Genomic DNA, 224,019 nt, shown 5'->3' with positions numbered 1-224,019 from the left:
TGCTTCGTCTCCGTGTTGTAGAACGTCAGCAGATTGGCCGAGGCCAGGTTGCAGGCGGTGTCGTCCAGGAACATGTATTCCGAGCACGGATTGGACGCGCGGATGTCGCCGGACGCCTTGCAGGTGTGCCAGTCGTTCATCGTGGTGTTGAAGTGCAGGCCGGGATCGGCCGAGGCCCAGGCGGCGTGGCCGATCTTCTCCCAGAGGTCCCTGGCCTTCAGCGTCTTGACGACCTTCTTGTTGGTGCGGCCGATCAGATTCCAGTCGCCGTCGGTCTCGACCGCGCGGAGGAAGTCGTCCTTCAGCGACACCGAGTTGTTGGAGTTCTGGCCGGACACCGTGAGATAGGCTTCCGAATCCCAGTCCGTGTCGTAGATCGGGAAGTCGATGTCCTTGTAGCCCTGCTTGGCGAACTGGATCACCCGCTTGATGTAGTTGTCGGGCACCAGCGCGCGACGCGCGAGCTTGATCTCGCGGCGCAGCGCCGGGTTCTTCTCGGGGTCGAAGCAGTCGTCGCCCGAGCCCTCGCAATTGACGCAGGCCTTCATCACGGCCTTGAGGTGCTTCTGGTTGATCTTGGAGCCGGTGACCAGCGCCGCGACCTTCTGCTCCTCCTTCACCTTCCAGTCGATATAGGCCTCGATGTCCGGATGGTCGGCGTCGACCACCACCATCTTGGCGGCGCGGCGCGTGGTGCCGCCCGACTTGATGGCGCCGGCGGCGCGGTCGCCGATCTTGAGGAAGCTCATCAGGCCGGACGAGCGGCCGCCGCCCGACAGCCGCTCGCCTTCGCCGCGCAGCCGCGAGAAGTTGGAGCCGGTGCCGGAGCCGTATTTGAACAGGCGCGCCTCGCGCACCCACAGGTCCATGATGCCGCCGTCATTGACGAGGTCGTCCTCGACGCCCTGGATGAAGCAGGCGTGCGGCTGCGGATGCTCGTAGGACGACTTCGACTTGGTCAGCTTGCCGGTCTTGTAGTCGACGTAATAGTGGCCCTGGCCGGGGCCGTCGATGCCGTAGGCCCAGTGCAGGCCGGTGTTGAACCATTGCGGCGAGTTCGGCGCGACCATCTGCTTGGCGAGCATGACGCGGAGCTCGTCATAGAACGCCTGCGCGTCCGCTTCCGAGGAGAAGTAGTTGCCCTTCCAGCCCCAATAGGTCCAGCAGCCGGCGAGACGGTCGAACACCTGCTTGGCCGAGCGCTCGCTGCCGTAGCGCTCGTTCTCAGGGAGAGCGGCCAGCGCCTCGGTGTCCGGCACCGAGCGCCACAGCCACGACGGCACGCTCTCTTCCTCGACCTTCTTCAGGCGCGCGGCGACGCCGGCTTTCCGGAAATACTTCTGCGCCAGCACGTCGGAGGCGACCTGCGACCAGAACTCGGGGACCTCGACATTCTCGAGCCGGAACACCACGGAGCCATCCGGATTCTTGATCTCGGACGTGGTCAGGCGGAAGTCGATCCCTGCATAGGGCGACTGTCCTTCGGTGGTGTTGCGCCGTTCAATCCGCATCGCGAGCCCCAATAGTTCTTGCCGGACCGCGCTTGGCGGCCGGGATCATTGCATCCAAGGGCGACGGCTGGAAGTCCCCGGACGCTGCCGGAAAATTCGTCTGCCGCCGCAGTTCAACCGGTTGCCCGGTCCGCATCTGTTCAGCCTCGAAGGCGAAGGCCTTGCGCCGTTGTCCGGCGTCTCGCCCCGTCTTCCTGCGCGGGGCGTGCAGCCCGTCCGCTGCCCGCACCGTCCGTTCTCAACGCGTCACTCCCGCCGTTCCGCTCCGTCGTCCCTGCAGGGGAGGCCCCACATCTAGTGGGTTCCCCGTCGGGGCGCGTCGGCGCAGCGATGGTCTACAGGGCAGACGGCGACCCACGCCCGCTGCCGTGGCGACGGCGGCGTGGTCGTCTTCGAACCCTCTCGAGGGAAGCGGCCGGCCAGACCCGAAACATGACTGTGCGCCGAACCGGGCCGGAAGCTAGGACGACTCCGCTTCCCACGTCAAGGACTAGTGGGGGTTCCCTAACCAAACACTAAATATGGGGGAAAGTACGGGATAACCAGGGCGCGTGCCGGTATCGTGATGGCCGTAACTATCGGCGAGTCCTCGCGGATTCGAAACCGAAAAAATTTGTGCCGCAGGCTGTCCACAGGGCTTCGTCCCGCTGTTCACAGGGGCAGATTTATTCGCGTGCGAATGACGTGTTTCGCTTGCATCGGCGGGACTCACGGGCGCCTACGGAGCGTTCGCGGGGCAGGCATGCCCCACAATCCCTGGTGTGGCCGGGAAAACGCCGGCAAGCTCATCGTCCCACGGACGGCGCCGGTGATTCCATGACAGATAAGCCAGTGGCCAGCGGGCGGATCACGCCCGCCGGGCTGATGTTCCTCGCCATCACCTCGCTCGGCTGGGGCTTCAACTGGCCGGTCACCAAGCATCTGGTCGGCGTGCTGCCGCCGCTCACTCTGCGCGGCACCACCGGGGTGGTCGGGGCGGCTCTCTTGGCGCTGCTGGCCGTCATCCGCAGCCAGAGCCTCGCCGTGCCGCGTGAGGTCTGGCCGCGGCTGATCCTGGCCGGGATGCTCAACGTCACCGCCTGGATGGTGCTGATGGGGCTGGCGCTGCTGTGGCTGCCGGCGAGCGAGGCGGCGCTGATCGCCTACACCATGCCGGTGTGGGCCTCGCTCTTGGCCTGGCCGATCCTCGGCGAGCGGCCGACGCTGTTGCGCGTGCTCGCGCTGGTGCTGGCGTTCGCGGGACTGGCTTCGATCATGGGCAGCAACGGGCTCACCGCCAGCCGCGACAAGCTGCCGGGCATCCTGATGGTGCTCGGCGGCGCGTTCGGCTTCGCGCTCGGCACGGTCATGGCCAAGAAGCTCCCGATCAGGCTGCCGCCGCTGTCGGCGGCGGCCTGGCAGATCGGCATCGGCTGCGTGCCGATCGTGCTCGTGGGCTTCGCGGTCGAGCATTCCGACTGGACGAAGCTGGATCAGCTCGACTGGGCGCTGATGTTCTATTCCACCGTGATCCAGTTCTGCGTCGCCTATGTCGCCTGGTTCGCGGCGCTGTCGCGGCTGCCGGCCTCGGTGGCGGCGATCGGCACCATGGCGGTGCCGGTGATCGGCGTCCTGGCCTCCGCGATCGCGCTGCGCGAGCCGCTCGGGGCAGGGCAGGTGGCCGCGCTGGCCTTCACACTGGCCGCGGTGGCGATGGCGACCCGCGGCTAACGCCAGCCGGCCGCCGGCTTGCCGTCCAGCGCCCGCCGCACCATCTGCGCGAGCTCGGCGCGGCGATAGGGCTTGGTCAGCAGCAGCGCGTCCGGCACGAGCTGCCGATTCTCGACCATCTCATCGCCGGTATAGCCGGAGGTGTAGAGTACTGGGAGCGCGGGGCGCGTGGTCATGATGGTTTCGGCGAGCTGCCGGCCGCTGATGCCGCCGGGCATGATGACGTCGGTGAACAGCAGGTCGAAGGGCTGGTTCCGCGCGGCGATGGCCAGCGCCTCCGAGGCCTGCGAGGCGACGAGGGTGGTGTAGCCGAGGCCCTGCAACTGCGCGAGCACGAAGTCGCGCACCAGCGGATCGTCCTCGACCACCAGGATCGTCTCGCGGCCATGCGGCAGCGCCTGCTCGTGCTCCGTCTCGATCTGCTGCGTCGCCTGGGCCGCCGGCAGATAGAGCCGGATCGTCGTGCCGCGGTTCTGCTCGCTCTGAAGCTTGACGTGGCCGCCGGACTGCCTGACGAAGCCATAGACCATGCTGAGGCCGAGACCGGAGCCCTTGCCGGCATCCTTGGTGGTGAAGAACGGCTCGAAGGCGCGGTCCTTCACCTCCCGCGGCATGCCGCTGCCGGTGTCGCTGACTGCGACCATGACGTAGGAACCGGGCACGATGCCGGGATTGGCCGCTGCATGGGCCGCGTCGAGCGTGGTCTTCGCCGTCTCCAGCAGCAGCCTGCCGCCGTCGGGCATCGCATCGCGCGCGTTGATCGCCATGTTGACCAGCGCGTTCGCGAGCTGCGCGGAATCGACATGGGCGATGAGATCCTCGTCGGCGAGAACGGTCCTGATCTCGACCTGCTCGCCGAGGGTCGGCCGCAGCAGCTTGGCGATGTCCTCCACCGTGGCGTTGACGTCGATGTCGCGCGGACGCAGCGGCTGCTTGCGGGCGAAGGCGAGCAGATGCCGGATCAGCTCGGTGCAGCGATCGGTGGCCCTGCCGATCAGGGCTGCGAACTCGGCCGCCGCCGGCCGGTCCTGCACCGCGTCGATCAGGACCTCGATCGACCCGGTGATGATCGTCAGCATGTTGTTGAAGTCGTGCGCGACGCCGCCGGTGAGCTTGCCGATGGCATCGAGCTTCTGCGCCTGCTGCAGCAGGCGCTCTGTCTCGTGCACGTCGGTGACGTCGTGATACACCAGCGCGGCGCCGCTGATCGCGCCTGCGGAATTGCGCAGCGGCCGCCCGCTGACCATCAGGCGAAACTGCGGCCGGCCGTCGGTCGGCTTGACCACGACCTCGCGGCGGTCGAACGACAGCCCGCACAAGGCGCGCGCGATCGGGAGCTCCTCATCGACGATGCGGGTGACGGCGTCGCTCTCGTAGAACTGGTTGGCAGCCTGCATCTCGGCGAAGGTCTTGCCCACATTCGTTCCCAGGAAACGTCCCATCGCCTGGTTCGACAGCATGATCGTGCCTTCGGGATCGACGACGAGGACGCCCTCGGCCATGCTGTTGAAGGTGTTCGTGAGAATGGCGGAGAAGCGGCGCAGCGCGTCATAGGCGGCGGCGAGATCGCTGCGCTGCTGCACGGCCTGGGCTTCCAGCGAGGTCGCGGTCTCCCGTGACCGGGTGAGGGACGAGCGCAGCGCCCGGTCGGAAAGATGAGCGCGCCGGACGAGATAGGCCGACATCAGGAGCAGCAGGCCGACGCCGGCGAGGTCGATCGCCAGTAGCCAGGATCCGGTTCGTCGCGAGATCGTGGCGCGGTTCGCCAGCAGCCGGCGCTCCTCATCGGTAAAGGCGTCGAGCGCCTGGTTGATCGTCGTCATCGCCGCCGGACCGGCCGCGCTCGCCGCCAGCGCCTCCGGGCCGTCGCGATCGTTCGCCGCGTGGCGACGGATCAGCTCGCCGGCAAGCTGAATGCGCCGCTGCACGATGCCATAAATCGATCGCAGCCGCTCGCTCTGCGAGGAATTGTCCCGGACGAGCCCTTGTAGGTCCGCCCAGGCCGCAGGAATAAGTCCACTCGTCGCCTGAAACTCTGCGACGAACCGGTCGGCTCCGGACAATGCGAAGCCGCGCGAGGCGGCTTCTGATTGTCGCAGCAGGGCGCGGAGCTCGGAGGATTTCTCCAGCACCTCCATCGTGTGCTCGACCAGGGCGGTATCGTTGCGCGCCTTGATGTCCAGTCCCGTCGACGCGGCGCCGATCGCGAGCAGGGTTCCAAGGCCGAGCCCGATCACCACCCGCCGACGGATCATCGGTGGCCTCCAATGGCGCGGGATGCCGTCGCGTCCTGCCAATTGCATGGGGTAGGTTTCCATTGGAATTTGTGGCGCCCAGCTCCGTGACGATCGCAGTTCCGATCCGCGCGATGGTCAAGTCAGGAGAAGTGAGCGCGCGTCGGTGCGTCCTCGGAAAAGGCGTTCTCGGCCAAGGCATCATCGGCCAAGGCGTCATCCACGGGGCCTGCCAGCGCCAGCCGCACCATCTTGGCGAGCTCCGACTTGCGATAGGGCTTGGTGAGCAGGAGAGCAGCCTGGTCGAGGCGGCCGTGCTCGACCATCGCATTGTCGGTATAGCCGGACGTGTACAGCACCTTGGTGCCGGGCCGCTGCCGCAGCGCCTCCTCGGCGAGCTCCTTGCCGTTGACGCCGCCGGGCATGATGACGTCGGTGAACAGGAGATCGAAGCTTTGGCCGGAGTCGATCTTGGCCAGCGCCTCGACCCCGGTCGATGCGGTGATGGTCTTGTAGCCGAGGCTCTGCAACTGTGAGACGACGAAGTCCTGCACCAGTGGATCGTCCTCGACGATGAAGATCGTCTCCTCGCCGCGCGGCGGCGGGGGCTCGGGCGGAGCAGGGCTCGCAGCCTGTCCCTTGGGCACAGGGATGTAGAGCCGGATCGTCGTGCCCCGTCCTTCCTCGCTGTAGATCTTGATGTGGCCGCCGGATTGCTTGACGAAGCCGTAGACCATGCTGAGGCCGAGGCCGGAGCCCTTGCCGGCTTCCTTCGTCGTGAAGAAGGGCTCGAAGGCGCGGTCGCGGACCTCCGGCAACATGCCAGTACCCGTGTCGCTGACGGCGACCATGACATAGGGGCCGGGCGTCACGCCGGCGTTGGCTGAGGCATAGGCCTCATCGAGCACCACCCTGCGCGATTCCAGCAGCAGCTTGCCGCCATTGGGCATCGCGTCGCGGGCGTTGATCGCCATGTTGACCAGGGAGTTGGCGAGCTGCGCCGAATCGATGTGCGTGATCAGCGTCTCCTCTTCGAGGATCGAGTTGATCTCGATCTGCTCGCCGAGCGTCGGACGCAGCAGCTTTGCGATGTCGAGAATCGTGCTGTTGACGTCGCTGTCGCGCGGATGCAGCGGCTGCTTGCGGGCGAAGGCGAGCAGATGCCGGATCAGCTCGGTGCAGCGGTCTGCCGCCTGTCCGATCAGCGCTGCGGTCGCCGCGGCGGCGGGGCGGTCCTTCACCTCGTCGGCCAGCGTTTCGATGGTGCCGGTAATGATCGTCAGCATGTTGTTGAAGTCGTGTGCGACGCCGCCGGTGAGCTTGCCGATCGCATCCAGCTTCTGCGCCTGCTGCAGCAGCCGCTCGGTCTCGTGCGCCGTGGTGATGTCGTGATAGACCATCGCCGCGCCGGTAATGCCGCCCGTGGCGTCGCGCAGCGGGCGGCCGGAGATCATCAGCCGCAGCGTCTCGTCCTGGTCGGGCCGGTAGACGATCAGCTCGCGGCGGTCGAAGCTCTCGCCCCGCAACGCTCGCGGCGTCGGCAGGTCGTGCGCTGCAACAGGCGTCACGCCGTCGCTTTCGTAGACGCGGAGGCGCGCGCGGACGTCGGCCAGATTCTTTTCCGGGCTGTAGCCGAGCAGATGTTCGACCGCGGGGTTCGAGAAGACCACCGTGTCCGTGGCATCGATGACGAGCACGCCCTCTGCCATGCTGTTGAACGTGTTCTGCAGGATCTCGGCGGAATGGCGCAGCTTCTCATGGGCGGCGATCAGGTCGAGATGCTGCTGCTCGGCCTTTTCCGCCAGCGAGTTGGCCTCGGCTTCGGAGCGGACCAGCGACGCGCGCAGCGCACGATCGTGGAGATACGTCCGCCGGATGAGGTAGAAGGCGATGATCAGCAGCAGCGCGAGACCGCACAGGTCGATCGTGAGCAGCAGCGATCCGGTGGATTTCGACGTCATCGAACGCTGCGTCAGCAGCTTGCGCTGATCGGCAACGAAACGGTCGAGATGGGCCGTGATCTCGCTCATGGTCGCCGGCCCTTCGGCGCGGCTTCTGAGGGCTTCGAGCCCCGCACGATCCGAGGCGGCGTGCAACCGGATCAACTCCGCAGCGAGCTCGACCCTGCGGACAATCAGGGCTTCGGTCTCGGTCAGAAGCTTCAGCGGTTCGGGATTGTCGGCCACGGCGCGCCGCAGCTCGGCCATGGCGACCGGAATTCTCGTGCTGACATCGGCAAACTCCGTCCTGAACTGATCGTCACCGACGAGCGCGTAGCCTCGAGAGGTCGCTTCCGCTTCGCGTAGCAGCAGACGCAGATCGGAGGTCTTCTGCAGGATGTCGAGCGATGAATTCACCCAGGCCGCGTCGTGGCGCGACTTGATGTCGAGCGCCGTGGACGCGGCGCCGATCGCCAGCAGCGTTCCGAGACCGAGCCCCAATGCGAGACGCTGATAGGTCATCTGCGTTTCTCAATCATCGACACGTCCGCCAGCGGGGCCGGGGAACATCGCGGCCAGCCATATGCATCCGAGTTTCGATGCAGCTGCGTCCAAGCAGTGAAGATATGTCGGCAAGGCGCGCCTCCTTGTTCGAAGTTCTTGGCGCGTTCGCGGGCGGCAGGCCCAAGCCACTCACCCGCGGCGTTTGCATTGCGCGAGTTCCGCGAAAATCCATGTGTCCATCAACTGATATCAACCAAGCCTGCGAAGCGGCCGAACGGGCAGAATCACATGCTCGAACGATATTGGACCGAAACGGGCCGATCATCTGCACGTCGCGAGGCACATTTTGAAATATGGGCGAAAATCAGCCTGCAACGTGGCGCATTAGACACAGAACAAACAACAATACGGCACGAAAAAGGCGACGAGCATAGGCTCGCCGCCCTCTGTTGTCGCAGCTACTACGTCAGACTCTTACGGGCATGGATGGCGAATGCCATCATAGCCGAGATAGGTTCCCGAAGCCGGATCATACGAGCGGTACCTGCGTGCGCAGTAGCTCGGGTCGACGCCTTCGGTTCCAACGATGGCGACAGGCGCGGAGTCGTCATAGTACGAGTAGTCGGAGTAATAGTCGGGCCCGTAATAATACGGATCGTTGTAGTAGGCATAGCTGCTGCCCAATCCGATCCCGACGCCAACGCCGACACCCGGCCAGAAGCCGCCGCCGCGGTGATGCCAGCCGCCACGGTGACCGCCCTGCCAGCCGCCGCCACTCCAATTGCCGCCGCTCCAGTTGCCGCGGCCGCCACCCGTGTTGACGGCGACGTTGGCGCCGGCCGCCGGACCGCGACCCGCCAGCGCTGCGCCGCCAACGGCTGCGCGTCCGGCGAAGCTGCCGCCGCTCATGCCGGCGCCACCCGGGCCGGCCGCAAAGCCGCCGCGTCCGCCGCCGCCGATCGCTCCGCCGCCGCCACCGCCCCCGCCGATGGCGGCACCACCGCCGCCGCCCGGACCACGACCGCCGCCGCCGGGACCCTGGGCAAAGCTCGTCGTCGCTGCCGCCAGCGGCAGAATCAGCGCCACTGCCGCCGCAGTGCTCCATCTCTTCAGTCTGGTCATCGCTATCGCTCCATCAGGGGGGAAAGTGACCTAACCGCAGGCCGCGGATGTCGTTCCCCGCCGCGAACCGATACATCGTCGCGGGCGGAGGCGGTGCAACACTGGACAAGATGCGGGCGGGGTGGCATCAGAACCGGGACCTTCACAGAACCGGCCCCAAGCCCATGAAACAGTTCTTTCTCAAGCTCTTCACGTGGTGGAACGGCCAGACTTTCGGCACGCAATTGTGGACCTGGCGCTTCGGAGAGCTCGTGGGGCAGGATGCACAGGGCAACCGCTATTATCGGACTGCCGGCGGCAAGATCGACCCGGTGCTGCATTTCGAGCGGCGCTGGGTGATCTATAACGGCCTGGCCGAAGCCAGCCGTATTCCGCCCGAATGGCACGGCTGGATGCATCATATGGTCGACGTGCCGCCGACTCAGGAGGGCTACAAGCCGCGCGAGTGGGAAAAGCCGCATGAGCCGAACCTGACGGGGACTGCGCTGGCGTATCGCCCGGCCGGCTCGACCTTGGGCAGCGGTCGCAGGCCAAAGGCCACCGGTGATTATCAGCCCTGGACTCCTGGCGGCTGATTCGATTTCGCTCGAGATGACCCGATCGGAAAAGGCCGCCCCGAGCTCTGGGCGGCCTCTTTACTGTCGGGAGCCTGCCAAGCCTGCGCTACGCCGGGTTGGTCCTGAGGGCGGCCGCCGCATGCTCTGCCGCCTCGATTCGTCGCTTCCGGAACGGTGTGATCCGCTCCAGCATGCGTGACACCACCTCGGGCGGCGCCGTGTCGGGGGATCCAGCGGTGAAAGGGGGCGCCGGATTGTATTCGAGCCTGAGCTGGATTGCCTCCGCTGTCTGACGATCGACCAACTGCGCCACCAGGGTCAGCGCGAAGTCGATGCCGGCCGTGACACCGCCGCCGGTGATCCGGTTGCGGTCGATGCAGACGCGCTCGGTGCTGACGGTGGCCCCGAACAGCGGCAGGCACTCGCGCGCGCTCCAATGGGTCGCCGCGCGATAGCCATCCAGCAGGCCGGCGGCGCCGAGCGCGAGCGAGCCCGTGCACACCGAGGTGACGTACCTGGCTCCTTCGGCCTGGCGGCGGATGAAGCCGATGACCTCGGTGTCATCGAGGATGGCGTCGACACCGAAGCCGCCGGGAATGCAGATCACGTCCGCCTGCGGACAGTCAGCGAAGGTGGTGGTCGGCATCAGTGTGAGGACCGAGTCGGTCGGAATCGGCTCGATCCTCTTCCACGCCAGATGCAGTGTCGCCCCCGGCACGCTGGAGAACACCTGCACCGGACCGGTGAGATCGAGCTGGGTCAGGTGTGGAAACAGGACGAGAGCGATCGAGAGCGGTTGGGCCATGGCGGTGCTCGCAGGTGTGGTGCTTGACGGCGGGCATTCTGCATGGTCCGCTGGATGGCGCATATGCCAAAGTTCCCTCGTTTCCGGACGGGCTTGGGATTTCACACTTGGGCTCACGGACTTGGGCTCACGGAGCCATCCACCATGATCGGCGTGCTCATCTACCCCGATTTTCAGCTGCTCGACGCCGCCGGACCGATCTCGGTGTTCGAGATCGCCTCGCGTTATGCGCGCGCCGCGCCATCGATCAGGGTCGTCGCCGCCACGCCCGGACCCGTGCGGTCGTCGTCAGGGGCCGAAATGCTGGCGCGCAAATTCGGTCCGGTGTCGGCGCTGACCACGCTGCTGATCGCCGGCGGCGAGGGCGTGGAAGCTGCGAGCCGCAACGCATGCACGCTGAACTTCGTTCGTAAGGTCGCGCAGCGGGGCACCCGGCTTGCCAGCATCTGTTCCGGCGCCTTCGTGCTGGCCGAAGCGGGCCTGCTGGACGGGCGGCGCGCGACCACGCATTGGCAGCGCACGCGGCAGTTCCTGCGAGCCTACCCCCAAGTGAAGCTCGAGCCTGACAGCATCTACGTCCGCGACGGCAATGTCTGGAGCTCGGCTGGGATCACTGCCGGCATCGATCTCGCACTCGCCATGGTCGCCGACGATCACGGCGAGGAGATCGCGCAGAAGACCGCACGTCAGCTCGTGCTGTATCATCGCCGCAGCGGCGGGCAGTCGCAGTTCTCCTCGCTGCTGGAGCTGAAGGCGCCGAGCGGCCGCTTCGCCGAGCTCCTGACCTGGGCGCGCGAGCATCTCGATGCGCCGCTGACGGTCGACGACCTTGCCGAGCGTGCCGGCATGAGCACGCGGCATTTCACCCGCGCCTTCGTGGCCGAGACCGGGACGACGCCGTCGAAGGCGATCGAGCGCCTCAGGCTGGAGGTGGCGCGCGATCGCGTGCAGGCTTCGCATCAGCCGATCGAGCTGGTGGCCGAGGCGACCGGCTTTCGCGATCCTGAGCGGATGCGGCGCGCCTTCATTCGCGCCTTCGGCCAGCCGCCGCAGGCCCTGCGGCGCGCGGCACGCCTCACCGCCTGACCTGGATCAGTGGACGAGCGGCCGCGGGCGACGATCCTCGATGGCAGTTGAGACAATTTAAAATTGTGTGACATGCGCGAAGCGCGCATAGTACGCGCATTGCCACTTTGTCCATGGAGGATACGATGCGCGTATTTCTGTCCCTGATTTTGTTTGCTGCTGCCGCGGTCGGCAGTGTCGACAGCGCTTTTGCGGCAAAAGCCGAAGTCACCGGAATGTGCGTCTGCAAGAAAGGCGGCAGCACGATCGAGACCTATAGCGAGACGATCTGCGTGAAGAACGATCATGCGGGCTGCACATCCGCGAAGGTCGCCTGCGTGAATGCCTATGCCGCCACCTGCAGCGGCAAGGGCGGCACGATTTCACAGTCGACCAACAAGTGCAAAGTCGGCGGCAAGTGCTGAGCGGCGAACTCAGCCGTTCGACCTGGACGTTCTGAACGTCCGAGGCGAAAGAAGTCCCGCGCGACGGACATCGGCGCATGTCCGTCCGCGTGTTGGCATCGGCAGGTGTGAGACCTATAGTCCGCCCCGCGAAACCGAGGGGTAGACGAGGCGCGATGCGTGTCACCATCATCACCGGCAGCGGGGCCGGCATCGGTGCTGCGGTGGCGCGCCGCATGGCCGCACCGGGGCAGGCTGTGATGCTGCACGGGCAGGGGGCTGACGAAGCAGGTCTCGCGCGTCTGCGGGACGTCGCCGCGGCGTGCCGGGAGGCCGGCGCCGAAGCCGAGTTTCATTGCGGCGACCTGGCCAGACAGGGCGTTGCCACCGAGCTGGCGGCTGCGGCACGAACGCGGTTCGGCCGGATCGACGCGGTGGTGCATGCCGCCGGCTTTGCCGACCGCCGCAGCTTTCGCGATCTGCCGCGCGACGGGCTCGACCGCTCGCTCGCAGTGATGCCCGCGGCATTTCATGAGCTCGCCAGCGCCGCGCTCCCTGACCTCGTGCAGAGTACCCATGCGCGCGCGGTCGCGATCTCCAGCTTCGTCGCGCACCGCTTCGTGCCGGGCGGCACCTTCCCGGCCTCGGCTGCCGCCAAGGCGGCGCTGGAGGCGCTGGTGAAATGCCTCGCCATCGAGCTGGCTGCGTGCGGCGGCACCGCGAATGTCGTCGTGCCCGGCTATACGCGCAAGGATGCGGGACGGCTCGGCTCGCTCGATCCGGCCGCGTGGCAGACGGCGGCGGCGGCCAATCCGCAACAGCGCCTCGCCGAGCCCGACGACATCGCCGCGGCCGTGACCTTCCTGCTGTCGAAAGACGCCGGCCACGTCACCGGCGCGGTGCTGCCGGTCGATGGCGGCCTGACCCTGATGTAAGCAGCAGATGGATCGAGAGACGATGGAGCGTGTGCAGCAGACAGCCGACGTGGTCGTGCTGGGAGCGGGGATCGTCGGCGTCTCCTCCGCCTACGCCATCCGGGAGCGCGGGCTCTCGGTGGTGCTGGTCGACCGCAAGGCGCCGGGCGAGGAGACATCGTACGGCAATGCCGGCATTCTCTCCTCCGGTTCGATCCTTCCGCTCAACAAGCCCTCGCTGTTCAAAGCACTGCCGTCCTATCTCGGCAACAAGAGCGCGGCGCTGCGCTGGGATCCGGCATGGACGCTGCGCAATGTCGAATGGGTGCTGCGCTTTCTCGCCAATGCCGTGGAGTCCCGCGTCAAGCCGCGCGCCACCGCGCTGCATGGCCTGATCGGCGCGTCGCTGAAACTGCATCGCGACTGGATCGTTCGCGCCGGCGAGCCGCAGCGGATCCGCGAGACCGGCTGGCTCAAGGCGTGGCGCAGCGACGCCGTCGGAGCGGCCAAGGCGGAGCAGGCTCTCCTGGCCGAATACGGCATCAAGAGCGAGCTGCTCGACCGCCAGGGCATTTCCGCGCTCGAGCCCAATATGCTGCCGGTCTACAAAGTGGGACTGCTGCACAGCCAGACCGCGTCGGTCGACTCGCCCGGCAATGTGACGAAGGCCTATGCGCGGATGTTCGAGGGCGCGGGCGGAGTGCTGCGGCAGTCCGAGATCAGGGCGGTGCTGTCCGACGGTGAGGGCTGGCGTGTCGTGCTCGGCGACGGCGAGATTCGCGCCCGTCATGTCGTGGTTGCGCTCGGTCCCTGGTCGCCGGACATTCTCAGGTCGCTCGGCTACCGCGTGCCGATGGCGTTCGAGCGCGGCTATCACCAGGAGTTCACGCCCAACCCGGCGCGCATGCTGCACCGTCCGATCCACGACGCCGAAGGCAGCTTCCTGATGACGCCGATGGAGAACGGCGTGCGCGTCACCTCCGGCGTCGAGCTGACCGATCGCGATGCGCCGTCGAATTTCGCCCAGCTCGAGCAGGTCGTCCCGCTGGCGCGCGGCGTGGTCGAGTTCGGCGAGGCCGTGGCCCAGCCATGGCGCGGCGCGCGGCCGACCTTGCCGGATTCGCTGCCGATGATCGGGCCGGCGCCGCGCCATTCCGGCCTGTGGCTTGCATTCGGCAATCAGCATATCGGCTTCACCACGGGGCCGGCCACGGGCGCGGCGATCGCCGCGATGATCACGGGCGAGGCGCCGTCGTTCGACGTCTCCGCCTTTGCTCCGAGCCGGTATCTGTGAGGGGCCGCGACCGCGTCACGCCGGAGCTGCGATGAACTATACCTGGGATTTCGCCATCCTCGCCAAGTACAGCCATCTGTTCTGGCTGGGGCTCGGCTGGACCATGGCGTACACGCTCGGCACCATCCTGCTCGGCTCGCTGATCGGGCTCGTCGTCGGCATCGTCAGGCTGCGCCGTCCGGTCGTGATCGACTGGCTGCTAATCGGCTATATCGAGCTGTTCCGCTGCACCCCGCTGCTGGTGCAGATCATCTGGTTCTACTACGCGTTCCCGGTGGTGATCGGCGTCAACATTCCGGCGCATGTCGCCGCGGTCACCGTGCTGTCGCTCTATGCCGGGGCGTTCTATGCCGAGATCGTGCGCGGCAGCATCGAGAGCGTGCCGCGCGGGCAATGGGATGCGGCGCGCGCGCTCGGCCTGCGTCCGTGGCGGATGATGCGGCTCGTGATCCTGCCACAGGCCTTGAAGCCGATGCTGGCGCCCTACGTCAACCAGTCGGTGACGCAGTTGAAGAACACCTCGCTGGTGTCGGTGATCGCAGTGCCCGATCTCGTCTACAACGCGACGCTGATCAACGCCGACACCTATCGGCCGCTCGAGGTCTACACCATCATCGCGCTGATCTATTTCGCGATCCTGTTTCCGGCGACGCTCCTGGGCCGCCGCTTCGAGCGCGGCATGACGTACGACAAGGCGTGAGGCGATACATCATCGAATGCCTCCGTGTCATTGCGAGCGAAGCAATCCAGGGCGGCACGAACGGTCCTGGATTGCTTCGTCGCTGCGCTCCTCGCAATGACGCTAGGAGAGAGCGTGGCTTCGCTTAGATATTCACCTCGACCGGCACGTCCTCGGCCTTGACGCCGGCCAGCCCCAGGCCCTTGACGAACCATTCGCGCATCTGGCCGATGCCGCGGTTGTAGTCGATCCACACCGCGAGGAAGTCGCGCCAGCGCTTGTCGGCCTCGCGGCGCACGCCCATGCTGGAGGGAATCGCGACCGAGGGCGACTGCAGGATCTTGTAGGAGCCGAGATTGGGGTTCTTGGCGATTGCGGTGAGGCCCAGGATCAGGGCGTTGACGACGACGTCGACGCGGCCCGAGGCCATCTCCAGCATCACTTCGTCGCGCGACTTGAGCGACTTGATCGTGGCGTTGGGAGCAAAGCGCCGCGCCACCGCCTCGTTGGCCGAGCCGACGTCGACGGCGATCTTCACTTCCGGCTTGTTGATGTCGGCCCAGGTCTTCGCTTCCATGCCCTTCTTCAGCATGGCGCCGAACGGATGCGGGAACACCGTGCCGCAGAAGTCGATGACCAGCGCGCGCTGCGGCGTCGGGTTGAGGGCGAAGCCGAGATCGATCTTGCCGGCCTGCAGATCGAGCACCGAATTGCCGTAGGTCGACTCGACATATTCGAGCTTCACGTCGAGCAGCTTGGCGATGTCGTTGGCCATCTCGATCGAGAAGCCCGACCAGGTGCCGGTGGCAAGATCCTTGTTGAAATAGGGCAGCTCGCCCGGCAGCACGGCGATGCGCAGCACCTTGTTGGCGCGGACGCGGTCGAGCGTGTTGTCGGCCGCTTGCGCCGAGGCGGGCGTCGTCGTCATGGCGGACGCGAGCGCGGCACCGGAGCCGATGGCGAGCGCGTAGCGCAGCGCATCGCGGCGGTCTTCGGAAATTTTCTGATCGTCTGACGTGGTCACATCATCCTCCTGCACCAACAGGCACGGAGCGTAGCGCCGGCCTTGTACGCCAGCAACAACCATGTCGGCCTTGATAGTAAGCGGCTGGCCGTCGTGTCATGCCGGAACGGCCGCATGCCGTTGCTGCTTTGCCTCATTCCGATGCAGGATTGATCAGGCCCTGATCGGTCCCGCCCGATGGAAGCGGCTTTGCACGCAGGCGCTCGGCGAGCGGGCGCAACAGTTGCGGCGCAAGGTGGATCGGGAACTGGCTCATCGCGAAATACAGCCAGGTGGTGCCGGGGATCGCGCCCTCGGTCGCCGCGAGCATCAGCCCCATGTTGCGTAGCGACACCATCATGCCGAGCGCCATCGCGCGTTCGCGCCCCGCGCCGCGAAACAGCAGCATCGTGGTACCGAGCAACAGGAAGAACACGGTGAAGGCGAGCAGCGCCAGTCCCAGCATGCGGAACGGGCTGGCGGCCAGGTCGGCCAGGAAATGGGCCATGATGGCGGACGCGAACACGAACAGGATGAGGACGTTGACGCCGTCGATCGGCGCGCGGTGGCGGCGGATCGTCGCGATGCCGAGGGCAAGGCGGATCGCGGCGGCCGCCGCCAGGGCGCCCGCAAGGATGGCGGCGAGCTTCAGCCCGAGCGTGGCCGGAGACAGTGACAATGTCTCGCCCAAAAACACATAGGCGAACAGCGGCGCCGTCAGCGGCACCAGCGCGGTCGAGGTCACCAGCGTGATGAGAACCAGCGTCGCGTCGAGCCCCATCAGCGCGGCGAGTGCGGGCGAGGCCATCATCGGCGAGGCCGTCCCCTGCAGCATCAGCGCGAGATACAGGTCGGGCGCTGTGGCATCGACGCCGGCGATGCGCCCGATCGTGCCGACCAGCGTCGGCACGGCGATCGTGGTCCATGCGGTCGCGGCCACCACCAGCAGCGGGCGGCGCAGATGCGCTGTTAGCATCGCGACGTCGACGCGCATGAAGGAGATGCAGAGCAGCAGGAAGATCGCCTGTGTGACGTAGGGTCGCGCCAGCTCGCCCAGCGGCGGCACGGCGATTGCCGCCAGCAGAACCGCGACGATGGCGCGGGTGCCCTGATTGCCGAGCCAGCTCAGGGCCTGCAGAGGAAAAGCGAGAGGCCCGAAGGACGGCATCTTCATTCCGAACGATGTGAATCAATGAACGCGCGAACCATGCGTCGGCCGCGCGTTCATGCAAAGTCACATCTGGTTACGGACGATGTCGGCGCCTGCGCATCACTGCGCGCTGGAGCCGCCGACCACGATCTTCTCGTTGAGCTTGAAGTCGACCGTCTGCACCGTCTGCTCGATCTCGGGGTTGGGCATGCCGAGCTGCTGCGAGATCAGCTTCACCAGAAGGTCGACGCGCTCGATGAACGGCGCGCCCGCGGCGACGGCGCGCGCGGCCGACGACGGCTTGAGCAGGCTCTCGGCCGCCTTGGCGTATTTTTCGAACGGCACCTGGTCGCTCGGATCGGCGCCGAGCTTGCGGGCGATGGCATCGACATGCTCGTAGATCGATTTCGACTGGGCGAGATTGCCATGAACGGCATCGCGGATCGCCTGCGGTTCACCGCGGGTGATGCAGCGGTAGTTGCCGGTGAGCAGCATCGACCACTTCGCCAGCGGCACGAACAGCGAGTCGAACACCTTCAGCTTCACGGGCACGTCCTGGCCGTCGAGCCTGACCGCGTCGATGTCGCGCTCCAGCTCGCGGAGCAGCGCGTTGTGCGTCTCGTCCTCGAACGCGGCGGCCTTGAAGTTGGTCGGCAGGCCGACATGCAGCACGTTGGCGGCTTCCTCCGGCGGACGGAAGGCTTGCGGATCCGGCGAGCACAGCGTGACCAGCCCGGGCGTGAAGCGTTCCCACACCGCGGGATTGGTGTAGGCCTCGTCGAGGTCGACGTTGGCGAGCGCCGGGATGCGCTTGAGATAGGGCAGCGGCGGCATGTTCATGATCGAGAGGCACGGCAGCTTGGCCTCGGCGATCTTCACCATCAGCACGCGAATGGTGTGGTTGGTGTACTGCGGCTCCTGCATTGCAAGACCGACCAGGTCGTAGCGCGACAGGTCGACGCTATCGGGCGTGGCCGCGTCGAGCTTGCCCGGCAGGTCGCGCGAGAAGATCGAGCGATGCGCCGGCTCGTCGCGCAGCTTGATGCGGACTTCCGTGCCGTCGCGGTTGATCAGCTCGGCCGTCTTCTTGCGGCAGACCAGCGTCACGTTGTGGCCAGCCATCAGCAGCTTGGTGCCGAGGAGGGAGCCGTAGGAGGCCCCGAGAATCAGAATGTTGCGTGCCATACCTTGGTCGTCCCCAGAGATCGGTTCGAGATTTTGCGTTCGCGTTTCTTGTTGGCGATCCAGCCGTACCGACGAGTCCGTCAGGCGTCCGGAAGAGCGGACGGATGCGGTAACCCATTGCCTCGGTTGCTGGCATACCAGAGCTTTCATCCCACGGAATGCGCCGTCTGGCAAGGTGCAGCGCACTCGTGCGGCATCCGGCGCGTGTCACGGTGGGGCTATCCGAGCGCAGATCGACCTTGCGCTTGGAGCTCGGCCGTTCAGCTCAGCGCCATATAGCGCCCCGGCTTGTGGTTGATCGCGATGATGACGTTGACGATCACGATGCCGAGGATCGACAGCGCCAGCCGGTTCACGGGGATGACGAAGAACGCGGCGATCATGATGAGGAAATCGACGGCGAGCTGGAAATAGCCGGCGCGGATCTTCCAGTGCTCCTGCAGATACAGCGCCAGAATGTTGATCCCGCCAAGCCCGGTGCGATGCCGGAACAGCATCAACAGGCCGGTCCCGGTCAGGCCGGCGCCGATTACAGTGGCATAGATCGGATCGATATGGCTGATGTCGATCCATGACGTCGTCAGCCGTGAGAACAGGGCGACGAGCCCGACCGCGACAAAGGTGCGGATCGTGAACGGCCAGCCCATGCGCCGGACGGCCAACGCATAGAACGGCAGATTGATCAGGAAGAAGCTGACGCCGAAACCATAGCCGCTGATGTAGCTCAACAGCAGCGACAGACCGGCGGTGCTGCCGACCAGCAGCACCGTCTTGCTGTAGATCAGCATGCCGAGCGACACGAACAGCGTGCCCAGCGTCAGCGCCATCGCGTCCTCGTAGAGCTTGTGCCGCTCCTGAGCGACGATCTCTGTCACGGCCTTGATCCTTGCAGGCGATGTTTCAAAGCGACTTGAACAGGCCGGCAACGCGCGCGACGTCGGCGAGCTTCAGGCCTGCAATGTTGATGCGGCCCGAGGTCGGCATGTACACGCCGTGCTTTTCGCGCAAAGTCATGACCTCGGCCGGCGTCACCGGCAGCAGCGAGAACATGCCTTCCTGGACGCCGATCGCGATCGTGTTGGACCAGCGCCCGCCGAGCGCCTCGGCAAAAGAGCGGCGCAGCGCGGCGAGGCGCTGGCGCATCGTCTCGAGCTCGCTGCTCCAGTCGGCATAGAGGTCCGGCGTGTCGAGAATCGTCTTGACGATCGCCGAGCCATGGTCGGGCGGCATCGAATAGCTGGTGCGGGCGATGGAGACGAGATTGGAGCGCGCGGTCTCGGCTGCGGCCTGTGCCGAGGCGACGGCGTAGAGCGCGCCGGTCCGCTCGCGGTAGAGTCCGAAGGACTTCGAGCAGGACACCGCCAGCAGCGCCTCGGGCACGGCCGCGACCATTGCCCGCAGGCCGGCGGCATCGCCCTCGAGACCGGCGCCAAAACCCTGATAAGCGGAGTCGATCAGCGGCACGAGGCCACGCGCGGCCATCACGGCGGTGATGCGCGCAAAGTCCTCGGTGCTGAGCGGGGCGCCGGTCGGGTTGTGGCAGGAGGCGTGGATCAGGACGGCGTCGCCGGGCGCGGCGCGCTGCAGCGCCTCCAGCATGCGGTCGAGCTGCAGCGTCTGCGACGGAACGTCGAAGTAGGGATAGGTCTCGACCTCGAGCCCCGCCGCGGCGAAGATGCCGGCGTGGTTGGGCCAGCTCGGCAGTCCGAGCCAGATCTTGCCGGTGCCGGCCTGGCGGATCAAATCGGCGGCGAGGCGGAGCGCACCCGAGCCGCCCGGGGTCTGCACGCCTGCGGCATGGACCGAGGGCGCGGGGCCGCCGACGAGCGACCACAACAGGTCGAGGAAGAGTTGGTCGCCTTCCGGCGCCACATAGCTCTTGCTGTCCTGGCTCTCCCAGATGATGCGCTCCGCAGCTTTCACAGCGCGGAAGATCGGCGAATGGCCGGCCTCGTCGCGATACACGCCGACGCCGAGATCGACCTTGTCGGCTCTCGGGTCAGCCTTGAAGATGCCGATCAGAGCGAGCAGGGGATCCTCGGGCTGGCGGGTCAAGCGGTCGAACATCGGGGCGATCCTATTGGAGGAGGGGCCTGCCAGACGGCCATAAGCCGTCCTTGCGGGCGACGGGACACTATCTCGGTTGCAGCGCAAGAACAGCGGACATTTCGGCGATGCTCCGCTTCGTCCGCTGCATGGGCGGCCGTTGCGCCCTCAGAACTTGCCGTGGCCCGCCTGAGCGAACTGAGCGACAAGCCTCAGCGACTGCCTTCTGAGCCAGAACGGGGCTCGGGAGCCGGCTGTGGGGACTCGTTGCGGATCTTGCGCGCGCGCCTGGCGGCAAGCTGTGAGCGAACCCTGCCATCGACTTTGCGCCCTGTCGCACGTTGCCATTTCCGAAGCTCGGCCGCGGTCAGGATCACTTTCACGATCCGCTCGTCCGGGCGACTGCCGATCGTGTCGATGACCTCCTGAGCGCTGGCCAGCCATTCTTCATAAGTGTCGTGCAGATCCGGGCAGATCCGCCTGATGTCCTCCCACTCTTCGGGCTTGAACCAAGCCAGCGCAATCTCCAGAGTTGGCTCCATGTTTATCCTGCTCACCTGTCCGCTCTGAATGATATCTCAAGCTCGCGGAGGCCCGAAGGTCTGACGCCTTCCGGCGAGTCAGATGCGCGGCTTGGGCGCGGGCACCCGGTCGGAGTCGCCGGAGTTCGGTTCGCCCTTGGGTTCGATCAGGAGCACCTTGACCTCCTTGGCCGCGCGCGGCCGGTGGACGACCCCTTTGGGGACGACGAACAACTCGCCGGCCTTCACGGTCCGCGAAGGCTGCCCCTGAATGTCCATCTCCATCTCGCCTTCCAGGACCAGGAAGAAGTCATCCGTCGTGTCATGCTTGTGGAACGGGAATTCTCCCATGAACTTCACGACCATCACGTCATTGTCGTTGTAGTCCGCGACCACGTGCGGGTCCCAATGGCCTGAGAATTGGCTCAGCTTGTCGGCGAGGTTCACGGTCTTCATGCGGGAGTCTCCTGCTGCGAGGAATGAGATGTGAGCTGTCCAGTCGTCCCGGCCGGCTTGCGCGGGATGTAGCTGCTGCTCGAGCGCGAGCAAGCCGATCTCACACGCGACGACTTCCGCCGCATGTGAGCACGACCCGCGAACTCGCGGGTCGGTGCGTTCTGAGCTCAGCGCGGTAAAGCTCAGATGCCGCCGGGCCGGTCGAGCTGCTTCAGCCAGGCGCCGATGTCGCGTGCGGCGACATTGGCCTGGTCGAGCAGCTTGCCCATCGTGAAGAAGCCGTGGAATTGGCCGGGATGGTTGCGATGCGTCACCGGCACGCCGGCCTCGCGCAAGCGGCGCGCGTAGTCGTCGCCCTCGTCGCGCAGCGGGTCGGCGCCGGCCGTGAGCACATAGGCGGGTGGTAGCCCGACCAGGGTTTCCGCCTTCGCCGGGGAGGCCCGCCAATCGTGGATGTCGGCGGCACTGTTGAGATAATGGTCGCGAAACCAGCGGATCACCGAATGCGTCAGCAGCACGCTAGTCTCGGGCTCGCTGTGCGAGGGATGGCTCATCGAAAAGTCGGTGGCCGGATAGATCAGCACCTGGCCTGAGAGCTTCGGGCCCTTGCCGTCACGCGCCAAGAGCGCGACGACGGCGGCGAGATTGCCGCCGGCGGAATCGCCGCCGACGCTGAGCCTGGCGGCATCGATGCCGAGCGCGGCGGCATTGTCGGCGATCCATCGTATGGCCGCGGCAGCGTCGTCGACCGCGGCCGGAAACTTGTGCTCGGGCGCGAGGCGGTAGTCGACCGAGATCACGATCAGTTCGCCTTCGTGCGCCAGCGCGCGGCAGACCACGTCATGCGACTCCAGATTGCCGATCACCCAGCCGCCGCCGTGATAGAACACCAATCCCGGCGCAAGACCGTTGGTCTGCCGCACCGTCCTTGGCCGATAGAGCCGTGCCGGGATTGTGCCATGCGGGGCAGGGATGGCGAGGTCCTTGACGTCCGCAAGCTCGGGCGGCTCGGGATTGCTCACGACGCGCGCGGCCAGGTAGTAGTCCCGCGCCTCCTGCGGTGTCAGCGTCTCATAGGCCGGCCGACCGGCCTCCTGAAATGCTTTGTAGACGGCAGCGGCATCGGCATCGAGTTGCACGGGCATTGCAAAAACCTGTCGGGTTGAAAAGACGGTCAAGTTGAAGGGACGTCAGGCGGCGGTGCGGCCGCCATCGACGGTGTAGGCCGCGCCGGAGACGTAGCTGGCATCGTCGGAGGCGAGGAAGGCGACGATCGAGGCGACCTCCGCGCCCTGGCCGAGCCGGCGCGCGGGGACGCGATCGACCACCTTGTCGGCCGGAACCGCGGCGCCGCTGCGCCCTTCGATGATCGCGCTCAGCATGCGGCTCTCGATCAGCCCGGGGCAGATGCAGTTCACACGGACATTGGTGCCGGTGCACTCCCAGGACGCGCTCTTGGTCAGGCCGATGACCGCGTGCTTGCTGGCGCTGTAGACGGCGATCTGCGGCGAGCCGATCAGGCCGGCGATCGAGGCGGTGTTGATGATCGAGCCGCGGTTCTGCTTCAGCATCACCGGCAGCACGTGCTTGAGGCCGAGGAAGACGCCGACGACGTTGACGTCGAGCACGCGACGGAACGCCTCCAGCGGATATGCGGTGATCGGCTTGATCTCGCCTTCGATGCCGGCATTGTTGAAGAACACGTCGATGGTGCCGAACCGATCGCACGCTTGTCGCACATAAGCCGCGACCTGGTCCTCGTCGGTGACGTCGGCGGCCACGGCGAGCGCCTCGGCGCTCGCCGGCAGGGCGGCCGTCGCGGCGGCGAGATCGGCCTCGCGCCGGTCCACGGCGACGATGCGGGCCCCGCGCGCGGCCAGCAGCCGCATGGTCGCGGCGCCGATGACGCCGGCCGCGCCGGTAACGACGGCCACTCGGCCGTCGAGACGGATCGAATCAGACATCGATTTCCTTCCCTTTGGCGCCGGTTCCGATCCGGCTCTTGATCACGACTATCTCATTGGAAGAACCGGCTGACCAGTACGCGGAGTGCTGGCAGCTCGCCCTTCCCCCGCCGTATTCGACATGTTAACGGGAGGGCTGATCGAGAGCGGCGGATGGGTCATGACGCGATTTGATTGTCCCGAACCCCGATTCGCCTGATAAAGCCGCGCGAGATGCACCGAACAATCGTCCTGACCGGTATCGCGGCATTGCTGGCCGCCACATCCCTCACGCTGTCCGTGCCGGCGCGCGCGCAGATCGGTACCATTTTCTCCGATCCCGTTCCGCGCCCGCCGGGCAACATTCCGCGCCGTGGCGAGCCGATTCCGCCTCCCGAGGAAGAGGAGGAGATCCCGGAGCTGCCGCAGGGCCGGGTGCTGCCGGCGCCAACCCGTCCGCCGCCAGGGCAGGGCGCCGCCCTGCCGGGTCCGGTCCAATCCCAGCCGCTGGCGCCGCCGCCGGGAACGACGATCCTGCCACAGAACAATCCTCCGGTTGCGGCCGTGCCGCCACCCGGCCAGCCGGGGGCTGCGCCTGGTCAGCGGCAGGCACCGCCACGCGGCGCACCCCAGAATGCAGCGATCCCGCCGAACGGCGCGGTACCGCAGACCCCGGCCACCATCCAGCCGGGCGACGAGGTCGTGACCGAACCGCCGGCGCAGAAGATCGTCAACAAGAAGGCGAGCTTCTCCGGGCTCGACAAGATCACCGGCCGCATCATCAATTTCGACGAGGATATCGGCGAGACCGTGCAGTTCGGGGCGCTCCGGGTAAAGACCGACGCCTGCTACACGAGGCCAGCCACCGAGGCCGCCAACACCGACGCGTTCGTGCAGGTCGACGAGATCACCTTGCAGGGCGAGGTGAAGCGCATCTTCTCGGGCTGGATGTTCGCGGCCAGCCCCGGTCTGCACGGCGTCGAGCACCCGATCTACGACATCTGGCTGGTTGACTGCAAAGAGCCGCAGACCACGGTCGTCAGCGCCGCCGCGCCGGATCAGAAGCCGGCCGCGGCGCCGCAGCCTGCGCAAAAGCGTCCGCCGCAGCAGCGGCAGGCGGCGCCCAGACCGCCATCGCCGCCGCAGCAGAATCAGACCCAGCAGGTGCCGCCACCACCGCCGCCGCCCCAGGCGGGTGGACCGTTCGGCGGAGTGTTCAGATAACCTCGCTCAGCCGCGCGCTGCGATGATCGCGAGTGCCTCGGTGCCCGAGATCGGCCGATCAACCGCCAGCCTGGCGAAATTGGCGGCCGGCCCCCTCAGGGCCTTTTCGAGCAGCACGGTGTAGCGCCGGCGCGGGATCTCGACGGCGCCGAAGGTCTTGAGGTGCTCGGTGACGTATTGGGTATCGAGCAGCTCGAAGCCCCCGGCCATCAGCCGCGCGACGAGATGCACGAGCGCGACTTTCGAGGCGTCGCGGGTGCGGTGAAACATGCTCTCGCCGAAGAATGCGCGGCCCAGGCTGACGCCGTAGAGGCCGCCCACCAGCTCGCCATCCTGCCAGCATTCGACGCTGTGGCAATGGCCGAGCGCGTGGAGGCCGCTGTAGAGCTCGCGGATACGCTTGTTGATCCAGGTGTCCTCGCGGCCAGGCTGCGGCTCGGCGCAGCCATCCATCACCGCCTTGAACGCCTGGTTCACGGTCACGGCGAAGGCGTCCGACCGGACCGTGCGCGCAAGGCGCGAGGCGACGCGAAAGCCGTCGAGCGGAATGACGCCGCGCAGCTCCGGCTCGACCCAGAACAAGGTCGGGTCGTCGGCACTTTCGGCCATCGGGAAGATGCCGCAGGCATAGGCACGCAGCAGGACCTCGGGCGTAATCTCGGACGCTGCAGAGTCGCGCGTATTCATGGGATCAGCATAGCAGGCCGATGCCGGGCGCGCGATGGTCGCGTGCCGGCTGCGTCGGCTCAGCCGACCGCGGCAGCCGCGGGCTTGGGAGCATCTTTTTCGAGGCGGAAGCGGACCACGATCTTGGTGCCGGCATGGCTCGGATCGGGGCCGACGGTGGCGTCGAGCTTGGTCGCCATGGCGCTGACGATGCGCTGGCCCATTCCGGTCGAGCGCGGATCGCTGGTTGCGTTGAGGCCGACGCCGTTGTCGGCGATCGACAGCACGATGTCCTCACCTGCAAGCTTCAGCTCGACATGGATCGGGCCCGGCCCATCGGGGTAGGCGTATTTGACCGCGTTCATGACCAGCTCGTTGACGACGATACCGATCGCGACCGCGCGATCCGGGTCGATCTCGACCGGCTCCGCCTTCAGGGTCAGCCGCGACATCCGGTTGCCCTCCGCCGAGCGGCGCAGGTCGTCGAGCAGCGAATCCAGATACTGGTTGAGCAGCACGCTCTTGAGATCCTGAGACGTGTAGAGGCGGCGATGCACCTGCGCCACGGCGGCGACGCGGCCCATTGCATTGGTGAGCGCGGCCTTGACGTCGTCCTGGGTGCTGGAGTTGGCCTGAAGATGCAGCAGCGAGGCGATGATCTGCAGCGAATTGCCGACGCGGTGATTGACCTCGCGCAGCAGGACCTCGCGCTCGGCCGCCAGAGCCGCGTAGCGGTCGCGTGACGCCCGCACTTCGGCCTCCGCCTCGTCGCGGGCCTTCTGCAGCCGTGCCTGGCGCACTGCGCCTTCGGCCGCGACCTGCAGCAGGGGAATGAACTCGCCCTGCACGTCCTTGACGAGGTAGTCGGCCGCGCCGGCCTTCAGGGCCGTGACCGCGATCTTGGAATCCTGTGAGGCGGTGACGAACACCACCGGCGGCGGTTCGGGCAGCGCCATGATGCGCTCCAGCGTCTCGAGCCCGTCGAAGCCTGGCATGTACTGGTCGAGCGCCACGACGTCGATGCCGCCGCGCTCCAGCCGTTGCAAGCCCGCGCTGCCGTCGGCGGCGTGTTCCACCGTGAAGCCCAATCGCTTGAGCCCGCGCTCGACCAGCCGCGCCAGCGCTGCGTCGTCGTCGATATAGAGCAGCGTGGGGGCGGCGGAGCTCATGCGGCGGGCGGAACCTGGATGACGGAGAAGAACAGGCCGAGTTGGCGAATGGCGTTGGCGAAGCTTTCGTAGTTGACCGGCTTGGTGATGTAGACGTTGCAGCCGAGTTCGTAGCAGCGCTTGATCTCCTGCGAGTCGTCGGTCGTGGTGAGGATGACCACGGGCGCGCTCTTCAGGAAACTGTTCTGCTTGACCATCTTGAGGATGTCGATGCCGGTCATGTCCGGCAGGTTCAGGTCGAGCAGGATCAGCAATGCGTGCCCCTTGTGATCGAGGCCGGTGCCGTCAGCACCGAGCAGATACTTCACGGCATCTGTACCATTGGTGAACGGCTTGATCTCGTTGTTGACGCCGGACCGTCGGATATTGCGCTCGATCAGGCGGGCGTGGCCTTCGTCGTCCTCGATCATGATGATCGTCACGGGCATGGTCATCGGTCTGAGTTCCGGTTTGAGGCGTTCCAGTTGATCGGGAGCGTGATGGTGAACGTGCTGCCCTGGTCGAGCTCCGACGCGACCGACATGGTTCCGCCGAGCCGGCGCACCAGCGCGCGGACATGCGCCAATCCAATCCCCTGACCCGGACGGTCCTGGGTCCCGGCGCGACGGAACAGATCAAAGATACGTTGATGATCCCTGGGATCAATCCCCCGGCCGTTGTCCGTAACCTCGAAGATGGCAAAACCGAGCTTGGTACGGGCGCGAATGGCGATGTCGCCGGGAACGCCCGGCTTGAGATATTTGATGGCGTTGTCGATCAGGTTGGAGAAGATCTGCTCCAGCGCCAGGCGGTCGCTGACGATGGCCGGCAACGGTTCCACGCGGATGGTGGTGTCGGTTTCCGCCGCCTGATGCGCCAGCGTCGAGACGATGCCCTCGATCAGCTCGCGGGTATCGATCCGCACCGGCACGAACTCGCGGCGGCCCTCGCGGGTCAGGTTGAGGATGGCCGTGATCAGCCGGTCCATCTTGGCGATCGAGGATTTGATGAAGCCGAGCGCCTCGCTGAAATCCTCCGACAGCTGCTGGTCGGCGCCTTCGAGCTCGGGCTCAGCGCCTTCCGCCGGCGGCGGCGCGTCGGAGGCCGCCCGCGCCAGCGTCGCGATCCGCCGGAAGATGTCGTTGCGCAGCTCGTCGAGCTCGCTGGTGAAGCCCATGATGTTGACGAGCGGCGAGCGCAGGTCGTGGCTCACGATATAGGCGAAGCGCTGGATCTCCTCATTGGCCTCGCGCAGGTCCGCGGTGCGCTCGTCGACGGTGGCTTCGAGGTTGAGGTTGCTCTCGCGCAGCCTGGCCTCGGCCTCGTCGCGCGCGCTGGCCGAGCGGCGCACAAGGAGCACCGAGATGATCGCGAGCAGGACGACCAGGGCCGAGCCAGTCACCGTCACGACGGTCGCCAGCTGCTGGCTGCGGTCGGCATTGGCGGTGCGCAGCACGAACAGCCGCTCTTCCTCCAGCCGCATGCGATTGGCGAGATCGCGGATGTTGATGCTGGTGTTGCCGGAAGCGGCGCTCCGCACGAGCGCGGCGGCGGCGGCGAGGTCACCCTGCGCGGCCAGGTCCTTCTCGCGCCTGAACTGGCCGAGGCGGGTGTCGATTTCGGCGCGGACCTGGCGGAGCAGCTCGACCTGGGCAGGATTGTCGGCCACGAGTGTTCCGAGCTTGTCGAGCACCGGCGCGATCGCGGTGACGGCGGCGTCGTGATCGGTCAGAAACGTATTGTCCTGGGTCAGCAGGTAGGCGCGGGCGCCGCTCTCGGCCCGGCGGACCTCGAGCAGCAGCGCGTTGATCTGGTTCTCCGCCTCGATGGTGTGCACCACCCAGGCGTTGTCTTTGCGGGCCTTGTTGACGAGCAGCACCGAGGCCGTGCTGACGACGACCAGCACCAGGAATCCCGCCGACAGCAGCAGGATTTGTCCCAGCGTGCGCCTTTGTCCAATCTCAGGCGCCACCGCTCACTCGCATGCCAATTGAAATACCTGCCCCCTCAGCGGAACCGCCGAAAGAGCAGAACGCAGTGCGGGCTGAAGGGTTCCGGCGCGTAGTGGAATTTTGCGGTTGGCCGCTCACTCCGCCTTCTGGCCAGCGAGGTACTGTTCGAGCCAGTGGATGTGATAGTCGCCATCGATGATGGCCGGCTCGCGGACAAGGGCCCTGAACAGCGGCAGGGTGGTCTCGATGCCGTCGACGACCATCTCGTCCAGCGCGCGCCGCAGCCGCATCAGGCACTCGACCCGAGTCTTGCCGTGGACGATCAGCTTGCCGACCAGCGAGTCGTAATAGGGCGGAATCACGTAGCCCTGATACACGGCGGAATCGATGCGGACGCCGAGGCCGCCAGGCGGGTGGTACTGCAGGATCTTGCCCGGCGAGGGCCGGAAGGTGACAGGGTTTTCCGCATTGACGCGGCACTCGATGGAGTGGCCGTTGATGACAACCTGGTCCTGGGTCATCGGCAGGTCGCCGCCGGCGGCGATGCGGATCTGCTCCAGCACGAGGTCGATCCCGGTGATCATCTCGGTGACGGGATGCTCGACCTGGATGCGGGTATTCATCTCGATGAAATAGAATTCGCCGTCCTCGTAGAGGAATTCGATGGTGCCGACGCCGATGTATTTCAGCTCCTGCATCGCCTTGGCGACGGTGTTGCCGATCTTGGCCCGGGCCGCTGCGTCAAGCACCGGGGAGGGGCCTTCCTCCCAGACCTTCTGATGGCGCCGCTGCAACGAGCAGTCGCGCTCGCCGAGATGGATGGCGCCGCCGCGGCCGTCGCCGAGCACCTGGATCTCGATGTGACGCGGCTTCTGCAGATACTTCTCCAGATAGACCGAGGCGTCGCCGAACGCTGATCTCGCCTCGTTGGCCGCTGTGGTCAGCGCCAGCTGCAGGTCGGCCTCGGTGTGGGCGACCTTCATGCCGCGGCCGCCGCCGCCGGCGGCTGCCTTGACCAGCACCGGGAAGCCGATCTCCTTGGCGATCGCCATCGCGTCGTGGTCCGGAGTGACAGCGCCATCTGAGCCTGGAACGACGGGAATGCCCAGCCGCTTGGCCGTCTTCTTGGCCTCGATCTTGTCGCCCATCAGGCGGATGTGCTCCGCCTTCGGCCCGATGAAATGCAGATTGTGGTCCGCGAGAATCTCGGCGAAGCGCGCGTTCTCCGACAGGAAGCCGTAGCCGGGATGCACGGCGTCGGCGCCGGTGATCTCGCAGGCGGCGAGCAGGGCGGGAATGTTGAGATAGCTGTCCTTCGACGGCGGCGGCCCGATGCAGACGCTTTCGTCGGCGAGGCGGACATGCATCGCATCGGCGTCGGCGGTGGAATGCACCGCGACGGTGGAGATACCGAGCTCCTTGCAGGCCCTGAGGATGCGAAGGGCGATTTCGCCGCGATTGGCGATGAGGATCTTGTCGAACATGGTGCCTCGGGCGCGAGTGGCGAGTAGTGAGCGGCGAACATGGAATGGTGGACCATTCGCTTTCGCCGTCCGCTAGTCGCGCTTATTCGATGATGACGAGCGGCTCGCCGTACTCCACGGGCTGGCCGTCCTCGACCAGGATCTGCGTCACCGTCCCGGCGCGCGGTGACGGAATCTGGTTCATCGTCTTCATCGCCTCGATGATCATCAGGGTCTGACCGACGGACACCTTGGAGCCGACCTCGACGAACGGCTTGGCGCCGGGCTCGGGCGCCCAGTAGGCGGTGCCGACCATGGGCGAGGGCACCACGCCGGGATGTTTGGACAAGTCTGCGCCGGCGGCTGCCGCGGTGGCGGCTGCGACCACGGGAACGCCAGCGGCGGCCGTTCCGATGGCCGAATGGACGGCCGCCGCAACGGTCACGTTGCGGGCAACGCGGATGCGAAGGCCGGCACGCTCCAGCTCGATCTCGGTCAGGCTGGTCTCATCCAGCAGCGCTGCGAGCTCGCGAATGAGCTGGCTGTCTTCGGATTTCGCGATGGTCTTGTCGTCGGGCTGGGGCGCCATGATCTGATCCGGAACGTTGGGTGCGTGAGGACTGTGACGTCAGGCTTGCGCTAGATGTCGGTCTGCGTGACGGCTTTGGCGCCGATCTTGGCGGCGAGGCCGGTGATCGCCAGCCGGTAGCCGTCGATGCCGAAGCCGCAGATCGAGGCAAACGCGGCCTTCGCGGTGAAAGAATGGTGCCGGAAGCTCTCGCGGGCGTGAATGTTGCTGATGTGCACTTCGACGGCGGGAATCTTCACCCCCATCAGCGCGTCGTGCAAGGCAATGGAGGTATGAGAGTAGGCGCCGGCATTGAGGATGATTCCGACCGCACCGCGGCTGCGGGCCTCATGGATGCAATCCACGAGCACACCCTCATGGTTCGACTGCCGGCACTCCGCCGTCAGGCCGAAGCGGGCGGCCGTCTCGACGCAGAGGCGTTCGACGTCTGCCAGGGTGGCATGGCCATAGGTCTCCGGCTCGCGGGTGCCCAGCAGGTTGAGGTTGGGTCCGTTGAGGACATAGATCGTGTTGTGCGCGGCGTCGGCCATTCCCATCCCGGCGGTGTGGCGGCAGTGGGCGGCGTTATAGGTAACAAAGCCGCCAAGGGGAAGCCTTTCGGCAGCCGGGCCGGCTGCCCGAGGCTTGGTCCGTCAGACGAAAAAACCGTCTTAAGCATACGAAATTGCTGAACAACCGGGTTCGTCCACGGGACCGCACGCGTTGCGTGCAGTGGCTCCCGCGTGCTCTTTGCACAATAGATTGGGGCGGGCATTGCTGCCCGCCCCTCGTTCTCGTCGCCTGCCCGGTCGGGATCAGACGTTGAGAACCGCGACGATCTCGTAGGTGCGAGGATCGATCACGACGATCTGCTCGCGCACCAGGATGAAGTCATATCCGCGCCACTCCGGATAGATCGTCACGACTTCGGCCGGGAGCGGGTGGAAATGAACCTCGCGCGGCACTCTTGTGCCGACGGAGATGTTGAAGTTGACGTTGGTCACCGGCTCGACGTGCTGGCTGCGGATCACGCTGGTGATCTTGGTGCGCTGCTCGGTGGTGAGCTTGGCGCCGGCGCCGGCCTGTCCGGTGGTGGTCTGCGACCGGTCGCTGCCGGTCTTGGTTTCAGCGTTCGTGCTGGTGCCGCTCTTGCTGTCGCGACCCTCGGCCTTCATGTTCTTGGAGCCGGCCTTGTCGGTCTCGGAGGTCGCGCCCTTGGCATTCGGACCCTTCATGCCTTCCTCAGCGCGCTGGCCCTTGGTCGCACCGGGCTTCTGCTCGGACTGACTGGAGCGCATGTCGGACGCAGGCGAGCCGCTGTCGCGATGCATCGCGCCGCCGGGCGCGTTCATGCCACCGCTCGATGCTCCGCCGGCAGCACCACCGGTCGCACCGCCCTGCATGGCTGCGCCGCCGGACTGTCCAGCTGCGCCGCCCGCACCGCCGGTACCTTGCGCATGAGCAAAACCTGCACCCGCCAGGAGCGCGATTGCAGCAACTGATACCATCAAGCGATTGGTCATCCTCTATCCTCCTCGTATTTGCACTGCCCGCGCCGACAACGGCAGGAGGTAGGAGTCGTTCCGTGCGTCGCCGATCGTTCCGGAAAAATGTCGCAGATCGCAACTTTATGAACGGATGCTCAGGGTCATGAATGCTGCATGACGACAACAGTGATCCGTTGCGTGTCGCCGGCGACTTCGCATGAGCTACGCGCCGTGACGTTCGCGCGCGTAGCGGACGAGCGCCAAGAATCGATAGAGGCCGTGCACGAACTTGCCGTAGGGCATCGTGATGAAGAGCGCGAACACCGCACCGAGATGGAGCGCGAGCAGCAGGCCCATCGTGCTGGTCTCGCGTAGCAAGAGGAGGGCGAGCCCGGTTGCGCCGGTAAGGACGAGCATCGCCAGGAACGCGACGTCCATGGCGCGACTGCCCGCATCCATCATCGCAGGCTCACGCCTGCGCTTGGCGGTGTAGAGTCCGAGCGGACCGACCACGATGCCCAATCCGCCCAGCGTGCCGAGCACGACCGGCAGGTCCCACAACGGATAGGGCGCCTCACGGTGCAGAAGATAGTGATAGAGCGTCGCGACGCTGGTCGATGCGACGCAGAGCATGAAGCCCCAGAACGTCAGATGGTGATAGAACCGCCGGGTGTCGCGTGGCCGCTCGTCCTCGTTGTAGCAGCCGACGCCGCCGCCATCGAGATAGCGCAGGCTGGCTGCGTCGCGAACGGCGCGCAGCAGTGGACGTGAGCGCGTCAAGGTCGAGCTCGGCTCGCCGATATCATTCCAGAACGCCCGAGCGCCCATGATGAAGGCGATGATGGCCCACAGGAAGGCGGCGCCGAACAACAGCGCCATCGCGTTGTGGGGCATGAGCGCGTAGAACGAGCCGGGGCCGTGCCGGCTTGCAAACACCGCGGCGGGATCGTTGAAGGCCACGATGCCGACGATGAACGCGGCCATGCTGACCACCGCGATGAGCGACACCGCGAGACCATTGCGCCTGAACAGCGGCGCCAGCGCGTGCGGCCAGGCATAGTCGGCATAGCTCTCGTGCCGCACCCGGGCCAGAACGGAGGGGACGCGAACGTCGAACTCGTGCGGGGGGGAGAACTGGCAGTCGACGTAGCAGGCCCCGCAGGCATGGCAGAGATTGGCGAGATAGTTGAGGTCGCCGCCGGTGAAGGCGCGGCGCATCTCCATTGCCGGAAACACGGCGCAGAGTCCCTCGCAATAGCGGCAGGAATTGCAGATCGTCATCAGCCGATCCGCCTCGGTCAACGCTTCACTGCGCTGCATGTGTCGCTGCTCCCTGGCCGGCGATACGCCCGAACACGCTGCCGATCGTCATGCCGATTCCTGCGGCATAGCCGCGGCCGAGCACGTTGCCGGCCATGATCTCGCCTGCGGCGTACATGTTGTCGGCGGGACCGCCGGACTTCATCATCATCTTTGCGGCGTGATCGACCCGCACGCCGAGATAGGTGAAGGTAATGCCGGGCCGAACCGGATAGGCGTAGTAGGGGCCGCTATCGATGCGGCGCGCCCAATGCGATTTCGGCGGCGTCAGGTTCTCGGTGCGGCAATCGTCGAGGATGTCGGGATTGAATTGTCCGTCGCGCACCGATGCGTTGAAATGCGCGACGGTGGCGGTCAGCTTGTCCGGATCGAGGCCGAGCCTGCCGGCGAGCTCGGTGATGCTGGCCGCCTCGATCGCGGGGTAGAGCGACGGCATGAACAGGTTCGCCGATTTCGCGTCGAAGATGATGTAGGCGATCTGGTCCGGCTGAGCGGCAACCAAGCGTCCCCAGATCGCGTAGCGCTTCGGCCAGACGTCCTCGCCTTCGTCGTAGAATCGCTCAGCGTTGTTGTTGACGACGATGCCGAACACGACGCAGTCGAGCCGCGTGATGATGCCGCCGTCATATTTGGGGGCGCGCGCATCGATCGCCACTGCGTGGCACTGGGTCGGATCGCCAATGCTGTCGACGCCGGCGCCGAGCAGCATGTCGAGCACCGTACCGCGATTGTTGGGCGTGCCGCGGATCAGGAAGTTGCGCGCGATCTCGCCCCAGCCCTCGACCAGCCTGTCGATGTTGGCTTCGAAGCCGCCCGCTGCCGCAACCAGCGCCTTGCCGCAGATTCGCGTCCTGGCGTCACGCTGTCGGATGATCGCAGCGTCGAAACGGGTCTCATCGATGTCGAGCCCGACGACCTCCGCCTCATACAGCACGTCGACGCCGAGCCGCTCGGCGGTGAGATACAACGCATTGAGCATGGCCCGGCCGCCGCCCAGGAAGAACGAGTTGGTCCGCCCTAAGCTCAGCGTCCCGCCGAGCGACGGCTGGAAACGCACGCCCTGTGCGACGATCCAGTCGAGCATGTCCTTGGACTCGCGGATCATCAGACGCGCCAGTTGTTCGTTGGTCTGGCCTTCGGTGACGCGCAGGAGATCGTCCCAGAACTCGTCCTCGGTGTAGGGGCCGCTCAACGTCGCGGTCGCCGCGTCATGGGCGCAGCGCATGTTGCGGGTGTGGCGCGTATTGCCACCGCGATAGAACTTGGAGGCGGCCTCCAGCACGATGACCGAGGCCCCGGCGCGCCGCGCCGCAATGGCGGCGCAGAGGGCTGCGTTGCCGCCGCCGACCACGACGACGTCGTAGGTCAGGGGATGGTCGGCGAGATCGCTCTGATCAGTCATCGCAGGCCCTCGCGGACGCAAGGCGGCGGGGCCTGGATCGGCTTTGGTCCGCACAACAACGCCATCGGCATGCCAGCCGTCGGCCAAGCGATGATGGATGGTACGGAAGTAAAGGCTACAGTAGGCATAGAATTGGTATGCCATTGTATACAAAAATATGCAAGATAGGCTGTTGTTCGCAACGAGATTGTGAAATCGTGACCCCCATGTCCTCGGAAGCGCCATCGCTCACCATCGATCGTGACAACGTCTCTCTCGGTGAAGCGGTATTTCGTGCGCTGTGCCATGCGCTGGAGAACGGCTTCTATCGCTCCGGCGATCGGCTGCGTGAGGACGAGGTCGCCCAGAAGCTGAACGTCAGCCGGACACCGGTCCGTGAGGCTTTCGGCAAGCTGGTGGCCAAGGGGTGGGTGCAGCCGGCTGGTGGACGCGGCCTGATCGTGCGCAGTCTCGACGAGAATGAAGTCCTCGAGCTGTACGCGATGCGGGAAATTCTCGAAGGCGCCGCGGCCCGGCTCGCCGCGAAGTATGCCGTGTCGGCCGAGATCGCGGCGCTCCGCGACATTCATGCACGCTTTGTCAGCGGGGGGGACGACGCCGCCGAGCTCGCGCGGCTGAACCGGCTGATGCACGGTGCGATCCAGCGCGCGGCGCGCAACCGCTACCTCGATGCCGCCCTCGAGGACATGCATGTCGCGACAGCGCTGCTGGGAACCACGACGTTTGCGGCCGAAGGACGTGCGGCAACAGCCGCGGCCGAGCATGGTGAGCTGATCGAAGCGATCGCGATCCGCGATCCCGATCGGGCCGAGGCGATTGCACGCGGGCACATCCGCGAGGCACTTCGAACCCGGCTCGGCATGAAGCTGAAGGGATAGGCGAGGGCGCCGCCGCCACCGGTCTGTCGCTTCGCCACCGGCTCACGGCAAAAGCAGAAGGCCGGCTGAGACAGCCGGCCTTCGATTGATCCCGTGATGGCCAGACGCTTTGGCAGAGATGCTCAGCAGCTCGCCTTGCCGCAGCGGGCCGCGCTGATCTTCTCGCGCAGGCCCTCGACGCCGACGGCGCCGATCACGACCTGCTTGCCGATCACGTAGCTCGGCGTCCCGTTCATGCCCATCTCCTCGGCGAGCTTGAAGTTTTCCTCGATCGTCGCCTTGGCCTCGGGGCCCGCCATGTCCTTCTCGACGCGCGCCATGTCGAGCCCGAGATCCTTGGCGACCGCGAGCGCATGGGCCTTGTCGGCCTGGCCGCGGCCGCCCAGCAGCTTCTGGTGGAAGTCGAGATATTTCTGCGGGGCCTGCATGCGAACGGCAACGGCGACCTGCGCGGCCTCGACGGAGCCCTGGCTCAGCACGGGAAATTCCTTGAGCACGACCTTCAGCTTCGGGTCGCTCTTCATCAGCTCCATCATGTCGGCCATCGCGCGCTTACAGTAGCCGCAATTGTAGTCGAAGAACTCGACGAAGGTGACGTCGCCATCCTTGTTGCCGAGCACGACGCCGCGCGGCGAGTTGAAGATGGTCTCGGCGTTCTTGCTGACGCTGGCCTCGTGCTTGGCCGCCTCGGCTGCCGTCTGGCGCTTCTGCAGCTCGGCCATCGCCTCTTCGAGCACCTCGGGATGCGCGATCAGGTAGTTTCGGACGATGGTCTCGATCTCGCCCCGCTGGCTGTCGGAGAAGCTCTCCGCCGACGCGAGCTGAGGCACGCCGCAGAGCGAAAGCGCGAGCAACATCGCGGGAATGAGCGTGCGGACTGACGGCATGAAGGAGGTCCTCTGGGTCAAATGATCGGGTCCTTGTCGATGGTCGTGACGGTATTTTGATATTCTGGATCGGATGATAGCAGTAGTTCAAAACTTCAGCGGGCGCCAATCCCGCTGTCCGACAGCCTACTGGCCGGAAAGCGGCTTTGCCGTGACGATATCGTCGGCCCTGACCCAGCCTGGCGAGCCGACCGCGAAGCGGGTTTTTGCACGCGAGGCAAGCTCGCGCGCCGTCTTGTTGTCGCCACGCAGGAAGGCGGCCTGCGCCGAGGCGAGATCCGCCTCCGCATAATCGCCCTTGCGACCGTAGGCCATCGCGAGCTGGGAATAGCCGAGCGGCGCCTCGGATTCGCGCGCGACCGCCGCGCGCAAGATCGAGATCGCCTCCTCAGTGTAGGCTTTGTTCTCGGATGCCACCAAGGCCTGACCAAGTAACATCTCGATGAGCGGGGCGTTATTGGACAGGTGCACCGCCTTGCGCAGCGGGGCGATCGCCTCAGTGGGGCGGCCGCCCTCCAGCAGGGCCTGGCCGCGGACCTCGTAGAAATAGGCGTTGTTGGGTTGCACCTGGATCAGGGCATCGATCTGGCTCAGGGCGCTGCGCAGGTCGCCATGCAGGTAGGTGGAGATTGCCCTGGCGTAGCGGGCGGGCAGGCCGGTGTCCGACAATGGATAGCGCCGCGCCACCGTGTCCGGCCGTTCCATGAAGGCCGAGATCTTGGCACGGACCATGTCGTGGCGGAGCTGCAATGCGGGGTCGTCCTTCTTGTCCCAATAGGGGCTTTGACGCGCGAGGCCCTCGAGCGCCTCGACGCGATCGGCCGGCATCGGATGTGATTGCAGATAGGGGTCGGCGCCGCGCGCGGCGAACAGGCTCTCATTGGTGAAGCGCTTGAACGTCTCGTACATGCCCTTCGGCGATTGCGCTGTCGCAGTGAGGAATTTCACCCCCGCACGGTCGGCGTTCTCCTCCTGCTGACGCTGATACGACAACAGCGATCGGCGGATGACCTCGCCCGGGGCCGACAGCGTCGCGGCGCCGGCATTGGCAAGGCCGCTGCCGCCGCCGCGCGCGCCGACCGCGAGGGCGCCGGCGCCGAGAATGGTGGCGATGATCATCTGGGTCTGGGCGGTGGCGAGCTGCTGGCGCAGCTTGGCGAGATGGCCGCCGGCGAGATGGCCGGTCTCGTGCGCGAGAACGCCGATCAGTTGGTTCGGATTTTCCGACTGCAGGATGGCGCCGTAATTGACGAAGATGCGGCGGCCGTCGGCAACGAACGCGTTGAAGGACGCATCGTTGATGATGACCATCTGGATGTTCTGCTTTTCGAGCCCGGCGACGCGCAGGATCGGCCGGGTATATTCACGCAGCAGCACCTCGGTCTCGGTGTCGCGCAGGATCGGCGGTCCCTTGCCTTGCTGCGCCGATGCAGGCGCGAGCGGCGCCAGCGTCACGGCCGCCGCGACGACCGCGGCAAGCCCGCCGGACAGTTTCTTGCGAAGCACGATACGGAGCGACATCAGGCGATCTTTGCAATTGGCGCGAGGCGCGAGACGGGCTATTGCCCACCAAACGGCGGAATGCGGCTCATCTGCGGCGAACGAGGCCCATGGGCTGACCCCGACCGGTTCACGGAGCGGGTCCGAACAGCCGGGGTCAATAGCAGATATCGATGGTGGATGCGACAGTGATACCGACATTGGAACAGCGGATCGCCGACCTGACGGCACCGTCCGCGCGCAGCAATGTTCCGCCGTTCATGGTGATGGACGTGATGGCTGCGGCCGAGCGGATCGAGGCGGGCGGTGGACATGTCATCCACATGGAGGTCGGCCAACCGGCGGCGCCTGCGCCACGAGCGGCCATTGCGGCCGCGCATGCCGCGCTCGATCAGGCCCGCATCGACTACACCTCGGCGCTCGGTCTGCTGTCGCTGCGACAGCGAATCGCGCGGCACTATCGCGAGACGCACGCTTGCGAGGTCGATCCGGCGCGGATCGTGATCACGACGGGATCCTCGGCCGGATTCATCCTGGCGTTCCTGGCCATGTTCGAGCCCGGCGACCGCGTGGCCGTGACCGTGCCGGGCTATCCGCCCTATCGCCATATCCTGACGGCGCTGGGCTGCGAGCCGGTGCTGATCGAGACCACGGCGGAGAACCGTCACGCCCTGACCGGCGAAGCGCTGCTCGCCGCGCACCGCAAGACGCCGCTGAAGGGTGTGCTGGTGGCAAGTCCCGCCAATCCGACCGGCACCATGATGTCGCGTGAGGCGCTGGGCGGTGTCATCGCAGCCGCACGCGACGCCGGCATCCGCTTCATCTCCGACGAGATCTATCATGGTCTGGACTACGCGTTTCCGGCGGTGACGGCGGCGGAGCTGTCGCGCGAGGCCCTGATCATCAACTCGTTCTCGAAGTACTTCTGCATGACGGGCTGGCGCATCGGCTGGATGGTGGTGCCAGATGCGCTGGTGCGGCCGATCGAGCGTCTGCAACAGAACCTCGCGATCTCGGTTCCGACCCTGTCGCAGATCGCGGCGGAAGCGGCGTTCGACGGCCGGACCGAAATGGAGGCCATCAAGCACGGTTACCAGGAGAACCGGCACATCCTGATCGAGGGTTTCCCGAAGGCCGGCCTGACCCGGTTCCTGCCGGCCGACGGCGCCTTCTACCTCTATGCCGACGTGTCCGACTTCACCTCCGACAGTTTCGACTTCGCCAAGCGGATGCTGGAGGAGACCCATGTGGCGGCCACGCCGGGCGTCGACTTCGATCCGATCCACGGCCGCAGCTTCGTGCGCTTTTCCTATGCGCGTTCGGCCGAGGACATGCGTGAGGCGGTGGCCCGGATCGCGCGGTGGTTAGGCTAGGGCGCGCGAGCCGCGTGCACTGACCAACATCACCGCAACTGCATCGCCGCCGTGTTCGTCTCGTGGCGCGAAGACGAACTCGACCATGATCTCCTGCAGTGACGGCTCAATCAGCAGATCGATCCGTCGGATGTCGAGGCGGCCGTGACGACCGGCTGAGCGGCCTCCGCTCGTCACGGCCAAGAACGATCGCCATACGAAGAACGCCATATGAAAAACGCCCGGCCAATCTGGCCGGGCGTTTTGCATTGAAGCGTCGGAGAGCGGGCGCTTACTGCCCGCCACCGAAACGGCGGGACCACCAGCCGGCCCGGCGCGGCGCCGCAGGGGACGAGGAATCGGTGGCCGCCGGCTCGGAGGCAACCGGTCCGGACGCAGCGACGTCGGCAGCCGGAGTGGGTGCGCTGCTCTCGGCGACGTTGACGGCTGAAACCGCGCCCTCCGGCCTCGGCTCGGTAAGGAAGCTGACCTTCTCGCGAACCGTCGAACGGCGTGGGGTCTTCTCGGATTCCGTCTTCGGAGCCTCGGTCTGCTGCACTTCGGGTTGTCCCGGAGCAGCCTGTGGCGTGGGCACGGAGGCGCCAGCGACGGGCTCATCGGCCTCGGTTGCGGCCGACGCAGCATGGACCGGCGCCGCGGGTTCTGCGGGCTCTTCCTCGTCGTGGTGGGAAGCGCCATTGCCGTCGAAATCGGCCACGGCGGCTTCTGCCTCCGATGCCGAAGCCGGCGCGAGCTCGTCGCCGATCGACGCAGCGAGACCTTCTTCCGCGCCACCGCGCCGACGACGACCGCCGCGGCGTCCACGCCGGCGCGGACGCCGCTCGCCGCTAGGCTGATCCGTCTGCTCGCCTTGTGCGAACGCAGGCTGTTCCTCCGACTCGTCGTCTTCGCCGTCGGTGTCCTCGGCTGACTGCTCGGCGGCAGAGCCCGGCTCGGCGGGCTGCAGTCCGGCCGTGCCTTCTGGGAGCGCGCCCTCGCGGGCTTCGCTGCCGCGGCCACGCCGGCGCCGTCGCCGCTTACGGCGCGCGCCGTCCCGCTCGCCTTCGGCTGCGCTGCCGTCGGCTGCGTCCTCGGACAGGCCTTCGGTCTCCTCGGTCTCGACCTCGGATTCCGTCTCGATGTCGAACGGTTCTTCCTCGTCGTAGATTTCCTCGGCCGCCAGCGGCGGGGCAGAGGCCTGCGCGGCGAGCAGCGCCTTGGCGGCCTCGAGCGTGTGCACCTGCTCGCCCCGATCGATGATGAAGGATTGCTGGCCGCTCACGCTCGGATCGGCGATGACGGCGAGCGAGACCTTGAAGCTGTTCTCGAGGTCACGCAGATGGCCGCGCTTGTGATTGAGCACGTAGAGCGCCACCTCGGTGCGGGTGCGGACCACGAGATTGTGGGTCGCGCCCTTCATCAGCGTCTCTTCGAGGCTGCGCAGCAGCTGCAGCGCCACCGAGGACACCGAGCGCACGTGACCGGTGCCGCCGCAATGCGCGCACGGCTCGGTCGAGCTTTCGAGCACGCTGGCCCGGATGCGCTGCCGCGACATCTCCAGAAGGCCGAAATGCGAGATCCGGCCGACCTGGATGCGCGCGCGATCCTGCCGCAGGCAGTCCGACAGCTTGCGTTCCACGGAGCGGTTGTTGCGCTTCTCGTCCATGTCGATGAAGTCGATGACGATCAGCCCGGCCAGGTCACGCAAACGGAGCTGCCGCGCCACTTCCTCGGCCGCCTCCATATTGGTCTTGAGCGCTGTGTCCTCGATGTGATGCTCGCGCGTGGCGCGGCCGGAGTTCACGTCGATCGAGACCAGCGCCTCGGTCTGGTTGAGCACGATATAGCCGCCTGAGCGCAGCTGCACGGTCGGCGAGAACATCGCGTCGAGCTGGCTCTCGACGCCCATCCGGGAGAACAGCGGCTGGCCGTCGCGATACTGCTTCACCGCCCGGACATTGGTCGGCATCAGCATCTTCATGAAATCGTGCGCCTCGCGGTAGCCGTCTTCGCCGGCCACGAGGATCTCGTCGATCTCCTTGTTGTAGAGGTCGCGCAGCGAGCGCTTGATCAGCGAGCCTTCCTCATACACGAGGGTCGGGGCCTGCGACTTCAGGGTCATGTCGCGGACCGTTTCCCAGAGACGCAGCAGATATTCGAAGTCGCGCTTGATCTCGGGCTTGGTGCGGTTGGCGCCGGCGGTGCGCAGGATCACGCCCATGCCCTCGGGCACGTCGAGGTCCTGCACCACTTCCTTCAGGCGCGAGCGGTCCTGTGCCGAGGTGATCTTGCGGCTGATGCCGCCACCGCGCGCCGTGTTGGGCATCAGCACGGCATAGCGGCCGGCCAGCGACAGATAGGTCGTCAGCGCCGCGCCCTTGTTGCCGCGCTCCTCCTTCACGACCTGCACCAGCATCACCTGGCGGCGCTTGATGACTTCCTGGATCTTGTACTGCCGGCGCGGACGGAAGGTGCGCTCCGGCACTTCCTCCAGCACGTCATCGCCGCCGACGGATTCGACGAGCTCTTCCTCGATCTCCTCGCCGTCGTCCTCGTCGTCCTCATGGTCGCCGGACGCGGTGTCGGAGCCGTTCTCGTCGCCGGGCACGATGGTGACGCCGTGATCAGCATGTTCGCCCACGGCAGCGACGTCATCGTCGTCGTGCTCATCGTGATCATGCTCATGATGGTCGTATTCGTGATGTTCGTGCTCATCATGCTCGTGCTCGCCGTCATGATGCTCGTCGTGACCGTGATGCTCATGGTCATGCTCGTCGTCGTGCTCGTCTGCCGCGACAGCCGGGCTGGCCGCCTCGGCAGCGTGCGAGTCGCCGGTCTGCGCGCTCGCGGCCTCCGCAGCTTTGCCGGCGGGCTGCTCGGTAGCAGCGTCATGGTCCTGCGCGGCGACGGCATCAGGCTGACGGTCGGCATGCTCGCGCGATTCGTCGGCTGCGCCCTGCCGAGCTTCGCCCGAGGCGTCCCGACCTTGAGCCTCGACCGGGCCTTCGGAGAAGCCCTGCGCCTCGCTGGGAGCGGTCGCGTCGGCGTGCGGCTGATCGTCCTGCGCGTAGGCGTGGTGGTCTTGCGCCTCGTGGTCGGCCTCGTGCCCTTCGGTCGGGGCAGGGAGGCCCGCCTCGGCGGCCTCGACGATCTCGCTCTGGACCCGTTCGCCGCTGCCGCGGCGCCGTGAACTGCGGTGCCGGTTGCGGCGGCGGTTGGAGCGGTTCTCGCTTTCCTCTTCGGCTTCGCGGTGCGCGCGCTCCTCGGCCTCGATCAGAGCCTGCCGGTCGGCGACCGGGATCTGATAGTAGTCCGGATGGATTTCGCTGAAGGCCAGGAAGCCGTGGCGGTTGCCGCCATACTCGACGAAGGCGGCCTGCAGCGAGGGCTCGACCCGGGTAACCTTGGCCAGGTAGATGTTGCCGCGGAGCTGCTTGCGTTGGGCCGTTTCGAAATCAAATTCCTCGACGCGGTTGCCGCGGACGACAACGACCCGGGTCTCTTCCGGGTGGGTAGCATCGATCAACATCTTGTTGGGCATATTGGAACTCTTGGAGGCGACGGGCGCGATTGGCCGCGAGCGCGTGGCGCGCTGTCGGATGACGCGACGGTCCACCTGATTCGGGGGTGAGGGGAAGGCCTAAACGCAGCTGGTCGCGCCGCGCCAACCCTGATGCCGGCGGGGCGATTGGCCGGACGGGGGTCTGGCCCCGCATCGGCGCGGATCGTCCGCTGGTCATGGTTGGCAACTCAGTCTGGCGCATCAAGCGTCGGCCCGTCTGGAATATGTGGGCGGCAGCGGGTGCCGCCTTCTCTGTTGCCGAAGGCCAGATTGCGCCGAAACGCTTGCCTGGATCGAATACCCACCCTGTCACGGGTGCGGTATCAGGCTATACCGTGTCTGACCTGGTGCCCGGGCGGTCTCTGCGAGGAGGCGCCCTGACAGGCGCCACTCGGCTCGTGACCGGCTCTCCGTTGCGGCCGCGCGGGATCGCGCAGGCTTTGGTGGAGCGTCGGAAAGGCGCTGGACTCTTCGCAACGACCGAGGACCCGATATCGAGCACCCCGATCACGAAGCTTCCGGCGTTTCACCGGAGGTTGAACGCGACACAACCGGCAGTAAGGATTAGCCTTCAGCCCTTCGTACATACGAGGAATGGTCAGGTCGCGCAAGCGAAGCGTCGCGGAACCGCAACAATCGGTGGCCTTTAACGAAAATGACAAAATTTGGCGGTTAACCCCTGGGATTGGTTGCGGTAAGACGATCCCGCGGAGGCATCGATTTGGCAATTGGCCGGGCGAATTACCTTTCCTTGCTGGGATGCGCGTCGCTGTGCGTCACGCAAATGTTATGTGCGGCGGTCATTCCGGCCCGCGCCCAGAGCGGGCCGGTCGGCCAGGTGCCGCCTGCCGTGGTCGGGCCCGGGTTCCCCATCGCCACCGACGCACGGGTCGCCGGCGATTCCCGACAGACCCGATTCGTGCTCGATCTCGACCGGACGGTGCCGTTTCGAACCTTCCTGCTCAGCGAACCCTATCGCGTCGTCGTCGACCTGCCCCAGGTCAGCTTTCATCTGCCCACTGGAGCCGGGACCAGCGGCCGTGGTTTGGTGAAGGCGTTCCGCTATGGGATGGTGATGCCCGGTGGGTCCCGCATCGTCTTCGATCTCACCGGCCCAGCTCGAATCGCCAACTCCACGGTGCTGGATGCCGCCAACGGTCAGCCGCCGCGGCTGGTGCTCGAACTGGAGGAGGTCGACGAGGCGACCTTCGCCCGCGCCATCGGCAGCGACAGCCGTCTTGCGCCCAGGGCTGCCGATTCGGGGTCCGCGACGGCGTCGGTCGCGGTCGCAGGAAACCCTGCGCCGGCAGTCCGGCCGCCGCCGACGACGGTCGCCATCGCCCCCCCTCCGGCGGATGGTCCGCCGGACACCCGGCCCGTGGTCGTGATCGACCCCGGTCATGGTGGTATCGACTACGGCACCCAGGGCGGCGAGGTGCCGGAGAAGAATCTGGTGCTCGCCTTCGGCCAGGCGCTGCGCGACCGGCTGGAACGATCGGGCAAGTTCCGCGTGATCATGACTCGCGACGACGACACCTTCATCCCGCTTGGAGACCGGGTCCGCATCGCCCAGAAGCAGTCGGCGGCTCTGTTCGTCTCCATCCACGCCGATGCGCTGCCGCGAGGTGAGGGCACTGCGCAGGGCGCGACCATCTATACGCTGTCGGACAAGGCGTCCGACGTCGAGGCGGAACGGCTGGCCGAGGCCGAGAACCGGGCCGACCAGATCGGCGGGGTCAATCTGACCGAGGAGCCGGCTGACGTCGCCGACATCCTGATCGATCTGGCCCGCCGGGAAACCCGCACGTTTTCCAACAGGTTCGCCCGTGTGCTGATGAACGACATGAAGACGGCGGTGCATATGCATAAGCGCCCGCTGAAATCGGCCGGTTTCCGCGTGCTCAAGGCGCCCGACGTGCCATCCGTGCTGGTCGAACTCGGCTATGTCTCCAATAAGGGCGATATGGGGAACCTGGTCTCCGACGCATGGCGGTCGCGCACGGCGGACGCAATGGCGCGGGCGATCGATGCCTTTCTGGCCAAGCGCATCGCCAACGCGGGCCCCGAGAGGCCGGACAAGCCGGCGGCGGTACGCGCAAAGCCCTAGTTTGGCCACAGCAACATCCGTATAAACGTGCTGCGAGGCACCCGGAATCAGTGAGGATTCCTTCTCGGCAGACTTGTGATAGGCTTGACCGCAGATAGGCTTGACCATGCGTTTCTCTGGCATGGGTCACGCGGCATTGCAGCCGACCGTGTGATTTTTGGCGGTAGCGCCTGTGGGTGCGCCGCGTCCGAGCCGAGAGACGAAACAAGAGTTGGAACGGATATTCGCCGATGCGCTTTCTGGTGCGGTTTTTGGGCTTCCTGTTCGCGGCCGGTACCGTCTTGTTCCTGGTCGGTGTGGCAGCAGCGGCCGGCCTGATCTGGCATTTTTCCAAGGACCTGCCTGACTACTCCCAGTTGCAGGATTATGAGCCGCCGGTGATGACGCGCGTGCACGCGGTCGACGGCTCGCTGGTCGGTGAATATGCCCGGGAGCGCCGGCTGTACCTGCCGATCCAGGCGGTTCCCAAGCTCGTGATCAATGCCTTCCTCGCCGCCGAGGACAAGAACTTCTACGAGCATGGCGGCATCGATTTCACCGGCATGGCGCGTGCCGCCGTGGTCTACGCCCAGAACTTCGGCTCCAATCGCCGTCCGCAGGGCGCCTCCACCATCACCCAGCAGGTCGCCAAGAACTTCCTGTTGACCAACGAGGTGTCGTTCGCCCGCAAGATCAAGGAAGCGCTGCTGGCGATGCGCATCGAGCGCACCTACTCGAAGGACAAGATTCTCGAGCTCTATCTCAACGAGATCTATCTCGGCTCGGGCGCCTATGGCATCGCCGCGGCGTCGCTGGTCTATTTCGACAAGTCGGTGAACGAGCTCACCGTGGCGGAGGCGTCCTATCTCGCCGCGCTGCCGAAGATGCCGGGCAGCCTGCATCCGATCCGGAATCGCGACCGCGCCATCGAGCGCCGCAACTACGTCGTCGATCGTCTGCTCGAGAACGGCTGGATCAAGCAGGCCGACGCCGACAAGGCGCGCAAGGATCCGCTGACGATCGCGAGCCGCAACACCGGCGCCCACATCTTTGCGGGTGAATATTTCGCCGAGGAAGTTCGCCGCGACATCTTCGAGCGCTATGGCGAGAAGAAGCTCTACGAAGGCGGCCTGTCCGTCCGGACGACGCTCGATCCGAAGATTCAGGTCATGGCGCGCAAGGCCATGGTCGCCGGACTCGTGAGGTACGACCAGGAGCAGGGCTATCGCGGGCCTGTCTCCAAGCTCGATACTTCGGGCGATTGGGGGGTGAAGCTCGCCGACATCAAATCGCTCTCGGACATCTCACCGTGGCGGATGGCCGTGGTGCTCGAGACCAGTGACCAGTCCGCCCGCATCGGCTTCCAGCCGCCGCGCGAACTCGGCGGCGCCGTCAGCAAGGAACGCCAGACTGGCCTGATCACGCTTGACGGCGTGAAATGGGCGCGGGCTGCGACGGCCAACGGCCGTGGCAAGGTGCCGACGTCGGTCGCCCAGGTGCTGCAGCCGGGCGACGTGATCTATGCCGATCCGCTGTACAAGGAAGGCAATCCGGTCGAAGGCCAGTATCGCCTCGAGCAACTGCCCGAAGTGTCCGGCGCGATGGTTGCCATGGATCCGAACACTGGCCGTGTGCTCGCGATGGTCGGCGGCTTCTCCTTCGACCAGAGCCAGTTCAACCGCGCAACACAGGCCTACCGGCAGCCCGGATCGTCATTCAAGCCGATCGTCTATTCTTCGGCGCTCGACAACGGCTATACGCCGTCGACCCAGGTCGTCGACGCACCAATCGAGATCGACCAGGGGCAGGGCGGGCAGGTCTGGCGCCCCGACAACTTCTCGAACGGCAAATATCTCGGGCCCACGACCTTGCGCAACGCGCTGCGTCTGTCGCTGAACACGGTGACCGTGCGTCTCGCGCAGGACGTCGGCATGCCGCTGATTTCCGAATACGCCAAGCGGTTCGGAGTCTATGACGAGCTGCCGAATTACCTCTCCTACGCCCTCGGCGCCGGCGAAACCACGGCCATGCGCATGGTCACGGCCTATTCGATGATCGCCAATGGCGGCCGTCGGGTGAAGCCGACCTTGATCGACCGCATCCAGGACCGCTACGGCCACACCATCTTCAAGCATGATGCCCGCGAGTGCCGCGGCTGCGACGCACCGGACGGCTGGAAGAACCAGAGCGAGCCGCAGCTGGTCGACCGCCGGGAGCAGGTTCTGGATACGATGACGGCCTACCAGATCACCTCGATGCTCGAGGGCGTGGTGCAGGCGGGCACGGCGACCGTGCTGAAGGAGGTCGGCAAGCCGATCGCCGGCAAGACCGGCACCACCAACGAGGCCAAGGACGCATGGTTCGTCGGCTTCTCGCCGGACCTCGCCGTCGCCATCTACATGGGTTACGACAAGCCCCGGCCGCTCGGTAGGGGTAATGCTGCGACCGGCGGTCATCTGGCCGCGCCGATCGCAAAAGACTTCATGAAGCTCGCGCTGGCCGACAAGCCGGCCACGCCCTTCAAGATCCCGGCCGGCATCAAGCTGGTCCGTGTCGATGCCAAGACTGGCATGCGCGCGAGCCCTGGCGACGGCGGCCGCACGATCATGGAAGCGTTCAAACCTGGTACGGCGCCGCCGGACAACTACTCGGTCATCGGTGTCGCCGACGCCGATGGACGCGTGATGCCGTCGCAGAGCGGCGGCCAGCCTGATGCTGGCAGCTTCATCATCCGTCCAGGCACGGGAAGCCTCTATTAGGCATTGGGCCGGCTGAAACTGATGCCGGTGCGGTGCAGAGCGATTGCGCTTTGCGCCGAGCGCCGTTACATCCCCTGTGAGAGACGATGCTGCGGCGCTTCGAGCCGTGGCCTGAAGAGAGCGACATGCGCGCGGAAATCGAGAAAATCGTAGAAGAGATCAAGCAGTCGGTCGGGCTGCTGAGGAGGCATCTTTGACGTCGAGACATCGACGGCAAGGCTGGCCGAGCTGAACAAGCTCGCCGAAGACCCCAATCTCTGGAACGACCCCCAAAAAGCTCAGCGGCTGATGCAGGAGCGGACCTCGCTGGAGGATTCGCTCACCGGCATTGGCAAGGTCGAACGTGAGCTCAGCGACAATATCGAGATGATCGAGCTTGGCGAGGCCGAGAACGATCCCGGTGTCGTCACTGAAGCCGAGAATGCGCTGAAGGAGCTGAAGAAGGAGGTCGCGCGGCGCGAGCTCGAGGCGCTCCTGTCCGGCGAGGCTGACAAGTTCGACACCTATCTCGAGGTCCACGCCGGTGCCGGCGGCACCGAGAGCCAGGACTGGGCGCAGATGCTGCTGCGCATGTACGCCCGATGGGCCGAGAAGCACGGTTTCAAGATCGAGTATCTCGAAGAATCGTTGGGCGAAGAGGCCGGCATCAAGTCGGCGACCATCCAGATCTCCGGGCATAATGCCTATGGTTGGCTGAAGACTGAAGCCGGCGTGCATCGCTTGGTCCGAATCTCTCCGTTCGATTCGAATGCACGCCGCCACACCTCGTTCTCTTCGGTGCAGATCTTCCCGGTCATCGACGACAGCATCAAGATCGACATCAAGGAGTCCGATGTCCGCGTCGACACCATGCGGTCCGGTGGCGCCGGCGGCCAGCACGTCAACAAGACCGAATCGGCGGTCCGGCTGACGCACATCCCAACCGGCGTTGCCGTGGTCTGTCAGGCTGGCCGGTCACAGCACAAGAATCGCGCCCAGGCCTGGGACATGCTGCGCGCACGCCTCTATGAGATCGAGCTGAAGAAGCGCGAGGAGAAAGCGGCGGCCGACCAGGCGGCCAAGACCGAGATCGGTTGGGGCCACCAGATCCGCTCCTACGTGCTGCAGCCGTATCAGATGGTGAAGGATCTGCGCACGGGCGTGCAGACGTCCGACACCGCCGGCGTGCTCGATGGCGATCTCGACGAGTTCATGGCGGCGACGCTGGCGCAGCGCGCGTTCGGCACGACGCCAGGCGCTGCGATCGAGGACGTCGATTGAGCGTGGCGCGCGTTGCCTTCATCGGGCTCGGGCGCATGGGCCATGGTATGGCCGGTCGTTATCTCGACGCAGGCTATTCCGTGGCGGTCTGGAATCGCAGCCGGGCGAAGGCGGAGGATCTGATCGCGCGCGGCGCGCGCTGGTCGACCTCGCCAGCTGATGCGGCAATCGATGCCGATGCGGTCGTGACGATGGTGGCTGATGACGACGCCTCGCGCGCGGTTTGGCTCGGGCCGGATGGCGCCGCGGCCACCATGCGGGTCGGCACGATCGCGATCGAATGCTCGACCGTATCGCGCGACCATGCGCTGCGTCTGTCGCGCGAGCTGGATGCGCGCGGCGTGACCTATCTCGACTGCCCGGTGACCGGGCTGCCCGACGCGGCCGCGAGCGGCAAGCTGACCTTGCTGGTCGGTGCCGACGCTGCCGATCTCGACCGCGCGCAGCCGTATCTGGCGCCGATCGGCTCGACCATTCGCCATTTCGGGCCCGTGGGCGCCGGGACAGTCTACAAGCTGATCAACAACCTGCTTGGCGCGATGCAGATCGCAGGTCTTGCGGAGGGGCTCGCAATCGCCGAGCAGGCCGGCCTCGACATGAAGCTCGTGTTGGAGGCGATCCAGAGCGGCGTCGCGGCGAGCCCCCAGGTTCTGCGCCACGCGCCGCGCATGATCGCGCGCAACTTCGCCGATGCAAGCTTCACCGCGGCGCTCCGTCACAAGGATGCAGCCTATGCGCTGCAGCTCGCCGAGCAGCTACTTGATGAGCGTCCCATCATGGCCCAGGCAGCCGTCGATGCTTATGCGCGGACGAAGGCGGCGATGCCGGATGAGGACGAAGGCCGCATGATCGAGCTGGTGTCGCGGCCGAGATCCATGCCGTAGGCACACCAGCGGAAAGCGGGTGGACGGCGCGAGGCTTCGCCTGCAAGGCTCGCGCGGATGAAACAGCGGTTTGCGGCGATGACATCCCAGATCGAGAGCATGGACGCGCGGGACTGGTCGCTGCTCTGCCTGCTCTCGCTGCTGTGGAGCGGATCGTTCATCTTCAACGGCCTCGCCTTGAAGGAACTGCCCCCGCTGACGCTGGTGCTGCTGCGCATCGTGCTGGCGGCGGCGATTCTGCTGCCGGTGGCGCGACTGCGCGGGCTCGGCTTTCCCCAGGGGGTTGTCGGCTGGCTGCCGTTCCTTGCCGTGGCGCTGTTCAACAATGTCGTGCCATTCTGCCTGATCGTGATCGGCCAGACGTTCATCACCTCCGGCCTTGCTGCCGTCCTCAATGCGACGACGCCGCTGTTCACAATCGTGGTGATGGCCGCCGCGGGAGAGGAAAGGCTGTCGGCCCGGCGGGCAGCGGGTCTGGTCGTCGGCCTCGTCGGGGTCGTGATCCTGCGGGGCGGACCGGGGCTCGGCGGCTCGGCGGGCGGCTACGGCATTCTGTTCGGTCTTGGCGCGTCGCTCAGCTACGGCATCGCCGCGCTGCTGGTGCGCCGCCATCTCGCCCATTCGCCGCCGCTTGCAACCGCCACCTTCCAGCTCTCGGCGTCCAGCGTGATGATGCTGATGGTCGCCGGCGCGGTCGACCAGCCCTGGCGTCTCCCGCTTCCCGGACTGCAGACCTGGGTCGCGGTCATAAGCCTTGCGGCGCTGTCGACGGCGTTCGCCTATATCGTGTTCTTCCAAATCCTGCGCCGCTCCGGAGCGACCAACGTGATGCTGGTGACGTTGTTGATCCCGTTGACGACGATCCTGCTCGGGTCGCTGGTGCTCGGCGAAAGCATCTCGTTGGGAGAGATCAGCGGCGCGCTGGTGATCGGGAGTGCGCTGCTGGTGATCGACGGTCGCATCTTCAGCGTCATTCGCCCTTCACCGCGACCGTCCTGCTGAACTGCACGCGCACGATCACTTCGTGCCGAACATCCGATCGCCGGCATCGCCCAGACCGGGCACGATGTAGGCGTGGTCATTCAGCTTCTCGTCGATCGCCGCGGTCCAGATCGGGATGTCCGGATGCTCCTTCTCGAACTTGGCGATGCCTTCCGGTGCCGCCAGCAGGCAGACGAAACGGATGTCGCGGGCGCCGCGCGTCTTGAGCAGCTCGGCAGCCGCGCAGGCGGAGTTGCCGGTCGCGAGCATCGGGTCCATCAGGATCACCGTGCGGTCGCTCAGGTCCTGCGGCGCCTTGAAGTAATACTCGACGGCCTGCAGCGTGTTGGGATCGCGGTAGAGCCCGATGTGGGCGATGCGCGCGGACGGCATCAGCGCCAGCATGCCGTCGAGGAAGCCGACGCCGGCGCGCAGGATTGGCGCAAGCGTCAGCTTCTTGCCGGCGATCTTCGGCGCCTTCATCGGCGCGATCGGCGTTTCGATGTCGACCAGCTCGAGCGGCAGGTCGCGCGTGACCTCGTAGGCCAGCAGCATGCCGATCTCGTTCAACAGCTCACGGAAGCCCTTGGTCGAGCGGTCACGCTCGCGCATCAAGGAGAGCTTGTGCTGGACCAGCGGGTGATCGACGACGTGAACGCTCGTGTTTGCCATGATTCAAGTCCAGCAGGATCGCAGGTTCTGTGGGAGATGGATGCGTGCCAGGCTCATGGCAGCACCTCGCGGCGGTCGGCGAGCATCGTCTCCGCCTGGCTGCGGCGCTCGGAGAGGAGCCCGGCGCTGACGTCCTGGATCAGGTTGAGCAGCACCTGCGCATCGCTGAGCCGCGGCACGGTCACGTAGTCGGCGCCGGCAGCGTAGAGGTCGTTGACGTCGGCGAGCAGGTCGGCGGTCGCGATGATCTTGGCCGATGCATTGATGCTGCGGACATGGCGCACCAGCTTTTCGTTATTGGCACCCTTGAGCAGCGAATCCGGGATGCTCAGGATGATCAGCTCGGCCTGGCCCACCCCCGCATGAATCAGCGTGTCGACGTTGCTGATGTCGCCATAGGTCACCTGGATGCCGCGATCGGACAAGGTTCGGAATACGACGGGGTTGAAATCGACCACGCCGATCTGCTCCAGCAGCGCTGGCTCGTTGCGCTCGATCTCGCTGAGCAGGGCGCTTGCCGTGCGGAAGAATCCGAGGAGAACGATCGGCCGTCCGGCGCCGTGTCCGCCCTCATGTCCGGCCTCGCCATCCTTGCTTGCATCGAGGTCGCGCAGACCGATCCGCTTGAGCAGCGGGATACTTCGCCGCGCGATCGGATCGGAGCGTACGATGACGAAGGTCGAGAGCACGGCGAGCAGCACGAAAGCAAAGGACGCTGCGCTCGACGTGCCGTTCTTGAGGTGCCCGGCGGCGGCGCCGGTCTGGATCACCACCAGCGAGAATTCGCTGATCTGGGCGAGGTTGAGCGCCGGCAGCAGGCTGGCACGCAGGCCCTGCCGCATCATGTAGAGCGGCGTGAACGTCGTGAGCAGCCGGCTCGCCACCGTGAACAGCGCGATCACGAGCGCCAGCCCCACCACGGACATCGTCGGGATCGGGATCGTCATGCCGAGCGCGACGAAGAACAGCGTGATGAAGAAATCGCGCAACGTCGTGACCTTGGCGGTGACGTCGAGCGCGTAGGGGAAGGTCGACAGCGAGACGCCCGCGACCAGCGAGCCCATCTCGCGCGACAGGTGCAGCCTTTCAGCGATCTCGCCGATCAGGAAGCACCAGGCCAGCGCGCCGAGCAGGATCAGCTCCGGAGTACGCGCGATGCGATGGAACACCGGCGGCAAGACGTAGCGGCTGAGGAGCAGGGCGATCGCGACCAGTGTGCCGGCGCGGGCGAACGACAGCAGGATCACGCTGACATGGAGGTCGTCGAGGCTCGGCTGCACCGCCAGGAACAGGATCGCGAACACGTCCTGCAGCACGAGCACGCCGAGCGTGATGCGGCCGGGCAGGGTGTCGAGCTCGCGCTTCTCGTACAGCACCTTGACGATGATGACGGTCGAGGACAGCGCGCAGGCGACGCAGAGATAGAGTGCGTCGTAGCTCTCGGCGCCCATCCGCATGCCGATCGCGACGAAGAACAGGATGCCGAGCGCGGCACCCCCGAGCAGTTGGACCCCACCGGCGATCAGAATCACCGGGCCGGCACGGATGATCTTCTTGAGGTCGATCTCGAGCCCGATCATGAACAGCATGAAGATCAGGCCGAGCTCGGAGATCACCGAAATCGACTCCTGGGACTTGACCCAGCCGGTGCCGAAGGGGCCAATGGCGAAGCCCGCGACCAGATAAGCGAGAATCGAGGGCTGGCGCCATCTATGTGCCGCCAGTCCAAGCACCCACGCAAACAGGATGCAGAGCGTGATGTCGCCGATCAGTTCATGCATGAAGCAACCCCCAAGGCGGCAACTTATGTCGTGCCGCCGCGCAAGGAAACCCGCAATCTGTCACATCCGGACGGGCGCATTCGCGCTGCTGCTCATCGCAGCTGTTGCGGCCGGCGCGGCGCAGGCCGCCGACGACGTGACCACCGCTTTCGCGAGCTCGCTGACGCCAGTTCCGGCGGAGCCCGTCACGGTCACGGGCGCCGTCTATGTCCCCGTCTATTCCAGCGTCGCGATGACCCCGGGCCGGGTCCAGGCCGATTTCTCGGTGACGCTGAGCATCCACAACGCCTCCGAGCAGCGGCCGCTGATCGTCCGGCGCATCAACTATTACGATACGGCTGGCACGCTGGTGGAGGCGCATCTGCACGAGCCCGTCGCCTTGAGGCCGTTCGCGACCGTCGAGGTCTTCGTGCCCATCAAGGACACCCGCGGCGGCACCGGCGCCAATTTCGTCATCGACTGGGCCGCGACCGGTGAGATCGCCGAGCCCGTCGTCGAGGCGCTGATGGTCGGCGGCATCGGCGCCGGCCATTACGCCTTCATCAGTCAGGGCCGCCCGATCCGGCTGACCGGGCGGTGAGCGCGGGGCGGCTCAGGCCGCCCGCACGTTGCCGAGGAATCGGTCGACCTCCTGCCGCAGCCGGTCGCTCTCCCGCGACAGCGACTGCGCCGCCGACAGCACGTTGCCCGAAGCAGAGCCGGTCTGCGAGGCGCCGCGCTGGACGTCGACGATGTTGGTGTTGACCTCGGTGGTGCCGCGCGACGCTTCCTGGATGTTGCGCGAGATCTCCTGCGTCGCCGCGCCCTGCTGCTCGACGGCGGCGGCGATGGTCGAGGAGATTTCCGACAGCCGCTCGATCGTCGTGCTGATCTCGCGGATCGCCGACACCGATTCCTGTGTCGCTGCCTGGATGCCCGAGATCTGCTGGGCGATCTCACCGGTGGCCTTCGAGGTCTGCTCGGCGAGCGCCTTGACCTCGGACGCGACCACGGCGAAGCCGCGGCCGGCATCGCCGGCGCGCGCCGCCTCGATGGTGGCGTTCAGCGCCAGCAGGTTGGTCTGGCCGGCGATGGTGTTGATCAGTTCGACCACGTCGCCGATCCTCGCGGCTGCCTTCGAGAGCTCGTTGACGCGGTCGTTGGTGGTGCGCGCCTGATCGACGGCGCCGTTGGCGATGCGCGCCGATTCCTGCACCTGGCGGCTGATCTCGGTCACCGACGAGGTCAGTTCCTCGGTGGCCGAGGCGACCGACTGCACGTTCGTCGCGGCCTGCTCGGACGCGGCGGCCACGGTGGTGGCGAGCTCCTGCGAGCGCGTCGCGGTCGAGGTCAGCGTGCCGGCGGACGTCTCGAGCTGCGACGAGGCCGAGGACACCGTCTGCACGATGCCGCCGATCGCGCTTTCGAATTCGCTGGCGAGCTTGTTCATTCCGGCCTTGCGCTTGACCTCGGCCGAGTGCTGCACGGCCTTCACTTCCTCGCTGTTGAAACGGACGATCGCCTGCACGGTCTGCAGGTTGCGCAGCGCCTCGCCGAGCTCGTCGTCGCGCTCCACCGGAATGCGGTTGTCGAGCTTGCCGGCGGTGATGTTCTGCATGGCGTCGTTGAGCACCTTGAGCGGCCGCAGCACCGCGCGGATGCTCTGCAGGCTGAACGTAGCGCCGATTCCGATACCGGCCAGGATCATCACAGAAATGATCGCGAGCACCACCAGATATTGTCTCTCGGCCTCCTCGTAGAGCGCCTTGCCTTCCTTCACCTGGATCTGAACGAGCTTGTCGAGTTCGTGCTTGGCGGCCTCGAACAGATCATGCCCCTTGGTGGCGATATGCTGGCTCGCCTCGTCGAACTTGCCCTGCTCGAGCAGAGCCAATCCCGGCCTGATGCCTTCCTCCAGATAGGCCTTGCGCTTGATCGCGAAGGCATCGGCGACGATCTTCTCCTCCGGCGTCAGGTAGCTCGCCATGTAGTCGGCCCAGACCTTGGTGATCCTGGCGCTGTTTCCGTCCACCAGCGCCCTGATGCCGTCGATCGGTTTTCCGGCCTTGCCGTTCGCCGCCGCAGACTGTTGCGACGACATGTTCTGCAAGGTGCGATCGTTGATCTCGAGCAATTGCGCCAGCGGGATCGTGCGATCCTCGTACAGCGACTTCATGGCGACGTTGGTGGAGCGGGTCGACAGCAGGCCGGCCGCGCCGATGATCAGCATGAACACGCCCAGCACCGCGGCCAAGGTCATCAGGCGCGCCCTGAGCGTACCCGTGAAGAGCGACAGGCGGTCGAACACCGAGCGGCGGCGGATGACGCCCGCGCTGATCGCGTAGCCCTGCGCCTTGTTCTGATTCAACAGCCCGTAGACCTTCTCGGCCTCGGCGCGCTGCTCGGCCGGCAGCTTGGTGCGGATGGAGGTGTAGCCCGTGATCCGGCCGTTCTCGCGGATGGGGGATGCGCTCGCCAGTACCCAGTAGAAGTCACCGTTCTTGCGGCGGTTCTTGACGGCGCCGGCCCACGGCTTGCCTTGCTTCAGCGTGTCCCAGAGATTGGCGAATGCGGCCTCCGGCATGTCGGGGTGGCGGATGATGTTGTGCGGCTGGCCCATCAGCTCGTCGGGGGTGAAGCCGGCGGCATCGACGAACTGGTCGTTGAAGTAGGTCAGCTTGCCCTTCAGATCGGTGCGCGAGACGATCAGCGTCTCGTCGGTGATCGGGTATTCGTTGTGGGTGACAGGCAGATTTTTGCGCACGGTATGACTCCAAATTGTCCCACCTGCATGCGGACACTGGATGCAGAGTTTCAGATCACCGCCTAGAAGGCGCCGACTCCTTAAAAGTTGCGTAAAACCTAGGCACCGTACGACTACGCACTGCTCATAAAGGTTGCAATTTGTATGGAATGCTCGCTCTCGCGCGCAAGTATGTGATTCAGCGTGCAGAAAGAGCTCCCGCGGCGCGGTGCACCCGGGGTTTTCGGCAGCGCCCCCTCGACGCGAGGGTGCAGGGAATGCCGGGTGAAGGCCTCACCCATGGCCCGCCTGCGAGAAGAATGCAGGCGGCAGGTACCACAGGCAAAGCCGTAACCGGCATTCCCTGCGCGATGGTTTTAACAACTTATACGCGATCTCCCCGGGGACCGGCTTTCTTGCCCCCGTCATCCGCGCCAGCGCATCTGCACCGGCACGAACTTGGCGCCAGCATCGGGGCGCCAGGACCACGCGACTTCATCGTCCGCGACCGCCATGCCCGTCGTGCATCGCAGCCCGCGTCCACCGCATCCCGCCCCAACGTCCGTGACGACGCGTACGCCCCTCGCAGAGAGGGCAGGATGGGGGGATCATACATGATTTCTGGAAAAACGAAATAACAAAATCGCGTGGGAGAATTCGGATGAGGGAGTTGCTGCCGGGCGTGGTCCTCCCCTTCAGCCGAATGATGGGCACCCGCCCGCGGTGGGGCCGGCCACGTCTTCGTGCTCCCGGCCAAGCGATGATCAGCCGCGTGGACCGTTTCGGCGGTCCGCTTGGCCGTTCTTCACCGGTTCACGCGCCGGGCGGCTCTTCCGTTCGAAAGCCCGCCGCGGCGATGCCGGCGATCGCGCAGGCTTCGTCATTGTCGCCGAGATCGCCGGAGATGCCGACGGCGCCGAGCACCTGCCTGTCCGGTCCGAGCACCAGGACGCCGCCGGGCGAGGCGACGAGGCGGCCGCCGGTCGTGGCTGATAGCATCGTGAAGAATGTCGGCATGTTGCCGGCGCGACGGCTCAGCTCGCGTGATCCGAAGCCCATGCCGAGCGAGCCGAAGGCCTTGCCGAAGGCGATGTCGAAGCGGACGATGCCGGCGCCGTCCTCGCGCTGATAGGCGATCAGGTGTCCGCCTGGATCGAGCACGGCGACCGCGAGCGGCGCGAGGTTCTTCGCACGCGCTTCGCGCAGCGCGGCGTCGATGATGATCACTGCGTCGGCGAGCATCAGCATGATGTGCGGTTCCTCATTCAATCTGCGATAGTGCCTCAGACGAACATCGCGAGGATGCCGAGAGGGTTCTCGGGCCGCGGAACGCGGAAACTGATCGTCTTCCAGTCCGCAGCGGCCGGCCGTTCCAGGCAGCGATCGAGCCAGCGGTCGACATGGGGCCATGGTGACATGTCGAGCGTGCCGAGCCGGGCCAGCGTCATGACGGCGGCGACATTCAGGTCGGCCACGGTGAAGCGGCCGCTGACGAGATAGGGCCTCTCGGTGAGATGCCGATCGAGGACCGCCAGCGGACGGCCGAGCTTGGTGAGCGCGATCCCGAGCTCGTCGGCATCGCGCTTGTCGGCATCGAACAGGACGCGATTGGCTGCGGCGAGAAGCAGGGGCTTCTCGATCTCGGTCACGACCCAGAAGCTCCACTGGGTGACGAGGGCGTCTTCTTCCAGGGTGGCCGGAGAAAGGTCGCTGCGGTAGCGGCGCGCCAAATGAAGGTTGATCGCGAGCGACTCGAACAGGCGGATCTCGTCGGAGACGAACGCGGGCACGCGTCCGTTGGGATTGATCTTCAGGAAGTCCGGCGTGTGGGTGCTGCCGTCGGTGAAGCCGGTCGGAACGTGCTCGAAGTCGAGCGCGAGCTCCTTCAGCATCCAGGCGCAGCGATGCGCGCGCGAGTGCATCGAGCCGTACAGACGTATCATGGTGTTTCCCCGGTTGTGACAGGCCTGCTGCGAGGCTCTTTGTCATTGGAGTGTTTGTCGTTCAGCGCGAGGCGCTGGCGGATCCGCGGCTGGCGCCTCCGGTGGCCGGATGCGTTAAAGGACGTCGGCGTTCACCCAGATGCCGTGGAAACCCTCGTGCACCCGGCACGGGAAGCGGATTGTCGCAATGGGGCCGGCCGACAGATTGCGTGCGTCGAGGATGACGAGATCGGTGCGGTTCTCCGCCCGCCGTCCGACGATGCTGAGCAGCCAGCCGTCGCCCTCGGCTGCGTGCGCGCTGCGGGGAACGAAGCATGGCTCCTCGGGCGAGCTCTCGGGGCCGGCGTAGTAGAAGTCGAGCTTGCCTGTCTCCTCGTCGAAATGTCCGAGGCAGGTGAAGGGCGGTCCCTTGGGGCCGAAGGGCAGCATCGGGCCGAGCTTGGGATTGTTGGTGCCGAACCAGAAGTGCCGGACGCGGGCCATCGCGAAGCGCTGGTCGATGACCGGCATCTCGCCGATGTGTCCGATGAAGCGCGAGATGTCGATGGCGCCAGATGCACTCGACAGATCGATCGTCCAACGTTCGCCGAAGGGCGGCAGCTCCTTGGCCTCGGGATCGCGGATGTCCGGGAACTGGCTGAGCCAGCCGGACTCCGTGACGAACTGGTCGAGCACCAGGCGGCTGCCGTGCTCCCAGGCGTTGAAGGTGTGGGTCTGCATCGCGAGCTTCGGCGCGGTGAACCAGCGGATGCCGGCCACGCCCTGCCGGCGCGGGATCACGGCGACATGGGTCTGCCTGTGGCTGTCCCAATGCCAATAGGGCTCGCCCTTCCTGACGCGATCCCAGTCGCAGACCATCGGGCAGATCACAAAGGCGATGTAGTTGCGTGATACCAGGAAGTCGTGGACCATCGAGCAGTAGGGCGCGGTGAAGCGCTCGGTGCGGGTGAACTCGCCGTCCGGCGCGATGGTGTAGAGCTCGATGTCATTGCTGGCCGTGCCCTCGCAATTATAGGCGAACGCGATGCACTCGCCGGTGAGCGGGTCCATCTTGGGATGGGCGGTGAAGGTGCGGCTCCGGAGCTGGCCGCCGAAATCGGTCTCGCCACGGGTCTCCAGCGTGACCGGATCGAGCTCGTAGGGGCGGCCGGATTCCTTCAGGGCATAGAGCTTGCCATGGTGCCACATCACCGAGGTGTTGGCGGTGTTGGCATCCTCGCCCGCCACCTCGGGTGAATCGGTGAACGGATTGCGATAGGCGCCGAACAGCGCCTTGCGCGCCTGCCGCTCGATCAGGAACTTGCGGGTACGGACGTAGCGCATCGCCAGATCGGCATGACCGTTCTGGATGCGGACCATGTGCACCATGCCGTCGCCGTTGAGGAAGATGTCCTTGCCCAGCAGAGGCGGGTAGGTGTGGTCGGCGCTGTTGCGGTAGTAGACGCCTTCCAGCCCCGCCGGAATGCGGCCGATCACCTCGAGGTCGTGCACCTCGCCTTCGATCCGCACCGGAGCTGCATAGCCGGAGAACACGATATCCTGCGGAAACTCCAGGCCGTTGTGCTGCGTGACGTGTTTGTTCATGGGACTCTCCTTGGGGGCAGGGGGCTCAGGCGGAGCGCAGCATGGCCGGTGATGCGGCGGTGCGTGCCTTGAAGGTCAGCATCAGGACGACGGCGAGCGTGGATATCGTTCCGGCCACGTAGCTCAGGCCGCCGTAGCCCAGGCTCTCCACGATCGCGCCGGCGACGGCGGGTCCCGCGGCCGATCCGATCATCATCATCGCCGGTGTCGCCGCGACTGCGCGCCGGCTCGGGTCGATCTGCGACAGCAGTCCGAACAGGAACGTGTGGGTGAAGATCACGATCGAGACGTAGGGGATCGCAAAGGCCGCGTAGGTCGAGAAGCCCTGGGCATTGACGATCACGAAAGCCAGCATGGCCTGCAGCAGCGGGCCGGCAATGCCGATCGCGATCGGCGACAGGCGTCGTTGCAGGGCCGCCGCCAGCGCGCCGGGAAGCAGGTTGATGAAGCCGACGGCGATCAGAACCTTGGTGACGTCGTCCTGCGACAGCCCCTTGTGATGGCCGATGCGCTCCAGGAAGGAGAAAACGAGCGACTGGTTGAAGGCGAGGCAGATCACGACGGCGATGATCAGCCAGGCTCGGCCGGGCATCGCGTGCAGCATCTCGCCGCCGGTCTCGGCGGCGGCGACGGAGCGCGGGAAGCCGAGAGAGGCCAGGAGCGCCGCGACCGCCATGCTGGCTGCGAACACCGCGAACAGCAGGCGCGGGCTGATCGCATGGATCAGGGCCGGCACGGTGGCGAAGAAGGCGACGCTGAAGACGGCGAGCGCGACATTGGCGAGGCCGAACAGGCGGTGCGGATTGTCGGTACGGCCCATCGTGCCGTGCGTCATCGACAAGGCGGCACCGGCTGCGAGGCCCGCGATGGCGTGGATGATCGGCAGAACCCAGAATGGCACCAGCTCTGGCGGCCTGCCGGCGAGATAGCCGAACGCCGCAGCGGCCACGATGAAGCCGCCGACCACGATGCTGCGCGCGTCGAGCCGCGCGAACGATCGCGCGGTCACCAGGCTCGCGAGCACGATGCCCGCCAGGAAGCTGGTGACGGTCGCACCCGCCTGCGCGGGCGACAGACCGTAGAATTCGATGAACGTTCCGACCCAGACCGGCAGCGCCACCAGGTCCAGCATGCCGGCCACGTGGCACGTGGCGAGCACGACTCCACCCGAGCTCGATCGGCTCATGTTTCCCTCCCCGTGAACGGACCAGTCGCGGGGGGCCCCTTGGCCCGGGCTTTCGCGCCCTCTGCCGACGCTGGTCCGAGCACACGCTAGGTCGAACCCGTGATCCGGCAAAATCGATTGAATTGCGCATCGTCATCGATACGATCGATACCAAGTGACAAGTCCAGGGGAAGGGAGCGCGCTGCGATGCGGCTGGACAGGTTCGATCTCAATCTGCTGGTGGCGCTCGACGCGCTGCTCGACGAGCGCAACGTCACGCGGGCTGCGGATCGCCTCCGGCTCGGTCAATCCGCGACCAGCGCCGCGCTGGCGCGTCTGCGCGAGTTCTTCGAGGACGAGTTGTTGACCCAGGTCGGACGGCAGTTCGAGCTGACGCCGCTCGCCCAGGCGCTGGTCGAGCCGGTCAAGGACACGCTCGTTCGTGCGCGCGCCGCGATCAGCACGAGGCCGGACTTCGATCCCTCGACGATCAGCCGCACGTTCCGGATCTGTGCATCCGACTACGCGACCTATGTGCTGGTGTCGCGAGTGGCGATCGCGCTCGCGCAGCGCGCGACCGGATTCCAGCTCGAGATCGCGCATCTGCCCAAGCATGTCGAGCAGGTGTTCGGGCTCGGCGACATCGACCTGCTGATATTGCCCGAGCAGTATGCATCACGGATAGCGCATCCGCAGACGCATCTGCTGTCGGACGATCATGTCTGCATGATGTGCCGGGAGCGGCCGTTGCGGCGTGGCAAGCTGTCCGAGGACGATTATTTCGCGGCCGATCACGTCAACGTCCGCCTCGGCGAAGCCGGCACCTTCTCGTTCGAGGAATTGTTCTTCCCGCGCGCCGGCCGGCCGCGAAAGATTGCCTGTACGGTCGATTCCTACTGCCTCCTTCCCAGGATGTTGTGCGGGACGGACCGGATCGCGACACTGCATCGGCTGCTCGCGCAGGATCTGGCGCTGCATTATCCCGTGAAGTTCGTCGGCTTCCCGTTCGAGATTCCGCGCCTGAACGAGTCCATGATCTGGCCCTCGTTCAGGGATCAGGACCCCAGCCACAAATTCCTGCGTCAGGTGTTCGCCGAATGCGCGGCGCAGATTGCGTCCGAAGGCCGGAGCAGGGCACGCGCGTCGCGCAAATGACCGGATGTTGTCTCGTGCCCGTCGGTCGGCGACCATTCCGACCTGCTGCTCGGCCCGATCGCGGCGAAGGATCTGGCCTTGCGCAAGGCGCTCAAGGATGTGCTGGTGCGGCTCAGCATCGGCCTCGAGGAGCCGGGCGAGTTGGGGGAAGATTTGTCGCGCTTTGTCGACGCGCTCGGCGCGGCGTGAGCCGGCCGGGTCCGGGCGCGGCCGGGCCAGCCATGGGCGGCCTCGGCGGCCGGTATCCCGGAATTGTCCGGTGTCGTGCCCGCCCGGCTGCAATGGTGTTTCGCCGGACCGGATGGTATGGCTCGACACACGCGCGATCGACGCGACCAGCAATGGACCGAGGCATGATCATGAGCGGCAAGCCGGTGATCCGGATCATTCTTGGGGTCGCGGCCCTCGTGGTCCCGGCGGCAGCGCTGGTCGTCGTGTTCGATCCCACGCTGATCCGTGACGTCCCGATCATCGGGCGGGACAGAACGGCCGCGAGCGGAGCGGCAATCCCGGCGGCCGAAGCGCCGGGCCAGTCCGCATCGGTTCCGACCGCCGAGCAAGCGCCGTCCGCCGCGGACCATGGTCGCGGCGCGAGCCCGCTTGCGACGATGCAGCAGCAGGCGAGTGGTCTTGCCGACGCGCTGGGCCCGCTGGTTCCACAGTCGGGCGCCGAAAGCGATGGTCCGGCGTTCGATGTCGTCAACGTCGCTCCTTCGGGTGACGCCGTCGTCGCCGGGCGCGCAGCGCCCGGCGCCACCGTGGAGCTGCTGCGCAACGGCGAGGTTCATGACCGCGTCGTTGCCGACCGGGCCGGACAGTTCGCCATGGTGCCGCCCCGTCTCCCTGCCGGAACCTACGATCTGACCCTGCGATCGAAGCTCGCCGACGGACACGAGGTGACGTCGAAGCAGAGCGTGGCGGTGAACGTCGAGGCCGGGCGGCAGCAGGCCACGGTGGCTCTGCTGTCGCCGGATGAGCCGACGCGCGTTCTGTCGAAGCCGGCCGGCGCGATCCCGCAGGCGCTGGCGGTGGACGCGGTGGATCACGAGACGAATGGCGTCCTGCGCGTCAACGGCCGGGCGCGTCCGGGCGCGACGGTGAGGCTTTATTTGAACGATCGCCTGATCTCATCGACGGTGGCGGGTGCCGACGGACGTCTCAGCATCGCGATCGGCAAGGACGTCAGCCGGGCGGGCAAAGACCGGATCAGGCTCGACGAGGTCGATCCGGCATCCGGCTCCGTCCAGGCGCGCGCCGAGGTCCCGTTGAGCCTGCCCGACGACGCGACGACTGCATCGCTGTCCTCGGCTGTTGCGGGGACCGAGAGGGCCAAGGCTCGCGCGGCCGCTCAGTCCACGCTGGTCGCAGCTGCAGGCAACCCGCGTGAGGCGATCGTGCCCGCTGCCAGAGGCGAGCCGAAGATGACGACGGTCACGGTCGCCCGCGGCGATAGCTTGTGGCACATCAGCCGCCGCCTGCTCGGGGGCGGCACGCGCTACGCGGTCATCTACAAGGCAAACCGGGAGCAGATCCGAAGTCCCGATCTGATCTATCCGGGGCAGGTCTTCATGCTCCCGGCCAAGCGATAGGCCCGGCTCCGGAGCGCCCCCGCGGGGCGCTGCACCGCACCAACTTGATGTGAGCTGACTGACCTAGCCCGCGCTAAGCCGGACGCCGGCGCGCAGGAATTTCTGCGGGTCGACGGCTTCGCCGTCGATGCGGGTCTCGTAGTGCAGATGCGGGCCGGTCGAGCGGCCGGTCGAGCCGACCTCGCCGATGATGTCGCCGATCTTCACATGCTGGCCGATCTTGACGTTGATCTCGGAGAGATGGCCGTAGCGGGTGGAGAGGCCGTTGCCGTGATCAACCTCGACCATGCGGCCGTAGCCGCCGGCCCAGCCGGCGTTGACCACCTTGCCGTTGGCGGTGACGCGGACCGGATCGCCGGTGGCGGCGCGGAAGTCGAGGCCGGTGTGCATGGCTGGGCGGCCGAGGAACGGATCGGAGCGCACGCCGAAGCCGGAGGTGAACTCGACCTCGCCGATCACCGGCTTGCGATAAGGCACCAGCGACAGCGTGCGGTTCATCTTCTCGACCTGGGCGCGGGTGATGCTGATGCGGTAGAGCTGGCGCTCGAACGGACCGGATTCGGCGCCGAGCTTGACCGGCACGAACGGGCCGCCCATGCCGCCCTTCGGCGCCGCCGCTTCGAGCTGACCCATGTCGAGGCCGAGATCGGTGATGACGCCGCGCATCCGGCGCAGCTTCGATTCCAGCGTCTCTTCGGCCGAGGACAGCATCGCGATCTGCCGCGCCTCGACCTGGTCGAGCGAGCGCGTCAGCCGCGTCAGCACGTTGTCGACGCCGGCGAGCTTGGTCGATGGGTTCGGCTGCGCGTTGGCCATCACAGGGCTGCGCGATTCGAGCCGGGCCTCGCGGTCCGGCGGCGCCGTGAAGATCACGGTGTCGCTGATCGGCGACGGCTTGGGCGTGGCTGGCGCCGACGGCGGCTCGATGGAGACAGGCGCGCGCGCCGGGGCGCGGATCGAGCCGGTGATGTCGGGCATGCTGCCGAGCGCGGTGGCGCGGCCTTCAAGCGCGCTCTGGCGCTTCAGGATCTGGTCGAGCTTCTGGTCGAACTGCTCCTGGTCGAGCAATTGCCGGCTGGTGGCGCGATCGACCTTGGCGCGTAGCTCGGCGATGCGGTCCTCATAGGCGTATTGCATCTCGGCCTGGCGCGCGATCAGCCGCGTCAGCACGTCGTCGCGAAACGCGAAATAGGTCGCGGTCGCCGCCGACCACAGCCCGAGCAGGCTGACGGTGCCGACCACGATCCAGAACACCACCGGGCCGATGCGCACCTGCTTGCCGGCATGCACCAGCGTGTAGTCGCTCTGCGACGCGGCCGCGACCGGCGCCGGATGGCTGACGGGGGCGCGCCGATGGTGATGGGCGTGCCCACGGTCATGAGAATGGTGCTGGGGATATTCGGCGTGATGGCCGGAACGATACGACATCGGCACTCCCGCGCCGGCCGGAGATCGTCGTTCCAGCGGCGTCATTTACGGGAGCGATTTGACCCCTGCATGGTTAATTTTCCGCCAACGCCGTCAGGCGCATTCTCAGAGCGCGCGCGCCGCCGCGAGCACCGCGTCGGCATGGCCGTCGACCTTGACGTTGCGCCACACTTTGGCGACGCGGCCGTCGGCGCCGATCAAGACGGTGCTTCGGATGATGCCGAGAAACTTGCGGCCATAGAGCGACTTCTCGCCCCAGGCGCCGTAGGCCTCCAGCATCTCATGTGTCTCGTCCGAGATCAGGGGCACGGCGAGATCGTGCTTGTCGCGGAAATTGTCCTGCGCCTTGACCGAATCGGCGGAGACGCCGAGCACTGCGGCGCCGGCGGCCGCGAAGTCCTTCGACAGGCGGGTGAAGTCGATCGCCTCCTTGGTGCAGCCGGGCGTATTGGCCTTGGGATAGAAGAACAGCACGAGCTTCTGGCCGCCGTAATCGGCCAGCGAAACGGTTCCGCCGCCATCGCGCGGCAGCTTGAACGCGGGTGCCTTGACGCCCTCGGCGAGGCCCGTTCCAGTGGTGGCTGGCGTCCTGGGCCCGGCCTTCGCAGCTCCCGTTTTGGTGGTCGCGGCTTTGGACGTCGCGGTCTTTGCGGAGGTCGTCTTTGCGGAGGTCGTCTTGGTGGCTTTCGTCACTGCCGGTTTGGCCGTCTTCTTGGTGGCCTTCTTGGCCGCGGTGGCGAGCCGGTTCCCGTCAATCGCCCCGTAGGACGCCGGGTTGGAGGATTTCTTTTGTGATTCCTTTGACATACGCCTTCCTTTCGTCGCTTTCGGCGGCTCAAAAATGAAAGTATCTCGGTTCTTGTCCGGTGTCCCGGGATCGATCTGGAATCCGTGCTTCGCGGCGCGCAGGGGATCGTGTCTCTTGCGATGAAGCGAAGATCACGGCTACCAGCAGGCGTGAGCACCAGCGCAGTTGAGCACAGTGCAATGACGACTCTCGTACCGTCTCCGGATCAGACGTCCCCGCCACAGAATTCGTCCGGCGGTGGAGAGGCGCCGGTCCGCTGGCGCGAGCAGGTGGGCAAACCTGACGGCGGCGGGGTATAGTGACGAGGATGTCGCGCGTCGTCCGCGCCGCCGGCGAAGCGCCAGCGGCGTGTTGACAGCACCCGCCGAAGCGTGACGGGATCATTTGGGGCATCGAGTCCTGCCGGCAGTGAGCACGCGCGCTGCGTGAACGGGCGGGGCCACACCGGCGACCAACCTGGCCGAGGCCAGGTTGGCACGAATGTTTCGGACACGAGGGGCCGGCACCGAGAGGCAATGGCAAGACAGACATCACCCCACCGGCCCCATCTGCAAGCGGACACCCAGGGCCAGCAGTGGGATGAGGCCGACTGGGATGTGGCCGACCAGTATGAGGCTGCCGCCGAGCACGACGAGACGGTCGGGCAGCGCGCCCGGCGCCTGTTGTCGCGGCCCGATTCGGGCGGGAGCACCGGTCGATTCGGCTGGGCGCGTCCGCGTCTGCCGGGCGGCCGCGTGGCCAAGCGGATCGTCATCACGCTGGCATCGCTCATGCTGCTCGTCGGGCTCGGCTTCGCCGGCCTGTGGCTGCGGCTCGGTGCGGGCCCGATCAGCCTCGATCTGGCGACGCCGTGGCTCGCGGCGGCGATCGAGGACAATATCGGCCACGGCAACACCGTCGAGGTCGGCGGCACCCAGATCGAGCGTGCCGGCCGGATCAGGATCGCGGTCCGGATCCGCGACATCATCGTGCGCGATCAGGATCACGCCATCGTCGCCAGCGCGCCCAAGGCCGAGGTGCGGCTGTCCGGCGCCGCGCTGCTGATGGGCCAGCTGCGTGCCGAGAGCCTCAAGCTGGTCGACGCCGAGCTCGCGATTCGCATCACCCCGGACGGCACCGTCACGGTGTCGACGGGGGAGACCACCAAGCCGCTGGCAACGGGCGTCGCCTCCAAGCGCGATGCCGGCCTGCCGCCGACATTCCCGCGACCGGGACAGGCCGCGCCACCGCCCAACGCACCGGGACCGCAGGCCGGCTCGCAGCCAGCACCGCCGGCCATGTCGACTGTGCCCGCGACCGCTGCGCCGAACGGCCTGCTTGCCGGCCTGGACTGGCTCGACAGCCTCAGCCTCACCGGGCTCGATGGCCAGAACCTGAACGAGATCGGGTTGAAGAACGGCGTGCTGATCGTCGACGACCAGCAGCGCGGCAACAAATGGACGTTCGAGAACATCAGCCTCAGCCTGCGCCGGCCGTCCGGCGGCGGGGTGGCGCTGAGCCTCGGCGAAGAGGGCGCCAAGCCGTGGCAGCTGCGCATCCTGGTCGGGCCCCAGGCCAACGGCGTGCGCACGGTGGACATCAAGGCCGACAAGGTCTCCACTAGCAACATCCTGCTGGCGATGCGGCTCAAGGATCTCACCTACATGGCGGACCTGCCCATGACCGGCGAGATCAAGGGCGAGCTCGCGCGCGACGGGCTGCCGACCTATCTGCGCGGCAAGATCAACATCGGCGCCGGCAAGATCATCGACACCGATACGCCCGACTATCCGATGGCGATCGACTCCGCCGAGATCAGCATGGAATGGGACGCCGGGCGCCGCGTGCTGATCGCGCCGTTGAAGGTGATCTCGGGCGCCAACCGCATCACGCTCAACGCCAATCTCGAGCCTCCGAACGACACCGCAAACGACTGGCGGCTGGGTCTCAACGGCGGCACCATTCTGCTCGGCGCCATCGAAAACGAGCCACCGCTGATCTTCAACCGCATCTCGATCAACTTCCGCTTCGACACCGAGGGCAAGCGCGTGCTGCTGACGCAGGCGGAGGTCTCCAATGGCGAGATCGGCGTCGCCGGCACCGGCAGCGTCGACTATGCCGGCGAGCCGCGGCTGAAGCTCGGCTTCGCGGCGACGCCGATGCCCGCGCTGGCGATGAAACGGATCTGGCCGGCGCTGATCGTGCCGGAGGTGCGGGCCTGGATCATCGAGCGCATCGAGCGCGGCTCGGTGCAGCGGATCGACGTCGCCGTCAATTCGCCGACGCGCAACCTGCCGCGCAAGGGGCCGCCGATTCCCGACGATGGTCTCGACGTCAACATCGTCGCCACCAATGTCACCGTGCATCCGGTCGACGGCCTGCCGTCGGTGCGCGATGCCGACGTGAAGGCGCATGTCACCGGCCGCACCGCGACGGTGACGATCGGGCAGGGCGTCGCGGATACGCCGGCCGGGCGCAAGCTCAACTTCTCCGACGTCGTGTTCGAAGTACCGGACATGGCGCCGAAGCCGTCGCCGTCGCGGGTACGCATGCGCGTCGAAGGGCAGGTCGCCGCTGCCGCCGAGATCCTCGCCTCCGACCGGCTCAACGATCTGTCGTCGATGCCGATCGATCCCAACCAGACCAAGGGAACGTTCCAGGCCAGCGTCAATCTCGCGATGCCGGTCAAGGGCGAACTGACCAAGGCCGACACCAGCTACGCGGTCACGGCCGATCTCAATGGCTTTGCCGCCGACAAACTGGTGATGAACCAGAAGCTCGAGGCCAACACGCTCAAGATCGTGGCCAACACCGCCGGCTATCAGGTGAAGGGCGACGTCAAGATCAACGGCCAGCCGGCCACGCTCGACTATCGCAAGCCGACGGAAGGCGACGCCGACATCAAGATGCAGGCGATCCTCGACGATGCCAGCCGGGCCCGGCTCGGCATGGATCTGGGCACCGCGATCACCGGCAACGTGCCGCTCAAGCTCAATGGCAAGATCGCCGGCTCCAGCGATCGCGACAGCCGCATCGGCGTCGAGGCCGATCTGACCCAGCTCAAGCTCGACAACCTGCTGCCGGGCTGGGTGAAGAATCCGGGCAAATCCGGCAAGGCCACCTTCAACGTTGTCGCCAAGCAGCAATCGACACGCTTCGAGGACATCAACATCGAAGGCGGCGGCGTCTCCATCAAGGGCTCGCTGGAAGTCGACCAGAACGGCGACCTGATGAACGCCAACTTCCCGACCTATTCGCCGTCGGAAGGCGACAAGACGCAGCTCAAGGCCGAGCGCGGCCAGGACGGCGTGCTGAAGCTGTCGATGCGCGGCGACGTGTTCGACGGCCGCGGCTTCCTGAAGTCGGCGATCTCGGGCACCAACAAGGACGCCGACAAGAACAAGGCACGCTCCAACCTCGACTTCGACGCCGAGGTCAAGCTCGGCGCCGTTGCCGGCTTCAACGGCGAGGCGCTGCGCAGCGTCGACCTCAAGTTCTCCAGGCGCGGCGGCGCCTTCAAGAGCTTCAATTTGACCGGCAAGGTCGGCCGCGACACGCCCGTCACCGCCGACATCCGCGTCGGCCGCGAGGCGCCGAGCGCCGATCCTCGCGCGCGTCGCCAGGGCCGCGAGGTGATCTATCTCGTAACCAACGATGCCGGCGCGCTGCTGCGCTTCGCCGACACCTATTCCAAGATGGCTGGCGGCGAGCTGGAACTGGCGATGGAGCCGCCGACGGCCGACTCCAGCCCAAAGGAAGGCCTGGCGATCGTTCGCAACTTCACCGTCAGGGGTGAGCAGGCGCTGGATCGCGCCGCCTCCGGCGCAGCACAGGGCGCCTCGCAAGGCATCGCCTTCACCATGCTGCGCGCGGAGTTCACGCGGCAGAACGGGCTGCTCTCGATCCGCGACGGCGTCGTCAAGGGACCGACGCTCGGCCTGACCATCGAGGGCAGCATCGACTACAACGTCAACCAGGTCCGGGCTTCGGGCACGATCGTGCCGCTGTACGGGCTGAACAACATGTTCAACCAGATCCCTATCGTCGGGCTGTTCCTCGGCGGCAGCAATGAAGGTCTGTTCGGCGTGACCTATGAAGTTGTGGGCACGCCAAGCCAGCCTGTGGTGCGCATCAACCCGATCTCGGCCATGCTGCCGGGCGTGACGCGCAAGATCATGGACTTCAACACCGGCAAGCAGCCATACCCGCCGGCGGAGCTGCCGCCGAACAATTGACGCTGCCGGCCGCCGGCGTTCGGCGACGTCAACGAACCGATCGATGCGGTTCAGGCCGCTCTGACGCCAGCAAGGAAGGTGTCGACCTCGCTGGAGAGCTGCTCGGCCTGCTTGGAGAGGTTGCCGGCCGCGATCAGCAGGTGGCCGGCGGCGCTCCAGGTCTCATTGGCCGCCGTCGAGACGCCGCCGATGTTGGCGGTGACCTCGCGGGTGGCCTGCGCGGTCTGGGTGACGTTGCGCGCGATCTCCGCGGTGGCCGGTCCCTGTTCCTCGATCGCCGATCCGATCGTGGCCGCGATCGCGGACACCTCCTCGATGGTCAGGGTGATGCCGTCGAGCGCGCCGACCGCTTCCCGCGTCGCGTTCTGGATCTGGGCGATGCGGTCGCCGATCTCCTGCGTGGCCTGTGCCGGTCTGGCTGGCCAGGCTCTTCACCTCCGCCGCGACCACGGCAAAGCCGCGCCCGGCTTCGCCGGCGCGCGCGGCCTCGATCGTGGCGTTGAGCGCCAGCAGGTTGGTCTGGCCCGCGATGCTCGAGATCAGCTCGGCGACGTGCTCGATCTGTTTGGCGCCATCGGCCAGGGCGCGGACGATCCCGTCGGTATGGCGCGCGCTTTCGACGGCGCGTCCTTGCCGAAACAACTATCATCAAGCAGCTTACTAATCATGAACGCGTGGTTGTTGTGCGCCGTCCACTATGTGGACGGGCGGCTGTCGGAGCGCGCAAGCACATCGTGCTTGGACCGCGGGCCAACTACGTGCGAAGGGCCGGAACGACCAGGAACGGGATCATGCCGATGACGACGCTCACGAGCGCGAGCAGAATGACGGCATCATAGCCGTGGGTGAGATCGTGGATGACGCCGCCGCTCCATGATCCCAGTGCCGATCCGAGCCCGCTGCCGATCGTGATCGTGCCGTAGATGGTGCCAAGCCGCCTGCCGCGGAAGATCTTCATCGCGGTCGCCGACAGGAGCGGCCCGCGCGAGCCGATCATGCTGCCGAAGCAGACGACGAAGCCGGTGAGCAGGAAGATGTTCGGCGAGAATTGCAGCGCCCACAGCATCAGGATTCCTGCGATCGATACGGCGTAGGAGAACAGCACCGACGGCCGCCGGCCGATCAGCCCGTCGAGGGCCGAGACGCCGAGCATGCCGAACAGCAGCACCACGCCCGAGAAGCCCCAGGCGGTGGCGGCCTGCAGCGGCGCAAAACCGGCATCGATCAGATAGGCGACGACCTGCGGCGCGATCGCATACATGCCAACGGCGGTGAAGAAGAAGGTCGAGAACAACGCCCAGAAGGCGTGATGGCGCAGCGCCCGCGACAAGGTCCAGGCATCGCCGGCGAGCTCGTCGGCGACAGGCCTGGTGATGTGGGGCGCGCCGGCGGCAAACAGCCGCCAGGGCAGCAGCGCCAGCGGCACCAGCAGGATGAAGGCGGCGGCGCCGAACGCCTGATATGTGCTGCGCCACCCGGTCGCGTCGATCAGCAGTTGCGAGCCCGGCAGCAGGATCAGCACGCCGGCGCCGGTGGCGGAATAGATCACCGCCATCGCGGTCGGCAGCTTCTTGCCGAACCAGCGGCCCAGCAGGATCGAGTTGGGGACGTTGCCGATCAGCGCGATGCCGATGCCGACGCACAGGCCGATGCTGATCTGGAACTGCCACAGCGCCTGCGCGTGCGCCGCGGCCGTGAAGGCGGAACCAAGCAGCAGGAGGCCGAGCGCATACACGGCGCGTGGTCCGGAGTGATCGAACAGCCGCCCGATCAGCGGTGCGGCGAGGCCGCCGGCGAGCGCCGTCAGTGAATAGATCGAGACGACTTCGGAACGGTCCCAGCCGAAGCTGTCGGAGATCGGCTTGAGAAAGACGGTGAAGCTTTCTCCCAGCCCGCGGCCAATCACCGATAGCGCAAAGCAGAGACCCAGCACCACGAACGCCATGCGCACGCGTGGTGGAGCTGTCGGAGTTTCCTCGGCTTGCGCAGGCTCTCGCGGCGCGCTGATCGTCATGCCCTGAGGGAGCGCCTTTCGGCCTTCCCTGACAAGCAGGCAAAAGCGAATGCGGCTATGCAGGCCTGACCAGCACGTGGCGCTTCTTGCCCAGCGACAGCTTGATCACGCCCTCGCTGGTCAGTGCAGCCGGCGTCAGCGCCATCTTCTCGTCGGTGACCGCAATGTCGTTGACGCGCAGGCCACCGCCCTTGATCTGCCGCCGCGCCTCGCCGTTGGAGCCGACGAGGCCGGCCTTGACGAAGGCGTTGAGCACGCCAAGGCCAGCGTCGAGCTCGGCCTGCGGCACCTCGACCGTCGGCAGGTTCTCGGCGATGGCGCCTTCCTCGAAGGTGCGGCGGGCGGTCTCGGCAGCGGTGCGTGCCGCCTCTTCGCCATGCAGCAAGGTGGTGGCCGCATCGGCCAGTGCCTTCTTGGCCTCGTTGATCTCGGCACCCTGCAGTGCACCGAGCTTCTCGATCTCGGACAGCGGCAGCGTGGTGAACAGCTTGAGGAACTTGACGACGTCGGCGTCCTCGGTGTTGCGCCAGTACTGCCAGAAATCATACGGGCTGCACTGGTCGGCATTGAGCCAGATCGCGCCCTGCGCGGTCTTGCCCATCTTGGCGCCGGATGCGGTGGTCAAGAGCGGCGTGGTCAGCGCGAAGAGCTGCTCGGTGCCCATGCGGCGTCCGAGCTCGACGCCGTTGACGATGTTGCCCCACTGGTCGGAGCCGCCCATCTGCAGCCGGCAGCCGGTGCGCCGCGCCAGCTCGACGAAGTCGTAGGCCTGGCAGACCATGTAGTTGAACTCGATGAAGCTCATCTCCTGCTCGCGCTCAAGCCGCAGCTTGACCGAGTCCATGGTCAGCATGCGGTTGACCGAGAAATGCCGGCCGATGTCGCGCAGCATCTCGATCCAGTTCAGCTTCGTCAGCCATTCGGCATTGTCGAGCATGATGGCGTCGGTGGCGCCATTGCCGTAGCGCAGCACCTTGGCGAACACGCCGCGGATCGACGCCTTGTTGGCCTCGATCTCCTCGACCGTGCGCATCGCGCGGGTCTCGTCCTTGCCGGAGGGATCGCCGACCATCGTCGTGCCGCCGCCCATCAGGGTGATCGGCTTGTTCCCGGTCTGCTGCAGCCAATACAGCATCATCATGGTCAGGAAGTTGCCGATGTGCAGCGAGCGTGCGGTGCAGTCGTAGCCGACATAGGCGGTCGCCTGGCCCTTGGCGGCGAGGGCATCCAGCCCCTCGAAATCCGAGCACTGATGAATGAACCCGCGGCTCTGCAGCACGTTCAGGAAATCAGACTTGAAGCCAGTCATTGTCGGCGACTCTGAGCATTTGTTTACGGTATTGACCGCTTGTCGCGGGGACGTGCGGGAGGCACATGCCACGGATACGGGCGTTGTGGCATTATAAGATGCGCCGGGCTTGTACAAGCATGTGCACGGCCTGGGCGGGACCTCAAATCGGCCGTACTTGGCAAGCAGGGCAGGGTTTTCAGGTTCGACTGCAATGATTCTGACCGCACTTGGCCTCATGAGTGGCACCTCGCTCGACGGGGTGGACGTGGCCCTGATCGAGACCGATGGGCGGCAGGTCAAGAGCCTCGGTCCCTCGGGCTACCGGGCCTATAGCGCCGCGGAGCGCAGCCTGCTGCGCGAGGCGCTCGCCGATGCGGTGCAGATCGAGCGGCGCGATGCGCGCCCCGGACGGGTGCGCGACGCCGAGCGCGTCGTGACGGTGGCGCATGCCGAGGCGGTCGCCGCGTTCCTGGCGCAGCACCGGCTCAAGCCCGAGGACATCGATATCATCGGCTTCCACGGCCAGACTGTGCTGCACCGCCCCGAGCGCCGCCTGACCGTGCAGATCGGCGACGCGGCCGTGCTTGCCAAGTCCGTCCACATCCCGGTGATGCACGATTTCCGCGCCGCCGACGTCGATTTCGGCGGGCAGGGCGCGCCGTTCGTACCCGTCTATCACCGCGCCCTGGCGCAGTCGCTGTCGCGCGCGGGGCCGATCGCCGTGGTCAATATCGGCGGCGTCTCCAACATCACCTATATCGACGGCGACGACGTGCTGATCGCCTGCGACACCGGTCCCGGTAATGCGCTGCTCGACGACTTCATGCACCGGACCACGGGACAGGCATTCGATCAGGATGGCCGCGTGGCGGAGCAGGGCAACCCGGACGAGGCCTGGATCACCAGCGCGCTGGAAATGCCCTTCTTCGCGCTGCCGCCGCCGAAATCTCTCGACCGCAATGATTTTGCCGCGCTGAAGCTGGGCGATGTGAAGCCGGCGGACGGGGCCGCGACCCTGACGGCGTTCACGGCCGCAGCGATTGCCCGCATCGTCCCGCTGCTGCCGAAGCCGCCGGCGAGCTGGATCGTCTGCGGCGGCGGCGCCCGCAACCATACCATGATGCGGATGCTACGGGAGCGTGTCGCGCCGGCGAGCGTCGAATCGGCCGATGCGCTGGGCTGGTCGGCGGACGCCATCGAGGCCCAGGCGTTCGGCTTCCTGGCGGTCCGCGGCATGAAGGGCCTGCCGCTGAGCTATCCCACCACCACCGGCGTGCCGTTTCCGATGACCGGCGGAGTGATCGCGCGGCCATGATCCATGCATCTGCATGAACCTTGACAGTTCCATGCGCGTGCATCTAGTTTGATGCATCTGCATCAAACTGCCGAGGATGTCATGGCGCCTGCCCTGAAGCTGATCAGCCACAAGCTCTGCCCCTATGTGCAACGCGCCGTCATCGCGCTCACCGAGAAGGGCGTCGCATTCGAGCGGATCGACATCGATCTCGCCAACAAGCCCGACTGGTTCCTGAAGATATCGCCGCTCGGCAAGGTGCCGGTGCTGGTCGTGCCGACGGCGCAAGGCGAGGTGGCGCTGTTCGAGAGCAACGTGATCTGCGAGTACATCGAGGACACGCAAGCCGGCGCGCGGCTGCATCCCGAGGGCGCGCTCGCGCGTGCGCAGCATCGCGCCTGGATGGAGTTCGGTTCAGCGATCCTCGGCGATCTCTGGGGCCTGGAGACGACGCAGGATGCCGGGGTGTTCGCGGCCAAGCGCGAGGCGCTGACGGCGAAGTTCGTCCGCGTTGAGGCTGCGTTGGGCGAGGGGCCGTATTTCGATGGCGTCCGCTTCAGCCTGGTCGACGCCGTGTTCGCGCCGATCTTCCGCTACTTCGATGTGTTCGATGGCTACGGCGATCTCGGCATCTTTGCGTCCACGCCGAAGGTTCGGGCGTGGCGCGATCGGCTCGCGCAGCGGCCGAGCGTGAGGACGGCGGTCAGCGCCGACTATCCGCAGCTGCTGCGCGCGTTCCTCGCGCGGCACGATGCGTATTTGTTGAAGCAGGCGGCGTAGGGAGGTTGTTGTCGTACCGAGCGCTCACGCCACTCACAGTGCCATCGCCCGGCTTGACCGGGCGATCCAGTATTCCGAGACGCTGATGATCAGCCGAGAAGCCGCGGCGTACTGGATCACCCGCTTTCTTTCGCGGGTGATGACGCAACCTCACCTCACATTGGCGAGGCGCATGTCGAGATAGGCGGTGATGGTTTCCATCAGCGGCTCGAGCTTGCCGTCGAAGAAGTGGTTGGCGCCGGGGATGACTTGCTGGTCAATCACGATGCCCTTCTGCGTCTTCAGCTTCTCGACCAGCGTGTTGACGTCCTTGGGCGGCACCACCGCATCGCGCTCGCCGTGCACGATCAGGCCCGAGGACGGGCAGGGCGCCAGGAACGAGAAGTCGTAGAGGTTGGCGGGCGGCGCGATCGAGATGAAGCCCTCGACCTCCGGGCGGCGCATCAGGAGCTGCATGCCGATCCAGGCGCCGAACGAGAAGCCGGCGACCCAGCAGGCGCGAGCTTCGGGGTTGATGGTCTGCGCCCAATCGAGCGCGGAGGCCGCATCGGACAGCTCGCCGGTGCCGTGATCGAACGAACCCTGGCTGCGGCCGACGCCGCGGAAATTGAAGCGCAGCACCGAGAAGCCGCGATGCGCGAAGGCATAGTAGCACTGGTACACGATCTGATGGTTCATCGTGCCGTGGAACTGCGGATGCGGATGCAGGATCATCGCGATCGGCGCGTTCTTCTGCTTCGCCGGATGGTAACGGCCTTCGAGGCGGCCGGCCGGACCGTTGAAGATGACTTCAGGCATCAGAGAATCCTTGGCAGAGCGTCGACCGACTTCGTCCATGCTTCATCTGGCGCCTCGCCGACGAGTTCAGCAGGAAAAGTGGTGATCGAGCGCCATCCGTTCGCTTGGACGGAGCAGCGCTGGCGTGACTGGAAGTTGGCCTTCTAGCATGGAGCGCGGGGCAAAAAGCAAGGATTTTCAACGCCCGGCAAGGCGGCTGCGGCAGGGATGCAGACCGGGCCGCCGATACAGCGGCGGGGCGAAGCGGTCGCGGAACGTGATCCGAATGCGCCTGCAATTCGATGAAAATACTGGCGTTTTCGTCTGCGGCCCGGCCGTTCAGCGCAGCGACGCCGTCTGCTCCAGCTGCGCAACGGCGCTGCGATAGCGGCGGCTGCCCTGCGCGGATTGTCCGTTGTCGAAGGTCAGGCCGAAATCGCCCGTTGGCAGGACCGAAAGCGCGGCGACCCGGGCCATGTTGACCAGCCGGCCGCGGTGGATGCGGACGAGCGCGAAGCGAGCGAGCTCGACCTCGGCGGCCGACAAGGTGCCGCGGATCAGATGTCGCCTGCCGTCGGCCATGGCATATTCGACGTAGTTGCCGGCCGCGGCGACCCATAGGATGTCGGCCGGCGAGATGCGGATGCGGCTCGCGCCGTCGCGCAGCCAGAGCGTGGCAGGGGCAGGCGGCTCGGATCGCCGTGTCGGCTCTCGGACAGCGCTCGCGCGATAGCCGTCGTACAGCCAGAGCGTGGCACCGATGAGGAGCGCCGTCATGACGTCCTTGCGGAACTCGTACACGATGGTGGCCAGCGAGAGCTGGAAGTCGTAGGCGCCGCCCGCGGTCCACATCAGCAGCTTGCGGAGCGTCACCATGCCGATCATGTGAAGCGCAGAGAAGGCGACCACGGCGGCAATTGCGAGCGCGATGTGACGTGCCATGGTAGCCGGACCCAGCCGGATGGAACGAACCGTAGCGACCAGCAGCGGCGCCAGCAGGATGAGGACGACAATGCTCGTCATCTCCCACAGCAACTGTTTTTCCAGATCATAGGCCGCGCCCCGCCTGACGGCATCGTGGGCGGCGGAAAGGGCGTTGACGACGCCGATGCCGAGCGAGAGCCCGGCCATGATCGCGTAGAAGATCCGATCATTCGGACGCAGCATCGAGCCGACAAGCTTGTTCATGGCACCGGACCCGCTATCTCAATCTCGCGCCCGACAATATCACGCTGGCCGTCGCGCATCATCATGGCGCGGGCGAGCGATGGTCGTTCGTGGCCCGAGTTGATAAGAACGAGCCATGGCCGACAGGATCTATCTCGACTGGAATGCGACGACCCCGCTGCGACCGCAAGCGCGCGCGGCGATTCTCGCCGCCATGGATCTGGTCGGCAATCCCTCGTCGGTTCACGCCGAAGGCCGCAAGGCGCGGCGGCTGACCGAGGAGGCCCGCGAGGTGATCGCCCGGGGGCTCGGCACCGTCGCGCGCCGCGTGGTGTTCACCTCCGGCGGAACCGAGGCCAATGTGCTCGCCTTGAGCCCAGGCCTGCGCGCGCCGGCCGGCCCCGTCGAGCGGCTGCTGGTGTCGGCGGTCGAGCATGCCTCGGTGCTGTCCGGCGGCCGGTTCGCGCCATCCGTCGTGCAGACGATCCCGGTCGACCCCTCCGGCGTGGTCGATCTCGGCCGCCTGGAAGCCCTGCTGGCCGGAGGGCCGCCGGCGCTGGTATCCGTCATGGCCGCCAACAACGAGACCGGGGTGCTTCAACCGGCTTCGAAAGTTGCTGAGATCGTGCACCAGGCGGGCGGCCTGCTGCAGGTCGACGCGGTCCAGGCATTCGGGAAAATACCCCTCGATATCAAAGGGATGGGCGCAGACCTTGTAACCATCTCTGCGCACAAGATCGGCGGACCCAAGGGCGTCGGCGCGCTGGTTCTGGGCGCTGGTGTGGAGGAGCCGATTCCGGTTCTCCGCGGTGGCGGCCAGGAGCGCGGTCGCCGGGCTGGAACCGAAAACGTCGCAGGAATTGCCGGATTTGGCGCCGCGGCCGGTGCTGCCCTGGCTGAGCTCGAGGTCGACCTGCCCCGGATCACGGCGCTGCGCGACCGGCTGGAAACGGGCCTTCGTCAAACCGCTGGCGTGACGGTATTTTCCTCCGAAGCGGCGCGGCTTCCGAACACGACGCTGTTCACGGCGCCGGGGCTCAAGGCCGAGACGGCCGTGATCGGGTTCGATCTCGAAGGAATCGCGGTGTCTTCCGGCTCGGCCTGCTCGTCCGGCAAGGTCCAGCCCTCCCATGTCCTGGAAGCGATGGGCGCCAGTTCCGCAGCGGCCCAGGGAGCGGTGCGCCTCAGTCTGGGCTGGTCCACGACGGAGGCGGACGTCGATCGCGGCCTGCAGGCTTGGCGAAAGCTGTCATTGACCCTACTTAAAGGTGGCGACGAAACCGTGCTTGAGCGATTCTAAGGGCGTGATTTCGTCGAGGAAACGTCGTAAGACGGTTCCAGAACGTGTCCACCGCGGTCCTTGAAACCGCGAGCGGAGGATTGAATGCCAGCCGTACAAGAGACGGTCGACCGCGTCAGGCGGATCGACGTCGACCAATATCGCTATGGGTTCGAGACCGTCATCGAATCCGAGAAGGCTCCGAAGGGGCTTTCCGAAGACACCGTCCGCTTCATCTCGGGCAAGAAGAACGAGCCCGCCTGGATGCTCGAATGGCGCCTTGAGGCCTATCGCCGGTGGCTGACCATGACCGAGCCGACCTGGGCGCGCGTCGACTATCCGAAGATCGATTTCCAGGATCTCTACTACTACTCGGCGCCGAAGCCGAAGAAGCAGCTCTCCTCGATCGACGAGATCGATCCGGAGATCCTGAAGACCTATGAGAAGCTCGGCATTCCCTTGCGCGAGGTCGCGATCCTCGAAGGCGTCGAGCCGGTGCCCGGCGCCGGCAGCCCCGAGACGCGCAAGATCGCGGTCGACGCCGTGTTCGATTCGGTGTCGGTGGCGACGACGTTCAAGGAGGAGCTGAGGAAGGCCGGCGTGATCTTCATGCCGATCTCGGAGGCGATCCGCGAGCATCCCGAGCTCGTACAGAAATATCTCGGCAGCGTGGTGCCGACGTCCGACAATTTCTACGCGACCTTGAATTCGGCGGTGTTCTCCGACGGCTCGTTCGTCTACGTGCCGCCGGGCGTGCGCTGCCCGATGGAGCTGTCGACCTACTTCCGCATCAACGAGCGCAACACCGGCCAGTTCGAGCGCACGCTGATCATCGCCGACAAGAGCGCCTACGTAAGCTACCTCGAAGGCTGCACGGCGCCGCAGCGCGACGAGAACCAGCTGCATGCCGCCGTGGTCGAGCTGATCGCGCATGACGACGCCGAGATCAAGTACTCGACGGTGCAGAACTGGTATCCGGGCAATTCGGAAGGCAAGGGCGGCATCTATAATTTCGTCACCAAGCGTGGCGACTGCCGCGGCGACAATTCCAAGATCTCCTGGACCCAGGTCGAGACGGGATCGGCGATCACCTGGAAATATCCGAGCTGCATCCTGCGCGGCGACAATTCGCGCGGTGAGTTCTATTCGATCGCGATCTCGAACGGCTATCAGCAGGTCGATAGCGGCACCAAGATGATCCATCTCGGCAAGAACACGACCAGCCGGATCATCTCCAAGGGCATCGCCGCAGGCCGCTCGCAGAACACCTATCGCGGTCTCGTCACGGCGCATCGCAAAGCCACCGGCGCGCGCAACTTCACCGCCTGCGATTCGCTGCTGATCGGCGACAAATGCGGCGCGCATACCGTGCCGTATATCGAGGCCAAGAATTCCTCGGCCACCTTCGAGCACGAGGCGACCACGTCCAAGATCTCCGAGGACGTGCTGTTCTACTGCATCCAGCGCGGTCTTTCGCAGGAGGAGGCGGTCGGGCTCGTCGTCAACGGCTTCGTCAAGGACGTGCTGCAGCAGCTCCCGATGGAGTTCGCGGTCGAGGCGCAGAAGCTGATCTCGATCAGCCTCGAAGGTTCGGTCGGCTGAGGCCACATTGCAGCGGGGCCGCGGCGCGGCCCGCTCGTACTGACATCGATATCATTCGACCTCGGACCCGATGGAATCGGTGTCGCCAGGGCAAGCGTTGAGCGGAAACAGATCATGGCACTACTCGAAATCAACAACCTGCAGGTCCGCGTCGAGGAGCGCGAGATTCTCCACGGCCTGACGCTGTCGATCGACGCCGGCAAGGTGCACGCGATCATGGGGCCGAACGGCTCCGGCAAGTCGACGCTGTCCCACGTCATCGCCGGCAAGCCGGGCTACGAGGTGACCGGCGGCGAGATCCTGTTCAAGGGCGAGGATCTGCTTGCCATGGCGCCGGACGAGCGTGCCGCCAAGGGCGTGTTCCTGGCGTTCCAGTATCCGGTCGAGATCCCCGGCGTCGCCACCATGACCTTCCTGCGCACCGCGCTGAATGCGCAGCGCAAGGCGCGCGGCGAGGAGGAGTATTCGACGCCGGACTTCCTCAGGAAGGTGCGCGAGATCTCGAAATCGCTCAGCATTCCGCAGGACATGCTCAAGCGCGGCGTCAATGTCGGCTTTTCCGGCGGCGAGAAGAAGCGCAACGAGGTGCTGCAGATGGCCCTGTTTCAGCCGTCGCTCTGCATCCTCGACGAGATGGATTCCGGCCTCGACATCGACGCGCTGCGCATCGCCGCCGACGGCGTCAACGCGCTGCGCTCGCCGGAGCGCTCGATGATCGTGATCACCCACTATCAGCGGCTGCTGAACTACATCGTCCCCGACGTCGTTCATGTGATGTCGAAGGGCCGCGTCGTGAAGAGCGGCGGCAAGGAGCTCGCGCTCGAGCTGGAGGCGTCCGGTTACGCCCAGTTCGAAGACGCGGCCTGAGCCTCGCGTGAATGGATCTGTGATGAACGTAGCTTTGGTCAAGAACGACAGCGGTCCGGCGGCGAGCAGCTTGCTCTCTGCCGCTTGGGGCCGTCTGCCCGGCACCGGCAAGGTGGCCGATATCCGGCGCGAAGCCTTCTCGGCTTTCGAGCGCACAGGCCTGCCGCACCGTCGTATCGAGGAATGGAAGTACACCGATCTGCGTGCGCTGATGCGCGAGGTGCTGCCGCTGGCAGGCGCGCCGGATGCGGCGGCGCTGGCGCGGGCTAAGGCCGTGCTGGCTTCTGTTGCCGTCGACGGTGCTCGGAAGCTGGTGCTGGTCGACGGCGTGTTCGTGGCGGAGCTCTCGGATATTTCGGCCTCCGAGGATGGTGTCAAGGTTCGCACGCTTCGCGAGGCGCTGCAGAGCGCCGGCAGCGAGCGGCTGCTGGAGACGACTGTCAACGATGCGATGGTCCTGTTGAACGGGGCGCTTGCGACCGACGGAGTCCTGATCTCCGTGGCGGACGGTGCAAAGCTCTCGCATCCGCTGCAGATCATTCACATCGCGACAGCATCGCAAGCATCGCGTGCCAGTCGCTCACATCTTTCGGTGGGGAACGGCGCGCAGGCCACCTTGATCGAAAGCGCGATCGCCGCCGATGATGCCTCAGGCTATCAGGCCAATGACGCCGTGGTCGTCTCCCTCGGTGATGACGCTGCGCTGTCCACCATTCGCCTGATGCGCGATGCCAGCGATGCTGTGAACATCACCTCAGCCAGGTACGAGGTCGGTGCGCGGTCGAAACTCAATCTCTTCAACATGACGACAGGCGGCGCCGTCAGTCGTCTGCAGGGCTTCATTACTCTCAAGGGCGAAGGCAGCGAGCTGATCGTCAACGGCGTCAACCTGCTGCGTGACAAGCAGCATGGCGACCTGACGCTCGTCGTCGACCATGCGGTGCCGGGCTGCACCAGCCGCGAAAACTTCCGCGCGGTGCTCGACGATCGCGCTCATTCCGTGTTCCAGGGCCGCATCATCGTCCGCCCCCACGCGCAGAAGACCGACGGCAAGATGATGACCCGTGCGCTGCTGCTGTCCGACGAGGCCGAGGCCGACTCGAAACCGGAACTCGAGATCTTCGCCGACGACGTCTCCTGCGGCCACGGCGCCACCGCTGGCGCGCTCGACGACAGCGTGTTGTTCTATTTGCAGGCCCGCGGCCTGCCGGAGAAGCAGGCCCAGGCGCTGCTGATCCAGGCCTTCGTCGGCGAGGCGATCGAAGCGATCGAGGACGATTCCTTGCGCGAGCGCGTCATTGCTGCTGCCCAGGACTGGATGGAGGCGCGCGCATGAGCACGCATCCCGCCGTCTCCAACGGATCCTACGACGTCGCCCGCATCCGCGAGGATTTTCCTGCGTTGGCGCTGCAGGTCTACGGCAAGAAGCTCGTCTATCTCGACAACGCGGCGTCTGCGCAGAAGCCGCGCGCGGTGCTCGATCGCATGACGCAGGCCTACACCAGCGAATACGCCAACGTGCATCGTGGCCTGCACTATCTCGCCAACGCCGCGACCGAGGCCTATGAGGGCGGCCGCGAGCGGGTCACGCGCTTTCTCAATGCACGGCGCAGCGAGGAGATCATCTTCACCCGCAACGCGACCGAGGCGATCAATCTCGTGGCGTCGTCGTGGGGCGGACCGAACATCGGCGAGGGCGACGAGATCGTGCTCTCGATCATGGAGCACCATTCCAACATCGTGCCCTGGCACTTCTTGCGCGAGCGCCAGGGCGCGGTGATCAAGTGGGCTCCGGTCGACGACGACGGCAATTTCCTGATCGACGAGTTCGAGAAGCTGCTCACGCCGAAAACCAAGCTGGTCGCTATCACCCAGATGTCGAACATGCTCGGCACGCTGGTCCCGGTGAAGGAGGTCGTGCGCATTGCGCATGCGCGCGGCATTCCGGTGCTGGTCGATGGCAGCCAGGCCGCCGTGCACCTCGCCATCGACGTCCAGGACATCGACTGCGACTTCTACGTCTTCACCGGCCACAAGCTGTACGGGCCGACCGGCATCGGCGTGCTCTACGCCAAGTACGACCACCTCGTTGCCATGCGCCCCTACAATGGCGGCGGCGAGATGATCCGCGAGGTTGCGCGCGACTGGGTCACTTATGGCGATCCGCCGCACAAGTTCGAGGCTGGCACCCCGATGATCGTCGAGGCGGTTGGGCTCGGCGCCGCGATCGATTACGTCAACTCGGTCGGCAAGGAGCGCATCGCCGCGCATGAGCACGACCTGCTCACCTATGCCCAGGATCGGCTGCGCGAGATCAACTCGCTGCGGCTGATCGGCACCGCCAAGGGCAAGGGCCCTGTGATCTCGTTCGAGATGAAGGGGGCGCATGCCCATGACATCGCGACCGTGATCGATCGGCAGGGCGTCGCGGTGCGTGCGGGCACGCACTGCGTGATGCCGCTTTTGGAGAGATTCAACGTCACGGCGACCTGCCGGGCCTCGTTTGGCATGTACAATACGAGGGAAGAGGTCGATCAGCTTGCACAGGCATTGATCAAGGCGCGGGAATTGTTTGCATGACCGACACGGCCGACGTCAAAACTCAGTCCGTCGAAACGCATTCGGCGCTGCCGCCGGAGGAGACCGAGCGGCTCTCCAGCGAGATCATCGCGGCGCTGAAGACGGTGTTCGATCCGGAGATCCCGGCCGACATCTACGAGCTCGGCCTGATCTACAAGGTCGACATCAAGGACGACCGCAGCGTCGACGTCATGATGACGCTGACGACGCCGAACTGTCCGGCGGCCGGCGAGCTGCCGACCATGGTGGAGAACGCGATCGCGAGCGTCCCGGGTGTCGGCGTCGTCAACGTCAGCATCGTCTGGGAGCCGCAATGGACGCCGGACCGGATGAGCGACGAGGCCCGGCTCGTCCTGAACATGTGGTGAGACGAGCGGGCACGAAGTTTGAATAGTAAGGGCGGATCACATACCCCGCCGGGATGACGCCATGACCAGCACGACGAATTCGACAGCGCCTGTTGCCAAGCCCAAGCCGCGGCCCCGCCCGCAGGTGATGCGGCTCACCGATGCGGCGGCCAAGCGCATCCGTGAGCTCACCGATCGCGCCGAGTCCGAGATCATCGGATTGCGTGTCGGTGTCAAGAATGGCGGCTGCGCCGGTCAGTCCTACACGGTCGAGTATGCCCATGATATCCGGCCGACCGACGAGGTCGTCGAGGACAAGGGCGTCAAGATCCTGGTCGATCCCAAGGCCGTGCTGTTTCTGCTCGGCACCGAGATGGACTATCAGGCTGACAAGATGCAGGCCCAGTTCGTCTTCAACAATCCGAACCAGATCAGTGCCTGCGGCTGCGGCGAGTCGGTGCAGCTCAAGCCGGCCGAGGTCTGATCGTCCGCTTCCAGCCAGTGCGGCTCCGGAGCTGTCACGTTCCGGACATTGACACGCGCCACCTTCCCGACCGAAAACTCCGGGCGAGCAAGTGGGGTGTTGGCGGGAGCTGGCGCGATGGACCGCGAATTCCTGATCGATCTGTTCGCCGGCTTCGGTCCGGTCACGATCCGGCGGATGTTCTCCGGCTTCGGCATCTCCGCCGACGGCATCAACTTCGCGCTCGCGCTGCGCAGCGGCCTTTATCTCCGTGCTGACGAAACCAGCTTTGCCAGATTCGAGGAGGCCGGATCCAAGCCGTTTTCCTACGAGACCCGCGCGCGGACCATGACGGTGCGGTCGTATTGGCAGGTGCCGGCACATCTGTTCGATGACACCGACGAGTTCGCGGTCTGGGCGAGAGATGCATTCGCAGCGGCCCAGAGGGCGGCCTTGAGCAAGCGGACCAGCAAGAAGCGGGCGGCGCGGGGCAACAGACTGGTCCCGACCCGGGGTGGGGCGAAGCCTGGACCAACCAGGCCGGCAGTGAAAAAGACCAAGCCGGCCAAGACGGGAAAGGTGGCCAAGAGCGTTGACAAGAGCGCAGACAAGGGTCCCGCCGGTCGCAAAACACGCAGCGCGACAGTGGCGCGGGGCCGGCAGACGTCGCGCGCAGCATCATCGCGAACACGCTGATGCTCCATATGCGTCGCTGGCGACCTTGCCGTCAGGCGACCTGACCTCGCGTCGTCGTCGCGTATTCGGGATCGTTCTCGCATACCACCTTGTTGCGGCCGTTGCGCTTGGCGGCATAGAGGCAGGCGTCCGCGCGCTCGATCAGGGCGTCGGTGTCGTCGCCGGCCCGCAGCACGGATACGCCGACCGAGATGGTCACACGTCCGAGAATCTCTCCCGTTGATTTCTTCTTGAGCTCCTTTGCCGTGACGGCGCGGCGGATGTGATCGGCCACCGTCAGCGCGTGCTGTAGCGAGGTGTTGGGCAGCACGACGGCGAACTCCTCGCCGCCGTAGCGCGCTGCGATATCCTGGCCCTTGATGGCGTGCTTCAGGGTCATCCCGACCAGGCGCAGTACCTGGTCTCCGGTGAGATGTCCGTAGGAATCGTTGAAGGACTTGAAGTGGTCGATGTCGAACATCAACAGCGACAGCGGCTGCTCGGTCGCGAGCCCCGACTGCACCGTCGTCTCGATCATCCGGTCGAAATATTTGCGATTGCCGAGGCCGGTGAGGGGATCGGTCAGGCTCTCGGCCCGAATCACCTCCAGGCTGTGCTGCAGCCCGCTGATCTCGTCCTTGGACAGCGTCAGCCGCTCTTCGAGGATCCGGTTGGTTTCGCGCATCTGCTTGGTCGAATGGGCCAGCGCCTCGATGATGTCGACCAGTTGCTCGCGGCTGGTGGCCGATGCGAGCCGTTGATCGGCGCCCGCGAGGCTCGCATCGTAGCTCGCCGTCCTGCCGAGAGCATCGGTGAGCATGTTCACCAGGTCGTCGATCTCGCCGACGACGCGCGCGCCGACCTTGTCGATGCGATCCGACGTCTTGAGCTGCGCGAGGTAGGAGTCGTAGAGCTGATCGAGATCGGACTGCGACAGCTTGCCGTTGCGCGACAGCGTCTCGTTGATGATCTCGTTCAGCGGTGCGTTGTAGCCCGTCGCGTAGACGTACCAGACCTCGTAATTGCGCGGATTGGCCGAATGGCGGAGCGTTCTGATCTGGCTGAGCGCGACTTCGGCGAAGCCTATCGTGCGTTCGTGTTCGTCAAGCGCATTGACCACCACAGGTTCCCCCCAATCGCCCGCGTCGCCGTCGTCGTCACAGCAATGAAATAAACAATGCCGGGCAAGCTAAAGGACGTTTGTGAACCAGGGGTAAATACGGCCGTAGAGTCCCGGATGCGCCGCGCCGTGGATACGGGAACGGCAGCTCATATGTTCAATGAGCTACATAGGATGCTGCTGGAAACTTGCTGACGCGGGCTGGAACTGTTCGGTCGACGCACGCCTCGCCGAGAGCTCAGCGCTGTCGACTTAAGTCAGGTCTACGAATGCAGCGGCTGATGTTCCGGGCGACCGCATGGGGGAGCAGCCCGGAATCTTGTGCCCGCGCTCAGGGAAGCGGTGCCCGCACCGGGCGAAGCAGGAAGGCGGGGAGATGTGAGTGATCGGCGGGCTCGTTGTCGTGGTCGCGCCGCGGCCGCCGCGCTTCATTGCGAGGCTGTTCGTTGCGAGGCTGTTCCTTGCGAGCGCTCGGCGCAGGCCGAGGAGAATTTGCCTGTGCGGCGCGCGGAGCTGCCGCGCGCGGCTCGCGCTCCCGCGGGGCTGGATCACGCTCGCGCGGGGCCGCATCGCGCTCCCGGGCCTTGCCGCGGCTGCCGCGACGCGCGGCGTCACGCGGACGTCGCTCACGCGTATCCTCGTCGCCCGAGGACTCCTGCACTTCGTAGTCACCCTCGATGGTCGGAATGCCCTGTCCGATCAGCTTCTCGATGGCGACCATCGACTTCTGGTCGGCCGGGGCCACGATCGAGATTGCCGTGCCGGTCCGTCCGGCGCGGCCGGTACGGCCAATGCGGTGAACGTAGTCGTCGGAATGATGCGGCACGTCGAAATTGAAGACGTGGCTGACTTCGGGAATGTCGAGGCCGCGTGCGGCGACGTCGGAGGCGACGAGCAAGGGCAGTTCGCCCTTGCGGAATTGATCGAGCGCCGCGGTGCGGGCCGACTGGTCCATGTCGCCGTGCAGGGCGCCAACACTGAAGCCGTGCTTCTGCAGCGACTTGTGAACGATGGCGACGTCGCGCTTGCGGTTGCAGAAGATGATCGCGTTGTTGAGATCCTTGGCGTTCCGCAACAGCCTGCGCAGCACCTCGCGCTTCTGATGCGCCTCGCGGCCGGATGGGACCTGCAACTGGGTCACGGTGACGGCGGTCGTGGCCGGCTTGGAGACCTCGACCTTCTGCGGGTTGTGCAGGAAGGTTTCGGTGATGCGCCGGATTTCCGGCGGCATGGTCGCGGTGAAGAACAGGGTCTGGCGGGTGAAGGGGACGAGCTTGCAGATGCGCTCGATGTCGGGGATGAAACCCATGTCGAGCATGCGGTCGGCTTCGTCGATGACCAGGAGCTCCACGCCCGTGAGCAGCAATCCGCCGCGTTCCGTATGATCGAGCAGTCGGCCTGGCGTGGCGATCAGCACGTCGACCCCGCGGGTCAGCTTGGCGTCCTGGTCGCCGAAGGAGACGCCGCCGATCAACAGGGCGACGTTGAGCTTCTGTCCGGCGCCGTAGCGATCGAAGTTCTCTTTGACCTGGGCGGCCAACTCACGGGTCGGCTCCAGGATCAGGGTGCGCGGCATTCGGGCGCGGGCACGGCCCTTCTCGAGGATCGTGAGCATCGGCAGGACGAAAGCGGCGGTCTTGCCGGTGCCGGTCTGGGCGATGCCGAGCACGTCGCGGCGCGCCAGCACATGAGGAATCGCCTGTTCCTGAATGGGGGTCGGGGTGGTGTAACCAGTGGCCGCAACTGCAGCCAACACCTTGTCGGACAAGCCGAGATTGGAAAAAGACATCGAGCCTCTATGTCACGCGCCGATAGGCGACGGGGCCTCTATTCGACGCCGCCGTTAGGAATCGAGGGTAAAAGGCTGTGGTCGCGCTCAACCCCGAAACGGCATGCTCTAACGAAGCTGGGGGTTTTCTGACTAACGCCGACCCGCGGTCAATCTCTCAGGAATCGGATGCGATCCGGCCGCGCTGTTGCGGAAGATAGGGGCGAATTCTGCAAAGTCAATGGAAGAGGGGAGCGAAGTACCGAAAAAGCTTAATGTTTTTGCATTATTTGCAGGCAACCTGTCGTCGAGCTGTCGTATTCGGGTGCTCCGAAGCTTCCTACGGCCGGTCGCGGAAAGCGCTCTGGTCGAATTGTCGACGGAATTGCGGCGTGTGTTCGGCAGGGGAGCAGCCGCGTGTGCCGCCGGGCATGAACCGGTGGCGCGGTGCCGTCGACTATCCGAGGGCGGCAGCCCACGCGATGAGGGCAGGGACGAACGATGAGATCGATGCGGACGTGGCTGGCGTGCGGGCTGGCGATGCTGGCAGTGGTTCTGGCGCCGGCCGCCGCGCGTGCCGAGAAGCGCATTGCGCTCGTGATCGGCAACAACGACTACCGCTTCGTGCCGAAGCTGCAGAAGGCCGTCAACGACGCGCGGACGATGGGCGACACGCTGAAGCAACTCGGCTTCAATGTCATGGTCGCGGAGAATCTCAATCGCCAGCAGTTCAGCCAGACACTGCTGGCGTTCGACAACGCCGTCGAGCCGGGCGACACCGCGTTCTTCTTCTATGCCGGTCACGGCTTCGAAATCGCCGGTCAGAACTTCCTGTTGCCGACCGACGTGCCCGCGGCCACCGAAGGCCAGGAAGAGCTGGTACGCGACGCCTCGATCCTCGCGGACCGCGTCATCGAGCGGCTGCAGAACAAGAAGGCGCGCACCTCGATCCTGGTGTTCGACGCCTGCCGCAACAATCCGTTCGAGCGCTCGGGCACGCGCGCGGTGGCGGGCGGGGGTGGCCTGGCGCCGATGACGCAGTTGCCGGAAGGCGTATTCTCAGTGTTCTCGGCCGGTCCGCGCCAGACCGCGCTCGACCGGCTCTCCAACGATGACGTCAATCCAAACTCGGTGTTCACGCGCACCTTCGCCAAGGAGCTGACGCAGCCCGGCGTCAATCTGGTGCAGGTGGCGCAACGCACCCGCCGGCTGGTCAGCGAGCTCGCCGAGACCGTGCGGCACAAGCAGATTCCGGTCTATTTCGACCAGATGGTCGACGATGTCTTTCTCAACGGCATGGCGAAGGGGCCGGCTGCAACCGACAAGCCGGCCGAGCCGCAGCAGAAGCTCGCGGCGCTGCCTCCTGTCTCGGCGCCGCGCATTCCGCCGGCGAACGAGAGCCTGAACGCACCGATTGCGATGTTCTCGCGCCACAATGGCGGCTGGACCGTCACCTTCTCGATCGCCGATCCGACGCTCGGCATTTCCTGGCGCATGGGTGAGGCAGGAGAGTTTCGCGAGACCGGCTTCATGGACGTGCTCGATCCGCGCACGCGCAAGCGCATGCCCAATCCCTCGATCCAGCTGCCGTCGGATGCGCCCGCGGGCACCATCCAGGTCCGCTATGTCGATGCATCGGGCGAGATGCAGGGACCGTTCCCGATCCGCTTCGAGCCGGAGGCCGCGCTGGTGCATGACCAGCGCAAGATCCTCGACATGACCGCGACGAGCTGGCTGTCGTTCCGCGAGTTCAACGGTCTCCTGGTCTACTACACGCACCTGATGTCGTATCGCTGCGCCATCCGCGAGGTCCGCATCGGCATCGACACGGCGGTGCCGGACAAGGTCCTCAACATGCCCGGCTGCGACATGCGCGATCCCATTGCGATTCCCTCCAACGCCACGCCCTATTTGAAGCTGCCGCCAGCGACGAAGTTCGTCTCGGTGGAGTTGACCTATCGCGACGGCAGCGTCTCCGAGATCAAGAGCTTTCGACGCTGAGGCCTCGGCTAGGCCATGATCGAATAGCCACCATCGACGGGAATGGCTGTGCCGGTGACGAAGTCCGAGGCCGGCGAGCTCAGGAACGTCGCGATGCCGGCGAAGTCGTCGATGTCGCCCCACCGTGCCGCGGGCGTGCGCGCCAGCACGCGGTCGTGCAGGCCGTCGATCTGGCTGCGCGCCGCGCGCGTCAGGTCGGTGTCGATCCAGCCCGGCAAGATCGCGTTGACCTGGATGTTGTCGGGCGCCCAGGCGCAGGCACAGGCGCGCGTGTACTGCACGATGCCGCCCTTGCTGGCCGCATAGGCCGGCGCGAAGCTGGCGCCGAAGATCGACAGCATCGAGCCGATGTTGATGATCTTGCCGCCGCCGTTCGCCTTGAGGGCCGGGTAGGCGGCCTTCGAGCACAGGAACGCGCTGGTGAGATTGGTGTCGATCACCTGCTGCCACTCCTCCAGCTCGAGCACGTGCGGCGGCTTGCGGATGCTCATGCCGGCATTGTTGATGAGGATGTCGATGCGACCGAGCTCGCTGGTCACGCGCGCGACCATGGCGGCGACGTCGTCCTTGTCGCTGACGTCGGCTGTGACGGTGATGGCACGGCCGCCGCGACCGGCGAGATCAGCCACCGCCGCCCGTGACTTGGTTTCGTTGCGGCCGACCACGGCAATGTCGGCGCCGGCATCGGCAAGCCCGCGCGCCATCCCCAAGCCGATTCCGCCGTTGCCTCCCGTCACGATCGCAACCTTGCCACTCAGGTCGAAACGGCCCGCCATGTCGTGTCTCCATGTCGTTGTTGTCAGACGTCAGCAGGTGCCCTGCCAGATCATCACCAGGCCGAGTGCACCCATGCCGACGCCATAGCCGGCCCATTGCAGCTGGTTGATCATGAAGCTCGTCCGCGGCCATGCCACCACCCCGGTGCCCTGACCGACCCAGAGCAGGCCGATGGCGAGCAGAAGCAGGCCGCCGATCATCAGGAATTTCCGCATGACCATGTCCTCCCTCGTCGACCGCGTCACAGCATCGGAAACGCTGCTGCCGTCTTTTTTGTGAAGTTTTGTGACGAGGAGGCTAGCGGCCGGCGCTGCAGATGACCAGCGGCTCCAGCCGCCAATATCCGAGCCAAAAACAAAAAGCCCCGGATCAACCGGGGCTTTTCGCAGAATTATTGAAAGACCGAGTGCGTTCGGCTCAGTACTTGACGACCGGGCCGGTCCAGTTGAAGCGGTAGACCAGCGAGGTGCTGATGGTCTGCACCCACGGCTTGAAGCTGACGGAGTCCGTGCTCAGAGCATTGGTGCCATCGAAGCGGACGGCAATATCCTTGCGGTCGTAATAGGCCGCGCGATATTCGGTCTTCATGAACCAGCCCGGCGCCGAGATGCCGAAGATGTTCAGGTTATTCTCGACGCCGCCGCCGACGAACCAGCCGTTCCGGTTGAACGAGTCGGTATGCAAGCCCGAGGCAGCACCGGTGAGGGTGGTCAGACCAGTGCCCGACCAATGCGATCCGGAGTAACCGGCATTGACGTACGACAGGACATTCGGAGCAACCAAATAGCCAATGCGAGCGCCCGCGGCCCAGGCATCCTGCATCTTGATGCGGCCAGTGAGGGCCGGCGCAATCTGATCCTGCACGGTGCCGCGCATGCTGCCGAACTGACCATCGGCGAACACGCCGAAGACCCAGGACGGATTGAACTGCCAGTCGTAGCCCGCGCCGACGGTGCCGAACCAGCCGTCGCCACCGACGCGCTGATCGATCGTCACCGGCACGCCGTTGAAGTTGGTGTGCGAGTCGGCATCCCAGATGCCGCCGCCGGCACCACCGAAGATGTAGAAGCCGGTCCAGCTCGGCGCCACCGGCATCATCGGAGCCTTCACGTAGGGGCGAGCTGCCAGATCAGCAGCCGAAGCGGCACCCGTGATCGCAACCAGCGCAGTGGCAGCAAGCAAAAGCTTTTTCATATTCAATTCCCCAAGATCGTCGTGTCGCAGGTGCCGGGTTGCGGCGGCGATTCCCTCGCCAGATGTGCCCGAACTATAGCCGATTGGTGCCCAAAAGCTGTTGCAGGTTGAGCACACCGGAGGGGAAAGTGCGCTGCGGGATGCTCGGGATTCTCGTAACCCTCTGATTGGAAAGGTCGATTGCAGGCTCGCGCGAGCCAATGGAACCTGCAATCGAGGCGTGAAATCGGGTCAAAAGCTAGACGTCGAGCAGCTCGTCGCTGGCGAATTCGGCCTTTTCCGAAATGAAGGCGAAGCGGGCCTCTGCCTTGGTCCCCATCAGCCGCTCGACCGAGTCGGCGGTGCCGTCGCGATCCTCGGCCAGCAGAACCACGCGCAGCAGGGTGCGCTTGGCCGGATCCATGGTGGTTTCCTTGAGCTGGGCCGGCATCATCTCGCCGAGACCTTTGAAGCGGCCGATCTCGACCTTGGCGTTGGCATTGAACTCGCGCTTCAGGAGCTCGTCCCGATGGGCATCGTCGCGCGCGTAGAACGTCTTGCTGCCATGGGTGAGCCGGTAGAGCGGCGGCACGGCGAGGTAGAGATGCCCCTCGTCGATCAGCGGCCGCATCTGCCGGTAGAAGAAGGTGATCAGCAGCGAGGCGATGTGGGCGCCGTCGACGTCGGCATCGGTCATGATGATGATGCGCTGGTAGCGCAGATCCTCCTCGCGATACGACGTGCCGGTGCCGGCGCCGATCGCCATCACGAGATCGGCGAGCTGGGCGTTGGCGGTCAGCTTGTCCTTGCCGGCGGAGGCGACGTTGAGGATCTTGCCGCGCAGCGGCAGCACCGCCTGCTTCTTGCGGTCGCGCGCCTGCTTGGCGCTGCCGCCGGCCGAATCGCCCTCGACGATGAACAGCTCGGAGCCTTCGGTGCCGGCGTCGGTGCAGTCGGCGAGCTTGCCCGGCAGACGCAGCTTCTTGGTCGCGGTCTTGCGCGCCGTCTCCTTCTCCTGCCGGCGGCGGATGCGTTCCTCGGCGCGCTCGATGACGAAATCGAGCAGCCGGTTGGCCTGCACCGGATTGCCGGACAGCCAGTGGTCGAACGGGTCCTTGACGGCCTGCTCGACGATGCGCTGGGCCTCTGCCGTGGCGAGGCGGTCCTTGGTCTGGCCCTGGAATTCCGGCTCGCGCACGAACACCGAGAGCATGATGGCGGCGCCCGCCATGATGTCCTCGGAGGTGATGTTGGCCGATCGCTTGCCCTGGCCGACGCGCTCGGCGTGGTCCTTCAGGCCGCGCAGAAGCGCGCTGCGGATGCCGGATTCGTGCGTGCCGCCGTCCGGCGTCGGAATCGTGTTGCAGTAGGAGGACAGGAAGCCGTCGGCATCGGCGGTCCAGGCGACCGCCCATTCGCAGCCGCCATGGCCACCGGTGCGGCCCGACTTGCCGGCGAAGATATCCGGATGGACCAGCGTGTCGGCATGGATCGCTGCGGCCAGGTAGTCCTTCAGACCGCCGGGGAAATGGAACGTCGCCTCGGCCTGGACGTCCTCGATGCCCTTCAGCAGCGACGGATCGCACTTCCAGCGGATCTCGACGCCGCCGAACAGATAGGCTTTCGAGCGCGCCATCTTGAACAGGCGCTGCGGCTTGAACGTCGCCTTGGCGCCGAAGATGGTCGGGTCGGGTTGGAAACGCACCCGTGTGCCGCGCCGGTTGGCGACCTTGCCGACCTCCTCGAGCTTGCCCTTGGGATGTCCGCGTTCGAACACCATGCGGTAGAGCTTCTGGTTGCGGGCGACCTCGACCTCGAGCCGGGTCGACAGCGCGTTCACCACGGAGATGCCGACGCCGTGCAGGCCGCCCGAGGTCTCGTAGACCTTGGAGTCGAACTTGCCGCCCGCGTGCAGCGTGCACATGATGATCTCGAGCGCTGACTTCTTCGGAAACTTGGGATGGGGATCGATAGGAATGCCGCGGCCGTTGTCGGTCACGGTGAGGAAGCCTTCGGCGTCGAGCTCGACCTCGATGAAGGTGGCGTGGCCGGCCAGCGCCTCGTCCATCGAGTTGTCGATGACCTCGGCGAACAGGTGGTGCAGCGCCTTTTCGTCGGTGCCGCCGATATACATGCCGGGGCGGCGCCGCACCGGCTCCAGGCCCTCGAGGACCTCGATGTCACGGGCAGTGTAATCGCCCTCGGCACCCGCCGAGCGGGCGGCTGGCTTGGCCGGAGCCTTGCCCTTGGCGGCGAACGCCGCCAACGGGTCCGTGACGCCCTTGGCCTTGGCTTTTGCAGCTGATTTCAACGGCTTACCCATGGAATCTGATGTTGCGTTTGCGCAAGATGGAACGAATCGTTGGGCCTGACTATGCCATGGACCGGCATAAAACAATGACCCCGGGAAACAACGACGTTCACCGGCCCGCCACGTCTTGGCCGGTTCCGAACGCCGGATCGCCGCTGTTCACGCGGTTCAGCCGGTTGTTGTGACTTGAAGTGGGCGGGTTCGGTGGCGTACCAGTCTGCGCCATGGAACCGCGAAGGCCTTCAAGCACTTAAGCGCCGCGGAGCAGAAAGGCGTCGAGCAGATGGAAGATTTTGGCCGCGCGGTTGCCGACTTCGTGCGCGACCATCAGGCCTGGGCTGCTCCGATCGTCCTGCTGCTTGCCTTTGGCGAGTCCCTGGCCTTCGTCTCGCTCCTGATTCCCGCCTGGGGCGCCCTGGTCGCGATCGGCGCCCTGATCGGCGCCACCGGGATCAGCTTCTGGCCGATATGGCTGGCCGGGGGCATCGGCGCCGCGCTCGGCGACTGGGTCTCCTACTGGTTCGGCTACCGCTACAAGGACCGCGTCGCCCAGATGTGGCCGCTGTCGCGCTACCCGGAGCTGCTGCCGCGCGGCGAGGCCTTCGTGCGCGATTGGGGCGTGCCGAGCATCTTCATCGGCCGGTTCTTTGGCCCGTTGCGCGCATCGGTGCCGCTGGCGGCGGGCATTTTCGAGATGCCCTACATGGTGTTCCAGATCGCCAACTTCGTGTCGGCGCTGGTGTGGTCGGCGGTGCTGCTGCTGTTCGGCGACATCATCGGGCGCATCATGGAATGGCTGTGGCATGCGGTCTGACCCCAGCCCTGAACGCGCCGGGCCGACTTGCGAGCTTGACGCAGGAACCTGGCAGCCTTATAGGCCTGCCCCCATGATCAACGCAGCGACCCACATGATCGCCGAAATGCGCCGTCGTACCTCCGCGGTACGGGCGATGATCTGCGTCTAGATCACAGCCCCTGCCGCCGGATCCGATCCCGCGGCAGACTTTCTCCTTGCAGCGCGATTGATCAGGCGGCTCCTTCGTCCAGCAGGAGTTTCCGATGTACACGCCACCGCCCTTCAAGCCCGATCGCGCCGCGAGCCTCGGCTTCGCTGACGCGCGCGGCTTCGGCATGGTCTGCGCGTGGGACGGCACAAAGCCGATCGCGTCACCGGTGCCGTTTCACCTGGGCGCCTTGAACGATGGTACGCCGCAGGCGTTCTTCCATGTCGCGCGCGGCAATCCGCTGGCAAGGATCGCCGACGGTACGACGCCCTGGCTGTTGGCCGTCAGCGGCGCCGATGCTTACGTCTCCGCCGATTGGTATGTGTCGCCCGACCAGGTGCCGACCTGGCTCTATCAGGCCGTGCATCTGACCGGTACGGCGCGGATCTTGTCGGAGGCCGAGCTCGCGCGGCAGACGGATGAGGTCAGTGCGAAGTTCGAGCAGCGGCTGCTGCCGAAGAAGCCCTGGACCTCGGACAAGATGACGGCGGGACGCCTCGAGGCGATGCGCAAGGCGATTGTGGGCATCGTCATGACGATCGATCAGGTCGAAGGCAGTTTCAAGCTCAACCAGCACAAGTCCGAGGCCGACTACGCGACGATCGCGACGAGGCTCGGCGAGCAGCCCGACATTGGCTCGCAACAGATTTCCTCTCTCATGCGGCAGGCGCGGCCCCAGGCCTTTGCCGGCGAAACCCTGACCTAAGGAGCGTGTCATGACCGTGATCGACAGCAATGTGCCGAAAGCTCACGCCGCCTCCGGGACTGCGACACGCGCCGTGTTCGTCGACGGCGGCTCGGGCACGACCGGCCTGGGAATCGCCGAGCGTCTCCGGCACCAGCCGGACATCGTCGTGAAGACGATCGCCGAGGACAAGCGCAAGGATCCGGCCGCCAAGCGGGCGCTGATGGCCGAGGTCGATCTCGTCATCCTCTGCCTGCCGGACGATGCGGCCAAGGAGACGGTGGCGCTGATCGACGGCATGGGCAGCTCTGCGCCGAAGGTGCTGGACGCGTCGACCGCATACCGGGTCGCGCCGGACTGGGCCTATGGCTTTCCCGAGCTCGCCGCCGACCAGGCCGACAAGATCCGGAATGCGCGCAAGGTCTCCAATCCCGGCTGTTATCCCACCGGCGGCATCGCGCTGCTGCGGCCGCTGGTCGATGCCCGACTGATGCCGCAGGACTATCCGGTCACGGTGAACGCGGTGAGCGGCTATTCCGGCGGCGGCAAGACGATGATCGCGGCCTTTGAGAATGGCACCGCGCCGAACTTCGAGCTGTACGGTCTCGGCCTCGAGCACAAGCATCTGCCTGAGCTGCAGCTCTATTCGCGGTTGACCCGGCGGCCGATCTTCATTCCCTCCGTCGGCAACTACCGGCAGGGCATGCTGGTCTCCGTGCCGCTGCAACTCGACACACTGCCGGGCAAGCCGTCAGGCTCGGACCTGCAGGCGGCCCTGGCGAAGCATTATGCCGGCAGCAAATACGTCTCGGTGATGCCGCTCGATGGCGCGGCGGCCAAGAGCGGCCGGCTCGAGCCGGAGGCGCTGAACGAGACGAACAAGCTCGAGCTCTACGTCTTCGCCAGCGACCAGCATCACCAGGCGGTGCTGGTGGCGCGGCTCGACAATCTCGGCAAGGGCGCCTCGGGCGCGGCCGTGCAGAACATGCGGCTGATGCTCGGACTGCCCGATCTCGGGAGCTGAGACCGATCTGGATCGTCCGGCCGCAGACGCGCCGGCACGATCGGCAACATCATGCGAGGTCGGCGCGCCGCCGGCATCGCGTGCAATGACGCACGCTGAGGGATGGGCAGACCCATGACCGCCACTGATCTGAACGCGCTGCCCGTCACCGCCAACGATGTGCGGGCCGCCGCCGAGACCATCGGTGGCGCCGTGCTCGCGACGGCCTGCAACCAGAGCCGGACGCTCGGCGAGATCTGCGGCTGCAACGTCTGGCTGAAATTCGAGAACCTGCAGTTCACGTCGTCGTTCAAGGAGCGCGGCGCGCTGAACCGGCTGAATGCGCTGTCCGCCGAGCAGCGCGAACGCGGCGTGATCGCGATGTCGGCCGGCAACCACGCGCAGGGCGTCGCGTATAACGCGCGGCGTCTCGGCATTCCCGCGACCATCGTGATGCCGGTGGGCACGCCGATGGTGAAGGTGGAGAACACCAAGCGGCACGGCGCCGAGGTCGTGATTTCCGGCGCCACCTTGGAGGAGGCGGGCGCGTTCGCCAGGGAGCACGGCGCGGCGCACGGCATGACCATGATCCATCCTTACGACGATCCACTGATCATCGCAGGGCAGGGCACGGTGGCGCTGGAGATGCTCGCGGTGGTCCCCGAGCTCGATACGCTCGTGGTGCCGATCGGCGGCGGCGGGCTGATCTCCGGCATGGCGGTCGCGGCGCGCGCAATCAAGCCGGGCTTGCGCATCGTCGGCGTTCAGGCCGAACTCTATCCGTCGATGTACAACGCCATCCGCAGCAGTCAGCTGCCGATGCGCGGCGACACGCTCGCCGAGGGCATCGCGGTGAAATCGCCGGGCCGGATCACGACCGAGATCATCCGCCATCTCGTCGACGACATCCTGCTCGTCACCGAACCGCAGATCGAGCGGGCGCTCGCCACGCTGATCTCGATCGAGAAGACAGTGGTCGAAGGCGCCGGCGCCGTCGGTCTCGCCGCAGTGCTCGCGCATCCCGCGCAGTTTGCCGACCGCAATGTCGGCCTGGTGCTGAGCGGCGGCAACATCGATACCCGACTGATCGCCTCGGTGCTCACCCGCGAGCTCGCTCGCGAGGGGCGGCTGACGCAGCTGTCGATCGACATCGTCGATCGTCCCGGACAACTCGCTGCCGTGTCGACGCTGCTCGCCGATGCCGGCGCCAACATCATCGAGGTGTCGCATCAGCGAACGTTCTCGGACCTGCCGGCCAAGGCAACCCTGCTCGAGCTGGTGATCGAGACGCGCGACCAGGCGCATCTCAACGACGTGATGGCGAAGCTTGTCGCCGCAAATTTCAAGGCGCGCTGCACCTGAGCGTCAGGCGATCTCCAGCATATCCTTCGCGGTGCGGCAGACGCCCGCTCCGCCTTTTCCAGGCGAAAGGCGCGTGCGGCTGCCCGCCGAGTCTTGCTCAGCCCAATTAGCAATCTCTCTGTCTACTCGTGAAGCTGTTCGCAAATGCGAACACGTTTGAGGTTTGCTCTGTCAGAATTTCAGTTGCGCACCTCAAAAAATGAGGACAGGATTACCGCAACAAAGAAGACGGTTGGGAGGATTGTGATGAGACTGCTCGCGAAGCTGGGACTCGCCGCTGCCGCATGCCTGCTCTGGGCCACCGTCGCGAGCGCCGATACCACCGTGAAATGGCTGCATATCGAGGTCAATCCAGCCCAGGTGAAGATCTGGGAGGAGGTGGCCCGCGCCTATGAGGCGTCGCATCCGGGCGTCAAGATCGAGATGCAGTTCCTCGAGAACGAGGCCTACAAGGCCAAGCTGCCGACCATCCTGCAGTCCAAGGACCGGCCGAACATCATCTACAGCTGGGCGGGCGGTGTCCTGAAGGCGCAGATCGAGGCTGGCGTGCTCGAGGACATCACCGAGCAGGTGAAAGGCTACAGCGACAGCGTGACTCCGGCGGCGCTCGCGGCATTCACCGATGGCGGCCACGTCTACGGCCTTCCGATCTCGCTGTCGCAGGTCGGCTTCGTCTGCAACAAGGAGCTGATGGCCAAGGCCAAGGTCGATCCCACGGCGATCAAGAGCTGGGACGATCTGCTGAGCGCCGTGAAGACGTTGAAGGCGGCCGGCGTGACCCCGATCGTGGTCGGCGGCGCCGACAAATGGCCGCTGCATTTCTACTGGACGCATCTTGCGGTGCGGATCGGCGGCAAGCCGGCATTCGACGCGGCGCTGCTCGGCGAGAATGGCGGCTTTGCCGGCGACACCTTCGTCAAATCAGGCGAGCTGTTCAAGCAGCTCGTCGATCTCCAGCCATTCCAGAATGGCTTTCTTGGCTTCAAGAACCCGCAGGCCGTCGGATATTTCGGCGATGGCAAGGCGGCGATGACGCTCGCGATCAGCTCCGTCTACAATCTGCAGCGGGCGCTCGCCGCCGACAAGGTCGGCTTGAGCGAAGACAAGATCTGCTGGTTCGATTTTCCGGTCGTGCAAGGCGGCAAGGGCGCGCCGACGGATACGCTCGGCGGCATCACCGGCTGGTTGGTCACCAAGGGCTCGCCCAAGGAAGCCGTCGATTTCCTGAAGTACTTCATCTCCAAGGACGTCCAGACACGGTTGGCGGCGGGAAATTTCATCATCCCGGTGGTGCAGGGCGCGGACGCCGGCCTCAACAATTCCTTCATGAAGCTGATCGCGTCCAATCTGGCCAAATCGAACTATCACCAGAACTTCTATGACCAGAGCCTCGGCCCCTCCGTCGGTCGCGTCGTCAACGATGTCTCCGCGGAGATCGCCGGCGGCAGCATGAGTCCGCAGGAGGCTGCCAAGGCGATCGAGGCAGCGCGGAAGCAGGGCAACTGACGTGGCACGTCCGATCGCGAGTTCGCCGGCGATGGGTGTATCGCCGGCATCGCTCTCCACGCGCGCGGTGGGCGGCCCGAGCTGGGACGGCCGCTTCACCGTCCTGATCCTGTTCCTGCCGCCTGCGCTGCTGCTGTTCACGCTCTTCGTGGTGCTGCCGATCGGCGAGGCCGCCTGGTACTCGGGCTTCAACTGGAATGGGTTCGGCAGGCCGACCCATTGGATCGGCTTTGACAACTATCGTTTCGTGCTGGAGACGCGCGCGTTCTGGCTCGCGCTGCGCAACAACGGCCTGATCATTGCGGTCTCGCTGTGTGTCCAGTTGCCGCTGGCGCTGACTCTGGCCCTGATGCTCGCGGAGCGGTTCCGCGGCGCGGTGGCGCTGCGGATGCTGTTCTTCATGCCCTATATCCTCGCCGAGATCGCGACCGGGCTGATCTTCAGCTTCGTCTATGACGGCGATTATGGCCTGGTCGCGTCGATCTGGCGCAGCTTCGGCGCCGAGCCGCCGCATCTGCTGGCCTCGACCGACACGGCGATGCTGGCGGTGCTGATCGTGATCGTCTGGAAGTATTTCGGCTTCCACATGATGCTGTTCATCGCCGCGCTGCAGAGCATCGACAAGAGCCTGATCGAGGCCGCCCGGATCGACGGTGCGACGCGGTCGCAGAGCCTGCGCCACATCGTCATTCCCTTGCTCTACCCGACGATTCGGCTCTCGGTGTTCTTCGCCATCGTCGGCTCGCTGCAGCTGTTCGACCTGGTGATGCCGCTGACGCGCGGAGGGCCCGCCGACTCCTCGAATACAATGGTGAGCTTTCTCTACAACAACGGCATCTCCCGGATGCGGGTCGGCTATGGCAGCGCCATCGGCGTCATCCTGTTCGTGATCTGCGTGACCTTTGCCTTCACCTACAAGCGATGGTTCATGCGCGATGAATAAGGTGGAGACGTTCCGGGCACCATTCGATCCCGCCGTGCTGTTCAAGACGGTGTTCCTCGCGATCGTCGCCATCTTCGTGCTGGTGCCGCTGCTTGCGACGCTGCTCGGTGGCTTCAAGTCGCTCGGGGAATTGCGCGTGAATCCGTTCGGCCTGCCGCAGCACTGGGCGTGGCAGAACTATGCCGATATCCTGTTCTCCGGGCGCTACTGGCAGCTCCTGCGCAATTCGCTGATCATCTCCACGCTGACGGTCGTTCTGACTCTCATCGTCGCGTCGATGGCGGCCTTCACCTTTGCCCATGTCCGATTCTACGGCAGCTCGATGCTGCTGAGCTATTTGACGCTCGGCCTGCTGTTTCCGGCGGCGACCGCGGTGTTGCCGCTGTTCATCAAGGTGCGCGATCTCGGGCTGCTCGACACCTATTTCGGCGTCGCGCTGCCGCAGGTCGCCTTCAGCCTCGCCATGAGCGTGCTGTTGCTGCGCCGCTTCTTCAAGGACATCCCCTACGAGCTGCTCGAGGCCGCGCTGGTCGACGGCTGCAGCTATATCAAATTCTTCCGCTACGTGACGTTGCCATTGTCGCGCCCGATCCTGGCGACGGTCGGCACCATTACCTTCGTCAACAGCTGGAACGCCTATCTGCTGCCGCTGGTCATGCTCAACACCGATGCGCTGTATCCATGGCCGCTCGGCATCATGGTCTATCAGGGCGAGTATTCGTCCGAGTGGCACCTGATCCTCGCCTTCATCACCCTGACCATCCTGCCAACGATCATCCTCTTCCTCCTGGCGCAGAAGCACATCGTTGCCGGCCTGACGTCGGGCGCGGTCAAGGGATGAACCGGACCTCACGGAGACCCCAATGAGAAAAGTCGGCATCGGCATCATCGGCTGCGGCAACATCAGCACCGCCTATCTGAAGGCGGCCCAGCGCTTCCCCGTTCTGGACATCAAGGCGCTCGCCGACATGCGCAGCGACGCAGCCGAGCGACAGGGCGCAGCCTTCGGCCTGCCGGCGATGCGGGTCGATCAATTGCTGAAGCGCGATGACGTCGAGATCGTCATCAATCTCACCGTGCCGCTCGCCCATACCGACGTCAGTCTCGCCGTGCTAAATGCCGGCAAGCACGTTCATTCCGAGAAGCCGCTCGGAATCGACGTCGCGGAAGCCCGCAAGGTGATCGAGCTTGCCGCGCAGAAGAACCTGCGGGTCGGCTGCGCGCCCGACACGTTCCTCGGCGGCGGCCACCAGACCGCGCGCAAGCTGATCGACGACGGCGCGATCGGCACGCCTGTCGCGGGCAGCGCGTTCTTCGGCTGTCCCGGCCATGAGCGCTGGCATCCGGCGCCGGGCTTCTATTACCTGCGCGGCGGCGGGCCGATGCTCGACATGGGCCCGTACTACATCACCGATCTGGTGCAGTTGCTTGGCCCGGTCGCGAGCGTGATGGGCTCGACCGCGCGCCCAAGATCCGAACGCCTGGTCACCAGCCAGCCGATGAACGGCACGCTGATCCCGGTCGAGGTCGCGACCCACGCCGCGGGCACGCTCGAGTTCGAGAGCGGGGCGGTGGTCTCGGTCACCATGAGTTTCGACGTTCCGAAGCACCGGCACGCGCCCATCGAGATCTATGGCGCCGAGGGCAGCATGCTGGTGCCGGACCCCAACCGCTTCGGCGGCGAGGTGCAGGTCGCCAAGACCGGCGGCGACTGGCAGACGATGCCGTTGACGCATGGTCACGTCGACGGTGAGTTCCGCTCCATCGGCGTGGCCGATATGGCGACCGCGATCCTGAACGACCGGCCGCATCGGGCCAGCGGTGCGCTCGCCTTCCACGTGCTGGAGGTCATGGAGGCGTTCCAGACCTCGGCAAACGAAGGGCGGCGGGTCAGGATCGAGAGCCGCGTGGAGCGACCGGCGATGCTGCCTGTTGGACGCGACACCGGACAGATCGACTGAGGACAAAGACATGCGCAAGGCAATGATTGTATGGGGCGGCTGGCCAGGACATGACCCCGACCTCTGTGCCTCGATGATCCGCGGCTGGCTCAAGGCGGAAGGCTTCGAGGTGCGGATCGAGACCACGACGGCCGCGTTCGCAGATCCTGCGATCCACGATCTGTCGCTGATCATCCCGATCTACACGATGTCCAAGATCGAGAAGGCGGAAGCGCTCAACCTCTGCGCGGCGGTGCGCAGCGGCGTCGGGCTCGCCGGCCATCATGGCGGCATGTGCGATGCCTTCCGCGATTCGGTCGACTACCAGTTCCTGTGCGGCGGGCAATGGGTCGCCCATCCCGGCAACATCATCGACTACCGGGTCGACTTGACCAGGCCGGACGATCCCATCATGAAGGGCCTGACAAGTTTCGAGCACCGTTCCGAGCAGTATTACATGCACGTCGATCCGGCCAACGAGGTGTTGGCGACCACGACCTTCACCGGAGAGCACGCCCCATGGATCGAGGGGGTGGTGATGCCGGTGGTCTGGAAGAAGCGTTACGGCGCGGGCAGGGTGTTCTATTCCTCGCTCGGCCACCGTGCCTACGAGCTCGATGTGCCGGAGATCCGGACGTTGATGACCCGCGGCATGCTATGGGCGGCGCGCGAGTGACGGCTGACGCGAACCCGTTACCGGTCCGGGCCACGCTGGAGGACGTCGCGCGGACGGCGGGCGTGTCGCTCGCCACCGTCGACCGCGTCATCAACCGGCGCGAGGGCGTGCGTGCCAAGACCGTTGCCCGGGTGGAGGCCGCTGTTGCCAAGCTGGGTTATCGCGCCGACGTCGCAGCGGCACGGCTCGCGCGCGGCCAGAGCTTCCGCTTTGCCTTCGTGCTGCCGACCGGTGGCAACAGCTTCATGACCATCCTGACCGAGCAGGTCCAGCGCACGGCAGAGTGGCTGGCCGGCCAGCGCGGCTTCATCGATATCCTCCACGTCGACGTTTTCGATCCTGACGTGCTGGCCGGTGCGCTGGAGAACCTGTCGCCGGCCTATCAGGGCGTTGCGGTCATCGCGCTCGATCACCCCAGAGTGCGCGCCGCGATCGACGAGCTCACCGCGCGCGGCGTCGCGGTGGTGACCCTGGTCTCGGACGCCCCGAGCTCGCGCCGCCTGCACTACGTCGGCATCGACAACCCTGCCGCGGGACGGACGGCGGCCACGCTGATGGGGCGCTATCTCGGCGGTCGCGAGGGGACGGTTGCCGTGATCGCGGGATCATTGTCGCTGCGCGATCACGCCGAGCGGCAATTCGGCTTTCACCAGATCCTGTCCAGCGAGTACCCGAACCTGCTCGCGCTTCCGGCCATCGAAGGCCGCGATGAGAGCGAGCGCACGCGGGAGCTGACCGCCGCGCTGCTCGCGCGCCATCCGGATCTGCGCGGCATCTACTGTTGTGGCGCCGGCAACCGTGGCATCGCCGATGCGCTCGAGGCATCCGGCCGCGCCCGGGAGGTGGTCTGGATCACCCATGAGCTGACCCAGCACACCAGGCGGTTCCTGGTCCGCGGCACGTGCGACGCCATCATCAACCAGGATCCCGGCCACGAGGCGCGCTCGGCTGCGCGGGTCCTGCTCGCGCATTGCTCGGGCGAGCCGATCAGCCCCGATCAGGAGCGCATCCGCATCGACATCTTCCTGCGGGACAATCTTCCCTAGCCGATAGGCCTAGAGCCAGCCGAAGATCGCGAGCGCCAGGACGGCCTGGGCGATGAAGCCGACGACGAACGCAAGGGTGCGAAATACGGGCAGGCCGATCGCGTAGACGATGACGTGGGCGACGCGCGACCAGAAATAGACGGCGCAGGCGAGCACGGTCCATTTGGTCGAATAGTCGATCGCGTTGAGGATCAGCACCAGCGGCGCGAAGATCACGAGGTTCTCGACCGCGTTGTCGTGCGCGAACATCAGCCGGGTCGCCCACGGCGCGTGCGGCTTGTCGTTGCGGGAGGGGTTGGCCATCGCGCCCGTCAGGCCGCGGACCTGGCAGCGGTTCAGGATGTAGGGAACCCACAGCAGGCCGGTCAGAATGACCGTGAGCGTCAGCCAGAACAGTTCGCGCGTCATCGAGATCCCCTCAACTGATTCCCGTCCCGTCCCGGCGGGACGGAGCGTTTATAGTCAATCGCGGCGGATCACGCTATGCGCGGACGCGGACATAGGAGCCCGGCGCATCCTCGAGCGGTGGATAGACCTCGCTGCCGACGCCGCGCGCGGGAACCTCTTCCGGATCGAGCTGGCTCAGCCATTCGCGCCAGTCCGGCCACCACGAGCCCTTGTGCTCCTGCGCGCCCTTCATCCAGTCCTTCAGCGAGATGTCGTGGATCTGGTCATTGGTCCAATACTGATACTTGCCAGAGGAGGGCGGATTGACGACGCCGGCGATGTGGCCCGAGCCCGAAAGCACGTACTTCACCGGACCGCCGAAAAATTGCGATCCGTACAGCACGGAGTCGGCGGGCGCGATGTGGTCCTCGCGGGTGGCGAGGTTGTAGACCGGCACCTTCACCTTGGAGAGATCCAGCAGCGTGTTGTCCAGCACCATCGTGCCCTGCGTCAGCCGGTTCTCCAGATAGCAGTTGCGCAGGTAGTAGGAATGGTTCGCCGCCGACATCCGCGTGGCGTCCGAGTTCCAGTGCAGCAGGTCGAATGCCTGCGGCGGCTGGCCCTTCAGGTAGTTGTTGACGACATAGGACCAGATCAGGTCGTTCGAGCGCAGCATGTTGAAGGCCATCGCCATCTTGCTGCCCTCGAGCACGCCCGAGGCCTGCATGTCGCGCTCGAGCGCCGAGATCTGCGTCTCGTCGACGAACACCAGCAGATCGCCGGCATGGGTGAAGTCGACTTGGGCGGCGAGGAAGGTCGCCGAGGTCACGCGCTGGCGGCGCTTGTCGGCGAGCCAGGCCAGCGTGGTCGCGAGCATGGTGCCGCCGACGCAATAGCCGAGCGTGTGCACCTTCATCTCGCCGGTCACCTTCTCGATGACATCCATCGCGGTGAGCGGACCTTCCTTCATGTAGTCTTCCCAGGTCTTGGTCCCGAGCTTCTTGTCGGGATTGACCCAGGAGATCACGAACACCGTGAGGCCCTGATCGACGCACCATTTGATGAAGGATTTCTCGGGGCGCAGATCGAGGATGTAGAACTTGTTGATCCAGGGCGGCACGATCAGCAGCGGCGTGCGCAGCACGTTCTCCGTCGACGGCGCGTACTGGATCAGCTGCATCATCTCGTTCTGGAATATCACCTTGCCCGGCGTCGTCGCCATGTTGACGCCGACCTCGAGATTGGCCGGGTCGGACTGGCGGATCTTCAGCGAGCCCTTGCCGGCCTCGATGTCCTCCGCGAGCATCTGCATGCCACGCACAAGATTGCCGCCGCTCGACGCTAGCGTCTGCCGCAGCACCTCCGGATTGGTCAGGACGAAATTCGAGGGCGCCAGCGCATTGGTGATCTGGTTGACGTAGAACTCGGCCTTCTTGCGCGTGTGCGGATCGAGGCCCTCGGCATTGTGGACGAGGTCCTGCGCCCACTGCGTCGTCAGAAGATAGGCCTGCATCACGAAATCGAAGAACTGGTTCGACTTCCATTCCGGATCGGCGAAGCGCTTGTCGCGCGGGGACGGCGAAATGGCCGGGGGCGCGTCTTCGCCGGCGAGACGGCGCGCGGCCGAGCCCCACAAATCGAGATAGCCCTTGGCGATCTTGGTCTGGATGTCGCTGGCGCGATCCTTGTCCGACAGCCAGTAGTCGGCGACGGCGGTGAAGGATTTGACGACTTCGGTCAATTCGGTTGGTGGCCGGTCCTGAACTTCGCCCGTCTCGCGCGGCTTCAGGTAGGCCGAGAGCGCCTTGCCGCTGCTTTCCATGGCTTTCGCGATGTTCATCGCGAACGCTTCCGCATCGAATGTTTTTTCTGGATTGCTGCTGTTCTGAACGTCGGTCATGGCTGGATCACACTATCGCGTCGGGACCGTTTCGTCACCGAGCGAGATCAATAATCCGCGAGTTTGCGGCAAATTCGATTTCTGATTGTTGCGCTGCGAAAAAATCTCTCGCTTCCGACATCATGATCACGTAGCTGGATGAAATTCCTGTTCAAGCCGGTCACGTTTCGAGTGACAATTGGTTGTGCTGCGGCAAAATGCGCCGCGCTGCGGTCGGGCCGGGGACCGTCGACTGGAAGTTGGGGGCTGAGGGACGTGCGCGTGGGGACGCAGGGGCGAGGCTGGAGTTCGGGACGGCGCGCCCTTGTTGCGGGGCTCGTTGTGTTCGGCGCGCTCACGCTTGCCGGGTGCTCCAGTCCAATCGCGGACATGCCTTCGCTCGACGCGGATGCGGTCGCCCGACCCAGGGAGCCGGGCGGGTATCTGCCCGTCAACGACGTGCCGCGCGACCGCGATGCGCCGATCATCTCGCCGCAGGAGCGCGACAAGATCGAAAAGGAGCTGCTCGCGGCGCGCGACCGCCAGGCCTCGGCGGGCACCAGCACCAGGCCCAAATGATCGGCCAGGGACAGGGGCTGGGCGATCGGCCGCCCGGAGCGGCGTAATTGTCTGGCGCGGCGCGGCGGCCATGATAAAACAACCGGAATCAACACCTCCGCGTGTCGTTGCCAGCCAAGCCGCGAGCCCGTGCTAAGCTCCTGATCCAGCACCGGTTTCAAGGCATGGCGTGCGCCGCCGCAGCGCCAGCTCTGCTGGCGAATCCGCCCCCGGTTGCCGGAGCCGAGAGACCCATGGAAGATTTCTATCGCATCCGCCGTCTGCCGCCTTACGTGTTCGAGCAGGTCAACCGGGCCAAGGCGGCCGCGCGGAACGCCGGGGCCGACATCATCGATCTCGGCATGGGCAATCCGGATCTGCCGGCGCCGCCGCACGTGCTGGAGAAGCTCAGAGAGACCCTGGGCAAGCCGCGGACCGACCGCTATTCGGCCTCGCGCGGCATCGTCGGACTGCGCCGGGCGCAGGCAGCCTATTACGATCGCCGTTTCGGGGTGAAGCTCAATCCCGACACCCAGATCGTGGCGACGCTCGGCTCCAAGGAAGGCTTTGCCAACGTCGCGCAGGCGATCACCGCGCCGGGCGACGTCATTCTCTGCCCGAATCCGAGCTATCCGATCCATGCCTTCGGCTTCCTGATGGCGGGCGGCGTGATCCGGTCGGTGCCGTCCGAGCCGACGCCGCAGTTCTTCGAGGCGGCCGAGCGCGCGATCATTCATTCCATCCCGAAGCCGCTTGCGCTGATCGTCTGCTATCCGAGCAACCCGACCGCCTATGTCGCGAGCCTCGACTTCTATCGCGACCTCGTCGCATTCGCGAAGAAGCACGAGATCCTGATCCTGTCGGACCTCGCTTATGCCGAGGTGTATTTCGACGACAAGAACCCGCCGCCGTCGGTGCTGCAGGTGCCTGGCGCGATGGATGTCGCGGTCGAGTTCACCTCGATGTCGAAGACCTATTCGATGGCCGGTTGGCGCATGGGCTTTGCCGTCGGCAACGAGCGCATCATCGCGGCGCTCGCGCGCGTGAAATCCTATCTCGACTACGGCGCGTTCACGCCGGTGCAGGTCGCGGCCACGGCTGCCCTGAACGGTCCCGACGACTGCATTCGCGAGATGCGCGACGTCTACCGCAAGCGCCGCGACACGCTGGTCGAGGCGTTCGGCCGGGCCGGCTGGGAGATTCCGTCGCCTGAGGCGTCGATGTTCGCCTGGGCGCCTTTGCCAGAGAAGTTCAAGAGCCTCGGCAGCATGCAGTTCGCGACGCTCATGGTCGAGAAGTCCGGCGTCGCGGTGTCGCCGGGCGTCGGCTTCGGCGAACATGGCGAAGGCTATGTCCGCATCGCGATGGTCGAGAACGAGCAGCGCATCCGGCAGGCCGCGCGCGGCGTCCGCCGCTTCCTTGAAAGCGGGATCGAAACGTTGCACAACGTCGTTCCCATCGCCAACCGGCGCTGAGAACTCCCGTACTTTCCTTTCGACAGGTTCTTTGATTCCATGGTCGCACCCCTGAGAGTGGGCATCGCGGGCCTCGGCACCGTGGGTGTCGAGGTCGTTCGTCTCATCGAGCGTGAGGGACGCGTGCTCACCGAACGCACGGGGCGCCCGGTGAAGGTCGTCGCCGTGACGGCGCGGTCGAAGGCCAAGAAGCGCGGCATCGATCTGTCCGGGATCAAATGGGCCAAGGATCCGATCGCGCTGGCGAGCGATCCCGAAATCGACTGCCTGGTCGAGCTGATGGGCGGCGCCGGCGATCCCGCGCTGTCGGCGATCGACACCGCTCTCAAGGCCGGCAAGTCGGTGGTGACGGCCAACAAGGCGCTGATCGCCAAGCACGGCCTGAAGCTCGCCAAGGCGGCCGAGAAGCATGGCGGTGCGCTGAACTTCGAAGCCGCCGTCGGCGCGGCCATTCCGGTGGTCAAGACCCTGCGCGAAGGACTCACCGGCACCGGCATCAGCCGCGTCTATGGCATCCTCAACGGCACCTGCAACTACATCCTGACTCGGATGGAGCAGGAGGGGCTGTCGTTCGACGAATGTCTGAAGGACGCCCAGCGTCTCGGCTATGCCGAGGCCGATCCGTCGTTCGACATCCATGGCCACGACACCGCGCAGAAGCTCGCGATCCTGGCGAGCCTCGCCTTCGGCACCCAGGTGGCGCAGAACTCGGTCTATGTCGAAGGCATCTCCTCGATCGCGCCGGAGGACCTGCGCGCGGCGGCGGAGCTCGGCTACCGCGTCAAGCTGCTTGGCGTTGCCGTGCGCACCGCCAAGGGCATCGAGCAGCGGGTGCACCCGACGATGGTGCCGAAATCCTCCTCGATCGCCCAGGTGATGGGCGTCACCAACGCGGTCACGATCGACGGCGACGGTATCCCGCCGATCACGCTGGTCGGTCCGGGAGCAGGGGGGGCCGCGACGGCGTCCGCCGTCGTCGCCGACATTGCCGACGTCGCGCGCGGCATCCGCGCCGCGCCGTTCGGGCGTCCGGTCGACAGGCTGCAGGCGACCGAGAAGGCGCCGATGGAGCGGCACGAGGGTGGCTATTACATCCGCCTGATGGCGCGTGACCATGCCGGCACGGCCGCGACCATCGCCACCCGGCTCGCCGAGCAGAAGATATCGATCGAATCGATCGTGCAGCGCCATCCCAATGGCAGCGAGCCGGCAAAGACGGCCGGCAAGTCTGCGCCGGTGCCGGTCATCCTGATCACCTATGCCACACACGAGGACGCCGTGCATCGCGCGCTCCAGGCGGTGCAGCGCGACAAGGTCATCAGCGGCAAGCCGCAGGTGATCCGGATCGAGAAGAACTAGCGCATGATGCCCAGGGAACCACTTGTCCCTGCTCAAACAAACGCGTGGCGTTTGGTATAGGTTCATGCTCAAACCGGGAGAATAGACAGGCGGGGAGCGGCCGTTCGTGCCGACCGCCTGACCCGGATGCCGCCCAGGGGGGCGGCGTGCGAGCGGTAGATTTTGATGGCGGATGTCCGCCTTGACGTCTTGAGGAGTTGATCGATGTCGACGCAGATTTCTGTCCCGCAACAATTGCTGCTCGAGCGCATCCTGACGCTGGAGCTGGTGCGCGTGACCGAACGGGCGGCGGTGTCGGCGGCGCGGTTGCGCGGCCACGGCCAGGAAAAGCCGGCCGACCAGGCGGCCGTGGATGCGATGCGCCGCGAGCTCAACAAGCTGCCGATCGAGGGCACGGTCGTGATCGGCGAGGGCGAGCGTGACGAGGCGCCCATGCTCTATATCGGCGAGAAGGTCGGCCTCAATGCCGGGCCCAAGGTCGACATTGCGGTCGACCCGCTCGAGGGGACGACCTTGTGCGCCAAGAACATGCCGGGCGCGATCGCGACCATGGCGATGGCCGATGGCGGCACGCTGCTGCATGCCCCCGACGTCTACATGCAGAAGATCGCGGTCGGCCCCGGCTACGCCAAGGGCGTCGTCGACATCGACGCAACGCCGGCCGACAACGTGCGCCGGCTCGCCAAGGCCAAGGGCGTCGAGCCCGGCGCGATCACGGTGCTGGTGCTCGACCGTCCGCGCCACGCCGACATCATTCAGGGCGTCCGCTCGACCGGCGCTGCGGTGCGCCTGATCACTGACGGCGACGTCGCCGGCGTGATCCACTGTGCCGATCCCGACAACACCGGCGTCGACATGTATCTCGGCACCGGCGGCGCGCCGGAAGGCGTGCTGGCCGCGGTGGCGCTGCGCTGCATTGGCGGCCAGATGCAGTGCCGCCTGATCCTCGACACCGAGGAGAAGCGCGAGCGCGCCCACAAGATGGGCGTCGGTGATCCCAAGATGATCTACGGCATCGAGGACATGGCCCGCGGCGACTGTCTGTTCGCGGCCACCGGCGTCACTACCGGCTCGCTGCTCTCCGGCGTCAAGTTCCGCAAGGACGGCGTGATCGAGACCGAGACCGTCGTGATGCGCTCGGTCACCGGCACGGTGCGCTACATCCGCGCGGAGCATCGCCAGTTGGCGAAGTTCCACCTCGACTGATCCAGCACAGTCGTTCCGGGGCACGCGGAGCGTGACCCCGGAATCTCGAGATCGTGGCGCGAGATTCCGGGTCTGCGCGCTGCGCGCGCATCCGGAATGACGAAATTGGAGAGCGGCTCAGCATGTCCGACCTGTCCATGGTCAAGGCGCTGGTGTTCGATGTGTTCGGCACCGTCGTCGACTGGCGCACCAGCCTGATCAACGACTTCACCGCGTGGTCGAAGACCCGCGGCATCCAGGGCGACTGGACCGCGCTGGTCGATGGCTGGCGCGGGCTCTATGTCGGCTCAATGGACGAGGTCCGCAGGCATCCGGAGCGCGGCTACGTCATCCTCGACGTGCTGCACCGGCGCTCGCTGGAGACGCTCGTCGCCCAGCTCGGCATCACCGGCTTGACCGAAGCCGATCTCGATCATCTCACCCGTGGCTGGCACCGGCTGCATCCGTGGGCCGACAGCGTCGCCGGGCTGACCCGGCTGAAGTCCAAATACATCATCGCGCCGCTCTCCAACGGCAACGTCGCACTGCTCACCAACATGGCGAAGTTCTCGGGTCTGCCCTGGGACCTCGTGCTCTCCGCCGAGCTGTTCGCGCACTACAAGCCCGACCCCGAAACCTATCTCGGCGCCGCGCGTCTGCTCGGTCTTGCGCCCGGCGAGGTGATGATGGTCGCCGCGCACAACAATGATCTCGAGGCGGCGCAACGCTACGGACTGAAGACCGCCTTCGTCGCCCGCCCCACCGAATACGGCCCGCTGCAGAGCCGCGACTTCGACGCCACCGGCGCCTGGGACATCGTCGCCTTTGATTTCAACGGCATCGCCGACCGGCTCGGCTGCTGATCGCCCTGCCTCACGCGCCCGACACGATCACGCCATACCAGCCGAGCCCCTTGTAGGTCTCGTAACCGGGCGTGGCGTGGAACGCGACCATGCGCCCGGAGATGTCCTGATAGAAGCCACTGCGCTTGCCATCGAGCTTCAGTGAAACGCGCTCGCTGAGAATGCCCTGACCGTCCGAGGATGCGATCACGCGCAGATTGGAATCCACCAGGAGCACGCGGGCCTTGTCGCTCTCGCTGACGCGCACGCCCTGGACGATCGCGCGCGCCTGCGCTTCCCAATCGAAATGGATCGCGAGCACGCCAAGCGGCTTGCCATGCGCCTTGCCGTCCTCGCGCACCGAGGCGCAATAGGTCGCGACCTGGGCGTTGCCGAGCAGCGGCTGGCACTCGACGTCGCCGGCGACGTAGTCGTCGCCCGAGCGCAAGCCCCGCGCCTCGCGAAACCATTTGGTGTCGGCGACGCTCTGGCCGACGACGTTGAAGCGGTCGGCGCGGCCGTTGGCGATCACCTTGCCGCTCGGATCGCACAGCCACAGATCGAGATAGACGGTGTAGGCGGAGAGAATCACCGCGAGCCGTTCGGAGACGTGCGTGACGCGGGCGGCATCGGGCGCGGCGGCGCAATCGACCACGGCGGAGTCGGTCGCCCACCAGCGGACGTCGCAGGTCCGCTCATACAGATTGCGGTCGATCAGTTCGATCGCGTTCAGCGCCAGATCGACCATGCGCTCGCCGCGGGCGCGTTCGGTCATGCGCTCGATCGAGCTCTTCAGATTGCCGGTGCGCGTCGTGAGCTGGCCCTCCAGCTCGCGCGCGATGGTCTCGACGAGTTGGCCGACGGCGCGCACCTCCTGGGCCACCACGGCGAAGCCTGCGCCTTGCGCGCCCACCCGCGAGCTCTCGATCAGCGCGTTCAGCGCCAGCATCTTCATCTGGTTGGTGATCTGCTGGATCGATTTGGTCTTCTCGCAGGCGATCTGATTGACCTCGCCGGTGAGCCGCGCGATCAGCGCCGAGACGTCGGTCTCGTCATCCTTGGGAGTCGTTTGTGCCGGAGCGGCGGAGGGCTGCGTCTTCAACTCGGGCGCGGTCAGCATCGGCAATGAACTCCATGTTGCCGCGCCTCCTGGTCGGCACGAAGAGGGCGGACAAATCGGACGTAATAATTGATTGAAATGTTACGGAGTTCGCCTAATGGCTGTTTAATGCACTCCATCGAACGCAGCTCTAATTTTAGGCAACCAGCCGTATATGGCGGCATTTCCCTGATTTCCTGTGAGTTCCGCCAAGTTCTGGGACGATTCTGGTGGGTTTCATGGATGGAACCTGCTGAGGCAGGCCAGTTGCTGTAGATTCGACTGCGTCCATTTCGAATCGCTGCGCTGCAAGCGAGGCCCCGCGCATCATGGCACCATCCGCCCTTGCACTGCCCCTGAGCGCCCCGCAGGCGTTCCTGGGCGTGCGGCTGTCGCTGACCAACAAATTGTGGCGCGACCGGCTGGATGCGCGCGGCGCGGCGCGCGCGCTTGCGATGGTGCAGCGCTATCAGTTGCCCGAGATGCTGGCGCGCGTGCTCGCCGGGCGTGACGTCGAGATCGACGCGGTCAACGACTTCCTCGATCCGACCATCCGCAAGCTGATGCCGGATCCGTTCACGGTGACGCAGATGGAGGCGGCGGCGCAGCGCATTGCCGACGCCGCGGTCAAGGGCGAGAAGGTCGCGATCTTCGGCGACTACGATGTCGACGGCGCGACCTCGGCGGCGCTGCTCGCCTGGCATCTGCGCCATTGCGGGCTCGATCCGCTGATCCACATTCCCGACCGCATCTTCGAAGGCTACGGCCCGAACGTCGACGCCATCCGGGCGCTCGCCGGCAAGGGCGCGACGCTGCTCGTGACGGTCGACTGCGGCACCACCAGCCTCGAGCCGCTGGCGGAGGCGCGGCGGCTCGGCATGTCCGTGGTGGTGATCGATCACCATCAATGCGGCGAGGAGCTGCCGGAGGTCGAGGCGCTGGTCAATCCGAACCGGCCGGATGATCTTTCCGGCCTCGGCTATCTCGCCGCGGTCGGGCTGACGCTGGTCACGCTGGTTGCGGTCAATCGCGAGCTGCGCGGCCGCGGCTTCTGGAGCAGCACGCGCCCGGAGCCGGATCTGCTCAGCATGCTGCATCACGTCGCGCTCGGCACCGTCGCCGACGTCGCGCCGCTGATCGCGCTCAACCGCGCCTTCGTCGCCAAGGGCCTGATCGCGATGCGCCGGCGCGACCATGTCGGGCACACCGCGCTGATGGATGTCGCCCGGCTCAACGGTCCGCCCGAAGCCTGGCATCTCGGCTTCATGCTGGGACCGCGCATCAATGCCGGCGGGCGCATCGGCCGCGCCGATCTCGGCGTGCGCCTGCTCCTGGAAAGCGATATCTCCGAAGCCGCGCGCATCGCCGCCGAGCTCGATCGGCTCAACAGCGAGCGCCGGATCATCGAGCAGCAGGCCGAAGCGCAGGCCGAAGCGGAGGCGCTGGCCTCGCTCGGGCTGGAGGACAAGGGCGCCGTCATCGTGACCGCATCCGAAGGCTGGCATCCCGGCGTGGTCGGGCTGGTCGCATCCAGGCTCAAGGAAAAGTTTGCCCGGCCGGCGTTTGCGATCGCGCTCGAGCCGGGCGGCATCGGCACCGGGTCGGGCCGCTCGATTCCGGGCGTCGATCTTGGCAAGGCCGTCCGCCACGCCGTGGAGCAGGGCATCCTTATGAAGGGCGGCGGGCACGCGATGGCCGCCGGCGTCACCTTGCGCAAGGAGCGGTTGGCCGAGTTTCGCGCCTTTCTCGAAAGCGCGCTCGCCGCCGACGTCGCCGACGCACGTCACGTCAACGAGATCCTGATCGACGGCGCCATCAGCGCGCGCGCCGCGACACCCGAGCTGGTCGCGACGCTCAATCGCGCCGGTCCCTTCGGCAGCGGCAATCCCGAGCCCATCGTGGCGCTGCCGTCGCATCAGCTGGTTTACGCCGACGAGGTCGGGCAGGCGCATCTCAAGCTGCGCTTCAAATCCGGCGACGGCGCCGCCGTGAATGCGATCGCATTCCGCAGCGTGGGCCAGAAGCTCGGCAACGCCCTGGTTCAGCATCGCGGCCAGATCCTGCACGTCGCCGGCACCCTCACCGTCGACCGCTACCAGGGTGTCGAGCGCGTGCAGCTGCGCGTGCTCGATGTCGCCGTGCCGGACCATGGGCCGGCGATGATCAGGTAGAGCAACATCGACGAGTCGTCCCGGACAAGCTGCGTGCGTCGTCGAAGCGCCGATCCTGACCCATATGCCGCAGCCGTTGTTGTGAGAACGAGATGCCCACCTCGATCGTGCCTCGAACTGCTCCCGGTAGGTATGGGTCCCTGTGTCTGGAAAGTCTGCCATGATGATGGTGGGCGGGAAGCCGTTGGGTCCTTGGCGCTAGACGCCGTGAGCCGGCTCGGTCTCCCGCCCGTTCCATTTATCAACCTGAACAGTTGCACGAGGCTGCGCCAACAGACCTCGCATCACAGGGACAGGCACCGTGATCGTACCTTTTCGTTGCGTCGGAATCGACGTTTGCAAACCCTATCTCGATATTTTTGATGAAGCCGTGGGGGCGCCGGAGCGCATCGCCAACGGGCCACAGGCCATCACACAGCTGGTGGCGCGTTGGGGATGCGATGTTCTGGTGGTCTTTGAGGCCACGGGTGTCTACGACCTCGAACTGCGCGAGGCCCTGCGTCGGGCGGGCATCCGCTTTGCGCGGATCAACCCGGCTCGAGCTCGCGATTTCGCCCGCGCCAGCGGCCAACTCGCCAAGACCGATCCGATCGACGCGCGAACGCTGGCAGCCTTTGGGCGCGCCATGCAGCCAGCCACCGAGCAGGCCATGACGCCTGCCCAAAGCGCCCTCGCCAGGCTTGCAAAACGGCGGGATCAACTGGTTGCCATGCGCGCCCAGGAAAAGAACCGCCGCAGCGAGGCCGAGGACCGCGCCATGGCCGAACGCATCAGCCGCCTGATCGAGGTCCTCAATGACGAGATCGTCGAGATCGAGGCCGAGATCAACGCGCTCATCAAAGCCGAGCCGGTGCTTGCGGAGCAGGCACAGCTGATGCGCTCCGTGCCCGGTGTGGGACCCGTCGCCTGCATGCAACTCATCACCCAGATGCCGGAACTCGGCCATCTCGGGCCAAAGGAGGTAGCCGCTCTTGCGGGCCTGGCTCCCTTCAATCGCGATAGCGGGGCGTATCGTGGCAAGCGCAAGATCGGCGGCGGCCGGAAGCGTGTCCGCGACGCCCTCTACATGGCCGCCCTCAACGCCGTCCGCCGCGCCGATCGCTTCAAGATCTTTTACAACCGTCTGCGCCAAGCCGGTAAACCCGCCAAGCTCGCCCTCATCGCCGTCGCCAGGAAGCTTCTAACCATCCTGAATGCCATGATGCGCGACCGAAAACCTTATGCGATCACTCCATCAGCATAACAGTTGCCGGCGCGGAGGCCGGGACGACATCGGAGTATGACGGCCGTCGCGCTTCCCATAATGCGCGCATGATTTCACATCCCGCCGCGCCATCGCGCCCGAGTGATGCATCGTCAAGGACCCTCCCGATGAAAGAGGGCGCAGGGAATGCCGGGTGAAGGCCTCACCCATGGCCCGCCTGCAAACAAAAAGCAGGCGGCAGTCACCACAGGCAAAGCCGTTTCAACCGGCATTCCCTGCGCGGAGGTCTTAACGCTTATACGCGATCTCCCCGGTGTCCGGCTTGTTAGCCACCGTCGCCCCCGGGATCATCATCTCCCAAGAGCTTGGCGCCAGCATCGGGGCGCCAGGACCACGCGATTTCACGTCCGCAACCTGCCGTTCGTCCGCGTACATCGAGCACGCTGCAACACGATCGCGGCCACCGCATCCCGCCCTCCACGTTCATGACGATCGCGAAACGTCCCTCTCATGAGGACGGGATGCGGATGTTATTTCCGATTTTCGGAACAAAAGCAAGCGGAAAGTTTGAGGGCGGGGCTGGCTGCGGCGGCCATCTGGCTGATGCTGCGGGTGAAAATAAAAAAATTGCAACGGGGCATGTTGCGTCATCGAGCAGTGGAGATCCGCGGCCATGCAGACAGAGACATCGATGGCCGGTGACCTCTGTACCGTCCGTCGGTCTTGCTCTAGCATTCTCGACATCGGTTTTGTCGAGACGGGAATGAACGTGCCAATGCGACGTCCGCTTGCCGTGCTGGCAATCCTTGCGATGGGTTGGTCCTGGGCTCAGGCCGAGCCGGGACTGCATTGGCGGACGGCAAGCCCGGACGAGACGCCCTGGTCTGCACCGATCGCACGCGAGGTGCAGGAGTTTGCGGTCGAACAGAAGCCGACAGCGATCATGGTCGTGAGGGACGACGACATTGTTGCCTCGTTCGGCGATCTCGGTGCGAAGGTCAATGTCCGGTCCGTGCGCAAGAGTCTGCTCAGCGCGTTGTATGGCATCGCCGTCGAAGCCGGCCGGATCAACCTCGACAGCACGCTTGCCGCGCTCGAGATCGACGACGTTCCGCCGGGGCTTTCGCCGGCCGAGCAGACCGCGACGGTGCGTCAGCTACTGATGGCGCGCTCCGGGGTCTATCATCTCGCGTCCTATGAGACGGGGCAGATGAAGCAGAGGCGGCCGGCGCGCGAGAGCCATCCGCCGGGCAGTTTCTGGTACTACAACAACTGGGATTTCAACGCGCTCGGCACGATCTATCGGCAGTCCGTCGACGACGTGTTCGCAAGCTTCGACAGACGGATCGGCCGGCCGATCGGGATGGAGGATTTCTCCGCCGCAGACGGCGTGTACGTGAAGGAAGCCTCCTCGTCGCATCCGGCCTATGTGTTTCGGATGAGCGCGCGAGACCTGGCGAGGTTTGGCCTGCTGTTCCTGAACGGCGGACGCTGGAATGGGGCTCAACTGATCCCGCCGACATGGGTGACGGAATCGACCAGCCGTCTCTCGGACACCGAGCAGCCCGGACGGGGTTACGGCTATCTCTGGTGGACCTTCAGCAGCGTCCGATCCGGCATCAGCGGCTATTTTGCCTCCGGCTACGGCGGACAGCAGATCGTGGTCGTTCCCTCGAAGCACCTGGTGGTCGTCGAGCTGGTCGATCTGGCCGTGAATCGGACAGGCGTCCGAACGCAGCGCTTCCTCGATCTCGTCGGCAAGATCAGCGCGTCGGTTCCTTGAGCAGGACGTCGATGGCCCTGGCGATCAACCTCCGATGCGATTGATTGCGTCGTGTTTCCGCCGGTGCGGATCGTGGCCGAACGCAAGCTGCCGCTGGCGACCGCGTAGGCGTTCGGTTCCCAGGGGAAAGGATGACGTCAATCGCGTCGGATGCTAGCGCCAGGACGGCTTCGGCAGATGATCGGGACTGAATTTTGCCGTCGGCCGGGGCGCGGGCGGAGATGGGGCGTCGTCGGACGCCGAGAACAGCAGCAACGCCTCGAACGGCACGTCGGGTGCTTCCGCGGCATAACCGGTGCACGTGACGGGCGTGCCTCTGCAGCATCCTTCGAGGCTGAGCGTCAGCTCGTCCGGGCCGAACAACGACGGCTGTCCCGGGGCATGGCGCTTCGTCTTGATGATGGCGGTGAAACGATCGCCATGGGCCTCGTAGCTTCCGGCATAGCTCAGCACGGTGTCGCCGCCGCACACCTTGCCGCCCACCAGCTCGACGATCCCGGTTCCCTGGCCTTTGGGGGTCCTGAACCAGGCCGAATAAGTGCCTTCCTTGATCATTTGCCGCAGATCCCATCGTTGGGTGGGCGCATCGTTGTGCGACCCAAATTAAGGGAAGGTGAAAACGATCGCCAGAACAGGCCGGGAACCCGGAATTTGTTCGTATACGAATGGTGGGGGGGCGCAGCAGCGCATATCTCTGTGGCCTCTGCACGCCGCGCCTCGCGTGGCCGCGCCCTGTCGCGCATCGCGAGTCTCGTCATTCGCCTCAAGAAAATCATTCGAATGGACGTCGGCCCGCGTATAAGGAATGAGACCAAGGCCTACTCAAGGACCATCTGATGCCGTCCGAACCCCGCTCGCCGCGTCTGGCCGTCCTGATCGACGCCGACAATGCCTCCGCCAAGATCGTCGACGGGCTGTTCGAGGAGATCGCCAAGATCGGCGAGGCGAGCGTGCGCCGGATCTATGGCGACTTCTCCAGCCCGCGCTCGAGGCCGTGGGCCGATACGCTGGCGCGCCACGCGATCGTGCCGCAGCAGCAGTTCGCCTACACGACCGGCAAGAACGCCTCCGACATCACGCTGGTGATCGATGCGATGGACCTGTTGCATAGCGGACGCTTCGACGGCTTCTGCCTGGTGTCGTCCGACAGCGACTTCACCCGGCTGGCGGCGCGCATCCGCGAGCAGGGCATCGACGTGTTCGGCTTCGGCGAGCAGAAGACGCCGGAGAGCTTTCGGCAGGCCTGCCGCAGGTTCATCTACACGGAGAATTTGCGCAGCGACGCGGCGAGCAGCAAGGACGCGGACAGCGCTGCGGCGCCGAAGTCGCTGCTGCCGATCAGCGCGGCGACGCCGATGATCAAGAAGGTCATCACGCAGATGGAGAGCGAGGACGGCTGGGTCGCGCTCGGCGAGGTCGGCAAGCAGCTCTCCAACCTGGTCTCCGACTTCGATCCACGCACCTATGGCTGCCGCAAGCTCAGCGACCTCGTGCGCAAGACGGGCGGCTTCGAGATCGAGGAACAGTCCAAGGGCGGCGGCTCGGTGCGCATCCGCGTGAAGGCGGCGAGCGCGTCGCAGCCCAAGGCGCGGGCGTCGAGGTCCGGCCACCGCGAGGCGACGGCCAAATCGTGATCCAGTCGGTGGCAGCGTGTCGTGGTCGGAGAGAACTTGCGAGCGGCCACGAACTCAAGAGTACATTCGGCGGTGCACGGCCGCGAACATCACTCCTATGCGCGTATCGCCAGGTCGGAACATGAATCCGACGACAACGATAAGCAGCAACATTGAGCCTACAACGATCAGGGCGACGCCATAAGACTCCGCGCCGGATTCGGCCTGATGTTTGGAATTTGACGCTGCGGGTATGGAGGCGGGGAGGCTCTGGGGTAGAGACACTGGACCAACTTGCGCGACATCGATCCACCGCGCTGACCAGTTGGATCTGGTCATCGTCGTCTCGGGCGGGTCGTCTGATTCAGTGCTCGGCTCAAACGGCCGGGCGGCGGCCAACATTTCCGATCGCGCGTCGCGCCAATGCGGCGGCTGCTCCTTCTGCAGCTTGCGCTCGACAGTTTGGCGTTCAACTCTCGCTATGTGGCGGCGCCTCGTCATTGGTGTGGCGTCCCAACAGTGGTTTGAGCCATGCCAGTAAATATGCACCGAACCGAAGTGATGACGCGCCTCGCTCTTGTTCATACACGAAGGAGACGCTTGCGATGGAGACGTCATGGTTGCCATGACGATGAGGATCAACGCGACACGCATGGCGTCGCTCCGTTGTTAGTTGATGTACACACGCATACTGATAAACATGCCGTCAGATGCTCGAAATCAGATCAAAAGAATGGGTAAATTGTGTCCAGTTGGACAATACGACTGTCCTATGAAGTTTGAGTTCCCATGGTGTAGTTCACGGAACCTACAAACAATCCCCGCAATTCGTATTCGCCGCCCAGAGCTAGGGCACCGAAGTCTAGCCGGCGTGTGGGCGGCCAAGGTGTGACCGTGGCCGCAATCGAGGAGGCCCTCAGCCCTCCGTCATCGCGAACAATGACCAGTGGTCGTCGTACTCCGCGCCGTCGCTACGGCCGGGCCTCCGTCGTGAGCTTGTCGTGCATGTCGCGATGGACCTCTTGCTTCGCCTCGGGCGGACAGAACGAGATGAAGGGAAGATTGGCGTCTCCCGCCGGTGCGCCGTCCACGGCATCGGCCAGGTGATGCTCGTGCTTCTCCAGATGGACGCAGGTCCGGTAAAGGCCCAGATACAAGGCCTGGAACGAATCCACGCCGGAGATGGCCATTTCGAACGGGTTGCCCAAGCCGCGAATTTCAATGTCACAGTACCAGGATCTCGGTCCGGCCCGTCTGGGCGCGGACAGTCTGGCGACGACGGCGGTGTCCGTCGTCACATCGCGCAGCACACGCTCGGCGACGACCTCGGTCAATTTCGTCTCGGGTACATTTTCCGGCGGCACCGACGGGATCGGACCAGGCAGGGCGTCGAGCAGCTCGCGGTCGCGCTCGGTGATGAAGCGCAAGGCCTCGGTCCGCGTTTGCGGAAAGCAGCAGTCTGCGATCAGCGGGACGTCGACGTCACCGGGGTCTCCATTGAGGAAGGCGAGGCTCCCCTCGTCCTCCGTAAGCAGCCTGCAGAGGAGTTTCAGCCCCAGACACAGCGACTGAAACGAGTCGACACCGCTGATCCACTTGTCGACGGGGCTCTCCAGCCCCTCGATGGCAATCCTGCAGCGCCACTCGAAGTCGTCGACCCGTTCGGGCGCGAACACCCGCGCGGCGACATCGTTGCCTGTCGCCACATTCCGGTAGGTGCGCTCGGCCACGATCATCGTCATTGCTCACTCCGGTCGATAGGTTCCTGATCCCGATGAATTCGTGCGGCGAGCGGTAAGCACGTATGCGCGATCCGACCCGCGCGGACGGCCGTCAGCCGCCTTGCCGCAGCTTCGCCAGCACCTTGAGCCCGCCATAGCCGTCGGCCGGCTGGAGGCCGGCCTTGGCCTGGAAGTCGCGGATCGCTTTCATGGTGTCGTTGCCGACGCGGCCGTCGGTGCCGCCGGTGTCGAAGCCGGCTGCGGTCAGGCGCTTCTGCATCTCCTGCACCTCGGCCAAGGTCAGCGCGCGCTCGGAGCCGGGGAAGGGCTGCAGGAACGGCGGTGCCCCCAGGATGCGGTCGCCGAGATGGCAGATCGCGAGCGCGTAGCTCATGGCCGGATTGTAGGATTTCACCGAGTAGAAGTTCGGGCCGAGCAGGAAGGCGGGGCCGCCTGCGACCGGGATCCAGAGCTGCGCTGACGCATTGGGCTGCGGGAACGGCTGGCCGTCGGCGCGGGTGACGCCGGCCGCCTGCCACGCCGCATAGCTGCGACTGCCAGACATGTTGCCGGGCGCGCGCACCTCGTAGCCCCAGTGCTCGCCGCGGTGATATTTGCCGCGGTTGACGAGATAGCGCGCGGTCGAGCCGAGCGCGTCGTCGGGCCGGCCGAACGGGTTGATCTTGCCGTCGCCGTCATAGTCGAAGCCGACATTGAGCCAGACCTCGGGCATCCATTGCGTGTGACCCATGGCGCCGGCCCAGGAGCCGCGCATCTCCTCCGGCGTACTCCAGCCGCGATCGACGATTCTGAGCGCATTGGTGAGCTCGGTCTCCCAATAGGCCTTGCGCCGCGGCTCGTTCCAGGCGAGCGCGGCGAGCGCCGGAAACACCGGGCGCATGTGGTTCTGCTGCACCAGGGGATCGCCGAACGCGGACTCGACGCCCCACAGCGCGAGAAGCGTGCCGCGCTCGACGCCAAAGTCCTTCTCGATGCGGGCGAACAGCGCCTCGTTCTTCTGCAGCGCGATCTTGCCGTTGATGACGCGCCAGTCGGAGACGCGGCGATTGATGTATTGCCAGAGCTGCTCCTTGAACTCCGGCTGGTTGCGCATCTCCTTGAACACGGTCATGTCGGGCTCGAGCCGTGCCATGACCCGCGTCCAGGTGGCCTGTGAGATGCCCTTGGCGAGCGCGCGGGCGCGAAAGCCGTCGCGCCAGGCCTCGAATTCGGCTGGGGCAGCCGCCGCTGGCAGCGCGGGGACGAGCAGCGCGGCAGCGCCAAAGCCGGAGCGGAGCAAGGCGCGGCGGGTCATGGAATCGGGCTGGGTCATGGCGCCAGTCTACCCGGTCAGGGCGGGGCGCGGCAAAGCCTTGGGAGCGGCGGGAACCGGCTAGGCGCCGTGGAGGTCGGCCGCGACGTGCGCCAGCCAGCGGCGGATGGTCGCGAGCTCGCTCCGTTTCAAGCCGCGGGCCAGCCTGCGCTCGATGATGGTGGCCTGCCGGCGCGCCTTGGCCAACAGCGCCAGCCCGCGGCGCGTCAGGCTCCATCGCAGCATCCGACCATGGACGGGATGCGGCGTGCGCTCGATGGCGCCGTCGCGTTCGAGATTGCCGATGATCACGTTGACGGTCTGCGGCGTCAGCAGCGCGACGCGGGCGAGGTCGGCGCCGGACAGCCCGGGATAGGCCTTCAGCATCGTCAGCACCACGAATTGCGGATGGGTCAGCCCGGTTGGGATGAGCGCGCGGTCGAGCGACAGCCGCGCCGCGGCCTGCGCCTGGCGCAGCAGATAGGCGAGGTAGCCATCCTCGCCGCGCTTGCCCTCGCCGGGCGATGGCGGGCGGGCCGCTGTCCTGGGTTGAGTCCGGGTTTGACTCCTTGGCCGCCGCGCGGGGCCAGCCTTTCGCGGCGCTCGCGAGGTCGTCAATTCCGGTGCCTTGCGCATATCATCAGAGCCCTGATAAGTTGTCAGACATCTGATAACACGAGAGACAGGCCCATGTCACATGCGCGAAGCGAGTACACCGCGTTCCGGAGCCAGGCGCCGGAGCTTTACGATGCCATCCTTGCGGTGAGTCAGCAGGCGGCGAAGGCCGGCCTCGACAAGCAGTTGCTCGAACTCGTCAAGATCAGGGCGTCGCAGATCAACGGCTGCGCATTCTGTGTGCAGCATCATGTGCTGCTGGCCGAGAAGCTCGGCGTGTCCGCCGACAAGATCAATCTCGTCGTGGTGTGGCGCGAGGCGCCGCAATTCTCGGCCCGCGAGCGCGCGGCGCTGGCGTTCACCGAGGCGCTGACCACGCTGCAGGGCGGCGTCAGCGACGAGGTCTATGCTCAGGCCCGGGCCGAATTCTCGGAAACGGAGCTGGTGTTCCTGACGTCGGCGATCGGCGTGATCAATCTCTGGAATCGCTATGGCGTCGCCTTCCGCTGGACGCCGGCGGAGCGGCCGGTGCGGGCGGCTTCGTGAGTTGTCCGGAACCGCAGCACGGCCCGGCGGGTTATACGCGGGAGGCAGAGGAGGCGCGCATGACCGGGACGGACGAACCGCTCAAGCCGGAGGATTTTCCGCTGGAGGCCGACAAGGAGCGCGTGCAGCGCCAGGACGGCAAGCCGATCGCAACGACGAAGAACGAGGCGATGGCGCAAGAGATTGCGGATCGTCTCAACGCCGAGGAGCACCGCCGCGAAGAGGAAAAGTGGTCGGCGTGACTTCTTGCTCCTTGGCCGTCTCCTTGAGTTGCAAGAGACACATGCCGCTTGCAGTCAGCTCGAACTGATCAGCAAGGGGGCTGCGCTCAAAACGGATTCGCCGGCTGCGCCCGCTGGGGACCTTCCGGCTTCGGCTCGACCGCGAGGCTGGGGTCGGTCGGCATCACGCGCGCGCCGGCGGCGCGGGCGACCTGGCCGGTCATCGAATGCCGTGCCGCCTCGGCGGACTTGATTTCCGGCGGATGCCAGCGGTCGCGCACCAGCATCGTCAGCGCGCCCACGCAGAGCAGCGCAATCGCGGTTGAAACGAGCGCGGGTCCGGGTCTGCGATGCGGGTTGGCTGTCATCATCTGTGATCCTCCTGACCAGACAACCCGGAGCGGTGGGTCCCGGTTCCGGGCTCGCCGGCGATCAGTTCCGGTCGCGCGCCGCGGCGGCGTCGGCCGCTGGTCCGAGCGGTGACGATCCGAGTGCGCCGGTCGTCGACGGCGGCGACGCGGCGATCTCCTCCAGCCCGACCTCGCGGCCGCGGCCGCCGATCAGGCGCTCATAGGCTGTGATCAGCGTCACGTAGGGATTGACCCAGATCCAGCCGTCGCGCGTGAACAACTGGACGTCGAAATGCAGATGGCGCGTGGTGCCGTTGGGATGGTCGAGATAGTTCGAGACCACGCCGATCGGCTCGCCCTCGCGAAGGCTGCGGCCGTTGAGCAGGCCGTCGGCATCCATCGCCGCGGGATTCATGTGCATGTAGCGGAAGCGGATGTGCTCGGTGCCGCTGTTGACCTGCACCGTCACGGCCTGCTGCCGGGTCGAGCGGATCACGACGCCGTCGCGCACGGCGAGCACGCGCTGCCGCCACGGGTTGCAGCCGTCCGCGCCGTCGCGGCGCACCGGGCAGGCGCCCGGCCTGAGATCCTGGCCCTGATGGCCGAAGCCGCTGGCGCACTGCCCGACGTTGAAGCTGCGCGCCTCGCAGAAATTGTCGCGCCAGGGATACTGGCTCCATGGCTGGTCGAACTTGTCGCTCGCGCGCCGGCGGCCGAACGACTGCGAATGCACATAGGCCGGCGCATCCAGCGGATAGCGGATTTGCGAATAGACGGTGCGGTCGGCCCGCCCGCTCCGGCCGCGTCCGCCGCTGTTGGCGACGATGTCGCCAACGGGCCGATAGGTGAAATCGGCATCCAGCGTGAGCGGGCGCTCGGCGGCGAGCGGCGCGATCTCCGGCGGGATTCGCGACGGCTGTCCGCCGGCGATGCGCAGCGCCTTGAGAAAGCGTTCGGCGATGGGATAGGCCTCGCGGCAGGCGAGCCGGCGCGGTCGCGGCGCGCTGTCCAGGCACTGGATCGAGACCACGTAGGGCACGCCGAAGCGCGTGAAGGCGTAGCGGACATAGCCCTCGCGGATGAAGCGGCGCAGATCGGGATATTGCGCTGACAGCGCCTTGACGCCTTCGCCCTTGCCGCCGGCGGGATCGGCGACCTCGTAGGTGAGGAGCGAGCCGGTGATCTGGATCTCGACCGGCTTGGCGAAGACGCGCGGCGGCAGGCCGGAGGTCATCTCCGGCGGCAGCGAGAACACGGCGTCGTAGCCGGACGGGCCGGCATCGAACAGGTCGGTCTGGAAGTCGGCCTGATAGCGCGGCAGATCGCGCGCCGCGATGGCGGCGCTGCGGCGCGCAGCAAGATAGGACGCGGCGTCGAACGGCAGCAAAACGGGGACCGGACTGCGTCCGATCCCCGTGAAGATGGTCGAGGTCACGCCGTTGAGCTGGACCAGCGCGGGCCTGCGCCGCGCATCGCCGGCCGAAACGCTGCTCCGGTGCGCGGACAGAGCGAAGTCGGCAGCGACCTCGGGCGCCGCGTTGAGTTCGGAGCGGAGCTGGTCCAGCGCGGCGCGCCAGTCGGCGCGGTTGATGGTGAGGGCGGGCGGAGCAAAGTCATCGGCCGCGCGTGTCGTGGACGGCGCGGCCAGCGTGATGATCGCCGCCAGGGCGGCGATGAGTGTGATGACCCGTGCCCCCAAATCCCCCCGCGCCCCCCGGCGTCAGATCCTCGAGATGCCTCAGTCCTTGGCGCGCTCGCAGTAGGAGCCGTCCTCGGTCATGACGACGATGCGGGTGCCGACCGTGATGTGCGCCGGCACGCCGGTGCGAACGCCGTTGGAGAGCACCGCCGGCTTGTAGGATGACGACGCGGTCTGGCCCTTGGTGACCGGCTCGGTCTCGACGACCTCGAGCGTGACGCGCTGCGGCAGCGTGATCGCCACCGGGACCACGTCGTGCATCGACAGCTTGACCGTCATGTTCTCCTGGAGATAGGCGGCCTGGTTGCCGACCACGTCCTTCGGCACCTGGACCTGGTCGTAGGTCTCCGGGTTCATGAAGTGGAAGCCGTCGGCATCCTCGTAGAGGTACGTGAAGTTGCGCTCCTCGATCGTCGCCTTCTCGACCTGGTCGGTGGTCTTGAAGCGCTCGGAGATCTTCACGCCGTCGCTGATTCGGCGCATTTCGATCTGGCTGACCGGGGTGCCCTTGCCGGGATGGATGTTCTCGGCGGTCACGACGACATAGAGCTTTCCATCTTGCTCAATGACGTTACCCTTGCGAATAGAGCTGGCGATGACTTTCAAAGCTGTTTTCCTGACACTGAAAAGGGGGCGCCGGACAAAGCCGGGGCGCCACGCGACGCGGAATGCGGTTTCGGGCGGCAACATACTGATTTTGTCCGGGGTTGCCAGTCTTTTGCGGCCCGAACGGGCGACCTCCTGATGTCCCGGGAGCCCGCGCCTTCGCCGTGGTGGTCGCCGCAGCGGCACGCCGATGTCAGGCCGTTCCTGCTCGCCCGGACCGCCATCACCAGGGCGTTGCGGGCCTGGTTCGACGAGCAGGGGTTTACCGAGGTCGAGACCGGCATCCTGCAGGTGTCGCCGGGCAACGAGACCCATCTGCACGCACCGCGCACCGACCTGACGGCGCCGGACGGGACCCGGCACCGGCGGTATTTTCGAACCTCGCCGGAATTCGCCTGCAAGAAGCTGCTGGCGGCCGGGGAGCGGCGGATCTTCGAGTTCGCCCGCGTGTTCCGCGACCGCGAGCGCGGCGACCTGCATCTGCCGGAATTCACCATGCTGGAATGGTATCGGGCGGAGGTGCCCTACGACGCGATCATGGCCGACACGGTCGTGGTGATCGCCCATGCGGCTCAGGCGACCGGAATCCGGCGGTTCGCCTTCCGTGGCCGCACCGCGGATCCCTTCGCCGAGCCAGAGCTGCTGACGGTTGCCGGCGCGTTCGCGCGCCATGCCGGGATCGACCTGCTCGCGACCATCCGCGACGGTGCGGGCGACCGTGGGGCGCTGGCCCAGGCCGCCGCCGGCAAGATCCGGATCAGCGACGACGACACCTGGTCGGACCTGTTCAGCAAGGTGCTGGTCGAGCATGTCGAGCCGCATCTCGGGCAGGGTCGGCTCACGGTGCTCCATGAATATCCGGCGCCGGAGGCCGCGCTGGCGCGGGTGGCGGCCGACCCCCGCGTCGCCGAGCGGTTCGAGGTCTATGCCTGCGGCGTCGAGCTCGCCAACGGCTTCGGCGAGCTCACCGACGCCGCCGAGCAGCGCCGCCGCTTCGAGCAGGAGATGGCCGAGAAGGAGCGCCGCTATGGCGAGCGCTATCCGCTCGACGAGGACTTCCTCGCCGCCGTGGCCGCGATGCCGCAGGCGAGCGGCGTGGCGCTCGGCTTCGACCGCCTGGTGATGCTGGCGGCCGGCGCCACCAGGATCGATCAGGTGGTGTGGACGCCGCCGGCAGGTGAGCGATGAACAGGATCGAACGTCCGACCACGTTGCGCAGCGCCGAGGATCTCGTCGCGCAGGGCTTGGCTGACGCGGCGGACCAGCCGGCGCTGGCGCGCGTGGCGCAGCGCTATGCCGTGGCGGTGACGACGCATCTCGCCGACCTGATCGACGTCGACGATCCGAATGATCCGATTGCGCGCCAGTTCGTGCCCAGCACGGATGAGCTGAAGGCCGCGCCTGGCGAGCGCGGCGATCCGATCGGCGACGATTCGCATGCGCCGGTGCCGGGCATCGTGCACCGCTATCCCGATCGGGTGCTGCTCAAGCTGGTGCATGTCTGCGCGGTCTATTGCCGCTTCTGCTTCCGTCGCGAGATGGTCGGGCCCGGCAAGGACAATGCGCTGTCGGAGGAGGCCTATCGCGCGGCGCTCGACTACATCCGCGCACATGACGAGATCTGGGAGGTGATCCTCACCGGCGGCGATCCGCTGATGCTGTCGCCGCGGCGGCTGAAGGAGATCATGGCCGATCTCGCCGGCATCGATCACGTCAGGATCGTCCGTATCCACACCCGTTTGCCGGTCGCCGATCCCCAGCGCATCACGCCGGCGCTGGTTGACGCGCTGAAGGCGCCGGGCGCAACGACCTGGATCGCGCTGCATGCCAATCATCCGCGCGAATTGAGTCCGCCGGTGCGCGCGGCCTGCGCGCGGCTGATCGATGCCGGCATTCCCATGGTCAGCCAGTCGGTGCTGCTGCGCGGCGTCAATGATGACGCGGCGACCCTGGAGGCGCTGATGCGCGGCTTCGTGGAGACCCGCATCAAGCCGTATTACCTGCACCATGGCGACCTCGCGCCGGGCACGGCGCATCTGCGCACCACGCTGGCGCAAGGGCAGGCGCTGATTCGAACGCTACGCGGCCGGGTGTCCGGCCTGTGCCAGCCCGACTACGTGCTCGACATTCCCGGCGGCTACGGCAAGGCGCCAGTGGGGCCGCAATACCTCACTGCGGATGAAACTGTTGAGCAGGATCATGCGGCAGCTGCGCAAACGCGCTATCGTGTGATTGACTATTGCGGTGAGGCGCACCTCTATCCGCCCGCCGCGGGATGAAGTGTCCTGCCGATTCCGCTGACACGGAGGAGCAACATGAAGAAATTTGCGATCGCGATGGGGCTCCTGATGGCCGTCACCGATGGCATCGCGCTGGCGCAGAGCGGCAGCGGCTCCTCCGCCGGCACCGGATCGAAGAGCGGCATGCCGCCGCAGGCGCCGGTCGGCCATCGTCAGGTGCGCCCCAGCGACCTGCCGAAGGCCGAGCAGGCCGAGGACAATTCGATGAGCGGCACGACCAAGGAAGACCGCGAGCTCGATCGCAAGATCAAGGGCATCTGCCGCGGCTGCTGAGCGCGATCTGCGGCGCGCCCGACGCGCGCCGCTTGATCGGTCGTGAGTGTTACGCCGAGCGCTCACGCGGGGAGTTGCGAAGCGCCGCACGCCGGGCGGCGACGGCTTCGGCGAGCTGCTCCAGCACCTCCACCGTCGTGTCCCAGCCGATACAGCCGTCGGTGATGCTCTGGCCGTAGGTCAGTGCCACGCCCGGCTTGACGTCCTGGCGTCCCGCGATGAGGTGACTCTCGATCATCACGCCCATGATGCGCTGCTCGCCTGCGGCGAGCTGGCGGCCGACGTCGGCGGCGACCAGCGGCTGGTTCTCCGGCTTCTTGCTCGAATTAGCATGGCTGGTGTCGATCATCAGCCGTGCCGGCAGTCCGGACTTGATCAGCTCGGCCGCGGCCTGCTCGACATGGGCGGCGTCGTAATTGGGGCCGCTGCCGCCGCGCAGGATGATGTGGCAGTCCTCGTTGCCGGTTGTGGCCGCAATCCCCGAACGGCCGCCCTTGGTCACCGCCATGAAATGGTGCGGGTGGGCCGCGGATTTGACCGCATCAGCGGCGATGCGGATGTTGCCGTCGGTGCCGTTCTTGAAGCCGACCGGGCACGACAGGCCGGAGGCCAGCTCGCGGTGGATCTGGCTCTCGGTGGTGCGCGCGCCGATCGCGGCCCAGGCGACGAGGTCGGCGATGTACTGCGGCGTCGTCATGTCGAGGAATTCGCATCCCGCCGGCAGGCCGAGATTGTTGACGGCGGACAGCACGCTGCGCGCGAGCCGCAGGCCCTTGTTGATGTCGAAGGAATTGTCGAGGCCGGGATCGTTGATCAGGCCTTTCCAGCCGACGGTCGTGCGCGGCTTCTCGAAATAGACCCGCATCACGATTTCGAGGCGGTCGGCGAGGCGCTCGCGCAAGGCGGCGAGGCGGCCGGCGTAGTCGACCGCCGCGTCGGGATCGTGGATGGAGCAGGGGCCGACGATGACCAGCAGGCGGTCGTCGCTGCCGGTCAGGATGGCATGGATCGCATTGCGGGCGGCCATCACCACACGGGTGGCGGTGAGGGTGCGGGGGATTTCACCCATCACCTCCGCCGGCAGGCTCAATTCCTTGATTTCCTTGATACGAAGATCGTCTGTGGTGCTCAGCACGGCGGGCTCCTGGGTCTCTTGGGTGGGCACCTGCCGGCAATAAAAAAGCCGCCAGGTCTGGCGGCTCGTTCGGATATCTTGCTGCAATGTGTCAGATTGAGCGCGATCCTCCCGCCGCCAGCGAGCTGTCGTAGCTAAAGTACCAATAAAAGCTGGTGGCGGCGTTGATCATGCCCATCCTATAGCGGCCGCGCGGCCGCTTGTCATCCCGAAAATCGAGCCCTCCGGCGTCAACCGTTGCGCGCGGCGAGCGCCATGCCGATCATCGACAGCCCGCCGAACAGCAGGTTGATGCCGACCAGCAGACCGATCGCCCACAACGCCGTGCCGGGCAGACCGGAAATGATGATGCCGGCGATCGCGATGTCGACCACGCCCGAGATTGCCAGCCACGACCAGCGCCCGGACAGCTCGCGGCGGTGCTCCAGCGCATACATGATGGTGGCGACGCCTTCTGCGAGAAAATAGACGCCGATCACGATCGTTAGCGTCACCGTCCCCTGGACCGGCTGCGCCACCAGGATGACTCCGGCGACGATGGCGAGCACTGCCGACAACAGCGACCACCAGAAGCCGGGCATGCCGCGGGCCCAGAAGGTGAGCGCGAGTCCCGCGATGCCCGAGATCAGGAACATCCAGCCGAGGAAGATCGTGACCGCGAGGCTTGCCAGCGGGGTGAGGATCATCGCGAGCAGGCCGAGAACGGCGAGCAGGATGCCCTCGATCAGGAAGGCCTTCCAATGCGCGCGCACGGCTGCGCCCATCTGCGACTTCATGCGCTCGAGCTCGGGCGGAATCGTATCCTGGGGAAGGGTCATGATCGTCACTCCGGGCAAGCTCACGCGCTTAACGCCGCGGCCGCCTGCCCACGCACATGGTGAGGACCTGCGGCCCGGACAAGCGCGCAATGCGCATTTGGTTGCTCTGCCGGCCCCGCGATGCCGGGATTATGCCGTCGTCCGAATCCGGTTGCGACCGAAAACATAGATCGTCGTTGTGACAATCAGAAGGGCCATCCCGACGATGATCGCGGTGAGACCGAGGGGAACCAGAACCGCGGCGACATTGCGGTCAGGGTTGAGCAGCCAATGCCGGATGGAGGTCAGCACGAATCCGAGCCCGACGAAGCCGGCGGCGCCGCCGAGCAGGAGCAGCGCCCACATCCTGCGCAGCTGGCTCAGCCTTGCCCGCGCCACCTCGGTGCGCGGCGTGTGGTGATGGGCGACGCGGCGCACCAGCCGCACGGCAAGGGCGATCGACGAGAACCCGATCAGCACGCTGATGCCGCCGAGCCAGAGGCGCGCGGCGGTGTCGAGGGTCGATGCCCGCTGCAGCAACAGCAATGGATAGTCGAAGGCCGCATGCAGCATCACGGGTGCGGCCAGCACCAGCGCCCAGCTCGACAGCCGCGCCCCTTCGCGATTGTGGCGGTTGGCGCCAAGCGCCGTACTGGTGCGGGCGATCGCGAGATAGGCACCGGCAATGATGCCGAGCGCGCCATGAAACGGCACGGTGAGCACGCTGCGCAGCACCGCCAGCGAGCGCCACATCTCGGCATGCTGGACGAGATAAGCCAGGTTCTCGTAAGCCGCGAAGCCGAGCCCGACGGCGGCACCGTAGAATACCGTGTCCATGGCATTGCCGACCTGCCGGCGCCGCGACCACAGCGCGGCGATCACCGCGACCTTGGCGAGCTCTTCCGGCAAGGCGACGCCAAAAAGGGCCCGGACCGCCTGGGCGATCCAGGGATTCTCCAATGTCAGCCCGACATGCTGGAACGGCGTCCTGATAATGCCGAGCAGGAGCACGCTGGCTGCCCCGAGCAGGAAGGCGGTCCAGATCTTGAGCGGAGGGCCTGAATTGTCACCGGCGGCGACCACCAGCCAGAGGATCAGCAGCGCGGGCGCGATCGCGGCGGTGCCGATCACGGTCGCGAGGGCTTCGAGAAGGTTCATTTGCGATGGCAAGTAAGCCATGGTCTCCGATCATCCAATGCGGCGGGGCCGAACCGACCCTCCACCACCCGCGCGGAGAATGGATTTGACATCGGTCCGTGGCCGCACGGCAAGATCTACATGTCGGCAGAATGAGCCGCCCTTCAAGGGAAAGAACCCCGTCCGGGGGCTCGATTGGGGGAGGGACCGCTGCAGGGCCGAGTGCAGCCGCCGTCGGCTGCCGCCCGGCTGGTCTCAACGGGGCCGGGAGGCTCTCGGCGCCGTCGCATCGCCGCCGCGCACCGGGGCCTCCTGGCGCGGTTCGACCGGGGTCCAGGCGTCGGTGCGGGAGGTGGTTGGCGCCTGGGCGGTCGTCGGCGTTTCCACGCAGCTCAATCGTGGTGTCGGGTCGGCCACACGCCGGCATTCCAGACCTTCAGCGAAAGCGGCCTGACTGATCGCGCACGCAACCAGAACAATCGAAAGAACTCTCATGGTGCCCCTCGGAGCAGGCTTGGGTCGCCCGTGATGCAGGCTCGACTCGGTCGTGCCATTCGATGATGCCCAGCTTGGCCGCAAAAGCGTGCAAATATTTGACCATTCTCGCCGTCATTCAAAAATTCTTCCGAAATTCGCGCGTGCATTCCATGAGTTGCAAGCGATGCGAGCGTTTTTCGCTGGCGCAAACGCGAAGCCCTTTCGCTCCGTTGCGGTGCCAAGGCGCGGCAGCCGGCGCCGAACTGCCATTTGCCCCCAGCTTGCTCGGCATGGGCGGCCGGGCGGGCTTGATGCGGCGAAGGGATCATGGTCGGTTGCCGCGATGAATTCGCCGTCTTGGTCAGCTTCCGACAGAGCCTGTGGTCCACGCTATCGCCGTGGCTGGGTCGACGACGCCGTGGCGGCCATCGAGGCCGACCAGTGCCGGACCGCCGACACGCACTTGATCCGGCTGATCGTGCCCGCGCTCGCCGGCATCGACATCTACCTGAAGGACGAATCGACCCACCCGACCGGGAGCCTCAAACATCGGCTGGCTCGATCGCTGTTTCTCTATGCGCTTTGCAACGGCCACATCCGGGAAGGCACGCCCGTGGTCGAGGCCTCCTCCGGGTCGACAGCGGTATCGGAAGCCTATTTCGCGCAGATGATCGGCGTGCCGTTCTACGCGGTGATGCCGCGCACCACCTCGGAAGAGAAGATCGCCGCGATCACGCATTACGGCGGCAATTGCCATCTCATCGATGACGGCCGGTTTCTCTATGCCGAGGCGGCCGCGCTCGCGAGCCGGCTCGGCGGCCATTACATGGACCAGTTCACCTTCGCCGAGCGCGCTACCGACTGGCGCGGCAACAACAACATCGCCGAGTCGATCTTCAACCAGTTGCAGGGCGAGCGCCGTCCGCTCCCGGAATGGATCGTGATGGGCGCGGGCACCGGCGGCACGTCGGCGACGATCGGCCGCTATCTGCGCTACCGCCGGCATCCGACGCGGCTGTGCGTCGCCGATGTCGAGCATTCGGCCTTCTTCGACGCCTTCTGCAACGGCGACAGCGCCCGGACGTGCGAACGGCCGTCGCTGATCGAGGGCGTCGGCCGTCCGCGCTGCGAGCCATCCTTCGTGCCGGGGGTCGTGGATCGCATGATGAAGGTGCCGGATGCCGCCTCGGTCGCGGCGATGAACGTCCTGACGCGGCGGCTGCGCCGGCCGGTCGGCGGCTCGACCGGGACCAACTTCCTGGCGCTGTGCCGGCTGGCGGCCGAGATGCGGCAGGATGGACAGAGCGGCTCACTGGTCACGCTGATCTGCGATTCCGGGGAGCGCTATCGCCAAACCTATTACGAGCCGCAATGGCTCTCCGCGCGCGGTCTCGACCCCGCGCCGTACGAGGCAGCTCTGTCCGCCTTCCTCGACACCGGTGCGCCGCTGCGGCTCGAGGTTGCCGATGCGGAGAACCCGCTGCGCGCCTGAACGCCTCCGGGGGCGTCGCGGACCGCGGCGAGCGGCATCCGGATGCCCAGCATCGTGCGCGATCCCTGATCTGGATCAACGAAGGACGCGACGGATTGCGCTTTGGTCCGACCCCGAACAGGCCTCCAAGGGCGCGCCGGAACGCAGGTTCGGGACGCGGGCAGGGGAAGGACGGATCAGGTGATGAACTACGACAGCTATTTCGACCGTGCCCTCGACCAGTTGCACCAGGAACGGCGCTATCGCGTCTTCGCCGATCTGGAGCGCCTCGCCGGCCGCTTCCCCCGCGCGATCTGGCATTCGCCGGAGGGGCCGAAGGATGTCGTGATCTGGTGCTCCAATGACTATCTCGGCATGGGCCAGCATCCGAAGGTGATCGGCGCCATGGTCGACGTTGCCGCGCGCATGGGCACAGGCGCCGGCGGCACCCGCAACATCGCCGGCACCAACCATCCGCTGATCGAGCTCGAGCGCGAGCTTGCCGATCTCCACGGCAAGGAAGCGGCGCTGGTGTTCACCTCGGGCTACGTCTCCAACGAGACCGGCATCTCGACCATCGCGAAACTGCTGCCGAACTGCCTGCTGCTGTCGGACGCGCTCAACCACAATTCGATGATCGAGGGCGTCCGCAAGGCCGGGAGCGAGAAGCAGGTCTGGCGGCACAACGACCTCGCCCATCTCGAAGAGATGCTGCGGGCGGCCGATCCCGACCGTCCCAAGCTGATCGTCTGCGAGAGCCTGTATTCGATGGATGGGGATGTCGCGCCCTTGCACCGGATCTGCGATCTCGCCGAGCGTTATGGCGCGCTCACATACGTCGACGAGGTCCATGCGGTCGGCATGTATGGCCCGCGCGGCGGCGGCATCGCCGAGCGCGACGGCGTGATGGCCCGCATCGACATCCTCGAGGGCACGCTCGCCAAGGCCTTCGGCTGCCTCGGCGGCTACATTGCCGCCAATGCCAATCTGATCGACGCCGTCCGCTCCTATGCGCCGGGCTTCATCTTCACCACCGCCTTGCCGCCGCCGGTTTGCGCCGCCGCGACCGCCGCGATCCGCCATCTCAAGACCTCGCAGTGGGAGCGTGACCGGCACCAGGACCGGGCGGCGCGGCTCAAGGCCGTGCTGAACGCCTCCGGGCTGCCGGTCATGCCGTCCGACACCCACATCGTGCCGGTGCATGTCGGCGATCCCGAGAAGTGCAAGACGGCGTCCGACCTGCTGTTGTCCGAGCACGGCATCTACATCCAGCCGATCAACTATCCGACCGTGCCGCGCGGCCTGGAGCGGCTGCGCATCACGCCATCGCCTTACCATGATGACGGCCTGATCGACGCCCTGGCCGAGGCGCTGGTCGACGTCTGGGACCGGCTCGGCCTTGCGCGGGCGCCGCAGGCGCTGGCCGCTGAGTGAGCCGTTTCCGCTGACCTGTCACATCGGTCTGTCAGTTTGATCTGCCGCAATGCCGCCCGCGCTCGCGCGGGCGTAGTCTGTTGCGTTCAGGGAAAATGCCGGTTCGGCAAGGCCCAGCCGGCGCACAGGCGAGGGCGGCCATGGCAAGGATCATCGAAGCGCTGCTGCAGGAGCACGAGAATCTCGAGAAGCTTCTCTCGGTGCTCGAGCACGAATTGGAGCTGTTCGATCACAATCGGCGGCCGGACTACGACATCCTGCAGAGCATCATCGCCTATTTCGAGGACTATCCGCAGCGCTGTCATCATCCCAAGGAGGAGATGATCTTCGGCAAGCTGCGCGAACGCGACCCTGCCGCGGCCGCAGCCTATGGCGACGTCGACGACGAGCACGAGACCGAGGCGCAGCGGCTGCGCGGCTTTGCCGACGCCGTGAACGCGGTGCTGTCGGACCAGGAGATCCTGCGCGAGAGCTTCCACGCCGCCGTGCATGAGTTCATCGACAGCCAACGCGAGCATCTGCGCAAGGAGGAGACCCTGCTGTTTCCCGCGGCGCTGCGCGCCCTTCAGGCGGAGGATTGGGCCGATATCGACGCCCGCATGTCGGACCGCAAGGACCCGCTGTTCGACGGCGACGTCGCCGAGAAATTCCACAATCTCGAGCGGACCATCCTGCGCTGGGAACAGGAGGCGGAGCAGGCGCGCGCCACCGCCGGTTGATGGCGTTTTGCCCAATTGCGCCCCGCGACCGGTGGACTATAGTTCCAGCGGGGCAGGCACTCTTTCGCGGAGCTGGCTATGGCCGCTTTGAACACTGGGCTCGATCCGGTCCGAGGTTCGTCGAATGCAGGGGCAGGGGCAGATGCGGCCCGAACGCCTGCGCAGGTCCCGATGGCGCAGCAGAGTGCCTTTGGTAGCCACGGCTATGACATGTATCCCCAGGAACTCGTCCGGCTGTCGGGTTGCCAGGAGCAGGCGCTGCGCCGTGAGACGAAGCGCGCCTTGCAACTGAGCTGACGGTCTTGTCCGATCTCGCCGCTCGATGGTCCCCGCGCTGGTTCATGGCCGGAACGCAAACCCCGGATCATGGTTGTAGTTCATGATCGTGGTTATTCCGGTATACGTGCGTTAACCTATCATTAACCAGATCGCGCGACCCTGTTCGCATACCCCAGGAATGCGACGGAACCGGACGGCCGGAGCCGGCAGTCGCGACAAGAGGCCGGCGGCGTAACGCCCGCCGGCCTTTTTGCGTGGGCGGGTCAGCTGGAATTGATACCGCACCCTTGCGTCAGTTGCGCCGCGCCAGCGAGCGTAGGAAGCCCTGATATTCCTCGTTCAACTCCATATCGACGGCAGGCGCGAGCTTCAGCAGGACATTGGCGATGAACGCCTGGTCGTTGCGCGGCTCCTCCAGCACCTCGCGCAGCACCGGGACGTTGTCCTCGATGTGATGCAGAAAGGCGACGCCTTTCTCCGCCGTCTCGGTCCAGCACGCCCGCGTCCATTTCGCCAGCGGATACATGATCTCGTGGACGAAGTTCGACTTGCGCGCCTTCTCGAAGAAGCGCAGTCCGGCGCTCCAATATTCCTTGGGGCGCAGCGGCGGTGGCGGCAGATCGCCTGTCAGCATCTTCTTACCGGCCTGGCCGACGAAATCGTCGAGCGTGGTCGGCGCATCGATCGTGGCGCGGAAGTGCCACAGCGCGAACGAGCCGGGAAAATCCTTGCCCATGCCGTCGAGCAAGGCGGTCTCGACCTTGTCGACCGCGGCCTTGTCGCCCTTCAGCGACGCCGTCATCGCGAAGGCGAACAGCGCGTCGTTGCCGACCTCGTGGACGCCGCCGTTCTGCAATTGCGCCGCCGACAATGCGGGTGTCTTGCCGTCGGCAGGCACCGCGGCCTCGCCGGCGCGCTGCGCCTTGATGAAGGCGGTGATCTCGAGCCAAGCCATGAGGTTGGCGATGAAGGCGTCGGGATCGACATGCACGATGGCGAGATTGAGCGGCGCCTTGCGTGTTCTCAGCTCGGTCATGTCGGTCATGTCGCACTCCGCCGCAACTCGCCGCCGAGCGGTCTGTCGCCTTTGCGACACGATGGCTCGTTCGACGAGAGATGCAGGGAAGGACAGCAAGAAGGGTGCCATGGTCTTGTCAGGCTTGGTCTTGTCGGGCTCGCGGCCACAGCGCGGTCCGCGGAACGAGTTTTGCCCGTGGTCCTTCGATTGCGATGGGTCGCAATGGAGCATGAGGCCAGCGAATGTTCACCCGCGTCTGCAAGGCCGACACCATCGACGAAGGCGGCATGCGCCTCGTCATCGCCGACGCCCAGCTCATCATCCTTGCCTGGCCCGACAATGGCGAGCTCAAAGCGTTCCAGGGCGTCTGCCCGCACACGGCGGCGCCGATGGAGGAGGCCGGCTTCGACGGCCGCGTGCTCAGTTGCCCCGTGCACAATTGGACGTGGGATGCTTTCACCGGTACGCCGCTCCGCCCGCCGGAGAGCGCGCTGGCGCAATATCCGGTCAAGGTCGAGGACGGTGTGGTCTCCATCGACACGGACGGTATTGCTCCGCTGTTTGCAGCCCGTTGAGCACGCGGGAAGAGACCGGAAACACCGCCACGGGGTGGCTTGCCCGGCCGGCGAAACGCCTCTATACGTTCGGCGCGCGGCACGGAATCACCGTCGGTGGTTCAGCCGACCTCGCAGATCATCGCCTCAAGCGGCTGATTTGCTGAAGGTTTTACCGAAACGTGCAAGCGGCGATGGCACCGGGGCCTCGTGCCCTCTGGCATCGTGCGTATTGCTCCCTTCGTCTATCGGTCAGGACGCCACCCTTTCACGGTGGAGAGAGCGGTTCGATTCCGCTAGGGAGCGCCACTCCGCGCCGGCTTTCCTTCCATCTCCGATCTTGAAACGGACGGTTTGCGCCGAGACGCGGTTGGCGCGAGGTTCTGCAGCCATGAATCGCACGTGCAGTTCGGGGGTCCGGTCAACCGTCCATTAGGGTCCTTGCCGTACTGCAACGGGCGAGCAGGAGCAGGATGATGGCCGCGCCCAAGAAGCGGGAAGCCCGCAAATCGATGAAGCAGCCGGCGTGGATCACGCTGGATGGCGGGTTCGCCGTGCGCCATTGCCTGGTTCAGGACATTTCCAGCGCCGGCGCCAAGCTGACCCTGCAGGACGCGGCGGCGCTGCCGGCGACCATCCGGCTCGCCTTCGCGCGCGACGCAAGAACGGGCCGCCAGTGCCGGGTGGTGTGGCGCCGCGGCGCCTCGGTCGGCGTCAAGTTCATCGGCAAATAGACGGCCGGTGTCGCTTCGCTGCGGCAGACGCGCTAACAAGCGGCATGTGTCGATCTCTCATCCTGGGCGCCCTCGCGGTGCTCGCCGCCGTGACCGTGGCAGCCGCTGGCTCGCCGGGGTCGTCGCTTCTTGCGCCATCGCTTCCCGAGCCGAAGGCGGCTGGATCGAATAAGGCCGCACCCCGTTCAGGCGCCGCCATCAGCAATCCCTGCGCGTCCTACGGCGCCAACTTCGTACGCGTCGAGGGAACCGATACCTGCGTGAAGGTCGGCGGCGCCCTGCGCGTCGAGATGGGCACCTCGACCAGCCGCTGAGGTGCTCACGACAGCGGCGGCGCGATGTGGCGGATGAAGGCCGGGCGTTGCGCGATCTGTCCGTACCAGCGCGCGAGGCTCGGCAGCTCCGGCTTGACGACACCTTCGACTCCGAACCAGCGCCGGGCATAGGCGCCAAGCGCAATGTCGGCGAGCGTGAAATGCTCGGCCTCGACGTGGCTGCGCGTGGTCAGATGCGCGTCGAGGATGCGCCACATCGCCGCGGCGTCGTCGGCCGCCTTCTGCAAGGCGGCCATGTCGCGCTGCTCCGGCGGCGTTCGCACCAAGCCCCAGAACAGCGGACGCTCGATCGGCTGCACCGTCGACAGCGTCCAGTCCAGCCAGCGCTCCACCGCGGCGCGGTGCCGCGGTGTCGTTGGATAAAGCGGCGTGCCATCGCCATAAGCGAGGCAGAGATAGCGCATGATCGCGTTGCTCTCCCACAGCACGAAATCGCCCTCGACCAGCGTCGGGATGCGGCCGTTCGGATTCATTGCGAGATAGTCCGCCTCGTTGTTGCGGCCGTACTGCATGCCCGCGTCGATACGGTCATAAGCGACATCGAGCTCGGCGAGACACCACAGCACCTTCTGCACGTTCACCGAATTGGGGCGGCCCCAGATCGTCAGTCTGTCGTCGGCGGACACGTTCGGCTCCTCTCTGGGCGAGCGTCCTCATTAGCGCATGTTACGCAAAAAGCCCCGCTCGAAGCGGGGCTTTTCCGACGAACGCATCGTTCGCGGCGATCAGTGGCCGAAGAACAGCCACAGCAGAATGATCACCGGAATCGGCACGCCCAACAACCACAATAGAAGTCCTCGACCCATCTCGGCCTCCTCGTATCCTCTCCATCAATCGGAGCGACAACGCGAGGGTGGCCACGATGTTCCGGCTGGATCATGAAGGCGAATGACTCACCAATGTCCGGTGTTCGGCATCGACAGCCAGGGCTCGGCCGGCGCCTTCGGCTCGCCCTTCTGCAACAGCTCGATCGAGTGCAGATCGGGCGAGCGGATGAAGGCCATGTTGCCGTCGCGCGGCGGCCGGTTGATGGTGATGCCGAGCTTCATCAGCCGGTCGCAGGTGGCGTAGATGTCGTCGACCTCATAGGCGAGATGGCCGAAGAAGCGGTCCTCGCCATAGCTCTCCTCGTCCCAATTGTAGGTGAGTTCGACCAGCGGGGCGCCACGCGTCGGCGGCAGGCTCTTCAGCAGGTATTCATCTTCGGGTGCGCAGAGAAACACCAGTGTGAAGCGACCCTTGTCGTTGTCGATCCGGCGCACCTCCTTGAGGCCGAGCGCATCGGAATAGAATTTGAGCGCGGCGTCGAGATTGCGCACGCGCAACATGGTGTGGAGATAACGCATCGTGTCTTCTCTCCCTGAACTCGAAGCGGACGGTCAACGGCCGCCTGCGGACGCCGATCCATAGCAGCAATTCGCCCGCCCGTGTATCGAGCCTGATGCTGCGGCGGTGCCGGCTCGCTCGGATGTGCGGTGCCCGCGACGACGCGTTCGACGGGGGGGTGCGCGGTGTTGCGAGAGCCTCTCCGTATGCCAGCGAATCGCTGTTTTGGCAGTGATTCGCTGGCATGGATGGACGAGCGCGATGCGACCGCATGCAGGGATTTCAGCATGTTTCGCCTGCAATGTGCGGCCAAAATCACGCAGGACCGTCGAAAATGCCTGGAAATATAGGGGAAAATGAATCGCTTGCTCCGTTCGATCGCCATCGCAGCTTGACTTCTGCGCGCTCCGTTGGAATTTTGGCGCCGCTGTGGGTGCTTCGGGGCCCCTTGAAATGCAGGAGAATCCCGAAAATCGCGGGGTGATACGCCACTAGACGACTGAAGTCCCGGCTGTGCAATGCAGCCAGAAAGCCCCGACCAGTCTGCGCAGCAATGCGCTGATAGCCGCGCAGTCGTCACGTCATTCACCGGTATCAATCACAAGGAGATACGATGGCTACCCAACTTTCCAAGTCGCAACTGATCGAGAAGATTGCGACCTCGACCGAGCTGTCCAAGCGCGACGTCAAGAACGTCATGGAGACGCTCACCGATGTCGGCCACAAGGAGCTGAAGAAGAACGGCGTGTTCCTGGTGCCGGGCTTCGCCAAGTTCGTCGTCGTCAAGAAGCCCGCCGTGAAGGCGCGCAAGGGCACCAACCCCTTCACCGGCGAAGAGATGATGTTCAAGGCCAAGCCGGCCCGCAAGATCGTGCGCGCCCGCCCGGTCAAGGCCGCCAAGGACGCGGTTGCCTGATCTGAACCGTCAGTCACGGTCGTGATCACGTCAAAGGCCTCCTGAAAAGGAGGCCTTTTTCGTTGCGGGCTATGGGGTTGCAGCGCGGCTGTGTGTTGCGGTCGCCGAAGCGCCGACATCCCCGGACCGCGAAGGTTGGCACCGCGGGGGCCCGAAAAACGACAGCAGCGCCAGCGCGACGGAATATCTTCGTCGCGTGGCGCCACCCTCGAAACTGGGCCCTGAAATCCCCAGTACTGATGTGTCTCGGGGAGGCGCAGGAAGGTTCAAAGGTCTTTGCGGGAAGATTGACCGGCCCGTGCGCCCTCCGGCCCGCGCAGGAGCGCCGTCGCGCGCGCTGGGGAGAAGCCGGTGGATATGGCGCAGCAAGCCGTTGATCCGCGATCCGAAAGGCCCAGGCGAGCAGCTGTGGATAAGCGTTGGATCGGCTGTGGATGAAGGCCCCGCGATCGCCTGCAAAGCTCGGCTTCAGCGGCGCTCGCCGTTCAGATCCGCTCCGTCGTCCGCTGCTATTTCAGGCGCCGCACCGGCCGCCTCGGTCCTGGGATGACAGGACGCAAGCACGACGAATCCGCCATAGCCGATGATGTTGAACAGAAGTTCCAGCCAGGATGCCATCGCGGATTTCCCTCATGGCGGTGAACGTGTGGCGACGGTCACGGTTCCAACGCGCGCGGCGGTGAGCCGGGCTGCAACCAACTCCCCCGCATCTGCGTTGTTTGGACGCATGGGAATTGGAGGACATTCGATCATGAGAAAGACATTGGCTGTTCTGGCGACCGCGGGCGCCGTCGCCATCACCGCGCTGGCGGCACCCGCACCGGCACAGGCGCGCGGCATCGGCCCGGGTCTCGCATTCGGCCTCGCGGCGGGAGCGTTGACTGCCGGCGCGATCGCGGCCTCGCACCCGTATTACTATGGTCCGGGCTACGGCTACGACTACTACGACTACGGCCCGCGTTACGTCTACGCGCCCGGGCCGTATGCCTATTACGGCGGACCGTACTATCATCGCTACCACCACTGGCGTCATCACTGGTAAGCGCCAGTCGTGACAAGGAGAGCCCGGACGGCGAAAGCCTCCGGGCTCTTTTTTCATCCCTGCTATTCCGCGGCCTCGCCGCGCTGCGCCTTCTTCCACGCCAAGCGGGCATATTCCTCGCGTTCGCGCGCGAACTTCTCCTGGGTCGACTTGAACCGTGCAATCCTTGCGGTGATGTCGGCGCGCTCCTTCGCGCGGCGGTCGTCCTGCGTCTCGTTCTGCCTCACGGATCCTCTCTGCTCCGGTCGCTATCCGGCGAGCCTCGCCCTGAGACGCGTGACAAACTTCCTGGCGAATCGCTGGCGCGATGTGGATGTCCGATTGGGGCGTGATTGCGGACGCTCGACCCCGGCTGCGGGCGGCTCGCGCGTTTTGCTGGGGACGGTGGGCGAGCAACGCCTACGTCTTCCGGTAGACACGGAACAATCCGACTCGTTTCGCTTGCAGTTGCGTCGTTCACGACTGGTTCCGGCGGATGCGGAGTGACGCAACGACACAGCCGGGGCCGGCCACGCTCAGAGGCGGGAGCCAGCTTGCCGTGCTATGAAGGGAGGACGATGATGATGCGAGGTTTCATGGTTCGGGGCCGCCGCTGATGATTGCATCCGATCTGCACGACGGGGTGAACCGCCTGGGAGACATGATCGCTGCGGCGCGGGTGATCGTCCCCTTCACCGGTGCTGGAATATCGACCGAGACGGGCATTCCGGATTTCCGTTCTCCCGGCGGTCTATGGACGCGCAACCGGCCGATCCATTTCGACGAATTCGTCGCCAGCCAGGAGGCGCGGGATGAGGCTTGGCGGCGGCGCTTCGCGATGCAGGGGACGTTTGCCGCGGCGCGGCCCGGCCGCGGCCACCTGGCGCTTTCGTCGCTCTACCGTGCGGGGAAAATTCCGGCCGTCATCACTCAGAACATCGACAACCTGCACCAGGACTCCGGTTTCGCCCCGGATCACGTCATCGAGCTGCACGGCAACACCACCTACGCGCGATGCATCGGATGCGGGCAGCGCTATGAGCTCACCTGGGTGCGCGAGCGCTTCGAGGCCGACGGTGCCGCGCCGGATTGCCCCGAATGCGCGGAGCCGGTGAAGACCGCGACGGTATCCTTTGGTCAGTCGATGCCCGAGCATGAAATGCAGCGTGCCAGCGAACTCGCGCAGCACTGCGATCTGTTCGTCGCGATCGGCTCGTCGCTGGTTGTGTGGCCGGCCGCGGGCTTTCCATTGATGGCAAAGCGGGCTGGCGCGCAACTCGTGATCATCAACCGGGAACCGACCGATCAGGACGACGTTGCAGACCTCGTTATCCACCACGACATCGGCGAAGTACTCGGATCGTTCGTCCGTAATTGAACGGAAATTGATGCATTTTTGTCGGCATCTCTGTTCATATGCCTCACTGAAACCGATTTTTATCTATGCGCGGCACGAGGGAATGTTATCTTTGATTCGAGAGATTCGCGTGACTCATCGTGGGTATAGGTGGTGAGCACGTGTATGAGGGCGCCGTTGCAGGGGTGGCGGCTCACAATTCATATGTGAGGTCCGGGGTTATGGGGTCGGACGGATTTGAGTCCAAGAAGCTTGGGGTGCCGGTCGTTGGTGTATCGACACCAACCCGGCTCGGGGCGGAATATCAAACCGGCGTCGCGCGCGACTCGGCAATCGATGCGATGACCGGTCTTGGCGAGAACCTCGTCGAAATCAGCGGTGTCATCAAATGGTTCGACGCCTCGAAGGGATACGGTTTCATCGTTCCCGACAATGGCTGGCCGGACGTGCTGCTGCACGTCACGGTGCTCAGGCGCGACGGCTACCAGACCGCCTATGAAGGTGCTCGCCTGGTGGTGGAGTGCGTGCAGCGCTCCAAGGGCTACCAGGCCTTCCGCATCGTCTCGATGGACGAGTCGACGGCGATCCATCCGGCGCAGATGCTGCCGCCGCGCACCCATGTGACGGTCACGCCGACCAGCGGGCTGGAGCGAGCCCAGGTCAAGTGGTTCAACCGGCTGCGCGGCTTCGGCTTCGTGACTTGCGGGGAAGGGAGCCCGGACATCTTCGTCCACATGGAGACCCTGCGCCGCTACGGTATGACCGAGCTGCGCCCCGGCCAATGGGTGCTGGTCCGCTACGGGCCCGGCTCCAAGGGCATGATGGCGGCCGAGATCCACCCCGAGACGGGCTCGCCGGCATTGTCCTCGCACTGAGCGGATGCTTCCTGCGACCACCGCATTTGACGGCCCCGGAACGGCGTTTCCTGGGGCCGTTTTTCATGCCGGCTCCATCTTCACGGACGGGCCGCAGTCTTGCTGCGGAGGCCGCGACCGTGTAGTGACGGGTCCTCGAGGACAATCGTCCTTCGAGACCATCGGGGTATAGCGCAGCCTGGTAGCGCGGCAGTTTTGGGTACTGCAGGTCGTTGGTTCGAATCCAGCTGCCCCGACCATCTCCGCAGCGGCGCGGCTTCCCGGGTGAGGCCAATTGCTGGTGCGAACTCCGGCTCGACGCTCACGATAGCGAGAAGGATTTCGGCCAGGCGCCGGCCGTCAATCGGCACGAGCGACCGCGAGCGCGCCTGGCCAAAAAAATTCGGATGCTCCCGCAGCGGCAAAACCCGGGAGCATCCGAAGTGTGCGGGTGAATCCGGGGAAGGAACATCCGCTGGTCGTCAGCATCCTCTGAATCGAAATCTCGCGTCTTTGCGCTAAATCAAATCAGGCGCAGGAGGCGGTTCGCGCGTCGACCGTGCCGAGGTCGCGGCGGGCGGATCAGCGCGCCAACTCGTCGTGCGCCAGCCGGCCGTCGATGATGTGCACACGCCGTTGCATCTGAGCGGCGAGGTTGAGGTCGTGCGTGACCGCGACGACCGTCTTGCCGCGCAGCGTGACCAGATCGCGCAGGATGCCGAACACCTGCGCGGTCGCGGCGGTGTCGAGGCTGCCGGTCGGCTCATCGGCGAGGATCACCGGCGGATCGTTGGCGAGCGCGCGCGCCACCGCCACGCGCTGGCGCTGGCCACCCGACAATTTGTCCGGCGTCTTGCGCAGATGCTCGGCCAGCCCAAGCGACGCCAGCAGCTCCTCGGCACGCTGGGTGATGGCGCGCGGCGACAGCCGTGCCAGCGCGCGCATCGGCAGCGCGACGTTCTCGGTGATCGAGAATTCCGGCAGCAGGAAATGAAACTGGAAGACGAAGCCGAGCCGCGACAGCCGCACCTCGGCGCGCTCATCCTCGCCCATGCCGGTCGTCGAGCGGCCGTCGATCAGCACGTCGCCCTGGCTCGGCAGGTCGAGCAGGCCAAGCAGGTAGAGCAGGGAGGATTTGCCCGAACCCGACGGTCCGGTGATGGCGATGAGCTCGCGCGGATGGATCACGAGATCGATGTCGGCGACCAGCGTCACCGGCACCTCGCCAGGCAGCACCTTCGTCACTTGCCGCGCCTCGATCAGGGGCGGGCTCACGTCGCCCCCCGGATGATGTCGACCGGATGCAACCGCGCCGCGGCGCGGGCCGGAAAGTAGCCGGCGACCGCGCTGGAGATCAGCGCGACCGCGCCGGCCAGCAGATAGTGCTTCAGCGAATACAGCACGGGCAGATGATTGTAGTCGGAGAACGGCGTCTTGAACTCGAGCGAGGCCAGCCCGCGGGTAAGCAGGTAGCCGAGCGCCCAGCCGAGGGCGGCACCGGTCAGGCCGATGAACAGCGCCTCGACGATGAAGATGGTTCGGACCGTGCGGTCGCGGAAGCCGAGCGACTTGAGGATGGCGATGTCGCGGGTCTTCTCGTGGGTGATGGTCGAGATGATGTTGTAGGTGCCGAAGCTCGCGACCAGCAGGATGGCGCCGACGATGGTGTACATCAGCACGTTGCGCAGCGTGATCGCCGCCAGCAGGTCCTCCTGCGCCTCCTGCCAGGAGACCGCCTTGTAGCCGGTCTGCTCGCCGATGCGCTCGCTGATCAGGCGCGCCAGCATCGGATCGTTGGTGCGGACGCGGATCTCGTTGATGATCCCGGTCTGGCGCTCCAGGATCTGCGCGGTGCGCAGCAGCACGTAGCCGGTGGTCTCGTCGGTGCCGCGGAAGCCGGAATGGAAGATGCCGACGACAGTTGCATTCATGTTGACGCCCTGGGCCGAGGCGAGCGTGATGTTGGAGTTCACCCGCGCGCCGATCTTGGCCGCGAGCCGGTCGCCGAGCAGGATCGCATGCGAGGACCGGTACAGCGAATTGAGGTTGCCCTGCCGCATGTGGCTCGCCAGCGTCGAGACTTGGCCCTCCGTGCGAGGATCGATGCCGATGATCGCGACCGTGAGGTTGCGGCCGGCGAAGCGCAGCACGGCCTTGGACTGCACCGACGCCGTCAGCGCGCCCGGCACCCAGCCCTGCAGCGAGGCGATGGTGGCCATCGGGTTCTTGATGCCGGGACGGCGGATATTCGGAGTCAATCGATGATATTCGGCCGCCGCATAGACTTGGTCGGCCGGCTGGCGGGTCGGCTGGCGCAGTTCGTCGGTGATCGAAATGTGCGGCAGCGCGTCGACCAGCGTGCGGATGAAGTCGTCCTGGGAGCCCTCCATCATCGCCGCCATCATCACCGAAAACGCCACGCCGGTCATGACGCCGGCGATCGCGACCAGCGTCTGGCGGGCGCGGTGGCGCACATGGGTCCAGGCGATGGTCAGGACGAGGCTCATGGCACGGACGTCTCGGGCTCGATCACGCGAATCCGCTCGCCGTCCTTGATGTCGGCGGTCGCCGGCGCCGCGACCAGCTCGCCCTCGCGGGCGCCGTCGAGGATCTCGACCGCCGCGGAGCCGCGGATGCCGATCCGCACCGCGCGCCGGTGCACACGGCCGCCATCGATCACCATGAGGCTGTTGTTGACGACGGCATTGGCCGGCGCGAGCAGCGTGTCACCCGTCTCGCGGCTGACGATGTTGGCCTCGACGCTCATGCCGACGCGCAGCGGCGTGTTGTCGGGCAAGCCGATCCGCACGCGGAACGTCTTGGCCACGGGATCACCCGCCGGCGTGATCTGCTTCACCGTCCCGGGCAGGGCCTGGTTGCCAAACGCATCGGCGCGTAGCAGCGCCTTCTGCCCGACCTGGACACGGGGGATGTCCTCCTCGTTGACGTCGGCGACGACCCAGAGCGGCTTCTCCAGGCCGACGCGGTAGAGGATGGTGCCGGGATCAACCATGTCGCCGACCTCGCCGTCCTCCTTGAGGACGACGCCGTCCATCGGCGCCACCAGCTTGAAGTAGTCGAGGCGCTGGGTCTGGGCCGCGATCTGGGCGCGGATGCGGGCGAGATCGCTTTCGGAGCGCTGGTACGCTTGCGAGGTGGCCGCGCCGCGTGCCAGTAGCTGCGTCTGCCGCTCGAATTCGAGGCGCTGGAATTCCTCCTGTGCGCGCAGATCGTTCAAGGTGGCCAGCGCCTCCTTGTCGTCGAGCCGCGCCAGCACGTCGCCGGCCTTGACCAGCTTGCCTTCGCAGCGGCAGCGCTCGACGATGCGGCCGCGGACCAGGGGCGTGCTCCGCGACCACGTCTCCGGCTCCACCGCGCCGGTCGCATACACGATCTCGGCCGCCGTGCCGCGGGTGATGCGGGCGGTCGCGATCAGCGGTCCACGCAGCCACCATGCGGCAAGCCCAGCCAGCGCGCCGAACAGCAGGATGATCGAGAGCAGGCCGCGCCACGGAAAACGACGCCGGCCGCGATCGACGGCCGGCGGGGCAGCAATGGCGTTGGATCGGTCCGGCGTCAGCATGTCCATGATCGAACGGACCCTGCGACGGGAGAAAGGCTATACTTAGCCGGCAGTGCCCGTCGCCACGCGGGGCGGAGCCATCTTGAAGTGCTGTTTGGCATAGGCGACGATCTGGCGATCGGTCGGGTGATCGGCAGCTTCGACGCCGACGATGCGCTTTCCGACCGCAGGATGCTTCTCGTGCAGGTACTTGGCAAGCTCGGTCTTGGCGCCGGCCGGGCCGATGATCAGGATCTCGCCGGCGTCATCGAGCGCGTGCGCGACCTCCTCGAGGAAATTCTTGTCGGGCGCCGCGTGGCCGCTGCCGATCTCGTTGGCCTTGTGGTGCAGGTGCTTGGTCTGCAGGTGTGGATGCAGCGTCAGCTCGTCGGCACCGGTCAGTCCGATATGGAACACCTTGGCCTCGCTGTGATCGAGCCACACGACGGCATGGAAATGGGTCGGCATATTCTGGTCCTTGTCAGCAAATCGCCGCGTGGCGGCCTTGCGCGTTCGCCATGGAACGCGCGCCGCGGAAGGCGGCACTCGTTGTGAAGCAAACCTTAGCGAGCCCGATCGTGGCCGGCTTGATGCAGGTCAACGGACGCGGGACCGCCCCCGCGCCCCTGATGCGCGGGGTTTACTTCGGCGCAGGCGGCTTCGGCAGCGGCTTGTCCTGCCGCTTCGACCAGGAGATGTAGTAGGCCACGGTGGTCATGATCGCGATACCCGCCGCGCTGACGAGGATCTGCGCCAGCAGCGAACCTGAGCTCAGCATCAGGGTGAAATGGCCGATGAAGGACAGGAACACGCCGACGCAGAACACCGCCAGCGACTGTTGGCCGCAGACGATGAGGGGATCGAACGCCTTCCACTCCAGGCCCGGCCATTCCTTCGGCACGAACCGGATGACCAAAATGACGATCACCACGAAATGCAGGAAGCGGTACGGCGCGAGATTGGTCTTGTCGTTGGGATTGAAGGCCGAATAGAGCCAGTTCGGAAACATCGATCCGAGCTCGGGGAAGCGGCCGGCCATCGTCATGACCAGCGCGAGCACCATATAGGCGATGCAGAAATACAGCGTGGCCGGCGCCATGATGATGCCCATCGAGCGGCGGGCGCCGCCGAGCGCGCACCACGAGCCGAACACGAACAGCACCTGCCAGCAATACGGATTGAAGTACCAGGTGCCCGCCGGATAGGCCGCAAAATTCCAGCCCATCTGTCGCGCCACGAGCCAAAGCACGATCGAGGCGATCATGGTCAGGTCGGGCTGGCGCAGCATCATCCACAGCACCGGCGGGAAGAAGCCCATCAGCACGATGTAGAGCGGCAGCACGTCGAGATTGACCGGCTTGAACTTCAGGATCAGTCCCTGGGCCAGCGTATCGCTGGCGTGGTCGACGAGGCCTGCGACGTTGAACTCGTCGATGATCTCGGAGACGCCGAACCGCGTCGCCAGATAGCTGATGGCCACGATATAAATCACGAACAGCACGATGTGGGCGACGTAGAGCTGCCACACCCGCTTGAACAGCCGGGTGGCGCCGACGATGAAGCCGCGGTCGATCATCATGCGCGCATAGACGAACGAGGCGGTATAGCCGGAGATGAACACGAACAGGTCGGCGGCGTCGCTGAAGCCGTAATTCCGCGTGGTGATCCAGTTCACCACATTGTCCGGGATGTGATCGAGAAAGATCGCCCAGTTGGCGATTCCGCGAAACAGGTCGAGCCGAAGGTCGCGCCCTCGCTCGGGCAGCGTGGCATTGATTTTCATGGCCGCTTCAACGCACTGTTTTGAATGGAAAGCGTTCGGGGAGCAGAGGCGCCGTGGCAGTCGACCGAGATTGTCACGGGACGGCAGAATGACTATACGGGGCACGATAGACGGTCATGTCCAGGATGGGAATCACCGTTCCGTGCCGACGCTTGCCTGTACCCCATCCCGGCCGTTTCCGCCAAACGCATGACGACGCAGCTTCCAGGGGCTCTTCCAGCCATGACCGCACGCATTTTCAAGCCCGCCAAGAACGCGATGCAATCGGGCAAGGCCAAGACCCGGGACTGGCAGTTGGATTATGAGCCGGAGCAGCCGCGTTCGGTCGAGCCGCTGATGGGCTGGACGTCCTCCTCGGACATGAAGCAGCAGGTCACCTTGCGCTTCGACACCAAGGACGAGGCGATCGCCTATTGCGAGCGCAAGGGCATTCCCTATCAGGTGATCGAGCCGAAGGAGCCGGTGAAGCGGCAGATCGCCTATGCCGACAATTTCTCGTTCCGCCGCGGCGAGCCCTGGACGCATTGAGGGGCCGGCCCGGCCGTCGTCCGTTCACCCTGTTTGAGGCGGCCCGCCGGGGTTGGGCAGCGGCGCGTCCTTGGACAGGCCGAGCACCGGGAAGCTCCTGATGGCCCGGACGCCGGGCAGGGCGGCGAACTGGCGGAGCTGGCGGCTCATGCCTTCGACCCCGGTCGACACGCATTTCAGCAGAAAATCCGCATCTCCCGACAGCCGCCAGCATTGCTGGACCCAGGGCAACGTCACGATCGCGGCCTCGAACGATTCCAGCGCCGTCTGGTGCTGGCTGTCGAGCTGAATCGACACGAACGCGACCACCTCATAGCCCAGCGACCGTTCATCGACGCTGGCGCGGATGGACTTGATCACGCCGCTGCTGCGCAGCGTCCGCACCCGGCGCAGGCAGTTCGGATGCGAGATCCCCACCCGGTCGGCGAGCTCGTTCATGCGGATCCGGCCATCGGCCTGGAGCTCCGCCAGGATCCTGCGATCGATCGCGTCGAGCTCCGGGCTGCCAGCCATCGGCGCCGCCCGTTCAGCCGGTCGGGTGATCAGGCCGGCCACCGCCGGCCTGATCGGGCCCGGCGGTGCGCGGCATGACGCCGGAGAGCACGAGCTTCTCGTGGGCCGCGATGATCGCCTCCCTGGTGAGCCGGCCGCCAGGACGGTACCAGCTGCACAGCCCGGTCAGGAGCGCGATGATGGCAAAGGTCGCGACCTGGATGTCGTCGACGTCGAACACGCCTTGCGCCACACCGTCGCCGAGGATGTCGGCCAGCCGGCGCTCATAGGCGCCGCGCAGCGCCACCACCGCCTCATAGTTGCGGGGATCGAGGCTGCGCAGCTCCGAATTGGCGATGAAGACCTCGCGCTTCCGGGTCATGTGATAGCTGACGTGGAAGGCGACGAACGCCCGCAGGCGTTCGACGGGGCCATGGGTGTCGCGCAGCGCTTGGTCGAGCTCGCGCAGGAGATTGTTGATGTGGTCCTGGATCAGCTCCGCCAGCAGCTCCTGCTTGGTGCTGATGTGATTGTAGAGCGAGCCTGGCTGGATGCCGACCTCGGCGGCGAGCTGGCGGAGGCTCATGGCCTCATAGCCGTGCTGGAAGATCAGCCGCAGGCCGGCCTTGCGGATCGCCTCCATCGTCGTCGGACCATGTGACCCGATCGTGCGCGCCATCTCGTCCTCGCTGGACCGTCCCGGTGCCGATCGCGGCGGATCCGCCTCGGGAGGGGCCCCGTAGTGAAGTCTGAAAATTCCGTGGTCTCAAGCAAATGCTGCTCACCCCGGACCCTACAACAATCCGCTTGAGAATAGAATTTAAAAACGTATGATCGTTTAATTCGAGAAGGACGGACGGCCGCAGACCGGGCCGCCGACGACGGGCAGGGAGGACAGCATGCGGGCAAAGATGGTACACCCAGGCTCTCAGCGGCCTGAACGGCCGCGACCGCTCTGACGCGTGCTCCCACGGCTTCCCCCTCCAGCCTCGCAACGAAGACGCCGGTCATGACGCTTCACTCCACGATCGATCCATCGTCCTCCGATTTCGCCCGCAATGCCGACGCCATGCGCGCGCTGGTCGCCGACCTCAGGACGAAGCTGGGGCAGGTCGCCGAGGGCGGCGGCGAGGCCTCGCGCAAGCGGCACCTGTCGCGCGGCAAGATGCTGGCGCGTCAGCGTGTGGACCTGCTGCTCGACCCTGGAACGGCGTTCCTGGAGCTGTCGCCATTGGCCGCGCACGGGCTCTATGGCGGCGACGTCCATTCGGCGAGCATCGTCACCGGCATCGGCCGCATTGCCGGCCGCGAATGCGTCGTCGTCGCCAACGACGCCACCATCAAGGGCGGCACCTACTACCCGATGACGGTGAAGAAGCACCTGCGCGCCCAGGACATCGCGCGGCAGAACAACCTTCCCTGCGTCTACATGGTCGATTCCGGGGGCGCGTTCCTGCCGCTGCAGGACGAGATCTTCCCGGACGAGCGGCATTTCGGCCGCATCTTCTACAATCAGGCGCAGATGTCGGCGCAAGGCATCCCGCAGATCGCGATCGTGATGGGCTCGTGCACCGCCGGCGGCGCCTATGTGCCGGCGATGTCGGACGAGAGCATCATCGTGCGCAATCAGGGCACGATTTTTCTTGGCGGCCCGCCGCTGGTGAAGGCGGCGACCGGCGAGGTGGTCACCGCCGAGGAACTGGGCGGCGCCGACGTGCATTCACGCCAGTCGGGCGTCACCGATCACTACGCACAGAACGACGCCCATGCGATCGGCATCGCGCGTCGCATCGTCGGCACGCTGAAGCCGCCGGGCGCGCGCAGCGCGCTGAACATGCGCGAGGTGCGCGAGCCGCGCTATGCGGCGGAAGAGATCTACGGCGTCGTGCCGGTCGACGGCCGCAAGCCGTTCGACGTGCGCGACATCATCGCGCGGGTGGTCGACGGCTCGGAGTTCGACGAGTTCAAGAAGCTCTACGGCCAGACGCTGGTGTGCGGCTTCGCCCACATCTGGGGCCATCCGGTCGGCATCATCGCCAACAACGGCATCCTGTTCAGCGAGAGCTCGCTGAAGGGTGCGCATTTCATCGAACTGTGCTGCCAGCGCAACATTCCGCTGGTGTTCCTGCAGAACATCACCGGCTTCATGGTCGGCAAGAAATACGAGGCCGGCGGCATCGCCCGCGACGGCGCCAAGCTGGTGACTGCGGTCGCGACCGCGTCGGTTCCCAAGTTCACCGTGGTGATCGGCGGCTCCTACGGCGCCGGCAATTACGGCATGTGCGGCCGCGCCTATGCGCCGCGTTTCCTCTGGATGTGGCCGAACGCGCGCATCTCGGTGATGGGCGGCGAGCAGGCCGCGATGGTGCTGAGCCAGGTCCGCCGCGACGGCATCGAGGCCAAGGGCGAGAGCTGGCCTGCGGAAGAGGAAGAGAAATTCCGCAGCCCCATCCGTGCGCAATACGAGGCCCAGGGCAATCCCTACTACGCGACGGCGCGGCTGTGGGACGACGGCGTGATCGATCCCGCCGATACCCGCCTTGTGCTCGGGCTCGGATTGTCTGCCGCCGCCAATGCCCCGGTCGAGCCGACCAAATTCGGCCTGTTCAGGATGTGATCATGGCTCGTCCCGGATTGTATCGTCGTTTTCGCAAGCTCCTGATCGCCAACCGCGGCGAGATCGCCGTGCGCGTCATCCGCACGGCACGCGCGATGGGATTGAAGACCGTCGCGGTCTACTCCGAGGCGGATCGAAACGCGCTGCATGTCGCGCTCGCCGACGAGGCGGTGCTGCTCGGCCCCGCACGCGCCCGCGATTCCTATCTCAACATCGAGCGCTTGATCGAGGCTGCGAGGCAGACAGGCGCCGAGGCGGTTCATCCCGGCTATGGCTTCCTGTCCGAGAGCGCCGAATTCGCGCAGACCTGTCTCGACGCGGGCCTGGTGTTCGTCGGGCCGACGGCCGCGATGATCACCGCGATGGGTTCCAAGTCCGGCTCCAAATTCCTGATGGAGCAGGCCGGCGTGCCGCTGGTGCCCGGCTATCACGGCGAGGCGCAGGACGAGGCGACGCTCGCCAATGAAGCCGCGCGGATCGGCTTTCCCGTTCTGATCAAGGCCTCCGCCGGTGGCGGCGGCCGCGGCATGCGCGTGGTCGATGCAGCCGGCGATCTCGCTGATGCCGTCACCAGCGCCAAGCGCGAAGCCAAGGCGGCGTTCGGCGACGATCGTGTGCTGATCGAGAAATTCGTCCAGAACCCGCGCCACATCGAGGTGCAGATCATCGGCGACAGCCACGGCAATCTGGTGTCGCTGTTCGAGCGCGAATGCACCTTGCAGCGTCGGCACCAGAAGGTGATCGAGGAGGCGCCGTCGCCGACGCTGACGCCGGAGCAGCGGGAGACGGTCTGCGCCGCGGCGCGTCGCGCGGCCGGCGCGGTCAACTATGTCGGGGCGGGCACCATCGAGTTCGTCTCCGACGGCCGCGACGTGTTCTTCATAGAGATGAACACGCGCCTGCAGGTCGAGCATCCCGTCACCGAGTTGATCACCGGCGTCGATCTCGTCGAATGGCAGTTGCGCGTCGCCTTCGGCGAAGCGCTGCCGCTGACGCAGGACCAGATCCGCTTGCATGGCCATGCCATCGAGGCACGCGTGTACGCGGAGAATCCCGCCAAGAATTTCATGCCCTCGGTCGGCACGATCAAGACCTGGCGGCTTCCCGCTGAAACCGGCGGCCTGCGCATCGATGCCGGCTATCGCGAGAGCGATGTGGTCTCGCCCTATTACGATGCGATGCTCGCCAAGATGATCGCCTGGGCGCCGACCCGCGAGGTTGCGATCGAGCGGCTCAACCGCGGCCTTGAGGACACCGACGTCCGAGGCATCGTCAGCAACATCCCGTTCCTGTCGTCGCTGCTAACGCATCCCGACGTCGTGGCCAACGCGATCGACACCGGTTTCATCGAGCGCCATCTGACACATCTGACCCAGTCGGGGGCGGTGGCCGGCGACCTCGAGCTCAGTGCCGCCGTCGCGGCCATTCTCATCGGCGAGCAGACCGCGGCCAAGGAGCAAGGCTCGCCGTGGCGCGCATCCGGTTGGATGCCGGTGGGACTGCGGCAGCGCGTGTTCTCGTTCCGCCAAAGCGCGGCGAATGAACCGCGGACCGCCACGCTGGCCTATGGTCCCAGCGTGCAGCGCCTGTCGATCGAGGGCCGTGAGACCTCGTTCTCGGCACTTCCGACTGATGACGGCGGCTTCGACCTTGTGTGCGACGGCGTCAAATCCCATGTGGTGGCCGTCATCGAGGGCCATGAGCTGTACCTGCGGACCCGCAACGGCCGTTTCGATCTGCATTGGATCGATCCGTTCGGCGGTGACGACGAGGAGCAGGCCGGCGAGGACAAGATCGTGGCGCCGTTGCCGGGGACCGTCGTGGCGCTGCTTGCGCAGGAAGGCGCCGTCCTGGAGAAGGGTGCGGCGATCCTGACGCTCGAAGTCATGAAGATGGAGCAGACCCTGCGAGCGCCGTTCGCAGGCCGGCTCAAGGCGATCAAGTGCAAGGTCGGCGACATCGTGCAGGAAGGCGTCGAACTGGCGGACCTCGAACCGTCCGCCTGATCCTCGAACCGAAGAGGTCGGCATGAGCGAGAGCGTGCGCATCATCGAAATGGGCCCGCGGGACGGCCTGCAGAACGAGAAGATGTCGATCAGCGTCGCCGATCGCATCGCCTTCATCCGCGCGCTGGTCGCGGCGGGCCTGACCACGGTCGAGGTCGGCGCCTTCGTCTCGCCCAAGGCGATCCCGCAGATGGTGGGCTCGGACGAGGTCATGCGCAGTGTGGCTGCGCTGCCCGGCGAATTCCATGTGCTGGTGCCCAACGTGAAGGGCTATGAGGCCGCGCGCGCTGCCGGCGCCAGGGTGATTTCCGTGTTCACTGCGGCCTCCGAGAGCTTCTCCCGCGCCAACATCAACTGTTCGATCGCGGAGTCGCTGGAGCGCTTCAAGCCGGTGATCGCCCACGCCAGGACCGACGGCATCAGGGTGCGCGGCTACGTCTCCTGCGCGCTGGGCTGCCCGTATGAGGGCGAGATCAAGCCGCAGGCAGTAGCCGGCGTGGCCAAGGCGCTGTGGGATCTGGGCTGCTACGAGGTCTCGCTGGGTGACACGATCGGTGTCGGGACGCCGCTCAAGGCAAAGCAGATGCTGCGCGCCGTCTGCGACGACGTGCCGGTGACGCATCTGGCGATGCATTTCCACGACACCTACGGCCAGGCGCTGGCCAATCTCTATGCGGGCATGGAGGAGGGCGTCCGCGTCATCGATGCCGCGGCCGGCGGCCTCGGCGGCTGCCCGTTCGCGCCGGGCGCGACTGGCAACGTCGCGACCGAGGACGTCGTCTACATGCTCGAAGGCATGGGCATCCGCACCGGCGTCGACATGACGAAACTGCTGGCCGCCACCAACGACATGAGCCGGCTGCTCGGTCGGCCACCCGTCAGCCGTGTTGCAGCGGCGCTGAACGCGAAGAACATGCGAGCAGCAAATGGCTGAAGGGGCGAATAGCGAGTAGGGAAAGGCAGACTCGCCGTATTCCCTATTCGCCACTCCCTATTCGCCATTCGCCGCGTGTCAGCGGCTGAGATCCGGCCCCATCACGAGATCCGGCAGCGCCGTCGAGATCTGCGGCACGAAGCAGAGCAGCAGCACGGCGGCCATCATCAGCAGGACGAACGGCAGCGTGCCCCAGATCACCTCGCGCAGCGGGATGTCCGGCGCGACGTTCCTGATGACGAAGATGTTCAGACCCACCGGCGGGTGAATCAGGCCCATCTCCATCACGATCGTCATCACCACGCCGAACCAGATGATGTCGAAGTTTGCTGCCCGCAGAGGCGGCAGGATGATCGGGGCAGTCATCAGGATGATCGATACCGGCGGCAGGAAGAAGCCGAGCACGACCACCATCAGCAGGATCGCGAACAACAGTTCCCAGCGCGGCAGGTGCATCGCCACGATGGACTCCGCAACCGACTGCGAGATGTGCAGGTAGCTCATCACGTAGGAGTACAGCAGCGACATGCCGATGATCAGCATCAGCATGGTCGATTCGCGCAGCGTCGCCTTCATGATGGGCGCGAGATCGGCCGGGCTCCAGACGCGGTAGATGATCGCGATCAGCACGAGCGCGAGGATGCCGCCGAGACCGGCTGTTTCCGATGGCGTGGCGAGGCCGCCATAGAGCGCGACCATGACGCCGGTCAGCAGCAGCACGAACGGAATCACGCGTGGCAGCACGGAGAAGCGCTGCGCCATCGTAAAATCGTCCTTGGTCAGGATGTCCGACCACGCGCCCGATTTCTCATAGACGGCTTTCGCGCGCGCATATTCCTGCCGGAAGCGCACCACCGAATAGACGCCGAACAGGGTCACCAGCAAGAGCCCGGGGCCGATACCGGCCAGGAACAGTCGTCCCAGCGATTTCTCCGCCGCGATCGCGAACAGGATCATCGTAATCGAGGGCGGCAGCAGAATGCCGAGCGTGCCGCCGGCCGCGATGATGCCGGCCGCGAAGCCCCCGGAATAGCCGCGCTTGCGCATCTCGGGAATTCCGGCCGAGCCGATCGCCGAGCAGGTCGCGGGGGACGATCCCGCCATCGCCGCGAACAGCGCGCAGGCGAACACGTTGGCGACGCCCAATCCGCCGGGCACGCGATGCAGCCACGCATGCAGCGCCGAGTAGAGGTCCTGGCCTGCGCGGGAGCGGCCGATCGCCGCGCCCTTGAGGATGAACAGCGGGATCGATAGCAGCGTGATCGACGCCATTTCCTCGTAGACGTTCTGCGTGACCGTATCGAGCGACGCGGCAGGCATGTAGATGGCCATGAACACGACGGCCACGGCGCCGAGCGCGAACGCGATCGGCATGCCCGCGAACATCGCAAACAGGGTCGAGAGTCCGTAGGCAACCCCAATTCCGAACACGCTCATCGACGCGCTCCGGTCAGCGGAGCCACGATCTGCAGCAGCATCTGCAGGCACAGCAGGGTCATCCCGGCGGCCATCAGGCCGTAAGGGATCGCCAGCGGCGGCGACCACATCGAATTCGAGACCTGACCATCGACCCAGGCCTCATGTGTCAGGGTCCAGGATTTCCAAGTGAAGAAGGCACAAAACAAAAAGCTCGCGACGTCGACCAGCCAGAGCCTGATCTTGTTGGCGAGCGGCGACATCAGCCCAACGAAGGCTTCGATGCTGACGTGGCCGCGATGCTCCTGCACATAGGCCGCAGTCATGAAGGTGGCGCCGACGAGCAAGAACACGGCGGCTTCGTCCTGCCAGTAGTTGGCGGCCTTGAACAGTGCACGGCCCGCCACGCTGTAGCTCAGGATGAGGCAGGCCGCGACCAGTGCGAACGCGGCCAGAACCACGATGATGCGATTGAGCAGCGAGACAACACGCTGGAGCGGCGCCAGCGGACCGCTGGCGCCGATGGCTGTCGTGGCCTCGGTATCGATAACGGGCGCGTGCATCAATCAGGCCGCGACGTCGGAAGCGAGCTTGAGGAGCTTGGCGCAGTTCGCAGACTTGCCGCCATAGTCCTTCCAGGCCGTGTCACGGGCAATGTCGCGCCATTTGTTGACGGTCTGGACATCGAGCTCCACAACCTTCGCGCCCGCCTTTTCGTAGACCTTGGCAACTTCGATGTCGTCGTCCTGCGCGCCCTTGCGCCCGAACGCCTCCATCTCCGCGCCGACCGCGAGGAGGATGTCCTGCTGGTTCTTCGGCAACTTGTCGAACGAGGCCTTGGACATCATCAGCGGCTCGAGCATGAACCAGTACGACGCCTTGGCGCCGGAGGTCAGGGCCTTCGACACTTCCTCCAGGCGGAACGAGATCAGGCTGGTCGACGAGGTGATGCCGGCATCGCAGGCGCCGGTCTGCATCGCGGTGTAGATTTCGTTCGATGGCACCGACAGCACCGAGGCGCCGGCGGTCTGCAGCACCATGTCCATCTCGCGCGAGCCGCCGCGCACCTTCATGCCCTTGGCGTCCTCCGGCGTCACCAGCGGCCGCGATCGGCTGGCAACGCCGCCCGCCTGCCAGACCCAGGTCAGCAGGATGATGCCCTTGTCGGCCAGAAAATCGCTCAGCGTCTTGCCGACCGGCTCATTCTTCCAGCGCATGCCCTGGTCGTAGGTCGTGACCAGACCCGGCATCAGCGCGATGTTGGTCTCAGGCACTTCGCCGCCGGCGTAAGGCATCGGATAGAGGCTGATGTCGAGCGCGCCCTTCCGCATGGCCGAGAACTGCGCGACGGTCTTGATGAGCGAGGAGTTGGGATAGATCTCGGTCGCGATCTCGCCGCCGGAGCGCTTCGCAACCTCCTCGGAGAACACCCGGCAGAGCCGGTCGCGGAAATCGCCCTTGTCGATGGTGCCGCCGGGAAACTGGTGAGAGATCTTCAGCGTCGTTGCTGCGTGGGCCGTACCGGTTCCAAAACGCAGCATGGCCGGCGCAGCGAGCGCGGATGCGATGACATGACGGCGTGTGAGCATGAGATTTCCCCTGAACAACTTCTGGTTGGGTTCCCGACCCGGTTCGTTGGCGTGACTTATACCAGCCAATCTGTCGAGCTTACCTCTAGCCGAACTAGACAGTTCGTTCGAGGCCAAATGCATGGGAAGCGACATATTGCTGCGGCGCACGTACCGGCCTGTGAATCCCTTGCGCGGTTGTACTAACATGATCTTGCCGGGCAAAATTGTGTCCTCGATTCCGGAACGGGACGCATTCGAGTCAAATTTGATCGAACAAAATTCTCGCCCGCGCTCGTAACAATCGCCTTCATCGGAACGTCGATATCCAAGAACGGCGCGTCCGTCGCCGTCGAACCCCGTCATACGAAGGAGCGATCATCATGACCAATCGTAGCCGCCTCATCCTCGGTATCTCCGCTGCCGCCCTCGCGTTCAACGTGGCCGTCGCGCCGGCGGCCTTCGCGGAAGACAAGATGAGCAAGGACGATGGGATGAAAAAGGGCGCGATGTCCCACGACGGCATGAAGAAGGACTCGATGGCGAAAGACGCCATGAAGAAGGACGATGCCATGTCCAAGGACGGGATGAAGAAGGACGACGGCATGATGAAGAAGAACTAGCTCGTCTCGCACGGCATCGTGCGATGGGACGACCGTATCAGTCCCATCGCCGATGAATTGAGGAGTCGCGCGATGCCGGACGCGACGACGCGCAGGTCTGGTGGCGGCGGCGTCGCTGCTTACTTCTTCTTTCCACGGGCCTTGCGCGCGGCGTAGCGCGCATCACGCTTCGCCTTCTGCTCGGCTTCCATCTCGGCCAAGCGGGCGGCTTCTTCTTCCGCCTCGCGCGCAAGCCGGGCACTCTCGGCGGCCTTGGCCTCTTCCTCGAGACGCTGCTGCTCAGCCTTGGCGGCCTCGCGCTCCAATCGCTGCTGCTCGCGGCGGGCGGCGGCGGCCTCGCGCTCCTGCCGTCGCTTCACGACTTCGGGATCGTCCGGTCCCGGCTGCGATTTGAACTTCTGCACGATGCTCTGGCGGGCCTGCTGCGCGGCCTTCTGCCGATCGGCAAATCCAGGTTCCTTGAATCCTCTCATGGAGACGTCGTCACTTCGCTATTTGGGTGTTCGATCAGGGTGTGGTCGGTCAGGGGCTGCACGCGCCGCCAGGCAATTCTTCCACGAGATCGTGAACACGAGCGGAGGCCGACGCGAGCCCGTGTGTATAGGATCGCATGCGTCGATGACAAATGCTTTATCGCCGCTCCTCCACATCCGTCCTGCCTGGCGCTTGCATGGCGCTCGCCGGAGGCTATGTAACCATCCCCGTCGCTGACGCAGGTCGGCCGGCCGTGAGTCGCTTCACGCCTCGCGGGCACCAGCGCACCGCCCGGGTGCGACATCCAACGGAGTTGACCGGCATGACCTCTGTTCGCCGCGGGCGCATGGCGCTCGGCCTCGCGCTCGTCGCTCTCGTGGTCAGCGCATGCGTGATGACGGCGGTCCTCGCCCGCCCGAGGCCCGTTTCGGCCGGTGTGCTGGGTTCCGAATGGGAATGCGGGCAGCTGTTCTGGGTGACGAGCTGTACCCGGATCGAATCGATCTCGCCGGCATCGCGCCAGCAGCAGCAACCGCACGGTGAGGCCGCTGGCCTGCGTGCCGCCTAGGCGCACCGGCGATGAGTACGCAGGGGCCGGATAGACGTGGCGCCGTGGCGGCACTCGTGTTCGCGGCGCTCGTCGTGGCCTTCGGCTTGTGGCTGGCCCGCAGCCTGACCTCCGCAAGCCGGATGCAGGACTGCCTGATGTCGGGACGAACCAACTGCAATGTGATCGTGCCCGACCGGTGACCGCCGATCTGCCCGTACCGGATCGGCAAGGCCGCGCCGGCGAGTTTGCATGATCGGAGCGGCGAATCAGCCGGCGTCTCGGTTAACCTGACGGCAGCAGGTTGACGGCAGCAGGTTGACTTGGCCGCAAAATCGTCGGGATTTTACCCGTTTGTCGCGCAAACTATGGTGTGTCCGGACCATCCACGCCGAAGCCGGCGATCCGGGATCATCAATCCGCATCACACCCCGCGTGCGCGGCAACCAGCGCAGACGGCGGGCGATCAAGGGTAGGGGAGAATGACGTTGTCCAACCAGAGCACACGGTGGCTGCCCGCGATCGCGATCCTGACCGCGGTCGTGATCCCCGCCCAAGCCTGGGCGCAAACCCAGGACCAGGCTGGTCCTGGCGCCGGGCATTCGCCCCAGGCCCGCCCGCCGGGTGTCATTCGCCAAGCGCCGACCCAGGGTGGGCAACCGGCCGGCCAGCCCCATGTCCAGATCCCGCGGCAAGCCGGCCCCATGGCCGGCCAGCCGCAGGGAGCACAGCCGGGCGCACCGCCGCGGGCTGCCGTTGGCCCTCAGGGACGTCCGCCGGGAGCCGGTCAGGGCTTCGCAGCGGGCCACGGCCCGGGCCCTGGTCCGGCGATGGCCGGGCGGGGACCGGATGCGCGTTATGCGCACGGCCGGGTCGCGGTGCGCGACTATGGTGGGCAGTCTTATCGCGGCCGGGTCGGCTGGGAGGGTGGCCGATGGCGGCACGAGGTTCACAACGGCCGCCCGGGCTGGTGGTGGGACGTCGGCGGCGTCTGGTACTATTATCCCGAGCCCATGGAAGGGCCGCCGACCTACGTGTCGGAGGACTATGCTGACGATGTGGTCTATGCGCCGTCGGCGGCCTACGAGGCGCCCCCGCCGGTTGCCTACGAGCCGGCGCCGCCTCCGGCCGAAGTCGATCCGGGCGCCAGCGCGCTCGGGGGCGCGATCATCGGCGGGGTGCTCGGCGGTATCCTCACCGGCAAGGCGGGCGGTGCCGCGGCGGGCGCCGTGCTTGGTGGTGCCACCGGCGCGATCGCCGGCGCTACGGCTGCGGCGCGACCAGGCTACTATCTATCGCAGGGCGATTGCTACTATCGATATCCGTCGGGAGAGTATGTGGCGGTCGATCCGCGCTCCTGCTACTGAGCGCTGCCGCCGGTCGGAGCGCTGCAGTGAGCTTGGTTGGCCGCTGCGGAGCTCTGGCCGAATCTCCGCAAAGCTCCGGAGCGGGAGTTGGAGCGAATCTTGATAGACTCCACTTCATTGTTCGTCACTGTTCGAGAGGTGAGAGCTCCGGGGCCATGACCAAGGCGTCCAAGCTGGTTGCCGCCAAGGGCGGAAGGGTTCTCCTGGTCCGGCGCCGGGCCGACGGGCGCTGGATGTTTCCGGGTGGCCGCAAACGCGCGCAGGAGACGGCGAAGGACTGCCTGAAGCGCGAAATCAAGGAGGAGCTTCCCAAGCTCAAGCTCGGCCGGCTGCGGCTATGGAAGGAAGTCACCGCCAAGAACAAGCGCTCGGGTCGCAAGATGAGCGACGCCATCTTCATCGCCAAGCATGCCAAAGGGCGCCTGGAGATCGGAGACAAGAAGGAGATCGACCGCGCGGTGTGGCAAAAGCCCTACGGACTCAGCCTGACGCCGACGTCGCGCTACATCCGCGACCAGCTGTTTCCACGAAAGTCGGACTGAACCATCGTATGCTGGGAACATCCCGGCCGCTTGGGCGTTATCTGCCCATGCCTTACGATAGCACAGACAGACAGCCTCGCGTCCTCACGCCGGAAGAGCGTCGGGCGCGTGACGCCACCCGCAGGGCTGATGCCGAGCAGGCCATGCGCGATCACGAGGCGGCCCAGCGGGCCTTTTACGCCAACCGCGAGCGGCTCAGGGCCGAGCGTCTGGCGCGGGAGGCCGCCACCAAGTCGGGCTGACGGGCGTTCCTGTCAGCTCGCCTTGCGGCTCCGGAACGCGTTCGCCATCCGCAGGAACGCTTGATCCAGCAACGCATACATGTCGCCGGTGATGTCGCAATCGAACATCGCGCGGCGCATGCATGTCATCCACTCGTCGCGCTCGGCGTCGCCGATCGGATACGGACGGTGCGCGGACATGATGCAGCGATGTTCGGCCCGCTCGAAATAAAGCGCTGGCCCGCCCAGCCATCCACTGAGAAATTCGAACAGCAACTGCTTGATCGGACCGAGATCGGCGTCGTGCATCGCGCGGATGCGGCTGGCGCCGGGCTCCTGGTCCATGATGGTGTAAAAGCGCTCCGCCAGACGGCGCACGCCGGCTTCGCCGCCGACGAGCTCATAGGGCGTCGCCTCGTTCACAACTGCTTCTGCTTCGCTGGCCGAATTCGCTGCCGTCATCGCATCTCATTTCCGCTCGCCCCTCTGCAGCCAACAAGCGGCAGAGGTATGGCGCCTTGATCTGGATCAAGCGGGAAAACGAGCGTGCGTTCGGGCTAGCGGATGCTGGCTTTGACGAGGCGCTGCCGGTCGGTGTCGGCGGCGATCTGGCGCAGCGTCTGTCGGAGCAAAGCGAGGTCGACCGGCTTGGAGAACGGCGGATAGACGTTCAGGCCGAGGATCTTGCCGGCGCGGACCGTGACGTCGCGGGTCTGATCGTCGGAGCCGCTGATGATCAGCACCGGGGTGCGGGATTTGATGTCCGCCAACAGCTGCAACACCTCGGTGCCGGAGCGCTCGCCGAGATTCAGGTCGAGCGTGATGCATTCGAAATTGCGCCGGCGCAGCACGCTCATCGCGCCGTCGACCGAGTTCACGCCGGTCGTCGCAAAGCCTGCCTGCACGGCGATCTTGCGCAGGATCGACAGATGAACGTCGGCATCTTCGATCACGAGAAGTTCGTTCAGCATGGTCCCCGCGCGGCTGGTGTGTCGGCTACAGATGGACCCGCGGAACTTAAGAGGGGGTTTCTGATTTCCTCGTAAACATTCGGTCCCGTAGAACAACGGAAAATCTGCACGCTATCCGCCATTGCCGCGGCGTCGCGCGGCTCAGAACGGCCGCCGGCTCGACATCGCGTTGGAGGAGCCTGGCAGATTGGTCGTCGGCGTCGAAGCGGGCGGTGGCAAGCGGCCGCGCGATTGGCGCCAGTGCTGGACGTGCAGGAGGATGCCGGCCACCAGCAGCGGCGCGACGGCGGCCACCGCCAGCAGCGGCGACAGCGGCTTGGGGGTGACCATCTCCATCGTCATCTCGCAGACCATCCAGATGGCTGCGGACGCCAGCACGAAGTCGCGGGAGGGGATGCGGAGCCAGTACAGGAAGCCGGTGATGATCGCGGCCGGCGCAATGATCGGGCCGATCATGTAGAAGTTCAGCTCGGGCGGCGTCACGGCGTCCAGAACCATCGATGCCAGCAGCCACAGGCTGAGGAACATCACAACGCCGTCGACGTATCTCATGGCCAACCTCCGCCGCGACATTTTGGCGCAATCTTTGTCCGGTTTATGGCTGTTCCGTCAAGGGGCATGGCGTCCCGGGCCGATTTGCAGCCCGATCCGGCGGATTCTCGCTCGCGCCAGGGATGCGGACCAGTTCCTGGTTCCACGACCATCCCCTGCTCAATCCGCCGAAAACCCGAACGGAACCGACGACGTCCTGAAATCGTCCGGCAGGATCTCGCGCCCGATCGGCGGCGCGGAGCGTGCCGCGCATTTCGGCCGGTGGCAGACCCGGCAGGCGACGCCGATCGGGGTCGGCGCGTCGGCGTCAGGCCCGTGGCCGTCGCGGGTATAGATCAGCTGCCCCGCATGCTCGGCGGCGCAGCCGACCGCAATCGCCCGCTCGACGCGCACCGCGCCATAGGAGCCGCCGCCGGCGGTCACCGTGCGGGCGATCGAGAAGAACCGGCGGCCGTCGGGCAGCTCCAGCCATTGCGTCACGATCTGGCGCGGCGTCTTGAAGATGCCGTGCACCGACCACAGCGGGCAGGCGCCGCCATGGCGGGCGAACGGGAAGCCGGCGCCGTCGAGCAGCTTTGACACGTTGCCGGCGGGATCGACGCGGATCAGGAAGAACGGGATCCGTTCCGCGCCCGGCTTCTGCAGGGTGGTGACGCGATGCGCCGTCTGCTCGAAGCTGGTGCCGAACTGCCGCGCCAGCGCCTCGAGATCGTAGGCCCTGGCATCGACGGCTTTGGCGAAGATCGAATAGGGCATGATGATCGCAGCCGCCGCGTAGGCCGCGAGCGCGCGGCGCGCCAGCAGCTCGGCGGTCTTGCTGGCGAACTTGCCATCCTCGAGTGCCGCGCCGATTTCGGTGTCGAGCTCGAGATAAGCGAGCTGCCGGGCGAGCTCGAATTTCAGGCTCGCGCTGTCCAGCGAGTCCTCGATCAGCAATTGCCGGCGGTGCAGGTCGAGCCGCCTGAGCGAGCCGAGCATCACGTTCGGCGGCATGTAGCGGACCTGGAGATTATGCCGGACGCGAAAGCGCTCGATGAAGCCGGCCGGCCCGGCGGAGACCTGCGGAGCCCCCGTCGGCGCCCCCTGGAAGATGGCCTGCGCCAGCCGCTCGGCGGCATCGTCGAGCTGGGCAAAGTTGTTGCGGCGGGCGGCGAGGAAGCGGCGGACATCGGCGACGGGATCGTTGGCGTCGAAGCCGTCATTGCCAACGCGCGGCGCGCTGCCGGCCGGCACCGGAGCGCGCTGCTCGGCCAGCGCGAGCTGCTCCTCGCGATACGCCGTGTAGAGGCGCAGGAAGGCCTCGGTCATGCCGGGATAGCTGACGGCGAGATCGCTGATCTCCAGCGCGGGGATGTCGATGTCGGAGAACATCGGGTCCTTGAGGACCGACTGCATCCGCGCGGTGTGGTCGGCGCCGCCGTCGCCGGCGAGATCGGCGAGGTCGATCTTGTAGGTCCGCGCCAGCCGCAGCAGCATGTCGGCCGTCACCGGCCTCTGGTTCCGCTCCAAGAGCGCCACGTAAGGCGCTGAGATTTCGAGGTCCGCGGCCATGTCGGCCTGGGTCAGGCCGAGCTCGCGCCGGAGCCGGCGCAGGCGCGGGCCCATGAAGATCGATCGTGCCGTGGCGGTGGTCATGGCCAAATCCCGGTCTTGTAATCTCCTTACAGCTATACACGAGAAGTTTGTAAAGTGTGACAAGTTTTCCGCGCAATGTCTGGTCCGCCGGCGCCGGGTGCTTACAACAGGTCCCAGGTTGTCCTTAACCAAGGGATCACGGACATGAACTTTCAACCGCGTGGACTGAACGACCAGGCTCTCCAGGGCCCCTCGTCCTACCAGGCCGAGGTCGAGGCGGCGCGTGCGCTGCTCGAGACCAACCCGACCTGGAACGGCGTCACCGCCGAAGCCGTGGCGCGCATGCGCCTGCAGAACCGCTTCAGGACCGGCCTCGACGTCGCCCGCTACACCGCGGCCGTGATGCGCGCCGACATGGCCGCCTATGACAATGATAGCACCAAGTACACCCAGTCGCTGGGCTGCTGGCATGGCTTCATCGCGCAGCAGAAGCTGATCTCGATCAAGAAGCATTTCGGCAAGACCGACCGCCGCTACCTCTATCTCTCCGGCTGGATGATCGCCGCGCTGCGCTCCGAGTTCGGCCCGCTGCCGGACCAGTCGATGCACGAGAAGACCTCGGTGCCCGCGCTGATCGAGGAGCTCTACACCTTCCTGCGCCAGGCCGACTCGCGCGAGCTCAATGACCTGTTCCGCAGCCTCGACGCGGCCCGCAAGGCCGGCGACAAGGCGAAGGAGACCGAGATCATCGCCAAGATCGACGGCTTCCAGACCCACGTCGTCCCTGTGATCGCCGACATCGATGCCGGCTTCGGCAATGCCGAGGCGACCTATCTGCTCGCCAAGAAGATGATCGAGGCGGGCGCCTGCGCGCTGCAGATCGAGAACCAGGTCTCGGACGAGAAGCAGTGCGGCCATCAGGACGGCAAGGTCACCGTGCCGCATGACGTCTTCCTGGCCAAGATCCGCGCCTGCCGCCACGCCTTCCTGGAGCTCGGCGTCGAGGACGGCATCATCGTCACCCGCACCGACTCGCTCGGCGCCGGCCTGACGCAGCAGATCGCCTTCTCGAGCCAGCCCGGCGATCTCGGCGACCAGTACAACAGCTTCCTCGACTGCGAGGAGGTCACGCCCGAGAACGCCCGCAACGGTGACGTCATCATCAACCGCGACGGCAAGATGCTGCGTCCGAAGCGGCTGCCCTCCAACCTCTACCAGTTCCGTCCCGGCACCGGTGAGGACCGCTGCGTGCTCGACTGCATCACCTCGCTGCAGAACGGCGCCGACCTGTTGTGGATCGAGACCGAGAAGCCGCATATCGAGCAGATCGCCAAGATGGTCGACCGCATCCGCAAGGTGATCCCGAACGCCAAGCTCGCCTACAATAACTCGCCGTCGTTCAACTGGACCCTCAACTTCCGTTGGCAGGTCTATGACGCGATGAAGGAGGCGGGCCAGGACGTCAGCAAGTACAACCGCGCCGAGCTGATGAAGGCGGAGTACGACGACACCCCGCTGGCGAAGGAAGCCGACGAGCGCATCCGCACCTTCCAGGCGGATTCGGCCAAGCGCGCCGGCATCTTCCACCACCTGATCACGCTGCCGACCTACCACACGGCCGCGCTCTCGACCGACAACCTCGCCCGCGAGTACTTCGGCGAGCAGGGCATGCTGGGCTACGTCAAGAACGTCCAGCGCGCCGAGATCCGCCAGGGCATCGCCTGCGTCAAGCACCAGAACATGGCCGGCTCCGACATCGGCGACGACCACAAGGAGTACTTCGCTGGCGAGAAGGCCCTGAAGGCTGGCGGCGCGCACAACACGATGAACCAGTTCGGCTGATCTCTGCCGGGTGAACTGCTGAACTGATGAGACCCGTCTGGAGCCAATGGCTTCAGGCGGGTTTCGCTTTTTGATGGTACGCCTAACGGCGGAGTGCGGTCGCGTACGCGGCTTAAGGTTTGTGGCGCACTCGCTCCACACCGTCATGGCCGGGCTTGTCCCGGCCATCCACGTCGATCGGCGTCCTTGGAACGACATGGATGCCCGGGCCTTCGCCGCGCCGAAGCGGCTTCGGCCGCGCAGGCGGGACAAGTCCGGGCATGACGAGTAACAAATTGACCAACTTCGTGTGGCTGAGGATTGTCTCGTCATCCGCGACCGCTCCGCCCCAGCGCGACCACCTCAGCGCTCGCTCAGCGCCAGCCGCGCGCCGAGCAGGGCGAAGCCGCCGGCGAACGCCCGGCGCAGCCACGCCATCACCTTGGGGCGGCTGACAACGCGATCGCGCACGGCTGCCGCGAACAGCCCGTAAACCACGAACACCGCGAACGTCATCGCCATGAACGTGCCCGACAGCTCCAGCATCGCGGCGAGCGGATGCGCCTCGTCCGCGGCGATGAACTGCGGCAGGAAGGCGAGGAAGAAGATCGACAGCTTGGGATTGAGGATGTTGATCAGAAAGCCGGTCAGTACCACGCGCCCGGCCGAGCGCGCCGCGTCCTTCGCGTCATCCTTGGCCTCCACCGAGAGCGCGCCACGCTCACCGAGCGTCTGCCAGGCCATGTACAAGAGATACGCAACGCCACACCATTTCAGCGCGGCGAAGGCCAGCGCGCTGGTGTGCAGCACCGCCGCGAGGCCGACGATGGCGGCGAGCATCGCCGGGATGATGCCGAGCGTGCAGCCGAACGCCGCGGCGACGCTCATCCGCGACCCCTTCGTCAGCGCCACCGCGAGCGTGTAGAGCACGCCGGTGCCGGGCGAGGCCACCACGATCAGCGAGGTCAAGAGGAAGGCGGTGGACATCGGGAAAGCTCCTTGGGCGAGACGAGGCGCATCAGCCCGCAAGGCGCGGCCGCAGCCAACGCGTCGCTGCGCTCGATCTCGGCGGGCTGCTGATCGCGGACCACGGGTGACGGCCACGATGTCAGGGCGCCCTCGCCATTTCAACCGACCCGGGCGCCCGATGCGGCCGCTGCATCGCCTCGAGGTGAGGACCGGCTGCGTCGGCCTCGCCGCAGCCGGCGAGCATGACCCCGCCGATCGTGAGCCGTGGGCTCGTGCCGCAATGCGACGGCCAGGCGATGATGGCGGCGATGTTGCCGAGAAGGAGAACGACGAGCAGGACGAGCATGGCCCGCCGTTCTGTTGGCGTGGGTGACGACATCGGGACTTCCTCACGATACGGTTGACGCGATCGCGGCTGCACCGCGACGATCGCCATCGGTTCGATCGGGTGCGGCCACACATGCGAACACACGCCGCGGACGCGGCGCTTTTGCGCAGGTCGGATGTCGCCATGTAAGATCTTGTTGCTGTTCGTGCGCGCACTCCCGGCAGCCGGTGATTGCAAGCCGCGCGCGTCCGCACCGCAGGGACGCAACGGGCGACGTCGCTCAGTCCCGCCGCATGACGACCGTTCGGCCTGATCATCTGAACCTCATCACGTTGCAGGGGGGGCGGGGCAGGGGACGTGTTCGACCGTCATCGCAACGCCTTGCGCGCCCGAGCTGTGCCGGTCGTCTCGCCCCCATGAAACAGAGGGCGCGGGGAATGCCGGGTGAGGGCCTCACCCATGGCCCGCCTGCAGAAGAAAAAGCAGGCGGCAGTCACCACAGGTTCAGCCGGATCAACCCGGCATTCCCCGCGCGATGGTCTTCACGCTTATACGCGATCTCCCCGGTGTCCGGCTTGATAGCCACCGTCGCCCTCGGGGATCATCACCCCCAGGACTTGGCGCCAGCTTCGGGGCGCCAGGACCACGCGATTTCACGTCCGCAAGGAGTCGTTCGTCCGCGCGCCTCAAGCACGCTGCGACCCGCCTGCGGCCACCGCATCCCGCGCCCAACGTCCGTGACGATCGCGATCCGCCCCTCTCGAGGAGCACGGGATGGGGACAGTCAATCATGAGTTTCGGAAAAAAGGAAGATGAATATTTTTCAGAAGCGGACTGGACAGGGGTGATCGTGTTGAGCGGCCTGATGAAATAAGTTTGTCCGCGCATCCTCACAGCACATGTTGCTGGAAAGCGCAGCGCCGTCGCGCCATGATCCGGTCTCTGCCCCTGAATGCCTGCCGGCCACTGCAATCAGCGCGAGCATCGCGCACGCCGCCCTGGCATTGATCGCAAGGCAGGTCGTGACGGAGCAACGGCGTCATGTTGATGACCCTGAATTCCCGCCGCTGGCGCTCGTCTGACACGTGCAATACTACGACCTAATTAATGCTGGGGACGACAGCGACTGTGTCCTACCCGCAACGTCATCGGTTTTTGATAGTCGCTCTATTCCCCCTGAGGTTGCGGCTATTGTTCCCCAGATCGGCCCCTGCTACCGCTAGTCAACAACAGTAGGGGTGCTGTGGGGGCTCAAATGAACGGTTTGCGTCGGATGGCCGGCTGGCTGGCCATCGTTGGAGGGGCGTGTCTTGGCGGGTGTGCTGCGCCGCTTGCGGTCAACAGTGTGACCGACGTCAGGTCGACGACAGGCAGCCGAGGAATCGACGTCTACGAGCCGAAGCGCCGCACCGACGCAAGCGTGCCCGAGTTCGCGGGTGACCAGCTCGTGGAGGTGCGGACATTTCACAATCCCGGCGGGGGAGGCGAGGTCGAGATGGCCGGGGCCTCCTGCTCGCTGGAAGCCTCCGGCTTCACGGCAACCATGACGAGCCCCGCGAAGGTGCGCGTGCCGCTCTATCGCGGACAGTCGAGCACGCTTGCCGTGACCTGCCAAAAGCCCGGCTATCAAAAGCGGATGATCACGGTCGCACCCTTCGATGCGACGCGCCAGGCTCGTCTGGCCAGCGGCGTCAACGGCGGGATCCTTGGTGCGGTCATCGTGGCAGGCATCGATGCCGCCGCCGACAACACGAAGAACGACTGGCGTTATCCCGTGGCGAAGGTCGTGCTGGAGGCCGATGCCCCCGGCGGGTAAGGGACGGATCTTTCGTCATTGGCGGTTACGGTTGCGGTGACAGTGCATGAAACTGCCGCGCCAAGTAGCGAGGTCAATTTAGCGCACCGGAATTCTCGCTCAAGGCCGCCCGACCGGAGGCAGTCCCCGGGCCTGCCGCAAGCACTCGGTCTCGGACTGTCCGCGCCACCGGCAGTCGTCATACTTGATACTTGGCCGACAGGAGCGCGTCCATCAGGACAGCGATCAGCACCATGCACGCCAATGCCTGACGATTGTCCGCCTTCATGGATGGCTCACGCCAGTCTAACCTGTCCCGGCGCGTCAAGCTGGAAAACCTTGCGCCGTCGCGCCATGATCCGGCCCTGGCCAGCATTCATGCTGGCCGGCCGCTGCAACCTCGGCAGGCGCCATGCGTGGCGACGGCGCGTCGCCGGACGCTGAACCCTGGAGTGGACGACCATGAGAGCCCTCGCGCTGATCCCCCTGATCGCATGCCTCGCCGGCTGCGGGATGGTCGACGCCGTTCAAAACGGACTTGCCTACAGCCGGGCTGTCGAAGCCGACCTCCTCGCCGAAACCGGCGTGCGTCCCGCAGTCGGCTTCAACTGGAACAACGGCACGCTGACGTCGGTCATGGTGACCTTCCCCAAGCTCTACACCGCCAAGCCGCTGCCGGAGCTGTCGGAGAAGGTCCGGGCCGCGGTGGTCAAGGAATTCAAGCAGAGCCCGAAGCAGCTGGTGCTTGGGTTTGCAGTGAGCGGGTGAAGGGCTAAGGCAGTGCGGCCGCGTTACCTGAGGTCGATGGAAGTTTAGTGCACTGTCACCGTAACCTGATCGCGGCTTGGTTAGTAGTGATGCTATATAGATTACACATGGATCAATATGACTTCTTGGCGAAAGCCTCGCTGTTTGTCACGCTGGCTAATTCATCAAGTCGCCCTGGTCTATTTCGATCTGATCATCAGGTTGCCCTTGTACCGCTTGAACTCATACGTCCGATGGCTCTTGCGGTTTGGATTCAGGCCCTCACGGCAGTTTGCCGAAATCGTCGCGAAGTAGGCGACACCAGATGGTGCCACGTCCTGCTTCGTCCGAATGCTTTCCGGGTTGCAGTAGGTTTCGACATCGCCTCCCATGTTAAAGACAAATTCCCATTGGTCGATCGAGAGGATTTCGTTGCACTTGTGATCTTCGGTCCAGCTGGGCAGCGTGTAGGTGGTGATGTCGCCATCCTTCGACGGCGTGCACCACTCCCCGATGAAGTCTATCGGCATGTTCTTCGGAGCTGCGAATGCGTTGGTGGTCATGCTGATCGAGAAGCTGAGGATTGCGAGAAGAGTATTTTTCATCATTGAACGTCCCACAATTGGCTGACTCTCAGGGATTACGGTGACAGTGCTCAATATTCAGGAACGAAAACGACGATCGAATTAGTGCACTGTCACCGTATTTACCCGGTTTTGAAGTGGAGCAATCATCGGAAATGGCCCCCAAGTGGCCTAGCTTACCAACCTGGAAATGCTGGGACGAGATCTCCAGAATTACGGAATTACGGTGACAGTGCACTTAATAATTCTGATGGGGTGGGTTAGGGGGAGACTCATGAAGCCCCTCCTGATCAACTTGATGACCCGATGATGCCCTTGCGCTGCAAGTCGTCAAAGATCGCTGCGACCGAGCTCGAAGCATTTGCGCCGTCACCGACGAAGAGAAGGCCGCCGGCGTTGACCTGACCATTTCCGACCCAAAGAGTGCGTCCGGTGCTTGCCTCAAGAAGCCGCGCCGTGAACGTGGTCTGACGCTTGTAGCGGTAGGTCGGCGTCGCGGTGGCAACCACCATGCCTGATGACGTCCCATTCATGGATATGGTCGACGTGTTGCCGAAGGTGTTGACGGTACCGATCGAGCTCGATGTTCCGGTGTATTGGCCCGACAAGATCGTCCCGGCGTATTGTTGCTGCACACCGCTATCGCCCACGCTGATGACGAGGACGCCTTCAATCGCGTCACGCGCGAGTCCCTGTTGAACCTCGGCATTGGTGTAGGTCCGTGTCGGTGGGAACAGCATCAGCGCGTCGTCAGCGACGACGCCGCGTTTCCGCGCCTCCTCGGCGATGTTCGTTTGAATGCTCGTGACGAGCGGACCGGGTCCAGAGACGTAAGCGACCATGCGGCCGATCGGCTTCGCCGGCAATTGTCGGTCGGCATATCCCTGCATCGATGTCGTGATGCAGCCCGACAAGGAAATGGCAGCCAATGGAATCGCGACGACCGTTCCTACCCAATTCATCGAAACGCCCCGGCAATAAATCAAAGACTGCAACGCTCGATTGTGCCTTGGATTGGCCGAACAAGCCAGTCGGCATGTGGACAACCTTACGCCGTCGTCATCCCAAAAAACCGCTTCACGGTGGCGGTGCACAAAAATGGAGCTATGCGACGCCACGTCCGACGCACAGCCCCTGACGCCGATGGTGGCTTGATGATCAGGCCTTGCCCTGTGGGAAGCGCGAGAATAGCGACGCCATGCTGAGAGGCCCAAGCGTCGAACGCACGCTTCTGGGCCTCGTAGCGGACGAAACCATAATCGTCGAGCAGAACCGGGGCGCCGGGCTGCAGCTTGCTCCAGAAGTGGTCGATGGCCGCGATCTCGGGCGTGACGTTGTTCATGTCGATCGACAGATAAGCGACGGCATTGATGTCGACGGTCGACAGGCTGGATGGGACACTGCCACGAATGATTTCGACGTTGTTGTATTCGGAGAAGTTGCGAACGGCATCCTCATAGATGTCGGTCTTGTACATCTCTCTGAAGTAGCCGAGGTTGCCGCTTGCGGCCTCCTCATCGGTGACGAGGCGCTCGTCGACCCCGGTAAACGTATCAAACAGAAAAAATCGACGTTGGAGGTTGTTCCAGTCGAGATAGTGCATGATCGAAGAGCTGAGCATGCCGCGACAGACGCCGCATTCGACGAAATCGCCGCCAAGGCTGACGCCGATGCTGGCGCACCAGAGCGCAACATGCGTCCGCCAGAAATAGCGAGGCTCATAGCCCTCGGCGGCGGCGCCACGTTCGTAGGCGGCGACAAAGCGGGGATCCCGCATGAAGTCATGGTTGTGCACGATCGCGGGATCGGTTCGCAATCCCGCGTAGTCGTATACGGGCGTGTAGAGCCGGGGGCCGGCAACGTCCGGAGTCGAGGGCTCGCTCGTGTTGGTACCGTCGTTCGCTCCGGCCAGCTGCAGCTTGAGCTTAATGAGCTCGGTCGACATCTCACGAAGCGCCAAACTCTCGCGCTGCAGGTTCTGGAGATAGCTGGCCGATACCGTCTCCGTCGGTTCGCTGGCTTGCGAATCCGTTGGGACCTGATCCTCACCTTCGTTGCCCGATCGCGCGGGATCGAGTTCGACGACGTCGTTCGGTCCTGCCTCGTTGTCCTGCTCGCTGGCATTGCGGGCCGACGAGACCAGCTGATGGAGCGTCGATTGGCGAATAAGTTGGAAGCCGACGCCGTTGAGCAGCCGGTTGATCACGGCGCCATAGCTTGCAGACATGCTGGCTCCACTGGCGCGAACGCCTAGCCAAAAAGGCCTTACTGGAATTCGATGAAAATGACTTGCGATACCTTTGGTTGTCGACCTTAGCACCCTGGTTGCGCAGACTGCAATTCCGGCAGACGTGGAGGTGCCGACATGATCGAGCTGACGCGCGGTGATCGGGCAGCTTCTTCGTGACATCGCCTTGGTGGAAGAGATCATGGAGACGTCCCGCCAGCTTCGCACGAGCATCGTAGCCAAGGGAATGACTGAGGATCCAAAGCCGCGTGAGGATCGAGGGCGTTCGACTCATCGAGTATGAAATCGAGTTCCGATCGAGACGCATTCAGGCTGCCGCTTACGGGCGATCCAGGCCACGCATCGTCTTACCGATGTGCCGACGTGGCCAAGGGAGGCGTCTACCAGGCTGACTATTCGATCGTTCGGGATCTTGGTGAGCGCGCCGGGACTCGAACCCGGGACCCCATGATTAAAAGTCACGTGCTCTACCGGCTGAGCTACGCGCTCGCTTCCAAGAAGCGGTGCGACGGCAGGGCCGTCACGGTCCGGATCGTCGGCAGGTCCCCATCGGAACGCTTTAGGCGTGGCCGTGGTTCACTGCGGCATGAGATCGGGGCGGCAAAAAAACCCGACCTTGGGCCGCATGCTGTCGTGGGCGCTGTGTAGGGGGTGGGTCCGTTCCGGTCAATAGGGCGGGCGGGGGAAACCACGGGAGATCGACGATCGTTTCGGGCGCGGCGATGACGGTGCCGTAGCCCGCCATGAGCCGCCATCATGAGCCGCCGTCGGCGCTCGAGAGCGCGGCAGCGGAGGCGACCTGCGGGGGCTCACGGGCCGTCGCAATGACCCCGGGTGTCGCTGCCGCCTGCGCCCCCTCGGGCCCAGGCGTCCGCTCATTCGGGCTACGCGGCGCAGGCTTCCGCAGGCCTCGCTCGGCGCTACGCCTTCTCCGCCGCCTTCGTTGCCGCCGCGCTCAGCGGCGCCGGTTGCATTCCGGGCCCGGCCAGCTCGGGCACCCAGACCGGGCGCAGGCCGATCAGCTCGGCGGTGCGGACGGTGGCGTGGCGCCAGAACTCGAAGGAGTTGATGCGGGACATCTCCAGCAGCGCGATGGCGACCGCTGAGAGGAATGGCAGGCTCTCCAGGATCAGGACGGCGGCGAAGATGTAGAGCTCGGTGATGGCAAGCGTGTTGGTCACGATCAGAATCGTGGCGCCGATCAGGAGCAGGGCGCCGATCACGGCCTCCCAGAACGCCTGGAACTCGATCGACATCCGCGACAGGCCGCCCTTGGACGTGCGGGCGAACGCCAGGTGCTCGGTGATCAGGCCCTGCGCCACGGCGCGGCTGACCGTCCACTGCACGCTCATCGCCGCAACCATCGCGCCCAGCATCTGCCACGGCTTCACCGCCACCCGCAGCCGGTAGAGAATCAGGAAGTGGGCGAGCGAGACCACGAAGGCGGCGAGGATCGGGATGGTCAGGATCTTGTCGGGAATGGCGATGCCGGCGAAGGCAACGATCGGCGTCCAGATCAGGTTGAGGATCGCCACCACGACGCCGAGGCTCTCGGCGCCGAGCCAGTTGAGCCAGCCGAGCGAGAACTCGCGCTTCTGGTCCGAGGTCAGCCGGCTGTGGCCGGGCAGGAAGCGGCGCCAGTGCTTCTTGACGATCTGGAAGCCGCCATAGGCCCAGCGATGGCGCTGCTTCTTGAACGCCTCGTAGGTGTCGGGCAGCAGCCCCGAGCCGTAGCGGGTGGCGGTGTAATGGGTCTGCCATCCCAGCTCCTGGATCGCGAGGCCGAGATCGGTGTCCTCGCAGATCGTGTCGCTCGACCAGCCGCCGGCCATGTCCATCGCCGCGCGCCGGATCAGGCACATCGTGCCGTGCACGATGATCGCGTTCTCCTCGTTGCGCTGGACCATGCCGATGTCGAAGAACCCGGCGTACTCGCCGTTCATGATGTAGTGCATCAGCGACAGATGCTCGTCGCGATGCTCCTGCGGCGCCTGCACCAGGCCCACGGCGGGGTCGGCGAAGGCGGGCACGAGGTCGGAGAGCCAGTCCGGCGTCACGACATAGTCGGCGTCGATGATGCCGATGATCTCGGCGTCAACAGCGGTGCGCTCCATCGCGATGCGCAGCGCGCCGGCCTTGAAGCCCTTGACCTTCTCGGCGTTGATGAACTTGAAGCGCTCGCCGAGCATGCGGCAGTGATCCTGGATCGGCTGCCAGAACGCCGGGTCGGGCGTGTTGTTGATGATGCACACGACCTCGTAGTTCGGGTAGTCGAGCCGGGCCAGCGCATCGAGCGTCTGCTTCATCATGTCGACCGGCTCGAAATAGGCCGGCACGTGGATCGACACCTTCGGGCAATAGCCCTCCGGCATCGCGGCGCGCTCTTGCGCGACCTTGTCGCGGGTCAAGAGGCGCTGCGGCTCGCGGCCGAAGGCGATCGCGGCGATCTCCTCGATGCGGGCCATCGCGATGAGGATCAGGGGAACCAGGAGGATCAGGCCCAGCGTCAGCGCGAAGGTCGAGCCCCAGACGAAATAGTGCACGTTCCAATAGGCGAAGACGTTGGAGACCCAGGCGCCGACGCCGTGTGCCGTGATGGCGAGCATCATGGCCTGCAGCACGGTCGGCTGGCGCAGCCGCACGATCGGCAGCGACAAGAGCACGCCGACCAGGAGCGCGATGGTCGCGAGCTGCCAATAGTCGGGATTCACGATCGGGCCGGTCCAGGCGAATTTCGCCTCGCGCGCGGCATTGAGGACGCCCCAGTACGGGCCGACGCCGCCTTCGAAATATTTCCAGGGCTGATCGATCGCCTCGACGATGTTGTATTCCATGCCGATCGAGGCGGCCTGGGCCAGAAAATTGCGCAGCACCTTCGCCTGCCGGAGCGGGCCGGGCACGGCGGGACCGCGGTTGTCGCCGCTGCGGCTGTAGCCCTGACTCGGCCAGCCGAACTCGGCGATCATGATGCGCTTGCCGGGGAACTGCTTCTTCAGGAGCTGATAGCGATCCACCGCCTGATCGACGGCCTGGTCGTCGGTGAAGAATTCCCAATAGGGCAGGACGTGCGCGGCGATGAAGTCGACATTGGCCGCGAGCTCGGGGTTGTCGCGCCAGGTGTTCCAGACGTCGCCGGTGGTGACGGGCACGTTGACCGACTTCTTCACGCGCTTGATCTTCTCGATCAGCTCATCGACCTTCTGGGTCGCCGTGAGGATGGTCTCGTTGCCGACCACGATGCCGATGACGTTGCTGTTGCGGCGGGCGAGGGTGATGGCCGACTGGATCTCGCGCTCGTTGCGGTCCGGATCCTTGTCGATCCAGGCGCCGAGCATCACCTTCAGCCCCGCCTCCGCCGCCAGCGGCGGCACGATCTCGAGGCCGCCGGTAGACGAGTAGAGCCGGATGGCCCGCGTCATCGTGGCGAGCTTCTTCATGTCGGCGCGGATGCGTTCCGGCGAGGCCACGGTGTTGGCGCCGGGAGCCCCGGTTCCTTCATGCGGATCGTAGGAGACGCTCTGCAGCAGGCCGGTAAAACTGGGGGCCTCCTGTTTGTCCTGCAGCAGTCCCCAGAGGGCGGCGTGCACAGCGGTGACGAGGAGCAGGACGGCGACAACGGCACGCATTGGAGGGGCAACCATTCCTAGGATCAAGTCAGCGGTGAAGCGGAGCGGTCGATCGCCGTTCCATCTCGGGTATCCGATGCTACCGGGATCACGTTCGCGGGCGACGTCCGACGACGAGCGGCGAAGGCGATCATTCTCACGCCGTCACAGCCGAAGGCCGCGACATCATATGTCATCCCAACAGAGCCCAATCCTGCTGAACGGTGCCTGAACCGGGGCGAGGCTCAGGCGCGCGTCGAGGACCTCGATCGTATCTCGGCCGTATCCTGCCACGTGATCGGAGCGCTGTCATGCCGCAGCCGCGCATGGCGCCTGGTCGTCGGGATCGTGCGTCCCGCCTGCCTTCAGGCGCCGGTCACTTCGCCGGAGGCTGCGCGGGCGAGGGCGATGCCTGGGGAGCGGGCTGCTGCGTCGGCGCTGGCGAAGCCTGCGCGGCCGGGGTCGAGGCCGGGCCCGGCGCAGGCGCCGCAGCCACCTGCGGCTTGGCGTCCGGATTGATCCAGCAGCCGTGGACGTGGTTGTTCAGCGAGTTCGGCATCTTCGGATCGATCTGCGGGATGAAGCGCGTCAGGCAGCGGAAGGCGGCCTGAACGTGGCCGCCGGGGCAGCCGAACCGGTCATAGAGATCAAGGTGGCGGAAGGCGGTATCGAGGTCGTCGTTGTACATCAACTGGACGACGCGGCGGCCGAGCCAGACGCATTCGGGATTGCCGGCCGGGCCGCCACTGAGCGCCTGGGACGCTTCGGTGAATTCGTCGGCCTTGCGCTGGTTCTCCTTCGACACGTCGGCCGGATTGGCCGCCTGCGGCTTTTGGTCCTGGGGATGGTCGCTGCCGCTCTGGGCGAGCGCGCCGGGCGCGCCGATGAGGAGCACGAGGCCCAGAGCCGCCGACAGGCGCGAAACCGAAAACTTGGAGTGGAGCACGCGTCGACCCATAAATTCCCCGATTGTTGCCTTCGTGCCGTCCCCTGACGGACGCAGTGTTGATGCCGATCAAATCAGCCCCGATTGCGGCGGGAGATTGATTCCGACTGTCGCAGAGCGTTCCTAACGGGCGCTTGCGCAGGGGCCCAATCTGGGTTGCGACGTTGCGACGGCCGGGGCCAACCGGGATTCCCAATGACCGGAATCTCGGATTTTGTCCAGCAACGTACCAACTTTCTCGCGTCATCGTAAAAGGGCGATGTGGAGCGGGTACGCCGGGAGCGCCGGAGGGCCCGATCGCCTACTTGGCAGATCGCCGCCGACCGGGTAATCGACACCACCCTGCCTGGAGACACGGAACTGAAATCCCTTCCTACGCCGCTGGCGCTTCTGCTCATATCCTTGGGTGTCATCGCCGCCGCGTGGTGGTGGCTGGCCCAGCCGATCATGCTCGCGCGCGCGCCGATCGAGCCAGCTTCGAAGCTGCAGTGCGTGTCCTATGCGCCGTTCCGCGGCCAGCAGAGCCCGCTGGATCCGACCACCCATATCGACGCCGAGCAGATCGAGCAGGACCTGGTGCAGCTCGCCAAGATCTCCGAATGCGTGCGCACCTATTCGATCGAGAACGGTCTCGACCAGGTGCCGGGAATCGCCGCCCGCGTCGGCATCAAGGTGATCCAGGGCATCTGGCTCGGCTCCAACAAGCTGAAGAACCAGCAGCAGATCGGCATCGCGGTCGACCTGATCAAGCGCTATCCGAAGGTGATCACGGCCGTCGTGGTCGGCAACGAGGTGCTGCTGCGCGGCGAGATGACATCAGCCGATCTGGCCGCGACCATCCGCGGCGTCAAGGCGCAGGTCACGATTCCCGTCACCTATGCCGACGTCTGGGAGTTCTGGCTGCGCAACCGCGAGCTCTACGACATCGTCGACTTCGTCACGGTTCATATCCTGCCGTACTGGGAGGACATCCCGGTGCGCGCGAAATTCGCCGCCTCCCATGTCGACGCCATCCGCCAGCAGGTCGGCGTCGCCTTTCCGGGGAAGGAGATCCTGATCGGCGAGACCGGCTGGCCGAGCGAGGGGCGCATGCGCGAGGGCGCGCTGCCGTCGCGGGCCAACCAGGCCCGCGTGGTGTCGGAGATCCTCAGCCTCGCCAAGCGCGAGAATTTCCGCGTCAACCTGATCGAGGCCTATGACCAGCCGTGGAAGCGCAAGCTCGAAGGCACGGTCGGCGGCTATTGGGGCCTGATCAGCGACGATACGCGGGCGCTGAAATATCCGCCGGGCGAGCCGGTCAGCAATTATCCGCTCTGGAAGCTGCAGATGGGCGGCGGCATGATCCTGTCTTTCGTGGTGTTCCTGGCCGGCTGGCTGACGGTGCGGCGCCGGCCCTGGCCGCCGCACCTCTCGGCCTGGGTCGGGGTCGGGATCTCCGCGACGACGGCGGGCGTGCTGTTCGGCATGGCCGCGGACAAGATGTTCTATGAGAGTCTCGGTGCCGGCGGCTGGCTGCATTGGGGGGCGCTGCTCGCGGCCGGCGTCCTGGCGCCGATCCTCAGCGCCAATGCGACGATGGCCGGGCGGCCGTTGCCGACCTTCCTCGACCTGCTCGGACCGAATGACGGCCGCAAGCAGTTGAAGATCACCTACCTGCTGGGCCTGGTCCTCGTCGTGACGGTGCTGATTGCGGCCGAGACGGCGCTCGGCTTCGTGTTCGACCCGCGCTACCGCGATTTCCCGTTCGCCAGCCTGACCATGGCGGTGGTGCCGTTCGCGATGCTGCTCGGCAATCGTCCGGCGCAGGGTCCCCGGCCGATCGCCGAGGCCAGCTTCGCCGGCCTGCTCGCGATCTCCTCGGTCTACGTGATCTACAACGAGGGCCGCGACAACTGGCAGGCGATGTGGACCTGCGCGATGTATCTGCTGCTGGCGTTCACGCTGTGGCGGGCGCGGGCCGCGCAAAGCCGAGGATGAGCAGGCCGATCGCCAGCCCCGACAGCACGATGTTGTAGAGCACGATGCCGAGGCCGGCGGCGATCAGCCCGCCGGTCAGCAGCACGATCGACGGCCGCATCACGTGCAGCACTGCGATCACCAGCGCCGTGGCGCCGAACACCGAATTCTTGAACAGCGTGGTCGCAACCGCCCGGCTCTTGCAGGCCAGCGTCTGCAGGCCGGCGTCGCAGGCGAGCGCGACGCTCGACAGCTCGATCGCCAGATAGCGCAGATAGAGGGCATAGCCGACGGTGACGAAGCCTATGATCAGGAGCCATTGCACCTGATAGGGCGAGAGGCGGAACGGGGTCTTTTTCATGCGCGGGACTATGCTGCGGAAAGGACGTGCGGACAAGCCGCAAAGCCGGTTCGCGGACTGCTTTCACAATCCGTCCCAACCGGCTTTGGCCGCACGTCGATTCGAGCCTCAGGAGCGGCGGAAGAACGACGACAGCGCCGACGGCTGTTCGGGCTTGGGCGCCTCTGCCGGCGGCGGTGCCGGCGCGGCCGCGGCCGGCGGCTCCTCGCGCTTGCCGTGACGCTGCTGCTGGGCCTGTGGCTGATACGTGCGCCGGCGCTGCACCGGCTTCTGGGCGGCAGCCGCGGGCGCGGCCGGCTTGGCCGCCTCCGGCTCCTCGCGGACCGCGAGGCGTTGGCCGTCATAGACGGTGGTCTCGCAAGCGCGCTGGCTCTCGGCGAGGACCGCGCAGATCTTCGCCGCCGTCGCCGCGTCGCCCAATGGGCCGGCGCCGAGCCGCAGTTGCATACCTGGACCGCCCCGGCCTTCCTTCAGGATGATGATCGGCCTGAGCAGGGCGAGGTCGGCATGGGTCTTCACGAGATCCCGCCACAGCGCCCGCAGGCCGCCGAGCGAGTTGGCTCCGCCGAGATCGACGGCGAATTCGGTCTTCTGGACCGCCGTGACCGCGGCGTCGGTGCTGTCACTGCCCTTGGCGCCGGCGGCCTCTGCGGGTTCGGCTCTTGCGAGCTTGTCGGTCTCGGCCGGCTTGCCGGCCGGGTCCGAGGCACCACCAGTCGGCTTGGAACCGGTCGCAGCCGGCGATGCGGACGAGGCTGACGGTGTCGGCGAAGGGGCGGAAGAGACGGGCGGTGACGAAGCCCCCGATAGCCCGGCCGACATCGGCTTGGCCTGCTCCTGTTTCGTCTTGTCGGCGCTCGCGGCAGCCGGCGGGGTACTCGGCTGAGCCGGACTGGTTCCGGCCGCCCCGTTGGGAACCGGCATGAACGGCGACGCGTTCGCATATGCGGGCAAGGGGCCGGGTGGCGGGGAACCCGACGGGGCCGCCACCGGGGCCTGGGACTCGACGGCAGCGATCTGTGGCGCGGGGGGCGCCTTGCTGCCGGGGGCGGGATTCGCGGTCGCCTGGGCGCTCTGCTTGGCCAGCGCGCCGGTCACCGAGTCCAATCCCTGCTCGAGCACCGTCACGCGCGCGTACAGCCGGTCGCGATCGGTGTTGAGCGTCTCGATGGCCGCGCCGAGCTGGCGCGCCTCGCCCTGGGTCTCACGGGCCAGCGACTGCAGCAGTTGCGCCTGGCGCGACAGATCGGCCGCGGAAACACGGTCCTGCCGCCATCCCTGTGCAGCCTGATTGGTGAAAACGGCCAGGCCGACGGCGCCGACGGCGCCAGCCCCCCACCAGCCGAGCCGCCACAGCGCGCGGCGATCGAACTCGTTCTCGTCGGCAAACAGTCCAGACAAAGTGGTGCCCGTCTTCTCAGCTGCATTTGCGCCGGCGGATTTGCGGGAGTCCTTAGCCATGAACCTGCCTTAATCGAATCACGAAGCGAACATTAACAGGAAAACCACCAGGGGCTTTAGCCGGTGCGGTTTGCCCCGCGCAGAAAACGCATTATGACAGCGCGACCTATGCGCTCCCTTCATCCCAGGTGTTTCATGACCGCTCGATCCAGTCTGACCATCGTGCTTGCGGCAGGCGAGGGCACCCGGATGCGCACGAGCGTGCCCAAGGTGTTGCATCCCATCGCCGGCGAATCACTGCTCGCGCACGTCCTGGCGGCGGCGCCGCACGGGGATGGCGCCAGCATCGCGGTGGTGGTGGGGCCGGGGCACGACGCGGTCGAGAAGGAAGCCAGGCGCCTGCGCCCGGATGCGGATATCTTCGTCCAGCACGACCGGCTGGGGACGGCGCATGCGGTGCTGGCGGCGCGGCAGGCGATCGCGCGCGGCGCAGACGATCTGCTGGTCGCATTCGGCGACACGCCGCTGATCACGGCCGAGACGTTCGCGCGGCTGCGGGCGGCGCTGGCGCAGGGCGCAGCGCTCGCCGTGCTCGGCTTTCGCGCCGCCGATCCGACCGGCTACGGTCGCCTGCTGCTCGACGGATCGAAGCTGGTCGCGATCCGCGAACAGGCCGATGCGAGCGAAGCGGAGCGGGCGATCACGCTGTGCAATGCCGGGGTGATGGCGATGGACGGCCGTTGCGCGCTCGCGATCCTCGACCGGATCGGCAACGCCAACAGCAAGGGCGAGTATTATCTCGTTGACGCGGTTGCGATCGCGCGCGAGCAGGGGCTCGACGCGGTCGTGATCGAGACGTCTGAAGACGAAGTGCGCGGCATCAACACCAAGGCGCAGCTCGCCGAGGCCGAGGCCGTGATGCAGACCCGGTTGCGCCGCGCGGCCATGGATGCGGGCGTGACGCTGATCGCGCCGGAGACCGTCTATCTCGCCGCGGATACGACGTTCGGCAAGGACGTGACCATCGAGCCGTTCGTCGTGATCGGCCCCGGCGTGTCGATCGGCGACGGCGCGGTGGTGCATTCGTTCTCGCACATCGTGCAATCCAAGCTCGGCCGCAACAGCCTGCTCGGGCCGTTCGCGCGGCTGCGGCCCGGTACGTCGCTCGGCGAAGGCGCCAAGATCGGCAATTTCGTCGAGGCCAAGGCCGCAGTGCTGGAGGCGGGCGTGAAGGTCAATCACCTGTCCTATATCGGCGACGCCCATGTCGGCGCCAATTCCAACATCGGTGCCGGCACCATCACCTGCAACTATGACGGCTTCAACAAGCACAAGACGAACATCGGCGAGGGCGCCTTCATCGGCACCAACACCTCGCTGGTGGCGCCGATCAACATCGGCGCCCGCGCCTATATCGGCTCAGGCTCGGTGATCACGCGCGACGTGCCCGACGATGCGCTGGCGCTGGAGCGCAGTCCTCAGACGACGCGCGAAGGCGCCGCGGCGCGCTTTCGGAATGCCAAGCAACGCCACAAGAAGTGAGCTGAGACATCAGCTTTCGTCGTCTTGGAACTCGGCGAACATCGCACGCGTCAGGCGCCAGCCGCGGCGGGTGGCGTGCTTGACCGGCTCGTTCGTACGGTGCTTGATAGGCATCGGCTTGAGCTCGTTGCTCAAGGTCGGCGGCGGCCAGTGCGCCAGATGGCTCCCGGACGTCGGATGCGACAGGCTCAGCGGGCTGGTGCCCTTGGGATCAGTTGGGCGGCGGCTATAGGTCATGGCGTCCTCTCCGACGCGACAGTCTCTGCGCAAAAGCGTTGACCTGGCGTTAAGTGCGCTCCGAACTGGACCTCCGCATCGAACCGGAGTTGCCTGCAGGCCCTCGGTTAGGGCTCTCACTTAACCCTGTCGCAATCCGCAATAATTATTGAATCCTGAAAGCGCGCCGTTTTCGTTAAGACAATGCCACGCTTTTGAATCTCTCTCGACGATTTGGGGACTGGCGCTGATGTGCGGAATCATCGGGATCCTGGGACGCGGGCCGGTTGCCGAGCATCTCGTCGATTCCCTGAAACGTCTCGAATATCGCGGCTACGATTCCGCGGGCGTCGCCACGCTCGAGGGCGATCATCTGGACCGGCGGCGCGCCGAGGGCAAGCTGAAGAACCTCGAGAAGCGGCTCGAGCAGCAGCCGCTGAAGGGACACGCCGGCATCGGTCACACCCGCTGGGCCACCCACGGCAAACCGACCGAGAGCAACGCGCATCCGCATGCGACTGACAACGTTGCCGTGGTGCATAACGGCATCATCGAGAATTTTCGCGAACTACGGGCCGAGCTCGAAAAGCAGGGCGCCAAATTCGCATCCGAGACCGACACCGAGACCGTCGTCCATCTGGTCAATTCCTATCTGCTGAAGGGCCACACCCCGCAACAGGCCGTGGCTGCGTCGCTGCCGCAGTTGAAGGGCGCGTTCGCGCTGGCGTTCCTGTTCAAGGGCCACGGCAATCTCCTGATCGGCGCCCGCAAGGGCTCGCCGCTGGCGATGGGCTATGGCGACGGCGAGATGTTCCTGGGCTCGGACGCGATCGCGCTGGCGCCGTTCACCGATACGATCAGCTATCTCGATGACGGCGACTGGGTCGAGATCACCCGCGACGCCGGCATCATCCACGATGCAACGGGCGCGGTGGTGAAGCGCGAGGTGCTGAAATCCGGCGCGTCGTCGTTCCTGGTCGACAAGGCCAACTATCGCCATTTCATGGCCAAGGAAATCCACGAGCAGCCGGAGGTCGTCGGCCACACCTTGGCACGCTACGTCGACATGGGCACCGAGCGCGTGATGCTGCCGGCGCGGCTGCCGTTCGACTTCAAAGATATCCAGCGCATCTCGATCACCGCCTGCGGCACCGCAAGCTACGCCGGCTTCGTCGCCAAATACTGGTTCGAGCGCTTCGCGCGGGTGCCGGTCGAGCTCGACGTCGCCTCGGAGTTCCGCTACCGCGAGGCGCCGCTGCGCCAGGGCGATCTCGCCATCTTCATCTCGCAATCCGGCGAGACCGCCGACACCCTGGCGGCGCTGCGCTACGCGAAGTCGCAGGGCGTCCATACGCTCTCCGTCGTCAACGTCCCGACCTCGACGATCGCGCGCGAGAGCGAGATCGTGATGCCGACGCTTGCCGGCCCCGAGATCGGCGTCGCCTCGACCAAGGCCTTCACCTGCCAGTTGATGGTGCTGGCGGCGCTGGCGATTGCCGCCGGCCGCGGCCGCGGCGAGCTCTCTGAGGCCGACGAGGCCAAGCTGGTGCACGGCCTCGTCGAGGTGCCGCGGCTGATTGCGGCGGCGCTGACGGTCGAGCCGCAGATCGAGAAGCTCGCGCGCGAGATCGCCAAGTCGAAGGACGTGCTGTATCTCGGCCGCGGCACCTCCTATCCGCTGGCGCTGGAAGGCGCGCTGAAGCTGAAGGAGATCTCCTACATCCATGCCGAGGGCTATGCCGCCGGTGAGCTCAAGCATGGCCCGATCGCGCTGATCGACGAGACCATGCCGGTCGTCGTCATTGCGCCCTATGATCGCGTGTTCGAGAAGACGGTGTCGAACATGCAGGAGGTCGCCGCGCGCGGCGGCAAGATCATCCTGATGACCGATGCCAAGGGCGCCGAGGAGGCGACCGTGGACTCGCTGGTCACGATCATCATGCCGGACATGGCCGCGACGTTCACGCCGATCGTCTACGCCATCCCGGTCCAGCTCCTGGCCTATCACACCGCCGTGGTGATGGGGACGGACGTCGACCAGCCGCGCAATCTCGCCAAGTCGGTCACGGTGGAGTAGCAGCGGGTTTCTCTTGGCTGATGCTCTCGCATCGCCTTGAGAACCAGTTCGGCGTAAGTTGCGACGCGGCATCTTCACATTCGCTGTCATCCCGGCGAACGCCGGGATCCATAGCCACAGTGCTTAATGGTTCGCAGCGCCGGCGGCTCCAGCCTGTCTCAAACGACCTCTCGGGATTATGGGTCCCGGATCTGCGCCCGCCAACGCTATCGCGTTGCCGGGCTTGTCCGGGACGACACCGTTTTTTTCGCGCCCACACCTCACGGGGGGCACGAGCGTGCAAACTCGGCCGTGCTTGCCATCTGATCCGCAATCCGACATCAGTTTCAGGCGATGTCCCCGACGGAGCTCGGCGGTCCGCTCCATCACGGGGATCACGATGGCTTTCGACACTTGGCTGCTGTTCCTGCTCATGAGCATCGGTATCTCGCTCACGCCCGGCCCGAGCGGCCTGCTGGCTCTCACCCATGGGGCGCTGCATGGCGGGCGCAGGACGCTGTTCACGATCGCCGGCGGCCTGATCGGCTTCGTCCTCATCATCGCGCTCTGCATGTTCGGCATCGGCGCGCTGGTGCAATCCTCCATCACCTGGCTGGTCGTCCTGAAGTGGGTGGGCGGGCTGTATCTCGCCTGGCTCGGCATCAAGCTGTGGCGATCGCCGCCGGTGGCGGTCGATGCCGGCAGTGAGCCCGCCGTTGCGAGCGGGCAGGTGCTGTTTCGCCAGGGTTTCCTGACCGCGGCCACCAATCCCAAATGCCTGCTGTTCTTCAGCGCCCTGTTGCCGCAGTTCATCGACCCCGAGCGCAGCCTTGCGGTACAGTTCGGCATCGTAGCCGTCACCTATACGGCGACCGAGTTCCTGACCGAGGTCGCCATCGCCAGCGCGGCGGCCCAGGTTCGTCCATGGCTCGCCCGGGTCGGGCGCCGCTTCAACCAGGTCGGCGGCGGCATCTTCGTGGCGGTCGGCCTGGCCCTGCCGCTGCGTAGCGCCTAGGGCAGCGCGTTTGCCCTTTTGAGTGGCTCCTCGCCGCAGTAGGGATTGAAATCGACGCCTTGCGCGTTGACTTGGTGCCCGGCTGCCGGGCCACAGGTCAGCGGCAAAGCGCGCATGTGTCGGAAAGAGGGCCTTCGCCCTTCAAAAATCTGCTAAGACCCCTAGGTGAGATTTGATCCGACCCGGAAGTTCGCATGAGTTCCCGCGACGACCTGCCGCCTGAGACCGATCCCTTGGCCGATGCTCCGGCCGAGACGCCCCATCATGGGCTGATGTTCCGGTTTCGCAACTATTTCCTGACCGGCCTCGTCGTCGCCGGTCCCGTCGCCATCACGCTCTACATCACCTGGTGGTTCGTGACCTGGGTGGACGGGCTGGTCCGGCCGTTCGTGCCGCTGGTGTATCGTCCGGAGACCTATCTGCCGTTCGGCGTGCCCGGCTCCGGCCTGATCGTAGCAGTGATCGGGCTGACGCTGCTCGGCTTCCTGACGGCCAACCTGATCGGCCGCACCCTGGTCGACCTCGGCGAGCGGCTGCTCGGCCGCATCCCGGCGGTGCGGGCGATCTATCGCGGCCTCAAGCAGGTGTTCGAGACGCTGTTCTCGGGCAAGGGCTCGAGCCTGCGCCGTGTCGGCCTGGTCGAGTTTCCCTCGCCCGGCATGTGGTCGATCGTCCTGATCTCGCAGCCGCCGAGCGCGGAGATTTCGAGCCGGCTGCCCGGTGACGACGAGCAGATCTCGGTGTTCTTGCCGTGCGCACCGAACCCCACCACCGGCTTCTTCTTCTATCTGCCGCGGAGCAAGATCATCGAGGTCGACATGAGCGCCGAGGACGCGGCGACGCTGATCATGTCCTGCGGCGTGGTGCAGCCGGGATCGGACCAGCAGAAAAAAGTCGCGGCGCTGGCCAACATGGCCAACGCCGCGCGCCTCGCCAACGCACCCGCGCAGCCATCGCCGCACCGTGAGCCCGAGCCGGCCAAGGCGGACTAGGCTGAAAGGCCGACTGGCGCGAAAGGCCAGCCACTGCGGAAGAGCTAGGCCGCATCCTGCGGAACGAACACGCGCAGGCGATGCCCGTCCGGATCGAGCGCGACGAACGTGGTTCCGAAATCCATCCGTGTCGGCGCCTGCGCGATCGAAAGTCCGCGCGCCTTCCAGTCGTCGTGCAGCCGCTGGACCTCGCCGGCATCGCCGACCGCGAACGCGACCTCGCCGAAGCCTGCGGCGCCCGTCGCTGGCGGCTCGACCGTGTGCCGCGACCACAAGCCCAGCATGACGCCCTCGCGCAGCGGCAGCATGGCGAACGTCGGCGATTGTTCGATCACGGGCCGGCCGAGCAGATCCGCATAGAAGGCCGCGCTCCTCGGCGGGTTGTCGACATAGAGGATCAGGAAATTGAAGTCGGGCATCGTCGTCTCTCCGGTGGCGGCGCCGGCTGCGGCGCTTCAGCCACACGACTAGCCGAGCCCTCTGCCAGATTCTGTCAGCAGCCTTCGTGAGCATGGTCGGTGGCGGTCCGGTCCGCCCAGCGGGCGAACGTGCGCATCGCGGCGCTTTGCACTGCATGATGATGCGGGGAAAGCACAGCCACGGATGTCATCGTTCCTACAACCAATGGGCGGTGGTGTTTCGAATGGTCACCATGGAAACATCGGGCAAACAAAAGTAGGGCGTTGGGGAGGCGCGTAGGATGCCTGTGAGTAGGACGACATCGTTGTGTGCGGTCGCGCTGTCCGCGGCGTCCCTGCAACTGACCGCGCCGGCGGCGGCCCAGACCACCTATACGCGCATTCAGGCTTTTGGCGACAGCTACGCCGACACGGGCAATCTCTGGACCTTCACCGGCGGCGCCGGCAAGCTGCCGCTCTATCCCACCGGTCGCTTCAGCGGCGGCACGAATTTCGTCGACACGACCTCGGCGCTGCTCGGCATTCCCCAGCTCAACTACGCGATCGGCGGCGCCATGGCGGGCGATACCAACGTGGTGGCGCCGGGCATTCCCGGCTTCTTCCAGGAATGGAGCGGACTGACGGGCTTCTCCGGCAGGATCTCGTCGACCGACCTGGTCGAGATCTCGGTCGGCGGCAACGATGCGCGGGCCTATTACCGCGCCGGCGGCTCGCTCGCTGGCGCGCCGACGGCCGCGGCCGTCACGGCCCAGCAGGCCATGGCCGGCATCAACGCGCTGGTCGGCGACGGCGCGCGCAGTATCGTGTTCACGGCCGGCGATGTCAGCACCTTGCCGGAGGCCGTTGGCAACGCCAATGCTCCGGCCGGCAAGGCCTACAGCACGACCTATAACAGCCTGATGCAGCAGTCGCTCGCTGGCGTCGCGCGTTCGGGCGTGCGTGTCGAGTACGTCGACACCGGACTGATCGGCACGCTGATCCAGGCCAATCCGTCGCGCTATGGCTTCACCAATGTCGGCGCCTGTCCGATCGCGTGCATCGGCAATCCTGCGCTGCAGAACCAGTATCTGTTCTACGTCGATGGCGTGCACCTGACGTCACACGGCTTCGAGGTGCTGGGGCAGTACATCGTCAACCGCCTCAACGCGCCGCTGACCTTCGCGCCGCAAGGCGAGGTGGGGTCGATCACCGCGATGGGCTTCGCCTCGACCCTGTTCGGCAAGCTCGACATGTTCCGCGAGACCGCGGGCTTTGCTCCGTCGACGATGAACGCCTATGGGGCAATGGGCCGCCCGCCCTACACCAAGGCGCCGCCGCTCGCGCCGGTCAGTCCATGGTCGTTCTACATGCAGGGCAATGGTGGCGTCAGCGACCGCCAGGGCAGCGCCGCCTCGAACGGCTTCAATCTCGACAGCATCGGCGGCACCATCGGCGTCGAGTACCGGCTGTCGGCGAACACCATGATCGGTACCGCCTTCGACTATTCCAATCCAAAGGCGAGGCTGTTCAACAGCGCCGGCACCACGGATGCCAACTCCTATCAGTTCGGCCTCTACGGGGCCTGGGCCAGCAGCAGCCTGTTTGCCGAGGGCCTGGCGACGATCGGCCATCAGGACTATCGCAACACGCGGCCGGGCGTGGTCGACACCATCACCTCCAATCCCGGCGGCACCACCTTCGTCGCGGCCGGCAAAGCCGGTTACCTGTTCGATGCAGGCGGGGCGAAGCTCGGCCCGATCGGCGGGCTGACCTATGCCCGCGCCCGCGTCGACGGCTTCACTGAGACTGGCGATCCTGCGCTCACGCTCGCGGTCGGCTCGCAGACCGCCGAGACCCTGATCGGCAGCGTCGGCGTGCAGCTGCGCACCCCGTTCCAGGTGCAGGGCAACGTCATCAATCCGTACCTGAACCTGACGCTCGATGACGACATCATCGGCAACGGCCGCCTGATTCAGTACAACGCGACCTCGGCGCCCGTCATCGTCAACAACTGGACGGTTCCGAATGGCACCTCGCACAACGTCTACGGCCGGGTGAGCGCCGGCGTCGTGGCGCCGTTCTGGAGCAATGTGGCGCTGACGGTGAACGTGTCGCGCACGATCGGACGCACGGGTGGCGACGATTTCTTCGGCAGCGGAGGCTTGAAGATCGCGTTCTGAGGTCTGCCGCGGCGGTCAGCGTTCTCGGGGGCTCTGAGGGGAGCGTTGACGTTGCGGCCAAGACGAGGGCAGCCCGGAAGGGCTGCCCTTCGTTTTCGTGCCTTCAATTTTGTCATGGGGTGCGCATAGTCTTGGAGGCCATCGTTGGAATCGGAGCGTCATCATGCCTCCCAGCATTGCCGTCATCGCGCCCGGTGCCACGGGCAGCGCCATCGCCGCCCGTCTCGTGGAACACGGCTGCAAGGTTCTGACATCGCTCGAGGAACGCAGCGCGGCGACGCGGGCGAGGGCGGCCGCATCCGGCATGGTCGGCGCCAGCGACGCCGAGATCGCCAATGCCGACATCATCCTGTCGATCGTGCCGCCGGGCGAGGCTGTGGCGCTGGCGGAGCAGCTCGCGACGGTCATCAACCGGAATTCGAAGAAGCCCATCATCGTCGACTGCAACGCCGTCAACGTCGAGACCATCCGGACCATCGAGGACATCGTGCTGTCGTCGGGCGCGCGCCTGGTCGACGCCGCCATCATCGGTCTGCCGCCGAAGCCCGGCACGAAGGGACCGGCCTTCTATGTGAGCGGCGAGGCGGCGGCCGATGTCGCCGCGTTGGGCGAACTCGGGCTCGATCTGCGCCGGATCGAAGGGCCGATCGGCGCGGCTTCGGCGCTGAAGATGTCCTATGCCGGCATCAACAAGGGACTGACGGGGCTCGGGGCCGCGATGGTGCTGGCCGCCACCCGCGCCGGCGCTGCCGACGCGCTGCGCGACGAGCTGGCGCTGAGCCTGCCGCACGTCCAGGCCCGTCTCGCCAACGCACTGCCGGACATGCTGCCGAAGGCCTATCGCTGGGTCGCCGAAATGCGCGAGATCGCGGGCTTCCTGGGGCCGGATCATCCGGCTGCCCTGATCTACGAGGGCTTTGCGCGGTTGTTCGAGCACATTGCGGCGGACGTGCAGGGCGAGGGCACCGACGCGGCGCAGCTGGTGGCGTTCGCCGAGAGTTGCAAAACGAAGTAGACGATTTCAGCTCGTCGTCCCGTGCGAGCCACGACGCGCGATAGCCCATCGTGGCGCAGACCCGGACCCATACTCCGCGGCGGTTGTGAGGTGCGAAAAAGCCAATCGCCACCCTGCCTCAAACTGCTCCCTGGGGTTATGGGTCCAGGCTCAAGGCCGGGACGACAGGTGAGTTTGTTGATGCACCTTCTGCTGATCAACCCGCCGTCAGCAGCGGGATCGCCTCGTCGCGCTCGTAGAGATACAGCAGGCAGCGCAGCGCATCGCTGCGCGGGCCCTTCAGCTTCGGGTCTTCCTTGAGTATCCGCAGCGCCTCGTCGCGGGCCTGGGTGATCAGTTGGGCATGCACCTCGGGCCGCGCGATGCGGTAGCCGGGCAGGCCGCTCTGGCGGATGCCGAGCACGTCGCCTTCGCCACGCAGCTTGAGATCCTCCTCGGCGATGCGGAACCCGTCTGTGGTCTCTCGGATCACGGCGAGGCGGGCCTTCGACATCGGCCCGAGCGGTTCGTGATAGAGCAGGATGCAGGTCGAGGCTTCCGAGCCGCGGCCGATCCTGCCGCGCAGCTGGTGCAACTGCGCCAGGCCGAAGCGCTCGGCGTTCTCGATCACCATGATGCTGGCCGCCGGCACGTCGACGCCGACCTCGACCACGGTGGTCGCAACCAGCAGGCGCAGCTCATGGGCCGCGAACCGCCCCATGACGTCGTCCTTCTCGCTGCCCTTCATCTTGCCGTGGACGAGGCCGACCTTGTCGCCGAAGCGCTCGCGCAGGCTCTCGAAGCGATCCGTCGCGTTGGTGAGATGATCGATGCCCTCGGCCTCGGATTCCTCGACCAGCGGGCAGATCCAGTAGACCAGCTTGCCGGCATCGAGCGCGCGGCCGACGGCGTCGACGACCTCGCCGAGTCTGGTGTCGGCCACCGCGCGGGTGTCGATCGGCTGCCGGCCGGCTGGCTTCTCGCGCAGCTCGGAAATGTCCATGTCGCCGAAATAGGTCAGCACCAGGGTGCGCGGGATCGGCGTCGCCGACAGCACCAGCACGTCGACGGCCTCGCCCTTCGAGGTCAGCGCCAGCCGCTCGCGCACTCCGAAGCGATGCTGCTCGTCGACGATGGCGAGCGCCAGCGACTTGAAGACCACGTCGTCCTGGATCAGCGCGTGGGTGCCGATGAGGATGTCGATCTCACCGGCTTCGAGCCGGGCGAGGATGTCGCGGCGTTCCTTGCCCTTCTCGCGTCCGGTCAGGATGACCACGTTCATGCCGGCGCGCGCGGCGAGCGGCGCGATGGTCTTGGCATGCTGGCGCGCCAGAATCTCGGTCGGCGCCATCAGCGCGGCCTGCTTGCCGGCCTCGGCCACGGCGGCCGCCGCCAGCAGCGCTACCACCGTCTTGCCGGAGCCGACGTCGCCCTGCAGCAGCCGCAGCATGCGCACCGGCTTTTCGAGGTCCACTGCGATCGCCGCGATCGCCTGACCTTGCGAGTTCGTGAGCGCATAGGGCAGGGCGTCGATGATCTTGCGGCGCAGGCGGCCGTCGCCGGCATGACGGTTGCCCGCGGGCCGGCGCAGTTGCGCCCGCACCAGGGCCAGTGCCAATTGGCCGGCGAGCAGCTCATCGAAGGCCAGCCGCGACCAGAACGGGTTCTCCGGCAGGATGTCGGTCAGCTCCTGCGGGACGTGCACCCGCGTCAGCGCCTCCTTCAGCGAGGGGAAGTTGCAGCGTCGGAGCACCTCCGGACTGATCCATTCCGGCAGCTCAGGCAGCTTGGTCAGCGCCGCAGCGATCGCCCGCCGCAGCGAGCCGAGTGCGAGGCCCTCGGTCAGCGGATAGACCGGGTCGATGCCCGAGAGCTTTGCGAAGCCGGCCTCGTCCAGGATGCGGTCGGGATGCACGATCTGCGGCACGCCGTCATACATCTGTACGGTGCCGGAGACGTAGCGCTTGGCGCCGACCGGAAGCATCTTCTCGATGTAGTCGCCCTTGGGCCGGAAGAACGTCAGCACGACGTCGCCGGTCTCGTCGCTGGCGTAAACGAGGTATGGCGCGCGCGCGTTGCGCGAGGGACGGTGGCGGTCGACCGTGACTTCGAGCGTCACCACGGTTCCGGCCTCGACGTCGCGGACCTTCGGCCGGTTGCGGCGGTCGATCACGCTGGCCGGCAGATGCAGCAGCAGGTCGACCAGCCGCGGCGTCTCGGTGCAGCCGAGCAGGTAGCGCAGCAGCTTGTCCTGCTTCGGCCCGACCCCGGACAGGGTGGTGACCGGCGCAAACAGAGGATTGAGGATGCTGGGGCGCATGGAGCGAACACTTAAAGCGGTTTGGGAGCCGGAATAGCCGCGAATGCCGAGACATCCACGTCTTTTTCTCAGGTTCGAGGTGCCGGGCATGCCGGTTCTGCAGCCCGGGAGGGGCTGACAGGGGCGCTGTGCACCGCTATATCAACCGCGCCCGGCACCGTCCGGGCTTTTGGCGTTGAACAGCAGGATGTCGCGATGACCGGAACGACCCGATCGAGCCAAGGCCTTGACGACCGCCGCAAGCGGCTCCTGTTCCGCTGCTGGCATCGCGGCACCCGCGAGATGGATCTGATCCTCGGCCGCTTTGCCGACGCCGAGATCGGCGCCCTCAGCGAAGGCGAGCTGGCCGAGCTCGAGCAACTGCTCGAAGTCCCCGACCCGGACTTCTATGCCGCGGTCACCGGCGCCCGGCCGCTGCCGCCGGAGCAGACTCCGGCGCTGTTCGAGCGCATCAAGGCGTTCCGCGCGGTGGGCGCCGATTGATGAAGAGCCCGGTCAAGTCGCCCGCCGAGCACCTCCCGCCGGGGCGCGCGCTCACGCTCGCCAACGTCGCGGAAGGCGCCGAAGGCCTCGTCGTCTCCGACCTCGCGCGCGCCATCGCGGCCAAGCCGAAGCCGCCGGCGGTGAGCCTCGCCGTGGTCTGCCGCGACGGCAACCGGATGCAGCAGCTGGCGCGAGCGCTCGACTTCTTCGCGCCGGATCTGCCGGTGATGCAGTTCCCGGCCTGGGACTGCCAGCCCTATGACCGCGTCTCGCCACATGGCGGCATCCTGGCCCAGCGCGTCACCACGCTCGCACGGCTGTCGCGCCTCGCCGGCAGCGACAAGCCGCTGATCGTGCTGACCACCGTCAACGCCATCGTGCAGCGCGTCCCCTCGCGCGACACCATGGCGGGGCAGGCGCTGTCGGTCGCTCCGGGCCATGTCGTGCCGATGGATTCGGTGATCGCCTGGCTTGAGCACAATGGCTACCACCGCTCGTCGACCGTCCGCGAAAGCGGCGAATATGCCGTGCGTGGCGGCATCCTCGACCTGTTCCCGGCCGGCCTCGACCAGCCCGTGCGCTTCGACTTTTTCGGCGATAGCCTGGAATCGATCCGCACCTTCGACGCCGAGACCCAGCGCACCCTGCTCGACATGCGCTCGCTCGACCTCGTGCCCGTTTCCGAATTCCAGCTCGTCACCGACACCATCCGCCGCTTCCGCATGGGCTATGTCGCCGAGTTCGGCGCGCCGGAGCGCGACGATGCGCTGTACGAGGCCGTCAGCGAAGGCCGCCGCTATCCGGGCATGGAGCACTGGCTGCCGCTGTTCCACGACAAGATGGAGACCTTGTTCGACTATCTGCCGAACACACCCATCGTGATCGAGCCGCAGGGCGAGGATGCCGCGCGCGAGCGCTTCAAGCAGATCATCGATTATTACGACGCGCGCCGCGAGGCGATGGAGCATCCCGGCGGCGGGGCGATCTACAAGCCGCTGACGGTCGACCGCCTCTATCTGACGTCCTCCGAATGGGCCGAGCGGCTCGCCGCCGTCCCGCTGGCGCGTGTCACTCCGTTCGCGGTGCCGGAGAGCGCCAACGTCGTCGACATCGGCGCGCGACAGGGCCGCAACTTCGCGCCCGAGCGCAACGATTCCTCCGTCAACGTATTCGAGGCCGTGGTGGCTCACGTGCAGGCGCTGCAATCGGTGCGCAAGAAGGTCGTGATCGCGCTGTGGAGCGAGGGCTCGCGCGACCGCATGGCCAGCATGCTGAAGGATCACAAGCTGATCCATGTCACCAGCGTCAACACCTGGCGCGTGGTGCAGGCGACGCCGCGCAACGAGACCATGCTCGCGGTGCTCGGTCTCGAGACCGGCTTCGAGACCGATCAGATCGCGGTCATCTCCGAGCAGGACATTCTCGGCGACCGCCTGGTGCGGCCGCGCCGGGCGAGCCGCAAGCTCGACAATTTCATCTCGGAGGTGACGAGCCTCGCGATCGGCGACATCGTCGTTCATGTCGATCACGGCATCGGCCGCTTCGTCGGGCTGCAGACGCTCGAGGTCGCCGGCGCGCCGCATGACTGTCTCGAGCTGCGCTACGCTGGCGAAACGAAGCTGTATCTGCCGGTCGAGAACATCGAGCTGTTGTCGCGCTACGGTTCCGACCAGACCAATGTCGAGCTCGACAAGCTCGGCGGCTCCGGCTGGCAAACACGCAAGGCCAAGCTCAAGAACCGAATCCGCGAGATGGCCGGCGAGCTGATCAAGATCGCCGCCGAACGCATGCTGCACGAGGCGCCGAAGCTGCCGGTGCAGGCCGGCCTCTATGACGAGTTCTGCGCGCGCTTCCCCTATGACGAGACCGAGGACCAGCTCACCGCGATCCAGGCGACGCTCGCCGATCTCGAAGCGGGACGGCCGATGGACCGGCTGGTCTGCGGCGACGTCGGTTTCGGCAAGACCGAGGTGGCGTTGCGGGCCGCGTTCGCGGTCGCGCTCGACGGCAAGCAGGTCGCAGTCGTCGTGCCGACCACGCTGCTCGCACGCCAGCATGCAAAGACTTTCGCTGAGCGCTTCAAGGGCTTTCCGGTCAACGTCGCACAGGCGTCGCGGCTGGTCAGCACCAAGGAGCTCAATCAGGTCAAGAAGGGCCTCGCCGACGGCTCGGTCGACATCGTCGTCGGCACCCATGCGCTGCTCGGCAAGGCGATCAAGTTCCGCGATCTCGGCCTCGTCATCGTCGACGAGGAGCAGCATTTCGGCGTCAGCCACAAGGAGCGGCTCAAGCAGCTGCGCGCCGAGGTGCATGTGCTGACCCTGTCGGCAACGCCGATCCCGCGCACCTTGCAGCTCGCACTCACCGGTGTGCGCGAGTTGTCGATCATCGCCTCGCCGCCAGTCGATCGTCTCGCCGTTCGCACCTTCGTCGCGCCGCATGATCCCGTGATGATCCGCGAGGCGCTCTTACGCGAGCGCTATCGCGGTGGCCAGGCGTTCTACGTGGTGCCGCGCATCGACGATCTCGCCGAGGTCAAGGAGTTCCTCGACAAGACCGTGCCAGAGATGAAGGTCGCGGTCGCGCACGGCCAGATGGCGCCGACCGTGATCGAGGACATCATCGGCGCATTCTACGACGGCAAGTTCGACATCCTGCTGTCGACCACGATCGTCGAATCCGGCCTCGACATTCCCCGCGCCAACACGCTGATCGTGCACCGTGCCGACATGTTCGGCCTTGCCCAGCTCTATCAGCTGCGCGGCCGCGTCGGCCGCTCCAAGCTGCGCGCTTATGCGCTGTTCACCCTGCCGTCGACGCACAAGATCAGCCCACTGGCCGAAAAGCGCCTGGGCGTGCTGCAGTCGCTGGAGACGCTGGGGGCCGGCTTCCAGCTCGCCAGCCACGACCTCGACATCCGCGGCGCCGGCAATCTGCTGGGCGACGAACAGTCCGGCCACATCAGGGAGGTCGGCTTCGAGCTCTATCAGTCGATGCTGGAGGAGGCGATCGAGAACCTCAAGGCCGGCATCACCGAGCCGACGGTCGACCGCTGGTCGCCGCAGATCACGATCGGCATGCCCGTGCTGATCCCCGAGGACTACGTCTCCGACCTCTCCGTACGGCTGTCGCTGTACCGCCGGCTCGCCGATCTCGAGACCGACGACGAGATCGAGAACTTCGCCGCCGAATTGCGCGATCGCTTCGGCAAGCTGCCGGACGAGACGCGCTATCTGTTCAAGGTCGCCGCGATCAAGAACTACTGCCGCCGCGCCAATGTCGAGAAGGTCGATGCCGGCCCGAAGGGCGCCGTCATCGCCTTCCGCGACAACAGTTTTGCCTATCCGGACCGCCTCGTCGCCTTCATCAAGCGCCACGGCCAGGCCGCCAAGGTGCGCCCGGACATGAAGGTCGTGTTCCTGCAGGTCTGGGACACTCCGGAAGAGCGGCTGGCCGGGACCACGGATATTCTGAAGGACCTGGCGGAGCTCGCGGAGAAGAAGAAGGCGGCGTAGCGGAATGGAGCGTTAGCGAAGCATCCAGCCGAAATGCAACGCAAGGCTGGCGATCGTGAAGACTGAGACGATCGCGATCACGCTGATCCAGTCGGTCTCATCGCGAGATTGTCGGTTTTGCATCGCGCCATCCTTCGCTTCGTCAGACGCCCCCGAGCTAAGGGTGATAGCATCAGACGAGTGGGGCAAATGCGCGATCTGAAGATGCCAGTGTTCGGTTGAGATCGTGGCCAAGCCGATGAGATCTGACGACCGAAGTCAGGATATGCGAGCCGCGCGCACGCCGTGTCTTGGACTTGCTGGAAGCGATCCCTTACAATTTATGGTACGCTCGGCTAATTTCTTGGGATGGCGGGCACGGCGCCGTCTTGCGCTCACATATGGCGAGATCGTGCATGCGCGTGTACCCACCTTACGGACGTTGATGCGCCTGCTTGGGAGATGTCGATGACGCAACGTAACATCGCACTTCGCATTAGTGCAGACGATCCGAACGTGGCGTATCTGATGTTGCCTGAGCATCCCGGGTCAGGAACAAAGGGGTGCTCTGCCAGGCAAGTACCATTGTCTGACCTTCTTTCATACGTTGGCGCCGACATAATCCTGGATCTCGATGCGGATGGGCGGCTCATCGGAATTGAAGTGCTTGCCTGAGGCAGGCTTACTAGTGGGCTTCACGACGCCGCGCGCTGCGGCTCGCCATAGACCCGGGCCAGCAGCGTGCGTGCGGTGTCGCCCTGCTACAGTGCGGCGACGGTCACCGCCGTCTCCATGCGCGTGTTGCGCTTGCCATGCGAGGTATGGCGCATCACGGCTCGACAGCCGCCGCACGATCGCATGCGCCGAACGCAGATCGGTCTCGGCGAACACGACCACGACCGAGCCGTTGTCCTCGTGGGTCCCGAAATCCATCCGGCGCATCAGCCGGCTGATGATGCGCGCGCCGTCATATTGGGCGCGGGGGTCGAAGTGATCGAAGGCGAAGCGCGCGACGGCAAGGCCGCCGCCATTCTTCAGCCGCCAACCTCCCCGCAACGGGCGATCGGCGGCGCAACCCCGACCAGCTCCGCCAATCGCCCGTTGCTGCACCCGCGCCACTCGGCGTCAAACAGGACTCTAAATCCTACCGGATGAAACTTCGGTGGCAGGTCAGTTGCAGAACAGGGCGGGCCTGCGATGCTCGCCGGTATCGGCATCATGCGAGCGCTAGCTAAGTCCGGCTCGAACGCGTGTGCAACCTTGAGATGGTCGCACGAGTCCCTAAAGAGGATTAATGTTTCACAGATTTTTATCAACGAGATCAGTTTCGCAGATCTTCAAGAAGATCAAAGGTCAGTTGTGGGGGGCGATCCAACTGCCTAGTTCAGGCATCGACGATGTCCGATCCACGATCACTATCGCCGGAGATAAATTTCCGCCGAGGCATTAGCTATGCCGGCGGTCTGGTTGCAATTGGACTGATCTATTTCGCCCTGGCAAAAGGTGGCCTTGCTCTCGCCTCTATTCATCCCAGTGCAACGCCAATTTGGCCACCGACAGGTGTCGCGCTGGCGGCGGTGCTGTTGTGGGGATATCGGACTTGGCCCGCAATTTTCACGGCGGCGGTGATCGCCAATGCGACGACCGCCGGCTCGGTTGCCACCGCGATTGCGATTGCGACCGGTAACTCTCTTGAAGCGGTTGTTGGCGCTCACCTAATCAATCGATGGTCGAGCGGATGTAATACGTTTTCGACGCCATATTCTGTCGCGAAGTTTACCCTGATTTGCCTCGTGATCGCGACACCGATCAGCGCCAGCATTGGACTGTCCAGCCTGGCAACCGCCGGGTACATCGAACGGACGAATTTCGCAAACGCCTGGGTCACATGGTGGCTGGGAGATGTGACCGGCGCGCTGGTCATTGCCCCCGTTATCGTGCTTTGGGCATCAAGCCCCTACCATGCTTTCAACCGCAAGGAATTCTTGGAGACGGTCGGCGTCCTCGCAACAGCGGCGGCTGTTGGACTCATTGCTTTCAGCCCCCTGATCGAGCAAACGCCGAGCCGAAATCCACTGGGTTTTCTCGCGATCCTGCCAATGTTGTGGGCGGCGCTGCGCTGCGGTCCACGTGACACCGCAACGGTTGCGCTGGTGCTTGCGGGGATCACGATTTGGGGGACGCTCACGGGCGGCGGCCCCTTCACGACCGTGGATCTCAACGTTTCATTCCTGCTGGTATTGATGTTTTTGATCAGTATTGCCGTTCCAAGCTTGCTACTGAGCGCCGACGTCGAGGTGCGCAAGAAAGCGGAGGAAAGTCTGCGCCACGCGCAGATGGAACTCGAACGGAAGGTCGCTGAGCGTACGCAAGAGCTGGAGCTCGCCAATGCAGCAAAATCGCGCTTTCTTGCCATGGCAAGCCATGATTTGCGGCAGCCATTACATGCACTAGGCCTGTTCGTTGCACAGCTGCGCACGCCGCTCAAATCGGGGGAAAGGACAAAGACGATCGAGCGGATCGATGCAACGCGCAAAGAAATGGATGAAATGTTCAACTCGCTCCTGGATATTTCCAGGCTCGATGCTGGAATCCTTACACCCAAAATTACCGAATTCCCGATCGCGCGCCTGTTGCAAACAATTGAGACTACGTTTGATCAGGCAACGCGAGAAAAAGGCTTGCGTCTACGCGTTCGGCGAAGTGACGCCTGGGTGCGGAGCGACGCCATGCTGCTCGAACGCATACTGCTCAATCTGGTATCCAATGCTGTGCGCTATACGTCACGGGGCGGGATCATCGTCGGATGTCGTCGGCGCGGTGAAATGTTGCGTATCGAAGTATGGGATAGCGGTCCCGGCATTCCTGAGGATCAGAAGCAGAATATCTTTGGCGAGTTTTTTCAACTACCCGGCCCAGAACGGAACCGGTACGGCGGCCTGGGGCTCGGCCTGGCTATTGTCGACAGGCTTCGCGTACTTCTCAACCATCAAGTCGACTTAGCTTCGACTGTGGGCCGAGGTTCGCGATTCTCAATCCTGATTCCGATGGCCGATAAATGCGTCAGGTCCACTGAGCCCGTCGACTCACCTCGCCCCGCAGCGGTCGAAGGTAAGGTAATTCTTGTTATTGCCGATGCTCCAATTGTGCGAGAGGAGACGGGCGGATTGCTTGGCAAATGGGGATACTCCGTCCTTACCGCCGGATCCGACGAAGCTGCGCTCATCCGACTGGCTGAGCGCCAACAACGCCTCGATCTTATAATCTCGGACTATCATCTTGCCAGCGGAAAGACCGGTATCCGAGCAATTGAACAAATTAGTGCGGCGTTTGGCTCGTCAATTCCAGCTATCCTCACCAGCGGCGATACGGCACCCGAACCATTACGTGACGCTAAGGACAGAGGGTACATTTTGCTGCACAAACCTGTCGACCCAATGCGGCTCCGCGCTGTCATGCACGAGTTCTTGAGGGATCAAGGCGATAGGAGAGACACCGGGGCGGCGTTATGAATCAGATTTCGGCGACAAGTCCCAGCCCATTTTTCCTACTTCTATTACTGCCTCGGTGCGACTCGTTACATTGAGTGCCTTGAGAACGACCGTGATGTGGTTCTTCACGGTCGGCACGGCCATATCGAGGGTCTTGGCAATGATCTTGTTGCTTTTTCCCTTCATCAGGAGCGCAAGCACTTCAATCTGCCGATCGGTCAACCCGAGACCCTTGGGAGAGTCCCGCGTCGCTAGCTTATTTGCAGGCCGCGGAGACGTTGGTTCCTCAAGTATCTCCGAGGGAATGTAAATGCCGCCAGAGAACACTAACTTGATGGCGTTGAGCATGACCTCACGTTCGGTAGTTTTTGGGATGAAACCCAGAGCGCCAAGTTTGAAGGCACGCTTGACTGTATCTTGATCATCCGAGGACGAGAGAATGACGATAGCAATGGTCGCATAGCGGTCACGCAGTTCGCGGAGGACAGAGAAGCCATCTCGATCAGGCAAATTGATATCAAGCAAAATGAGGCTGATGTCAGGATGTTCCTCGACTATGTGCACTGCCTCACGGCCGTTCGAAGCTTCAAAAATGACGGAGTCTCGCTTCAGTTGTTTCACGACAGCGTGCAACGCCTCGCGGATTAATGCATGGTCGTCGACAATAAGAACTTTCATAAAAGCTCTCCGTCATCCCATTGCACGGAGATCCAACTCAAAAAACATACACCCACCTTCGGGTCTTTGGCGAGGAAGAAGCTGGCGGAAGACTGGCTCTCGATACCGTCTATCCACCATCATCCTTGGCCCAACCAGCGGTTCGCCGCCGGGCACTCAAGGTAGGAGCCGAATGCCGTTGTGTGGTGTAATTGTAGTCACCGCACGGTAGGAGCGCGAGTACGGACCACGAAAGTCGTGGGACTCAGGGTCTCCTTCGCCTGTAGGCAAAGGTGATTGATGCCGAGATCTGTACGGTACCTTGATCATAGGACCTAGGAACCTCTCTCTGTGGACCTCCGGCTGATTTACGCGCTCTGCCGTTTGAACGATGATCGTCAAACGGACAGCCTCACGCGCCAGCAGGTTCTACCAAGCGCCGCCAGCCGCCATATGATCATTATCGTAATAGCTTTGGTGGCCGGGGTCGGCGTGAAGCAAATCTAGATTGCGGCGTTGTCACGATCCGGCAGCGCGGCGGTGACTTTCTGTCAAATTCGGTCCCTCTTGAAGCGTGCTCGTACGCCGGACGGGGCAATCAGATGCATGATCGAACTGCCGACCTGAAGCCATCGGTAGGCGCGTTGCCGGAGCTGAAAGGCTACGGCCGCGATTTGCGCATTGATGCCTGCCGCGGCATCGCGCTCTGGTGCATCTTTCTTGATCATGTCCCCAACAACATCGGGAGCTGGCTGACACTGCGGAACTACGGCTTCAGCGATGCCGCGGAAGTGTTCATGTTCGTGTCGGGCGTAAGCTGCACGTTGGCCTACGGCAAGGCATGGCGCTGCGGGGGGTGGACCGGCGTGATCGGCCGGACGCTGTGGCGAAGCTGGGATATTTATGTCGCATTTCTGCTGCTCACGCTCGCCTGCGCCATCATGGTTCACCTCGCAGGCGGCGGCCATCTTGCCGACGAGAGCAATACGCGCATTCTGTTGGAACAGCCGGGCGTGACGCTCGCGCACGCGGCGATCCTGCAATACTGCCCCGTCAACACCGACGTCTTGCCGCTCTTCGTGCTTTATCACCTTTTGTTCGCGCCGCTGCTGTGGCTGCTGCTGCGAGCGCCGAACGCAACGCTCGGCGCGTCGCTGTTGCTTTACGCACTGGTGCACGTCTTCGGATGGACCATCCCGGCATGGCCGAACGGCCACTGGGCCTTCAATCCGCTGGCTTGGCAGCTGCTGGTCGTGCTTGGCGTGTGGTGGATGATCGAAGACAAGAGAGCCCGGCCATGGGTGACCTCACGCACCGCGCTTGTGGCTGCCGCTCTCTATCTGGTGTTCAGCCTCATCATCGCATTGAGCTGGAGCATCAAACCGCTGGAAGCGCTGGTCCCGCAGGCGCTGCTGACGCTGCTTTACCCGATGGACAAATCTAATCTCGATCCATTGCGACTGCTGCATTTCTTGGCCCTTGCGGTTTTGGTAGTATGGTTAGTGCCTCGCAATTGGCGAGGGCTGACGACGGCGGTGATGCGCGGCGCCATTCTCTGTGGCCAGAATTCGCTGCCAATCTACTGCCTCGGCGTTCTGCTGACGTTCGCCAGCCGCCTGGCGCTGCTCGGCATCTCGGAGGGGCTGACGATGCAGATCGCGCTCAGTGTTGGCGGCGTCCTGGTGATGATCGTGGCGGCGACGCTGCTGAACTTGATCAAGATCGAGCCGAGGCAGCAGCCGGACGCGAAGCCCGTCGAGCAGACAACCAGGTTTGAGCTGGTCGTCAATCTCAAGACAGCCAAGGCGCTCGGCGTTGACATTCCGTCCACGCCGCCCGCCTCGGGCCGACGAGGTGGCCGAACAAAGATGCTGTTTGCTCCGGTGCGCGAGTCCGGCTGCGGCGCTGATCCAGCGCCAGCAATCGCGCACGCCTTCGGGCCACCAGCGAAAACTGTGGGTCAGGTCGTGAATTAGTTCACAAGGACTGTGGAGCCTGCCCTTTATTCTTCCGGCCATCGTACAGGAGCCAAGGCCATGATTTCCCACCCAAGGACCCACAAGGGAGCGGTGCTGATCGCGGCGTGCGTGATGTTTGCCAGCGTAGCGGCATTATTGTCGGTCAACGTGACGTCACCCACTAGCGCCGCGCTCGGCGCTGACTGGCAGTGCAGCCGGCTTGCGCTCGTTATCACGATCTGCACCCATGTGCGTGCACACGAGACCGTTTCAACTGGCGTGCGCAAGCGGACCTGGTACCCGGAATCATAGCTCGGTGATACGGCGGTCTTTGAAGCGGCGTTGCCGGGCCTTTTTCTTGGTCCAGACGAAGGGCTCAGATCTGACGTTATATGCTTTGCTGTAGTGACCTGCCCCTAGGAGTTTGCGGCCTATGCGGCCAACCGCACCGTAACGGGCGATCGGCTGCGCACCCCCCACCAGCTCCGCCATTCGCCCGTTGCGGCACCCGCGCCACTCGGCGTAAAGCCCAACAGGACTCTAAATGCTACTGGATGAAACTTCGGTGGCAGGTCACTCGCAATGACGCCCGTGACGCAGGCAACATCGTTCTATGAAGCCGCGCGTTGCGCCTCGCCGTAGACGCGGGCCAGCAAGGTGCGCGCGGTGTCGCCCGGCTGCAGCGCGGCGACGGTGACCGAAGGCTCCGTGCGCGTGTCGCGTTTGCCGTGCGAGGTGTGGCGCATCACGCTGGAGAGGCGGCGGGCGATGGCGTGGGCCGAGCGCAGATCCGTCTCGGCAAACACGACGACGACGGAGCCGTTGTCCTCGTGGGTGCCGAAATCCATCCGCCGCATCAGGCGGCTGATGATGCGGGCGCCGTCATACTGGGCGCGCGGATTGACCGGATCGAAGGCGAAGCGGGCCACCGCCAGGCTGCCGCCGCTCTTCTGGGTCTGGCTGACGGCGGTGGCAAAGTCGCGCGCAAAGGCGTTCCGGGTGAGCAGGCCGGTCTGCGGGTCGAGCATGCCGCCGGCTTCGATGGCGCGCAGCGTGCGGTTGAGGCGGGCTTCGAAGGCGTGCTGGCGGATCAAGGGCAGCGCGCTGGCCGCGATGTGCGCGGGAGCGCCGGCGATGATCTCGAGATTGGCGAGTTCCTGCAGCGGCGCCGGCTGGTTGGCAGTGACGACGACGGCAAGGTTGCGGAAGCGGGTGTCCTCGGCGAGCACCGCGAGGAACGCATCGACCACGCGCGGCGAAAACCCTTCGCCGAGCACGATGCCGTCGATGTCGCGGCTCGACAGATGTTTGGCGGCGGCTTCGATGCTCAGCGCGCCGACGACCGCCATGCGTTCGCCGAGCGCGACCGACAGGCCGGGCAGGGAACTGCCGCGGCCGAGCAGCAGCACGGTCGCGTCATCGAGCGGATCTGTTTCCGGCAATGTGGCGTCGGGTGCTTTCTTCTCATCGAGACGGCGTAGCACGGTGGTGTGCAGCGTGCGGACGCGCAACGCCGCGCGCAGCCGCGCCAGCAGCCGCTCGTGATTGTCGCTGCCATGCAAGGGAATGGCGTGGTCGGGCAGGACAGCGCCACCGGGTGCGATGGCGATCAGCGGCACGTACGGCTTGCGCGCGCCGACATGACGCGAGAACGCCGCAAGCTCGGTTGCATCAGCATCCTCGACGACGGCAACGACCGCGGCCGGCTGAACCTTGGACATCATGCTGATCGCATCAGCCCAGCGCGTCTCGACGGAGGGGAGAATTTGCGCCACCGCGAGGGCCGCACTCAGCGAAGGCCGCGTGGACGAGGAGACGATGAGAAGCGGGCCTTGTGGGGACATCCAGGGAACTCAGGATACGCTGACGTTACATCGCGATCCTAGGGTCCCTCCCGTTAACGCAGCGTCAACACTGTTCCAAACATGACGGTTCCGTAGCTGTCCGGACGGCAGGATCAGCCGCCCGAGCCGGCGCGGTCGCGGAAGGCCTCGACCATCAGCGGATTGAGTCCCAGCTCGGCAAGCGCTTCCCGCGCGCGCGCATTGTCCATCGCGCGGCCCGCGAGGCGGTGACCGCTGAGACGGTCGGGCAGAGCGGTGAGCAGCGCGCCCTGGCCCAGCCGCCTCGACCATTCGTGCAGATCCTGGGCGAGGAAGCGGTAGCCGCCAACGGCCATCACGCCGGCCGGCGGCGCCGTGATCGAGATCGTGTCCTGGGCGCGGTCGAGGCGCACGGCGTATTCGGTGTCGACGTAGTCGCGCGGCGCTGCCGGCATCAGCGAGTCGCTCGGCGGTTGCGGCGGCGCGTAGGCGGCCAACACGACCATGGGCCCACGCAGCCCGAGCGTGCCCTTCGGCGTCACCAGGATCTCGCCGGCGATCGACGAGCCCGGCTGTTCGCGCGGCGCGCCCTGGCGGCCCGGCTTGACCGGCCCGGGACTGCCATCGGCCGCGGTGCGGCGCACGGCGAACAGTCCGGCTTCGCCGAACAGATAGACGTCGGTCATCTCGATGTCGCGCGTCTTCCACGATGCGCTCGACGCCACCTGCTCGGGCGCGCGCCACAGGCCGAGCACATAGCGCAGGTTCGGCAGCCGCGCGGCCAGATTGCCCTCGTCGAGACGCAAGGCGAGTTGAGCCGGGGCGACCAGCGTATCGCAGGCCAGCTCCGCGAGCTGCTGTTCCAGCGCGTCGGCGTCGAACGGGTGGTGCAGCGCAAGGGTGCCGCCGGACAACAGCCATGTCACGACCGAGGCGGCGAGGCCGGCGAATGACGACGGCAGGAAGGCCGACATCATGTTCACGCCCTGCGGCAGATCGCTCTCGAGCGAGACGGCGAGCCCACCGGCGATCAGGCTCAAATGGGTGCGCGGCACGGCGCGGAAGCCGTCGGCGGTCACGTCGAAGGAGACGATCGCGGCCTTGCGGCCGTCCGGCATGAGCCCGCGCGTCGAGCGCGAGGGTTTTGCGATCGACTGGTCCAGCGAATACATCCCCTCGGGCAGGTCGGAGCCGAAGCCGCAGACGTGGCGGATCGAGAACGCCTCCGCCGCCGCATTCATCGCGAGATCGGAGTGAATCACGCCGTCGATCTTCGACATCGTGACGATGGCGCGCGCGCTGGTGCGGTTCAGCGCCGCCACGAGCTCCGACTGACGCCACAGCAGCGGGAATACGGCGACCACGAGGCCGGCGCGATGCGCGGCCAGCACGGTCAGCACGAACTCGATCGTGTTGGGCAGTTGGACCGCGATCACCGAATGAGCCGGCAGGCCGGCGTCGACGAAGTGCGCGGCCAGCGCCGAGATCACGCGATCGGCTTCGGCATAGGTCAGGCGCATCGGCGGTCGCCCGGTGACGCGCTGCTTGTTGATCGGATCGACCAGCGCAACCGCATCCGGCTTGCGCGCCAGGATGCGTTGAAACAACGCGTCGAGCGTCGGCGACGTATTGGCCTGATTCACCTGTTGCCCCGTACTTTCACGGACCCGGCCACGACCAATTGCCCCGATTGGTCACTTCCGTGCCGGCTCCGGCCGCTGCCACCAGCTCTCCGGGAGCGCTCCCGTCAAAGCTGTCCTCTCTGGCCGTTCTATACGATTCCACCGCGCGATCCATTCCTCGGCGGCATTGAGCACTGGAATAGCGTAGAACCCCGCCATCAGGGTACGGTCCAATGCGCGAACCGTCGAGATAAATTCCGGCCTGTCGCGGGCGCGCAACAGCGCCGCGATCATGGCGTCGATCGCCGGGTCCTTGGCGCCCATGTAGTTGCGGGTTCCGGTGCGGTCGGCGGCCTCGCTGCCCCAATAGAACGCCTGCTCGTTGCCGGGAGACAGCGACTGGTCCCAGCGGTTCTGGATCATGTCGAACTCGAAGCTCAGGCGGCGCTGGTCGAACTGCACGGGATCGACGACCCTGACGGACGCATTGATGCCGGCCCGCTTGAGACTGCCGGCGTAAGCCAGCGCAATACGCTCCTGGTCGCGCGTCGTGACCAGGATCTCGAAGGCGAGGGGGGCCCGCGTCGTCCGATACCGCAAGACCGTCCCGTCGAAGCCATAGCCGGCCTCGCCAAGCAGATCGAGCGCCGCCTTCAGCGTTGCGCGGTCGCGGCCGGACCCGTCGGTGATCGGCAGGCGGTAGCTGCCGTCCATGATATCGGGGGGGATCTGCGCGGCGTACGGCTTCAACAGATCGAGCTCGGCCGCATCGGCTGGACGTCCATAGGCCGAAAGCTCGGATCCGGCGAAATAGCCACCGCTGCGGCGGTACAGCCCGAAGAAGTAGTTGCGGTTGATCCATTCGAAATCGAACAGCAGCGTCAGCGCACGGCGCACCTTCACGTCGGCGAACACCGGCCGCCGCGTGTTGAACACCAGGAACTGCGAGGGCTGCGGCATCCCCGAGGTGAAGCTGTCGCGGATGACCTCGCCATTGCGCGCGGCCGGGAAGTCGTAGCCGTCGTGCCAGCGCAGCGGTTCGGTCTCGACGCGGAAGTCGTACAGCCCGCGCTTGAAGGCTTCGAACTGTCCATTGGACTCGCGGTAGTAATCGAGCCGGACCTCGTCGAAGTTCCACAATCCGCGGTTGACCGGCAGGTCGCGTCCCCAATAGTCCGGATTGCGGGTGAGGGTGACACTGGATCCCGGCTGCACCGCGGTGACACGATACGGGCCCGACCCGAGCGGCGCGGTCATCGTCGTGTCCTCGAAGCTCGCCCGGTCGGTCGCGTGCTTCGCCAGAATCGGCATCAGGCCGAGGATCAGCGGCAACTCGCGGTCTTCGGCGCCGCCGAAATCGAACCGGATGGTCAGCGGATCAAGCACGTCGACCCTGGCGACCTTGCCGTAGTATTGCCGGTGGTTGGGGCGGCCGTGATCACGCAGCAGCGCAAAGGAGAACGCCACGTCCTCGGCGCGCACCCGGCTGCCGTCGGCGAAGCGGGCGCGCGGGTCGAGCCGGAAGGTGACATAGGTCCTGTTCTCGTCGGTCTCGACGGTTTTCGCCAGCAGGCCATACAGCGTGAACGGCTCGTCATTGCCGCGGGTGAGCAGGCTCTCGACCACATAGCTGCGGATTTGCTGCACTGCGATACCGCGGACGATGAACGGGTTCAGGCTATCGAAGGTGCCGAGCAGTCCCCAGACCAGACGACCGCCCTTGGGCGCGTCGGGATTCGCGTACGCCATATGGTCGAAGTCGGCGGGCAAGGCCGGGTGACCATGCATGGCGATCGCCGCAGTTTCTGCCGCTTTCGCCATGGGAGTGTAGACCTCGGGCAACAATGCCAGGGTGACGGCGACACATCGCACGGCCGCGCTGAACATGCGCTGCAGCATCAGGATCGGGGCGCAAGCATTTGATTCGGAACAGGTCACAAGGGGCTTTTACCACACGCTCGCCAGCGCTAGACCGCGGCTTCGACATGGTCTCGCGGCATTGATTCTTCCGCGCACCGCGTTAAGAAGGCGGGCGATTGAGTTACGGCGGTAACGCCTGTCACTTAACCGCCTCATTTCCTGAGGAGACAGCCGCTTCAACGGCTTGGTGTGGCGCCTTTGGCGGTCTCGGGCGCTGCCGTTCAGAAAGGGTTTTCCGCAATGAATTTCCGTGACTTGGCCTCGTCGGTTGGGCCGCGTGGGCGGCTTGTCGCGCTGCTCGCGGTCACCGCGCTGGCCGTTTCCTTCGCTCCTTCGGTTGCGCAGGCTCAAGCGCCGAAGGCGAAGGCTCCGGCTGCCGCTCCCAAGGCTCCCGCTCCGGCCGCCCAGGCCCCTGCCACTCCTCCCGCCGGCGGCCAGCCTCAGGCCCAGGCTCAGCAGGAGATGCCGCAGCTGATCTATGCGCCGTGGACCAAGTTCTGCCTGAAGGGGCAGGATGCCAACGCCAAGCAGGTCTGCTTCATCGGCAAGGACGGCCGCATCGAATCCGGTCAGCCTGTGGTTGCAGCGGTCATCATCGAGCCCGAAGGCGAGCCGAAGAAGATCCTGCGTGTGACCCTGCCGCTCGGCATGCAGTTGCAGCCCGGCACCCGCATCGTCATCGACAACAACCAGTTCATGGAAGGCAAATACGTCATCTGCTTCCAGAACGGCTGCATGTCGGACTACGAAGCAACGCCCGAATTCGTGAACAGCCTCAAGAAGGGCCAGACCCTCTACGTCCAGGCGATCAACTCGAACGGCACCGCGCTGACGCTGCCGCTGCCGCTGCAGGAAGGCAACAGCAGCTTCGCCAAGGCCTATGATGGTCCGCCGACCGACCCGAAGCAGTTCGAAGAAACCCAGAAGAAGCTGCAGGAAGAGCTGCAGAAGCGCGCCGAGGAGCAGCGCAAGAAGCTCGAGCAGACCCAGCCAGGCCAGCCGCAGGCGAAGCAGTAACGCCGGTCGGGTCCATTTCGCAAAATCAAGGGCGCTCCATTCGGAGCGCCTTTTTCGTTCTGCGAACGGATGTGAGGGGAACTTGCGCGCCGGGACCAAAGATCAAGCCTGTGCCGACGGCGCTGGGTTGAAGCCCTCCGGTCGACAGGTCAGTTCATCAGCGGATTGCGCGGACGATAGCCGCCCGACTTGTCCTTAATGAAGATCTCCGCAACCTGGGAATGGCGGATCGGCTCGCCGGACTCGTCGGGAACCAGGTTCTGCTCGGAGACATAGGCGACGTATTCGGATTCCGCGTTCTCGGCCAGCAGATGATAGAATGGCTGGTCCTTGTGCGGACGGACCTCCTCGGGAATCGACAACCACCATTCCTCGGTGTTGTTGAACTCCGGATCGATGTCGAAAATCACGCCCCGGAACGAGAACACCCGATGCCGGACGATCTGGCCGATCTGAAACTTGGCAGTTCGCGCTTTGATCATCCCAGTCGAATAGACCAGGATGGGGAGCGATGCTAGTGCCCCGCGGGCGGATTTGATCTAGACCGATCCGATTCGCGTCAAGCCGCGACGCCCCCGCATTCCAGGCCCTTCCCAGGCCCCCTCAGGGGGTCATCTTCCGAGCCCATGTTCGACATTCTCAATCTGGCCCTGCCTTATTTCGGCGTCGTTTTCATAGGCTTCACCTGCGGTAAGTGGAGGAGGCTGCCCGAAGCCGGGCTCGCCTGGATGAACTTCTTCCTGCTCTACGTCTCGCTGCCCGCTTTGATGTTCAACCTCATCGCGCGCACGCCGTTCACGGAGCTGAGCAACCCTCCCTTCCTGGTTGCAACGACGCTCGCTACCATGCTCACCTTCGCCCTGGCGCTCGTGCTCGGCAAGGCCATCGGGCGGCTGTCGCTACGCGAGGCGACCATGGCCGGGCTCGCGGGCGGCTACGGCAACATCGGCTATATGGGGCCTGGGCTGGCGCTGGCCGTGCTCGGGACCAAGGCGGCGGCGCCGACCGCGCTGATCTTCTGCTGCGACAGCATCTTCCTGTTCTCGATTGTGCCGCTGCTCGTCGAGCTGACCGAGCGGGATCACGCCTCGGTGGCGCACGCGCTGCGCACGGTGCTGCGCCAGATCCTGCAGAACCCGCTGATCATGGCGACGGCAGCCGGCATCCTGGCGGCGGCGTTTCAGCTGCATCCGCCGACCGTGCTCGACCGCACCCTGCAGTTCCTGCAGAACGCCGCTGCGCCGACGGCGCTGTTCGCGCTCGGCGTGACCGTGGCGCTGCGCCCGTTCGAGCGGCTGCCCTGGGAGGTGCCGGTCCTGACCGTGGTGAAGCTCGTCGTCCACCCGCTGCTGTCGTTCGGGCTGATGCTGCTGTTCGGGCCGTTCGCGCAGCCTTGGGCGGCGACCGCGGTGCTGATGGCGGCGCTGCCGCCGGCGCTCAATGTGTTCGTGATCGCGCGCCAGAATGACAGCTGGATCGAGCCGGCCTCATCGGCGGTGCTGATCGGCACCTTCGCCTCGGTGATCACCCTGACCAGCGTGATGTGGCTGATCCAGACTGGCCGGCTGGTGTTTCCCTGACGGTGCTCAACCGGCCCTGCGCGTGGCTCTCCATGACGGCGCCAGGCCCTCGCGCATCGCGAACCGCCGCAGCGGACCGATGCCGCTCATCAGGTGCATGCCGACGGCGCGCAGCGACTGCATCGGCAGGAGATCGCTGAGCAGCGAGCGGTTGGCGACGTCAATGGCGAAGGTGCGGCTCAGGATGTCGGCGCGGCGCGCCGCACCGTAGCGCGCGAGCACCTGCGGGGCACCGATATCCTCGCCGGCCGCATTGGCCTTGCGCACGACATCGGCGATGTCGATGCCGTCGCGCAGGCCGAGGTTCAGTCCCTGCGCACCGATCGGCGGCACCACATGCGCGGCCTCGCCGACCAGGGCGATGCGGTTTTGCGCGTAGCGCAGGGGCCGCTCGATCGCGAGCGGAAACACATGGCGGCCCGGCTCGACGCGAACGCGTCCGAAGATCGAATGCGACTGCCGCTCGGCGGCGTCGGACAGGGCGTCGTCGTCGAGCGCGAACAGCCGGTCGGCCTCCTTCGGGGCTGCGACCCAGACGACGCTGGAGCGGTCACCCGGCAGCGGCACGAACACGCAGGGGCCCTGCGGCGTGTGGAATTCGGTCGAGACGTTGTGATGCGGCCGCGCATGGGTGATGTTGAAGGTCAGCGCCGACTGCTGCAGCGTGCGCCGGCTCACGCCGATGCCGGCGGCCTCGCGGCACAGCGAATGCCGGCCATCGGCGCCGACCACGAGCCGCGCCGTCAGCACGCGGCCCGATGCGCTGGTGACGGTCACCGCATCGGCATCGCTGCGCACGCTGTCCGCATCCTCGGCGATCCGCACCAGGCCGTCGATCTCGCCGGCGCGTTGTTCCAGCGCCTCGACCAGGACGGCATTGGCGATGTTGTAGCCGAACACGTCGAGACCGATCTCGTCGGCGACGAAGCGCACCTCCGGGGCTCGGATCAGCCGGCCGGTATCGTCGACCAGCCGCATCGCCTTCAGGCCGGCGGCGCGGTCACGACACGATGACCAGACGCCGATCTCGTCGAGGAAATCGACCGAGCCGCCGAGCAGGGCGGTGGTGCGGTTGTCGGCATATGGAGCCTTGCGGGCCACGAGCGCCGTCCGCGCCCCGGTCTGCGACAATGCAATCGCGGCGGCGAGCCCGGCGGGTCCGCCGCCGACGACGATGACATCAAAGCTGGCGTCTGTGTTGCTCATCCGGGAACATTTGACGTTCCTGCAGGGCTTTTTCAAGGGTATTGCGTGAGCCTGCGCGGCGCATGGCCGCAACGGCGGATATGCAATTGGCTCCGATTCCTGATAGCACTGGCGCCGCATGGATCAGTTGAGACCAGAGAGCAGGGTGGCCGCAACGCCCGCGCATCGTGCCGCGGCGTTCTCGGTGCACGTCTTCACCGCGCTCGGTGCGGGCGTCGCGCTGCTCGCGATGCTCGAGGCCGTGCGCGAGCATTGGACTGCGATGTTCTGGTGGCTCGGCGTCGCGCTCATCATCGACGGCGTCGACGGGCCGCTGGCGCGCCGGCTCGACGTCGTCCATGTGCAGCCGGACTGGTCGGGCGACGTGCTCGATCTCGTGGTGGATTTCACGACCTATGTGTTCGTGCCGGCCTACGCCATCACCGCCAGCGGGATGCTGCTGCCGCTCGCGGCGCCGGTCATCGGCGTCGGCATCGCCGTCACCGGCGCACTGTATTTCGCCGATCGCCGCATGAAGAGCGACGACAATCATTTTCGCGGGTTTCCGGGACTCTGGAACATCGCGGCATTCTACCTGTTCCTGCTGCATCCCTCGCCATCGTTGGCGACCTTGGGTCTCGCGGTCCTGATCGCGCTGACCTTCGTCCCGTTCCATGTCATCCACCCGGTGCGCGTCGAGCGGCTGCGCTGGCTGACGCTGCCGCTGGTCGCGCTCTGGGGCGTCCTGGTCATCGACGTGCTGGGAAACAACTTCGCCGTGGGCCCGATCGTAACGACGCTGTTGTGCGCGATCGCCCTCTACATCGTCGCGAGCGACTCCGCGATCCGCCTGTTGAGATCCTTGAAAGCATGATCGACCTTCTGACCAGTCCCGAAGCGTGGGCCGCGCTGCTCACCCTGACCGCACTCGAGATCGTTCTCGGCATCGACAACGTCATCTTCCTGTCGGTGATCACCTCGCGCATCCCGCAGCCGCAGGCGACACGCGCCCGCCAGATCGGGCTGGCGTTGGCCTTGATCTTCCGCATCCTGCTGCTCAGCGTGCTGGTCTGGCTGATCGGGCTGACGCAGCCGGTGTTCACGATCGGTGGCCTCGGCTTCTCCTGGCGCGACATCATCCTGATCGCCGGCGGCCTGTTCCTGATCGCCAAGGCCACGCACGAGATCCATGCCGAGGTCGAGGCGCGTGAGGGGGAGGAGGGGGCGCAGGGCGGCGGCGCCAACAAGTTCTTCTGGGTGATCCTGCAGATCATCGTCATCGATCTCGTGTTCTCGCTGGACTCGATCATCACCGCGATCGGCATGGCCCAGGATCTCGAGATCATGATCGCCGCCGTCATCATCGCTGTCGTCATCATGTACGTGTCCTCGGGACCCGTAGCGCGTTTCGTGGCGAACCATCCGACCACCAAGATGCTGGCGCTCGCCTTCCTGGTGCTGATCGGCGTCGCGCTGGTCGCCGACGGCTTCGAGTTCCACATCCCGCGCGGCTACATCTACTTCGCGATCGTCTTTGCGCTGGCAGTCGAAGCCTTCAACGTGATGGCCTCGCGCAACCGCAGGAAGCGCAACGCCTGACAGGCGCCGAGTTGACAAGGCCGTCGTGATCGCCTTCGCTTTTGCCGCCGGCAGCGCCCGATGCGCGGCCGGAGGTCGGCTCCTTCAACGGAGCCGGATGTCCGATGAGAATCAGGTAAGTGTCGAAGGTTCTTTCGCCGGCTTCCCGGACGCGGCGATGGAGAGTCCGAAGGGGAGATGGCGGGATGGTCAAGGCGGTGCGCGTGCACAAGGTGGGAGGCCCCGAAGCGCTCGTCTATGAGCCGGTTGATCTCGTCGCGCCCGGCCCCGGCGAGGTCCGCATCCGCCAGCACGCGATCGGCCTCAACTTCATCGACGTGTACTATCGCACCGGACTGTACAAGGCGCCCGGCCTGCCGTTCATCGCCGGCAACGAGGCGGCAGGCGAGGTGATCGCCGTGGGGCCGGGCGTCACGCATTTCCATCCCGGCGACCGCGTCGCGTATTATGAGAACCTCGGCGGCTATGCCACCGAGCGCAACATCGGCTGGCAGCGGCTGGTCAAGCTGCCCGACCACATCACCTATGAGCAGGGCGCGGTGCTGATGCTCAAGGGGCTGACGGTCTGGTACCTGCTGCACAAGACCTTCAAGGTCGAGCCGCACCATCGCGTCCTGATCCACGCCGCCGCGGGCGGCATCGGCCTGCTGGCCTGCCAGTGGGCGCGCGCGCTCGGCGCGCACGTCATCGGCACCGTCGGCTCCACAGCGAAGGCGGATCTGGCGCTGGCCAATGGCTGCGACCACGTCATCCTCTACAACGAGGAGGACTTCGTCGCGCGGGTCAAGCAGATCAGCCGCGGCGAATTGTGCGACGTGGTCTATGACGGCGTCGGCAAGTCGACCTTCCCCGGCTCCTTGTCCTGCCTGAAGCCGCGCGGTTTGTTCGTTAGCTTCGGCAATGCCTCGGGTCCGGTGCCGCCATTCTCGATCGCCGAGCTCAACAGTCACGGCTCTCTATTCGCGACCCGGCCGAAGCTCAACGACTACATCGGCAAACGGTCCGAGCTGCTGGAGGGCGCCGACACGCTGTTCTCGGCGGTGATCAGCGGCAAGCTGCACGTGCAGATCAATCACGCCTATGCGCTGAAGGATGCGGGCCGGGCGCACGCCGATCTCGAAAGCCGCGTCACGACCGGGGCCTCGATCCTCAAGCCATAGGAGATTGGCGACCTGGCTCTGCCTCTGGAACCTCGTCCCGGATCGAAGCGTCACCCGCCGCCGAGCTCCAGAGCACCGCGTCCGTCTGCGCTGCCGTCGTCGACGCCTCGATCCGCGCCGGCGCGAGGCTGTCCTGTCCGTCGCGCCAGGCGCGCTCGCGCTCGGGGGCGTCGAGCGCCAGAACGAGACCCTGGTTGAGCTCATAGAGGCCAGAGGCGAGCCCCGCAGCACCGAGCGCGTCCCTGAGCGAATCCTGCACCAGGGCGCGCAGCGCGACGTGTGGCGCCGAGACCGGCACGTCCACCTCGCGGCCGGCCATGGCCTGCGCGCAGGCGCGCCGGTCGAACGAGGCATGGCCGCGGCAGGCGAGCGGACGCGCGGGATGGATGATGCAGCCGCCGCGCACGACGAATGGGCAAGGCTGGCGCAGCTTCATTCGCTCGGTCTCGCTCAGGCCACGCGTCGCGCGGTTGGCGAGCTTGATCCGGCGTGACAGCGAGCCGAGCGCGGTTGCCGGCATGCGCTGATCGATCTGCCGGGCGTAGCGCGCGAGCAGGAAGATCTCCGGTGCCGTCGCGGTCACGCGCAGCGCGCAACAGGAGGGGCAGCCCTTGGCGCAGGCGAGGGTGGGCAGATGCGCCGTCTGGGCATCGATGTTGGCTTCGAACAGATCGAAGGCGCGGTCGGCGAGCATGTCTGCCAGGTTCTGCGAGGCCAACCCGGACGCCAGCAGCGCGTTGAAGACCCGTCGCAGTTCGTTGAAAGCCGCTTCGCTCAATGTTGTCCTCCGACGCGCGCACGGACCAAAACGCCAGCGACCGCGGCGCACCCGGCGCACCGCGGTCGACAGGGATGAGGCAGAGAGGACGCTCGCGGCCTCATCCGGAGAGAGAGCCGACGTCAGGCAGCAACGCCCTTCAGGATCGCCTCGAAACAGGGGCGGGGGATGCGGAAGAAGCCGCGGCCGCCGGCGAAGGTCTGATAATGCGGACGCGCCATGTCGAGCAGGCGCTCATACCATTCATTGGCGGTCAGGCTGGCGGGCTTCTCGCCGATCGAGTTGATGTCCGAGTTCGGGAAGAAGCGAACGTGGATCAGCACCTCTTCGGTCGCGGCCAGGGCGATTTGGCTGCCGCTGTCTTCGACCGGCAACGCCCGAGCCAGATTGTCTCTCGCCATTCTTGCATCTCCTCTATCGTGCCGACCTCGTTGTCGGCGGATGATCATCAGCTTGGTCCCGGCAAGCCTCTTTCCTCCGAGCTGATCACATCCCGTACAACGCTATATCAGTAGAGATATAACGTAAGTCATCGGATCGCAGGTGTTTGGCGCGATCAGGATCGTTGTTCAGAGGGACGGCTGTCCTTGATCCAGGTCAAATGGCGGCGAGCCCGACCTCGATGTTTGTGCCTCATCTGTACGCAGCGGGACGCAGGCTTCGCGTATGGCACGGAGCCTGCGTCCCGAACGGCATTCGATCAGGCGACGCAGCGCGCGGCGCCGACCTTGGTCAGGATTCCGTCCAGCGTGTCGATCATCGCCGCGATGTCATCGCGCGTCACATTGAGGGCCGGCATGAAGCGCAGCGCATCCGGACGCGGCGCGTTCAGCAGCAGGCCGAGCTCGAAGGCATGCGCGACGATCGCCGGCGCGATCGGCCTGATCACGTCGAGCGCAAGCAACAGACCACGGCCGCGCACTTCGCCCAGGCCGTGCCTTGCCGAGATGCGCTGCAACTCGCTCTCCAGATAGATCCCGTTGTCCGTGACAGCCTTCAGAAACTCCGGCTTCTCGATGACGTCGAGCACGGCGAGTCCCGCCGCACACATCAGCGGATTGCCGTTGAAGGTACCGCCCTGATCGCCATGCTCGAAGCAAGACGCCGCTTCGGTCGCCAGCAGGGCGGCGAGCGGAACGCCGCCGCCGATGCCCTTGCCCAAGGTCATGATGTCCGGGAGGACGTCGGCGTGCTCATAGCCGAACAGCTTTCCGGTGCGGCCCATGCCGGTCTGGATCTCGTCGACGATCAGCAGCAGCCCGTGCCTGGTGGTCAGCGCCCGCAACTGCTGCAGGAGACTGTCCGTCGCGGGCCACACGCCGGCCTCGCCCTGGATCGGCTCGAGCATGATCGCCACCGTCTTGTCGGAGATCAGGGCCTCGACCGAGGCGATGTCGTTCAGGCGTGCCTTTGGAAAGCCCGGGACCTTGGGCTCGAACAGCGGCTCGAACGCCTTCTTGCCAGAAGCCGACATCGTCGCCAGCGTGCGGCCGTGGAAGCCGCCCTCGAAGGTGATGATCTCATACGCGCCGTTCTTGCGCAGAGCGCCGTATTTGCGCGCGAGCTTGATGGCGCCTTCATTGGCTTCGGCGCCCGAATTGGTGAAGAACACCTGGTCGAAGCACGAGCGGTCGACGAGTGCCTTGGCGAACTGCAGGCTGGTGTCGTTGAAATACGCTGGGCTCGGCGTGATCAGGCGCGCCGCCTGGCTGGCGAGCGCGCTGGCCAGCTCCGGCGGCGTATGGCCGAGCGAGTTCACGGCCCAGCCCTGGATGAAGTCCAGATAGCGCTTGCCGTCGTCGTCCCATAGCCAGGAGCCCTTGCCCTGAACGAAGACGATGCGCGGACGCGCCGTGATCTCCATCAGAGCGTCGTAGGGATGGGAGGCGGTCAGCATGTGCAATCTCCTGTGCTCAGGGGGAAACGGTGGGCCAAAAAGCGAGAAGGCCGCTCCTTTGCGGGAGCGGCCTTCTCGAAAACCTGGAGCTGATGAGCTAGCTGATCAGCAACGTCTTCGGACATGGCGCGCCCCGGCATCGTCACGGCGGTGACGACGGCAAACGGCGGCGCGGCGGTTGGTCCGGTTGAAGATCATGCGGCGGCCATACAGGCAAATCGCAACCGGTGTCAAGATGCCGGCCTGCAGGGTGCAATACGGGCCGCCGCTCCGGGAAGCGGCGAGGGAAGCGCCGGCCGGCGCGAAGGCCGCACGATCCAATCTCGGGTCTCGCGCTTTAGTGACAACTTTACCAAACATTTAGCGGCTGCGTTTACTTTGCCGGCCAGCTTGAAAATGCAAGCTGCTCAGGATGAGCGATGTCGAACCCCCATCTCACGATCGCCGAAGAAGTGCAGGCGGCCATAGCCACCGGCTCAGCCGATCGCTGCTCCGGCGTGGCCGAGCGAGTCGCCTCCCTGTTCGTCGCCTCCGCCGGCAGCCTGGATATCGAGCAGCACGCGCTGTTTGCCGACGTCTTCGAGCGTCTCGTCAACACCATCGAGCTGCGCGCGCTGGCCGACGTCGGTGCCCGGATCGCACTCGCCGAACTCAGCGCCCAGCTTGCCCCGATCCCGCAGGCGCCGGCTGGCGTGATCCGGCGGCTGGCTCATCATGACGACATCGCCGTCGCGGGGCCGGTGCTTTCGGAATCGCCGCGGCTGAGCAGCGAGGATCTGATCGAGATCGCGCAGACGCGCAGCGAGAAGCACCTGGTGGCGATCGCCGGGCGCTGGTGGCTGCAGGAGATCGTCACCGATGCGCTGCTCGCGCGACGCTATCCGAGCGTGAGCCGGCAACTGATGAAGAATCCCGGTGCGCGGGTGTCTCCCGCCGGATTTGCCGCCATCGTGGCGCAAGCGGCTGGAGATGCGGAGCTCACGGTCGCGGCCGGCATCCGCGCCGATCTGCCGGCAGCCTTGCGCAGGACCCTGTTGCAGCGCGCGACGGAGGCGGTGAGGGTGCGCCTGCTCGCCTCGGCGCCGCCGCATCTCTACGAGGAAATCCGCAGCGCCATTTCAGCGGCCACGCTCGACGCCGAGCGCGATATGTCACGAAACCGCGTCGGCGGCAGCGCCAAGGCGGCGATCGGCCAACTCAAACAGGGCGGAAAGCTCACCGAGGCCGAGTTGCTCGAATTTGCCCGCCAGCGGCGCTACGGCGAGACGATCGCGGCCATCGCGGAGCTCGCGAAATGCAGCATCGAGCTGGTACGGCCGCTGATGCAGAGCCTGCGCAGCGACGGCATTCTCGTGCCGTGCAAGGCCGCTGGACTGAGCTGGGTCACGGTTGCCGCGATCCTCGATAGCCGGTTCGTTTCAGGTGCAACGCCTCCCGACGAGCTGACCAAGCTCAAGAACAAATATCTCGAACTGAAGCAGGACGAGGCGCTTCGCCTGCTGAATCTCTGGTCGGTTCGCACCACGGGCTCCTCGCACTGAGGGGCGGTCCGCAGGTCCAGGACTCATCTACACGCCCGTCTGCGATTCCCCCGAGTTCCCGGCGGGTGGCCCGAGACGCGACAGAGCCGCGCTAGAACCCAGCGACCGTGCCGTGCAGGTCGTATTCGTCGGCACGCTCGATCTTGACCGTGACGATCTCGCCGACACGCAACGGCCGCCGGCTGGACAGATAAACGGCGCCATCGATGTCGGGGGCATCAGCCTTGGTGCGGCCCTTGGCGACGCTTGGCCCGACCTCGTCGATGATCACCTGCTGACGCGTTCCAACCTTGCGCTTGAGCCGGCGTGCCGAGATCTTCTGCTGGCGAGCCATCAGGGCGTCCCAGCGCTCCTGCTTGACCGCGTCCGGGACCTGGTCGGGCAGGGCGTTGGAGGTCGCGCCGGCCACAGGCTCGTATTTGAAGCATCCGAGCCGATCGATCTCGGCCTCATCCAGCCAGTCCAGCAGATAGGCGAAATCGGCGTCCGTCTCTCCGGGGAAGCCGACGATGAAGGTCGAGCGCAGCGCAAGGTCAGGGCAGGTGGTCCGCCACGCCTTGATCCGGTCCAGCGTCTTGTCCTGCGCCGCCGGGCGGCGCATCGCCTTCAGGACGTTCGGGCTGGCATGTTGGAACGGGATGTCGAGATAAGGCAATATTTTACCGTCAGCCATGAGGCCGATCACCTCGTCGACATGCGGGTAGGGGTAGACGTAATGCAGCCGGACCCAGGCGCCGAGCTCGCCGAGCTCGCGCGCCAGATCGAGGAAGCGAGCCCGGACGCTGCGGTCCTTCCAGGCGCTTTCGGCATATTTCAGGTCCAGCCCATAGGCCGAGGTGTCCTGCGAAATGACCAGGAGTTCCTTGACCCCGGCCGCGACCAGCCGCTCGGCCTCGCGCAGCACGTCGGCTGCGGGGCGCGACACCAGATCGCCACGCAGCTTCGGGATGATGCAGAAGGTGCAGCGGTTGTTGCAACCTTCGGAGATCTTCAGATAGGCGTAGTGCCGGGGCGTGAGCTTGATGCCCTGCGGAGGAACCAGGTCGAGGTGAGGGTTGTGCGCAGGCGGCGATGCGCGGTGGACGGCGTCCAGCACACTCTCGTACTGCTGCGGGCCGGTGATCGACAGCACGCCGGGATAGGCCTGCTCGATCTGCTCCGGCTCGGCGCCCATGCAGCCGGTCACGATGACCTTACCGTTCTCGGCCATGGCCGAGCCGATCGCCGACAGGGATTCCTGCTTGGCGCTGTCCAGGAACCCGCAGGTGTTGACGATGACGACGTCGGCGCCGTCATGCTTCCGGGCAAGCTCGTAGCCCTCGGCGCGAAGGCGCGTGATGATGCGCTCGGAATCGACCAAGGCCTTGGGACATCCGAGCGAAACAAAGCTGATCTTGGGCGCCGAACCCTGCTGCATCTTGGAACTGCCTGATGAGATAGGCGTCAGCTAGTCCGAATTGCCCAGAAAGACAAGGCTTTGACGCGGCCACGTCCATGCTATGGGTGAGGGCCCGGACAACCTGGTGATCGATGAGCGCCGAGCAATCGCCTAAAATCGTGATCGTCGACGAAAGCCCGATCCGCGCAGCCATCCTCGAGGAAGGCTTGCGGGAAGCGGGCTTTACCGGCGTCGTGCATGTCAGCGAGATGCAGGGTCTCCTGGCGCGCATCTATGCCCTGGATCCGGACGTCATCGTCATCGACCTGGAGAACCCGAGCCGCGACGTGCTGGAGCAGATGTTCCAGGTCAGTCGCGCCGTCCGCCGGCCGATCGCGATGTTCGTGGACCAGAGCGACGCGGCTTCGATCCAGGCCTCGGTGGAGGCGGGCGTCTCCGCCTACATCGTCGACGGCCTGAAGAAGGAGCGGATCAAGCCGATCCTCGATCTCTGCATCTCCCGCTTCAATGCGTTCTCCAAGCTTCAGGACGAGCTCGAGCGCACCAAGTCCGCGCTCGAAGACCGCAAGGTGATCGACCGCGCCAAGGGCATTCTGATGAAGATGAAGGGCTTCACCGAAGAGGAAGCCTATGTGCTGTTGCGCTCCACGGCGATGCGCGAAAAGAAGAAGATCGGCGAGATCGCGCAATCGATCCTGACCGCCTCGGAGATGTTGAAATGACCGGCCCGCTTCGCATTGGCTTCATCCCGCTGGTCGATGCCGCCGCGCTGATCGTCGCCGTCGACAACGGATTCACCGCGGCTGAAGGTCTCGATGTCACGCTGGTCCGCGAAGTGTCATGGTCGAACGTGCGCGACAAGCTCAACATCGGCCTGTTCCACGCGGCGCATCTGCTGGCTCCCGTCGCCATTGCGTCGAGCCTGGGCATCGGCCATGTCAAGGTGCCGATCGTGGCTCCCTTCAATCTCGGAGTGAATGGCAACGCGATCACCGTGACGCCAGCGCTGCATGCGGCGATCATGGCCCACCTCGAGGGGGATCGTTTCGACCCGATGGCGACGGCGCTGGCGCTGGCGCGCGTCGTCGCTGAACGGCGCAAGTCCGGCGCCGAGCCGCTGACGTTCGGCATGACGTTTCCGTTCTCGACCCACAACTATCAGTTGCGGTTCTGGATGGCCGCAGGCGGTGTCGACCCCGATGAGGACGTCCGTCTCGTGGTGCTGCCGCCGCCCTACATGGTGGAGAGCATCGCCAACGGTCACGTCGACGCGTTCTGCGTCGGAGCACCGTGGAACTCGATCGCGGTCGATCTCGGCATCGGCCATATTCTCCACTTCGTGTCTGACGTGCTGGTGCGCGCGGCCGAAAAGGTGCTGGCGGTCAGGCAGAGCTGGGCTGACAAGAATCCCGACGCCCTCGCCGGCCTGGTCCGCGCCTGCGCCAAGGCCGCCGAATTCATCGAGCA

Annotated in this window: 203 protein-coding genes, 3 tRNA genes and 3 pseudogenes (2 of these 209 cut by a window edge); 102 read left to right on the top strand and 107 right to left on the bottom strand. The window is 65.7% G+C overall.

The window, feature by feature from the left end:
* A protein-coding gene (locus ACQR1E_RS02770; RefSeq protein WP_434896628.1) for a vitamin B12-dependent ribonucleotide reductase crosses the window boundary here: on the bottom strand, window positions 1-1,511 show its start. Its footprint begins 2,266 nt before the window's first position; only the first 1,511 of its 3,777 coding nucleotides appear in the window; its start codon is at window positions 1,509-1,511; its stop codon lies off the left edge, out of view.
* An 816-nt stretch (window positions 1,512-2,327) separates the two neighbouring features.
* Here ACQR1E_RS02770 and ACQR1E_RS02765 point away from each other — a divergent pair.
* On the top strand, window positions 2,328-3,221 hold the full coding sequence (locus ACQR1E_RS02765; protein ID WP_434896627.1) for a DMT family transporter: 894 nt from the start codon (window positions 2,328-2,330) through the stop codon (window positions 3,219-3,221).
* Here the strand turns inward: ACQR1E_RS02765 and ACQR1E_RS02760 are convergent.
* The 3 genes from ACQR1E_RS02760 to ACQR1E_RS02750 form a co-directional block, all read right to left on the bottom strand.
* Window positions 3,218-5,476 (bottom strand): CHASE3 domain-containing protein, encoded by a 2,259-nt coding sequence (locus tag ACQR1E_RS02760; RefSeq protein WP_434896626.1) that lies wholly within the window; start codon window positions 5,474-5,476, stop codon window positions 3,218-3,220. The two genes, ACQR1E_RS02765 and ACQR1E_RS02760, sit on opposite strands and share 4 nt — an antisense overlap.
* A gap of 122 nt (window positions 5,477-5,598) precedes the next feature.
* A complete protein-coding gene (locus ACQR1E_RS02755; protein ID WP_434896625.1) occupies window positions 5,599-7,917 on the bottom strand; it encodes a CHASE3 domain-containing protein in 2,319 nt (772 codons plus the stop codon).
* 456 nt (window positions 7,918-8,373) lie between these two features.
* A complete protein-coding gene (locus tag ACQR1E_RS02750) occupies window positions 8,374-9,021 on the bottom strand; it encodes a BA14K family protein (RefSeq protein ID WP_434896624.1) in 648 nt (215 codons plus the stop codon).
* Between the two features lie 164 nt (window positions 9,022-9,185).
* Here ACQR1E_RS02750 and ACQR1E_RS02745 point away from each other — a divergent pair, with 164 nt between their 5' ends.
* Window positions 9,186-9,596, top strand: coding sequence for an NADH:ubiquinone oxidoreductase subunit NDUFA12 (locus tag ACQR1E_RS02745; RefSeq protein ID WP_315712239.1), 411 nt, complete (start codon window positions 9,186-9,188; stop codon window positions 9,594-9,596).
* 88 nt (window positions 9,597-9,684) lie between these two features.
* Here the strand turns inward: ACQR1E_RS02745 and ACQR1E_RS02740 are convergent, their stop codons facing one another.
* Window positions 9,685-10,383 (bottom strand): DJ-1/PfpI family protein, encoded by a 699-nt coding sequence (locus tag ACQR1E_RS02740; RefSeq protein WP_434896623.1) that lies wholly within the window; start codon window positions 10,381-10,383, stop codon window positions 9,685-9,687.
* A 144-nt stretch (window positions 10,384-10,527) separates the two neighbouring features.
* Here ACQR1E_RS02740 and ACQR1E_RS02735 point away from each other — a divergent pair, with 144 nt between their 5' ends.
* The 5 genes from ACQR1E_RS02735 to ACQR1E_RS02715 all read left to right on the top strand — a co-directional run bounded on the left by ACQR1E_RS02735 (window position 10,528) and on the right by ACQR1E_RS02715 (window position 14,760).
* Window positions 10,528-11,469, top strand: coding sequence for a GlxA family transcriptional regulator (locus ACQR1E_RS02735; RefSeq protein ID WP_315712236.1), 942 nt, complete (start codon window positions 10,528-10,530; stop codon window positions 11,467-11,469).
* A 125-nt stretch (window positions 11,470-11,594) separates the two neighbouring features.
* Window positions 11,595-11,873, top strand: coding sequence for a hypothetical protein (locus ACQR1E_RS02730; RefSeq protein WP_316202057.1), 279 nt, complete (start codon window positions 11,595-11,597; stop codon window positions 11,871-11,873).
* A 155-nt stretch (window positions 11,874-12,028) separates the two neighbouring features.
* On the top strand, window positions 12,029-12,787 hold the full coding sequence (locus ACQR1E_RS02725; protein WP_434896622.1) for an SDR family NAD(P)-dependent oxidoreductase: 759 nt from the start codon (window positions 12,029-12,031) through the stop codon (window positions 12,785-12,787).
* 22 nt (window positions 12,788-12,809) lie between these two features.
* Window positions 12,810-14,060: an NAD(P)/FAD-dependent oxidoreductase gene (locus tag ACQR1E_RS02720; RefSeq protein WP_434896621.1), complete on the top strand. Its 1,251-nt coding sequence runs from the start codon at window positions 12,810-12,812 to the stop codon at window positions 14,058-14,060.
* A 31-nt stretch (window positions 14,061-14,091) separates the two neighbouring features.
* A complete protein-coding gene (locus tag ACQR1E_RS02715) occupies window positions 14,092-14,760 on the top strand; it encodes an amino acid ABC transporter permease (protein WP_434896620.1) in 669 nt (222 codons plus the stop codon).
* Window positions 14,761-14,884: 124 nt separating this feature from the next.
* On the opposite strand, the gene ACQR1E_RS02710 is transcribed toward ACQR1E_RS02715, so the two are convergent.
* The 9 genes from ACQR1E_RS02710 to ACQR1E_RS02670 form a co-directional block, all read right to left on the bottom strand.
* Window positions 14,885-15,763, bottom strand: coding sequence for a transporter substrate-binding domain-containing protein (locus ACQR1E_RS02710; RefSeq protein ID WP_315712225.1), 879 nt, complete (start codon window positions 15,761-15,763; stop codon window positions 14,885-14,887).
* Window positions 15,764-15,896: 133 nt separating this feature from the next.
* Window positions 15,897-16,910 carry a Na+-dependent transporter gene (locus tag ACQR1E_RS02705; protein WP_434896619.1) on the bottom strand — a complete coding sequence of 338 codons (1,014 nt, stop codon included), beginning with the start codon at window positions 16,908-16,910 and terminating at the stop codon, window positions 15,897-15,899.
* A 102-nt stretch (window positions 16,911-17,012) separates the two neighbouring features.
* Window positions 17,013-18,077: a ketopantoate reductase family protein gene (locus ACQR1E_RS02700; RefSeq protein WP_316170459.1), complete on the bottom strand. Its 1,065-nt coding sequence runs from the start codon at window positions 18,075-18,077 to the stop codon at window positions 17,013-17,015.
* A gap of 260 nt (window positions 18,078-18,337) precedes the next feature.
* Window positions 18,338-18,952 (bottom strand): YitT family protein, encoded by a 615-nt coding sequence (locus ACQR1E_RS02695; protein ID WP_315712219.1) that lies wholly within the window; start codon window positions 18,950-18,952, stop codon window positions 18,338-18,340.
* Window positions 18,953-18,977: 25 nt separating this feature from the next.
* Window positions 18,978-20,144: an amino acid aminotransferase gene (locus ACQR1E_RS02690; protein ID WP_315751705.1), complete on the bottom strand. Its 1,167-nt coding sequence runs from the start codon at window positions 20,142-20,144 to the stop codon at window positions 18,978-18,980.
* 191 nt (window positions 20,145-20,335) lie between these two features.
* The gene (locus ACQR1E_RS02685) at window positions 20,336-20,665 is read right to left on the bottom strand and encodes a hypothetical protein (RefSeq protein WP_315712215.1); all 330 of its coding nucleotides are present in this window, start codon (window positions 20,663-20,665) and stop codon (window positions 20,336-20,338) included.
* A gap of 78 nt (window positions 20,666-20,743) precedes the next feature.
* Entirely contained in the window at window positions 20,744-21,100 is a 357-nt protein-coding gene (locus ACQR1E_RS02680; protein ID WP_315712213.1) for a cupin domain-containing protein, read from the bottom strand.
* 182 nt (window positions 21,101-21,282) lie between these two features.
* Window positions 21,283-22,245, bottom strand: a complete 963-nt coding sequence (locus ACQR1E_RS02675; RefSeq protein ID WP_434896618.1) for an alpha/beta hydrolase — start codon at window positions 22,243-22,245, stop codon at window positions 21,283-21,285.
* A gap of 45 nt (window positions 22,246-22,290) precedes the next feature.
* A complete protein-coding gene (locus tag ACQR1E_RS02670; protein ID WP_315712210.1) occupies window positions 22,291-23,064 on the bottom strand; it encodes an SDR family NAD(P)-dependent oxidoreductase in 774 nt (257 codons plus the stop codon).
* 213 nt (window positions 23,065-23,277) lie between these two features.
* Between ACQR1E_RS02670 and ACQR1E_RS02665 the strand changes: the two genes are divergently transcribed.
* Window positions 23,278-24,267 (top strand): DUF2155 domain-containing protein, encoded by a 990-nt coding sequence (locus ACQR1E_RS02665; RefSeq protein WP_316164753.1) that lies wholly within the window; start codon window positions 23,278-23,280, stop codon window positions 24,265-24,267.
* Between the two features lie 6 nt (window positions 24,268-24,273).
* Here the strand turns inward: ACQR1E_RS02665 and aat are convergent, their stop codons facing one another.
* The 10 genes from aat to tcuA all read right to left on the bottom strand — a co-directional run bounded on the left by aat (window position 24,274) and on the right by tcuA (window position 34,273).
* Complete coding sequence (aat, locus tag ACQR1E_RS02660; protein WP_434896617.1) at window positions 24,274-24,954, bottom strand: leucyl/phenylalanyl-tRNA--protein transferase; 681 nt, start codon at window positions 24,952-24,954, stop codon at window positions 24,274-24,276.
* A 59-nt stretch (window positions 24,955-25,013) separates the two neighbouring features.
* Window positions 25,014-26,102 (bottom strand): sensor histidine kinase, encoded by a 1,089-nt coding sequence (locus tag ACQR1E_RS02655; protein WP_316173748.1) that lies wholly within the window; start codon window positions 26,100-26,102, stop codon window positions 25,014-25,016.
* The gene (locus tag ACQR1E_RS02650; protein ID WP_172109443.1) at window positions 26,099-26,536 is read right to left on the bottom strand and encodes a response regulator; all 438 of its coding nucleotides are present in this window, start codon (window positions 26,534-26,536) and stop codon (window positions 26,099-26,101) included. Before ACQR1E_RS02650 ends, ACQR1E_RS02655 begins: the two co-directional genes overlap by 4 nt.
* On the bottom strand, window positions 26,533-28,053 hold the full coding sequence (locus ACQR1E_RS02645) for a sensor histidine kinase (protein WP_316194153.1): 1,521 nt from the start codon (window positions 28,051-28,053) through the stop codon (window positions 26,533-26,535). The genes ACQR1E_RS02650 and ACQR1E_RS02645 overlap by 4 nt, the downstream gene beginning before the upstream one ends.
* Window positions 28,054-28,167: 114 nt before the next feature.
* Window positions 28,168-29,517 (bottom strand): acetyl-CoA carboxylase biotin carboxylase subunit, encoded by a 1,350-nt coding sequence (accC, locus tag ACQR1E_RS02640; protein WP_315712202.1) that lies wholly within the window; start codon window positions 29,515-29,517, stop codon window positions 28,168-28,170.
* An 82-nt stretch (window positions 29,518-29,599) separates the two neighbouring features.
* Window positions 29,600-30,085: an acetyl-CoA carboxylase biotin carboxyl carrier protein gene (accB, locus tag ACQR1E_RS02635; protein ID WP_316164755.1), complete on the bottom strand. Its 486-nt coding sequence runs from the start codon at window positions 30,083-30,085 to the stop codon at window positions 29,600-29,602.
* A 50-nt stretch (window positions 30,086-30,135) separates the two neighbouring features.
* Window positions 30,136-30,615: a type II 3-dehydroquinate dehydratase gene (aroQ, locus tag ACQR1E_RS02630; RefSeq protein ID WP_316170460.1), complete on the bottom strand. Its 480-nt coding sequence runs from the start codon at window positions 30,613-30,615 to the stop codon at window positions 30,136-30,138.
* Window positions 30,616-30,879: 264 nt separating this feature from the next.
* The gene (locus ACQR1E_RS02625; protein WP_316173744.1) at window positions 30,880-31,587 is read right to left on the bottom strand and encodes a DUF1236 domain-containing protein; all 708 of its coding nucleotides are present in this window, start codon (window positions 31,585-31,587) and stop codon (window positions 30,880-30,882) included.
* A 186-nt stretch (window positions 31,588-31,773) separates the two neighbouring features.
* On the bottom strand, window positions 31,774-32,871 hold the full coding sequence (gene tcuB / locus ACQR1E_RS02620; RefSeq protein WP_316192616.1) for a tricarballylate utilization 4Fe-4S protein TcuB: 1,098 nt from the start codon (window positions 32,869-32,871) through the stop codon (window positions 31,774-31,776).
* Window positions 32,858-34,273 (bottom strand): FAD-dependent tricarballylate dehydrogenase TcuA, encoded by a 1,416-nt coding sequence (gene tcuA / locus ACQR1E_RS02615; RefSeq protein ID WP_316173741.1) that lies wholly within the window; start codon window positions 34,271-34,273, stop codon window positions 32,858-32,860. The genes tcuB and tcuA overlap by 14 nt, the downstream gene beginning before the upstream one ends.
* A gap of 206 nt (window positions 34,274-34,479) precedes the next feature.
* Between tcuA and ACQR1E_RS02610 the strand changes: the two genes are divergently transcribed.
* Complete coding sequence (locus tag ACQR1E_RS02610) at window positions 34,480-35,151, top strand: GntR family transcriptional regulator (RefSeq protein WP_434896771.1); 672 nt, start codon at window positions 34,480-34,482, stop codon at window positions 35,149-35,151.
* A gap of 122 nt (window positions 35,152-35,273) precedes the next feature.
* Here ACQR1E_RS02610 and ACQR1E_RS02605 read toward each other — a convergent pair whose 3' ends face one another.
* Window positions 35,274-36,038, bottom strand: coding sequence for a DsbA family protein (locus tag ACQR1E_RS02605; protein ID WP_434896616.1), 765 nt, complete (start codon window positions 36,036-36,038; stop codon window positions 35,274-35,276).
* 126 nt (window positions 36,039-36,164) lie between these two features.
* A complete protein-coding gene (locus ACQR1E_RS02600; protein ID WP_315767296.1) occupies window positions 36,165-37,559 on the bottom strand; it encodes a M48 family metalloprotease in 1,395 nt (464 codons plus the stop codon).
* A 152-nt stretch (window positions 37,560-37,711) separates the two neighbouring features.
* On the opposite strand from ACQR1E_RS02600, the gene ACQR1E_RS02595 reads away from it, so the two are divergent.
* Entirely contained in the window at window positions 37,712-38,911 is a 1,200-nt protein-coding gene (locus tag ACQR1E_RS02595) for a pyridoxal phosphate-dependent aminotransferase (RefSeq protein WP_315826864.1), read from the top strand.
* Here ACQR1E_RS02595 and ACQR1E_RS02590 read toward each other — a convergent pair.
* Both ACQR1E_RS02590 and ACQR1E_RS02585 read right to left on the bottom strand, forming a co-directional pair.
* The gene (locus ACQR1E_RS02590) at window positions 38,903-39,121 is read right to left on the bottom strand and encodes a hypothetical protein (RefSeq protein WP_316173740.1); all 219 of its coding nucleotides are present in this window, start codon (window positions 39,119-39,121) and stop codon (window positions 38,903-38,905) included. The two genes, ACQR1E_RS02595 and ACQR1E_RS02590, sit on opposite strands and share 9 nt — an antisense overlap.
* Before the next feature lie 61 nt (window positions 39,122-39,182).
* Window positions 39,183-42,431, bottom strand: coding sequence for an Rne/Rng family ribonuclease (locus ACQR1E_RS02585; RefSeq protein ID WP_434896615.1), 3,249 nt, complete (start codon window positions 42,429-42,431; stop codon window positions 39,183-39,185).
* Window positions 42,432-43,236: 805 nt separating this feature from the next.
* On the opposite strand from ACQR1E_RS02585, the gene ACQR1E_RS02580 reads away from it, so the two are divergent.
* From ACQR1E_RS02580 to ACQR1E_RS02560, 5 genes and pseudogenes are all read left to right on the top strand, one after another.
* A complete protein-coding gene (locus ACQR1E_RS02580) occupies window positions 43,237-44,559 on the top strand; it encodes an N-acetylmuramoyl-L-alanine amidase (RefSeq protein WP_434840687.1) in 1,323 nt (440 codons plus the stop codon).
* Between the two features lie 230 nt (window positions 44,560-44,789).
* Window positions 44,790-47,297 (top strand): penicillin-binding protein 1A, encoded by a 2,508-nt coding sequence (locus tag ACQR1E_RS02575; protein WP_315712186.1) that lies wholly within the window; start codon window positions 44,790-44,792, stop codon window positions 47,295-47,297.
* A gap of 125 nt (window positions 47,298-47,422) precedes the next feature.
* A protein-coding gene (prfB, locus tag ACQR1E_RS02570) for a peptide chain release factor 2 (RefSeq protein ID WP_315712184.1) occupies window positions 47,423-48,557 on the top strand; the annotation gives its coding sequence in 2 pieces (ribosomal slippage) (window positions 47,423-47,491 and window positions 47,493-48,557; 1,134 coding nt in all).
* Window positions 48,539-49,441 (top strand): annotated as a pseudogene (locus tag ACQR1E_RS02565) (NAD(P)-dependent oxidoreductase); the annotation flags it as partial. The gene prfB and the pseudogene ACQR1E_RS02565, both read left to right, overlap by 19 nt.
* 78 nt (window positions 49,442-49,519) lie before the next feature.
* Window positions 49,520-50,443, top strand: a complete 924-nt coding sequence (locus ACQR1E_RS02560) for a DMT family transporter (protein ID WP_316194157.1) — start codon at window positions 49,520-49,522, stop codon at window positions 50,441-50,443.
* Between the two features lie 15 nt (window positions 50,444-50,458).
* Here the strand turns inward: ACQR1E_RS02560 and upp are convergent, their stop codons facing one another.
* Window positions 50,459-51,094: a uracil phosphoribosyltransferase gene (upp, locus tag ACQR1E_RS02555; protein WP_315800151.1), complete on the bottom strand. Its 636-nt coding sequence runs from the start codon at window positions 51,092-51,094 to the stop codon at window positions 50,459-50,461.
* A gap of 53 nt (window positions 51,095-51,147) precedes the next feature.
* Entirely contained in the window at window positions 51,148-52,875 is a 1,728-nt protein-coding gene (locus ACQR1E_RS02550) for a cation:proton antiporter (protein ID WP_315826868.1), read from the bottom strand.
* A gap of 25 nt (window positions 52,876-52,900) precedes the next feature.
* Here ACQR1E_RS02550 and ACQR1E_RS02545 point away from each other — a divergent pair, with 25 nt between their 5' ends.
* Window positions 52,901-53,455 carry a DUF3124 domain-containing protein gene (locus tag ACQR1E_RS02545; RefSeq protein ID WP_316194158.1) on the top strand — a complete coding sequence of 185 codons (555 nt, stop codon included), beginning with the start codon at window positions 52,901-52,903 and terminating at the stop codon, window positions 53,453-53,455.
* Window positions 53,456-53,467: 12 nt separating this feature from the next.
* Here ACQR1E_RS02545 and ACQR1E_RS02540 read toward each other — a convergent pair whose 3' ends face one another.
* From ACQR1E_RS02540 to ACQR1E_RS02520, 5 genes are all read right to left on the bottom strand, one after another.
* On the bottom strand, window positions 53,468-55,618 hold the full coding sequence (locus tag ACQR1E_RS02540; protein WP_434896614.1) for a methyl-accepting chemotaxis protein: 2,151 nt from the start codon (window positions 55,616-55,618) through the stop codon (window positions 53,468-53,470).
* Between the two features lie 792 nt (window positions 55,619-56,410).
* The gene (locus tag ACQR1E_RS02535) at window positions 56,411-56,845 is read right to left on the bottom strand and encodes a GlcG/HbpS family heme-binding protein (protein ID WP_315826871.1); all 435 of its coding nucleotides are present in this window, start codon (window positions 56,843-56,845) and stop codon (window positions 56,411-56,413) included.
* A 35-nt stretch (window positions 56,846-56,880) separates the two neighbouring features.
* Complete coding sequence (locus ACQR1E_RS02530; RefSeq protein WP_315751685.1) at window positions 56,881-57,540, bottom strand: glutathione S-transferase family protein; 660 nt, start codon at window positions 57,538-57,540, stop codon at window positions 56,881-56,883.
* Between the two features lie 114 nt (window positions 57,541-57,654).
* The gene (locus ACQR1E_RS02525) at window positions 57,655-59,124 is read right to left on the bottom strand and encodes a carotenoid oxygenase family protein (RefSeq protein ID WP_315751684.1); all 1,470 of its coding nucleotides are present in this window, start codon (window positions 59,122-59,124) and stop codon (window positions 57,655-57,657) included.
* A 25-nt stretch (window positions 59,125-59,149) separates the two neighbouring features.
* A complete protein-coding gene (locus ACQR1E_RS02520) occupies window positions 59,150-60,310 on the bottom strand; it encodes an MFS transporter (RefSeq protein WP_316194160.1) in 1,161 nt (386 codons plus the stop codon).
* Between the two features lie 186 nt (window positions 60,311-60,496).
* Here ACQR1E_RS02520 and ACQR1E_RS02515 point away from each other — a divergent pair, with 186 nt between their 5' ends.
* Window positions 60,497-61,444, top strand: coding sequence for a LysR family transcriptional regulator (locus ACQR1E_RS02515; protein ID WP_434862931.1), 948 nt, complete (start codon window positions 60,497-60,499; stop codon window positions 61,442-61,444).
* A gap of 353 nt (window positions 61,445-61,797) precedes the next feature.
* Entirely contained in the window at window positions 61,798-63,033 is a 1,236-nt protein-coding gene (locus ACQR1E_RS02510) for a LysM peptidoglycan-binding domain-containing protein (RefSeq protein ID WP_316207687.1), read from the top strand.
* A gap of 63 nt (window positions 63,034-63,096) precedes the next feature.
* On the opposite strand, the gene ACQR1E_RS02505 is transcribed toward ACQR1E_RS02510, so the two are convergent.
* Entirely contained in the window at window positions 63,097-64,461 is a 1,365-nt protein-coding gene (locus tag ACQR1E_RS02505; RefSeq protein ID WP_315751679.1) for a M23 family metallopeptidase, read from the bottom strand.
* A 105-nt stretch (window positions 64,462-64,566) separates the two neighbouring features.
* Entirely contained in the window at window positions 64,567-65,268 is a 702-nt protein-coding gene (locus ACQR1E_RS02500) for a peroxiredoxin (RefSeq protein WP_315826877.1), read from the bottom strand.
* A gap of 516 nt (window positions 65,269-65,784) precedes the next feature.
* Between ACQR1E_RS02500 and ACQR1E_RS02495 the strand changes: the two genes are divergently transcribed.
* On the top strand, window positions 65,785-69,483 hold the full coding sequence (locus ACQR1E_RS02495) for a YhdP family protein (protein ID WP_315751677.1): 3,699 nt from the start codon (window positions 65,785-65,787) through the stop codon (window positions 69,481-69,483).
* 50 nt (window positions 69,484-69,533) lie between these two features.
* On the opposite strand, the pseudogene ACQR1E_RS02490 reads toward ACQR1E_RS02495, so the two are convergent.
* The 3 genes and pseudogenes from ACQR1E_RS02490 to tyrS form a co-directional block, all read right to left on the bottom strand.
* Window positions 69,534-70,113, bottom strand: a pseudogene (locus ACQR1E_RS02490) (methyl-accepting chemotaxis protein); the annotation flags it as partial.
* A 124-nt stretch (window positions 70,114-70,237) separates the two neighbouring features.
* Window positions 70,238-71,497 (bottom strand): MFS transporter, encoded by a 1,260-nt coding sequence (locus ACQR1E_RS02485; protein ID WP_315751676.1) that lies wholly within the window; start codon window positions 71,495-71,497, stop codon window positions 70,238-70,240.
* Between the two features lie 55 nt (window positions 71,498-71,552).
* Window positions 71,553-72,806, bottom strand: a complete 1,254-nt coding sequence (gene tyrS / locus ACQR1E_RS02480; protein ID WP_315712161.1) for a tyrosine--tRNA ligase — start codon at window positions 72,804-72,806, stop codon at window positions 71,553-71,555.
* A gap of 193 nt (window positions 72,807-72,999) precedes the next feature.
* Here tyrS and ACQR1E_RS02475 point away from each other — a divergent pair, with 193 nt between their 5' ends.
* Entirely contained in the window at window positions 73,000-74,103 is a 1,104-nt protein-coding gene (locus ACQR1E_RS02475; protein WP_315751675.1) for an anhydro-N-acetylmuramic acid kinase, read from the top strand.
* A gap of 81 nt (window positions 74,104-74,184) precedes the next feature.
* A complete protein-coding gene (locus ACQR1E_RS02470) occupies window positions 74,185-74,862 on the top strand; it encodes a glutathione S-transferase family protein (RefSeq protein ID WP_315751674.1) in 678 nt (225 codons plus the stop codon).
* Between the two features lie 150 nt (window positions 74,863-75,012).
* On the opposite strand, the gene ACQR1E_RS02465 is transcribed toward ACQR1E_RS02470, so the two are convergent.
* Window positions 75,013-75,660, bottom strand: coding sequence for an alpha/beta hydrolase (locus tag ACQR1E_RS02465; RefSeq protein ID WP_008971476.1), 648 nt, complete (start codon window positions 75,658-75,660; stop codon window positions 75,013-75,015).
* A 318-nt stretch (window positions 75,661-75,978) separates the two neighbouring features.
* Window positions 75,979-76,827 (bottom strand): LytTR family DNA-binding domain-containing protein, encoded by an 849-nt coding sequence (locus tag ACQR1E_RS02460; protein ID WP_315826879.1) that lies wholly within the window; start codon window positions 76,825-76,827, stop codon window positions 75,979-75,981.
* A 115-nt stretch (window positions 76,828-76,942) separates the two neighbouring features.
* On the opposite strand from ACQR1E_RS02460, the gene ACQR1E_RS02455 reads away from it, so the two are divergent.
* The 8 genes from ACQR1E_RS02455 (at window position 76,943) to ACQR1E_RS02420 (ending at window position 84,640) form a co-directional block, all read left to right on the top strand.
* A complete protein-coding gene (locus ACQR1E_RS02455; RefSeq protein WP_315751672.1) occupies window positions 76,943-78,106 on the top strand; it encodes a cysteine desulfurase family protein in 1,164 nt (387 codons plus the stop codon).
* An 84-nt stretch (window positions 78,107-78,190) separates the two neighbouring features.
* Entirely contained in the window at window positions 78,191-79,687 is a 1,497-nt protein-coding gene (sufB, locus tag ACQR1E_RS02450) for a Fe-S cluster assembly protein SufB (protein WP_434896613.1), read from the top strand.
* 114 nt (window positions 79,688-79,801) lie between these two features.
* Window positions 79,802-80,554 (top strand): Fe-S cluster assembly ATPase SufC, encoded by a 753-nt coding sequence (gene sufC / locus ACQR1E_RS02445; protein WP_315712154.1) that lies wholly within the window; start codon window positions 79,802-79,804, stop codon window positions 80,552-80,554.
* A gap of 22 nt (window positions 80,555-80,576) precedes the next feature.
* Window positions 80,577-81,890 (top strand): Fe-S cluster assembly protein SufD, encoded by a 1,314-nt coding sequence (gene sufD, locus ACQR1E_RS02440; RefSeq protein ID WP_434896612.1) that lies wholly within the window; start codon window positions 80,577-80,579, stop codon window positions 81,888-81,890.
* Entirely contained in the window at window positions 81,887-83,134 is a 1,248-nt protein-coding gene (locus tag ACQR1E_RS02435) for a cysteine desulfurase (protein ID WP_315712152.1), read from the top strand. Before sufD ends, ACQR1E_RS02435 begins: the two co-directional genes overlap by 4 nt.
* Window positions 83,131-83,502: an SUF system Fe-S cluster assembly protein gene (locus tag ACQR1E_RS02430; RefSeq protein WP_315712150.1), complete on the top strand. Its 372-nt coding sequence runs from the start codon at window positions 83,131-83,133 to the stop codon at window positions 83,500-83,502. The genes ACQR1E_RS02435 and ACQR1E_RS02430 overlap by 4 nt, the downstream gene beginning before the upstream one ends.
* A gap of 61 nt (window positions 83,503-83,563) precedes the next feature.
* On the top strand, window positions 83,564-83,965 hold the full coding sequence (locus ACQR1E_RS02425) for a HesB/IscA family protein (RefSeq protein ID WP_315712149.1): 402 nt from the start codon (window positions 83,564-83,566) through the stop codon (window positions 83,963-83,965).
* Window positions 83,966-84,082: 117 nt separating this feature from the next.
* Window positions 84,083-84,640 (top strand): TfoX/Sxy family protein, encoded by a 558-nt coding sequence (locus ACQR1E_RS02420; protein WP_316194165.1) that lies wholly within the window; start codon window positions 84,083-84,085, stop codon window positions 84,638-84,640.
* 31 nt (window positions 84,641-84,671) lie between these two features.
* Here ACQR1E_RS02420 and ACQR1E_RS02415 read toward each other — a convergent pair whose 3' ends face one another.
* Window positions 84,672-85,739, bottom strand: coding sequence for a GGDEF domain-containing protein (locus ACQR1E_RS02415; RefSeq protein ID WP_315751668.1), 1,068 nt, complete (start codon window positions 85,737-85,739; stop codon window positions 84,672-84,674).
* Between the two features lie 331 nt (window positions 85,740-86,070).
* Entirely contained in the window at window positions 86,071-87,528 is a 1,458-nt protein-coding gene (locus ACQR1E_RS02410) for a DEAD/DEAH box helicase (RefSeq protein WP_315712146.1), read from the bottom strand.
* A 480-nt stretch (window positions 87,529-88,008) separates the two neighbouring features.
* Here ACQR1E_RS02410 and ACQR1E_RS02405 point away from each other — a divergent pair, with 480 nt between their 5' ends.
* Window positions 88,009-89,508, top strand: coding sequence for a caspase family protein (locus ACQR1E_RS02405; protein ID WP_410052598.1), 1,500 nt, complete (start codon window positions 88,009-88,011; stop codon window positions 89,506-89,508).
* An 8-nt stretch (window positions 89,509-89,516) separates the two neighbouring features.
* Here ACQR1E_RS02405 and ACQR1E_RS02400 read toward each other — a convergent pair whose 3' ends face one another.
* The 4 genes from ACQR1E_RS02400 to parE all read right to left on the bottom strand — a co-directional run bounded on the left by ACQR1E_RS02400 (window position 89,517) and on the right by parE (window position 93,781).
* The gene (locus ACQR1E_RS02400) at window positions 89,517-90,284 is read right to left on the bottom strand and encodes an SDR family NAD(P)-dependent oxidoreductase (protein WP_315712145.1); all 768 of its coding nucleotides are present in this window, start codon (window positions 90,282-90,284) and stop codon (window positions 89,517-89,519) included.
* A gap of 30 nt (window positions 90,285-90,314) precedes the next feature.
* Window positions 90,315-90,500 (bottom strand): hypothetical protein, encoded by a 186-nt coding sequence (locus ACQR1E_RS02395; RefSeq protein WP_315712631.1) that lies wholly within the window; start codon window positions 90,498-90,500, stop codon window positions 90,315-90,317.
* A 202-nt stretch (window positions 90,501-90,702) separates the two neighbouring features.
* Window positions 90,703-91,479: an outer membrane protein gene (locus ACQR1E_RS02390; protein WP_315751666.1), complete on the bottom strand. Its 777-nt coding sequence runs from the start codon at window positions 91,477-91,479 to the stop codon at window positions 90,703-90,705.
* Between the two features lie 238 nt (window positions 91,480-91,717).
* A complete protein-coding gene (gene parE, locus ACQR1E_RS02385; protein ID WP_316173719.1) occupies window positions 91,718-93,781 on the bottom strand; it encodes a DNA topoisomerase IV subunit B in 2,064 nt (687 codons plus the stop codon).
* A gap of 271 nt (window positions 93,782-94,052) precedes the next feature.
* Between parE and ACQR1E_RS02380 the strand changes: the two genes are divergently transcribed.
* From ACQR1E_RS02380 to ACQR1E_RS02335, 10 genes are all read left to right on the top strand, one after another.
* On the top strand, window positions 94,053-94,583 hold the full coding sequence (locus tag ACQR1E_RS02380) for a DedA family protein (protein WP_315712141.1): 531 nt from the start codon (window positions 94,053-94,055) through the stop codon (window positions 94,581-94,583).
* 245 nt (window positions 94,584-94,828) lie between these two features.
* The gene (locus ACQR1E_RS02375; RefSeq protein ID WP_434896611.1) at window positions 94,829-95,479 is read left to right on the top strand and encodes an FMN-binding negative transcriptional regulator; all 651 of its coding nucleotides are present in this window, start codon (window positions 94,829-94,831) and stop codon (window positions 95,477-95,479) included.
* 10 nt (window positions 95,480-95,489) lie between these two features.
* Complete coding sequence (argC, locus tag ACQR1E_RS02370; protein WP_434896610.1) at window positions 95,490-96,482, top strand: N-acetyl-gamma-glutamyl-phosphate reductase; 993 nt, start codon at window positions 95,490-95,492, stop codon at window positions 96,480-96,482.
* A 114-nt stretch (window positions 96,483-96,596) separates the two neighbouring features.
* A complete protein-coding gene (locus tag ACQR1E_RS02365; protein WP_434896609.1) occupies window positions 96,597-97,823 on the top strand; it encodes a threonine ammonia-lyase in 1,227 nt (408 codons plus the stop codon).
* Between the two features lie 246 nt (window positions 97,824-98,069).
* Window positions 98,070-99,329: an extracellular solute-binding protein gene (locus ACQR1E_RS02360; protein ID WP_434842996.1), complete on the top strand. Its 1,260-nt coding sequence runs from the start codon at window positions 98,070-98,072 to the stop codon at window positions 99,327-99,329.
* 1 nt (window position 99,330) lies between these two features.
* A complete protein-coding gene (locus tag ACQR1E_RS02355) occupies window positions 99,331-100,272 on the top strand; it encodes a carbohydrate ABC transporter permease (protein WP_315712132.1) in 942 nt (313 codons plus the stop codon).
* Window positions 100,265-101,113 (top strand): carbohydrate ABC transporter permease, encoded by an 849-nt coding sequence (locus ACQR1E_RS02350; protein ID WP_315826885.1) that lies wholly within the window; start codon window positions 100,265-100,267, stop codon window positions 101,111-101,113. The genes ACQR1E_RS02355 and ACQR1E_RS02350 overlap by 8 nt, the downstream gene beginning before the upstream one ends.
* A 22-nt stretch (window positions 101,114-101,135) precedes the next feature.
* Window positions 101,136-102,233, top strand: coding sequence for a Gfo/Idh/MocA family protein (locus ACQR1E_RS02345; RefSeq protein ID WP_434896608.1), 1,098 nt, complete (start codon window positions 101,136-101,138; stop codon window positions 102,231-102,233).
* Between the two features lie 10 nt (window positions 102,234-102,243).
* Window positions 102,244-102,888, top strand: a complete 645-nt coding sequence (locus ACQR1E_RS02340) for a ThuA domain-containing protein (protein WP_315712128.1) — start codon at window positions 102,244-102,246, stop codon at window positions 102,886-102,888.
* Window positions 102,885-103,934, top strand: a complete 1,050-nt coding sequence (locus ACQR1E_RS02335) for a LacI family DNA-binding transcriptional regulator (RefSeq protein WP_315712126.1) — start codon at window positions 102,885-102,887, stop codon at window positions 103,932-103,934. The genes ACQR1E_RS02340 and ACQR1E_RS02335 overlap by 4 nt, the downstream gene beginning before the upstream one ends.
* A 9-nt stretch (window positions 103,935-103,943) precedes the next feature.
* Here ACQR1E_RS02335 and ACQR1E_RS02330 read toward each other — a convergent pair whose 3' ends face one another.
* Window positions 103,944-104,342 (bottom strand): MAPEG family protein, encoded by a 399-nt coding sequence (locus ACQR1E_RS02330; RefSeq protein ID WP_315751659.1) that lies wholly within the window; start codon window positions 104,340-104,342, stop codon window positions 103,944-103,946.
* A gap of 73 nt (window positions 104,343-104,415) precedes the next feature.
* Window positions 104,416-106,221, bottom strand: a complete 1,806-nt coding sequence (locus tag ACQR1E_RS02325) for a PHA/PHB synthase family protein (protein ID WP_434896607.1) — start codon at window positions 106,219-106,221, stop codon at window positions 104,416-104,418.
* Window positions 106,222-106,590: 369 nt separating this feature from the next.
* Between ACQR1E_RS02325 and ACQR1E_RS02320 the strand changes: the two genes are divergently transcribed.
* From ACQR1E_RS02320 to ACQR1E_RS02300, 5 genes are all read left to right on the top strand, one after another.
* Window positions 106,591-106,779, top strand: a complete 189-nt coding sequence (locus ACQR1E_RS02320; protein WP_316186946.1) for a hypothetical protein — start codon at window positions 106,591-106,593, stop codon at window positions 106,777-106,779.
* A 233-nt stretch (window positions 106,780-107,012) separates the two neighbouring features.
* On the top strand, window positions 107,013-108,233 hold the full coding sequence (locus tag ACQR1E_RS02315; RefSeq protein ID WP_315712121.1) for an LL-diaminopimelate aminotransferase: 1,221 nt from the start codon (window positions 107,013-107,015) through the stop codon (window positions 108,231-108,233).
* 39 nt (window positions 108,234-108,272) lie between these two features.
* Window positions 108,273-109,592, top strand: coding sequence for a homoserine dehydrogenase (locus tag ACQR1E_RS02310; RefSeq protein ID WP_315712119.1), 1,320 nt, complete (start codon window positions 108,273-108,275; stop codon window positions 109,590-109,592).
* A 204-nt stretch (window positions 109,593-109,796) separates the two neighbouring features.
* Window positions 109,797-110,798 (top strand): class II fructose-bisphosphatase, encoded by a 1,002-nt coding sequence (glpX, locus tag ACQR1E_RS02305; RefSeq protein ID WP_315712118.1) that lies wholly within the window; start codon window positions 109,797-109,799, stop codon window positions 110,796-110,798.
* A gap of 122 nt (window positions 110,799-110,920) precedes the next feature.
* A complete protein-coding gene (locus ACQR1E_RS02300; RefSeq protein WP_434896606.1) occupies window positions 110,921-111,640 on the top strand; it encodes a haloacid dehalogenase type II in 720 nt (239 codons plus the stop codon).
* Window positions 111,641-111,650: 10 nt separating this feature from the next.
* Here ACQR1E_RS02300 and ACQR1E_RS02295 read toward each other — a convergent pair whose 3' ends face one another.
* The gene (locus ACQR1E_RS02295) at window positions 111,651-112,739 is read right to left on the bottom strand and encodes a methyl-accepting chemotaxis protein (RefSeq protein WP_315751656.1); all 1,089 of its coding nucleotides are present in this window, start codon (window positions 112,737-112,739) and stop codon (window positions 111,651-111,653) included.
* Window positions 112,740-113,047: 308 nt separating this feature from the next.
* Here ACQR1E_RS02295 and recJ point away from each other — a divergent pair, with 308 nt between their 5' ends.
* From recJ to ACQR1E_RS02280, 3 genes are all read left to right on the top strand, one after another.
* Complete coding sequence (gene recJ, locus ACQR1E_RS02290; protein ID WP_315826890.1) at window positions 113,048-114,889, top strand: single-stranded-DNA-specific exonuclease RecJ; 1,842 nt, start codon at window positions 113,048-113,050, stop codon at window positions 114,887-114,889.
* A 301-nt stretch (window positions 114,890-115,190) separates the two neighbouring features.
* Window positions 115,191-116,132, top strand: a complete 942-nt coding sequence (locus ACQR1E_RS02285) for an IS110 family transposase (RefSeq protein ID WP_434896605.1) — start codon at window positions 115,191-115,193, stop codon at window positions 116,130-116,132.
* 736 nt (window positions 116,133-116,868) lie between these two features.
* Window positions 116,869-117,876, top strand: coding sequence for a serine hydrolase domain-containing protein (locus tag ACQR1E_RS02280; RefSeq protein WP_315712112.1), 1,008 nt, complete (start codon window positions 116,869-116,871; stop codon window positions 117,874-117,876).
* 153 nt (window positions 117,877-118,029) lie between these two features.
* On the opposite strand, the gene ACQR1E_RS02275 is transcribed toward ACQR1E_RS02280, so the two are convergent.
* Window positions 118,030-118,431 (bottom strand): hypothetical protein, encoded by a 402-nt coding sequence (locus ACQR1E_RS02275; RefSeq protein WP_315751655.1) that lies wholly within the window; start codon window positions 118,429-118,431, stop codon window positions 118,030-118,032.
* A gap of 281 nt (window positions 118,432-118,712) precedes the next feature.
* On the opposite strand from ACQR1E_RS02275, the gene ACQR1E_RS02270 reads away from it, so the two are divergent.
* On the top strand, window positions 118,713-119,510 hold the full coding sequence (locus tag ACQR1E_RS02270; RefSeq protein WP_315751654.1) for an NYN domain-containing protein: 798 nt from the start codon (window positions 118,713-118,715) through the stop codon (window positions 119,508-119,510).
* 54 nt (window positions 119,511-119,564) lie between these two features.
* Here the strand turns inward: ACQR1E_RS02270 and ACQR1E_RS02265 are convergent, their stop codons facing one another.
* From ACQR1E_RS02265 to ACQR1E_RS02250, 4 genes are all read right to left on the bottom strand, one after another.
* On the bottom strand, window positions 119,565-120,143 hold the full coding sequence (locus tag ACQR1E_RS02265) for a hypothetical protein (protein WP_434896604.1): 579 nt from the start codon (window positions 120,141-120,143) through the stop codon (window positions 119,565-119,567).
* A 317-nt stretch (window positions 120,144-120,460) separates the two neighbouring features.
* On the bottom strand, window positions 120,461-121,231 hold the full coding sequence (locus ACQR1E_RS02260; RefSeq protein ID WP_316170486.1) for a DUF6968 family protein: 771 nt from the start codon (window positions 121,229-121,231) through the stop codon (window positions 120,461-120,463).
* Between the two features lie 91 nt (window positions 121,232-121,322).
* Window positions 121,323-122,543 carry a lytic murein transglycosylase gene (locus ACQR1E_RS02255; RefSeq protein WP_434896603.1) on the bottom strand — a complete coding sequence of 407 codons (1,221 nt, stop codon included), beginning with the start codon at window positions 122,541-122,543 and terminating at the stop codon, window positions 121,323-121,325.
* A 60-nt stretch (window positions 122,544-122,603) separates the two neighbouring features.
* The gene (locus ACQR1E_RS02250; RefSeq protein ID WP_434896602.1) at window positions 122,604-123,158 is read right to left on the bottom strand and encodes a MarR family winged helix-turn-helix transcriptional regulator; all 555 of its coding nucleotides are present in this window, start codon (window positions 123,156-123,158) and stop codon (window positions 122,604-122,606) included.
* 54 nt (window positions 123,159-123,212) lie between these two features.
* Here ACQR1E_RS02250 and ACQR1E_RS02245 point away from each other — a divergent pair, with 54 nt between their 5' ends.
* Both ACQR1E_RS02245 and ACQR1E_RS02240 read left to right on the top strand, forming a co-directional pair.
* A complete protein-coding gene (locus ACQR1E_RS02245) occupies window positions 123,213-123,683 on the top strand; it encodes a carboxymuconolactone decarboxylase family protein (RefSeq protein ID WP_315826897.1) in 471 nt (156 codons plus the stop codon).
* A 59-nt stretch (window positions 123,684-123,742) separates the two neighbouring features.
* Complete coding sequence (locus tag ACQR1E_RS02240) at window positions 123,743-123,925, top strand: hypothetical protein (RefSeq protein ID WP_434896601.1); 183 nt, start codon at window positions 123,743-123,745, stop codon at window positions 123,923-123,925.
* An 86-nt stretch (window positions 123,926-124,011) separates the two neighbouring features.
* Here the strand turns inward: ACQR1E_RS02240 and ACQR1E_RS02235 are convergent, their stop codons facing one another.
* The 3 genes from ACQR1E_RS02235 to efp all read right to left on the bottom strand — a co-directional run bounded on the left by ACQR1E_RS02235 (window position 124,012) and on the right by efp (window position 126,559).
* Window positions 124,012-124,275, bottom strand: a complete 264-nt coding sequence (locus ACQR1E_RS02235; protein WP_434896600.1) for a hypothetical protein — start codon at window positions 124,273-124,275, stop codon at window positions 124,012-124,014.
* 61 nt (window positions 124,276-124,336) lie between these two features.
* Complete coding sequence (locus ACQR1E_RS02230) at window positions 124,337-125,953, bottom strand: M23 family peptidase (protein ID WP_434896599.1); 1,617 nt, start codon at window positions 125,951-125,953, stop codon at window positions 124,337-124,339.
* Window positions 125,954-125,992: 39 nt separating this feature from the next.
* Window positions 125,993-126,559 carry an elongation factor P gene (gene efp / locus ACQR1E_RS02225; RefSeq protein WP_315712097.1) on the bottom strand — a complete coding sequence of 189 codons (567 nt, stop codon included), beginning with the start codon at window positions 126,557-126,559 and terminating at the stop codon, window positions 125,993-125,995.
* Between the two features lie 138 nt (window positions 126,560-126,697).
* Between efp and epmA the strand changes: the two genes are divergently transcribed.
* Genes epmA through ACQR1E_RS02210 form a run of 3 tightly spaced genes read left to right on the top strand, consistent with a single transcriptional unit; the run spans window position 126,698 to window position 129,132 of the window.
* A complete protein-coding gene (epmA, locus tag ACQR1E_RS02220; protein ID WP_315751647.1) occupies window positions 126,698-127,747 on the top strand; it encodes an EF-P lysine aminoacylase EpmA in 1,050 nt (349 codons plus the stop codon).
* Window positions 127,744-128,838, top strand: a complete 1,095-nt coding sequence (locus ACQR1E_RS02215) for a lysine-2,3-aminomutase-like protein (protein ID WP_315826899.1) — start codon at window positions 127,744-127,746, stop codon at window positions 128,836-128,838. Before epmA ends, ACQR1E_RS02215 begins: the two co-directional genes overlap by 4 nt.
* Before the next feature lie 36 nt (window positions 128,839-128,874).
* A complete protein-coding gene (locus tag ACQR1E_RS02210; protein WP_315712092.1) occupies window positions 128,875-129,132 on the top strand; it encodes a hypothetical protein in 258 nt (85 codons plus the stop codon).
* Between the two features lie 49 nt (window positions 129,133-129,181).
* On the opposite strand, the gene ACQR1E_RS02205 is transcribed toward ACQR1E_RS02210, so the two are convergent.
* The 3 genes from ACQR1E_RS02205 to ACQR1E_RS02195 all read right to left on the bottom strand — a co-directional run bounded on the left by ACQR1E_RS02205 (window position 129,182) and on the right by ACQR1E_RS02195 (window position 132,243).
* Window positions 129,182-130,267, bottom strand: a complete 1,086-nt coding sequence (locus ACQR1E_RS02205; protein ID WP_315751645.1) for a 3-deoxy-7-phosphoheptulonate synthase — start codon at window positions 130,265-130,267, stop codon at window positions 129,182-129,184.
* Between the two features lie 230 nt (window positions 130,268-130,497).
* Window positions 130,498-131,085 (bottom strand): HdeD family acid-resistance protein, encoded by a 588-nt coding sequence (locus tag ACQR1E_RS02200; RefSeq protein ID WP_315712090.1) that lies wholly within the window; start codon window positions 131,083-131,085, stop codon window positions 130,498-130,500.
* A gap of 129 nt (window positions 131,086-131,214) precedes the next feature.
* A complete protein-coding gene (locus tag ACQR1E_RS02195; RefSeq protein WP_315751644.1) occupies window positions 131,215-132,243 on the bottom strand; it encodes a PrsW family intramembrane metalloprotease in 1,029 nt (342 codons plus the stop codon).
* Window positions 132,244-133,021: 778 nt separating this feature from the next.
* Between ACQR1E_RS02195 and ACQR1E_RS02190 the strand changes: the two genes are divergently transcribed.
* The 4 genes from ACQR1E_RS02190 (at window position 133,022) to ACQR1E_RS02175 (ending at window position 136,599) form a co-directional block, all read left to right on the top strand.
* Window positions 133,022-134,170: a PLP-dependent cysteine synthase family protein gene (locus ACQR1E_RS02190; protein ID WP_315712086.1), complete on the top strand. Its 1,149-nt coding sequence runs from the start codon at window positions 133,022-133,024 to the stop codon at window positions 134,168-134,170.
* Window positions 134,171-134,353: 183 nt separating this feature from the next.
* Window positions 134,354-135,583 (top strand): 5-aminolevulinate synthase, encoded by a 1,230-nt coding sequence (hemA, locus tag ACQR1E_RS02185; protein WP_434896598.1) that lies wholly within the window; start codon window positions 134,354-134,356, stop codon window positions 135,581-135,583.
* 140 nt (window positions 135,584-135,723) lie between these two features.
* Complete coding sequence (locus ACQR1E_RS02180; protein WP_315712084.1) at window positions 135,724-136,302, top strand: hemerythrin domain-containing protein; 579 nt, start codon at window positions 135,724-135,726, stop codon at window positions 136,300-136,302.
* Between the two features lie 78 nt (window positions 136,303-136,380).
* Window positions 136,381-136,599 carry a hypothetical protein gene (locus ACQR1E_RS02175; RefSeq protein ID WP_315751642.1) on the top strand — a complete coding sequence of 73 codons (219 nt, stop codon included), beginning with the start codon at window positions 136,381-136,383 and terminating at the stop codon, window positions 136,597-136,599.
* Window positions 136,600-136,873: 274 nt separating this feature from the next.
* Here ACQR1E_RS02175 and ACQR1E_RS02170 read toward each other — a convergent pair whose 3' ends face one another.
* The gene (locus tag ACQR1E_RS02170; RefSeq protein ID WP_434896597.1) at window positions 136,874-137,626 is read right to left on the bottom strand and encodes a hypothetical protein; all 753 of its coding nucleotides are present in this window, start codon (window positions 137,624-137,626) and stop codon (window positions 136,874-136,876) included.
* Between the two features lie 215 nt (window positions 137,627-137,841).
* Between ACQR1E_RS02170 and ACQR1E_RS02165 the strand changes: the two genes are divergently transcribed.
* The 4 genes from ACQR1E_RS02165 to ACQR1E_RS02150 all read left to right on the top strand — a co-directional run bounded on the left by ACQR1E_RS02165 (window position 137,842) and on the right by ACQR1E_RS02150 (window position 139,201).
* Entirely contained in the window at window positions 137,842-138,174 is a 333-nt protein-coding gene (locus tag ACQR1E_RS02165; RefSeq protein ID WP_316225453.1) for a Rieske 2Fe-2S domain-containing protein, read from the top strand.
* Between the two features lie 213 nt (window positions 138,175-138,387).
* Window positions 138,388-138,462: transfer RNA gene (locus ACQR1E_RS02160), tRNA-Glu, on the top strand.
* A 167-nt stretch (window positions 138,463-138,629) separates the two neighbouring features.
* Window positions 138,630-138,887, top strand: a complete 258-nt coding sequence (locus ACQR1E_RS02155) for a PilZ domain-containing protein (protein WP_315826902.1) — start codon at window positions 138,630-138,632, stop codon at window positions 138,885-138,887.
* A gap of 44 nt (window positions 138,888-138,931) precedes the next feature.
* Entirely contained in the window at window positions 138,932-139,201 is a 270-nt protein-coding gene (locus tag ACQR1E_RS02150; RefSeq protein WP_434896596.1) for a porin, read from the top strand.
* 5 nt (window positions 139,202-139,206) lie between these two features.
* On the opposite strand, the gene ACQR1E_RS02145 is transcribed toward ACQR1E_RS02150, so the two are convergent.
* Window positions 139,207-139,848, bottom strand: a complete 642-nt coding sequence (locus ACQR1E_RS02145; protein WP_434841035.1) for a glutathione S-transferase family protein — start codon at window positions 139,846-139,848, stop codon at window positions 139,207-139,209.
* A 267-nt stretch (window positions 139,849-140,115) separates the two neighbouring features.
* Window positions 140,116-140,568 (bottom strand): VOC family protein, encoded by a 453-nt coding sequence (locus ACQR1E_RS02140; RefSeq protein ID WP_315712076.1) that lies wholly within the window; start codon window positions 140,566-140,568, stop codon window positions 140,116-140,118.
* Window positions 140,569-141,161: 593 nt separating this feature from the next.
* Here ACQR1E_RS02140 and ACQR1E_RS02135 point away from each other — a divergent pair.
* Complete coding sequence (locus tag ACQR1E_RS02135) at window positions 141,162-141,464, top strand: HU family DNA-binding protein (RefSeq protein ID WP_172109121.1); 303 nt, start codon at window positions 141,162-141,164, stop codon at window positions 141,462-141,464.
* Window positions 141,465-141,932: 468 nt separating this feature from the next.
* Here the strand turns inward: ACQR1E_RS02135 and ACQR1E_RS02130 are convergent, their stop codons facing one another.
* A complete protein-coding gene (locus ACQR1E_RS02130) occupies window positions 141,933-142,082 on the bottom strand; it encodes a hypothetical protein (protein ID WP_315826905.1) in 150 nt (49 codons plus the stop codon).
* 133 nt (window positions 142,083-142,215) lie between these two features.
* On the opposite strand from ACQR1E_RS02130, the gene ACQR1E_RS02125 reads away from it, so the two are divergent.
* Window positions 142,216-142,506 carry a hypothetical protein gene (locus ACQR1E_RS02125; RefSeq protein ID WP_315712074.1) on the top strand — a complete coding sequence of 97 codons (291 nt, stop codon included), beginning with the start codon at window positions 142,216-142,218 and terminating at the stop codon, window positions 142,504-142,506.
* Between the two features lie 62 nt (window positions 142,507-142,568).
* On the opposite strand, the gene ACQR1E_RS02120 is transcribed toward ACQR1E_RS02125, so the two are convergent.
* Complete coding sequence (locus tag ACQR1E_RS02120; protein WP_315712073.1) at window positions 142,569-142,733, bottom strand: hypothetical protein; 165 nt, start codon at window positions 142,731-142,733, stop codon at window positions 142,569-142,571.
* Window positions 142,734-143,101: 368 nt separating this feature from the next.
* Between ACQR1E_RS02120 and ACQR1E_RS02115 the strand changes: the two genes are divergently transcribed.
* The 3 genes from ACQR1E_RS02115 to ACQR1E_RS02105 all read left to right on the top strand — a co-directional run bounded on the left by ACQR1E_RS02115 (window position 143,102) and on the right by ACQR1E_RS02105 (window position 144,956).
* Window positions 143,102-143,863: an SIR2 family NAD-dependent protein deacylase gene (locus tag ACQR1E_RS02115; protein WP_315712072.1), complete on the top strand. Its 762-nt coding sequence runs from the start codon at window positions 143,102-143,104 to the stop codon at window positions 143,861-143,863.
* Between the two features lie 200 nt (window positions 143,864-144,063).
* Window positions 144,064-144,717 (top strand): cold-shock protein, encoded by a 654-nt coding sequence (locus tag ACQR1E_RS02110; RefSeq protein WP_315712071.1) that lies wholly within the window; start codon window positions 144,064-144,066, stop codon window positions 144,715-144,717.
* Window positions 144,718-144,879: 162 nt separating this feature from the next.
* Window positions 144,880-144,956, top strand: a tRNA-Pro gene (locus ACQR1E_RS02105).
* A gap of 322 nt (window positions 144,957-145,278) precedes the next feature.
* Here the strand turns inward: ACQR1E_RS02105 and ACQR1E_RS02100 are convergent.
* From ACQR1E_RS02100 to ACQR1E_RS02080, 5 genes are all read right to left on the bottom strand, one after another.
* Window positions 145,279-145,971 carry an ABC transporter ATP-binding protein gene (locus ACQR1E_RS02100; RefSeq protein ID WP_315712070.1) on the bottom strand — a complete coding sequence of 231 codons (693 nt, stop codon included), beginning with the start codon at window positions 145,969-145,971 and terminating at the stop codon, window positions 145,279-145,281.
* Complete coding sequence (locus tag ACQR1E_RS02095; RefSeq protein ID WP_315712068.1) at window positions 145,968-147,203, bottom strand: ABC transporter permease; 1,236 nt, start codon at window positions 147,201-147,203, stop codon at window positions 145,968-145,970. The genes ACQR1E_RS02100 and ACQR1E_RS02095 overlap by 4 nt, the downstream gene beginning before the upstream one ends.
* On the bottom strand, window positions 147,200-148,279 hold the full coding sequence (locus ACQR1E_RS02090; protein ID WP_315712067.1) for an efflux RND transporter periplasmic adaptor subunit: 1,080 nt from the start codon (window positions 148,277-148,279) through the stop codon (window positions 147,200-147,202). Before ACQR1E_RS02090 ends, ACQR1E_RS02095 begins: the two co-directional genes overlap by 4 nt.
* 42 nt (window positions 148,280-148,321) lie before the next feature.
* Window positions 148,322-148,726 carry a translational machinery protein gene (locus ACQR1E_RS02085; protein ID WP_315712066.1) on the bottom strand — a complete coding sequence of 135 codons (405 nt, stop codon included), beginning with the start codon at window positions 148,724-148,726 and terminating at the stop codon, window positions 148,322-148,324.
* A 172-nt stretch (window positions 148,727-148,898) separates the two neighbouring features.
* On the bottom strand, window positions 148,899-150,041 hold the full coding sequence (locus ACQR1E_RS02080; RefSeq protein WP_315712065.1) for an OpgC domain-containing protein: 1,143 nt from the start codon (window positions 150,039-150,041) through the stop codon (window positions 148,899-148,901).
* Between the two features lie 222 nt (window positions 150,042-150,263).
* On the opposite strand from ACQR1E_RS02080, the gene ACQR1E_RS02075 reads away from it, so the two are divergent.
* Complete coding sequence (locus tag ACQR1E_RS02075) at window positions 150,264-150,569, top strand: ETC complex I subunit (RefSeq protein ID WP_315751632.1); 306 nt, start codon at window positions 150,264-150,266, stop codon at window positions 150,567-150,569.
* 24 nt (window positions 150,570-150,593) lie between these two features.
* Here the strand turns inward: ACQR1E_RS02075 and ACQR1E_RS02070 are convergent, their stop codons facing one another.
* Both ACQR1E_RS02070 and ACQR1E_RS02065 read right to left on the bottom strand, forming a co-directional pair.
* Window positions 150,594-151,082, bottom strand: a complete 489-nt coding sequence (locus ACQR1E_RS02070; RefSeq protein ID WP_316174022.1) for an Lrp/AsnC family transcriptional regulator — start codon at window positions 151,080-151,082, stop codon at window positions 150,594-150,596.
* Window positions 151,083-151,095: 13 nt separating this feature from the next.
* Window positions 151,096-151,740 (bottom strand): TetR/AcrR family transcriptional regulator, encoded by a 645-nt coding sequence (locus ACQR1E_RS02065; protein ID WP_315826909.1) that lies wholly within the window; start codon window positions 151,738-151,740, stop codon window positions 151,096-151,098.
* A 330-nt stretch (window positions 151,741-152,070) separates the two neighbouring features.
* On the opposite strand from ACQR1E_RS02065, the gene ACQR1E_RS02060 reads away from it, so the two are divergent.
* The 3 genes from ACQR1E_RS02060 to ACQR1E_RS02050 are packed head-to-tail and all read left to right on the top strand — an operon-like array spanning window position 152,071 to window position 156,618.
* A complete protein-coding gene (locus ACQR1E_RS02060; protein ID WP_315712061.1) occupies window positions 152,071-153,678 on the top strand; it encodes a carboxyl transferase domain-containing protein in 1,608 nt (535 codons plus the stop codon).
* A gap of 2 nt (window positions 153,679-153,680) precedes the next feature.
* The gene (locus ACQR1E_RS02055) at window positions 153,681-155,684 is read left to right on the top strand and encodes an acetyl/propionyl/methylcrotonyl-CoA carboxylase subunit alpha (RefSeq protein ID WP_316173685.1); all 2,004 of its coding nucleotides are present in this window, start codon (window positions 153,681-153,683) and stop codon (window positions 155,682-155,684) included.
* Window positions 155,685-155,706: 22 nt separating this feature from the next.
* Window positions 155,707-156,618, top strand: a complete 912-nt coding sequence (locus tag ACQR1E_RS02050) for a hydroxymethylglutaryl-CoA lyase (RefSeq protein ID WP_316173683.1) — start codon at window positions 155,707-155,709, stop codon at window positions 156,616-156,618.
* A 78-nt stretch (window positions 156,619-156,696) separates the two neighbouring features.
* Here ACQR1E_RS02050 and ACQR1E_RS02045 read toward each other — a convergent pair whose 3' ends face one another.
* Genes ACQR1E_RS02045 through ACQR1E_RS02035 form a run of 3 tightly spaced genes read right to left on the bottom strand, consistent with a single transcriptional unit; the run spans window position 156,697 to window position 159,623 of the window.
* The gene (locus tag ACQR1E_RS02045; protein WP_315712058.1) at window positions 156,697-158,055 is read right to left on the bottom strand and encodes a TRAP transporter large permease; all 1,359 of its coding nucleotides are present in this window, start codon (window positions 158,053-158,055) and stop codon (window positions 156,697-156,699) included.
* Entirely contained in the window at window positions 158,052-158,597 is a 546-nt protein-coding gene (locus tag ACQR1E_RS02040; protein ID WP_315751628.1) for a TRAP transporter small permease, read from the bottom strand. The genes ACQR1E_RS02045 and ACQR1E_RS02040 overlap by 4 nt, the downstream gene beginning before the upstream one ends.
* A gap of 3 nt (window positions 158,598-158,600) precedes the next feature.
* The gene (locus ACQR1E_RS02035; protein ID WP_315712055.1) at window positions 158,601-159,623 is read right to left on the bottom strand and encodes a TRAP transporter substrate-binding protein; all 1,023 of its coding nucleotides are present in this window, start codon (window positions 159,621-159,623) and stop codon (window positions 158,601-158,603) included.
* Between the two features lie 362 nt (window positions 159,624-159,985).
* Here ACQR1E_RS02035 and ACQR1E_RS02030 point away from each other — a divergent pair, with 362 nt between their 5' ends.
* Window positions 159,986-160,225 (top strand): pentapeptide MXKDX repeat protein, encoded by a 240-nt coding sequence (locus ACQR1E_RS02030; protein WP_315755521.1) that lies wholly within the window; start codon window positions 159,986-159,988, stop codon window positions 160,223-160,225.
* 119 nt (window positions 160,226-160,344) lie between these two features.
* Here ACQR1E_RS02030 and ACQR1E_RS02025 read toward each other — a convergent pair whose 3' ends face one another.
* Window positions 160,345-160,698 carry a DUF6481 family protein gene (locus ACQR1E_RS02025; RefSeq protein WP_315712052.1) on the bottom strand — a complete coding sequence of 118 codons (354 nt, stop codon included), beginning with the start codon at window positions 160,696-160,698 and terminating at the stop codon, window positions 160,345-160,347.
* A gap of 323 nt (window positions 160,699-161,021) precedes the next feature.
* Between ACQR1E_RS02025 and ACQR1E_RS02020 the strand changes: the two genes are divergently transcribed.
* From ACQR1E_RS02020 to ACQR1E_RS02000, 5 genes are all read left to right on the top strand, one after another.
* A complete protein-coding gene (locus tag ACQR1E_RS02020; protein WP_315712050.1) occupies window positions 161,022-161,267 on the top strand; it encodes a hypothetical protein in 246 nt (81 codons plus the stop codon).
* Window positions 161,268-161,278: 11 nt separating this feature from the next.
* Complete coding sequence (locus tag ACQR1E_RS02015; RefSeq protein ID WP_315751625.1) at window positions 161,279-161,449, top strand: hypothetical protein; 171 nt, start codon at window positions 161,279-161,281, stop codon at window positions 161,447-161,449.
* Between the two features lie 279 nt (window positions 161,450-161,728).
* On the top strand, window positions 161,729-162,613 hold the full coding sequence (locus tag ACQR1E_RS02010; protein WP_409999247.1) for a hypothetical protein: 885 nt from the start codon (window positions 161,729-161,731) through the stop codon (window positions 162,611-162,613).
* Between the two features lie 155 nt (window positions 162,614-162,768).
* Window positions 162,769-163,155, top strand: a complete 387-nt coding sequence (locus tag ACQR1E_RS02005; RefSeq protein WP_315712048.1) for an NUDIX hydrolase — start codon at window positions 162,769-162,771, stop codon at window positions 163,153-163,155.
* Window positions 163,156-163,202: 47 nt separating this feature from the next.
* Window positions 163,203-163,397, top strand: a complete 195-nt coding sequence (locus tag ACQR1E_RS02000) for a hypothetical protein (protein ID WP_315712046.1) — start codon at window positions 163,203-163,205, stop codon at window positions 163,395-163,397.
* Window positions 163,398-163,409: 12 nt separating this feature from the next.
* Here the strand turns inward: ACQR1E_RS02000 and ACQR1E_RS01995 are convergent, their stop codons facing one another.
* From ACQR1E_RS01995 to ACQR1E_RS01980, 4 genes are all read right to left on the bottom strand, one after another.
* Window positions 163,410-163,838 (bottom strand): group II truncated hemoglobin, encoded by a 429-nt coding sequence (locus ACQR1E_RS01995; RefSeq protein ID WP_315712045.1) that lies wholly within the window; start codon window positions 163,836-163,838, stop codon window positions 163,410-163,412.
* 95 nt (window positions 163,839-163,933) lie between these two features.
* On the bottom strand, window positions 163,934-164,347 hold the full coding sequence (locus ACQR1E_RS01990) for a response regulator (RefSeq protein WP_315712626.1): 414 nt from the start codon (window positions 164,345-164,347) through the stop codon (window positions 163,934-163,936).
* 141 nt (window positions 164,348-164,488) lie between these two features.
* Window positions 164,489-164,899, bottom strand: a complete 411-nt coding sequence (locus tag ACQR1E_RS01985) for a hypothetical protein (protein WP_315712044.1) — start codon at window positions 164,897-164,899, stop codon at window positions 164,489-164,491.
* 159 nt (window positions 164,900-165,058) lie between these two features.
* On the bottom strand, window positions 165,059-166,534 hold the full coding sequence (locus ACQR1E_RS01980) for a helix-turn-helix domain-containing protein (protein WP_315712042.1): 1,476 nt from the start codon (window positions 166,532-166,534) through the stop codon (window positions 165,059-165,061).
* Window positions 166,535-166,678: 144 nt separating this feature from the next.
* On the opposite strand from ACQR1E_RS01980, the gene ACQR1E_RS01975 reads away from it, so the two are divergent.
* Window positions 166,679-168,316: an isocitrate lyase gene (locus ACQR1E_RS01975; protein WP_315751623.1), complete on the top strand. Its 1,638-nt coding sequence runs from the start codon at window positions 166,679-166,681 to the stop codon at window positions 168,314-168,316.
* A gap of 342 nt (window positions 168,317-168,658) precedes the next feature.
* On the opposite strand, the gene ACQR1E_RS01970 is transcribed toward ACQR1E_RS01975, so the two are convergent.
* Together ACQR1E_RS01970 and ACQR1E_RS01965 are read right to left on the bottom strand one after the other, a co-directional pair.
* Entirely contained in the window at window positions 168,659-169,282 is a 624-nt protein-coding gene (locus tag ACQR1E_RS01970) for a LysE family translocator (protein ID WP_316194177.1), read from the bottom strand.
* 121 nt (window positions 169,283-169,403) lie between these two features.
* Complete coding sequence (locus tag ACQR1E_RS01965; RefSeq protein WP_316194178.1) at window positions 169,404-169,700, bottom strand: hypothetical protein; 297 nt, start codon at window positions 169,698-169,700, stop codon at window positions 169,404-169,406.
* 791 nt (window positions 169,701-170,491) lie between these two features.
* Here ACQR1E_RS01965 and ACQR1E_RS01960 point away from each other — a divergent pair.
* From ACQR1E_RS01960 to ACQR1E_RS01950, 3 genes are all read left to right on the top strand, one after another.
* Entirely contained in the window at window positions 170,492-170,674 is a 183-nt protein-coding gene (locus ACQR1E_RS01960; protein WP_434896595.1) for a hypothetical protein, read from the top strand.
* Between the two features lie 173 nt (window positions 170,675-170,847).
* The gene (locus ACQR1E_RS01955; protein WP_434896594.1) at window positions 170,848-171,408 is read left to right on the top strand and encodes a hypothetical protein; all 561 of its coding nucleotides are present in this window, start codon (window positions 170,848-170,850) and stop codon (window positions 171,406-171,408) included.
* Window positions 171,409-171,849: 441 nt separating this feature from the next.
* Entirely contained in the window at window positions 171,850-172,155 is a 306-nt protein-coding gene (locus tag ACQR1E_RS01950) for a hypothetical protein (RefSeq protein WP_315826920.1), read from the top strand.
* A 179-nt stretch (window positions 172,156-172,334) separates the two neighbouring features.
* Here ACQR1E_RS01950 and ACQR1E_RS01945 read toward each other — a convergent pair whose 3' ends face one another.
* The 6 genes from ACQR1E_RS01945 to ACQR1E_RS01920 form a co-directional block, all read right to left on the bottom strand.
* A complete protein-coding gene (locus ACQR1E_RS01945; RefSeq protein WP_434896593.1) occupies window positions 172,335-172,742 on the bottom strand; it encodes a hypothetical protein in 408 nt (135 codons plus the stop codon).
* A 266-nt stretch (window positions 172,743-173,008) separates the two neighbouring features.
* The gene (locus ACQR1E_RS01940) at window positions 173,009-173,680 is read right to left on the bottom strand and encodes a hypothetical protein (protein WP_434896592.1); all 672 of its coding nucleotides are present in this window, start codon (window positions 173,678-173,680) and stop codon (window positions 173,009-173,011) included.
* Window positions 173,681-173,766: 86 nt separating this feature from the next.
* Entirely contained in the window at window positions 173,767-174,945 is a 1,179-nt protein-coding gene (locus tag ACQR1E_RS01935) for a TylF/MycF/NovP-related O-methyltransferase (RefSeq protein WP_316164812.1), read from the bottom strand.
* 434 nt (window positions 174,946-175,379) lie between these two features.
* A tRNA-Lys gene (locus ACQR1E_RS01930) sits at window positions 175,380-175,455 on the bottom strand.
* A gap of 431 nt (window positions 175,456-175,886) precedes the next feature.
* Window positions 175,887-178,592 carry a glycosyltransferase gene (locus tag ACQR1E_RS01925; protein ID WP_316164813.1) on the bottom strand — a complete coding sequence of 902 codons (2,706 nt, stop codon included), beginning with the start codon at window positions 178,590-178,592 and terminating at the stop codon, window positions 175,887-175,889.
* Window positions 178,593-178,947: 355 nt separating this feature from the next.
* The gene (locus tag ACQR1E_RS01920; RefSeq protein WP_315751613.1) at window positions 178,948-179,529 is read right to left on the bottom strand and encodes a beta-1-3, beta-1-6-glucan biosynthesis protein; all 582 of its coding nucleotides are present in this window, start codon (window positions 179,527-179,529) and stop codon (window positions 178,948-178,950) included.
* Between the two features lie 435 nt (window positions 179,530-179,964).
* Here ACQR1E_RS01920 and ACQR1E_RS01915 point away from each other — a divergent pair, with 435 nt between their 5' ends.
* Window positions 179,965-181,494: a beta-(1-6) glucans synthase gene (locus ACQR1E_RS01915; RefSeq protein WP_316164852.1), complete on the top strand. Its 1,530-nt coding sequence runs from the start codon at window positions 179,965-179,967 to the stop codon at window positions 181,492-181,494.
* On the opposite strand, the gene ACQR1E_RS01910 is transcribed toward ACQR1E_RS01915, so the two are convergent.
* Window positions 181,454-181,834: a hypothetical protein gene (locus ACQR1E_RS01910; protein WP_284416120.1), complete on the bottom strand. Its 381-nt coding sequence runs from the start codon at window positions 181,832-181,834 to the stop codon at window positions 181,454-181,456. The two genes, ACQR1E_RS01915 and ACQR1E_RS01910, sit on opposite strands and share 41 nt — an antisense overlap.
* Before the next feature lie 108 nt (window positions 181,835-181,942).
* Complete coding sequence (locus ACQR1E_RS01905; protein ID WP_315712026.1) at window positions 181,943-183,295, bottom strand: hypothetical protein; 1,353 nt, start codon at window positions 183,293-183,295, stop codon at window positions 181,943-181,945.
* Window positions 183,296-183,430: 135 nt separating this feature from the next.
* Between ACQR1E_RS01905 and glmU the strand changes: the two genes are divergently transcribed.
* Window positions 183,431-184,777 carry a bifunctional UDP-N-acetylglucosamine diphosphorylase/glucosamine-1-phosphate N-acetyltransferase GlmU gene (glmU, locus tag ACQR1E_RS01900; RefSeq protein WP_315712025.1) on the top strand — a complete coding sequence of 449 codons (1,347 nt, stop codon included), beginning with the start codon at window positions 183,431-183,433 and terminating at the stop codon, window positions 184,775-184,777.
* Between the two features lie 9 nt (window positions 184,778-184,786).
* On the opposite strand, the gene ACQR1E_RS01895 is transcribed toward glmU, so the two are convergent.
* A complete protein-coding gene (locus ACQR1E_RS01895; protein WP_315712023.1) occupies window positions 184,787-185,014 on the bottom strand; it encodes a hypothetical protein in 228 nt (75 codons plus the stop codon).
* Window positions 185,015-185,243: 229 nt separating this feature from the next.
* On the opposite strand from ACQR1E_RS01895, the gene glmS reads away from it, so the two are divergent.
* The 3 genes from glmS to ACQR1E_RS01880 all read left to right on the top strand — a co-directional run bounded on the left by glmS (window position 185,244) and on the right by ACQR1E_RS01880 (window position 189,056).
* On the top strand, window positions 185,244-187,070 hold the full coding sequence (glmS, locus tag ACQR1E_RS01890; protein ID WP_315712021.1) for a glutamine--fructose-6-phosphate transaminase (isomerizing): 1,827 nt from the start codon (window positions 185,244-185,246) through the stop codon (window positions 187,068-187,070).
* Between the two features lie 379 nt (window positions 187,071-187,449).
* The gene (locus ACQR1E_RS01885; protein WP_315712019.1) at window positions 187,450-188,064 is read left to right on the top strand and encodes a LysE family translocator; all 615 of its coding nucleotides are present in this window, start codon (window positions 187,450-187,452) and stop codon (window positions 188,062-188,064) included.
* A 194-nt stretch (window positions 188,065-188,258) separates the two neighbouring features.
* Window positions 188,259-189,056, top strand: coding sequence for a DUF502 domain-containing protein (locus tag ACQR1E_RS01880; protein WP_315712018.1), 798 nt, complete (start codon window positions 188,259-188,261; stop codon window positions 189,054-189,056).
* Window positions 189,057-189,100: 44 nt separating this feature from the next.
* Here the strand turns inward: ACQR1E_RS01880 and ACQR1E_RS01875 are convergent, their stop codons facing one another.
* Window positions 189,101-189,475, bottom strand: coding sequence for a VOC family protein (locus tag ACQR1E_RS01875; protein ID WP_315712017.1), 375 nt, complete (start codon window positions 189,473-189,475; stop codon window positions 189,101-189,103).
* Between the two features lie 281 nt (window positions 189,476-189,756).
* On the opposite strand from ACQR1E_RS01875, the gene ACQR1E_RS01870 reads away from it, so the two are divergent.
* Both ACQR1E_RS01870 and ACQR1E_RS01865 read left to right on the top strand, forming a co-directional pair.
* The gene (locus tag ACQR1E_RS01870) at window positions 189,757-191,634 is read left to right on the top strand and encodes an autotransporter domain-containing protein (RefSeq protein ID WP_434896591.1); all 1,878 of its coding nucleotides are present in this window, start codon (window positions 189,757-189,759) and stop codon (window positions 191,632-191,634) included.
* A gap of 163 nt (window positions 191,635-191,797) precedes the next feature.
* Window positions 191,798-192,649: a DUF1932 domain-containing protein gene (locus tag ACQR1E_RS01865; protein ID WP_434896590.1), complete on the top strand. Its 852-nt coding sequence runs from the start codon at window positions 191,798-191,800 to the stop codon at window positions 192,647-192,649.
* A 196-nt stretch (window positions 192,650-192,845) separates the two neighbouring features.
* Here ACQR1E_RS01865 and recG read toward each other — a convergent pair whose 3' ends face one another.
* On the bottom strand, window positions 192,846-194,948 hold the full coding sequence (recG, locus tag ACQR1E_RS01860) for an ATP-dependent DNA helicase RecG (protein WP_434896589.1): 2,103 nt from the start codon (window positions 194,946-194,948) through the stop codon (window positions 192,846-192,848).
* A gap of 195 nt (window positions 194,949-195,143) precedes the next feature.
* Between recG and ACQR1E_RS01855 the strand changes: the two genes are divergently transcribed.
* Window positions 195,144-195,431, top strand: coding sequence for a succinate dehydrogenase assembly factor 2 (locus ACQR1E_RS01855; RefSeq protein ID WP_315751602.1), 288 nt, complete (start codon window positions 195,144-195,146; stop codon window positions 195,429-195,431).
* Entirely contained in the window at window positions 195,431-198,946 is a 3,516-nt protein-coding gene (gene mfd / locus ACQR1E_RS01850; protein WP_434896588.1) for a transcription-repair coupling factor, read from the top strand. Before ACQR1E_RS01855 ends, mfd begins: the two co-directional genes overlap by 1 nt.
* 12 nt (window positions 198,947-198,958) lie before the next feature.
* On the opposite strand, the gene ACQR1E_RS01845 is transcribed toward mfd, so the two are convergent.
* The gene (locus ACQR1E_RS01845; protein WP_315712011.1) at window positions 198,959-199,180 is read right to left on the bottom strand and encodes a hypothetical protein; all 222 of its coding nucleotides are present in this window, start codon (window positions 199,178-199,180) and stop codon (window positions 198,959-198,961) included.
* A 114-nt stretch (window positions 199,181-199,294) separates the two neighbouring features.
* Here ACQR1E_RS01845 and ACQR1E_RS01840 point away from each other — a divergent pair, with 114 nt between their 5' ends.
* Window positions 199,295-199,600, top strand: a complete 306-nt coding sequence (locus tag ACQR1E_RS01840) for a DUF2283 domain-containing protein (RefSeq protein ID WP_410052262.1) — start codon at window positions 199,295-199,297, stop codon at window positions 199,598-199,600.
* A 20-nt stretch (window positions 199,601-199,620) separates the two neighbouring features.
* On the opposite strand, the pseudogene ACQR1E_RS01835 reads toward ACQR1E_RS01840, so the two are convergent.
* Window positions 199,621-199,960 (bottom strand): annotated as a pseudogene (locus ACQR1E_RS01835) (GGDEF domain-containing protein); the annotation flags it as partial.
* Window positions 199,961-200,322: 362 nt separating this feature from the next.
* Between ACQR1E_RS01835 and ACQR1E_RS01830 the strand changes: the two are divergent.
* Window positions 200,323-202,437 carry an MASE1 domain-containing protein gene (locus ACQR1E_RS01830; protein WP_434896587.1) on the top strand — a complete coding sequence of 705 codons (2,115 nt, stop codon included), beginning with the start codon at window positions 200,323-200,325 and terminating at the stop codon, window positions 202,435-202,437.
* On the opposite strand, the gene ACQR1E_RS01825 is transcribed toward ACQR1E_RS01830, so the two are convergent.
* Window positions 202,432-203,094, bottom strand: coding sequence for a response regulator transcription factor (locus tag ACQR1E_RS01825; RefSeq protein WP_315751597.1), 663 nt, complete (start codon window positions 203,092-203,094; stop codon window positions 202,432-202,434). The two genes, ACQR1E_RS01830 and ACQR1E_RS01825, sit on opposite strands and share 6 nt — an antisense overlap.
* 581 nt (window positions 203,095-203,675) lie before the next feature.
* Between ACQR1E_RS01825 and opgC the strand changes: the two genes are divergently transcribed.
* Entirely contained in the window at window positions 203,676-205,049 is a 1,374-nt protein-coding gene (gene opgC / locus ACQR1E_RS01820) for an OpgC domain-containing protein (RefSeq protein WP_316159437.1), read from the top strand.
* A 60-nt stretch (window positions 205,050-205,109) separates the two neighbouring features.
* Window positions 205,110-205,343, top strand: a complete 234-nt coding sequence (locus tag ACQR1E_RS01815) for a hypothetical protein (RefSeq protein ID WP_315712004.1) — start codon at window positions 205,110-205,112, stop codon at window positions 205,341-205,343.
* Window positions 205,344-205,642: 299 nt separating this feature from the next.
* Here ACQR1E_RS01815 and ACQR1E_RS01810 read toward each other — a convergent pair whose 3' ends face one another.
* The 3 genes from ACQR1E_RS01810 to ACQR1E_RS01800 all read right to left on the bottom strand — a co-directional run bounded on the left by ACQR1E_RS01810 (window position 205,643) and on the right by ACQR1E_RS01800 (window position 210,375).
* Complete coding sequence (locus tag ACQR1E_RS01810; RefSeq protein ID WP_315712003.1) at window positions 205,643-206,875, bottom strand: GGDEF domain-containing protein; 1,233 nt, start codon at window positions 206,873-206,875, stop codon at window positions 205,643-205,645.
* A 113-nt stretch (window positions 206,876-206,988) separates the two neighbouring features.
* On the bottom strand, window positions 206,989-208,497 hold the full coding sequence (locus tag ACQR1E_RS01805) for a class I adenylate-forming enzyme family protein (RefSeq protein WP_315751594.1): 1,509 nt from the start codon (window positions 208,495-208,497) through the stop codon (window positions 206,989-206,991).
* A 51-nt stretch (window positions 208,498-208,548) separates the two neighbouring features.
* A complete protein-coding gene (locus tag ACQR1E_RS01800) occupies window positions 208,549-210,375 on the bottom strand; it encodes an extracellular solute-binding protein (protein ID WP_434896586.1) in 1,827 nt (608 codons plus the stop codon).
* A gap of 261 nt (window positions 210,376-210,636) precedes the next feature.
* Between ACQR1E_RS01800 and ACQR1E_RS01795 the strand changes: the two genes are divergently transcribed.
* Complete coding sequence (locus ACQR1E_RS01795) at window positions 210,637-211,413, top strand: invasion associated locus B family protein (protein WP_315751592.1); 777 nt, start codon at window positions 210,637-210,639, stop codon at window positions 211,411-211,413.
* A gap of 149 nt (window positions 211,414-211,562) precedes the next feature.
* On the opposite strand, the gene hspQ is transcribed toward ACQR1E_RS01795, so the two are convergent.
* Window positions 211,563-211,895, bottom strand: coding sequence for a heat shock protein HspQ (hspQ, locus tag ACQR1E_RS01790; protein WP_315711998.1), 333 nt, complete (start codon window positions 211,893-211,895; stop codon window positions 211,563-211,565).
* A gap of 144 nt (window positions 211,896-212,039) precedes the next feature.
* Between hspQ and ACQR1E_RS01785 the strand changes: the two genes are divergently transcribed.
* Window positions 212,040-212,993, top strand: a complete 954-nt coding sequence (locus ACQR1E_RS01785) for an AEC family transporter (RefSeq protein ID WP_434896585.1) — start codon at window positions 212,040-212,042, stop codon at window positions 212,991-212,993.
* 6 nt (window positions 212,994-212,999) lie between these two features.
* Here ACQR1E_RS01785 and ACQR1E_RS01780 read toward each other — a convergent pair whose 3' ends face one another.
* On the bottom strand, window positions 213,000-214,199 hold the full coding sequence (locus ACQR1E_RS01780) for a UbiH/UbiF family hydroxylase (protein WP_434896584.1): 1,200 nt from the start codon (window positions 214,197-214,199) through the stop codon (window positions 213,000-213,002).
* Between the two features lie 118 nt (window positions 214,200-214,317).
* Here ACQR1E_RS01780 and pcsA point away from each other — a divergent pair, with 118 nt between their 5' ends.
* The 3 genes from pcsA to ACQR1E_RS01765 all read left to right on the top strand — a co-directional run bounded on the left by pcsA (window position 214,318) and on the right by ACQR1E_RS01765 (window position 216,937).
* A complete protein-coding gene (pcsA, locus tag ACQR1E_RS01775) occupies window positions 214,318-215,052 on the top strand; it encodes a phosphatidylcholine synthase (RefSeq protein ID WP_316167936.1) in 735 nt (244 codons plus the stop codon).
* A complete protein-coding gene (locus tag ACQR1E_RS01770; RefSeq protein ID WP_315711994.1) occupies window positions 215,049-215,777 on the top strand; it encodes a TerC family protein in 729 nt (242 codons plus the stop codon). The genes pcsA and ACQR1E_RS01770 overlap by 4 nt, the downstream gene beginning before the upstream one ends.
* Before the next feature lie 185 nt (window positions 215,778-215,962).
* On the top strand, window positions 215,963-216,937 hold the full coding sequence (locus tag ACQR1E_RS01765) for a quinone oxidoreductase family protein (RefSeq protein ID WP_315751589.1): 975 nt from the start codon (window positions 215,963-215,965) through the stop codon (window positions 216,935-216,937).
* Here the strand turns inward: ACQR1E_RS01765 and ACQR1E_RS01760 are convergent.
* From ACQR1E_RS01760 to ACQR1E_RS01750, 3 genes are all read right to left on the bottom strand, one after another.
* Window positions 216,927-217,715 carry a YkgJ family cysteine cluster protein gene (locus ACQR1E_RS01760; protein ID WP_316167939.1) on the bottom strand — a complete coding sequence of 263 codons (789 nt, stop codon included), beginning with the start codon at window positions 217,713-217,715 and terminating at the stop codon, window positions 216,927-216,929. The two genes, ACQR1E_RS01765 and ACQR1E_RS01760, sit on opposite strands and share 11 nt — an antisense overlap.
* 122 nt (window positions 217,716-217,837) lie before the next feature.
* A complete protein-coding gene (locus ACQR1E_RS01755; protein ID WP_315711990.1) occupies window positions 217,838-218,116 on the bottom strand; it encodes a hypothetical protein in 279 nt (92 codons plus the stop codon).
* A 299-nt stretch (window positions 218,117-218,415) separates the two neighbouring features.
* Window positions 218,416-219,612 (bottom strand): acetylornithine transaminase, encoded by a 1,197-nt coding sequence (locus tag ACQR1E_RS01750; RefSeq protein ID WP_434896583.1) that lies wholly within the window; start codon window positions 219,610-219,612, stop codon window positions 218,416-218,418.
* Window positions 219,613-220,031: 419 nt separating this feature from the next.
* On the opposite strand from ACQR1E_RS01750, the gene ACQR1E_RS01745 reads away from it, so the two are divergent.
* On the top strand, window positions 220,032-221,153 hold the full coding sequence (locus ACQR1E_RS01745) for a DUF2336 domain-containing protein (RefSeq protein WP_316167943.1): 1,122 nt from the start codon (window positions 220,032-220,034) through the stop codon (window positions 221,151-221,153).
* A gap of 91 nt (window positions 221,154-221,244) precedes the next feature.
* Here ACQR1E_RS01745 and rimO read toward each other — a convergent pair whose 3' ends face one another.
* Window positions 221,245-222,570 carry a 30S ribosomal protein S12 methylthiotransferase RimO gene (gene rimO / locus ACQR1E_RS01740; protein ID WP_315828492.1) on the bottom strand — a complete coding sequence of 442 codons (1,326 nt, stop codon included), beginning with the start codon at window positions 222,568-222,570 and terminating at the stop codon, window positions 221,245-221,247.
* A gap of 113 nt (window positions 222,571-222,683) precedes the next feature.
* Between rimO and ACQR1E_RS01735 the strand changes: the two genes are divergently transcribed.
* Both ACQR1E_RS01735 and ACQR1E_RS01730 read left to right on the top strand, forming a co-directional pair.
* Window positions 222,684-223,274, top strand: coding sequence for an ANTAR domain-containing response regulator (locus ACQR1E_RS01735; protein WP_008965342.1), 591 nt, complete (start codon window positions 222,684-222,686; stop codon window positions 223,272-223,274).
* A protein-coding gene (locus tag ACQR1E_RS01730; RefSeq protein ID WP_316192566.1) for a CmpA/NrtA family ABC transporter substrate-binding protein crosses the window boundary here: on the top strand, window positions 223,271-224,019 show its 5' portion. The gene runs 406 nt beyond the window's last position; only the first 749 of its 1,155 coding nucleotides appear in the window; it begins with the start codon at window positions 223,271-223,273; the stop codon falls past the right edge of the window. Before ACQR1E_RS01735 ends, ACQR1E_RS01730 begins: the two co-directional genes overlap by 4 nt.

Source organism: Bradyrhizobium sp. HKCCYLRH1030, from assembly GCF_051168395.1.
GTDB lineage: Bacteria > Pseudomonadota > Alphaproteobacteria > Rhizobiales > Xanthobacteraceae > Bradyrhizobium.
This window is presented reverse-complemented; position numbering and strand designations above follow the sequence as displayed.

Bases quoted from the DNA above. Each gene is read 5' to 3' on its own strand.
- ACQR1E_RS02535 (WP_315826871.1), bottom strand. From the start codon at position 56,845: ATGCTGATGCTCGCCGACGCAGTGATCATCATCGACGCCGCGCTGCGC.
- glmS (WP_315712021.1), top strand. From the start codon at position 185,244: ATGTGCGGAATCATCGGGATCCTGGGACGCGGGCCGGTTGCCGAGCAT.
- ACQR1E_RS02500 (WP_315826877.1), bottom strand. From the start codon at position 65,268: ATGTCAAAGGAATCACAAAAGAAATCCTCCAACCCGGCGTCCTACGGG.
- ACQR1E_RS02110 (WP_315712071.1), top strand. From the start codon at position 144,064: ATGGGGTCGGACGGATTTGAGTCCAAGAAGCTTGGGGTGCCGGTCGTT.
- ACQR1E_RS02115 (WP_315712072.1), top strand. From the start codon at position 143,102: ATGATTGCATCCGATCTGCACGACGGGGTGAACCGCCTGGGAGACATG.
- ACQR1E_RS02595 (WP_315826864.1), top strand. From the start codon at position 37,712: ATGGTGGATGCGACAGTGATACCGACATTGGAACAGCGGATCGCCGAC.
- ACQR1E_RS01750 (WP_434896583.1), bottom strand. From the start codon at position 219,612: ATGCTGACCGCCTCCCATCCCTACGACGCTCTGATGGAGATCACGGCG.
- ACQR1E_RS02670 (WP_315712210.1), bottom strand. From the start codon at position 23,064: ATGTCTGATTCGATCCGTCTCGACGGCCGAGTGGCCGTCGTTACCGGC.
- ACQR1E_RS02545 (WP_316194158.1), top strand. From the start codon at position 52,901: ATGTCGTGCCGCCGCGCAAGGAAACCCGCAATCTGTCACATCCGGACG.
- ACQR1E_RS01815 (WP_315712004.1), top strand. From the start codon at position 205,110: ATGATTTCCCACCCAAGGACCCACAAGGGAGCGGTGCTGATCGCGGCG.
- ACQR1E_RS02135 (WP_172109121.1), top strand. From the start codon at position 141,162: ATGGCTACCCAACTTTCCAAGTCGCAACTGATCGAGAAGATTGCGACC.
- ACQR1E_RS02730 (WP_316202057.1), top strand. From the start codon at position 11,595: ATGCGCGTATTTCTGTCCCTGATTTTGTTTGCTGCTGCCGCGGTCGGC.
- ACQR1E_RS02320 (WP_316186946.1), top strand. From the start codon at position 106,591: ATGCCTTCGCTCGACGCGGATGCGGTCGCCCGACCCAGGGAGCCGGGC.
- ACQR1E_RS02530 (WP_315751685.1), bottom strand. From the start codon at position 57,540: ATGATACGTCTGTACGGCTCGATGCACTCGCGCGCGCATCGCTGCGCC.
- ACQR1E_RS01985 (WP_315712044.1), bottom strand. From the start codon at position 164,899: ATGAGATACGTCGACGGCGTTGTGATGTTCCTCAGCCTGTGGCTGCTG.
- ACQR1E_RS01755 (WP_315711990.1), bottom strand. From the start codon at position 218,116: ATGGCGAGAGACAATCTGGCTCGGGCGTTGCCGGTCGAAGACAGCGGC.
- ACQR1E_RS02505 (WP_315751679.1), bottom strand. From the start codon at position 64,461: ATGTCGTATCGTTCCGGCCATCACGCCGAATATCCCCAGCACCATTCT.
- ACQR1E_RS02760 (WP_434896626.1), bottom strand. From the start codon at position 5,476: ATGATCCGTCGGCGGGTGGTGATCGGGCTCGGCCTTGGAACCCTGCTC.
- mfd (WP_434896588.1), top strand. From the start codon at position 195,431: ATGAAGAGCCCGGTCAAGTCGCCCGCCGAGCACCTCCCGCCGGGGCGC.
- ACQR1E_RS02360 (WP_434842996.1), top strand. From the start codon at position 98,070: ATGAGACTGCTCGCGAAGCTGGGACTCGCCGCTGCCGCATGCCTGCTC.
- ACQR1E_RS01830 (WP_434896587.1), top strand. From the start codon at position 200,323: ATGTCCGATCCACGATCACTATCGCCGGAGATAAATTTCCGCCGAGGC.
- ACQR1E_RS02265 (WP_434896604.1), bottom strand. From the start codon at position 120,143: ATGCGTGTCGCGTTGATCCTCATCGTCATGGCAACCATGACGTCTCCA.
- ACQR1E_RS02190 (WP_315712086.1), top strand. From the start codon at position 133,022: ATGAATTCGCCGTCTTGGTCAGCTTCCGACAGAGCCTGTGGTCCACGC.
- ACQR1E_RS02405 (WP_410052598.1), top strand. From the start codon at position 88,009: ATGAGATCGATGCGGACGTGGCTGGCGTGCGGGCTGGCGATGCTGGCA.
- ACQR1E_RS01975 (WP_315751623.1), top strand. From the start codon at position 166,679: ATGAACTTTCAACCGCGTGGACTGAACGACCAGGCTCTCCAGGGCCCC.
- ACQR1E_RS01800 (WP_434896586.1), bottom strand. From the start codon at position 210,375: ATGCTGCAGCGCATGTTCAGCGCGGCCGTGCGATGTGTCGCCGTCACC.
- ACQR1E_RS02755 (WP_434896625.1), bottom strand. From the start codon at position 7,917: ATGACCTATCAGCGTCTCGCATTGGGGCTCGGTCTCGGAACGCTGCTG.
- ACQR1E_RS01965 (WP_316194178.1), bottom strand. From the start codon at position 169,700: ATGGCGATCGTCGCGGTGCAGCCGCGATCGCGTCAACCGTATCGTGAG.
- accC (WP_315712202.1), bottom strand. From the start codon at position 29,517: ATGTTCGACAAGATCCTCATCGCCAATCGCGGCGAAATCGCCCTTCGC.
- ACQR1E_RS02485 (WP_315751676.1), bottom strand. From the start codon at position 71,497: ATGACGATCAGCGCGCCGCGAGAGCCTGCGCAAGCCGAGGAAACTCCG.
- ACQR1E_RS02690 (WP_315751705.1), bottom strand. From the start codon at position 20,144: ATGTTCGACCGCTTGACCCGCCAGCCCGAGGATCCCCTGCTCGCTCTG.
- ACQR1E_RS02060 (WP_315712061.1), top strand. From the start codon at position 152,071: ATGACGCTTCACTCCACGATCGATCCATCGTCCTCCGATTTCGCCCGC.
- ACQR1E_RS02270 (WP_315751654.1), top strand. From the start codon at position 118,713: ATGCCGTCCGAACCCCGCTCGCCGCGTCTGGCCGTCCTGATCGACGCC.
- rimO (WP_315828492.1), bottom strand. From the start codon at position 222,570: ATGCAGCAGGGTTCGGCGCCCAAGATCAGCTTTGTTTCGCTCGGATGT.
- ACQR1E_RS02005 (WP_315712048.1), top strand. From the start codon at position 162,769: ATGACCAAGGCGTCCAAGCTGGTTGCCGCCAAGGGCGGAAGGGTTCTC.
- ACQR1E_RS02665 (WP_316164753.1), top strand. From the start codon at position 23,278: ATGCACCGAACAATCGTCCTGACCGGTATCGCGGCATTGCTGGCCGCC.
- ACQR1E_RS01945 (WP_434896593.1), bottom strand. From the start codon at position 172,742: ATGATGAAAAATACTCTTCTCGCAATCCTCAGCTTCTCGATCAGCATG.
- ACQR1E_RS01765 (WP_315751589.1), top strand. From the start codon at position 215,963: ATGGTCAAGGCGGTGCGCGTGCACAAGGTGGGAGGCCCCGAAGCGCTC.
- sufB (WP_434896613.1), top strand. From the start codon at position 78,191: ATGCCAGCCGTACAAGAGACGGTCGACCGCGTCAGGCGGATCGACGTC.
- ACQR1E_RS02720 (WP_434896621.1), top strand. From the start codon at position 12,810: ATGGAGCGTGTGCAGCAGACAGCCGACGTGGTCGTGCTGGGAGCGGGG.
- ACQR1E_RS01995 (WP_315712045.1), bottom strand. From the start codon at position 163,838: ATGACGGCAGCGAATTCGGCCAGCGAAGCAGAAGCAGTTGTGAACGAG.
- ACQR1E_RS02240 (WP_434896601.1), top strand. From the start codon at position 123,743: ATGACCGGGACGGACGAACCGCTCAAGCCGGAGGATTTTCCGCTGGAG.
- ACQR1E_RS01865 (WP_434896590.1), top strand. From the start codon at position 191,798: ATGCCTCCCAGCATTGCCGTCATCGCGCCCGGTGCCACGGGCAGCGCC.
- ACQR1E_RS01920 (WP_315751613.1), bottom strand. From the start codon at position 179,529: ATGGGTCGACGCGTGCTCCACTCCAAGTTTTCGGTTTCGCGCCTGTCG.
- ACQR1E_RS02310 (WP_315712119.1), top strand. From the start codon at position 108,273: ATGGTCGCACCCCTGAGAGTGGGCATCGCGGGCCTCGGCACCGTGGGT.
- ACQR1E_RS02365 (WP_434896609.1), top strand. From the start codon at position 96,597: ATGACCGCCACTGATCTGAACGCGCTGCCCGTCACCGCCAACGATGTG.
- hemA (WP_434896598.1), top strand. From the start codon at position 134,354: ATGAACTACGACAGCTATTTCGACCGTGCCCTCGACCAGTTGCACCAG.
- ACQR1E_RS02455 (WP_315751672.1), top strand. From the start codon at position 76,943: ATGGCCGACAGGATCTATCTCGACTGGAATGCGACGACCCCGCTGCGA.
- aat (WP_434896617.1), bottom strand. From the start codon at position 24,954: ATGAATACGCGCGACTCTGCAGCGTCCGAGATTACGCCCGAGGTCCTG.
- ACQR1E_RS02255 (WP_434896603.1), bottom strand. From the start codon at position 122,543: ATGACCCAGCCCGATTCCATGACCCGCCGCGCCTTGCTCCGCTCCGGC.
- ACQR1E_RS02705 (WP_434896619.1), bottom strand. From the start codon at position 16,910: ATGCCGTCCTTCGGGCCTCTCGCTTTTCCTCTGCAGGCCCTGAGCTGG.
- recG (WP_434896589.1), bottom strand. From the start codon at position 194,948: ATGCGCCCCAGCATCCTCAATCCTCTGTTTGCGCCGGTCACCACCCTG.
- ACQR1E_RS02015 (WP_315751625.1), top strand. From the start codon at position 161,279: ATGAGTACGCAGGGGCCGGATAGACGTGGCGCCGTGGCGGCACTCGTG.
- ACQR1E_RS01855 (WP_315751602.1), top strand. From the start codon at position 195,144: ATGACCGGAACGACCCGATCGAGCCAAGGCCTTGACGACCGCCGCAAG.
- ACQR1E_RS02395 (WP_315712631.1), bottom strand. From the start codon at position 90,500: ATGCGGAAATTCCTGATGATCGGCGGCCTGCTTCTGCTCGCCATCGGC.
- tyrS (WP_315712161.1), bottom strand. From the start codon at position 72,806: ATGACTGGCTTCAAGTCTGATTTCCTGAACGTGCTGCAGAGCCGCGGG.
- ACQR1E_RS02140 (WP_315712076.1), bottom strand. From the start codon at position 140,568: ATGCGTTATCTCCACACCATGTTGCGCGTGCGCAATCTCGACGCCGCG.
- ACQR1E_RS02295 (WP_315751656.1), bottom strand. From the start codon at position 112,739: ATGCTGACCGCGCCCGAGTTGAAGACGCAGCCCTCCGCCGCTCCGGCA.
- ACQR1E_RS02025 (WP_315712052.1), bottom strand. From the start codon at position 160,698: ATGAGAGGATTCAAGGAACCTGGATTTGCCGATCGGCAGAAGGCCGCG.
- ACQR1E_RS02700 (WP_316170459.1), bottom strand. From the start codon at position 18,077: ATGGCACGCAACATTCTGATTCTCGGGGCCTCCTACGGCTCCCTCCTC.
- ACQR1E_RS02460 (WP_315826879.1), bottom strand. From the start codon at position 76,827: ATGAACAAGCTTGTCGGCTCGATGCTGCGTCCGAATGATCGGATCTTC.
- tcuA (WP_316173741.1), bottom strand. From the start codon at position 34,273: ATGACTGATCAGAGCGATCTCGCCGACCATCCCCTGACCTACGACGTC.
- ACQR1E_RS02280 (WP_315712112.1), top strand. From the start codon at position 116,869: ATGCGACGTCCGCTTGCCGTGCTGGCAATCCTTGCGATGGGTTGGTCC.
- ACQR1E_RS01990 (WP_315712626.1), bottom strand. From the start codon at position 164,347: ATGCTGAACGAACTTCTCGTGATCGAAGATGCCGACGTTCATCTGTCG.
- ACQR1E_RS01840 (WP_410052262.1), top strand. From the start codon at position 199,295: ATGGCGGGCACGGCGCCGTCTTGCGCTCACATATGGCGAGATCGTGCA.
- ACQR1E_RS02010 (WP_409999247.1), top strand. From the start codon at position 161,729: ATGACGTTGTCCAACCAGAGCACACGGTGGCTGCCCGCGATCGCGATC.
- ACQR1E_RS01895 (WP_315712023.1), bottom strand. From the start codon at position 185,014: ATGACCTATAGCCGCCGCCCAACTGATCCCAAGGGCACCAGCCCGCTG.
- ACQR1E_RS02000 (WP_315712046.1), top strand. From the start codon at position 163,203: ATGCCTTACGATAGCACAGACAGACAGCCTCGCGTCCTCACGCCGGAA.
- ACQR1E_RS01770 (WP_315711994.1), top strand. From the start codon at position 215,049: ATGATCGACCTTCTGACCAGTCCCGAAGCGTGGGCCGCGCTGCTCACC.
- ACQR1E_RS01960 (WP_434896595.1), top strand. From the start codon at position 170,492: ATGTTGCTGGAAAGCGCAGCGCCGTCGCGCCATGATCCGGTCTCTGCC.
- ACQR1E_RS01880 (WP_315712018.1), top strand. From the start codon at position 188,259: ATGAGTTCCCGCGACGACCTGCCGCCTGAGACCGATCCCTTGGCCGAT.
- ACQR1E_RS02430 (WP_315712150.1), top strand. From the start codon at position 83,131: ATGACCGACACGGCCGACGTCAAAACTCAGTCCGTCGAAACGCATTCG.
- ACQR1E_RS01905 (WP_315712026.1), bottom strand. From the start codon at position 183,295: ATGGCTAAGGACTCCCGCAAATCCGCCGGCGCAAATGCAGCTGAGAAG.
- ACQR1E_RS02095 (WP_315712068.1), bottom strand. From the start codon at position 147,203: ATGAGCCTCGTCCTGACCATCGCCTGGACCCATGTGCGCCACCGCGCC.
- ACQR1E_RS02725 (WP_434896622.1), top strand. From the start codon at position 12,029: ATGCGTGTCACCATCATCACCGGCAGCGGGGCCGGCATCGGTGCTGCG.
- ACQR1E_RS02685 (WP_315712215.1), bottom strand. From the start codon at position 20,665: ATGGAGCCAACTCTGGAGATTGCGCTGGCTTGGTTCAAGCCCGAAGAG.
- ACQR1E_RS02030 (WP_315755521.1), top strand. From the start codon at position 159,986: ATGACCAATCGTAGCCGCCTCATCCTCGGTATCTCCGCTGCCGCCCTC.
- accB (WP_316164755.1), bottom strand. From the start codon at position 30,085: ATGGCGCCCCAGCCCGACGACAAGACCATCGCGAAATCCGAAGACAGC.
- ACQR1E_RS01745 (WP_316167943.1), top strand. From the start codon at position 220,032: ATGTCGAACCCCCATCTCACGATCGCCGAAGAAGTGCAGGCGGCCATA.
- ACQR1E_RS02245 (WP_315826897.1), top strand. From the start codon at position 123,213: ATGTCACATGCGCGAAGCGAGTACACCGCGTTCCGGAGCCAGGCGCCG.
- ACQR1E_RS02575 (WP_315712186.1), top strand. From the start codon at position 44,790: ATGCGCTTTCTGGTGCGGTTTTTGGGCTTCCTGTTCGCGGCCGGTACC.
- ACQR1E_RS02750 (WP_434896624.1), bottom strand. From the start codon at position 9,021: ATGACCAGACTGAAGAGATGGAGCACTGCGGCGGCAGTGGCGCTGATT.
- ACQR1E_RS02155 (WP_315826902.1), top strand. From the start codon at position 138,630: ATGGCCGCGCCCAAGAAGCGGGAAGCCCGCAAATCGATGAAGCAGCCG.
- ACQR1E_RS01780 (WP_434896584.1), bottom strand. From the start codon at position 214,199: ATGAGCAACACAGACGCCAGCTTTGATGTCATCGTCGTCGGCGGCGGA.
- ACQR1E_RS01870 (WP_434896591.1), top strand. From the start codon at position 189,757: ATGCCTGTGAGTAGGACGACATCGTTGTGTGCGGTCGCGCTGTCCGCG.
- recJ (WP_315826890.1), top strand. From the start codon at position 113,048: ATGGCACCATCCGCCCTTGCACTGCCCCTGAGCGCCCCGCAGGCGTTC.
- ACQR1E_RS02180 (WP_315712084.1), top strand. From the start codon at position 135,724: ATGGCAAGGATCATCGAAGCGCTGCTGCAGGAGCACGAGAATCTCGAG.
- ACQR1E_RS02520 (WP_316194160.1), bottom strand. From the start codon at position 60,310: ATGAGCCGATCGAGCTCGGGTGGAGTCGTGCTCGCCACGTGCCACGTG.
- ACQR1E_RS02250 (WP_434896602.1), bottom strand. From the start codon at position 123,158: ATGCGCAAGGCACCGGAATTGACGACCTCGCGAGCGCCGCGAAAGGCT.
- pcsA (WP_316167936.1), top strand. From the start codon at position 214,318: ATGGATCAGTTGAGACCAGAGAGCAGGGTGGCCGCAACGCCCGCGCAT.
- ACQR1E_RS02525 (WP_315751684.1), bottom strand. From the start codon at position 59,124: ATGAACAAACACGTCACGCAGCACAACGGCCTGGAGTTTCCGCAGGAT.
- ACQR1E_RS02675 (WP_434896618.1), bottom strand. From the start codon at position 22,245: ATGCCCGTGCAACTCGATGCCGATGCCGCTGCCGTCTACAAAGCATTT.
- ACQR1E_RS02380 (WP_315712141.1), top strand. From the start codon at position 94,053: ATGGAAGATTTTGGCCGCGCGGTTGCCGACTTCGTGCGCGACCATCAG.
- ACQR1E_RS02475 (WP_315751675.1), top strand. From the start codon at position 73,000: ATGATTCTGACCGCACTTGGCCTCATGAGTGGCACCTCGCTCGACGGG.
- ACQR1E_RS02765 (WP_434896627.1), top strand. From the start codon at position 2,328: ATGACAGATAAGCCAGTGGCCAGCGGGCGGATCACGCCCGCCGGGCTG.
- ACQR1E_RS01925 (WP_316164813.1), bottom strand. From the start codon at position 178,592: ATGCGTGCCGTTGTCGCCGTCCTGCTCCTCGTCACCGCTGTGCACGCC.
- ACQR1E_RS02275 (WP_315751655.1), bottom strand. From the start codon at position 118,431: ATGATCAAGGAAGGCACTTATTCGGCCTGGTTCAGGACCCCCAAAGGC.
- ACQR1E_RS01950 (WP_315826920.1), top strand. From the start codon at position 171,850: ATGAGAGCCCTCGCGCTGATCCCCCTGATCGCATGCCTCGCCGGCTGC.
- ACQR1E_RS02210 (WP_315712092.1), top strand. From the start codon at position 128,875: ATGAAGAAATTTGCGATCGCGATGGGGCTCCTGATGGCCGTCACCGAT.
- ACQR1E_RS02035 (WP_315712055.1), bottom strand. From the start codon at position 159,623: ATGCTCACACGCCGTCATGTCATCGCATCCGCGCTCGCTGCGCCGGCC.
- ACQR1E_RS02390 (WP_315751666.1), bottom strand. From the start codon at position 91,479: ATGAAAAAGCTTTTGCTTGCTGCCACTGCGCTGGTTGCGATCACGGGT.
- ACQR1E_RS02735 (WP_315712236.1), top strand. From the start codon at position 10,528: ATGATCGGCGTGCTCATCTACCCCGATTTTCAGCTGCTCGACGCCGCC.
- ACQR1E_RS02195 (WP_315751644.1), bottom strand. From the start codon at position 132,243: ATGGCTTACTTGCCATCGCAAATGAACCTTCTCGAAGCCCTCGCGACC.
- ACQR1E_RS02585 (WP_434896615.1), bottom strand. From the start codon at position 42,431: ATGCCCAACAAGATGTTGATCGATGCTACCCACCCGGAAGAGACCCGG.
- ACQR1E_RS02350 (WP_315826885.1), top strand. From the start codon at position 100,265: ATGAATAAGGTGGAGACGTTCCGGGCACCATTCGATCCCGCCGTGCTG.
- ACQR1E_RS02435 (WP_315712152.1), top strand. From the start codon at position 81,887: ATGAGCACGCATCCCGCCGTCTCCAACGGATCCTACGACGTCGCCCGC.
- ACQR1E_RS02425 (WP_315712149.1), top strand. From the start codon at position 83,564: ATGACCAGCACGACGAATTCGACAGCGCCTGTTGCCAAGCCCAAGCCG.
- aroQ (WP_316170460.1), bottom strand. From the start codon at position 30,615: ATGGCCGACGCCGCGCACAACACGATCTATGTCCTCAACGGACCCAAC.
- ACQR1E_RS02340 (WP_315712128.1), top strand. From the start codon at position 102,244: ATGCGCAAGGCAATGATTGTATGGGGCGGCTGGCCAGGACATGACCCC.
- ACQR1E_RS02215 (WP_315826899.1), top strand. From the start codon at position 127,744: ATGAACAGGATCGAACGTCCGACCACGTTGCGCAGCGCCGAGGATCTC.
- ACQR1E_RS02125 (WP_315712074.1), top strand. From the start codon at position 142,216: ATGAGAAAGACATTGGCTGTTCTGGCGACCGCGGGCGCCGTCGCCATC.
- upp (WP_315800151.1), bottom strand. From the start codon at position 51,094: ATGGCAAACACGAGCGTTCACGTCGTCGATCACCCGCTGGTCCAGCAC.
- ACQR1E_RS02600 (WP_315767296.1), bottom strand. From the start codon at position 37,559: ATGTCGCTCCGTATCGTGCTTCGCAAGAAACTGTCCGGCGGGCTTGCC.
- sufC (WP_315712154.1), top strand. From the start codon at position 79,802: ATGGCACTACTCGAAATCAACAACCTGCAGGTCCGCGTCGAGGAGCGC.
- ACQR1E_RS02175 (WP_315751642.1), top strand. From the start codon at position 136,381: ATGGCCGCTTTGAACACTGGGCTCGATCCGGTCCGAGGTTCGTCGAAT.
- ACQR1E_RS01795 (WP_315751592.1), top strand. From the start codon at position 210,637: ATGAATTTCCGTGACTTGGCCTCGTCGGTTGGGCCGCGTGGGCGGCTT.
- ACQR1E_RS02470 (WP_315751674.1), top strand. From the start codon at position 74,185: ATGGCGCCTGCCCTGAAGCTGATCAGCCACAAGCTCTGCCCCTATGTG.
- ACQR1E_RS02065 (WP_315826909.1), bottom strand. From the start codon at position 151,740: ATGGCGCGCACGATCGGGTCACATGGTCCGACGACGATGGAGGCGATC.
- ACQR1E_RS02045 (WP_315712058.1), bottom strand. From the start codon at position 158,055: ATGAGCGTGTTCGGAATTGGGGTTGCCTACGGACTCTCGACCCTGTTT.
- glpX (WP_315712118.1), top strand. From the start codon at position 109,797: ATGTCGACGCAGATTTCTGTCCCGCAACAATTGCTGCTCGAGCGCATC.
- ACQR1E_RS01955 (WP_434896594.1), top strand. From the start codon at position 170,848: ATGAACGGTTTGCGTCGGATGGCCGGCTGGCTGGCCATCGTTGGAGGG.
- ACQR1E_RS02090 (WP_315712067.1), bottom strand. From the start codon at position 148,279: ATGCTGACGCCGGACCGATCCAACGCCATTGCTGCCCCGCCGGCCGTC.
- ACQR1E_RS02130 (WP_315826905.1), bottom strand. From the start codon at position 142,082: ATGGCATCCTGGCTGGAACTTCTGTTCAACATCATCGGCTATGGCGGA.
- ACQR1E_RS02075 (WP_315751632.1), top strand. From the start codon at position 150,264: ATGACCGCACGCATTTTCAAGCCCGCCAAGAACGCGATGCAATCGGGC.
- ACQR1E_RS02740 (WP_434896623.1), bottom strand. From the start codon at position 10,383: ATGGCCCAACCGCTCTCGATCGCTCTCGTCCTGTTTCCACACCTGACC.
- ACQR1E_RS01885 (WP_315712019.1), top strand. From the start codon at position 187,450: ATGGCTTTCGACACTTGGCTGCTGTTCCTGCTCATGAGCATCGGTATC.
- ACQR1E_RS02715 (WP_434896620.1), top strand. From the start codon at position 14,092: ATGAACTATACCTGGGATTTCGCCATCCTCGCCAAGTACAGCCATCTG.
- ACQR1E_RS02260 (WP_316170486.1), bottom strand. From the start codon at position 121,231: ATGACGATGATCGTGGCCGAGCGCACCTACCGGAATGTGGCGACAGGC.
- ACQR1E_RS02655 (WP_316173748.1), bottom strand. From the start codon at position 26,102: ATGAGCTCCGCCGCCCCCACGCTGCTCTATATCGACGACGACGCAGCG.
- ACQR1E_RS02400 (WP_315712145.1), bottom strand. From the start codon at position 90,284: ATGGCGGGCCGTTTCGACCTGAGTGGCAAGGTTGCGATCGTGACGGGA.
- ACQR1E_RS02465 (WP_008971476.1), bottom strand. From the start codon at position 75,660: ATGCCTGAAGTCATCTTCAACGGTCCGGCCGGCCGCCTCGAAGGCCGT.
- ACQR1E_RS01875 (WP_315712017.1), bottom strand. From the start codon at position 189,475: ATGCCCGACTTCAATTTCCTGATCCTCTATGTCGACAACCCGCCGAGG.
- ACQR1E_RS02050 (WP_316173683.1), top strand. From the start codon at position 155,707: ATGAGCGAGAGCGTGCGCATCATCGAAATGGGCCCGCGGGACGGCCTG.
- ACQR1E_RS01915 (WP_316164852.1), top strand. From the start codon at position 179,965: ATGCTCGCGCGCGCGCCGATCGAGCCAGCTTCGAAGCTGCAGTGCGTG.
- ACQR1E_RS01785 (WP_434896585.1), top strand. From the start codon at position 212,040: ATGTTCGACATTCTCAATCTGGCCCTGCCTTATTTCGGCGTCGTTTTC.
- ACQR1E_RS02080 (WP_315712065.1), bottom strand. From the start codon at position 150,041: ATGAAAATCAATGCCACGCTGCCCGAGCGAGGGCGCGACCTTCGGCTC.
- ACQR1E_RS02605 (WP_434896616.1), bottom strand. From the start codon at position 36,038: ATGCCGTCAGTCCGCACGCTCATTCCCGCGATGTTGCTCGCGCTTTCG.
- ACQR1E_RS02650 (WP_172109443.1), bottom strand. From the start codon at position 26,536: ATGACCATGCCCGTGACGATCATCATGATCGAGGACGACGAAGGCCAC.
- ACQR1E_RS02745 (WP_315712239.1), top strand. From the start codon at position 9,186: ATGAAACAGTTCTTTCTCAAGCTCTTCACGTGGTGGAACGGCCAGACT.
- ACQR1E_RS02410 (WP_315712146.1), bottom strand. From the start codon at position 87,528: ATGTCTTTTTCCAATCTCGGCTTGTCCGACAAGGTGTTGGCTGCAGTT.
- ACQR1E_RS02040 (WP_315751628.1), bottom strand. From the start codon at position 158,597: ATGCACGCGCCCGTTATCGATACCGAGGCCACGACAGCCATCGGCGCC.
- ACQR1E_RS02055 (WP_316173685.1), top strand. From the start codon at position 153,681: ATGGCTCGTCCCGGATTGTATCGTCGTTTTCGCAAGCTCCTGATCGCC.
- opgC (WP_316159437.1), top strand. From the start codon at position 203,676: ATGCATGATCGAACTGCCGACCTGAAGCCATCGGTAGGCGCGTTGCCG.
- ACQR1E_RS02300 (WP_434896606.1), top strand. From the start codon at position 110,921: ATGTCCGACCTGTCCATGGTCAAGGCGCTGGTGTTCGATGTGTTCGGC.
- ACQR1E_RS01810 (WP_315712003.1), bottom strand. From the start codon at position 206,875: ATGTCCCCACAAGGCCCGCTTCTCATCGTCTCCTCGTCCACGCGGCCT.
- ACQR1E_RS02510 (WP_316207687.1), top strand. From the start codon at position 61,798: ATGATCATGAGCGGCAAGCCGGTGATCCGGATCATTCTTGGGGTCGCG.
- ACQR1E_RS01735 (WP_008965342.1), top strand. From the start codon at position 222,684: ATGAGCGCCGAGCAATCGCCTAAAATCGTGATCGTCGACGAAAGCCCG.
- ACQR1E_RS02165 (WP_316225453.1), top strand. From the start codon at position 137,842: ATGTTCACCCGCGTCTGCAAGGCCGACACCATCGACGAAGGCGGCATG.
- ACQR1E_RS02170 (WP_434896597.1), bottom strand. From the start codon at position 137,626: ATGACCGACATGACCGAGCTGAGAACACGCAAGGCGCCGCTCAATCTC.
- argC (WP_434896610.1), top strand. From the start codon at position 95,490: ATGACCGTGATCGACAGCAATGTGCCGAAAGCTCACGCCGCCTCCGGG.
- ACQR1E_RS02085 (WP_315712066.1), bottom strand. From the start codon at position 148,726: ATGCCGACCCATTTCCATGCCGTCGTGTGGCTCGATCACAGCGAGGCC.
- ACQR1E_RS02020 (WP_315712050.1), top strand. From the start codon at position 161,022: ATGACCTCTGTTCGCCGCGGGCGCATGGCGCTCGGCCTCGCGCTCGTC.
- ACQR1E_RS02375 (WP_434896611.1), top strand. From the start codon at position 94,829: ATGTACACGCCACCGCCCTTCAAGCCCGATCGCGCCGCGAGCCTCGGC.
- ACQR1E_RS01935 (WP_316164812.1), bottom strand. From the start codon at position 174,945: ATGTCTGCAAGCTATGGCGCCGTGATCAACCGGCTGCTCAACGGCGTC.
- ACQR1E_RS02550 (WP_315826868.1), bottom strand. From the start codon at position 52,875: ATGCATGAACTGATCGGCGACATCACGCTCTGCATCCTGTTTGCGTGG.
- ACQR1E_RS02495 (WP_315751677.1), top strand. From the start codon at position 65,785: ATGGCAAGACAGACATCACCCCACCGGCCCCATCTGCAAGCGGACACC.
- sufD (WP_434896612.1), top strand. From the start codon at position 80,577: ATGAACGTAGCTTTGGTCAAGAACGACAGCGGTCCGGCGGCGAGCAGC.
- ACQR1E_RS02315 (WP_315712121.1), top strand. From the start codon at position 107,013: ATGGAAGATTTCTATCGCATCCGCCGTCTGCCGCCTTACGTGTTCGAG.
- ACQR1E_RS02070 (WP_316174022.1), bottom strand. From the start codon at position 151,082: ATGGCTGGCAGCCCGGAGCTCGACGCGATCGATCGCAGGATCCTGGCG.
- epmA (WP_315751647.1), top strand. From the start codon at position 126,698: ATGTCCCGGGAGCCCGCGCCTTCGCCGTGGTGGTCGCCGCAGCGGCAC.
- ACQR1E_RS02200 (WP_315712090.1), bottom strand. From the start codon at position 131,085: ATGACCCTTCCCCAGGATACGATTCCGCCCGAGCTCGAGCGCATGAAG.
- ACQR1E_RS02580 (WP_434840687.1), top strand. From the start codon at position 43,237: ATGTTATGTGCGGCGGTCATTCCGGCCCGCGCCCAGAGCGGGCCGGTC.
- ACQR1E_RS02610 (WP_434896771.1), top strand. From the start codon at position 34,480: ATGTCCTCGGAAGCGCCATCGCTCACCATCGATCGTGACAACGTCTCT.
- ACQR1E_RS02680 (WP_315712213.1), bottom strand. From the start codon at position 21,100: ATGAAGACCGTGAACCTCGCCGACAAGCTGAGCCAATTCTCAGGCCAT.
- glmU (WP_315712025.1), top strand. From the start codon at position 183,431: ATGACCGCTCGATCCAGTCTGACCATCGTGCTTGCGGCAGGCGAGGGC.
- hspQ (WP_315711998.1), bottom strand. From the start codon at position 211,895: ATGATCAAAGCGCGAACTGCCAAGTTTCAGATCGGCCAGATCGTCCGG.
- ACQR1E_RS01940 (WP_434896592.1), bottom strand. From the start codon at position 173,680: ATGAATTGGGTAGGAACGGTCGTCGCGATTCCATTGGCTGCCATTTCC.
- ACQR1E_RS02420 (WP_316194165.1), top strand. From the start codon at position 84,083: ATGGACCGCGAATTCCTGATCGATCTGTTCGCCGGCTTCGGTCCGGTC.
- ACQR1E_RS02590 (WP_316173740.1), bottom strand. From the start codon at position 39,121: ATGGCGTTCTTCGTATGGCGATCGTTCTTGGCCGTGACGAGCGGAGGC.
- ACQR1E_RS02325 (WP_434896607.1), bottom strand. From the start codon at position 106,221: ATGACCGACGTTCAGAACAGCAGCAATCCAGAAAAAACATTCGATGCG.
- ACQR1E_RS02515 (WP_434862931.1), top strand. From the start codon at position 60,497: ATGCGGCTGGACAGGTTCGATCTCAATCTGCTGGTGGCGCTCGACGCG.
- ACQR1E_RS02560 (WP_316194157.1), top strand. From the start codon at position 49,520: ATGACATCCCAGATCGAGAGCATGGACGCGCGGGACTGGTCGCTGCTC.
- ACQR1E_RS02345 (WP_434896608.1), top strand. From the start codon at position 101,136: ATGAGAAAAGTCGGCATCGGCATCATCGGCTGCGGCAACATCAGCACC.
- ACQR1E_RS02330 (WP_315751659.1), bottom strand. From the start codon at position 104,342: ATGACGCGCGAACTGTTCTGGCTGACGCTCACGGTCATTCTGACCGGC.
- ACQR1E_RS01910 (WP_284416120.1), bottom strand. From the start codon at position 181,834: ATGAAAAAGACCCCGTTCCGCCTCTCGCCCTATCAGGTGCAATGGCTC.
- tcuB (WP_316192616.1), bottom strand. From the start codon at position 32,871: ATGCAGCGCAGTGAAGCGTTGACCGAGGCGGATCGGCTGATGACGATC.
- ACQR1E_RS02150 (WP_434896596.1), top strand. From the start codon at position 138,932: ATGTGTCGATCTCTCATCCTGGGCGCCCTCGCGGTGCTCGCCGCCGTG.
- parE (WP_316173719.1), bottom strand. From the start codon at position 93,781: ATGGGTAAGCCGTTGAAATCAGCTGCAAAAGCCAAGGCCAAGGGCGTC.
- ACQR1E_RS01970 (WP_316194177.1), bottom strand. From the start codon at position 169,282: ATGTCCACCGCCTTCCTCTTGACCTCGCTGATCGTGGTGGCCTCGCCC.
- ACQR1E_RS01825 (WP_315751597.1), bottom strand. From the start codon at position 203,094: ATGAAAGTTCTTATTGTCGACGACCATGCATTAATCCGCGAGGCGTTG.
- ACQR1E_RS02625 (WP_316173744.1), bottom strand. From the start codon at position 31,587: ATGACCAATCGCTTGATGGTATCAGTTGCTGCAATCGCGCTCCTGGCG.
- ACQR1E_RS02235 (WP_434896600.1), bottom strand. From the start codon at position 124,275: ATGATGACAGCCAACCCGCATCGCAGACCCGGACCCGCGCTCGTTTCA.
- ACQR1E_RS01980 (WP_315712042.1), bottom strand. From the start codon at position 166,534: ATGACCACCGCCACGGCACGATCGATCTTCATGGGCCCGCGCCTGCGC.